Here is a 230,686-nt window from a genome sequence, read left to right on the forward strand (position 1 = left end):
GCGCTCGGCGTCACGCCGGTCAAGGACGAACGCGTGGTTCATGAAGGCGACATCGTCACCAGCGCCGGGGTGTCAGCAGGTATCGACCTCGCGCTGTGGCTGGCCGGACAGATCGGCGGCGAAGAGCGCGCCAAGGTGATCCAGCTGTCGATGGAGTACGACCCGCAACCGCCGTTCGACTCCGGGCACATGTCGAAGGCATCGGCGACCACCAAGGCTTCCGCTGCCGCGCTGATGGCCAAGGATCTGGCCACGCCCACCCAGCTCAAGGCGATGACGTCGCTGCTGTGGTCCGGCGCCGTCGACGCCGCGCGGTCGAAGGCACGGCGGAAACGGGGTCGCGTAGCCTCTGCCAGGTGATCAACCTGGCCTACGAGGACAACGGCTCCGGCGATCCGGTGCTGTTCATCGCCGGCACCGGCGGCGCCGGCCGAACCTGGCACATCCACCAGATTCCGCGCTTCCTGTCGGCGGGCTATCGCTGTGTCACGTTCGACAACCGTGGAATCGGGGCCACCGAGGAAGCCGGCGACTTCACGCCGGAGCAGATGATCGCCGACACCGCCGCCCTCATCGAGGACGTGATCGGCGGACCCACCCGGATCGTGGCGATCTCGATGGGCGCCTACATCGCCCAGGAGCTGATGTTGACCCGCCCGGAGCTGGTCACCCAGGCCGTGCTGATGGGCACCCGCGGCCGCCTGGACCGCACCCGAAAGTCGTTCCGGGCCGCCGACGTCGAGCTCACCACGGCCGGCATCCAGCTGCCGCCCGCGTATGCGGCGAAAGTGCGTGTGCTGGAGAACTTCTCACCCAAGACGATCAACGACGAGAAGGCGATCGGCGACTGGGTGGAGATGTTCACCGTCTTCCCGATCAAGCGCACTCCGGGCCTGCGCGCCCAACTCGAGGTCTACCCCAAGGACAATCGGCTGGCCGCTTACCGTTCCATTACCAACGAGGTGCTGGTCATCGGGTTCGCCGACGACCTGCTGACCCCGGCCGCGCTGGGCCGTGAGGTCGCCGAGGCCATCCCCAACGGCCGATACGTGCAGATCGGGCATACCGGCCACCTCGGATTCCTGGAGCGCCCGGACACCGTGAACAACGCGATGCTGGACTTTTTCGCAGGCACTCTCGTCTGATGTCGAGCCAGATCGACGTGTGACACGCTGTAGTAATGAATCCATCGACGGCTCAGGCCCGCGTCGTCGTCGACGAATTGATCCGCGGCGGCGTCCGCGACGTGGTGCTGTGCCCGGGTTCGCGTAACGCCCCGCTGGCCTTCGCGCTGTCCGATGCCGACCGGGCCGGCCGGCTTCGCCTGCACGTCCGCATCGACGAGCGCACCGCCGGCTTCCTGGCGATCGGCCTGGCCGTCGCCGAGCGCGCCCCGGTATGCGTGGCGATGACGTCGGGTACCGCGGTGGCCAACATGGGCCCCGCCGTCGTCGAGGCCAACTACGCCCGGGTTCCGCTGATCGTGCTGTCGGCGAACCGGCCCTACGAGCTGCTGGGCACCGGTGCCAACCAGACGTTCGAGCAGCTCGGCTACTTCGGCACCCAGGTCCGGGCGTCGATCAGCCTGGGTCTCGCGGAAGGCGGCCAGGACAAGCTCGACTCTCTCAACGCGCAGTGGCGCTCGGCCACCTGCCGAGTGCTGGCGGCGGCCACCGGCGCGCGGTCGGCCAACGCCGGCCCGGTCCAGTTCGACATCCCGCTGCGGGAGCCGCTGGTGCCGGATGCTGAATCGGGGCACGCTGCGATCCCGCCCGGCCGGCCGGACGGCAAACCGTGGACGTATACCCCGCCGGTGGCCTTCGACCAGCCGCTGGACATCGATCTGACGCCCGACACCGTGGTGATCGCCGGGCACGGCGCCGGTGTCCATCCGAACCTGGCCGCGCTGCCGACGGTCGCCGAGCCGACGGCCCCGCACGCCGCCAACCCGCTGCACCCCATGGCACTGCCCTTGCTGAAACCTCGCCAGGTGATCATGCTGGGCCGCCCGACGCTGCACCGGCCGGTGTCGACGCTGCTGGCCGATCCGTCGGTGCCGGTGTTCGCCCTGACCACCGGCCCGCGCTGGCCGGACGTGTCGGGCAACTCTGCGGCCACCGGCACCCGCGCCGAGACCAGCGGGACGCCCGACCCGGCGTGGTTGGCGCGCTGCGCCGAGGCGAACGCGCACACCATGGCGGCGGTGCGCCAGCAGTTGGCCGCTCACCCGCTGACCACCGGCCTGCACGTCGCGGCCGCGGTGGCCGCGGCGATGCGCCCGGGGGACCAGCTGGTGCTCGGCGCCTCCAACCCGGTCCGGGACGCAGCCCTGGTCGGACTGAACACCGAGGGCATCAAGGTGCGCTCCAACCGGGGAGTGGCCGGTATCGACGGCACGGTGTCGACGATCATCGGCGCGGCGCTGGCCCATACGGGCCGGACCATCGGTCTGATCGGGGACATGACGTTCGTGCACGACAGCTCGGGGCTGCTGATCGGGCCGACCGAGCCGACGCCGAAGAACCTGACGATCGTGGTGTCCAACGACAACGGCGGCGGCATCTTCGAACTCCTCGAGCAGGGCGACCCACGGTTCTCGGATGTGTCGGCGCGGATCTTCGGCACCCCGCACGACGTCGACGTCGGCGCGCTGTGCCGGGCGTATCACATCGATGCGCGTCAGATCGAGGTCGACCAACTCGGCGGAGCGCTCGCCGAACCCTTCGAGGGCATGCGGGTTCTCGAGGTCAAAGCCGACCGATCGTCGTTGCGGCAGTTGCACGCCGCGATCCGGTCGGCGTTGTGATCGCCCGTCTCTTCGCGTGGGTGAAACCGGCTCTGCCCCGGCGCGAGCCGGACGTCGTCGACACCACGCGTCGGAAAGTGTTGCGCTGGAGCAAGTGTGCGGTGTGGATCCTGATCGGGCTGGTCACGCTGCAGTCATTGCTGCTGGTGGCCGGTGCATGGCGCAACGATCAGCAGATCGAACACAACATGGGCGTCGCGCAGGCCGAAGTCCTCTCAGCCGGCCCGCGCCGCTCGACGATCGAGTTCGTCACCCCGGACCGTGTCACCTACCGTCCCGAGCTCGGTGTGCTTTATCCCTCCGAGCTGGCCGAGGGCATGCGCATCTACGTCGAGTACGACCGGAACAACCCGGATCTCGTTCGCGTGCAACACCGTACGGCGGCGCTGGCGATCATCCCGGCCGGCTCGATCGCGGTGGTGGCGTGGCTGATCGGCGGGCTGGTCTTGACCGGTCTGGTTCTGCTGGAGCGCCGGGCGAATCAGGTCGACATCAGCTTGGACAACCAGTTGTTGTCGTAGATGTCGATTTTCTCGTTGGTGTTGAGGTCGAACACCGTTGGGGTGCCGGTGTTGATGGCGTCGATCTCATAGAGGTATTCGAAGTTGGTGTCCGCCATCTCCTGGACGTCCAGCGCGGGCTTGCCTGCCCGCATCGCGTCGACGGCCTGGGCGGGAATTCCGCTCTCGCGAGCCATGTCGGCGATCTGAGCGTCGCTGGGTCCCTTGCCGTGCGAATCCTGGTGGCCCCAAAGGTCTTGCACGAACCTTTGGAATGCCTTGCCTGACGTGTCTGGGCCCGGCGCCAGGAACATCGCGTTGCTGACCCGGTCGGAGTAGCCGCCGGGCTTGTCGTCCAGGAATGTCAACGGACGATAGGTGATGGCGAGCTGGCCGAGGTCGATGTAGCGGGCCAGGTCGTCGCCGAAGTCCTTCTGCAGATCGGCGCAGTGGCTGCATTGCGGTTCGGTGTACAACTCGATCTGGACCCGCGCGTTCGGGTCGCCGGCCACGATGCCGTAGCCGTCCTTACTCAGCGCCGTCCCCGGCCCGCGCGGATCCACCTGTGCCACACCGACAATTTCCTTGCTACAACCGGTGGTCAGCACGACGAACGCCACCACGAGCACAGACCAGAACCGCATGCTCGCACGCTACCGCGTTCCACCTGTTTTTCGTGTCGTGTATGCCTGGGCGCAACCTCGCTGACAGGCGCCGCTGTCACTCTCGAATCGTGCGCGTTGCCATTGTCGCCGAGTCCTTCCTGCCCAACGTCAACGGAGTGAGCAACTCGGTGTTGCGGGTGCTCGAGCATCTCCGCCGCACCGGCCATGAAGCTCTCGTGATCGCGCCGGACACCCCACGGGGTGAACCGGCGGCCGATCGGATCTACGACGGGATCCGGGTGCACCGGGTGCCGTCGCGGATGTTCCCCAAAGTCACGTCGCTGCCGCTGGGGGTGCCGCGGCCTCGCATGGTGGGGGTGCTGCGCGGCTTCGATCCGCATGTCGTGCATCTGGCGTCACCCGCACTGCTCGGGTACGGCGGAATGCAAGCCGCTCGTTTCCTGGGTGTGCCGACCGTCGCGGTGTACCAGACCGACATCGCCGGATTCGCCCAGAGCTACGGGATCGGCGTCGCCTCGCGCGCGGCGTGGGCCTGGAACCGGCATCTGCATTCACGCGTCGACCGGACGTTGGCGCCGTCCACCGCGGCGATGGAAGATCTTGCCACCCATGGCATTCCGCGGGTGTTTCAGTGGGCTCGCGGTGTCGACATCACCGGCTTCGCGCCGTCGGCGCGGTGCAATGAGCTGCGGGCGCGGTGGTCACCGGCGGGCAAGCCGATCGTCGGCTTCGTCGGGCGGCTGGCACCGGAGAAGCATGTGGAGCGGCTGGCAGTGCTGGCCCGACGCGACGATCTGCAGCTGGTGATCGTCGGTGACGGTGTCGACCGCGAGAAGCTCCGCGCGCTCATGCCGTCAGCGGTGTTCACCGGTGCGCTGTACGGCGAGCAGCTGGCCGCCGCGTACGCCAGCATGGACGTCTTCGTCCACCCGGGCGAGCACGAGACGTTCTGCCAGGCTGTGCAGGAAGCGATGGCGTCGGGTTTGCCGGTCATCGCCCCGAACGCCGGTGGACCGCGGGATCTGGTGGCGCCGTACCGAACCGGACTGTTATTGACGGTCGCGGAATTCGAAGCGCGACTGTCGCAATCGGTCGATCACCTGCTCGACGAGCGGGCGCGCTATTCGCTTGCCGCGCGCCGCAGTGTGCTCGGGCGGACGTGGCCGGCGATTTGCGAAGAGTTGCTGGGTCACTACGAGGCCGTGCGGGTCCCTGGGCGACGGCGCCGCGCGGCCTGAGTTCGGTGCAACGGCAATGACTTTCCTTAATTGTTCCTGAGAGGCCTTTTCATGGCCTGTGGGCGGGCGCACACTTGAACGCAAGCGGGGGAACGCTGAACGCCAATGACAACGCTGTCACCACCAACTCTCCAAGCCCTGGGGGCGTCCGAATGAACGACGCGTCGTATCGCCAAGATCTCAGCGAATTCGCACTCGAACTCCGTAAGTTGGCTTACACCATGCCCGCTGGGCACGAGGATCGCTTGATCCACCTCAGCGAGCGCATGGCGAGTCGTGCGCGGCAATCACCGAGAGTCGACGCGCACGCGATCTGATCAGCCCTGGGCCTCGACGGCGACCGGCTGCCACTGCTCCCAGTTGGCGATCCGGCCTTCGTAGTCGGCCTTCGCGGTCTGCAGCGGTGACTCCCCGAAGAACACCCGCAGCGGGGGAGTCGGCGCGTCCACGACTTTGAGGATTGCCGACGCCGACGCCTTGGGGTTGCCGGGCGCAGACCAGCGCTGCTTGCGGGCCTCGTCGACCTGGCGGTGCAGTTCGGCGTAGTCGGGCAGTTCGGCCGACCGCCTCGATGACGAGCCGGACCAGTCGGTGTCGAAGCCGCCCGGCTCGATCAGCGTGACGTGAATCCCGAACGGGGCGACTTCCTGAGCCAGCGCCTGCGAGAACCCTTCGAGTGCCCACTTCGAGGCGTGGTAGATGCCGACGAGCGGGAACGCGGTGATGCCGCCGATCGACGACACCTGGATGATGTGGCCGCTGCCCTGGGCGCGCAGGTACGGCAGCGCGGCCTGGGTGATCCACAGTGCGCCGAAGACGTTGGTTTCGAGTTGGTCGCGTGCATCGCTCTCGGACAGTTCCTCGATGAAGCCGAAGTGCCCGTAGCCGGCGTTGTTGACCACGATGTCCAGCCGCCCGAAGTGGTCGTGCGCGTGCGCGACGGCGGCGAAGTCGGCGTCCCGATCGGTGACGTCGAGCTGGATCGGCAGGATCGCGTCGCCATACCGGTCGACCAGGTCGGAGAGGGTGTCGGTGTTGCGCGCGGTCGCAGCGACCTTGTCGCCGCGGTCCAGGGCGGCGATCGCCCACTCCCGGCCGAAGCCGCGTGATGTCCCGGTGATGAACCACACTTTTTCGCTCATGCGTCTAGCCAACGCATCGACAGGCTCAGCATTCCCGCTCGGGTAGCGTCGGCACCGTGAGCCGCGCGACGCTGGACAAGGATCCCCGCGATGTGGCGTCGATGTTCGACGCTGTCGCGCGGCGGTATGACATCACCAACACTGTGCTGTCACTGGGGCAGGACCGCGCGTGGCGGCGGGCGACCCGGTCGGCGCTGGGCATCGGACCCGGTGACCGGGTGCTGGACCTCGCGGCGGGGACCGCGGTGTCGACGGTCGAGCTGGCCCGCTCGGGCGCGTGGTGCGTGGCCGCGGACTTCTCGGTCGGCATGCTGCGGGCCGGCGCCGCACGGCCGGTGCCGAAGGTGGCGGCCGACGCGACCAAGCTGCCGTTCGGCGACGCGGTGTTCGACGCGGTGACGATCAGCTTCGGGTTGCGCAATGTCGTCGACCACCCGGCAGGCCTGCGCGAGATGGCGCGGGTGACCCGCCCCGGCGGCCGGCTGGTGGTGTGCGAGTTCTCCACCCCCGTCGTGCCGGTGTTCTCGACCGTCTACAAGGAGTACCTGATGCAGGCGCTGCCGCGGGTGGCCCGCGCGGTGTCGAGCAACCCGGACGCCTACGTCTATCTGGCCGAGTCCATCCGGGCCTGGCCCGATCAGGCGGCGCTGGCCGGGCAGATTCGCGATGCCGGCTGGTCGGGTGTGCGGTGGCGCAACCTGACCGGCGGGATCGTCGCGCTGCATTACGCCGTCAAGCCGGGTTAGGCCCGCACCGTGTCCGTCATCGCCTTCGATGTCAACGAGACGTTGCTCGACCTCAGCCCGCTCGATGAACTTCTGGGCGGCACCGAGGCCCGTAAACGCTGGTTCAGTCAAATGCTGCAGATCGCGTTCGTCGGCGGCCTCACCGGCGGCTATGTCGATTTCCCGACGGCCCAGCGTGCCGCGCTGAGGATGCTCGGTATCGATTGCGCCGATCAGCTGGCCGGCCACATGCGGCAGCTGCCGCTGCACCCCGATGTCGTGCCCGCGCTGGACCGCCTCGATGACTTCACCCTGGTCGCGCTGACGAATTCGCCGCTGTCGGTCGTCACCGAGCAGCTCGAATTCAATGGTGTGGCTTCTCGTTTCGCTGCGATCCTCTCCGCGGACACCGTGCAGGCGCTCAAGCCGCGGGCCGAGGCCTACCAGCACGTCGGCGCCACGCTCGGCGTGCCGTTGAGCGAAGTGCGGCTGGTGGCCGCACACGGGTGGGACATCGCCGGAGCACTGGCCGCAGGCTGCCGCGCCGCATTCGTGGGGCGGCCGGGTCAGCAGCTCATCCCGGTCGGTGCGCAGCCCGACGTCGTCGGCGACGACCTTCTGCAGGTGGCCGACGCTCTGTCGAATCGCTAGCGGCCGGCGTCTTCGAGCACCTGATAGCCGGCGTTGTAGCCGGGGATGAACGTGATGCCCGGTCCGCCGTGACAGCCCGCGCCGCCCAGGTAGAGGCCCTCGATCGGGATCGGCTCGTCGATGAACCCCTTGGGTCCCGGCCGGTTGACACCCATCAGCTCGGGCTGCAGCAGCCCGTGGCAGAAGTCGCCGTTGGGCGCGGCGAACATGGTGTTCATGTGATAGGGCGCGAACGTGATGTCGCGGATCAGGATGTCTTTAAAGTTCGGTGCGTAGCGGGTGATCTTGTCGACAACCCGTTCCGCCATAACGGTTTTCAGTTGACCGTGCTGATCGCGCGGCGCTTCGATCGGGAAGCCGTAGGCATACACGCTGGCCGCATGCTTGCCCTCGGGTGCCATCTCGGGATCGCCGACCGTGGGCATCTGGATCGACAGCGCGGGGTTGTCCGGCACGTCGCCGCCCCGGGCCATCTCCCACTGGCGCTGCTGCTCTTCCGGTGAACCGAACATCCCGACCGACATCTGCATGCCGGGCTCGTTGAGGAAGTCGTAGGGCGCGGCGTACTGGGGCAGCCCGTCCAACGCGAAGTGGATCTGCATGAACGATGCCCGGTGGTCGCGACCGCCCAGCCTGGTCACCAGGGATGACGGAAGATGGTCGACGCCAACAAGATCCAGCAGCGTGGTTTCCGGGGCAAGGTTGGACACCACGATCGGTGCGTTGATCACTTCGCCGTCTTTGAGGCGCACCCCGGTGACCTTGCCGTCCTCGACGAGGATCTGTTCAACCTTGGTGCGGTAGCGCATCTCCCCGGCCGCGTCGACGAACAGGTCCCGCAGATGCTCGGCGAGCACGCCGATTCCGCCTTTGAGTTTGGTGGTCATCTGGCCGCCCTCCGGGGGCATCGCCATCGCGAACGCCAAACATGTTGCGCTGCCGGGGGTGTACGGGCCGCGGTAGGTGGAGTTGACCGCCAGGAAGGCCAGCATGCCGCGGATCACGGAGTGCTTCTCCTTGTCGGGCAGGAATCGGTCGACGACGTCCATCGCCGAGCCGAACAGCATCTCGTGGATGGCGCGCCGCTCGTTTTCGTCTGCGGCACAGGCATACATCTCGTCGATGGTCTTCGGCGGCGCCAGCGCGTCGAAGCGGCCCAGCGCCTTACCGGGGCCGACGCTCCAGGCGTACAGGTTCGCCATGGCCATCACGGCGTCCATGCCGTGCTTCTCGTTGAGATGGGTCATCATCGCCATCGGGTCGCTGTGGAAGACCATTGCTTCCTCGCCGTTTTCCCCGAGGTTGACAGACATGATCTCTGACTCGATGGTCGGCAATGTGTCCAGGCCGAGCTCGCTGTTGATCTTCTGCGCGGTGGGGAAGCGCACGGATCCGGCGATCTCGTATTTGAAGCCGTCGATCAGCTCGACGGTGGCCGACATGCCGCCGCTGTAGGTGTTGGCCTCCAGGCAGAGCGTGCGCAAGCCGGCTCGCTGCAGCACCACCGCAGCGGTCAGACCGTTGTGTCCGGCCCCCACGATGATCGCGTCATAGTCACTCATGCGGTGGAGCTTAGCGCCGATTTCGGCAAGTTTTGTCAAATTTGTCATTACCAATGTCGTCCGCTCACGGCAGACACCATCACCGATCTGTGGTCGGATGGCTGCGGAGGTTGCTGACATGCCGACTGTGCTCGTGACCGGGTTCGGTCCCTACGGCTCGACGCCCCGCAATCCGGCCCAGCTGACCGCCGAGGCCCTCGACGGGACGGTCATCGCCGGGGCGACGGTGGTCTCGCGCATTGTGCCCAACACATACTTCGAGTCCATCGCTGAGGCGGTGCGAGCCGTCGACGACGTGCAACCCGGGTTGGTGGTCATGCTCGGCGAATACGGCGGGCGCGCCATGATCACCGTGGAAAGACTGGCGCAGAATCTCAACGACTGCGCGCGCTACGGGCTGGCCGACAACGCCGGGATGGTGCTCGACGGCGAACCGACGGTGCCCGGTGGCCCGATCGCGTATCACGCCACGCTCCCGATCAAGGCCATGGTGCTGGCCATGCGAGCCGCCGGCATTCCGGCCGACATCTCCGATGCGGCAGGCACGTTCGTCTGCAACCACTTGATGTACGGAATGCTGCACCACATCGCCCGTCACGACCTGCCGATCCGTGCGGGATGGATCCACCTGCCGCATCTGCCCGAAGTGGCCGCTCTCGGCCGCAACCTCGGGGCCCCGAGCATGTCGGTGGAGACCGCGGTGACGGGCGTCGCGGCGGGAATCGAGGCGGCCCTGACGCACGCCGTCGATACCGACGAGCCGGTCGAGTCCAGGCTTTTGATCTAGGTCCAGGTTTACGGCCCGGGGTCACGACGCCGGATGGGTCCGCGTCGACCAACCACGCGTTCGCGCCGTCGATCGGGTGCAGCGTCCGCTCAGCTGAACGGCTTGCGCCGGTCCAGGATTCGCGATCCCATCCCCGCGACGCGCCAGGCACGCGCCACCAGGTCGGCGTCCTCGTCGGTGACCAGGTTGCCCATCACCCGCACCGCGACGCCCATCAGCCGCGACGAACGCATCCCGACCGGCCCGGTCAGTGGCAGGAAGCGCGGCAGCGTCAGCAGCAACCCCAGCCGACGGGCCACCGAGAAGCCGCGCCCGTAGTGCGCCTGCAGCATCGCGGGCCACGCCTGCGAAAGGTCGCCGGAGCCCAGCATTTCGGCAGCCAGCCGCCCGGTTTCCAAGCCGTAGTCGATGCCCTCGCCGTTGAGCGGGTTCACGCACGCCGCGGCGTCGCCGATCAGCACCCAGTTGGGTCCGGCCACGCCGGAGACCGCCCCGCCCATCGGCAGCAGTGCCGAGGACACCGCTCGCGGCGGACCCTCGAATCCCCACGACGCCCGCTTGAGGTCGGTGTAGTGCTTGATCAGTGGCCGCAACGCCACGTCGGCGGGCCGCTTCGCCGTGGCCAGCGCGCCGACGCCGATGTTCACCTCGCCATTGCCCAGCGGGAAGATCCAGCCGTAGCCGGGCAGCACCTGCCCGTCGACGGAACGCAACTCCAGATCCGAGGAGATCCACGGCTCCGAGGACCGCGGCGACGCGAGGTATCCGCGCGCCGCCACTCCGTACACCGTCTCCTGGTGCCACTGCCTGCCGAGCACCCGGCCGAACGGGGAGCGCGCGCCGTCGGCCACGATCACCCACCGGCACGACACCCGCGATCCGTCGGCCAGCACCACAGCGTCCACATGGCCACGCGAATCACGAGATACGTCAACGGCTTTCACGCCCAGCAGCATGGCCGCGCCGGCATCCTCGGCGACCTTGCGGATCCGGTCGTCGAGTTCGGTGCGCGGCACCGCCGACCCGCCCGACGGAAACGACGGCCCCGGCCATTTGACCTCGACGTCGGCGCCGAACCCGGACAGCCGCAGCCCGTGATGACGGATGTGGCCGTCGAGCCAGTCGCCGAGCCCGAGCCGCTGCAGCTCGAGCACCGCGCGCGGGGTCAGTCCGTCGCCGCAGGGCTTGTCGCGGGGGAACTCGGCGGCATCGACGACGAGCACGTCGTGACCGCGCCGGGCAGCCCAGGCGGCCGCCGCCGAGCCGGCCGGTCCCGCCCCGACGACAATGACGTCTTTCCCGGGTCGCTCCGCTCCTGCCCGCAGTGCCTCTTTCCCGGGTCGCTCCGCTCCTGCCCGCCGGACCACATCCGACCCCACTTCCATGCCCCCAGTATGTTGGCAGGGTGAGTACTCCGGCCACGGTGGTAGCAGGGGTGGACTTTGGTGATCCGGCTTTCGCCAAGAACGTCCGCGACGGGGTAGGTCGTGTCGAAGAGCTCATGAGCACCGAACTGCGTGGCGGTGACGAGCTGATGACCGAAGCCGTCGTGCACCTGTTCGAGGCCGGCGGCAAGCGCTTCCGGCCGCTGTTCACGGTGTTGTCCGCGCAGATCGGCCCGGAGCCAGACGCCTGGCAGGTCACGGTGGCGGGCGCGGTGATCGAGCTGGTGCACCTGGCCACGCTGTATCACGACGACGTCATGGACGAGGCGCAGATGCGGCGCGGGGCGCCCAGCGCCAACGCCCGCTGGGGCAACAACATCGCGATCCTGGCCGGCGACTACCTGTTCGCGACGGCGTCGCGGCTGGTGAGCCGGTTGGGCCCGGACGCGGTCCGGATCATCGCCGAGACGTTCGCTCAGTTGGTCACCGGTCAGATGCGCGAAACCAAGGGCAACACCAACGGGGTGGACCCGGTCGACCACTACCTCAAGGTGATCTACGAGAAGACCGCCTGCCTGATCGCGGCGTCGGGCCGATTCGGGGCCACGTTCGCCGGCGCCAACGACGACCAGATCGAGCGGCTCAGCCGGCTCGGCGGGATCGTGGGCACCGCGTTCCAGATCTCCGACGACATCATCGACATCGACAGCGATCCCGATGAGTCGGGCAAGACACCGGGCACCGACCTCCGCGAAGGCGTGCACACGCTGCCCGTGCTGTACGCGCTGCAAGCGACCGGTCCGGACGCCGAGCGGCTGCGTGAGCTGGTGAAGGGCCCGATCGAGGACGACGACGCCCTGGCCGAGGCGCTTGCATTGCTGCGCGCCGGTGACGGCATCGCCAAGGCCAAGGCCACCGTGCAGCGCTACGCCGAGCAGGCCGGCGACGAGCTGGCCGGTTTGCCCGACGGACCGGGCCGTCGCGCACTGGCGTCACTGATGGACTACACGATCAACCGGCACGGCTGACGGCGTCGCGGAACCTCACGGTCGGTTCGAGGCGTTAACCTCCCGGAGACTGCGTTTGCTCGTAGGAGGAATTGATGACTTGGCATCCGACCGCCAACACGTTCAAGACGTTCGCGCTGCTTGTTGGCATGTCGGCGCTGATCGTCTTCCTCGGTTCGCTGTTCGGGCGCAATGTGATGTTCCTCGCGCTGGTCTTCGCGATCGGCATGAACGTCTACGTGTACTTCAACTCCGACAAGCTGGCGCTGCGCGCCATGCATGCCCAGCCGATCACCGAGGTGCAGGCTCCGCAGATCTACTCGATGGTCCGCGAGCTGGCCACCACGGCGCACCAGCCGATGCCGCGGCTCTACATCAGCGACACGGCCAACCCGAACGCGTTCGCCACCGGCCGCAACCCGCGCAACGCGGCGGTGTGCGTCACCACCGGCATCCTTAACCTGCTCAGCGAGCGTGAACTGCGCGCGGTGCTGGGCCACGAACTGTCGCACGTCTACAACCGCGACATCCTGATCTCGTGTGTGGCCGGTGCGCTGGCTTCGGTGATCACCGCGCTGGCCAACATCGCCCTGTTCGCCGGGATGTTCAGCGGCAACAACCGCGAAGGTGGCCCCAATCCCTTTGCGCTGTTACTGGTTTCGCTGCTCGGTCCGATCGCTGCCACGCTGATCCGGATGGCCGTGTCCCGCTCGCGTGAGTACCAGGCCGACGAGTCCGGGGCCGAGCTGTCCGGCGATCCGCTGGCGCTGGCGTCGGCCTTGCGCAAGATCAGCGGCGGGGTGGAGAACGCACCGCTGCCTCCCGAGCCGCAGCTGGCCGACCAGGCGCACCTGATGATCGCCAGCCCGTTCCGCTCCAGTGAGAAGATCGGCAAGATGTTCTCCACCCATCCGCCGATCTCCGACCGGATCGCGCGGCTCGAGAAGATGGCCGGCCACTAGCTGCTCGACGCGGCGGTAACGAATCGCGACCGCGCGACCGAAGGACCAGGTGAGTCCGCAAACTGCGCCGTCGGTGGCGCTTACGTAGGGTGTGATGATGCTGAGCAGAATCCTGATCGGCCTGGTGAGCGTCGCGGGGGCGGCGGCGATCGGTACGCCGGGCGTGGCCGCGGCGGATCCCGAGCCGGCGCCCGCTCCGGTCCTTCCCAACGTCAACGCCTACACCCCGGTGAGCCCGGTGCCGTACACGGCGATGGGCGGCAACTGGTACGCCTTCGCCGGCCCGCCCGGGGTGGTGTGCGTGCTCGACAAGCAGAACTCCAGCTACGGCTGCAGCGGGGCGCTGCCCGGTGCGCCCAATGGGGCGAACCTCGTCAGCGCCGGGCCGTCCGGCGAGCCCGGCTTTTCCAGCAGCGGCGCGTCGCTCTACGCGGCGGCCGGTGATGTGAAGCCGCTGCCGCCGAATACCCGGCTGAGCTTCCGCGACATCAGCTGCGGCGTCGACGGTGGCGGCGTGGTGGCGTGCGTGAACAACCACGACCAGGTCGGCTTCGTCGTCGGACCGGGCGCGACGTTCACGTCGGGACCGAGCCCGATGCTGGATCGGCCGAAGAACTCGAACCCGCTGTTCCCGTCGTTCCCGGGCTGAGCCGCGCTAGAAGTGTGAGTCGTTGACTTCGTGGCCGGGCTTCTCGGCCATCAGGCCGCGGTAGGCCTGTTCGACGTTGGCGCCGTGGTTGACGACGGCATCGACCTCGCGCGCGATCGGCATGTTCAGGCCGTACTTCTCGGCGAACTCCATGATCACGCTGGCGGCTTTGACGCCCTCGGCGACCTGGTTCATCGAGGCGATGATCTCCTCGATCGACTTGCCGGAGCCCAGTTGTTCGCCGACGTGGCGGTTGCGGCTGCGCTGAGAGGTGCAGGTGACGATGAGGTCGCCCATACCGGCCAGGCCGGCGAACGTATCGCGGTGCCCGCCGATGGCTTCGCCGAGGCGCGACATCTCCCGCACTGCGCGAGCCATCACCAGTGCCCGGGTGTTCTCGCCGATGCCCAGCGAATACCCCATGCCGACGGCGATGGCGTAGACGTTCTTCAGCGCGCCGGCGATCTCGACTCCGACGACGTCGTCGGTGGTGTAGACGCGGAACCGCTTGGTGCGGAACATCTTCGCGAGGTTGGCGGCCAGGTGCTGGTCGGGCATGGCCAGCACGGCGGCGGCCGCATAGCCGTCGGCGACTTCACGCGCGATGTTGGGACCGGCGAGGATGCCGGCCGGGTGACCGGGCAGAACTTCGTCGATGATCTGGCTCATCCGCATGTTGGTGCCCTGCTCCAGGCCCTTCACCAAGCTGACAACGGGAACCCACGGGCGCAGCTCCTTGCTCAGCTCGGCCAGCACGCCGCGGAAGCCGTGTGACGGCACGCCCATCACGACGACGTCCGCGCACTCGGCGGCTTCGCTGAAATCAGTGGTGGCCCGCAAGGTTTCCGAGAGTTCGACCTCGTCGCCCAGGTAGCGCGAGTTGCGATGGTTCTCGTTGATGTCCTTGGCGGTCTCCTCCGAGCGCACCCATTGCAGCGTCGGCCCCCGGCGGGAGCAGATGGATGCGACGGTGGTACCCCAGGATCCGCCGCCGAGCACGACGACTTTGGGTTCGCGGCGTTGAGAAGTCATGGTGGTCAGCGTATTGCGAATACCCGGTTGTTCATGGGGAGTTCGTGCAATCGGGATACGCGGTTGGGGCAGGGGTGGTGGGTGTCTTCTTCAGAACGCGATATCACCGGTGATATCGCGTTCTGGAAAAGTGCACCTACCCCCGCCCGCAGCTGAGCTACCCGGCCACTCGCGCCGGGGACGCCACCCGCCCGAACGTCATGTCCTCGTCGATCTTGTCGATGAAGTGGTGGTCGAAGGCGTCGGCGAGATAGTTCTGCCGGACCACCCACGGCCGCTTGAGACCCGACTTCGGCAGTGCGTGCAGGTTGCGCAACACGTAACCGGCCTGGATGTCCCACGCGGGCTTCTCGGCGATAGGTTCGCCACCCAGGTGCGGGAAGGCGTGGGTGTAGCCGTGTGAGTTCATGTATTCGATCAGCTTGGCGGCCGCGCGGGCGGTCATGTCGGCGCGCAGCGTCCACGAGGCGTTGGTGTAGCCGATGCACCAGATCAGGTTCGGCACGTCCTCCAGCATGTGCGCCTTGTAGGAGAACCGCTCCTGGGGCTTGATCTCATTGCCGTCCAACGTGATTCGCACACCGCCGAGGGCCTGAAGTTGCAGACCGGTCGCGGTGACGATGATGTCGGCCGCCAGGTGTCTACCCGACGTGAGCGTGACGCCGGTGTCGTCGAAGCGGTCGATGTGGTCGGTGACGACTTCGGCGCGGCCGTCGGAGATCACCTCGAACAAGTCGCCGTCGGCGACCAGGCACAGACGCTGATCCCAGACGTTGTAGCGCGGCTTGAAGTGCACGTCGACGGGGTAGCCCGCAGGCAGCCGGCTGACGTTCTGGGCCCGGATGATCTTGCGGGCCACACCGGGTACGGTGCGGGCCAAGAACCACACGACGCTTTCGAAGGCGACTGCGAAGTAGCGGGCGAACGCGTGAGAAATCTTGCGGGGAACGACTTTCCGGACGGCTTCGATGAGCGGGTTGACCCGGGAGCCGGCCAGCAGGTAGGTCGGCGAGCGCTGCAGCATCGTCACTTTGGCTGCCTTCTGGGCAAGTGCCGGAATCAGTGAGACAGCGGTGGCCCCGCTGCCGATGACGATCACGTTCTTGCCGGTGTAGTCGAGATCCGCCGGCCAGAATTGCGGGTGCACGACGGTGCCTGCGAACGTCTCGAGGCTCGGGAAGTCGGGGGTGTAGCCCTCGTCGTAGTTGTAATAGCCCGAGCCGAAGAACACGAAGCGCCCGCGGTAGGTGGTGCGTTCGCCGTTCTTGACCGCGTGCACGGTCCAGGTGTCGGTGCCCGAATCCCAGTCGGCCGACTGCACGTAGGTTCCGAAATGGATGTTGGACAAGATGCCGTGCTTGCGCGCGGTGTCTTCCATGTATTCGCGGATGTGGTCGCCGTCGGCGACTCCTTCCTTGCGGACCCACGGTTCCCACGGCCAGGACAGCGAGAAGATGCTGGAGTCCGAGCGCACACCGGGGTAGCGGAACAGGTCCCAGGTGCCGCCGATGCGCTCGCGGCGTTCCAGCACCACGTAGCGCGTGCCGGGGTTGCGCTCGGCGATGCGGTAGGCCGCGCCGATCCCGGAGAACCCGGCGCCGATGATCACGACGTCGTATGAGCCGCCGTCGGTCTCAGCGGGTACGGGGGCAGTCTCTGGGGTGGCGGTCATCGCGGTCCTCGCTCGGCATGGGTGGTGATGCTCACCACACTAGGCACTGACCGGTTGGTTGAGCGAGGGCCCTTGGTCTACCGGTAGTTGACGAACTGCAGCGCCACGTCGAGGTCGGCACCTTTGAGCAGGGCGATGACGGCCTGCAGGTCGTCTCGCTTCTTGGAGCTGACCCGGATCTCGTCACCCTGGACCTGCGACTTCACCCCTTTGGGGCCTTCGTCGCGAATGAGCTTGTTGATCTTCTTGGCGTGCTCTTGGTCGATGCCCTGCTTCAGGGTGCCGCTGACCTTGTAGGTCTTTCCGCTGGCCTGCGGCTCGCCGGCGTCGAAGGCCTTCATGGAGATGTCGCGGCGGATCAGCTTTTCCTTGAAAACGTCGACGGCGGCCTTCACCCGCTCCTCGGTGGAGCTGACGAGTTCGATGACCTCGTCGCCCTTCCACGCGATCGTGGTGTCGGTGCCGCGGAAGTCGAACCGGGTGCTGAGCTCTTTGGCCGCCTGGTTCAGCGCGTTGTCGACCTCTTGGCGGTCGACCTTGCTCACGATGTCGAACGATGAATCCGCCATTGGACCCGTCCCTTCGGTTGATCGGCCGGTTTGTATTTGAGGTACATGATCGTTGTACCCTGCTAGTCGCACCAAACCGGATCCCCGGCGCGGCGCACCCAGGCAGGTTGCCCGAGCGGCCAATGGGAGCGGACTGTAAATCCGTCGGCGAAAGCCTACACAGGTTCGAATCCTGTACCTGCCACGCTGGTCAGGCCCCCTCGTTGAGGGGGCCTGAAGTCTTTTGTGGGCATCGGCGGTCCCGCGGTTTGTCATTGCTGGGATCGAGGTGGGAAACCAACGCGGCAAACAAAGAAGGCAACAGCGAACAGGCCCTCAGCGCGATCGAGCAAGGTACGATAGTCGGCGTCGAGCTCCAGAACCGGGCGCGTACAGGTTGCCAGTCGCTCAATCACGAAGTAACGCAACAAAGCACCGGGGGATCTGACATGTCAACAGCAGCAAAGGGTGGTCGCCTAGCCGGGCGACGCGCCCAGGATCTGCCGATGCGTCGGTGGCTGCAGCTCGGTGTGGCGTCCGCCGGCATGGGTGCGGCGTTGATCGGCTGGTCCCTGGTTGGGTCTGAGATCGGTATTGCCGGCGCCGACAGCGGCGTCGGGTCGTCGTCGGCCTCGTCGGCCTCGTCGTCGAAGGATGCCGGCTCTGGTGCCGCGGCGTCGTCTCCCTCGGGCCGTGCCGGGACAGCCAAGTCACGCGCCCATGCCGATGCTCGGGCGACGAGCCCCCGCACGGCGAACCGCACTGTGAATTCGCGAGTGGTCACGGCGGCGCAGAACGCCCCCACGCCGAAGGTGGTCGTGGCGGCGAGTAGGAGTGACCCTCTGGGCGCGCTCGGAAAATTCCTCACGGGCACGCTGAAGGAACTCCTCAACCGGAAAACGACTCTGAACCCGTTGCAAAAATTGGACGACTTGACCCCCAAGCAGAAGAGCTTGTTGGACTTGATCCCGAAAATTCAGGTACCGAAGGAAAACACCCTGTGGTACCGGGAAGTGCAAGCGCGAGAAGCGGAAAGACTGCATCGAGCGGACGCCGACAAACAGCGCATAGTCGAAATCATCCAAAAGGGCGTGCGGCTGACCGACAGAGATGGACAGTCCGTGTACAGCATCGACGGGAAAGTTTTCGTCCGGTACACAGTGACGTCTTTCAGCATCGGTCCTCAAGGTCGAGTTGATGGTCCGCTTGTGCCCAAACTCTTCACCCTGTCCGACAGAGGTTCTCAGCGGAATAGGGACGCAATGATTCGGTCCTTCCTGAAGCTTGATCCAGCACAGGTGCGGAGCTCGTGGCCACGGTAATTCGGTCACGACCCCTGCGATGAGCGGGGTACACCCAGCGCCAACACCGCTGTGTCGTCTTCGACGCCGGAACCGAAAGAGCCCAGCAGTTGCCGGATTTCGGCGATCAGCGCATCGGCGTCTACCGGTCCCAAGGCTGTGACGAATCGGCGCAGCGCGCCGTCGTCGTCGTATCGGCGTGAGCCGTCGCCAATCCGGGCCTCGGTCAGGCCGTCACTGTAGAGCAGCAGGGTGTCGCCGGGTCCGAGCCGGAGTGTGGTGTCGACAAATCGCGGCCGGTCGGTCAGACCGACTGCCATACCGTCGGTGAGATCCAGATAGCTGACGCCGCCGGACTGCTCCATCAGCATCGGCGACGGATGCCCACCGCTGGCCAGTCGCACCTCGAAACCGTCGTCCTTCTGGGCGAGGGTGCCGAATATTACTGTGCAGAACCGTGTTTGCGCATCGCGGTGCTCTTGGCCCAGCACGGTGTTGAGCCGATGCAGCACGGTGATGGGGTCGGGGTCGACGACGGCGGCGGTGCGCAGGGTGTAGCGGGTCAACGAGGTGATCGCCGCGGCTGCCGGGCCCTTGCCGCACACATCACCCAGGAAGAACCCGGACACGGTGTGCGACAACGGGAACAGGTCATAGAAGTCACCGCCGATGTCTTGCACCGACGCGTGGTAGTGGGCGGCGGCGGTGAGTCCCTCGGGCACCGATAACGACGGCGGTAGCAGCGACCGCCGCAACGTCTCGGCCAACGATTCTGCTCTGGCTCGCTCGGCTTCGGCGCGTTGGCGCTCCTCGAGCAGAGCTCGCTCGTACGAGCGTCGCTCGCGGGCGTCCTGGATGTCGACCCGAATCAGCTCCGGGCGGCCGTCCGCACCAGTCTTGACGTTGGCGGTCAAAAAGACCGACCGGCGCGAGCCGTCGGCAGCCCGAAGTTCCACGCTGATGCCTTCGAGTTCACCGCTCATCCGTAGCAGCGGCGCGAAGTGGGTTTCGAAGTGAATTCGCCCGCCGACGGTGAACAGATCGGTGATCGGCTTGCCGCGCAACGCATTCGGCGTAGTTCCCAGCCAGGACGCCAGCGTGGCGTTGGCGTCGACGATGCGTCCGTCCGGGGTCGCCGCCAGCTGACCGCTGGGTGCGTTCTGCCACAAATCCTCGGCGTCGGTCATGCGGAGGCGAACGCCGCGAGGACGTCAGCGGTGGCCTCGGGCGCGCTGACGTGCGGGCAGTGCCCGGTGGCGTCGAGGGTGATCAGTTGGGCGTCGGGGATGTGATCACGGACGTAGGCGCCGACTCCGGGCGGCGCGATGACGTCCTGGCGGCAGTCGACGATCAGGGTGGGAACCGGGACGCCGGCGAGGTCGGCTCGGTTGTCGGAGAGAAAGGTGGCGCGGGCGAACACCTTCGCGGCTGCGGGGTCGGTGCGGCAGAACGTCGTGGCGAGGTCCTCGGCGAGTTCGGGGCGGTCGGCGTTGCCCATGATCGCCGGGGCCATCGACTGCGACCAGCCGAGGTAGTTGCTTTCCAGTGATTCGAGTAGCTCGTCGATGTCGGCACGGCTGAAACCGCCGCGGTAGCCGTCGTCGTCGATGTAGCGCGGCGACGGAGTGATCATCGCCAGCTTGCTGAACCGGGCCGGCGCCGTGGATACCGCCAGCACGCCGATCATGGCGGCCACCGAGTGCCCGACGAGCATCACGTCGCGCAGGTCGAGAGCCTCGGCGATCTCCACCACGTCGTCGGCGTAGCCCTGCAGTGAGGCGTATTTGGCCGGGTCCCACGCGGCGGGGTCGGCGTTGCCCGAACCGACATGGTCGAACAGGACGATGTCGAACCGGTCCCGCAGCCGCGAGGCCACCGGATGCCATAGGTGCTGGTCGCAGCCGAAGCCGTGGGCCAGCAGGAGCGTCGGCCCTGGACCGTCACCCACGCGGGTGACGTTGTTCCGGGAGACGACGTCCATCAAGGCATTCTTGCAGTCAGCGGCGCGAACCGGATCTGGTCCGCTTTTCCGCGTACATCGCGGCGTCGGCGCGGGCCAGGACGGCTTCGGCGAGGTCGCCGCCGATCGGTGCTCCGAGATCCTCGGCCCGGCAGGTGGTCGCATCGGCGTCATTCATCGCTTGCTGGACTTTGATCATGGTCTGCAAGGTCGCCACCGACAGTTCGCCCCCCACGAGCTGGATTTTTGGGGAAAACGCAGGGTCAGCGTAGGCAATGAACAATTCGCATAAGTGGGTTTACGCGTACACGCGCACGTCACCCACGGCGTGTGTTATACCCCTAGCAAATTAGCTTTCACGTCAGCATCGGGGGTTGGGCATGGGCCTGGGTCAGCATGGTCGTTACGTCGGTCGGGTCGGAGCGTTGGCGGTGGCTCTCGGTGTCGGCGGGTTGATCGTCGCGCTGCCCGCGGTGGCCGGCGCGGACAGCGGGACGGGGGGCTCGGGCAAGACGACGTCCTCGGCCGGCAAGCCTGCGCCGCGGCACTCGGCCAAGCCGGGCCCGCGTGCCCCGAAGGCGCCGACGTCGACGCCGGCCGCATCGGTCAAGCCCGCCGCATCCATCTCTGTCGCGAGCCGGCAACCGCTTGATCGACTCAGCGGAAGCGGCGATCCGTCGGCTCCGGTCACCGAGCCGCTGTCGTTCGCGGTGCTGGCGGCGACCCGCCGGGGTGGGACCGGCCGATCGGCGCGTTCGGTCACCACCGGCGGAACCGCCGCTGCCGCAGCCGCTTCGGTGCCCAGCGCCGGTCTCACCGGGGACACGGCGCCGGCCGCGGGTGCTACCGCGGGCAGCGCGCTCGGCACCGCGGTGCGGAGCTTCATCGACTCGCATTTCCCCGGCTGGAGCCCGATCGCCGACGAGTTGGCGCCGATTGTCGCCAACGGCATCCAGGACCTGGTCGCCAACGGCAAGATCAGTGCCGAAGTGCAGCAGCTGGTCGCGAATAACACCATCCTGCAGTTCGTTTCGACAAAGATCTCGGCGGCGCTGAACACCTACCTCGGCGTGCCGTCACCGGTCGGCACCGTCGTCGGCAACGCGGCGGTCAGCTTCGCCCGCACCGTGCTCGGCAACACGGGCGTCCTGACCGCGCTGGACGTGCTCGCCACCGCCGTGCAACCGGACACCGTGCAAGCCACCGCGATCGCGGCCGGCTTGGCCACCAATGACATTGCGCCGCTTGCGAATTACCTCAAGGCCGTGGTCGCCAACTCCTCCGCCGAGATCGCCACCTTCCTGAGTAACTCCTCGGTGCAGGCTGCGCTGGCCTCAGGTGTGTCGAGTGCGGTCATCGATCTGACCAATGGCGGGGTCATCCCGGCGTGGCTCGGCAATGCCGTCGACGGCTGGGTGACGTCGGCTCTGGGCGGCGACGCCACCGCGACCGCTGTCGGTAATGCGCTGGGCGCGGCCGTGCAGGGCCTGCTGAGCAACACCAAGGCGGTGCAGGGTGTGGCGGCAATCGCCGGTGCGGCCGTCACCGACCTCTTGTCCGCGCCGGGGGTCCCCGCCGCGCTGGCCGACTACATCACCCAGTTCGGCACCGCGCTGTTGGCGGGCGACAACTGGATGGATGCACTGGACATCGCTTGGCAAGGGCTGCAAGGCAATTCAGCATTCCCGTCGGCGCTGGCTCCCGCTGCGGGTGACGTAGTGTCCTCGCTGGCCACCAACGCCGATGTGGTCGCGGCGCTGGCGTCGACGGCGAAGTCTTTGGTGGTTAGCTTGGCCGCCGACGAAGGTTTCCGCGCTGTCGTCTCTGAATTGTTCGGTCCGACCTACGGCCCGACGCTCGCCGAGGCGCTGGCCGATCCGAAGTCCGCGGCGCAGCTCGGCGCGACGGCCGGTTCGGTGATCACCAGCTTCCTCGCCCAGGACGGGGTGGCGGCGACGCTGTCGGCGGCCACCGAGCAGATCGTCGCGGCGCTGCTGAGCGGGGTCTCGCCCAGCGACGTGCTCGAGGGCGTTGTGCAGCAGCTGGCATCGGACCCGGCGTTGGTTGCGGCGTTCAATGCGACCGTGCCGGACGCGCTGCAGTCGGTGCTGAAGGCCCCGGCTGTTCGGGACGTGATCAGCACGGTCGCGCAGGGTGTCGTCAATCAGCTGATCGACTCGACGCCGCTGAACAACACTGCTCTGGATCCGGTGGTGAGCCAGGTGGCCAAAGCGACGGTGCAGGCGTTCGTGTCCAACCCGGCCGCGCAGGGCCTGATCGGCGACCTTGCCGGAGATCTTCTCGACGGAACGCCGCCGGCCGATGTGGTGCAGACCGTGATTTCGAGGGTCGTCAACAGCCCCGCGCTGCAGATTGCGCTCGGCCAGTCGCTGGGGCAGGGATTCGGTGCGCTCCTCGGTGACAATCCGGTCGCCTACGCGGTGGGGCAGCTGGCCGGAATCGGCACGGCGCTGGCATTGGTGTTCAGCTTCGGGGTGGCGAATCTCTTCGGGCTGACCGGCGGCTTGTCGGCGTCCTCGGTCCCGAGCGGCAGCTCGTATTTCGTGACATTGCAGATTGCCTGAGCGAGAAGCGGGCGCAAACGCGGACGGTTGAGCCATACTCATTGCTGCCGCATAGCAAATCCGCCAACGGCACTCTTGGCTTGATCGGGGATTTATCATGATTACCACCGCAAAGACTCGTTACACGGTCACCGGCGTCCTCGCCGCCGGTGCCGCCGCGAGTGCACTACTTGCCGGCGCCGCGCTGGGGTCGGCTCCCAAGGCCAACGCCAGCTGTGCGTCGTTCTTCGGTCTGGGAAACAGTGCCGACTGCTCCAGCACGCCGCTGAGCATCGCGATCGCGGTCGGTAGCGGCGCCACCGCGCATGCCAGCGGGTTGTTCGGCGGCGCGTTCGCTCTCGGGACCAATTCCGCCGCGACCACCGGTGACGCGTTCACCTTCGCCACGGCAGCCGGCGACGGATCGGTCGCCACCGCCAACGGACTGTTCGGCATCGCCACCCAGCTGGGACCGAACGGCGCCGCCGTCACACAGGGCTCGGGCCAGTTCGCCAATTTCGGTCTCAACATCGCGCTGAACGTGACGCCGCTGAACACGGCGGCGAACGGCAGCCTCGTGACGGCGGGCGGCACCGGTGGCGCCGGGAACATCGCGCTGAATTTGTTCGGCAGAGGAACTGCGGCCGACACCATGAAGGTCACCTCGCACGGCTTCTTCAACATCGCGACCAATGTGGGTGGCCGCGATAACCTCGTCGAATCCGGTGACGCGGCGAACAGCTCGATCATCAACCTGGCCACCAACCTGTTCGGCAGTAACACCACCGTGTCGGCGCAGGGTGGGATCTGGAACTGGGCGACCAACCTGCTCGGCGACAACAACACCGTCGTGACGGTCGGCAGCCTGGTGAACACCGCGACCAGCCTGTTCGGCAGCAACAACACCGTCATGACAACCGGTGGCTACGCCAACTGGGGCCGCAACATCTTCGGCAACGGCAACACCATCATGGTCACCGGCGGCTACGCGAACACCGTTCGAAACCTGTTCGGCAGCAACAACACTGTGACGACGACGGGTGGCAACGGCAACCTGGCGCAGAACTGGTTCGGCACCGGAAATGCCGTGACAGTCACCAACGGGATTTACAACACGGCGTTCAATCTGCTGGGCGGCAACGGCAACCAGGTCGAATCGCAGGGCGGATACCAGAACGCGGTGTACAACATCGTCGGCAGCAACAACACGTTGACCGTCGGTGGCGCGGGCAGTAACTACAACCTGGCGATCAATACGTTGAGCAGCAACAACCAGGTGACCGTCGGAGGCGCCGGCGGCAACCTCACCGCCGGATTCAACTTCCTCGGCGGCACCAACACCGTCAACGCCGGACCCGGACCGCTGGCGTTGGCCGGCACCATCTTCGCCAACGGCCAGACCGTCACCAAGACGAACCCGGGTATCGCGATCAACAACTTCCGCATCGGCGGGGCGCAGGCGACCGGCGGTACGAGCAGTAAGGCGCCGGCGGCGAAGGCCGGAAACGCGGGAAAGAAGAAGGGCACCGCCGGGAGTCGGCGGGCTAGCCACTAGGGGCGTACTGTCCGCCTCTGAGCGACAACAGCTTTGGTATGTCGTTGTTGTCGCTCAGAGGTGGGCGCCAACCCGAGTAGGGCTGCTAGCCCATCGGCCCCATCTCGTCGGGCATCGGTGCGTCGCAGCGGGCTCGGAAGTCGGCGGCCGGTTGGCGAACAGCCTTGATCTGGTCGCGAACCTCGGGATTCGCCTGCAGATAGTCGGAGACAGCGGTACGCATCTCGTCCCGAGACTTGCCCTTCAGTCCGGTGAAGAACGCGTTGACGTCGGGGTGGGTGAACAGGTACACCGACATGCCGGCGTTGACTCCGGACAGGACCTGGGTGAGGTCACCCGCCGTACAGTTCGGCTCGTCGGCGGCGGCGGTTGCCGCGCTCCCGATCAGCATTGCGCCTGCGATGATTCCGGCGCTGATCATGTTGCGGACCAACATTCGACTGCTCCTAACGATGAGGGTTTGACGGGGCATGGTCAGTTCCGCGGCCCGGGCCGCGGAGGCCGGGGGCGGGGAGGCGGTGCCGGTGGGTTCGGTCGCGGGCTGAGATCGAGGTCGATGCCCCAGGCGTCGTCGCAGTACCACGGATCGGCGCAGTAGCCCGGATACGCGGGCCCGGCAATCGGTGCGGTGGGGCCGCCGCCGCGCACCTCACCTTGCGCACAGACGGTGGCCGCGCCGGCATTGGTGCAGTCCGCGGAGGCGGGTGTCGCCGATATGAGGCTCGCGGGTCCGGTCCCGATGATCAACCCGAATGCCATGTAGCAAACAGATTTTCGCATGACCGCCACCCCTGTCCCCCAAATGGACTTTTTCGCTCTGCGGTTAGTACTACGCCGCGTCGTGCAATTGCGCAAGAGCAAAGAATCAGAACGCGCCCGGCTCACCAGGTTCGGTATCCAGCGCCGAGCGGTTGGTCAGCAGCAGCGTGACGAAGTACAGCCCGCCGACTGCGATCAGGCCCAGCACGATCAGACCGGGAATCCTTGCCTCACTGGGGGATACGAGCGCGAAGACCGAGAAGGCCACCCATACCAGCGCGGTGTAAGCCACCGGCAGCTCGAACCGGCCCAGGCTGAAACCGCCCTCCTTGCGTTCGAGGCGCTTGCGCACGCAGAGGTAGAGCACCACGATGCCGCCGTAGATCAACGCAGGCAGGATCGTCGACGCGACGATCAGCTGCAGCAGGGCCGCACCGCGCAGCGTGAGCATCAGGACCACGCCGATCACGAAGATCAGGATCGTCGCGGCAACCGGCGTCTGAGTGCGCGGGCTCACCCGGCGTAGCACCGTGTGGCCGGGGAATCGTGAGTCGCGCGCCATGGCGAACGCTTGGCGCGAGCAGGCCGCGATCATCACCATGCCTGCGCCGAACATGGCAAAGGCAATGCCGGTCAACAGGACTCGCTCCATCACCGGACCGAGCTGATCGTGGATGATCGTCGCCACCGGTGAACCGCTGGTGCTCACTTCGGTGATGTCCTTGATCGCCAACGTCAGGATGATGACGAACACCAGACCCAACGTCGCCGAGGCGATCACCGACGAGACGATCGCGCGCGGCACGCTGCGGAACGGATCCTTGGCCTCCTCAGCGAGATTCGCCGCGGAGTCGAAGCCGACCAATGTCACCAAGCCCATGATCATGCCGGCCATCAGCGGCCCGCCGATCGCGAAGTAGTTGGGTGCGTCGGCCGCGACACCGCGGGAGACCAGATTGGCGGTGGTGCCGGTGCCGGAGAACACCATCACCGCACCGAGGCCGACCACCAGTACCGCCAGAATCACCAGCTCCAGACCGACCGCGCCGGAGGTGACCACGCCGAGCAGGCGGGTGGAGGCGATGACGAGAATCGTCTGAGTCAGCAACACCGCCAACGTGATCAGCCGGGCGACATCCTCGTCGGGCGCCATCCCGAACAGCGGCATCAGCGCTTGGCTGGCCAGTGCGTTGTCCATCGCCGCGACCGCGATCGCCAGGAACCAGAACGTCAGCCAGCCGAACAGCCAACCGACTTTCGGGTTCGCGAGCCGCGACGCCCACTGATAGGACGAGCCACTCAGCGCGATCCGGGCGGCGAATTGCGCCACCACCAGCGCGACGAGCGTCTGGCCCACCGCGGCGATGATCCACAACCAGATCCCGACCGGCCCCGAATAATTCAGCACCGCACCGTAGGTGGCGAAGATCCCGACCACCACAGAGATGAACGCGAACGAGATCGCGAACACCTGGAACGAGCCGAGGGTGCGTTTCAGTTCGGGTTCATATCCCGAATGCCGCAGTTCCTCGTCGGTGGAGTCAACGGTCATTGCGGCACCGGGCCTTCCTCGAAGTCAGAGCAACCATAGGGGACACGCGGGCTATCGGGCGGCGGCTTGAGCAGCATCCAGACCGCCACCGCCGACGCGAGCAGCAGGACCGAACCGATCCCCGCGGCGACGGCGAGTCCGTCGGTGAACGCTGATTGGGCGGCGGTCAGCAGGGCGTGCGCTTTATCGCCGCCCAGGGTCGCGGCTGCTCGGTGGGCGGCAGCCAACGATTGTTCGGCGTGCGCCACGACGTCGTCGTGGATGCCGGCTGGCCGGTCCAGCCCGCGGTACACAGCGGCGATCACGCTGCCCAGCAGTGCGATACCGAGCGCCATGCCCAACTCGTAGGCCGTCTCCGACACACCCGCCGCGGCGCCGGCCCGCTCGGGTGGCACGCTGGTGATGATGACGTCGTTGGCGACGGTGAAGGCCATCCCGAGTCCGGCGCCGATGGCGAACAACGCGATTCCGAGCGGCCAGTACGGGGTGGTCGGGCTGATCAACGTCAGCGATGCCAGCGCCGCACCGATCAACGCCAACGAGGTCGCCAGCACCATGCGCGGTGACCGGTACCGCACGGCGACACCGGCCAGCACGCCGAACGCGGTCGCCGCCAGCGCGGCGGGCAGTTCGGCGAGCCCGGCTTGCAGCGGGCTGTAGTCATGCACCAGCTGGAAGAACTGCGACAGGAAGAACAGCACGCCGGACAGGCCGAGGATCGACAACATGTTCGCGGTGATCACGCCGGTGAACCCGCGGTTGGCGAACAGGCGGACGTCGATCAGCGGATGCGGTGACTTAAGCTGCCGTCGCACGAACAACGTCAGTGCGGTCGCACCCAGCAGTCCCGAGACGACGATGTCGGAGTGCAGTCCATGGGCGGCGCCCTGCTTGGCGGCGTAGACCACGCCGAGAATCCCGATCAGCGACAGGGCGGCACCGAGCGGATCCCACGGTCCCGGGGTCGGGTTGCGCAATTCGGGCAGCAGCGCCCAGCCGCCCACCACCAGGACGACGACCACCGGCACGTTGATCAGGAACACCGAGCCCCACCAGAAGTGCTCCAGGAACAGCCCGCCGATGACGGGGCCCAGCGCGGTGCCCGCCGAGAAGACCGAGGCCCAAATACCCACGGCGACAGCACGTTCCTGTCCGTTCGGAAACAGACCCCGGATCAGGGCCAGGGTCGACGGAGCTAGGCTCGCCCCGGCGACGCCCAACAGTGCGCGGGCCGCGATCAACATCCCGGCCGTCGTCGCACACGCCGCCGCCACCGACGCCAGCGCGAAAGCCGTTGCGCTGATGAGCAATAGCTTCTTGTGCCCGATCCGGTCGCCGAGGCTACCCATGGTGACGAGCAGCCCGGCGAGCACGAAGGAGTAGATGTCCCCGATCCACATGATCTCGGTGGCGGTCATGCCAAGATCCCTGCCGAAGACCGGTGCCGCCACCGCCAGGACGGTGCCGTCGACTCCGATCAGCAGCACGCCCAGGCTGAGCACACCCAGCGCTAGCCAGCGGTGTCTCACGGACTATCCGGCGTGGCAGAACACGTCGACCTTGGCGGTTTCGAAGGCGTCGCGCTGCTGGCCGCCGTGATGCTCGTGGCGGTCCTGGTGCACCGAGATCACCGAGCACTTGTTGAGCGGCATGTTGCCGTCTTTGTTGATGACGACGTGCGCGCCCTGGTCGCGCAGCTGGCCGACGGCTTGGCTGGCGGTGGCGGTGCCGCCGTCGGTCTCGGGGGTTTCGGCGGCGGCGTGGCCGGCCAGGCCGACCGCGAGGGCGGTCAGAACCGGGGCGGCGAGAGTGGCGAGGGCGAGCTTGGCGGCGGTGGCGTTGATCATGCTGATGACGTTATGGCGCGCGGGCGCGCTACATCATCGACAGAAATGTGCGTTTCCGCAGGCAGGGCATGGTGCAAATTATGTAGACGCGCCGTGCAGCACCTTGTTTTCGTGCGCCCAGGCAGCTGCTGCGGTGCGGCTGGAGACGCCGAGCTTGATGTAGATGTTGGCCAGGTGCCGGGCGGCGGTCTTCTCGCTGATGAACAGCTTCTTGGCCAGGTCGCGGTTGGACAGGCCCGCGGCGATGCCGATCAGGACCTCGAGTTCCCGCTTGGTCAAGCCGCCAGGCGCTTCGATGGGCTCGGCGTGGGTGAGTGCGACGCCGAGCTGCTGATAGATGGCGGCGGCGTTCGCCTTCTCTGCGGCAGCGCCCTCGGGATCCCCGGAGTCGCTGCGGGCCACCGACATCCACTCGTAGACCTGGGCCATCTCGTAGCGGCACTGGGTGCTGCGGTAGCGGCGTAAGGCGTCTTGGAGGACGGGCAGGGCGTCGGCGGCCTTGCCTTGTTTGACGAGCACCGCGCCGCGGGCGTGGCGGGCCCAGGCCCGGAAGCCGGGGGAGTCGAACTTCTCTGCGCCTGCTTCGAGTTCGGCGCAGTAGCGGTCGGCGTCATCGATCTTGTTGCGGGCCAACGCGATCTCGATGGCGGCGGGCAACAGTCGCAGGCGGTTGATCTCGTCCTGCTCGGCGTCCATGCGCATGCGCAGGTCGGTCGCGGCGGCGTCGGCCTCACCGAGGTGGCACCGTAAGAGGGCTTCACCCGGCTGGGGATCTTTGTTGTGATCGCGGGCTTTCGCGAAGGCTTCGCGGGCGCCGTCGATGTCGCCCTTGCGGCGGCGGATCTCGCCGAGCTCGTAGTAGCCCTTGCCGACGGTGCCGGGGAAGTCACCCATCGCGGCGATCGCGTCGATCAGCCTCTGCTCCACCTCGGTCAAGGTCTTGGTGGCGCTGTGTAGGTCCATCTTGTGGACTTCGCAGGTGGTGCCGTACCAGGAGGCGGTGACTTTCGGGCCTTTGCGCCAGACCTCCATGGCGTCGAACCAGGTCTTCATGCGGGTGAGGTCGGCGAGGCGGTGGCATTCGTGGATGACGGCGCAGTAGATGTCGCCGGCCCAGTCGACGGGGACCTGGTCGGCGAGGACGGGCATCATCGCCTCGTCGAGTTGGGCGAAGGCTTCGCTGGTGCGGGCGAAGGGCAGCATGGTGACGCCGCTGGCGGTGAAGCAGAGGGCGTTGAAGCCGGGATCGTTCAGTCGGTCCGTGACGTCCTGGAGCTGCTCGGCGAGGTCTTTGGCGACGTCGTTGCGTCCCTCGTCGATAGCGACCAGAGAGTCGACATAGAGAAGGTAGGCCAGGACCCGGTCGTCGGGTTGCTTGTCGTGCAGGCGGCGGGCGCGGTTGATCCAGACGCGGGTGATGGTGAGATCGCCGCCGTTGAACCACTGCAGGGCGACCTCGACGGCTTTCATCGCGGCGCCGTGGGTGTCGTTGGCGGCGTTGAGACGGTTGAAGGCCTGCTCAGAGAGCTGCATGGAGTGCCGGCCGTGGCCGAGGCGCCAGGCGGCCAGGCCGAACGAGGACAGATCGTCGGTGGTGAGCTCGCCGGATTCTTGGGCCTGAAGGTAGTGGTCGTAGGCGGTGCGCCAGTCGCCGTCTGCGTAGGCGGTGCGCGCGGCGGCGAGCTGGGTGTCTGCAGGCATGGTGATCGGCTAACGGTAGCCGAGGCTGCGGCGATGTAAGTGCTGAACAGTGCGGGTTCTTCGGCGGTGTGGCGGGTTGGCTGCGGAGTCTTGTACTGCAGGTTTTCAGGTTGTCGGGATACTGTGACAGCCGTTGACTTCGGAAGGGGTTGCTCATGCGGGCTGGCTGTGTCGCTGCGGTGGTGTGCGGTGTTGCGCTGGCGATGGCGCCGACGGCTTCAGCGGCCGACGACCTGATGAGCGGCAGCTACACCGTGAAGGGCCCGAACGAGATCATCGACACCTGGACCATCTCGAATCTGTGCAACGTGATCGAGACGGGTTGCCTTGCGAATGTGACTTCGCCGCTGATCACAGGGCAGGCGGTCTACCAAGGCGCACATACCTGGATGATGCGAGTCATCGGGCAGGTGCCGGTGTGCCCGGACAGGTCCAAGACCAAGGGCGCCATGGTCTTCACGTGGAACACCCAGAGCCTGACCGGTTCGGTGACCGAGATCCAGCAGGGCAACTGCGTGTTCACCCGGCCCGGGCAGTCGCAGATTCCGATTACGTTGGTGGCTGCTTAGGGGCTTGGGCGGCCGCCAAAGAAAGGCCGATGACTCGTCGGTGCGCCGCGCTACGTTGTGGCGATGCGCTGGTACGCCCGCCCCGAGAACGAACCCCTCGCTCTGAGGGTTGCCCCGCGTCTGGCGTCGTGGAATAAAGCAGACGATCCAGATCAAGTTCGGCTGCGGGCGTATTTGGATGACACCGAGGCGCTTCTCTCTGAGGCACGGATCGACGGTGAATGGGCGCTGTGGCTCGACGTTGGGTTGCCACCTGATCGGAACCTTCTTGGAATGTCAGATCTCGACAACTTCGCCTACCCCCTGGCGTATCACCTCAGGGATCCCCGGTTGGTCTCCGTCTGGTGCACCAAGCAGTACGGCGAGCGGTCTTTCGTCCGAATCGAAGAGGCGCGTGAGGTTGAGCGGCCTGCGACTGAAGTATTGGTCGCGAAGACGAACGCGTCGGCGACGACGATTGCCTATAAAGAGCAGATTCATACCGCCGTTGCAGACGCCACCGAACTCCCAGAAGGACCCATCAGGCTCGAGTTGTCCTTCGTGGTCGGTCGGCGCAGGAACTGGGTGAACCTCTGGAAGCAGACAATCGACTCGCTGGATCCGATACTCGGGCGTACTAACCCTGATCGCGCATGGCATCCCCGCGACGGGAGGATCACCGAACTCGGTATGCATGTCACGGTTGATCCGGCGGCCGGCAATGAAATCGTGGTTGGAATCGTTGCCACGGAGACAGTCCTTCGTGACGAGGACACTCGATGACAAAGTTTCGGTTCGACCTAGCTGAGTGGTTCTCCGACAATGCGGATCAGGTCCGCAGTGACCTTGTCGGGTACTTCGGAGGAGGTAAGCAGCCCTTCACCGGGCGGTGGTTCGAAGAGTTCTCGGCCATCAGTGACGCCGACCGCTTTGAACCCGCCGATTTACTTGCTGTCAAATCTCTCAGCGTGACGGTGCCTACCGAGGCTGCAGCGTCGCTTCTGATCACGGAGAGCGAGCGATTCAACTCGCTTCTGAGAGACATTCCGCGCGAGCAGAACCTCTGGGAGGTGAGTCGGTTCGACGTGAATGCAGGAAGCGCCGCCGATAGATTGCACGCGGAGCTGCGCACCTTGCCGGGCATAGAGTGGGTCGTCGCGGGCAAGCTCATGGCGGCGAAACGCCCTAAGCTGATTCCGATCCTCGACAATGAGGTCCGCAACTATCTTCAACCTCCCAAGAACCTCTTTTGGGTGACTATGCATGACGAGTTATCGGATTCTGCACGCCGCCAAGCAATCGCGGAGGCTTGCCAGGCCGCACCTCCGCAGGTGAGCCTGCTGAGACGAATAGACGTTGCACTCTGGCGAGCGGCGAAGCGCGGATCCCCTGCCTAAGCTGGACTGCTCTTGACAGTCAGCCGGGACAGTTTGCGGTTCGACGAACGCCACACCAAGTGTTAGTCCATCTCCGCCAATCGTTGGTCGAGGTATCGAGCCACTGACGGATTAGCGATCAGACGCTTCTTGCCGTCCGGGCCGTGAATTTCCCAGTGGGACTTCGAGTGTTCGACCACGACGGTGTGTAAAGGATCGACGCCGATGAGCATGCCACGCTTGAACAAGAGCCGTCCGTGTTCGCGAGCTTCTTGACGGGTAGGCGGACGCGTCGATGAACACCCGTGGCAGAGCCACATTCCGCTAACCGGTGTGTGTACACATCTCTTGCAGATGGCGACACCGCAGCAGTCACATAGGACCATGCCATCAGCACAGGCCGGGCAGACGGGCTGTTGGCAGTAGCCGCATTGAGCGGCAACTGATCCGAAATGCCCCTCCCGATCAATCCCGCCCCAATCGAGTACCTGCCTAGTGATTTGGTCGACGCGGCGGGCGTCAGTCTGACCAGGCGCGAGGACGACGTCATACCGCCACTCATAGCCGCCAACAGTGGTGCTCTGCGTTACTGATGCACCAATATCCAGGCGACTCCGCGGCGTCGGCGGGATGAGCGTCTGCAACAGACCTCGAAGCCGTTGTGGTAGATCACTGAACTCAGGGATGACGACCGCTTGGTCCGGGATCCACGCTGCAAGGGCATCGCTCGTGCCGTCCGCGACCGACCTTGGGCCCGTCTTGATCTGTCCACGCGGCTCGATACGGTGAGCAACACCTGTGACGTTCGAAATGGTAGAGAAAGTGACCTTATTCGGATCGGTGTAGACACCGACCTCGTCGGCATCGCCCAGGCCCATATGCCGCGACAGTAGTGTTGCGGCAGGCGCATGCTCGGACGTTGAAATTAGATACCAATGAACGTCTTCGAGCCGGCGCACACCGAGGGTGACCAGGTTCGCCAGGCTGCAGATGACTGCTTCCGTGTCCTTGCCGGTGGCCATCTTCCGAACCTTGGGTTCTGGATTCCATGCATCAGTCACCCATGGTGGCCTCGACTCGGCAGGACCCCACTCTGCGGTGACCTCCTGCTCATCTGAGTCATCAATCGTTATCTCGCTGATCCCGTCAGGCGTGATCGCAACCTCGGAACCCGAACGCTCCCAGCGCATGATCAGCGGAGTAATTGAGGGCTGGTGCAGAGCGTGCAGGACGGACTTAAGCCGATTCGGGGTCTGGAGGGCCGCCTCAGGACAGTCCGATAACGGCGGGAATAGTTCTACGACAGCTGCAGCCAAGTCGTCCAAAGGAGAGCCATGAGATTTCGGGCTTCTTCCGGAGACGTCGAGCGCTGGAGCCGACCAGACCGAGCAGAACTCGCGTCTCGAGTGGACGATGAGTCTGGGGTCTGTCCGTGTCGACTCGGGCTGGAGTGTTTGGGCAGCCGGGACGACTTGTGTCTGCAGCGCGCGACTTGCTGACAATCGCAAGCGATACGAGTCGTCGATCTGACTGCGGTCGAACGCAACCCACCGGGTTATAGCGCCATCGCGGATGATGGCTTGTTCGTAGGCACGTCCGCGGTTGATGAGGACGACCGACGCGTGGCCGTCCGTACCTGCTTGAATCATCGCCCCGTGCGCCGCGAGAGCTTCAGGCAGCGTTGCCTTCTGCTCGTCGGTGATCCCTGCCATCCCGTCGCATGCCGGGCAAAGATCGTCTACTCGGCAGGACATGCACATGGCTCGTTCGCACATCGCGCATGCAGCGACGTGCGGGTCCCGACCGCAATCGGTGCAAGCGTGGTCACCACACAGGAGGCATCGAACCGCGGATACTTTGTGGCTGGTCGATGCGCATCGTCGGCATACCTGATGTGAGCAACCCCCACATGTCAGCGAGGCCAGTTGGCCGAAGTCGTCACAGGCGCGACATGCCCAAGAGTCACAAGACGAACACAGGGCCGCTGCTCCGGCGGCGTAGAAATGTCCGTCCCGACACACCCCGAAATCCGATTGCCGGATACCGAGGTCTTTGACATGGGGAGCGAGCGGTGAGCCGTCGAATGTCTGAAAGACGTGCGTCGCGGTGCCGTGCCCTTGCCAGGTCTCCGCAACTTCCAAACCGTTGCACAGCGCAGCAGTGAAGCTACGCGTGCTCTGGGTGATTAGCGCCGAGGCTAATTCGCTCGGCAGTGATGAGATGCCCTGTGTTGCTGACCGATTGGCATGAACTCCCAGCGCCGAGAGCGAAGCGTTGTCCGCCGCGACGATCTCTGCGTCGGCGGTCAGCTCGACCAACTTCGCGACTGGGCGAATGTTTCGCTCTTGCAGCGTGCATTCCGTCGGCGACGGGAAGTCGCCGACGATTTGAACAATCTCATCATTTCGCTTACCGAGCCTTCCTCCAGGCATCCCGATCGCGGAGAGGTATTCATACGCGCCCAACTGCTCGGCAGTTGTGAATCCATGCGGGCATGCGATCCACATGCCGACCTGTTCGCTTCCGTGTTGAGCGCTGGCCAGAACAGCCTCGTTCCTGCGTTCCAAGGTCACACGAAGTTCTGGGAGTTCCGCCGTGGCGATCGAAGGACTGTCAGTCGATGGCGCCTGCCACTGAATGCCGGCATGCCGCACATTTGATACCTGAGGAACTCCTTCGTCGTTGATGGAGGCTTCCTCTTGCACGATCTGATGTGCTTCGAGATAGATGTCCACGAAATGCGAACGGCGAGTGATCAACACCGCTGGGCGTGGTGGGGGCGTGACCTCGCCGCGCAGCTTCTGCAGCAGATGAGCAAGTCCGGACTCCACTTCGGACGTAACAGGAACCTGCGGTGCCGAGTTCGGAAGATCGGCTAGGGCCTTAGTGTCGATCGACGGACCGGCATTGGAAGCAATCGACCATTCGACCGAGACCCTTTCGGTGCTATGCAGCCGAGCGCGCGTGTTGCTCTCGTGCAATCGGCGCCCGGTTAGGTCCCTGGTAACCAGGCCGCAGTCCAAGGGCAGGCCATTCTGTCTTGCATACGCACGCAGGCGGCCCCGTTGGGGATCGGCAGCGTCAGCCTTATCAACAACAACCGCTGAAGTTGAGTCGGGTCGGACCAATTCAGCGACTCGCTCGCCCACTCGAAGGACGTTGCCTCCGTTGAGCTTCCAAGCGATAGAGAACTCGTCATCCAGTTCAGGCATGCGCTCCGGCGAGGCGCAGGTTTGGCAGAGTCCCCCTGTCTCACGGCGGCATTGAGCGCAGCTCGATTGTTTACATGCGGCGCACGGTGCGAAGACCGCGTCGTCGCCGCAACCCGCACACAATGAGCGGCCACACGACTGGCACTTGGTTACTTCCGATTCGTCGACCCAATGCATTGCGGAGCAGAGCGCAAGTATCTGGATTGCCTGACCGGAGACGTCGCTCTCCACCGTGACGGGTTCCGTAGTCCCCCACTCGTAGGTCAACGTAGCTTCGCCGCCGCTGGGCCCCTCCCAAGTCTCTTCGACCAACCAGTCGTCTTCGTCGAGGGTTACCGCGAGGATCTTGGCTCTAGCGCGTATGTCAGGACGCCGACTGAGGCGCGACTCCTCGGAGCGCAGAGCGCGTTGCAGGCGCGTCCGATCCTCGGCGACTGCCTCGGCGATCTGGGCGTTGTAACCTGTGGTGATTCGAGAGAGCTCTTGACTTTGCTCTTTCTCCACCAGCTTCGAGCGTTCACGACGAAGCTCCTCGAGCTGGGCGATCGCTGCATGTTCAAAGTGAGCGATTACTTTCGGAGCGGTTTCGAATGCAGGCGGCAGTGATTCGCCGTCCTCGAGTGGACGTCGTGGAAGTCGGCGTTCGTTGTGCCCGTTGATGTCCGCCGTAATGAGGTGCTCTGTCGTCTCGGCTTCACCGACGGTCGCCCGGAATGTCGCTTGCCCACTCCATGAGCCGGAAGGGACGAGGCGTCGGCGGAGCAGTCGGATGCTGGTCGCATGACGATAGGGGCTAGGTCCGATGTCGTCCGGGATCACCGGAACGGTCGCGTGCATGTCCCCGCGTACACGAAGTAGGCCAAGCAGCTCATCGAACACCGGCGATCCGACAGCGCATAGTTCAGCGTCTGGGTGGTGTTCCAGTCCGAAACGGTCGAACGCCAAATGCATGAGGGTCCGGCCGCCAAGTTCCTGGTCGAATTCCTCGTCGAACTTCGCAGTGATGAATGCTCCGTCGCCGCTGCCGGTGTCGTGCACGATGACGGCGCCGAGTGCTTGGAGAACATTCCTCACCCAAGTCTGCACCCGACGCTGACGCATCCGTGCACGCTCGCTGACCTCGGGCGCCAGCTCAGTGCTGCCCGCCTTCGTAAGGTCTTTGCGATGCTCGAAACCGGTCGCCATCCACTTGCTCATGCCCGCGTCTGCAGCAATGAGCGTCGATGCCTTCTTGCGAGCATCGACAAGCTCAGTGCCCAGTTTGCTAAGCAGGGTATTCATTTTGACGTCGTTTTCTGCGAATAGCGCCTCCATGACACGTGTTTCGAAGCTCGCAGTTTTGGAGTCGTCGAGCTCACCGAGAATCGTTGTGACCTGCCCGAATAGCAGCTCGAACATGCGGAGCTTTTCAGCTAGCAGCCGGAAGACGCTTTCGTCGATGGTTCCCTGGGCGTAGAGGTTGGCGACGAACACCTCGTCTTTGGGCTGCGTCAAGCGATCCACGCGACCGATGCGCTGCTCGATGCGCATCGGATTCCAGGGCAAGTCGTAATTCAGAACGCAATTGCAGAACTGCAGGTTTTGACCTTCGGCGCCGGCGTCTGTGGAGACCATGATCGGCGCGTCACCCGATCTGAACGCAGCGATCGTCGCTGCACGCTCGCCCGCAGACATTGAGCCATGGAACGATCGCGCGTTGAGCCCTTCCGCCTCCATTCGCCGGAGTAACCCGGTAACCGTGTCCGTGTGCTGGGTGAAAATCAGGACACGGCCGTGCTCCCGCATCCAATCCCGTGTTATCTGGAGTGCCTTGTCTTCCCGGGCCGACGTCTTGATGTCCATGGCAAGGTGACCAACTTCGTGCAGCACTTCGCGCACGCGGGCGTCGGGATGGCGGTCCGCCATTCTGAGTGCTGTGGTTCCCATTGAGAACGGGCTGGCGGTCAGTCGTAATGCAAGACTGCGGCGCCGCATCGTGTCGCCCGATTCACGCATCACGTTGCGAAGCAATTGAGTTGCAAGCGCGTAGAGTTCGCTCTCGCGAGAGCCGAGGGTAATGGGGACATCGACGGCGCGACGCACCACTCGGTCGACTCCCGCTTGCGCACGCGTGGTGCGAATCATCACGCTGCTGATGAGGCGCCGCAGGGCAGCGGGGTCGTTTGGCGTGCGGGGGTCGTAGCCGCGCATGAACTGGCGCTTGAAATCAGTGACCGAGTTGAATGTGCCGGGTCGCAGTAGCTCGACCAGCCGGTAGAGCTCCAGCAAGTCATTCTGGACCGGCGTCGCGGTCAGAAAGAAGGCGTATCTGCACGCAGTTGTCAGGGACGTTATGAGGTCCCGAGTCTTGCGCGCGCCAGAGCCGGCCGCGCGGTGAGCCTCGTCGACGATGACTATGTCCCACGGCTTCTTAGTAAGCTTCTCTGCGTTGCTTCGGCCCAATGTCAAGCTCAGGATTAACCTGTCCTGCTGGTGGATCTCAGGACCGCGAGCGGCGACCTCAAAACTCATGTCGAACTTGGTGCTCATCTCCTCGCGCCACTGGTCGCGCAAGGGTGCCGGGCACAAGATGAGCACCCTCTTTGCGAGACCTCTCAGCGCGAGTTCTTTGATGGCGAGCCCCGCCTCGATGGTCTTGCCCAGACCAACTTCGTCAGCGAGGACGGCGCGGCCCCGTAGGCGTGACAACGCGTGTCGTGCCACGGCTTCCTGGTGAGGCATCCGGTCGACATTTGACACGTCGACCGCTAAGAGCTCCTCGAAATCGTCTAGGGTTGCCAGCTCTTCGCCCTGCAGGCGTAGCTCGACCAGGTCGAGCGTGTCGAACCCAGCAGCTTTCAGTTGTTCGGCAAGCAATTCCCTTGCACTGCTGAGGAAGCCAATGGTCTTATCAGACCCACCGCCCCAGTCATATTCGGTGTCCGGGTGGAACTGGCGGTCTACGGTCGCTCGGCGTTGCTTAGCCTTGGCCCCGCTCGATTTGGCGACAGGAGCAGGTGGCGGTGCTGCGATGCTGATCTGGCTGGGCGTGCCGGGAGGCAGAAGCTGCAGCCGATAGACCTGATCGACGAGGCGCAACCGCAACAGGCCACCCTCTTGGCCGTAATCCTGAAGGCGCTCACCGAGAAGCTCGCCGGTGAGTTGTCGGCTGCGCCCGCTCCATTGGGCAAGAAATGGCTCGCCCTCGAGTTCGAGGTGAATGCTTGAGCTGTGCTCTGGGAGAGCCAGCACCGAACATTCCCGTTCGGTGAGGGCGAGTTGACCAGTCTCCAACAGCTGCTGAGTGATGCGCTTTTCGATCATTGAGGCTCCGTGATGCCAAGGGTTTTCGCGCCGACGTTCGTGAGGGCGAGAGACTGATAAGTGGCTTGGGAGGCTTCGCGTGTTGCGGCGCGCCGTTCAATCAATCCCTGGTCGATGAGCTTCTTGACTGCGTCATCCCAGCGCCGCTCACCGTTGCGTACGTGGCGCAGCGCACCGAACTGAGGGCAGCTAAGGACGCCGGCGCCAAGCGGCCGACCCTCGCCGAGTGATTCTCGCCCAAGCACCGCAGCCTTGAGGCTGGCTTCGCCATATGCCCCGCGACGGAAAGCGGATGCCCATGCAACAGCCTGCAGCGCAATGAGATCAACATTCACCAGCAGCTCAGGATCAGGCACCACGTGGTCCGCCAGCGCCGCCCACGGGGTTGGCTCGCCGCTGCATATGTCACAGGGCTCGACATCCCTGCTCCTGCAATCCTGAACTGCGTCCCCGAAGTGTTCTCCGACCGCTACGCGACGGCAGAGTGAATCGGCCGTGGCATAGTCGATCATGGCCTGCAGACGACGCTTTTGCCACCACTTCCATCGGGCGGATTCGCGTTCCAATGCCTGTGTAGGCGCGACACGCGTAAGCGTGCGAACGCGGCGCAGTCGACGCGAGCTGTAGAAGGTGACCAGACGGTCTAGCGACCAATCAATAAGCTGCTGCTCCAGTTTGTCGGGATCGTATCCGTGTTCATCCTTCAGCTGTTGGAAGTCAAGCTGGATTCGAACATGGGGGCGAGCCCTGTGGGTCTTGTAGAAGAACTCGCGAAACATGCGGCGTTCGTCTTCGGCCTCTGGTTCTCGACTACCGACATCGACCATTCCTCGCGCCGAGCAGTCCAATCCCTGTTCGATTGCATGAACGCGCTCGAGCTGAGCGAGGTGCACGTTGATCTCGTCGTCGTCGATGCCGAGTTTGTCGGCCATCTCGTCGATATCAAAGACTCGGCTATCGCCGCGTTCAGGACAGTCCCACAAGGTGGCCAGCAGCTGTTGGGTGATGGTCGCGTCGGCCTTAGTTCCGTGAGCCTCGATAAGTCGCCTGCGGCGGGTGAGGTCGGCGTTGGTATACAGCAGCACGCAGTCACCAGATATATCGCGCGCACGGGCAGCGCGGCCAGCTTCTTGGGCATAGCCATCGAGTGAATCTGGCAGGTCGTAGTGCGCGACCCACCCGATATTGGGCTTGTTGATACCCATCCCGAAGGCTTTGGTTGCGACGATGATCTTTGTCGTATCGGAGTCGAAGTCTTCTTGAACAGCGTCGCGTTGTTCCGGAACCATGCCCGCGTGGTACGGCCGGGCAGCGTGACCAGCGCGACGAAGCAGGGCGGCAATCTCCTCCGCCAGAGCACGTTTGGATACATAGATGATTCCTGATTTGGCGCTTGCCCAGGTCACGAACCGCAGCAACTCCCGTGCGCGATCTCGCTCGTCCGCGCATCTCACCACGCGGAAGCGAAGATTAGGCCGGTCGCTTGGCTCGCGGATGGCGACGGGATCTTGCATATCCATCGCCGTGGTGATGTCCGCTTCGACCTCGGTTGTGGCTGTCGCGGTCAGGCCTGCTCGCGGCGGTCGAGTATGGAACGCTGCAACGGACGCAGGGACTTGCCGGAACTCCGGGCGGAAGTCGTGTCCCCAAACGGACACGCAGTGTGCCTCATCGACGACGACGCGGTTGAGCTGCTGGCGACCGAGGGCTCCACGCAAGATTGGATCGCGCGCCAATCGCTCGGGTGATACATAGAGAAGGCGCACTTGACCGTTGGCTGTATCACGCAAGATTTCAGTTTGAATCGCTCGCGAGGTGGTGCCAGTGATGCCCTGCACTGGTCGGATTCCCCGTCGACCGCGAAGTTCGTTGACTTGATCTTTGATAAGCGCGACGAGCGGCGAGACGACGACCGTCGCACGAGCCTGCGGGGCAAGCAGCGCCGGCAGTTGGAAACACAATGACTTCCCGAATCCTGTGGGCAAGACAGCCATTACGTCTTTGCCGTCGACGATGGCCCGCATTACTTCGAGCTGCTTTGGATGCAATTTAGTAATCCCGAAAAGCTTCTCCGCCGCCTCGGCGAGCTTCGCAGTGGGATCCTCACCCTCGACGAGTCTCAGGGACTCTAGTAGTTGCGTAACGTCATCACGACCAAATGAAAGGGCCTCTGACAGGTTCGGCGGCTCGCCGGTGACGAACTCGATAGCCCGTGTCCACGCGTCGTCACGGTCGACGGCTTCGTGGATAAGTGGATTAGGCAGTGAGCCAAGGATTACCCGTTGGGCTTGCGTTGGTGCGTGCAGTCGCCGGTCGCATACAAAGGCTGCGCCTCTATCAGTTTCGGAACGAATCAACCTGCCGAAGCCCTGAGTGAAGAGCATGGCAGTCATCGGCAGGACGTAGTCGAGAAACGGGTCGCCACCCCGCTCGGCTATGGCACGTTGCCGTGCTGATACGAGAGGGTCGTCGGGATGAGGGTAGGGCGGCTTCTCAATGAACAGGTACGAAAGCGTGTCGCCCGGGGCATCGAATCCCTCCCAGTACGACTTGAGCCCGTAGAGCACCGTGCCGGGCTCAGTCCGGAAGCGATGAGATATCTGAGATCGTCCGAGTTCATCTTGGACGAGAAGCTCAACCCCGCGATCCTTAAGCTCTGCCTCTCTCGTCCGGACACCGTGCGCTACCGCTTCCATGCGCTTACGGGCAGCGAATAGCGTCAACGTCTTTCCACCAGACAGCGAGAGGAAGCCGGCTTGGTCCGCGGCCATCTCCTCGCAGAACTCGCGTTCGTTGACCGGCACAGGCACCGGAAGATGGTTGGTGAGCACCACGACCGATTGATTCTGATAGTCGAACGGTGACGACAACAGCAGCGCCCGGAACGCGTCGTCGTCCGGATCCGGGTTGATACGGATGCCTAAGCGGGAGGCGAGGTAATCGAAACGGCGTTCCACGGTCAGCGTTGCAGAACAGAGCACCGAGGAGTGAGTGCGGTCGACCACACTTTGCTTGAACTCAGGGAAGACATGAATGGGCATGCGCTCAAACGTCCACGCCGCAGGATCGTCCTCTTCCGCAGCGAGTCGGTAAACCCAAAGGTGGCTGTCGGGCAGAGTCCCCATAGCTTCCAGGAGGGCGATAGCGTTGTCGAGCCGCTCGGAATAGCCCCGCAGTCGTTGCTTGGCTGATCTCAATCCGCTGATCTCCGACAGCGAATCGCGAAGGCTAATGACAGCTTTAGCGAGCTGAATCAACCAGTAGCGGACGGTCGATGAAGCTTGCCGCAGAGTTCGGAACTCCGGGCGGTTGTTGACCACCCCGGTCTGCAGTACTACGGCGTCAGCTTTGCCGGCGTATTCATGGAGGTAGGTATCGATTGCATCCGCGAGTTCTGTAGCGGTTGAACGTACCTCGGCGGCGACCGTCGCAATTGATTCGAGTGCGTCGATGACGCCCGACTCAGCGCGGGCCTTCGACCGAATCTCTCTCATTAGTCTGGAACGTGGTGACAAGCTGTTCACGAGGATCTCAAGCTCGAGGGCGTCCACGCGTTCGGTCCAGGCGGCGGTCAACGAGTCTTCGAGGGCGTGGGCCTCGTCGAAAACCAGATCGGCTCGACCTTCGGCAAGCACGTCTCCTGGAGCTCGCGAACCCTGCTGCTCGAGCTTTATCCAGCTCGCGATGAGTGCGTGGTTGATCGACACGACGCCAGGCGCCTTCTCGAGACCTACCAGCTGCTGCATAAGAGGGCAGACGTTCGCCCACGCGCAATTTCTCCGATCGCAACCCCCGGAGTTGGTACGAAGTCGAGCCCGTGTTCTTGCGTAACGAGCATCCGTACTGCGCAACGTGTAATCCGTGACGTCGTCCCACGTGCCCGACGGTGATGTAGCCAACGCCCGAATGGCCACGGCCAGTGCAAGCCCGGACGCCTCCGTGTCAGTGAGCACGATTTCAAGCTCGCGCGCGCAAACGTAGTTGCCTACGCCCTGGATCTGTCGAAATGGTGCGCGCAACAGACCATCCTCGTGGAGGCGCGTCGCATCGGCACGAAGTTGGTTCTGGAGTGCCTTCGTTGCCGTCGCGACTAAGACTGGGCGACCTGCTTGCGACGCACGGCCGAGGGCGGGAAGCAGATACGCGAGGGACTTACCGGTTCCGGTCGGAGCCTCAACGGCTAGCCGACCGCCGCGATCGAAGACCTCTGCGACAGCATGCGCCATTTCTTGTTGGGCTGGGCGGGGACGCAGTCCATGCCGTTGGTGAAGGGCTGGAAAGTCATCGCGCGCGGCCGACCAGGCGTCTGGTGACGGCGACCCGGTCGCCTCGAGTAGGGGATCGGATGGTCGGGTCAGCGCTGACAGCGTCGGCGCGTCGGCCAACTGGGGGAGGAGCTTGGCGAGGGGGTGATCGTGGGTTTCGAGTGCAGCGATGGCGAGCTGCCAGCTTGGATCGCTCGCATCGACTGAGGCCAGCAATGCTCGAATAACTTCAGATGTGGCAGTGGCATCCGAAACTGCTCGATGTGGGCTTTCGTTGTCGATATCGAAAGCTAGAGTGAGGTCAGCGAGCTGGCGATTGGGCATTGCGACGTCCACAAGCAATGACAGATGAATGCTGTCAGCACTCAAGGGAAAGCGAACTGACGGGGCGCCGGCACGGCTGGCGGCTTGCGCTAGGAACGGAAGATCGAATGCGAGCAGATTGTGGCCGATGACAAGATCGATGTCGCCCAGCTGCGTCGTCAACGCGCGTAGGGCGTTGTCGAGGGAGACGGTTTCGGTTGCGGCAGACACCGGTCGTTCGATTCCGTCGGGTAGCTCGACGGCGAGGTCGACCAAGACCGTGCCGTCCATGCGGACGAGCGCTATCTCGGTGATGAAGTCGCTCGCGCGGTGTAGCCCGGTCGTCTCGATGTCCAGGACGGCTACACGGTCGATAGAAACACGGTCCGGCCGTGCGACGTACCAATCCGCAGGTTCTGGCTCTGATTCGTCTGTCTCGGCATGATCGTCGCGATCCGCCGCCGCGATCGACAGCCGGCCGTCCGCAGCGATTTGAAAGCGGACTGGGAACCGATCCGACAGCTGCAGCACCCGATCGAGTGCGAGGACGAAATGTTCCTTGCGCAGACGGTCGCGAAGCTCGGTCGCGGTGAGCGGACCACCTTCGGCGAGAATGCGGTGTGCTGCCTCCGCAGCCGGAGGCAGAGGACGGTTCGCGGTGCTCATGACTTGCCCGTCAGGGCACAGCCAGGGATACGCGTCGAGAGAGTGTGTAGTCGGACTGGCACGTCACTTGTCTCGATCTCTGTTCGTTGTTGGTCCCTTGCCGTCTGACTCTTCCTCGCTGGATGCAGGTGCGGCGGCCGGGGCTTTCTCGGCGAGGTATTCCCCCATCCGAATAAGGCGCTGCCCGGCTGCGCCAACAGCCTTCAGGGCTGAGTCAGCGATAGCGTCGACGACAGCTTCCGCGGCGTCCAAAACGCCAGGCGTCTCGACGTTCGACCACTCCTCGACCTGGTGACGCCGGGCCGCGGCAAAACCATCTAGTTCATCACGAAGCGTCGACCGATACTTAGCGAGCTCTCGTACCTTCTGAAAGCGAAAGCCTTCCATTGGTGCCGGTTTTGCGAACTCATCCAACAGGCTTTTGGCTTCGCGGTACAACCTGCCGTCCTCGGCCAGTTGATGAGCGAGAAGTTCGTTGAGGTCGTCGATTACCCGTTGTCTATGTTGTGGCTCTTTCTGACCGACGCGGTTCAAGCGTAGTAGTTGCCAGCGGTATAGCGCATCCTCCGCAACCACCAGGAGGCTCAAGGTTTCACCGAACTGCTTGTCATCGACTGCTGCGGCTAGCTTTGCGGCTCGTTCCTGGACAGGCAGTTCTGGATCGAACGAGTCTAGTACCCTGGCCACGTGGTTCCTGAGCTGCTCGACCGTCACATTGAGCGTTGGTCCTAAGCCGGCCAGTGCGTCCCAGTCCGCATCCGGTAGCTCGCCGTGCTTCTCGATGAAGTCCGTTGCCCGGCGGATCGAAAGGTGGTTGCCCAGAACATCGCCCGCACGAGTCGCCTGGGCGATGTTGAGGACCGATTCGACCTTGCCCTCGACACGCCGCACAGCCTTCTCGACGTCGGCGACCGCAGACTTAAGCGCCAGCTGTGTCGCGATCAGTTGCACGGCAAGCATTTGCGGAGGTGTGATCTGGCTCGGTGCCCACTGCAGCTGCTGCAGGAACAGCCCGTTGTCGCCACGCGTCATCATTCGGAAGTAGCCGTCTGTCCCTGGAATCCAGTTGCCAACCCGCAAGGCGTTGACGCTGTCGGGATGAAGCCGGACGTATTTCCCTGTATCGGCGAGTATTCCGGCCATCCCGGCCAGAAGGCCTGCGGCGTTGGCGATCGAGGACCGGTTGATTCCTGTTACCTGCATGGTCTTGCCAGCGACCGTTCGCAACCGCGATAGGTATGCCTCGACAGCTTCTGGTTCGCCGGAAACGACAAGACCGCCTGGCTGAAGCGAAACCTCCACATCACCGTCTTCGACCGGCGCGGGGAGATTGTCTGGAATGCCTTCTGGCATCGCTACCACTGCCCCTTCAACGTGGATCCAACACGGCCACAGGCTCTTTGGAATGCACTGGTCCTACGGGCGACCGTCGTCATGCCGTATAGCCGAACTGCTCCAGGCGTCGCCTAGCGACTGTGATCTCGTTGTCGGTGAACAACTCTGAGAACTGCGGTTCGATGACCAGGGCCTCCACGGTGAGGTCAAGCCGGCCTCGCTCCCAGAGTTGGGCAAAACCGTCGGAGACCGCGGGAGACGCCAACAGCTTGTGGGCAGTCTCTTGGGGTCCGTATTGGGAGAGCATGCTTAGGAAGTACGACGCGGTGTATCCCGCCTCGGAGCGGCCACGATCGTAGATGGCTTTCATACGTTGTCCGAAGGCGGTAGCGGCACCGCTTGTCTGAGCCACGCTGGCGACCTCGACAGCCGCCTCCTGCGACTCGCCTGCAGCGGTAACGCTCTCGTTCTCCACAAACCGCAACAACGCGTCAACCGATGTAAAGACTCTGATCTTCAGCTCTTCCAAGCGAGGCAGATTGGCATCGTCAGGATCGAGTTCGAGAACGACGGGATCTCCAAGTTCCTCCTGTAGTCCCCTGGGCCAGTACGCTTCTGCCACGGCGAGGACAGCGCCGGTGTCGGGGTCTGGAATCTCGGCGTCGACTTCCGGCTCGGCGTATCCGCGCCGTCTGAGTTCCGCGATTAGTGCCTGCAGCTGTTCAGCGCGGGGATCGTCGATCTCCTCGTCAGCGACCTGCAGACGTTCGAGGATCATTTCGTCGTGCGGTGCCTCTGGGTTACGCAAGCTGTCTAGGAAGGATTGTGCCGATGCGGCCAACAGTTCGCGACGCGCCGCCAGGAAGTCCGAGTAATGCTCAACCCGCCACAGCTCGGGATCGGTCGGAATCCATTGGGATTCTAGTACACCGGGATGCTTTGCCTGGACCTCCGGCAGATACTCCGCCGGATCGCGCATACCAATCTTGATGTTGGTGTCCTGAGTTAAAAAGCAGAAGTTCGCGATCGCGTTGATCTCGTTGCGGTCGAATCCATGCTTGCGCAGCAGTGCTTTCGGGAATATGTGGTGCACTTGCAGGGAGGTGAGCTTACCCAGTAGTTCGGCGCGCAGCTCGAGGCCGCTGCCGAAGTCGCGTGCGCCGTCGACTCGAGTCAGCAGGTACAGCAGGGGGTAGAAGCGGGACCCTCGGGTAGACCCCCCGAAGTCGTCCGGGCTGACGGTGAGCCTGCCGCCGCGCACCCTCTCAAGAGTGGCGATGAGAGCGTCGACGCCGCCTCGCTCGACTGCGTCATAGTCCTGCTGAAGGAAGGTCTCCGTTGAACCGCTGAATCGACCCCACAGCGCAGAGTGCACGTACCAGAAGAGCACCTTGTCCCGGTGGGCACTGTCAGTGAATCCGCCGCCGTTTTCGTGCAGCAGCCGGGTGACGACGGGAGTGGCGTAACGGCCCATGAGCACTCGGTCATGATCGAGGCCGAGGCGTCCCGACACAGCATCGAGGAAGGTGCCGACGTGGTTCACGGACTTGCCGAGGGCCGATTGGAAATCGGAGGCCGGCACGTCGGAGAGCGATGAGAACAATGCTCTACCTGTTGCGACTGCTGTTGCGTTGCGTAGTAGCCAGTCGAGCGAAAATCGGAATCCGGCTTTCTTCCAGCGATCGAGGTTGTCGCGGAGTTCTTTTCGAGCATCAGGCCACTCGGCGCAGAGCTTTGCCAAAGCAAGGTCGCCTTTGGATAGCTTCGTGCCACCCGAGTTGACCTTGTTGAAGATGTCGACGACCTCGTCGACGGTCTTGCCTGCGCCGGTGATCTTCTCGGAGTTGAAGTTGCGGTTCTCGATCTCTTTGATCCGGTTTAGCCGCTCGAGATAGGTGTTGAGCACCTCGCGTTCGACGTGTGGGAAGGCGGTGAGGTACTCGAACGGGCCCTTGCGGAACAATTCGGTGACGTCGACCCACGTCGGGTCGCCAGTCATCTTGCTCGGTGCGTAGAACTCGAACGACTCGGTCTCAACGTTAAAGTGCAGCCCAGTGAAAGCGCTCTTGTCGCCTTCGAAGAAGGGTGGCGGGGTCCCACGGACCACTCCGTACATCGACGTAACGCGTTGCTGGCCGTCGAGCAGCAGTTGGCGCGTGCCGCCTCCACCTGATGCCCCACGAACGGTGACGTCTTCCGATGTGGTCTCCCACAGGAGCAGGCCACCGACCGGGTATCCGCGGTACAGCGACCGCATGAGACCGCGGACTTGGTCACGGTTCCAGACGTAGCCGCGCTGGAATTCCGGCAGAAGCACAATGCCGGAATCGATTTCGTCGAGCAACGTGGACAAGCGGGTCACTGAAGCCTCCTGTTCAGTTCTTCTCAAGTGCGGTTAGGAACGGGCTGGGTTCGCCATGCCAGGTGACAAACAGTTCTTCCCGAGCCCTGGTGCACGCAACGAACAGCAGACAGCGCTCGCGTTCGAGGTCTTGTTCGTGGGTGTGCTTGTCTTCTTCTATCGGAGTCACGGCTTTGACTTCGGGAACGTGTTTAGCGCTGACGCCCGCGACCGCGATGCAGCGGAACTCCAGCCCTTTCATCCGGTGCATCGTGCCGACACGCACGGCATCGTCGTGATCGGCTGCCTTGGCGAGATCGACGGACCGAATGCGCGATGCCTTCAGGGCTTGTTGGATCTTCCCCGTGAGCCACTTCGCTCGGACGGCGACCCCAATCTCCGACGGCGCGACGCCGCCAGCGATCCACTTCTTGACGTTCTCGGCGATCGCGCGTGCTTCCGAGTCGGCGTCTATACAACTCTGCAGTGTGGGGGGTTGTCCGTGGACGTGGGATCTGCAGCCCGCGATGGAGTCCAGACCGCCCTCCATGTCGTCGATGGCTTGTCCGCGCAGCAGTCCTAGGCTCCACGCGAGAATCTCGGCGGTGGTGCGGTAGTTGATGTTTAGCCGTGATGAACGGCCGGCGATGTTGATCCCGACTTCTCGGAGGCTGACTCGGTTGTCGTAGATCCGTTGATGGGTGTCGCCGGCGATGAAGATGTCGTTGGGCGCTTCGGCAACGGCGGCGCGGAGCAGACGCCACTGGTCTGGGCTGAGGTCTTGTGCTTCGTCAATGATGACGTGTCGGAACGGCTTGTCCGAGGAATGCTCCAGAAGGTGTGTGGCCTCTCGCCGGATGGTCTCGTGCGTCCAAAAGCCGCGGGTGGCGAGAGCTCGTTCGAATTCATTGATAATTTGCCAAACTTGGGCTCGTTGCGTGGAACCGAGAGCTCGGCCGCGGCCCGTTCGTTTGGCTGCGAGATACGCGTCGGCCGAGGTGATACGGCGAGCCAGCACTACCTGTCGCCATTCCTCCGACAGAAATACTGGAGTGAAAACGACTCCTAGCGTTTGGATCAGTTCGGCCCATAAGGCCTTTTCGTCTTCATGACTGAGCAACAAGGGTGCACCGTGGGCCTTTCGGAAGAGGCGGTGGGCAATCCGGTCCACGTGCGACACCTCGATGCGGCTCTGGATGTCGTCGTCGACGAGCATGTCGAGCCCGGCCTGCAGCGTCTCGGACAGCGTGGAGGTAAAGGTGGTGACGAGGACCTTCCCCTCGCCGCGCTTAGCGAGCATGTTCGCCCGGTGCAGCGCGACGACGGTCTTGCCAGTGCCGGGGCCGCCGGTGACGCGTGCTGGCCCCTTGTAGGTGGCGTTGACGACGGTCCGCTGGCTGGGATGCAAATACACCCGCCAGGTAGCGAACGGGTACGCGAACACGTCCATCAGTTCATCGGGCCCGGAAACGAGGATCACGCGCTCATTGCTGCGCAGGATGGCTGCGTCGATGTCCTCGGTGTCGACAGGCTCGTTGAGAATCTGAGCGCCGAGGTCGGTCCAAACTTCTTCGGGGGTGAACCCTGCTGCGAGGCCGAATAGCACGTCCCACTGTGTCTCGGGCAGAAAGGCTTTCGCCGCGTCGAGTTGCGCGGCGTCGGTGACGGTTCGGGCGAACGCGAGCACCTTCTCATCGATGCCGAGCTTGGTCAGCTCACCGTCCTTGATGTGGTCGAAGATCGGGGCGCCTGCTGCCTTGGCCGCCTCAGCCATTGCGGGGATTTGGCGGTCGAGTTCGGCTTCATCGCGGATCTCAATCCCGCCGGTCGCGGAGTTAACCGAGACATTGCTGCGCTGCGCCCACGCGTAGGCGTCGTCGTGATGCAGGACCTTCAGCAGCGTGTACACATCTCCGGTAACGGGGGCGAGCACGATGCCGCGCCAGGCCTGGTCGATGCGGATAGACCGGAACCGCGGGTTTCGTGCGTTGGCGATCTTCTCCAGGTGCAGCCCGGTGTGGGTGGCGGCGTCGAACTCGTCGAAGACTTCGGTGACCCGTTTGACGACGGGTTTCTCCATTTTGGCGAGGTCGGCGATGAAGCCCTTATCGATGGCGAGTGGCATTGTTCTTCCGTTGCTTGACTATTCGGGGTGGCGGGGTCCGTGTCCGGCGGTCGGATCTGCGAGCGGCTTCCAGCCGTTGCCGCCGTTGGCGATTGCTTCTGCCATGCGGTCGTACGCGTCCAGAACGAGACGGCGGGTGCGATACTCACCCAGATCGCGCTCCTCATATCTGCGGATGATCGGAAACGAGTCAAGGACATGTTCGGAATCGCTTCTCGTGAGCCCGTAAAGGTGTAGGAATGCAGCATCTAGGTCTGCGCGCAGCAGCGCTCGACGCTCTGGGACCCAGCGGAATGGTGGTCCTGCGTCGTGCATGTCTTGCGCATATTCCTTCATCCGCCAGGATGTATAGGCTAACTCGACAACATACGGACGAGTCCACGCGGCCAGCTCAACTGATCGGAGCCAGGGAGTGGGCTGACTAAATGCTTCAGGCGGCGGACAGGCAATCTGACGCATCAGTGTCATATTGAGGTGGGTACCCGCGTTTTTCTGTCGAACTATGTAGTCAAACGCAAATGTCGTCCAAATTGCTTGAAGCAGAGGCACATTAGAGGCATCTTCAAGAATTGCCAGCGGGAACCCACCAGCTGCAGCTGAGTAGGGCAGCACTGAGGGGGCCATCGTCCTCGAGTCACTCGATCTTGCGATATCGCGCCACCCGAAGAGCCAGCTTCTCTCCCAGTCTCGGCGCAAGTATTCAGCTACTTTCGGCCGCTCCAGCCAGTACCGCGCTAGAGATTCCAGATGAGGATCGTCGTGCTGATCATCGGTCAGCCTCGGGAGAGACCCGACGTTCAACTGCGCTTGAGTCGCGCCCTTGTATGTGGAGAACCGATGGTCAAAGTGGCTGAGCATTTTCGCCTCGTACAGCGGCACGTACTCGGTCTTCCCACGCGTGTAGGACCAGCCATTGAAATCTGCGTCGGCGAGGTCGTCTGCGGTGTGGAACAGCCCGGAGTCGTTCGCCATATCGAACAGTCGCGCGAACGAGAGACCCCAGGGGTTGCCGTCGGGATCGTCATCCCGAATGAGAACGGGGTGCCGCGAGTAGATGCCTAGCGTGATATCGGCATCCTTGCGGCTCCGGAACATCGGCAGCGTGCCGGTGTTCGGGTTGAGCGCGAGAACCTCCTTGGCGGCCAGCTGAAATCGCTTCTCGGGCACATCGGAAACGTGGCGGTTGAGAAAAGCGAACTTGGTGCGACGAACCGTCCGGTGTGTCCCGGTCATGGTTGTGATCGCGAATCGGACACGATGGTCCACGTCGCGAAAAATCTTGGCTTCGTTCTCGAAGTCATAGAACGCGTAAAGCCTGTGGTTTCTCAAGGTGTCGGCGAAGAACGGCGCGGTCGTCTTGTCGGTTGCCAAGCCGGTAGGGGTGATGATGCCGGCCGCGCCGCCGGGGCCGGCGACCGTTCGCATCGTCTCGGCGAAAACGCTGTAGGTGTTGACGTCGCCCTGCCCAGTGAAAGGATAGCGACCACTCTTCAGCAGCAGATGTGCGGTGCCGTCCGACTGCCGCAACGCCGCGAGGTAGGCCCGATAGAGGTCGGGGTCGTCGTCGACGAGTTTGTCGATCATTCTCTTGCGGATCGCTGCGGTGGCCGCGCCTTCGATGTCGGCTCGGCCTGCGTTGCCGAAGAACTCCTTGTCTTGGATCTTGACCCGTTCCCAGGGCGGGTTCCCAACGACGCAGGAGAACCCGCCCGTCCAGCCGGTCGCGGCGTCGGCGCTGCCGTCGTCCGGCACGGTGAAGATGCCGGGGAATTCCAAGTGCCAGTGAAAGAAGCGATATTGCCGAGCCAGCGAGTTGACTTGGGCGATAAGCGTGTCGGGCACCGACTCCGGCGCTTCGGCCAGTGTCCGCACGGCGGCGTGGGTGACGCCCTGACCCGAGGTTGTTGCCCCGGTCTTGGGCTGTACGAACGCCGCGCACCACGCGTCGGCGACGAGTTTCGCGGCCACCAAATCAGGGTCGGCCTCTAAGCGGCGCCAAGCGTCGGCGCGGGCTCGCAGCGCAGCAATCGTGGCAACGGTGCCCGTGTCTGCGTCCTGGGCGGCCTTGGTGAATTGGCTGGTCTCGACATTGAGAGTTTCGGACCCGAAGCTGAGGGTCAGCTGATCCTGGTCGGCTTGACGCTCGCTCTTGTTGCGGGCCTTAAGTTTTTTCGTCCATTCCTTATCGTCGTCACCCAAAGCGACGAATGCCGTGTCGGGGATGTTGTGCCGCAGCAACTCCGGTGTCGTTCCCAGCAGGGCATTACCGACCCGGAAGTGCGCGTCGAGGAACGGGAACGGGCGGTCGGGGTCAAAGGCTTCCAGCCAGAGCGCCACCTTCGTGATCTCAATCGCCAAGTCGTTCAGGTCCACGCCGTAGACACAGCGTTCGATAACGTCGGCAGTGGCGGCTCGTAGTGCCGAAGGAGTGGGTTCTGTTTCCCCAGTCCGTACGGTGGCGAGTGCTGTGGCGAGACGTCGAGCTGCTGCGACGACGAAATGCCCACTGCCGCAGGCTGGATCGACCACTGTAAGATCCAGGATCGCCTGTTCGGCATCGGCTTGTCGGATGGCCTCGTCGATCAGTGGGTCGAGCGCCTCCTCAAGGACCAAAGCGATGAGCTCCGAGGGGGTGTAGTAGGAACCGGACTTCTTGCGCTCGTTGCCGACGGCGACGTCGAGGGTGAATGCCCTTTCGTCGGCGTGATATCGGGGTGTATACGCCAACAGCCCCTCGTACATGCCGCCGAGCTCTTCGCTATCGAGGTTGCGGTAGTCGACCGGCCGCGGCAGACCGGTGACGGGGTCGTCGATCTGCGCGAGGGCCCGGACGGCAGCGAGTAGCGCTCGGTTGGGCAGCTTGGCGCCATCAAGGATGCTTAGCGCGTCCCGGGAGAACAGGCTGGCGCCAAGCCCACTGAGCCCGAGTGTGGGAAGCCCATCGCCGGATAGGGCGTCGGTGACGATCTGATGAGCCTCCCAGAGGTCGGTGTGCCAACCACCGATCGGCTCGCCCGCAAGTCGCCGCAGCCGTGCGGTCGAGAAGAAGTCCGCGTACACGGTGCGAGCGCTTTCGGGAACGTCGGCACGGTGCAGCAGATCGCGGTCTTCGACGACGAACAGCACGATCAGCCGGTAGGCGATGCGCAGCAAGGCCCGCTGGAGGTCGCGATCGGCATCAGTGGCCGCGGCCAGCGCTTCGCGCAGCGCCACATTGGCGGGATGCGCGACAAACCCGGTGCCCAACTCCTGCAATGCTGTGGCGATACCGTGCTGCAGGTTCAGCAGCGCCCGGGCGCCGTCATCGATGGCGGTGGTGCGCCAGCGTTCAAGCCAGCAGTTGTCGAGCTTGGGCTCGGTGGCCTCGGTCTCAACCTCAGCGTCCCCGTCTGAGTCTTCGCCGTCGACAGCAGCTTTGGCGGCCTTGTCGTCCAGGCGGGGCGCGTACCGGCTGGCGTGGACGATGAGGAATAGAACGCGGAAGTCAGCGTAGAGCTGGTCGGTGAAGATCGCGTCGAGGTCGAACTCGACGAAGGACTGCCGGGTGAGGCTGGAGGCGTCGCGTAGCAGGCGCAGCTGATGACCGTTGGACACGATCGCCCACAGCGCGCGGTCCTCCCGGTTGAGGTAGTCCTGCACCATGGCCTGCGGGGCGCGGGCAGTGACGCCAGGGGTCTTCGCATCCAGGTCGATGCCCGCGCCGACCAGGTGCAGCGGGACCCACGCAACGGCGTCTGCGGCGTCAGGCCAGGCGAGCCGATGCGAGATGGGAAAGTGCGGCGCCTCGGTCTCGCCAAGGCCCGGTGGCACGGCCAGGCCACCGGAGACCACATCGGGCCGGCCCCAGCCCAATTCGTACAGCAGCGGCAGCAGCCACTTGTCACGCGTGAGCTTCGTAGCTGCGTCGCCCTCTGGTAGCCGATCCAGTGCGGCGCGCCAACTGCGGTGCGCGGCTAGCATCGCTTCCCAGGCGCGGGCGATGGCACCGTTGACCGTCATCCCCGGCGGCAGTTGGTATGCCTCGGCGCTTTGGCCGGGCATCCGCAACTCGTTGGCCCGCGGGATCGCCTCGGATGGTAGGGCCGTGCCGACTGCGCGGATGGCTCTGAAGACGTTCAGCGCAGTCATCGGGCAGTACCTTCCGGCAAGAACACGTAGATGCCGAGGACATCGGCGGGCGGCAGAAACCGCACCGTGGGTGCGCGCCCGCTGGACTTCGCTGCGCTGCGTGCCGCCTGGTGCTCGGACACCAGGTCTTTCGCGGCGTCCTTACCCGCAGCTGAGAGATGAGTCGTTAGCGCATCGAAGCGGCCGAGCGCACGTCCCAGTTGCATCCGCGCCAAGGACTCGTCCACGTTGCCCGACGGCTTCAGCGTCAGCAGTGCATCGACCTCTGCCTGTTGCAGCCAAGTCAGGCTGTCTCCGGTCGCCGTGAATGCCAGGAAGGTTGCTTCCTCCGCGACCTGGGTAACGGGGATCACCGAGCCGGGCAGAGAAATTTCCAGCCGATGCCGCACCATCAGCAAAGTCGTCACCTTTGTGACCGCCTCGGTGCGCATCACGCCTGCGCGGCGTGCCGGCCGCGCTGCCGGATCGAGGTGGGCGTCCAATGCGGCGTCGAGGACGTACCGTGACAGCGCGCCCACCGTGGTGTCGGTGCGGGTCAGCACACTGTGGCCGGCGGGTACAGGCAAGGAGCGGTGAAAATGCATCCGGCCGTTTTTGACCGGCGGCAGTTGATCGCGCACCGCTGCCGGCAGAGTGTCGATGACCGCAGTGAACCCATCTTCGGTGTCGCTGACCGCGGCGCCCATTAGCGACAGCGCTGTGCGGGTGAAGGTTTCGACGTCGGCCGGGCCGCCCAGCGCGCGACGGACTTCGGTGAGGGCCTGTTCAACAGTGTCTGGCTTCAGGCCTGCCTGCCGGAACCGGGAGCGGGACGCCTTCTCCCGTTCGGCAGCGTTGGCCCACTCCACCTCGACCTGCTCTGCCAGAGACTTCGACGTGGCGTCGGCAAAGTCGAGGGTCAGCTGCTCGGCGGCCTTGCCCCGCAACAGCAGCGACTCCCAAATTGACTTCATCACGGTTGTGGAATCAACAGGTATCGGTACCGAGACGCCGATGCTGCGTTTGATGTTCTCGTGCCGGCGGATAAGGACCTCCAGCACGATGCCGTCAATCCCATTGTCCTCGCCGTAATAGGTGACGGCCCGCACCGTCGGGGCCCGCTGGCCGAAGCGGTCTACGCGCCCTTCGCGTTGTTCGTGCCGGGTCGGATTCCACGCCAGGTCGTAATGGACGACTGCGGTGAATCCGTCCTGCAGATTGACACCCTCCGACAGACAGTCGGTCGCAATGAGCAGGCGGGGGCCGTCGTGAGCGCTGAGGGCATCGACTCGAGTTTCGCGTTCCTCCGGTGGCAGCGTTCCGGTTACGGCGTCAATCCTAAGGTCCGTGACCTTCGACAACGCCGAACTGAGGTGCTCAGCAAGATAGTCCGCGGTGGGGATGTAGCGGCAGAACACGATGGGGTGGTAACCCTCGTCGAGGAGTTCCTTCAGTAGCAGGATAAGTCGCTTGAGCTTGGCGTCGGAACGCGGGCCCTTCAATGCCGCCGCTGCGGCGGCCAATTCGCGGAGCCGCCGCATTGCTTTGGTGTCGGGTTCGTCCGAACCGCTGGTGTCGGCGCCGACGGCGACGTCCTCGGCTTCCAGCGTGTCGTCCAAGTCGGTGTCGAGCACGCGAGGTTCGGCGTAAGTGTCGACATCAGCCTCAGTCTCGTCGGCCGTGTCGGCGACCGCCGAACGGTTGAGCAGGGTCTGTTCAGCTGCGGCCGGGCTGGAGGCCAGGCAACGTAACAGTGCGATCGCCGACCACCACCGGACGCGTTGCCGTACCGCGCTGAGCTTGGGGTCACTGACCTGCTCACGTACGTAGTCCATCACGTCGTCGAAGAGTTGACGGTATCCAGCGGTGAGTTTGTAAGCAGTCTCAGTGGTCTCGCGCTCGGGAAAAGGGGTGTCTTCGTTGAGGTATTCGCGGATGTCGGCTCGTTGGCGTTGAACCATGAACTTCGCGAGCAGCTTGCGGTCATCCTCCCGGTCGCGGCCGGACAGATCGGCGGGGAGGTCGCCGAGTCGATTGTCGAGCAGGCCGATCAGCGATTGCCACGCGGTGTCATCTCCGCTGTGCGGGGTGGCGGTCAGCAGCAGCAGGTGGCGGCTCTGATCGTCTGCCAACTTGCGCAACAGCGCATATCGCAGGTGAGCCTGCGACGACTTGCCCACCCCCGCGGATGCCACGCAGGTATGGGCTTCGTCAACGATCACCAATTCCGGGCAGTGTAAGGCGAATTCATCGCGGCGCGATTTCTGCTTGATGAAGTCGGTGGAGATCACCAAATACCGATGGTGTTGGTACACATTGGAGCCGAATGGAACGGTGCGCGCGAGGCGGTTGACGGTGGATGGCAGCAGCAGTTGCGCGTCGATACCGAACTTGTGCCGCAGCTCGCTCTGCCACTGCGGGGCCAGCTGTGGTGAACACAGCACGGCCAGGCGTTGGGCTTCACCGGTGGCCAATAGTTCCGCGGCGATCAGACCGGCCTCGACGGTCTTGCCGATGCCGACGCCGTCGGCGATCAGCAGTCGGGTCACATCCTGGTTGGCTGCCATCATCAACGGCACGAGCTGGTAGTTGCGGGGTGTGACGGCGAGTCTTGCGAATGAGCGGAACGGGCCGCCGCTGGCGTGGAACGACAGTCGCAGAGCGTCGCGTAACAGGCGGGCTCGGCTTGCGTCGCCACGGTCGTCGACGGTTGGGGGTTCGAAAGTAGCTGCGGCGAAGTGGTCGACGTCCGGAAGCAACACGGTAGTTTCATGTTCGTGGCCGCCGAGCGGTCGGACCAGCAGAGTGCCCTCGGGAGATCCGGGAAGTACCAGCCAGTCTCGGCCCCGGGCGTTGACCAGACTGCCGGCGGGATAGTCGAGGGTCGTCATGCGTTGTCCTTCGCGTCGCCGAAGATGCCGGCGTGTGCGGCGATGGTGTTGAGCCAGTTCGCGTCTGCATCGCCGTGATGGAAGCGCAGCACAAGCCATCCCGCCTCGTCCTCAAGCTTCATGCGTGCGTGCTCATCCTTCTCCTGCTGGTGCCCTGAGTCGTGGACAGGCCCATCGATGAAGATCGCGACGTCCATCCCGTCGGTGTGGTAGGCGAAATCGGGTCGGACGTAGTAGCCGTCGACGATCTTCTGGGCGTCGTCGGGCAGCCGGTAGCCGTGCTGTTCGAGCAGCGCGAGGAATTGCTTCTCCAGCTCGCTGTCGCACGCCTTGGTGAGGCGTTCCAGCTGGGCGGCGCGATCCTCACCACCGGCGCCGACTGCCACCGACGATGAGGCGAGTCGCCGGAGTAGGTTTAGGACGTTGTGTCGGTCCAGGTGCTGGTGATCCCACTGATTGCTGTAGGAGAGCAGGCAGTCATAGCAAGCTTGCGCGCAGTCTTCGGTCGCATAAGGAGCGTGTTTAAGGTCGGCCCCGGTATCGGGGTCGAAGTGCAGGATCTCTAGGGCTTTTCGGGCGGCCTGACGCAGTTGTCCGTCCTCAGTAGCGAGACGCCGTAGCACGCCAGCTCCGCCTTCGGCGGCTTCAAAGAACAGCAGCCGGGACCAGGCATGGTCACCGGTGTTGCTAGGCAGTGCCTCTACCGCAAGTTCGGAGCCTTCTAGTTGGTAGACGGCCTCGATTCCACGCTTGAGCGCGTACATCGCCGCCATCCGTTGGTCGGTGCCGATGGTCGGGTCCAGGTGTAGCAGCAGCGCGTTGCGGTGGTCTTCGACGTGCGGGATGACGCGCTGATACCGGGGTGCCTCACCGTGGACGTTCTTGGCGAGGTCGGCTTCTTTGCACCAGCGGCCCTCTACAGTGTCGAGCACGTACCCCCGGACGTCCTTGTCCTTGCGTCGGCGCAAGCCAACGTTCATCCGGCGTATCAGTGCGGTGTCACCGTAGGTCATGGTGCCGAGTTCGACGCCGTCCTCGGTAATGGTGCTGGTGAGTTGACCCGCTCGAACTCCGTGCGGCACAAAGCGAATGGTGGTGACGATTTCATGGCCGGCGCGCTGGCGTTCCTCCTCGTCGGCGCTGATCCGGTCACGCCGGCGGGTCTTGACGGAGAGGAGTCGCATCAGGTTCGCCATGGTGGCTTCGGGCGCGAATGGTGCACCGCAGTGTTGGCAGAGATCGGGGTCGGTCGACTCATGTAGGTATCCGCAGCTGCTGCAGCGTTTGATTTCGGTGATGTGGACGCCCGTACCGTCGTCCCGTGCGGGCAGGCTGACGCGGTTGACCTCGTAGCGTGCACCTTCGTGATAGATGAATGCGCCCGGTCCGAACTCGCTGATTGCCATGAACCGGGGGCGTTGGATGAAATCACCTTCACCGCCGCTGCGGGTGCGCCGTTCGGCCGGGATGAACGCCGACAAGGGAAGCCGTGGAAACGAATAGCCGGGTAGGAAGCCTTCGGAGGCAAAGTAGCGGTAGGTGTAGAAGTCGCCCTGCAAGACGTCGTCGACCTGACCCTTGAGAAGATCGAGTGCTGCACGCGCCTCCGAAATGCGGCCACGGGCGCGTTGTTTCGAGCTTTCCGACGCGCCGATGGTTTTCAGCGTCGTGTTGGCCTGATCCAACTCCGTCTGCGCTTCGTTGTAGAGGCCACGCCAACGGTCCGCCGCGTGGTTGAACCGACCGGGTGCCTGATCGACAGTGTCGGCAATCCAGTTGTCCGTCCACCATGGGGCTGACGTGACTTCGGTTGTCGCGGTGAGGACGTCAGTGATTGCGGCGATGGCGGCGCTGCGGCTCGACTGCGAGTTGATCGTCGAAAGCACCTCGGCGCGCAGGGGTTGGCCGAGCTGGTCAATCTCCAGGAGGTCGACCATGCTCGCCTTGAGATCTAGTCCACACTTGACCAGCCAGATCGAGTGGGCGTGTGCGCGGACCAGATCCTGATTGCCGAGCTCCAGTCGTGGCGGGGCAACTGCCCCGGCCACCATGTCCTGACTGCGCCGAAAGTAGTAGGCGTCGTGTGCATTTCCCGTGGCGCAGTATGTCAGGGCAATGGCGGGTTGCCCGGACCTTCCCGCTCGCCCGGAACGCTGCGCGTAATTGGCGGGTGTGGGTGGGACATTGCGCATGCCTACAACGTTGAGGCTCTTGATATCGACGCCGAGTTCCATGGTGGGGGAGCAGTACAGCACTGGCAATCGAGCTTCGCTGAACTCTTCTTCCCGTTTTTGGCGTTTGGCCGGCTCGACTTGTGCTGTGTGCTCACGGGCCTCGAGACCGACAAGCGCTTTGGCGGTCTCGGCGTAGAGCGCACGGAAGTACGGGTTGACCCTTCCTTTAGTTTGATTGCTGCGGATAGGGTCCGGCGCGCGATGGTCACCGCTGCCGGGATGCCACGCGATGAGATCGGCCCGAAGCTGGTAACCCGTGGGACGTTTCGGAACCGGAACGCGTAAGAGGATCCCGGCGCTGGCCATGACGTCCATCAGATTCTCAATGAGCGCGTCGGCATCCTTGGTCTTGAGCGTGTGCTGGAAGCCGGGGAAGCGACTCGCGCGTCGCAGCCAGCGTCCATACGCGCCGAGGCCTGATAGGTAGAGATCGGCGCCGATCCCCGCCGCTCCCTTGGGTCGGCCACCGGGATACGCAAGGCCGCTGTAGGTTGCTTGCTCGGTTTGGGAGATTGCCCACGGGTCTTTCAGCCATTCCCTGCTCGCCCTCCCGATTGCATCGAACTTATCCTCGGTGAGAAAGTCAGTGTCGATGCACAGGTTTCGTCGCAACTCGTCGAGCAGTACGTGCATCACCTCACGCCGTGTGTCGGCGTTAGCGCTCGCGAGAGGTTCTCCACAACTTGCCCATTTGTGGTCGCTTGCGGCAAGTTCCTCCACTCCCTCGTACGACAGGCGCAGCTGACCGGTCTGTTCCAGGTTGGGCATCGTAATTCGCCAGCCCCGCTTGAGATCGGCCCACAGCCGGTAGGCGACAACATCGCGCAGCGCGCGAGCGATCTTCTTGCGCGGGATGTGCTCGTCGGCGGTTTCCTCATCGCGGGCAAAGAACTTCAGGCTGTTACCGCTGAGTGCCTTGACCACTTCGGGGCCGAGGTTCTCGTCGGTCAGAGGTTCGCCAGGATGGTGTTCCTGGTAGTCGACGGCAGCGCGATACAAGGCGGAGCGGATCAACCCGACCAGCACAAAGTCATTGAAGTGGCCAGCCTGAAGGCTGGCATCCTGCCGGTTATCGCTGAACGCCAGGAACTTTCGCGCTTCACTATCGAGGTTTGACTCCTCGCGGAGGGCTCTGACAATCGACTGCGACAGCACCGTGACTGCGCTCGCGCGCCCTTCGGTGCCAAGGCTGGCGACTCGGGAGAATTGGGACTGCCGGGCACTTTCGTACGTTGTCTTGCACGAGGGGCAGAACTCGAGCCTCTCGAAGAACGCCACCGGCATGCCGTCGTCGGTGATGGTCCCGAATTCATCAACGCGTAGCGAATTGGGTAGCTTCGGGATTCGTGCCTTGTCGAGCACCTGACCGGTCCCGCTGGCCACGACCCAGTCCTCGGGAACAAGCTCTAGCAAGGCTGGATCTTGTGGATCCGGCCAGGGCTGCTCGGTCAGGAGTAACAGACCATCGGCATCGGGGTGTTCGACGAGATCGGAGTTCGGAATTCGGGGGCTGAAACTCTCTCCACCGCGCTCCAGGTTCACGACAAGAAACTCTTGGCCGCACTCGCGGCAGAAGGCTAAGGGGAAGAGCGGCTGCCCGGCAGGTCGATTGGGTGCGCTGCGCTGGTACTGGGTGGTCAGGTAGCGCTTCGCCGGCGGCTCCAGGGTTGTGTAGACGGTGTCGCCCTTGCCGATGAACTGATGCAGCTTGAACGCAAACAGCGACCTGCCTTGCGGGTCCCGGGCGCGAGAGCCAGCCAGGAGCAGCTCTTGCAGCTTCCCTCGGCAGGCTGTCTCGTCGACGCCCGTCTCGGAGTGCAGTTTCGCTGCAGCATCTTTGAGCTTCGACGGCGGCCGTCTCGCGAGCTTGCCCTCGTCGTCGATGTCGAGACCGAAGTGCTGTTCAGTCCAAACTGCCAGCGGGTCCGTCCTAAGCTCGGTCCACTCCTTCGGCGTCTCGGCTTGTAGACCTGCTCTCAGTGCTGTCGGATCTAGCTCGCCGGTCGTGGCGCGCCGGAGCGTTTCCCCGACAATGTTGGTTGCCGGGATTTCGACGCCGAAGATTCTTGTTGCCAATTCGGCCACTTGCTGGCGTTGCTCTGCCTTGGTGCCCGGGCCGGCGAGTGTGGCGCTGGTACCGATGCACTGCACCGCGTTGGAGCTGACCGCGCCGCGCAGGCGGCGGACGAGCATCGCCACATCGGCCCCCTGCCGTCCGCGATAGGTGTGCAGCTCGTCGAGAACCAGGAACGACAAGTTCGCGGCGCTGCTGATGAGCTTCTCCCGCTCTTTGGGGCGGGTCAGCATCAGTTCCAACATCACGTAGTTGGTCAGCAAGATGTCCGGGGGAGAAGCGAGAGTCTGCTCCCTTTCCTCCCGGTTCTCCTGACCGGTGTATCTCGCGAAGTTGACCTTGGGGTTCGTCTTCCCAAGGAATTTTTCGAGCTCGTTGCGTTGGCTGTTGGCCAGGGCATTCATCGGATAGACGATGATCGCTCGGACCCCTTGCCCCGTGCCTTCCCGAAGTACCCGGTCGACGATGGGCACGATGTAGGACATGGACTTGCCGGAGCCGGTACCGGTAGTCAGTACGTAGGACTCGCCGCGGTTGGCGATCTCGAAGGCGTCCGCCTGGTGCCGATGAAAGGCGATGCCCGTACCGTCTGGGGTGCGGAAGATGTCAGCTGCCTTCGGGTCGAGGACGCCGCGCTGGGCAAGCTCGCGCGCTGTGCCGCCGGATTCGAACGCCGGGTTGAGCGCAAGCCAGGGTTCCGGCCACAGAAGACCGTCGGAGATCTCGGCCTCCACCTTGCCGCGAATCTGATCGTCCTTGATCTCCAGGAAGCCCTTGACGAAGTCCTGATAGTCGTCGAGGACCTCCTTAAGGACCCCAAACGCGTCCATGACTTCCTCCCCCGGGTGTGCGCATGACCAAACTACTTAGCGGACCATACTTGTGACGTCGGACAAACGACGGCACTTCGCAGTGCAGAGCTTGGCTTGCCTGCTAGCCCAGAACGGGCGCCCCACCGCACGCGGTTCATCTCGCATGTGCGGCGCAGAGGTGATCAGCCCACGTGATCGTAAGCTTCGCCTAAGGAAGCGCGGCAGGAAAAATTTCGAGTATTACCCGCAAGAACTGCCATCGGCTCATCAAGTTCAATTATTTGGCTCGGCTTGGGTTCCAATTTGCGTGAATCTGAGCCCAGCGTGGCGAACCGAAGAAGGGTCTCACCGTCGCGTGTTCTGACTGACTTATATAAGCAATCGACCTCGGTAGCAGGAGGCCGCGCTGGCTTTTTGTCATGGGCAAGTGAGCGGATGCGTGCCATGGCTTGAGGGGTAAAGCGCGATCAAGCGACGGTCTCCGCTATTGCGTGTCGAATGTCTTCGGTTCTCGGTCTCGCGCACCGCTTCCTGCCCCACCAACTAAAGAGGTTCACGGAGCATCGGTGAGGTCCACGGACAACTTGTAGAGCAACCACTTGGTTGGAACCTCATACTTCTCGGACAGAAGTTGAATGCTGTCTTTCAACGACTCATCTGGCTGCCCGGTAACAATCAAGAGTTGGGCTCCTGGCCTGTGCTCTTTCTTCGCCTGCTGGTTGAGTGCGGTCATGTACTTCTTCGCCTGCGCGACTAGCCGTTCATCGGCTTCTCTGGCCTTCAGCTCGAAGCCGATTAGTTCGCCCGATTTTCTGCTTTCCGCAAGCAGATCGATGATGCAGTTTCCGGCGATGCGAACTTCGGGCCCCCGCAGTTTCAGACCGTTCTTTCTGGCGTAGGACAGTGCCGCGAAGTTGGCAGTAAGGAATCGCGACATCTGCCTCTCATCCTCGAAGAGAAAGCGAGACGGCTGTATGCCTTGGATTGGGTGGTTGCGGTCGAATAGGTAGATCCGCGTTGAGCGGCCAATCGTGGGGTCCGCAAGATCGGGAAATGTGCTCAAACCTGCCGCCCGAAGCTTTTCCGCCAGCTCTGAAAGAAACTTCGGGGAGATCCTCTGATAACCGGCGTCTCGCGCAAGAGTAGCGAGCAAGCTGTCGGGCGTGTGTGTCAAGGATCGTGGAGCATCAGAATTCGAGTCGACGCGTCGGCGGCAGGTCGCGACCAGGCGCTCGAGACGCTCGTCCTTCGAAATCCTTGGCGCCATCACTCCTCCTTTCGGCATGGTCGGCGGCCTAGCGCATTGTCGGCTATGTGGCGACCGTGTCGGGCGAAGTTCATGAAAAGTCGTGACTGGTCGGATTATCGGTGTCTGACGAAGTGCGTGTCGGTCGGAGTGGATGCCCCAATGAATACAAAGCACCCGAACCAAATGACGGGTCGGATATCTGCGGTCTCAACCGCCGCCGGCGGCCACGGTTGCCCGCCGAAGGCGATGCTGCGTGCAAAAGTGATCAGAGGAGTCGAGGCCGACGGCGAGCCATACCCGTCGGCAACGGCGAAGTATCAGTGGGTGGCGACTTTCAGGTGGGAAACGACCGATGACGACAAATGACCCGGGTCACGAGTCCCTGCTCTCAGCGTTGTCGCAGGCGCGTATTCCGGTCGGGAACCACGACTTCATCCGTCGGTTGACGTCCGCCATCGGTATCGACGGATATCGGGTGAAGGGCGTTGAGTCCAGCAAGCCATACGTCCTCGCCGTGAGACGCGACGCGCTGGCCGATCTTCATATCTACTATGGCTATACAACCGGCTTCATCTCCGAAGAAGAGATCATCCAGGTCCTCGGTGGCGGAGTGGTCCGCGAACCGAGTTCACGAACCGGGACCTGGTACGTCGCTCACCCGATCAACGAGATTCGTCCACGGGGCGACAGCTCCCGCGACTCAAGACGCAAAACGACTCAGTTCTGCTACTGCGGTATCGAACTGCCCTTAACTGGAGTGTGTGAATACTGCGGCTAGCCATGGGGTTTGATGCCCATCGTGATGCTTGGCATGTCGAGTGGGCAACGCGTCGGAATTAACCGGAACCTATCGGCGCTCGGCCGCTTATCCAGAGTGGGACGACGTCGGCCCGACTACTCTCTTGGACTCAAATCCTGGCCCATGCAGCGGCTCACCAAACCGAGCGCGAAGCTCAAGCAGCGGATCAATCGTGCGGGTCGCGACGTCCAGCCGTTCAGACAGACTGCCGGTCAACAACACCCACGAGTGCCCAGCCGCCGTGAGCGCGTCGACGAACCAGCCCGTCATCGCTTCCCGAATCCGTAGATCACCTTCCCGCATCCCGTCGTCGTGCCATTCGACTTCCTCGTGATCCGTAACGAGGTACACCGCCCTGGGCGGTACGCGAGTCCACGGCTGGCCAGTCCGCGCCGCCGATCCAAGGTAACGCCGCTCCCAGACGGAAGTTGCGAATGCGTCTGTGTCACAGAACAAGACAGGGGAGCCGGCCGCCGCAGCCGCCTCCTCACGCCTAGTCTGCTCCCGGCCGATCGCATCGAAGTCATCGACGGTCCACACCAGATCGACGAGCTCCGACCCTGACGAGCCGTCCCACTTCAGCCGTGTGTACTCCCTCCCGTACTCCTCGACGCACTGCGTCGACGCCCACGCGCCGCCGCGGGCGGCATAGTGCTCAGTCAACAGTCGGGAAAGGGTTGTCGTGCCGGTGGATTCAGCTCCGACTGTGACCACCCGCGTCGTCAGCCCGGCGCGAGTGGCCGGCGTAAGATCCATCCACCGCCCTGCGAGGTCGCGGCGCACCGCCGTGCCGCTCAACTCGCCGCGCTCGAATCGCACGCTCTCAGCACCGAACCACCGCGCCAGTTCCGGCCCGTATCCCTCACCTGAGAACACCGTATCCACCCCTAGCGGCTCACCCGCGTGGCGCAACGCGGCCTCCATCAGCGCAACCTGCGCCGCCCACACCCGCGGATCGTTGACGTCCAGCGGAGCGTCACATCGGATGCCGATGATCCGCACACCCGGTTCACCCGCATGCTCAGCTCGTAGCCACGCCAGGCGATCGGCAAGCGGGATCGTCTCGGACGCGCCCGCCATCACCAGCACGGTGAACCGCTCACACTGCGCGGCGGCAGCACGGATCGCCGCATGATGACCGAGGTGCGGTGGGTAGAACTTGCCAATCAGCAGGCCATGGGCGAAGCGAGTCACGTTGCGATTCCGACTTTTTCCGGATCAACGACAAGCTCCCTGCGCCACGCCCGCCAGCCTGCCACACACAGTGCAAGGAACAGCATGTAGACAACTGCCGTCAGGTTGAGCCCACGACTGAAGTACAGCGGCACGTAGATGCAGTCGGCCGCGATCCAGAAATACCACGACTCGATCCACTTGCCGTTGAGCAACCATTGCGCCACCAAGGACAGACTCGTGGTCAGCGCATCCAGAAAAGGTGCTGAGTCGCGCGCCCACAACAGGAGCGGGTACAGAACAGCAGTCCCGACACAAAGAGCCATCACACACCAGAGCAGGTGACGCTGGCCCGCAGCGCGCACCGGCAGGGGAGTGCGATCAGTGTTGCCGTACAACCACTGCCACCACCCGATGAACCCTAATGCGATGTACACGATCTGCAGACCCGAGTCCGCCCACAGCTGCGCGGAGGCGAAAAGCACCAGAAAGAAGGCCGAGTTGGCGATTCCGACAGGGAAATTCGCAACGCTGCGCCGGACCGTCAAAGCCACACAGGCCCCGCCGGTGAGGAAGCCGAGTAACTCTGCCCAGCTCACCGGATCACCCCACAGCGTGAAGGCCACCGCATTCAGCGGCGCCACTACGGCGGTCAGCCAGTCGATCATCGCCCCACCTCCCGCGACCGCGCGTTCCACCGATCGATGATGCCGACCACCCCGGGCTCGACTCCACGGTGGCCCACGATGTACACATCCAGGCCGGCATCCTCGACGACACTCAACGCCCGCTCGATCGCATCGTCGATCCAACTGCCCTCGTTACCGAACACCCCTCCGCCAACGCGAGTCAACAACACGATATTGGACCCGCCTTCGCCGGCTTGTTCGGCCGCGGCCAACAGAGTCGCCTCATAGGTGGCCTCGAGCACCAACCGCGCGAACAAGTCCCACTCGCCGCGTTGCAACCGCGAGTACCCAAGCGGCAGCGCTGAACAGAACGCCTGCGACACCAGCCGGCGCTCGGGTCCCTTTACATCTGTGACTTCGACGTTGCGGTGAAGACCGATCGCCAGCCGTCCGCGCAGCGTGTCGATCACATCCGCGGAAGCATCCAAAGCGGGGTTGATCGCCGTCAAGCCCTCTCGACTGCAGAGCGCGTAACCGTTCCGCATCTCCCACAGCTCGCCGACCGGAAGGCCGGTGAGTTCCGACAACGCCGTACCGACACCCGCCAGAGCGTCCACCTGGCGACGCGCGGTCTGGCCCACCCCGTCGTCGAACGGGACGAAGTAGTTGCGATAGATCGTCGCCGCCCCGGCCGCCATTGCACATGCCGGCCCCTGGGTGGGGTCTGAGGCATAGCCCGTCACGCCCTGCTCAGGCGTCACGTTCTGCGAGATCATCTCCAGCAGGTTGAACTGCGACGCCACCTGAAACAACGCGCCTTCGAAGCGAGGATCTGCGTGCAACGCCCGGGCGTCACCGATCAATGCGCTCACCGAAGTCCGTTGTCCTCGAGTGTTATTCATCTGATCCCGCAAGCAGGCCAGTGTCGGCACTGTCAACGAACCGATGCCGTACCGCTTGCCGTTCACACCCGACACCAATTCGTCGCCCTCGACGCGAAGCTGAGCCTGGGTGGACTCGTAACCGTCCTCGGCGAACCCGGTCAGCCGTTCGAACCAGTCGCCCATCATGTCCCCCAAACCGATCGATCATTTAGCGCAAGAATCGCACTAAGTCTTATTTAGCGCAAGATCCGCACTTAATGCTAGGTTCTCCGTCATGGGCGACCGACCGGTGCACAACTATCCGCGGCCGACCGTCGCTGTGGACACCGCCTTGTTGACCTGGGACCACGGTCAGGGCCTGCTCGTGGTGGAGCTGGCCCGCGACGACACCGGCAAGTGGGCGCTGCCCGGCGCTTTCCTGCGCAAAGGGGAGACGTTGGCCGAAGCTGTCGAGCGCTCTCTTCGGGACAAGCTCGGCGTGCACGGCGTGCGGCCCCGTCAACTTCATGTGTTCGATGACCCGGATCGCGATGACCGAGACTGGGTGCTCTCCGTCGCCCACGTCGCGGTCGTACGCCCAGATCAACTCGGGGGCCTGGGGTCGGGTTCGGCCCGGCAGACGCGCCTGGCGCCCGTGGACCGCCCCGGCGAGCTGGCGTGGGACCACCCGGAGATCATCCGCCTGGCCAAGAACGATATCCGCGCACTGTACGAAACTGACCCGGACCCGGAGCGTTTACTGGGCAGCAGATTCACCCTGCGCGACCTACGTCAGGTACACGAGGCCGTCGCCGGCAAGAAGCTTCAGCGCGACAAGTTCCGTCGCACGATGGAACCGCGCCTTCTCGGCACCGGCACTCTTGAGTCGAACACCGGAACACGAGGCCGCCCGGCCGAGCTGTTCCGCCGAAGGCGATGACCCCGATTGCCCAATGCGACGCACACCACATAAGCTCACTTATTGACACCCGTCAAGTCTGTGTGAGCGAGGATGCATGACCAGTTCGATCGTCGATGACGCCGCCAAGGTTTTGGCCGAGCCGCGCGCCTACGCAGAAGAGACTCGGCTGCAGAAGGCCCTGGCTCACCTGCGTGAACACGCCCCGGTGTCTTACGTCGAGGTGCCCGACTATCGGCCGTTCTGGGCCATCACCAAGCACGCCGACGTGATGGCGATCGAGCGCGCCAACGAGCTGTGGATCAACGCCCCGCGCCCGATGCTGCAGACCGCCGCCACGGACGACCTGTCGGCGGCCAACCTCGCCGCCGGCGGTGGCTTGCGCACGCTCATCCACATGGACGACCCGCTGCATCGCGACATCCGCAAGATCGGCGCCGACTGGTTCCGGCCGAAGGCCATGCGCGCCTTGAAGACTCGTGTCGACGAACTGGCCAAGATCTACGTCGACAAGATGGTCGTCAAAGGTCCCGAGTGCGACTTCGTTCAAGAGGTCGCGGTCAACTTCCCGCTCTATGTCATCTTGTCGCTGCTCGGTCTGCCGGAATCTGACTTCGGCCGCATGCTCAAGCTCACCCAGGAATTGTTCGGCGGTGACGACGACGAGCTCAGTCGCGGCAAGGACCCGGAAGAGCTGCACGCGGTCATCCTCGACTTCTTCCAGTACTTCACCGCTCTCACCGCCGCGCGTAGGGCCCATCCGACCGAAGACCTCGCCTCGGCGATCGCCAACGCCAAGCTCGACGGCGAATTCCTGAACGACATCGACTGCCTGTCGTACTACGTGATCGTCGCCAGCGCCGGCCACGACACCACCAGCGCCGCGATCTCCGGTGGTCTGCTCGCCCTCATCGAGCACCAGGACCAACTCGCCCGGCTCATGGCACAGCCGGAGCTGATGGGCACCGCGGTCGAGGAGATCATCCGCTGGACCGCCCCGGTCAAGGAGTTCATGCGCACCGCCACCGCCGACACTGAAGTGCGCGGCGTCCCGATCAGCAAGGGTGAGTCGGTGCTGCTGTCCTACGTCTCGGCCAACCGGGACGAGGAAATCTTCGACCAGCCAGCCACATTCGACGTCGGACGCGACCCGAACAAGCACCTGTCCTTCGGGTACGGCGTCCACTTCTGCCTCGGCGCGGCCCTGGCGCGAATGGAGATCAACAGCTTCTTCACCGAGCTGCTGCCGCGACTGGAGTCCATCGAGCTGGCCGGCGAGCCGGAGTTCATCTCGACGATCTTCGTCGGCGGGCTCAAGCACCTGCCGATCCGGTACTCGCTGCGCTGACGCAATCGGCGTCGCCTGAGGTGTGGCCGACTACGCTGACACCACCACAAGTGGAAGGCGGCCCATGCGACTGTTCATCACCGGCGTCGACGCCGACGGCAGGTCCTGCCTCGTCAGCAGCGACGAGGTCGAAATCAATTCCGTCGCACCCGGTTTCGGCATCGCCATTCCCTACAACACGACACAGACCCCGCCGCCCGCGCGACCACAAGGCAACGCCGACCTCATCGACCAGTACCTCGAGCCCGGCCACGTCCGCTGGATGGTCGTCGACCAAGGCGCCAACACCGAGACGCCCAAGCATCACACTGACACCCTCGACCTCGAGCTCGTGCTCAGCGGAAGCGTCGACCTCATCCTCGACGACGGCGCGCACCGCATCGAGGCCGGCGACATGGTCGTCATGACCGGCGTCGACCACGCCTGGAAAGCTGGCCCCGACGGCTACCGCATGACCGCCGTCCTCATCGGCACCCCGCCGCCGGCATAAACGAAGTTAGGTCGCATCAACTTCAATCACCAACGCCGACAACCCACCTCCATCTCAGTTCAGTGAATGGGTATGGGGTGCAGGCCAATCACCGAATTACAGCGCCACCACGCGGACCAGTCCTGCAAGGCCTGCGAAGTCGTCCGCATTGCGGCTGTAGAGGTCCAGGCCATGGGCATGTGCGGTAGCGGCAATCAACAGATCCGCGAATCGGCTTCGAGGCTTGCGGCCTTCACTGATGACGGCCGCAACGACGAGGCCGTAGCTGCGCGCTGCCCTGTCGTCGAAAGGAATTGGCTCAATCAGCGATTCGATCTCCTGCAACCTGGACTGGCGTCTGGCGGCCTCTACCGGCGTACTTGCCAGGAGAGGACCGGCCGCCAGTTCGGCCGCGGTGATGGCGGAAATCGCCATCTCGTCCGGTAGCTTGTCGGCGACTGCCGGATCGTGCCAGTCGATCACCACCGATGTGTCCAGCAGCCCGGCCGCCATCTACAGGCTCTGATCGATCGCGGCGTCGAGATCGCGACGGAACTGGCCAGGGTCGATCCGGACCCCTGCGCCGGCGATGCGTGCCAAGTCGTCACGGGTGATGAACGTCTTGCGGGCGGACTGAATAGGGCGAAGTTCGGCGACTGGCTCCCCATGACGGGTGACGACGAACGTCTCACCCGCTGCCACCGCATCCATGAGCTTCGCGTTTTCGTTGCGCAGTTCACGCTGCGGGATCGTCCGGGCCACACAGGCCAGTGTAGCGAGGTGTGCTACAGCTGGCTACACATTGTCTCGGGATCGACCCGTGACGCACCCGCCGTCCGCAGAAGCCACGTTAGGTCGCCTGACCCCCCTAGACAACGCCAGTTGTCACACGGGAGACTTGCTCATGCACAAGGGGTTCACACTCGCGGCGGCACTCATCACGGCAGCACTCACCGCGACCCCAATTGCCAACGCCGACAACCCAACCCCGTCGCTCCCAGAGTTCGCTCCGCACGAATCCGGCTGGCAGCCCAACACAGGCGTCTATCCCTACAACCTCTGGCAGAACCGCGTCACCCCCGAGCAGGTCACCGCCATGCGCGACTCCTGCCAATGGTTCAACGCCCAGTACGACCCGCTGATGAGCCAAGTCTTCGGCTTCCAGCACTTCCTCGACAGCCAGCACGACAACTGGCAAGCACCCGGCGTCCAACAAGCCGCGAACACCATCGAAGCCAACCTCGACCAGTCCGCGGCCTTCCTCGACCCCCGCGCGCACACCCTCTTCATCGTGAACTATCCCGACCAGAGCGAGTATTCGCCTGTCTACAACGGGGATTCGATGTTCCATCTCTGGTATCAGCTCACCCAGATCAGCGACAACATGGATCACCAGCTGCCGTCGGGTCAGCTGAACGCCCACATCGCCACCGCCAACGTCTACGGCACCACCATCCGCGACTCGCAAGTGTGCGCCGGAGCCTGACGCCGGGCCGTAGCCTCAAGCGGTGATGATCGGTGTTCTGGCCGCCCTGCTGGCCTGCGTCGGCTACGGGGTCTCGTCGGTCCTTCAGGCCTACGGGGCGCGCAGGTCAGCAGCCGCCGCCGTCGGCCGCGGCGCGACCGGACACGTCACCGCCACCGGCGGACCGACCCTGCGCTCGACCCTGCACGCCGCGGTCACCGCAGCATTCATCGTCGGGATCGTCCTGGACGTCGTCGGCTTCGTGGGCAGCGCGGTCTCGGCGCGGCTGATTCCACTGTTCTTGTCCCAGACGATCATCAGCGCCAACCTGGTGGTCACCGCGGTGCTCGGGATCGCCGTCCTCGGCATCGGATTACGCAGCCGCGACTGGATCGCCATCGTCGCGGTCATCGCCTCGCTGTTCGTGCTCGGCCTCGGAGCTGGCGAGCGTGGCGAGGTGGACCCCGAACGCGTCATCCACTGGATCGTGCTGGCGGTGTCGGTGCTGATCCTGCTCGGCGGCATCGCCCTCACCCGCATCCTCGGGTCGCGCAGCGCCGTCATGGCTGGACTGATCGCCGGTGTGCTGTTCGGCATGCTCGCAATCGGTGTGCGCGTGCTCGATGGTGTTGAGCCGCTGCAGCCGTTCACCCTCGTCACCGACCCGGCGGCCTGGACCGTCGCCATCGCCGGCATCGGCGGCTTCTACCTGCACACCGTGGCGCTGCAACTCGGTTCGGTGAACGGGGCCACCGCGGCCCTCGTCGTCGGCGAGACGGTGGTGCCCGGCATCGTCGGCGTGGCGTTCCTCGGGGACAGCTCCCGGCCCGGGCTCGGCTGGGTGGTGGCCCTCGGGTTCGTCGGGGCCGTCGCCGGCGCCGTGGCGGTCGCGGTCTTCGGCGCAATCGGACATCAGGTCGAGACCGAAACCGAAGTCCCGCAACCCAACTAGCCGGCAGTGAACCGGATCGCCGCCAGCTTGTTCACCTCGACCGCCGCGCGGAATTCCTCCAGAGAAGGAATCCGGTCGTCGCGGAACCGCAGCCCCATCATCCGCTGCGCCCGCTTCACCCCATACGCAGAAGCGCACCGGTGAAACAGCGACACCGTCTGCTCACGATCCTCGATCAGTTCGCCCCGCATAGACCGCTCAACGCCGTCGTACAACACCGACGCCTGAGCCCCGCCGCGAAAATTCAGCTTCCACACGCTCCCGATCAACGCGTACAGGTCGCCGTCGATCCAATGCGCAGAAACCGGCACCACGAACTCCCGACCCGTCTTGCGCCCCTTGAACGACAGCACCATGAACTGCTTGCGCAGCCCGCCGGCCAGCGGGGTGCGCAACAGATACCGCATGAGCGGGTTGACGGCCCGCATGATCGCATCCGGCGGAGGCGCCGGAGTGATCGCCGCTGACTTATCCACCGGACAACGGTACGACCGCGACCCGCATAACCGCAGGTCATTCGCTACACAGCCGACCGCAAGGTTGCGCCTCGCCGAACGAAGCGGCTTGTATGGGGTCATGGATCGTCGCCAGATGCTCATGACCACCGGCCTTGGCCTACTGGTCGCCGCCACCAAGATCCCGCAGGCCGGCGCCGCACCGACCACACCAGTCCCGCAGGCCCCGGCGCCGCAGAACTACATCTTTCACGACGAGTTCGACGGCCCCGCCGGCTCCGCGCCCGACCCGTCGAAGTGGACCACCGCGCTGGCCCGTGAATCGATGGAAGACCCCACCTTCTGGGAGCTGCCGCAGAACGTCGGCCAGTACCGCGACGACCGCCGCAACGTCTACCTCGACGGCAACTCCAACCTCGTCTTCCACGCCGCCAAAGACGGCCCCACCTACTACAGCGGCAAGATCTTCGGGAAGTGGCAGGGCGGCATCGGCCACACCTGGGAAGCCCGGATGAAGTTGGACTGCCTGACCCCCGGCTGCTGGCCCGCCTTCTACCTGTCCAACGAGAGCCCCGTCAACGGTGGCGAAGTCGACGTCATGGAGTGGTACGGCAACGGCAAGTGGGCTCCCGGCACCGCTGTGCACGCCAAGCTCAACGGCGGCGAACACGTCAGCCAGACCATCTCCGTCGACAGCGCCTGGCACACCTGGCGCGTGGTGTGGGACGACGCCGGCATGAGCTTCTCCAAAGACGGCGCCGCGCCGTACTTCACCGTGCCGGCCCGTTCACTTCCGGACTGGCAGTTCAACGATCCCGGCTACACGATGATGCCGGTGTTCGACCTCGCGGTCGCCGGCTCCGGCGGCGGTGACCCCACCGGCGGCAGCTACCCGGCCAACATGCTGATCGACTACATCCGCGTCTGGTAACGATCGAAGCGCTCAAACGCTAGGGCGCGATCAGCTGACCGGCGTCCGAAGCCGCCTGCAGCAGTTGGGAAATGGTCAGCGCGCCGTAACCCGTCTCCACGGGACCCATCGGCAATCCCAGCCACGGCACCACCGTCGGATCCGGGTCGACGTCGAGGTTATACGCCTGCATGCCCGGCAGATGATGCTCGAAGAAGTTACCCAGCGTGTCGACCATGAAGATCAGATCGCCGATCGGGCCGTAGCCATACAGCGCCGATGCATTGAACAGCGGCGCAACCGCATTCGGGTCGCCGATCATCACGATCGCGCCGTAGTGCGGCTTGCTTCCGCCGGCGGGCACATAGGTCGGCATGAACGGCTGCAGACCCGGGAGATCGGTAGCGAAGTACGCCGCCGGGTCGCCATAGGTCTCGATGTTGACGAACCCGGAGTCGGCGCCGTTGCCCGCGACGATGGTGTTGATACCGGGACTCTCGAAGCCGATGCCGTCCAAACCCGTCTGCTGCGCAACGTATTCGGCTTCCCAGCCGCCCAGTGAGTGGCCGGTGACAAAGATGTCAGACGTGCTGTAACCCTGCAGGGCAGCGTCGGCCTGCACACGCTGAGCGAAGGCCAGCGCGTCGGTGAACGCCTGCGGAGTGGTGTGGGTGTAGAGGACCTGTAGGTCGGTGACGATCTGCGAGATGGCGATCAGCGGATTGAACAACAGGTTCGTTCCACCGGTGGTGCCCTGATAGGCGATGATGATCTGATTCTGCGGCGTCACCCACACCTGCGCTCGCTCGCCCGACAGGACGTTCGTGGACGTGACCGGCACCCCGTTGACGGTGAACGGCCGTAACCCGCCCGGGACACCGCCCAGCACGTATTCCGCCGCGGCGGCGTTCAGGAATTGGGCGACCGTCGGCGTCAGCGCGGTCGTCGGGCCGGTGTAGATCAGGGTGGGCGGTATCGGCTGCGTGGTCGGGGGCGCGTCCAGCCCCACCGCGTGCTCGATTCGGCGGAACACCGCGAAAATCAGGTTGTCGAACGGTGCGAAGTCGAGCGGGCTTTGCGGGCCGCCGACCGCGGCAGTGAGGTCGAGCGACTGCAGCACGGTGTTGACGATGTGGCCGGGCAGTGCGATCAGCTTGGCGATCGGGGACAGCGGCGCCGGGGGAGTCGGGCTCGTCGGCGCGGGGGTCGTCACGACGAGCGCAGCGCTCGCTGAGGTCTTTCTCGCCGTGGTCGCCACGGCACGGGTGGACGTGGCCGACGCCTCCGTACCCGGTGTGGGCGCGCTGATCGGAACGGTGACCGCGGCGGCACTCGCTGACCTCGTCGAGTTGCGCTGCGATGCAGTCGAATCCGGCCGGATCGTCGAGCGCCGGCTCGTCGCCAGGCCGCTGCCACGATGACTGTCGCGGCCACTGGCCGCCTTCCTTGGGCCGCTCGGCTGCGACTGACTTGACGACGACGACGACGACCCAGCGTGACCGGTATCGGCCCAGGCCGCAGCTTGTCCGCCGACGGTTCCGATGCCCAACCCGATGCCCACCGCGAGCGTGGCCAGGCCGCACCGGCATGCTGTCCTCTTGCGTTGGCTGGCGCGGCGCTGCGTCTGTCCCGTCATCGATCCCCATATTCCGTCACGGTGTCTCTGCGTTGCTGACGACGATATGACAACGGGGGATGTCGGTCTCGGTTTTCGCTGTCGAGCGTGGGGGCTGTCGTTGACGAAATGGCTGTCGACCACCGATACCTCACACGCTCGCTGCCAGAGGCGGCGCCCAACTTCTACCAAACCACCGCGTCGAGGTCGGCGTCTGGTGCCTAGCGCTCGTCGTCGGGATCTGACAGCTCGATTCTGGTCGTCGGCCGCATGTTGGTGGTCCAGCTCGGATTGATCACCGGGTCCGCCTCGCCGCGCCCAATCTTACGAAAGTACTTGAGTGACAGGTAGATAAACAGCCCCATCAATACGACCGCCACTATGGCGGCGATGATCTCGGTCATCGGCTCCCTTCCGGACGCGCCGCCAGTACGGCCTTCGTCGCAACCCGGTGCTGCGCGCCGAGTCCACTCACCGCGATGTTGCCGCGAGAGGCCGCCGCGTGGACGACTTCGCGAATCGATGCGGGATCCCACCGTTCGAACTCGACTACGGACAGCGTCATGGGTTAATCCTGAGTCGGCGGTGGTGCCAGATTTCGAAGCGCGCTGGCTCTGGTTTCCGCTTTCGCGATGCCCGCCGTAGCCAACGCCTCCGGGTCGGCGCGCAACCAATCTGACATCGACAACCCCCTCGTCAGCGGGCTAGTACTTCGTATTGGGCAAAGTCTAGCCACCGACGAGCCGGTAGTCACCCCAGCTAGCGACGCCGCACCGGCCGACCCAGCAGCGTGACCTCCATCAAGCGCCGGATCGTCGCCACCGACTCAGGCCCGGATTCCCGGGCGAACAACCGCCGGAAGTCCACCGTCAGCGCGAACGCCGCGCCCACCGCATACCGGGCGGCACCGATCTTCATCTCCGGCCGCGCTGCCGTCACCAGCCGCGCCCAAGCGTCCATCGTCGAATGCTCGATGGTCTCCAACACCCGCAGATCCTGCTCCGGAACGTTGTGTCGCTCTGTGTAATACACGTACGGCAGATCCGGCCACTCCATCACCCGGCCGAGGTACTCGTCCACCAAGTCGTCGAGCGTCGCCTCCGGATCGGAGTTGCGCGACAACGCATCCGCGGTATCACTGGAATGCCGATCGGCTGCTCGCCGGTATGCCAGCGCCAAGATGTCCGCCTTGCCCGGGAATGACCGGTACAACCCCGACGCCTGGATGCCGATTGCCGACGCGATGTCCTCCATGCTCGTGTTGCGGTACCCGTTCTCGTAGAACAACCGGACCGACTCGAAGAGCACGTGCTCGTACATCCCGGCCTCGGCGCCGACAACCAGAGGCGTGAGCCGCGGTGCGCCTCCGCGCCTCGCGGCAGGCAGCTCGGCAGCCAGGACGTCAGCCGTCATCGTGCACAGCAAGTTCCGGATGTCGGCTGCTGCAAGCGGATTGGAATGATCGGTGATGCTGCCGATGATGGTGAGCGCGGCCGCTGACAGCGTCCACGCCTGGCTCGGCTTCAATCTGGGCCGCAGCGTCAGCAGCGGCCGATGCATGCGCTCGTTCACCACTTTGAGTTGGTGGACCAAGACCGCGCGGTCAGCCTCTTTCAGGTAGCGCGCTTCCCAGCGATACAGCCCACCCGCCGCCCGGTTGGCGATGGTGGCGTCGACCAACGCAGAGGTCAACGCCTGCAAGGTCATTGCCGGATCGCCGTCCGTTTCGTCGGCGAACGCGGTGGTGTCGACCAGCATTTGGCTCAGTCCCAGCACCGCGTCGCGGAACAGGTCGTACTTGCTAGGGGAGTGGCGATACAACGCGGCGGGCGTGATTCCGACCCGCGCGGCGATGTCCTCCATGCTGACCGCGTGATAGCCCTGCGAACCGAAGGCGTCGGTCGACGCGCGCGCTATCTGCGCTTTACGGTCCTTGGGCCGCCGCCGTACAGCGGGTTCGCCATCTGACACGGACTCCACGCTAGTCGCTCCTCGAGTGCATCACCGCAAATTGATTCGAAGACAAGAACGAGTATTCACTTCTGCTTGTCTGCCGTCTCGCCTGTGTGAGACGCTTCATAGAGCTAGACAAGGGGAGATGTCTACATGCCAACGTCATCGCTGACCACCGCTGAGACCCGCATCAGGATTCACAAGAGAACCGCACGCTGGAGCGACGAACCCGTCACCGCCGCCGACGCCCTGGACTTCTGGTCCTTCGCCGCAGGCGCTGCCAACGTCATCATGCAGCTGTCGCTGCCCGGCGTCGGCTACGGCGTCGTCGAATCCAGAGTCGACTCCGGGAACCTGCTCATCCACCCGTGGAAGCGGGCCCGCACCACCTTCACCTACATCGCCGTCGCAATCATCGGCAGCGACGAGGACAAGCTGCTGTACCGCGAGGCCGTCAACTCCGCCCACCGCCACGTCCAGTCCACCGACCAAAGCCCGGTGCGCTACAACGCCTTTGACCGCGACCTGCAGATGTGGGTAGCCGCCTGCCTGTTCGTCGGGCTCGAAGACACCTACCAGCTGCTGCGCGGCGAGATGACCGCCGATCGAGCCGAGGGTTTCTACCGCTCCGCCTGGCCGTTGGGCACCACCCTGCAGGTCAGCGAGGACCAGTGGCCGCCCACCCGCGCTGCCTTCGATGACTACTGGAACACCGCCTGCCAGCGAGTCCAATTCGACGACACCGTCCGCGCCTACCTGTTCGACCTGATCGACCTCGAGATGATCAACCCGTTGCTGCGCATACCCTTTCGCGGTCTGCTCAAATTCCTCACCGCCGGATTCCTGGCGCCGGTATTCCGCGACGCCCTCGGCCTTGCGTGGAGCGCGCGAAAGCAGCGCCGCTTCGAACTGCTCTTCCGCTTCGTCGCCCTGGTGAACCGCTTCCTGCCCTCGTTCCTCCGTCAGCCTGGCCCGCACCTGCTGCTGGCCGACCTGCGCCGACGCGCCCGCCACGACAAGCGGCTGGTCTAGCGGTATCACGTTCCGCCGAACTCTGGTCGCAGTGCCGAACTCAACGCCGATAGCGGAATGTGCGCCTGCACAGTGCCGCCATCCATCGACCATTGCATGACCCCCGGGGTGTAGTTGATCGGCGAGTCATGAGCGACCGGATAGTCCGGCATGTACAGGATCAGCTCGTCGCCGGACAACGCCCACGCCTTGTACCCACCGGAATACACCGTGTCCGGTCCCCACCGCTCGGCCACGAACGGGTAGCTGCCCGCCTCGTGCGGGGGCGGCGCCTGATCCAACGCATCCTGAATGAAGGGCGCGCCCAGCGTGGCGATCGCCCCGAAGTCGACGCCGGGCTTCAGCACGTCGGCCAGGCCCAGCCGAACGCCGCGGCTCATGTCGAAGGTGAACGTGCGAAACGCATTGTTGGGCTTGGGTCCGTCGGCGTGGTAATCCTCGTGGAACACCACGCTGAGCACGTCACCCCGCTGTAACGTCTGGAAGTTCTCCTCGCCGAAGCTGTCCGCCACCATGTGCACGCCGACGGTGCGCCAGTTGGTGACCAACTGGGTCAGGTAGTCCCGAATGGTCGGGCCAGTGACGGGATTGTCGACCAGGTCGCCGGGCACTGCCACCTTGATGTCGCGGACAGCCTTACGTTCCGACAGCACCGAGGTGTGGCAGTACGCGCCGTCCCACTCGGCGCCGAGGCTCGAGCAGAAGTCCGGCGCCGACGCGCCGGCCACCGGCGCGACGGCCAGCGCCGCCACGACGAGAAGCACAGGAACCACACGAATGCGCATGCTAGTCAGGGCAGTTGGACTTTGCTGGCCCGCCAGACGCCGTCGACTTTCTCCAGCGTCATCTTGACCCGGCTGCGGTCGATCCGCGGATCCGGTGCCGCCTTGTTGGCCACCGTCTGGTCGATGAACATCAGCACCACGACTTTGTCCGGGGTGGCCGACTGCACGGCCGACTCGATCACCACACCGTGCGCGGTGGCCTTGTTGTCCAAGAGCAGTTGACGCAGCTGCGCGCTGGACTGCGAATACATGTCCTTGAATTCGCCGGTGGCACCGTTGAGTACCTCGGCGAAGTTCTGGTCGACGTTGTTGGAGTCGATGCTCGTCAGCACCTGCGCGTAACGCACCGCGGCCGCCTGGCCCTCCCGCGCCGCCACCTCGACGCGATGCTCCTGCCATGCCTGCCAGCCCAGGAAGCCCGAACCGCCGAGCAGCGCAACGATCATCGCGCCCAACAGCACTCGCCGAACCAGGGGCCACCGACGCCGCGTGACCGGCTCCTCGACAGCCTCGGTCTCGACGTCCGACACCACGTCGGACTCCACATCGGATTCGGTATCGGGTTCGGCGTCACTGGTGACGGTCATGGCAATCTCCTCAACTCGGCGGTTCGATCGGCAGCACCGGGCCGCCATAGGGGGTCGGAATGGTGTAGCGGCCCTTGGGTGTCGGGTCGGTCGTCGCACCCAGATCGGCGCCCGGCGGGGGACCGGCGGTGTCGTCGTCGGCTGGGCGCGGTGCGTTCTTTGCGCCGCGGATCAGCACCGCCGGGTCGTCGTCGCGGCAGTACGTATACAGGTAGGGCTCGGGGTAATCGGCCGACGATGCCGGACGCCGCGGCGTGCCGTAGTCGCATGCGTAGCGCGGGTAGATGTCGGCGGTCGCCCACAGGCCGTGGTCGTGCATCACGGTGGCCCAGGCATCGAGAAGCGATCCGCGGTAGTCCGGGAACAGCGCATTGAGGGCAGGTACCCGCACATACAACAGCTGCGAGGCGGTGGCCATGCTGGTCAGCAGCCCGACCATGGTGTCGGAGTTGTCGGTGAACAGAGCGTCGGTGGCCGACAGTGTTTGCGGCGTCTGATCGACGAGCCGGCGGTAACCGTCGACCATCTTGTTCACGCCGGTGAAGGTGCGATTCAAGTTGCCGGTGGCGACCTTGATCCCGGCGTTCTTGTCGGCCGCGGTGGTCAGCACGATCCGGCTGGTCCGCAAAATGCTGGTGGTCTGCGGCAGAACGGAATCCAGCGTCGACAACAGGAACGTGCCGCCGTCGATGATGTCGGCGAGCTTCTGTGGTCCCTGATCGGTCAGGCTCAACTCTTTCTTGATCAGTTCGAGCTTGCCCGGATCGACCTGTTTCAACATCCCGTCGGCGTGGGCGAGGACGTCAGCCAAGCTGACCGGCACCGAAGTCTTGTCCTGCGCGACGACGCTGCCGTCATGCAGGTACGGCCCGGCGTCGGAGGTCGGCACGAATTCGATGTACTGCTCACCGGCGGGGGACAGACCCGACACCTTCACCGGGCTGGCCGACGGGATCCGCACATCCGAGCGCACGGTGGCCACCGCGGCCACTCCGTCGGGCGTGATCGCCAGCGACTGCACCCGCCCGATCGGCACCCCGCGCAACGTCACGTCCTGATTGGGCAGCAGCCCACCGGATTCCGGCAGCTTGATCGTCACCCGGTACGCCGAGTCGAACGGCGTCACCCGCAGCGCACCCACCAACACGTACGCCGCTGCGACCACCAGCGTCAGGACCAGACCCACCGTCGACAACCACAACCGGTGCCGATAGCCGAACCCGACCCCACGCACCACGCGGCCGGCTGCCCACTCGATCATGGCGGCGGCTCCGACGCAGGCGGGCCAGGCGGCGGGCCAGGTGGCGCGACGATCACACCGCCGGGATCGGTGGGGCTGGGCAGCACGGGAACCTGCGGAACCCCGGGGCCGGACCCGACGACGCGCTGCTGCAACCGCCACAGCGTGTACTTGAACGTCCCGACCATCTGGGCCCAGTCGTAGCGCTTGGGTCCGTGGAAACCGGGGTCGCCGAGGAAACCGGCGTCCGGCATCGACCCGAGTACCAGTCGGTCGATGCTGGCCCGCACCGAAAACGAGTTGCTGGCAGTCGCTTTGATGATCGGCGGCATCAGCCGGTTCAGTGACCGCAGATCGGCGTCCGGGGCCAGCACCAGGTCGTTCCACGAGCGGGCGATGGTGTTGGCGTCACCGATCACACTGCGCCCGCTGGTGTCGGTGCCCGCGATCGACGGGAACTTCTGTAACTGCTTGCTGGTGTCGCCGGCCTGCTGGACGACGTCGGCGACGGTGTCGGCGTTGGCGGCCAGCGTGTCGGTCGCCGGACCCGCCGCGACCATCACCTCGCTCAGTGCCTGATTCTTGGCGTCGAGTTCGGCGGCCAAGTGCGAGGTTTCGGTCAACGCGTCCGAGATCTGGTCGGAGCGTGCTGTCAGCTTGGCCAGTGTGCCGTTGGTCTTGGCGATGATGTCGCCGAAGGCCTGCCCCTGATCGCCGGTGGCCTTACCCAACCCGTTGATGACGTTGGTGAAGTTGCGCACCGCGCCGCCGTTCACCATCACCGCGGCCGAACTGAGCACCGACTCCACGGTCGCCGCCGCCGTCGTCGAGTCCAGACCGATGGTGTCGCCATCCTTCAGCAACGGCGTGGCCGCCGAGGCGTCTGGCGGTGGTTTCAGTGCGATGAACACATCGCCGAGCGGCGTGGCCGAACGCAATTCGGCCGTACTGCCCCGCGGCAGACGCACCCCGTCCATGATCCGGATCGTCGTGACCGCGGTGTAATTGCGGGCCACCATCGTCTCGAGTTGGCCGACGTCGGCGCCGGCGAGCTTCACCTTGGCCTCGGCGGGCAGGTTCAGCGCATTGGAGAACATCGCGGTCAGCCGGTACCCACCGCTGCCGACGCTCGGGGCCGGTAGCGGCAGGCTGGACAGGCCGTTCGACGAGCACGCGGTGGCGCCGACCGCGACCAGAACCGCGGCAGCGGCCTGCTTCCAGCGTCTCATTTCTGCCCCATCGCGGCCATGCCGTCGAGAACGTAGGTCAGCCCGAAGTCCGGGCCGAAATCCTGCAATGTGCCGGTGCTGCAGCCCAGTTGGCGCAAACCCATCAGGTTGCAGATCTCCTTGGTGTACTGGCTGTCGAACAACACCCGATCGGTGAGCACCCGCGCCCGTGCCGCGCCGTTGTTCTGGTCGACGACGTTGTACATGTTGTCCAGCGTCAGCGGCGCGACGTCGAGGAACTCCTTGAGATCACGCTGCCGTTCGACCAGTGTGTTCGCCGTCGTATTTCCGTTTTTGACAACAGCTTTGATGTTGTCGCGGTTCTTCTCCAGGAAATCGCCGACCTGGGCCAGCAGGGTGTTCATGGTCTTGCCGGTGGTGCCGCTGCCGAAGTCCTCGTCGTTGACGATCTGGCTGAGCTGCCGCACGGTCGCGCCGAACTCGCGCAGCGTCGCGTCGTTGTCGGCGGCGGCCTGCATCAGCGAGCTGAGGTTGCGCACGATCGTGGTCAACTGGTCTCGGGTCTGTGCGCCGCCATCGGCGGACAGCCGCAAGGCATTCGACAGCTGTCCCAGCGCATCCTTGATCTTCTGGCCGTTTCCGTCGGCGATCGCCGCGCCCGAGTTGACGACGTTGGCCACCGGTCCGTTACCGTTTCCGTCGCCCTTGAGCGAGGTGGAGATCTTGTCCAGAACACCAAGCACCCGGGCGAACTCGACGGGCGTCTTGGTCCGCGGCAATCCGATGGTGTCGTGATCCTTGAGCACCGGACCGCCGCGATATGGCGGAGTGAGCTCGATCTGCCGGTCGGTGAGGATCGACGTCGAAATCGTCACCGCCTGCGCATCCGCCGGGACCTGCACGCCGCGGTCGACGGTGAACTGCACCTCGACGTAGCCGCTCTTGGGGGTGATCGCCGTGACCTTGCCGACCGGCATGCCGAGCACCGCGACCGTGTTGTCGACGTACAGCCCGGCGGCGCTGTCGAATTGCGCGGTCAGCGTGATGTGGTCGGTGGCCGACCGGAAGTACGTCCACGCCACGGTGATCGCCGACGCAGCCACCACCACGACCACCGTCAGAACGGCCAGCAGCCGGGCCCGCGCATTCATTTGCAGTCCTTGTAGTACTGGATCATGTTGAACTGCTTGGCTCGTCCGCTGATGGCGCACATCCAGGAGTCGACGGCAATTCCGTTGGGCGTGTTGAAGTCGACGGCGTTGCCGGTGCCGCTGGCGTTGGCGAAACCGCGCAGTGCCACCGGTCCGGCCTGCAGGGTGCTGCGCAGCAGATCGTCATGTTGGGCCAGCAGGTCGGACAGCCGGCGCAGATTCGTGATGGTCTGGTCCAACTCGCCACGGTTGGCCACCACCGTGGTGCTCATCGTGTTCACCAGGTTGGTCAGCGCCGCCATCATGGCGTGGAACGTCGCACTGCGATCCACGAACCGGCCGATCAGCTCCTGCCCCTGATTGATCATCGCGGCGATGTTGGCGTGCTGGCGCTCCAGGGTGCTGCTGACCATGTCCGTGCTTTTCAGCAAGGCGCCCAGCTGGTCTCGCCGGTCGGCGATCACGGTCGACAGGGTGTGGATGTTCTGCATGGCCTGCGGCACCACGGCGGGCAGGCCCTGCATCTGTTCGCCCAGGATCGCCAGCGACTTCGCGAACGAATCGGTGTCAACCTGCTCGTAGGTGGTCGTCACGTCGGCAAGGGCGGCCTGCAGGTCATACGGCACCTCGGTGTGCGACAGGTCGAAGGTGTTGTCGGGCAACGTCCCACCGTCGACGGGCTCCAACGCCAGATAGCGCGACCCCAGGATGGTGGCGACCTTGATGACCGCCTTCGAGTCCTTGCCGATCGCGACGTCGTCGCGAACCTCGAGGCCGGCTTCGACGTGGTCGCCGGCCAACGTCATGCTGGTGACCTTGCCCACCTGGATGCCGCCGATGGTGATCGGGTTGCCCGCCTGCAGGGCGGCGGCTTGAAGGAACTTGGCGGTGTAGTGCCGGTGACCGACATTGGCGGCGTTGGCAATCAGCATTGCCCCGACGATAACGGTGACCACGGCGACGGCGATCAGGCCGAGCCAGGTCTTGTTGTAGGTCTCCAGCGGGCGCCTAGCCATTGGCCGTGTTCCTGCATCGTGGGGTGTACATCGCCTTGTTTCCCGGTGTCGCCGCGTTGACGATGATCGGCGTGATGTCGTTCAGGCCGGGGAAGAACCCGGTGCCGTTCAGATCGCAGGCGTACGCGTTGGCGAAGGCACCTTCGTTGGTGATGCGGGCCAGCCCTTTGAGCATCAACGGCAGGTTGTCACCGGTGAACGCCAGCTGCGGCTCGATGTCGACCAGGTGTCCGGTGAAACCGGGCTGGCGGGTGATCATCTCGTTCAATGACGGGCTGACCGTGTCGGAGATCGTCGACAGTTGGCGGATCACCCGGGCCATCGCCCCTGTCGAATCGACCAGTTCGGTGCGCCGGGCATTGAAGTCCGATACGACTGAGCTGGTCTGGGACAGCACCTGGTCGAGGCTGGTGTTCTGCTGGGCCAGGCTCGCCATCACGGTGTTCAACTGAGTGATCACATCACCGAGCACCTGATCGCGCCCGGCGAATGTGTCGGTCAGCGTGGAGGTTTGGCTGACCAGGTTCACGATCGACGAGTTGTCGCCCTGCAGCGATTGGATGACGCCCTTCGTCAGGTTGTCGGCGTCGCGGGGGTTGAGCACGCTGAACAGTGGTTCGTAGCCGTTGAGCAGTGTGCCGACGTCGAAGGACGGATCGGTGCGCTCGACCGGGATCGTGGCATGCGGTGCGAGCGGGCCCGGGCTGCCGATCTTTCCGAGTGACAGCCCGAGGTAGCGCTGCCCGACGATGTTCTGGTAGGTCACCGACGCGACAGTGTTGCCGAACAGGTGCTGATCGTTCTGTACGACGAACGACACTTTGGCCAATGTGCCTGCCAGTTCGATCTTTTCGACCCGCCCGACGCGCACGCCCGCCATCCGGACGTCGTCACCTTCGCGCAGGCCGTACACGTCGGTGAACATCGCGGCATACGGGGTGGTGGGGCCGGCCACGTCGCGGCGCAACGTCACGTACACCAGCCAGGTCAGCGTCACCGCCACCACCATGAACAGTGACAGCCCGATCAGCGGGGCGCGGAACTTCATCTCGACCCTCCGGCCTCGGCGCGCAGTGGCGGCGCCGGAGCCGGCGGGGCCGGCGGCGGCGGGGCATCGTCGGGATTGGCGGCAAGCGGCACCGGGGGAAACGGCGGGGCCCACCACGGTGTCGGGGGATTGGGGTCGGCCAGGTTCGGATTCGGGTTCACCAGCGGGGGGCCGACCGCGACGAGATTGCCGTCCGGGCCGACGACGGTGCCTGGCGTGGGGGCCAGATCCTTGGGCGGTTGGTAGTTCTGCGGCAGCAGCATCTCGGGCAGGTCTGGCCGCACGACGATCTTCGGTGCCGTGTAGCAGCTGGCCCCCAGCAGCTGGCCGTAGCGCGGGCAGTCGGCCCGGGTGTAGTCGTAGCTCGGTGTCAGCGACAGATTGACTCGCATGTTGCCGGTGTCCAGCTCCGGCATCCATACTTCGTCGAAGAACTTGCGGGACAATACGTTCAACTTCGTGAACGCCGGCACGAACTTGCCCGCGTTCATCGCGAGGCTGCCCAGCACCGGCGTCAGGTCGTGGCTGATGCCGGTCAGCTGGTCGATGTGATTGTCCAGCGCGGTATGCGTGGTGCCGAGGGTGTGCGCGCCACCGGTCACCAACGCGGTCAAGGCCGACCGCTTTTCGGCCAGCACCCGCATGGGCTGCACCGCCTGGTGCAGCGCGTCAACGAGATCCGGTGCGGTGGCGGCCAACCCGTGCGTGGCGTCGATCAGCGCCGACACCGTCGACGGCCCGTCATCGGTGCTGACGACGGAATTCAGCTGGTCCAGCAGCCGATTCAACTGGGCGCCGCCGGCGAGCAACTTTGTGCGCCGGTTTTCGGTGGCGGCATTGACCGCGGCCAGGATCCCGACGCTGCGGTCCTCACGGCCGCGCCCGGTGGCGGCCAGCACGTCACGCAGCTTGCTGATGGTGGTCTGGAAGAGCACGGTCGGCAGCTGGGTGTCCTCGGGAATGTGTTCCCCGGCGCGGATCGCCGGCCCGGCCCCATCGGCCACGAGTTGCACCGACGACACCGCGAACACATTGGACGGGACCACCCGGGCCGTGACGGTCGCCGGGATGGAGCCGGCGTATTCGGGTTTCAGGTCGATGTGGACGTAGTTGGGATGACCGTTGGCGGCGGGGACCACGCTGTCGACCGAGCCGACCAGGACACCGTGATATTTCACATCCGACTTCTGCGGCAGCCCGTCGCCGACGTTGAGCAGGTCGGCGACCACCCGCACGTAGTTGTCGAGCTTGCCGTTGGACTTGAGCAACAGCACTGTCGTCACCAGGGCGGCGACCACCACGACGGCCAGCCCGCAGACCAGCAGCTGACGGTCGGTGGGGCCGCGTCCGTCGAGGTCGAAGGAATTCGCCATCTAGCCGCCGAACCTCGCCCCGGCATCAACGCTCCACAGCGCCATGGTCATCAGCATGTTCACCACGATCGTCACGGTGATCGCCGCGCGCATCGCGTGCCCGGCGGCGATGCCGACGCCCTCGGGTCCGCCACTGGCGTAAAAGCCGTAGTAGCACTGGATCGTCGAGGCGATCCAGACGAACACCACCGCCTTCAGCAGTGAATACAGGATGTCCGTGCCGGACAGCATCAGCGTGAAGTAGTGCAGGTAGGCGCCGTTCGATCCGCCGCTGATCACCTCGACCACGATCTGGGTGGTCAGGTAGCTCACCGCCAAGCACAAGACGTAGAGCGGGATCACGGCGACGACGGACGCCATCAGTCGCGTGGTGACGAGGTAGGGGATGGGGCGGATCGCCAGCGAGTCCAGCGCGTCGATCTCCTCGGCGATCCGCATGGAACCCAGCTGTGCGGTGAACCGGCAGCCGCCCTGTGTCGCGAATGCCAGCGAGGCCGCGATCGGCGCGAGCTCGCGGGTGTTCACCAGCGACGAGATGATCCCGGTCGCGGGGCCCAGCCCCAGCAGGTTCAGGAAGTTGTAGCCCTCGATGCCGACGATCGCGCCGACCGTGACCCCCAGCACCAGGGCGACGCCTGCGGTGCCGCCGCCGACCACCAATGAGCCGTTGCCCCAGGCGATATCGGACAGCAGGCGGGCGAATTCGGTGCGGTAGTGGCGCAGCACGATCGGTACCGCTGCGACTGCGCGGATGAAGAACACCAGCATGTGGCCCAACCGCACGACCGGCGAGGCGAGTGTCCGGAGGAACCGGGCCCATGGAATCCGGAACGGGCTGTAGGTCGATACGGTCACGTCACAGCCCCACACGAGGGAAGAGCATGTTGTACAACTGGCTGATCGCGACGTTGACGATCATCAGGATCAGAATCGATTCGACGACAGCGGCATTCACCGAGTTCGCCACGCCGGTCGGGCCGCCTTTGGTGGACAGCCCCTTCTGACTGGACACGATCGCGACGATCGCGCCGAACACCACGGCCTTGAGCAACGCCAGCACCATGTCGCCGGGCGTGGTGAACGACGCGAACGTGGCCACGAAGCTGCCGGGCGCACCGTTCTGGAAGTAGACGTTGAACAGATAGCTCGCCAGGAACCCGACGAAGCACACCACTCCCGTGAGAGCGACGCCGATCATGATCGCGGCGGCGAACCGCGGAACGACGAGGCGGCGAATGACCGAAACGCCCATGACCTCCATGGCGTCGATCTCTTCGCGCATCGTCCGTGAGCCCAGGTCCGCGGTGATGGCGGAGCCGACAGCGGCCGCCATCAGGATCGCGGCGACCAGGGATGCGGCCTGCCGGATGACGGCCAGCCCGCTGGCCGCACCGGCCAGCGAGGTGGCGCCGACCTGGCCGGCGAGCAGAGCGAATTGGATCGACAGCGTCACCCCGACCGGCAGCGCCACCAGCACTGTGGGGACCACGGCTGTTCCAGCCATGAAAGCGCCTTGGCGGACGAACTCCTGCAGCGGGAACCGGCCGGTGACCAGGTCGAGGAACAAGTATTGAAGGGTTCTCACCCCGAGGACGAACTGATCACCGACGGTCGCCAGCGATGCCAGCGGATGCCGCTTCACATAACCGACGGTCCACCCGCCGACGACGTCGACCGCCCTCGGGTTGGCCGCAGCGCCCGAGGATGGCAATTCCTCGGCCGTAGTCATGATCGTGCCCGCATCGTCGCCAATCCGAAATCCGCTTCACCGTAGGATATTTGACGACCACGATCGAGCTCACGAGCGATGATCACATACAACAAGCCATCACTACGCGAAGTTCAAAGGGCGCCACGTCAACCTCCCCAACCTGTCGCCACGGTATGACCCGGCCGCTCCCGGCGTCAAGAAAATGGAGAATATTCGTTAACATAATCGAACCTATGGTGTGCCTAAGTGAACGTCAGGTCACCAGGAGGTGCGGTGTCATACGAAGACGCGCGTGGCTCAGGCGGCGCGGTCCGGCAGCGCCAGCTTGAGGATGGTCCGCTGCGTCTGAAGGAATTGGCGAAGCAGTGGGCCGGTGGTGTATGGCAGACCGTATTCCTCGCAGAGCGGGCGAACCCGCCCGGCGATCTCGGCATAGCGATTGCTCGGCAGATCGGGAAACAGGTGGTGCTCGATCTGGTAGCACAGGTTCCCGCTGAGGAAGGCGAGCACCCGGCCGGCTTTGAAATTGGCACTGCCCAGCATCTGTCGCAGGTACCATTCGCCCTTGCTCTCCTGCTGGACGACATCGGGTGTGAAGGTCGACACCCCGTCGGGGAAATGCCCGCAGAAGATCGCCACGTAGGCCCAGATGTTGCGCACGATGTTGGCGGCGACGTTCGCTGACAGCGCCCGCCGCCAACGAGATCCGTTGAGAGCCGGGATCGCAACGTAGTCTTTGATGACCTGACGCCTGATCTTGGCCTTCAGCGCGCGCGTGTGGCCTTGGCGTTGCTCTTCGTTGGTTGCGCGTTCATGTTCCGAGTGCAGACCGTGCAGGGCGATGCCCCACTCGAAGATGACGGCCAGCAGCGCGTTGCGAAACGGCTGCATCAGATTGCGCGGCCGCCACGCGACGTCGCGGGTCACCCGCATGATGCCGAAGCCGAGGTCGTCGTCGACGCCGACGACGTTGGCGTACATGTGGTGCCGGTAGTTGTGTGAGTACTGCCATTGCGACGACAGCCCGGCCATGTCCCACTCCCAGGTGGTGGAGTGGATCTCGGGATCGTTCATCCAATCCCATTGCCCGTGAACGACGTTGTGGCTTATCTCCATGTTCTCGACGCTCTTGGCCACGGCCAGCGACGCCACCCCGAGCAGCCACCCACGCCGTGATCGGCTGCCGAAGATCAGCAGTCGGGCGCCGGCATCGAGTGCTCTCTGGAACATGATCGTCCGGCGGATGTAGGCGGCGTCGCGCGCGCCGCGCGAGTCCTCGACGTCGCGGCGGATCGCATCGAGTGCGTCCGCCAAGGAGTCGATGTCGTGCTGGCTCAGATGGGCATAGTCGGCCACGTCTGTGATGGCGATGAAGAGTCCTCGGGTACTCGACCGTTGTGCGTTGAGCGGCAACGGCATTGGAGGAGTGCCCGTCTGTGAGCGGATGCTCGCGGTGCCGCAGAGGTGGGGCGCCGATTCGGGCCGGCTGCAGGTGCCAGCAGCTTCAGCTTACCCGTCTGGGGGAGTGCTGCCGGACGGCGCCGTCTCCGCTCGGCTTCGGCAAATCCGAGCAATAGGGCACCGAGTAGAGGAGGGTGGGGGCATGGCCGCGGAACTGTCACCCGTCGGGCCGGCATCTCAAGCCTGGTCCGGCTAGTTTGACGATCCAAGACGAGCTTGTTGCGGCCGTCGACGGCCAGCGTGGAGTGAAAGCCGCCGACCGGCTCTGTGAGGCGTGCGTGCTTCTGCTCGATGTCGATGCAGCCGCGATCTCACTGGTGTTCGACGGAGCCAACGCCGGAACGCTGGGCTCCAGCAGTGCGACGGCCCGGGCGTACGACGAATTGCAGTTCACCTACGGCGAAGGGCCGTGTCTGGACGCGGTGCTCCAGCGAGCCCCGGTGGTGGTGGTCGATCTTGCCCACCCCGGAGAAGGTCGCTGGCCGAATTACGGGCGGGCCATGCTGGAGCATCGGATCCGGGGGGTTTATGCCATGCCGGTACTGGCGGCCGGTGAATACGTCGGCGCCCTGGACCTCTTCCGGGCGCAGCCGGGTGCTCTGGCGGATGACCAACTCGCGGGCGCGGCCGCCGCCGCCGAGTTGGCCGGTATCCCGGTGCTGGATCTGCTCGTCGGAGATCTGCAGGCCGCCGTCGACGACCCGAGTAGCAATGCCTGGGCTGAACTGTGCACGCTCAGTCGCGCCGAAGTCAGCCAGGCCACCGGAATGTTGGTGGCGCAATTGGACATTGATCCGACCGAGGCGCTGGTGCGGCTGCGTGCGCACGCCTACGCCACCGGCCGCACCGCCACCGAAGTCGCCCGCGACATCATCAACCGGCGGCTGAGACTGGATACGGACCGATGATGACGACAGATACGCACGCACGTCCAGGCCGGGAGGTAAGCCATGGTGAGCGATGACCTTCGCGAAACCCGGGTATTGAGCGCGGTGGTATCACTGGTCGACAGCCTGCTCGACGATTTCGACGTCGTGGACCTGCTGACGGAACTCACCGAACGGTGCGCCGAACTGCTCGACATCGCGTCGGCGGGATTCCTCCTCGGCGATCCGCTGGGGCGACTTCATCTGGTCGCCGCCACCTCGGAGCAGACGCGGGATATCGAGCTGTTTCAACTGCAGGCCGAGCAGGGGCCCTGCATCGACTGCTACCGAACCGGCGAGCCGGTCGTGGTTCCCGACATCGCGAGTCAGATCGACCGGTGGCCGCTGTTCGCCTCGGCGGCGGCTGATGCGGGCTTCGCGGCGGTGCACGCCCTGCCGATGCGCGCGGCCGGCGAGGTTCTGGGCGCACTCAATCTGTTCGATACCCGGCCCGGTGGACTCAGCGAGGCGGATCGACTGGTTGCCCAGACCCTCGCCCACATCGCATGCGTTGCAGTACTGCAAGAACATCCGCCCACCCCCGCGACCGTGGTGTCGCCGCTGCGGTCGGCCCTGATCGGCCGTGTTGTCGTCGAGCAGGCCAAGGGGTTTGTCAGTGAGGTGCTCGGGGTGTCGATGGATGAAGCATTCCGGTTGATCCGGACGCACAGCCGGATGCGCGGCGAGCATCTGACCGACGTTGCGCGGCGGTTGATGAGCGACCGGCACAGCCGGCCGGAGTTGGTCAGGGCACTCACCGAGCTCGCCCGTGGCGGAGGCCGGTAGTGAGCACTTACTGCTGACGCGCCCGGACCCGGCGAACCGCCTCGTCCACGAGTTGCTCGGCGACGTCGGCCAATTTGACGTGCTCCCGCTGGCTGATTCGGGTGAGCCGGTCGAAGGCCTCCTGCGCGCTGCCGCCAGAACGGCTACGGATGATCCCGATCGCCTGGTCGATCACCGCCCGGCTGCGCAACGCCTGCTGCAACTGTTTCATCCGCAGTCTGGTGCTGGCCAGCAGTTGCGCGTTGTACACCGATACCGCTGCGGGACCGGCGAATTGGGTTCCCAGTTCGACGGCGTGTTCGGCGAAGGCGTCCCGGCTATAGGCGTAGGAGTTGATCGCGCCGACGATCCGGCCCCCGACGGACAGCGGTAGTGCCAAGGCCGAGTGCACACCCATGCGCGCCACCGAACCGCCGAAATGCGGCCAGCGGCGGTCGCTTCCCAGTGACCCACTGACCGCGGGCCGTCCGGACCGAATGCAGGTGATGCATGGCCCCTCGCCGAGCTTCTCGTACTGCAGGGTGTCGATGTCCCCAACGAACTGCGCGGTCACCGACCGGGCCTGGACGGCCAGTTCCTCGCCACCCGGACCGACGGTGCGCGGCTCGATCACCGTGACGCCGGCGCCGTCGGCTCCCGGTATCGCCTGAACCGCGAATTGCGCCACCTGGCGCAGCATTTCATCGACGCTGGCAGCGTCCGCGATGATCCCCGCCAAACCGCTGAGGCCAGCGCTCAAGTCGAGTTCATCAGACTGGAGCTGAGCCGGGGAGAGCTCTGGTTCCGGGGGCGGCTTGCGGCCCGGCTGCACGTCGTAGTCGTCCATCGACCCCCTCCCCGGGTGTCACTGGCAAAGACAGCGGGATCCCCGCGCGATCAATGTACCGCTGAGCTCAGGTCACCAATGCCAGGGCGTGAGCCCGCCGCAACTTGCCGGACGGGGTCTTGGGGATGACTCCCGGGGCGAGGACCACCACGTTGCGCGGCCGCGCGTTGACCTCCACGACCACTTCGTGGATCACCTGGTGTTCGATCCGACGGACTTCGTCGTGGTCATCGAAGTCTTTGCATTCCACCGCCACTGCAAACGATTCGCGGGAATGCCCCGCATCGAGCCGGACGGCCACCGCGCAGCCCGGGCGCACTCCGTCGACGCGGGCCGCGGCGCGTTCGATGTCGGTCGGGTAAATGTTCCGTCCGGCCATGATGATGACGTCTTTGAGTCGGCCGCAGACGACGATCTCGTCATTCTCGGTGAGGTAGCCCAGGTCGCCGGTGTCGTACCACCCCTGATCGTCCTGCGCCGAGATGAACCCGGCGACCGTGGTGTATCCCGGCGTGACCGGCTCGCCACGCAGGTGGATGACGCCGACTCCGCGGGCGGGTAGCAGTACGCCGTCCTCGTCGAGGATGCGGGCCTCAAGTCCGTTCAGCGGGGGACCGAGTGTCACCAGGCGCCTGGTGTTGCCACGGGTTGCGGGGACAGCACGGTGCAGCACTGCCAGGAGGTCCGCGTCGATCTCGTCGACGGTCATGCCCACGCCGCACGTGGAGAACGACGCGGCGACGGTGGTCTCGGCCATGCCGTAGGCGGGCAATATTGCCTCGGGTCGCAGCCCGTGCGGTGCACCGGCAGCGCACAAGTCCTCGACGTCTGCCGGATCGACCTGCTCGGCACCCGACAGCGCCCACCGCAGCGACGACAGATCGAACTGACCGGGGGAAGCGAGGCTGCGCAGCCGCTTTGCCAACAGCTTGTAGGCGAAGTTGGGGGCCGCTGTCATCGTGCCCCGATATTTGTCAATGAGCTTGACCCACAACAGGTTATCGCGGAGGAAGTCCATCGGGGTCATCTTGATGAGCTCGACGCCGAAGTACATCGGCACGGTCAGGAAACCGGTCATACCCATGTCGTGAAAGCAGGGCAACCAGCTGACGATCACGTCGGACTCGACGTCGACCTCGGCGCCGACGAACATCGCCTCGGCGTTGGAGACGACATTGGCGTGCGTGATCTGGACCGCCTTGGGTGAGCCGGTCGAGCCCGAGGTCAGTTGCATCAGGGCCAGGTCGTCGTCATAGGACGTCACAGCCCGCACCGGGTCGGCTTTCAGCAGTTCGCTCGCGACCACCACCCGGATTCCCCGTTCGGTGAGCAGCGGCGCTGCCGGCAGAAACGGCTCGCCGACGACGACAGCCTTGGCGTCGATCGTCTCGAGTACCGCCAGCGTCTCCTCGGCCCAGCGCAGCAGGTCGGTGCGCGGCGTCGGCTGGTGCAGCATGGTGACGCTGGCGCCTCGAATCCAGATGCCCTGGGCGGTCGGTGCGATGTCGACGGGATACCCGGCGAGCACCGCGACGGCGTCGCCGTGTCCGACACCGGCGGCGGCCAAGCCGCCGGCAATCCGGCTGGCGCGCGCGTGCACTTCGGCCCACGTGTGGCGCACCGGGGCGTCGGGCTCGCCCGTGACCATCCCCTTCATGCTCCACTGGGCGTTACTGAGCATCGTCTCGGTGAACTGGCTCAACGGAGCCTTCCTTCTGCACGCCGCGCCGCAGCGGCGGGGTGCGATGTTTGTGGCCGCAGGATGACTGCCGCGAGTAGTCGTGTGAAGCAGCGCTGATTCGACGCTGTTGATCGGCCACGCGCCCGCGCTGGGCGCCAGATCGTGCGGTCGGCTACGTCGAGCCGGAGGGCACCGGTGCGGCGGGGGCGTTCAGATCGCCGCCGTGACGTGTCCGCGAGGCTGGTGGGTCAGCCACCATGACCGTACCGTGCGACGGCGCTGGTCGGGGACGACTCGCAGGCGAATCGGTCCCGCTGCTTTCCACTCGCTGACTCGCGGCGGCCATGGCAAAGGTGAGGTAGCTTCAATCGACGGTCGGGGGAGCTGCCAAGGAGTAGATGGTGGAGTCGACACCATTTGGGCACTATCAGCTGCAGGAGCTGATAGGTCGCGGCGGTATGGGTGAGGTTTACCGGGCCTTCGACACCAAGACCGATCGGGTGGTCGCCCTCAAGGTGCTTCCGCACCGGCTGGCGCAGGACCAGACGTTCCAGCAACGATTCAGACGCGAGGCGCAAGCAGCCGCCGCCCTCAACGAGCCGCACGTCGTCCCCATTCACGGATACGGCGAGATCGACGGTCGCCTCTACCTGGATATGCGACTCATCGAAGGCCAGACGTTGGGCTCGATCCTGTCCGACACCGGCAAGCCGTTGGACCCTGCGCTCGCGGTCAGCATCGTCGAGCAGGTCGCTTCGGCTCTGGACGCCGCCCACGCCGCCGGCCTCATTCACCGGGACGTCAAGCCGTCCAACATTCTGATCACCGGCCGCGACTTCGCCTACCTGATCGACTTCGGGCTGGCCCGCACCGCCAGTGAGGCGGGGTTGACGACGGCGGGCAGCACGCTGGGGACGCTGGCGTACATGGCTCCGGAGCGGTTCAGCGGAAGTCAGGCCGATCACCGATCCGATGTCTACGCCCTGGCGTGCGTGCTCTACGAATGCCTCACCGGCGACCGGCCGTACCCGGATGACAGCTTGGAACAGCAGATCGCCGGGCACATGACCACGCCGGCGCCGCGACCGTCGGAGAAGAATCCCAAGCTGGCCGCATTCGACGCAGTGATCGCCAAAGGCATGGCGAAGAAAGCCGCCCAGCGCTATGCCAGCGCCGGGGAGCTGGCAGCTGCCGCACGGCAGGCCCTGACCGCACGGGTTCGTAGGACCGGGAGTTCCGGACGGCACGTCTTGGCGGCGCCGCGGCCACACCGGCGACGCGCATTCGCCGCGGCCGGGGCCGCCGTCCTGCTGGTGGTCGCTGCCGGCGTGGGTGCCTGGCAATGGCAGGGATCAGACAATCGGTCCAGCAGCGCAACAAGTTTGGCGGGGACCGCATCCAGCTCGCAACCGCTACCGCAGGCCGACGGCGCGGTGCCGTCCATCGCGGCGATGGTGCCTGCCAGGATCCGCGACTCGGGCAGGCTCGTCGTCGGCGTGAATATCCCTTATGCGCCAAACGAATTCATCGACGCCGACGGCAAAGTGGTCGGGTTCGACGTCGACTTGATGAATGCCGTGGCCCGTACCCTCGGGCTGACACCGGAATATCGCGAGACCGCGTTCGAGGCCATCATCCCGTCGGTGCGCGCGGGCGATTTCGACCTCGGCATGTCGTCGTTCACCGACACCAAGGAGCGCGAAGCCGCAGCAGATTTCGTCACCTACTTCCGGGCCGGCACCCTGTGGGCGCAGCGGCCCGGCGCCCCGATCGACCCCGACAACGCGTGCGGCCTCAGGGTCGGGGTGGCCTATCCGTCGCTGCAGGAGTCCGAGGAGCTGCCGGCCAAGAGCACGGCGTGCGTGGCGGCCGGCAAGCCCCCGATCAAGAAGGTCATCTACACCCGCCAAGACGATCTCAACACCGCGCTGTTGGCCGGGGAAGTCGATGCGATGTCGGCCGATTCGCCCGTCACCGGGTTCACGATCAAGACCAGCGGCGGGCAACTCGAGGCCGCCGGCGCGGTGTTCGACTCCGCCCCCTACGGCTGGCCGGTGGCCAAGGACTCCGGTCTCGCCGAGCCGCTGCGGCAGGCGCTGCAGCACCTGATGGAGACCGGTGAGTACCGCACCATCGCCACGATCTGGGGTGTCGAGAAGGGATTGATCGACAAGCCGTCGATCAACGCCGCGGTGCGCTGACGGGTTAGGCGGTCGTGTGCAGCATCCCCGCGATGTCCGGGTCGAGCTGTTGCAGCGCAACGATTACCGCGATCGGGGCGTCACGGCCGATATCGGAGCGAACCGTGGTGGTGCGGCCTTGGCGCTCCGGCGGACGGAGCTCGTCGATACGGGCGATCAAGCCGTCGGCCAGTTCGTCGAATTCGACGATCAGTCCGGCCACAATGATCAACTCCGGATCGAGCAGCGCCTCGATCAGTGCGGCGGTATGGGCGACGCGGTCGATGACGTCGCGAATGATGTCCTGGGACTGCTGATTTCGTGCCGTCTCCTGACGTACTGCCTCGATGTCGACCTGGTCGTAGGTCTTGCCGACCGTCTGTGGCGCGGCAGCCTGCATCGCGTACATCGACATGTCGGCTTCCACGCACCCGATTCGGCCGCAGCGGCAAGGCGTCGAACTGCCGTAGACCGGTACGTGCCCGATCGCACCGGCGATGCCGCTCGAGCCGGCATAAGGGCGTCCGTCGATGATCAGCCCGACGCCTAGCCTGCCGCCGTGATCCAGGACCACCGCCGTGCGTGCTTCTCGTGCCGCACCCGCGATCGTCTCGGCCAGCGTGATCGCCTTGGTGGTGTCCTGAACGGCGACGGGCATGCCGAGATCACGTGAAAGCAGCTTGCCCAGTTCGACATTCGTCCAGCCGAGTTCGTGGGATGCGACGACCAGTCCGGTGGTGTCGTCGACCAGTCCCGGAATGCAGACGCCGACCACGGAGGCGCGCTTACCGTCGGGGTCGCTCATCAGCTTCTTGGCGATACGGGTGATCGAACGGATGACCACCGCGGGTTCTCGGTCTCCTGTGGGGGTTTCTTCTTCCTTCGAGATGTTCCCGGTGGCGTCGGCCAGGATGATCCGCGCGCGGATCCCGTCGATTCGGATGCCCAGCACCCGGCGCGCCTCCGGATTGCAGTCGAGCAGGATGCGCGGCCGACCGCGTGAACTGACGCCCTCGATGCGGGACTCCAGCTCGACGAGTGTGCCGTCGTCGATCAGGTCCGCGACGAGCGTGGTGACCGATGGGCGCGGCAGACCGAGCCGGTCGGCCAGGTCAGCCCTGGCCAGCGGGCCAGACGTGCGCAGCAGGTGAACGACGCGTTGGCGCTGCAGGAGGCGCGCAACCTGCCTGCTCTGCTTCGTCGATTCCGACTGTTTCAGCACACCCTCCTTGACGCCGCCCGTGGCGGGCTGCTATTAAATTCGTCACACCAACTAAATCGTATTAAGTACGTCACACCAATTAAACCGGGGAGCCCTCCAATGCCTGCTGATCGTCGGCCTGCCAAACCGCAGCCACTGTCCCTTCACGATGCCGCCAAGGTCGGCGCGTACGGCGGCATTGCCGTCGCCGCCTGGTTGGCCGGGGCGGTCGCAGCCGGTCACGGGGTTGCGGCGGCCGACTCGACCGGGAGCTCCTCGGGTGCATCCTCGTCCGCTTCCTCCGCCGGTGGCTCGTCGTCCGGTGGATCGTCCTCGGCCCACGCCGGGCCGCGTGCCACCGGTACCGCCAAGGCTAGAGGCAGCCGCCTCTCGAAGCCCTCCGCCACGACGAAGTCGAGTGAGTCGGCGGGATCCTCGACGGCTGCGAGCGCGGCGGCCAAGCTGGCGACGCCGAACGTCATCCCATCGGCGAGCTCAACCACCTCGAAGCCGGTCCAGAAGAGTGGCAGCCTGCGCACCGCGCAGGCGTCGTCCGCGTCGTCGGTGCCGGCATCGATCAGCACACCGGCGTTGGCCCCTAATCCGGCCGGATTGCTCAACGGCATCGTCACCTCGCTGCTCAACCCGTTCCTCAAGCCGCCGCCCACCAACAGCGGTCCCATCGTGCCGGTCATCTGGACGGCGCTGGGTTCGGTACGACGCGACCTGTTCAACCAGGCGCCGACAATCGGAACCCCGACCACCACGGTCCAGACCGGGCAAACCGTCACCGGCAACATCGGCGCCACCGACATCGAAGGTGACGCGCTGAAGTACACCGTCACCCAGGGGCCCAAGTACGGCACGCTGACGATCGACCAGGCCACCGGCAACTTCAGCTACACGCCGGACGACATCAACTACACTGCCGCGCAAACTGATTCGTTCACCATTTCGGTGACCGACGGCAAGTTCAACGTCCTGATGCCGTTCAGCTCCCGCACCGCGTCGGCCTCAAGCAGCCTGACCGTGCTCAGTCCCGAGGCTCAACGTGTCATCCTCAACTTGCCCGCCACCATCACCAACCCGACGATTCCGCGGTTCGCGCCCGACGGAAAGACGTTGATGTTTTCGGCCACGCCGGTCGCCGGCGGTCGTACCGAGATCTACTCGATCGACGCCGGCGACACTGACGGGTCTACCGTCACCTGCATCACCTGCGGTGTCACGCCCACCGAAGGCAACCTGGGCAAGAGCACCTACACCAGCGACGGCTCCGGGCGGTTCGTGGTGGAAGCCCCCGGTCACTGGGACGTGTACCAGCCCGCCACCGACACCGCACCGGCCGCGCTGATCCCGATCATCACGCCACCGTCGGGATCCACCGCGATCGACAAGCAACGCGAGATGCGGATCTCGCCCGACGGCAAGTATGTGCTGTTCAGCCAAATCCAGCTGGGCACAGGCAATCTCATCACCGCGATTCCGGTCGTCGGCAAGCTGAATCTGACCACCAACGCGGTCACCGGCGCCCCGGAGTACCACATCGATGACGCACGGGTGGTTTACCCGGTCGGCGAAGGCAAGCAGTGGACGCCCGACGGCAAGGGCGTGATCATCCTCGGAGGCCGGTACGACTCGGGCAACGTCGACGACATCGTCGTCGACCTGGCCACCGGGAACGTCACGCGTCTGACCGGCAACCTCGACTACGACGAGGACGTCGACATGTCGCCCAACCAGCAGTGGATCGCGATCTGCAGCACCCGCGGACTCGACGCCCTCACCCCGATGACTCGGATCGACCGGCCGGCGCTGCTGCCCGCCGACATCCAGGGTGCGGTGTACACCGCCTATGCCGGCGGGCTCAAGACCCCCGACTATCCCAATGGCACCGGCATCAACGTGTCCAACCAGGAATGGCTGGTCGCCGTCGAAGACGATCTCAAGGGCGAGAACGGGATCCCGCTGTTCGTCACCGGCGACGGCTACACCGCGCGCAGCATGCCCAGCTGGAACGCCGACGGAACCTCAGTGGCCTTCTGGGAGCGCAGCATCACCGACCCGTCGGACACCCGCCTTGTCGTCACCAACCTGAAGTACACGACCAGCGTCGGTGCCGTACAGGGTGATCTCGCGACGCCGAATGCGGACTGGGCACCGGCGCTGAGCACATACAAAGCCGGACCGGCACCGCTGCCGCCGGTCGGGGCGTACACGAGTCAGTACGGCGGAACCGCCTACGTCTCCGAGGCGCCGGATTCCACCACCGCCGGCAATACCATCCGCACCGTGACGTACACCAATTACGTCAACTCCGAAGGCATGATCCTCAACGGCACCGAGTCGACGAGCGCCGGGGCCAGCCAGTCGTCGATCGTCTACAAAGCCAACATCACCGTCACCGGTGAACACACCGGCTCGCTGACGGCCGACGCCACCATCAACAAGCTGACCCGATCGATCACCGGCACGATCTCGTCGACACTCGACGGCAACACCCAGGTGCTGCTCGACCCGACGAAAGTCATCGATGACCAGTTGAGCGCTTAATCCTCGTCGATGACGTGCATGGCGGCCTCCTCCGCGGAGGCCGCCCCGCCGTCGATACCGACGTCTTCGGCCACGAGCTCGGACTCGTCGTCCTCACCGAAGCCCGCATCGGGTGCCACCAAACGACCCGACCGAACCCGGCCGACCTCGTCGTCCTCCGGATAATCGGAGTCGTCCGCAGCGGAGCCATTGAGCTCGTCGAGCACATTGTTCAGCCGGGACACCGGATCGGGTTCCTCCTCGGCCAGCAACTCGTTGAGCGTCTCCGGGCCGGGATGATCGAAGTTCGTACGGGCGACCGGCCGCTCCGGAGGGGAGATGCCCTCGTCGAGGATGTCGTCGACGCCGCGGTCGACCAACGTGTCCTCGGGCTGGAGCTGGTTGTCGTCCTCGACGCTGTATTCGCCGCTGTCAGTGGTGTCGTCCCAGGTGCTCACAGCTCCAGAATGTCACGATGCCGGAGCAGGGCCACGGGGACTTTCGTCACCAGCCGCTCGACGGCCGTCACCGCCCCCGCGCGGACCCATATTCACTTCTTTGAGCTCATAAAGAATCGATTGCCACCATCAACGCATGGACTCACCTCGTTCCGGATTTCGCCGGGCCGCCGTGACCTCGTGGGCGTTGGCCGGCATCGGCATCGCCGGAGTAGCGGGCGCATCGGCGTTGGCCTACGGCGACACCGTCAAGCCCGTCGTTGCCGAGCTTCCGCCGGCCGACCCGATGGCGACCGACCCAGCCGTGGACCTGCCCCCGGCACCGCCCGTCGTGGAACCGGCCCCGGCGCCGGTGCCCGTGGCGGACACTCCGGCGCCCCCTCCGAGCCCGGAGCCGACGGTTGCGCCCGCTCCCGCGGAGACCTACACCCCGCAACCGGCCTACACCCCGCAGCCGACCTACACCCAGAAGCCGGCCTACACGCCGAAGGCGACCGTTCAGGAGCAGGCACCGGCACCGGCACCGAGCACCAAGTCGCAGCCCGCGTTTCCGATCCGGCAGAGCCATGTCCCGGCCGGTGGCGGGGGCACCTCGGGCGGCAACAGCTTCTCCCCGCACGTCACGGTGTCACGTGGGTCATGACGAACGAAGCGCTGTGGGCGTTGGGCCGTGGCAACGGCGTCGTCGCGTTGGTGTTCATGACCGTGTCGGTGGCATTGGGTATCGCCGCCCGGTCCGGACGCCCGCTGCTGCTGCTACCCAGATTCGCCGTCTCTGACGTTCATCGCTTCGCCGCCCTGTCGTCGACGCTGCTGGTGGCGTTGCACATCGGCCTGCTGTTCCTCGACCCCTACGCCAAGCTGAAACTCATCGACATCGTCGTGCCTTTCCTCGGCGCCTACCGGCCACTGTGGCAGGGCCTGGGCACCGTCGCCGTCGACGTGCTTGCCGTCGTTGTGATCACCGGTCTGCTCCGTCACCGCATCGGTCCGCGGGCCTTCCGATTGGTGCACTGGGCGACTTATTCGTTGTGGCCCGTCTCGATGGCTCATGCGCTGGGCAACGGCACCGACACCGGACGCGCGTGGTTCCTCGCGATCGCAGGCGGCTGCGCGGTCGTCGTGGCTGCGGCGCTGATCTGGCGGCTGCGCGCCAACTTCGATGAGTATGCCGATGCGTAGCGCACCGCGGCTGCTGTCCGCTGCCGGACCGGCTCGCGCTGAACACCTCGACCGTTTCGGCCCAGCACCGAGAATCTCCGGCAGCCAACTCATTTCGCTTCTCAACGACGCCGGGCTGTCCGGGCGGGGCGGCGCCGGCTTCCCCACCGGCCGGAAACTCGCCGCGGTCACCGGCCCGGACCCCGTGGTGGTCGCCAACGGCGCCGAGGGAGAACCGTTGAGCCGCAAGGACGCGCTGCTGCTGACACGGGCGCCACACCTGGTGATCGACGGCCTGCACATCGCCGCCGCCGCGATCGGCGCCCACACCGGCTACCTGTACGTCCACGCCGACGCCGTGGCATCTGTGCGCGCGGCCCTCGCCGAGAGACGAGCTGCCGGGCTCGACCCACACCGTGTCGAGCTGACAGTGGTGGAGGCACCCGACACCTTCGTCGCTGGGGAGGAATCCGCGGCGATCCGGCACATCGAGGGCGGCCCCGCGTTGCCGCGCGACCGCACCGTCCCCGTCGCGATCTCGGGGGTGCGTAAACGCCCCACCCTGGTCAACAACGTCGAGACGTTGGCGCACATGGCACTGATCGCCCGCCACGGGGCCCACTGGTTCCGGTCGATCGGAGACCCGGCCGACCCGGGCTCCATGCTCGTCACCCTCTCCGGCGCGCTGGACGGTGAGGGTGTTGTCGAGGTGCCGACGGGCGTGCCGATCACGGACCTGATCGACACCCGAGCGGTGTCGGCGATTCTCGTTGGTGGCTATCACGGGAGTTGGCTGCCCGCTGAGACTTTCGCGGGACTGAGGCTATCGCGCACGGGCTTGAAATCGCTGGGTGCATCGCCCGGCGCCGGGATCGTTCACGCGCTGGGCGTGACCGAGTGTGGGTTGGTCCGCACCGCCGAGATCACCGGCTACCTCGCCGACGAGAGCGCGCGCCAGTGCGGTCCGTGTCGCAACGGCTTGCCCCGGTTGTCCGAACTGATCGACGAACTGGCCTACGGGCGCGCCAGTGACCATCTGGTCAAAGAGATTCGGCGTATCACCCGGCTTGTGGACGGCCGAGGGGCGTGTCGGCACCCTGACGGGACCGCGCGTATGGTCCGCAGCGCGTTGCGCGCGTTCGCGGCCGATATCGAGCAGCACCGCCTGGGCCGGTGCGAGAGCGTGGTCCCGGCGGCGCCGGTATCGAAAATGCCGATGGCATAGCCGGCATCATGTGCCTGAGCAGTGATGCCGTCGGCCGCGTCGCTGGCCAGAAGTGTTGTCCGCGCGCAAGATCCGATGGGGTTGCCGCGTCGTGCGAAGGGGTTTCAGCGAGCCTTGACGTTAGCCACGGTTTGAGCCGGCCCGCCGTCGGACTTGGAGCGTTTGTCGGCCCGTTTTTCTTTGAGAGACTTGCCGGATTTCTTGGACATACCCTGTCGGGGGGATTTGTCGGACATCGTCGGCCCTTCAATGGGGGGCCTGTTGGTGGTCCCGGTCCCTCGGACTCTACGCCCGAATCCCCGATACGGGCCCGACAAGCCAATTTCTGGCCTTTTCGACCGGCAAATTTTCCTGTCCCGCAGGATATTTCACGCGGTCAGCGAGCGACAACGCGATCACCGCTCGATACTGTCGACACCAGCCGCACTGCCAATGCGGCATCGATCGACGGTCCACGAACCCTGGGGTGTAGTGTCAGATGCAGATCCGTTCTGCATTGGCGGGGCCGTTAGGCTCGGGCTACATCCATGGGTCGACCCTGCTAACTCGTGAGGAATTTCCCACATGGAAAACTCCGACCTTTTCTCTCATCCCGTCGACACGACGGATGTTGCGTACGAGACGGTCAATGCGCCTGTCCCGCACCCGATTTTCTCTGGGCTCACCGAGTCCGACTCACCACAGTCTGCGTCCTCGTGAACGGCATGTCCGGGAGTCGGCGCCTTGCCAGCCCGGTGCGTATCACCCTGAAGCCGACCCTCGGTGGCGACATCGACGGCGCCTGGTGGCCGCATTCGTTCGCGCTTGCCCGCGAATTGCCGGAACTGATCGAGGCATTGCACCCGGTCCTGGGTGAGATCGTCGATATCAAGATCAACTGGTCTTCGTCGTCCGGCACCCCGGTTCTGAAGACGCTCACGTCGGGAGCGGTGTCGATGCACGGCTGGAACGATCGCCAGCATCGGCTGATGATTGTCTCCGGTCGTACCGGCTGCGCACGGCTGCTCGTGGTGCCCAGCTCGACGTCGGTGAACCTGGGGCGTCTGGTGATACGGCGCGCTGCCGCGATGGATCCTGGCGCCGAGCACGACAGCTCGATGTGCGATATCGCGGACGCCGTGATTCGTGCGGCAGAGTCAGAGTGCTCCCTGTGGTCGGCCCAGCTTCTCGAGGCGGCCGCAAAGGTCGAAGCCTCCGCGCCCTGACTGTGTCGGCTGTCGGCTAGCACGCCACGTGGGCCAAGCGCTGCCGCGCGACAGAGGGTTCGGTTGGCTCGATTGACTCAGGGATGCCCAGGCCGCGTCCGGCGGTCTCGGTCAGAAGCAACACGCTGATCAGGCTGACCACGGTGAAGCCCGCCATCATCGCGGTGATCGACCAGCTGCCGTACGACGACAGCAGCATGGGGGAGAGCACCGGGGGCAGCGCGCCCCCGATGATGCCGCCGACGTTGTAGGACAGGCCGGCGCCGCTGTAGCGGTAGCGGACCGCGAAGATCTCCGGAATGAATGCGGCCAAGGGGCCCATCATGATTCCGATGATGCCGTAGGTACCGATGATGGCGATGCCGTAGCGGACGGGGTCGCCGGATTGGATGAGCGGGAACAGGATCAGCGTCCAGGGCAACGCCAGTGCGGCACCGAATCCGAGGATGCGTCGGCGGCCGTAGCTGTCGCTGAGGATTGCCGACGCGGCGACGAACACCAGCGAGCACACCCCGCCTGCGACACCCACCAGCAGGATCAGGTCCTCGTCGTAGTGCAGATGGGTCGCGGCGTAGTTCGGGAAGTAGGTGCCCACCTGGAACGCCAGCATGAACAGGCCCATCACCGCGCCGGCCGCCAGCACCACCTCGCGGCCTTGGTGCCGCATGGCCTCGGCGAGCGGAACCCCGCTGGGTCCCTCAGCCGCCGACTCGGCGAAGACCGGGCTCTCCTCGACGTGTAGCCGGATGTAGAGCGCGACCGCCACCAGCACCGCACTGATCAAGAATGGGATGCGCCAACCCCATTGCAGGAAAGCCGTTTCCGCGTCGCCGAAGGCGCCGTGCACACCGAGAAACACCAGGTTGCCCAACACCAGCGCGGTACCGAGACCCAACTGGGTGAACATGCAGTAATACCCACGCTTGCGTTGCGGTGCCTGCTCGGCGCTCATCAGCGCGGCGCCGGCCCACTCACCGCCGACGGCGAAACCTTGCAGCAGTCGCATGCTGATCAATAGCAGGGGCGCGGCCGCACCGATGACGGCGGTGCTGGGGATGAGACCCACGCCGACGCTGGATGCGCCCATGATCACCAGCGTGAACACCAAGGTGTTCTTGCGGCCGATGCGATCGCCGAAGTGACCGAACACCGCCGCCCCGATCGGCCGGGAGAGAAACGCCGCCGCGAAGGTGCCCAGTGAGGCGATTGTCGCCATCAGTGGGCTCAGACTGGGGAAGAACACGTGCGGGAACACCAGTGCCGCGGCGGTGCCGTAGATGAAGAAGTCGTAGTACTCGATCGCCGAGCCGACGTAGCTGGCGAGCGCGACCCGGCGCATACCCGTTTCCATGACGCAATCGTCGCCAGTGGCGTGCGCCACAGGTATCCACCGGCCAGAGGATCTTCGCAGCTGACTGTGGTGTCCACCGATCGGTGGACACCACAAACCGTCGCCTAGCCGTCGAGGGCCGCCGCCAGCAGTTCATCGCTGGTCGAGGCATTATCGGGAGCCGCGGCCGTAACCATCACGGCGTGCGCCCGATCGGCATCTGTTCCGACAGGTACGACGAGCAGGACCAGCTTCCCGCCGCCAATCCCCTGGACTTCAACCGTATTGCTCGGTTGGCGGTTGTAGCCGTCGAGTCGGACGACTCGGCCGCCGATCAGTATCTTGCCGCGGGCCTTCACCCACTCCGTCATCTTGTAGAGGACATAGCTGATGGGGCCGAGGCGAACTGACAACACCGCGAGCAGGTCGGGGACTTCCGCTTCGAGGTCGTCGCTATGCGGCCACCACGCCCCGTCAACGCGACCCGTCTGAGGACCCTTCGGCTTCAGTCTCAAGCGAGGTGTCGCCTGTGGTGGCGGTTCTTTCCAGCCAACTGATGTGCGGACTTCTGGTTGCGTCATCGGACGCTCCTGTCTGCGGCCATGAAACCCACCAAGGTTGGGGGAGGTGACGCGATGGGTGAACGCGTCCGAAGCATCGCCGTACGTGCAGCCTACTCGCATCGCTACCGACATACGTCCTGCCCGAAAAATCCGGGCAATCGGTTGGAAACCGTTCGTTATCAATGGAAATCGACGTGGACCCGCCCGACGCGGCTGCATGGTGAGTGGCGCTTCCCGTGCCGTCAGATTCTCTCGCCGGCCGTCGTTCTCGTTCACGGCCTGGTCGCGGGGTGTAGGGTAGGTGGTGTTGGGAATCCAGCCAGTCCGGAATGACTCAGCCGTCCGCCGCTGACTCGCCGAGCATTCGCTCACGCCGGGCACGTCGGTGACAACCGCAAGACGGGATCACCTTGAACCTTCACTCTGTCCTTCCAACAAATGCGCCTATTGGCGTTCGCCGCCAAGGCTTTTCCGGCATCCCGCGGGTTGGAATTCTGAGTACCTACCCGCCGACGTTGTGCGGATTGGCCACCTTCAGCGCGGCGCTGGCCGACGGGCTTCGCGCTAACGGTGCCGCCGTCGACGTGGTTCGGATCGCCGATGGAACGCCAAGCGGCGATGTCCATGTCATCGGCGAGTTGATCAACGGTGTACCGGCGTCGGTGTCCGCAGGCGTGCAGCTGCTGAACAGATCCGACGTGGTGGTCATCCAGCACGAGTACGGGATCTATGGCGGGGCTGACGGCGAAGATGTGGTTGACATTATCCGTGGGATACAGGTTCCGACGATCGTTGTTGCCCACACCGTGCTCAAAGAGCCCACGCCGCAACAACGTTGGGTACTGGAAACGATAGTGGCCCAAGCCGATCAGGTGGTCGTGATGACCACCGCTGCGCGCGACCGTCTTTGTCTGGGCTACGAAGTCGACAGTCGAAAGATCATCACGATTCCGCACGGGGCCACCGTGGTGGCCAGGGCTCATGTCAAACGTGGCGGTCGTCCCACGCTCTTGACCTGGGGCCTGCTGGGGCCGGGCAAGGGCATCGAGCGAGTGATCGATGCCATGGCCACGCTCAGCGAACTCCCTGGCCGCCCCCTCTATCTGATCGCCGGTCGCACACATCCGAAGGTTCTGGCCGCGGAGGGCGACGCCTACCTTGATGCGCTGCGGGAACGGGCCAAGTGTCGCGGCGTCGCGGACTCGGTGAAATTCGATGTCGCTTACCGGGACAATAAGGCGCTTGGCGCGATCATTCAATCAGCGTCGGCGGTGGTCTTGCCTTACGACTCCACTGAACAAGTCACCTCGGGCGTACTGGTTGACGCCATCGCCAACGGACGCCCCGTCGTAGCGACCGCGTTCCCTCACGCGGCCGAACTGCTCGGCGACGGCACCGGAATCGTCGTGCCGCACGGTGACACGGATGCACTCACATCCGCCCTGCTTTCAGTGCTGACGCAGCCGCGGATGGCCGGGCAGATGGCGGCAAGGGCACGTCTGTTGGCTCCGACAATGGCGTGGCCGGTGGTTGCCAAGGACTATCTGGTTCTGGCTCAACGTCTTCGCTCCAGGATGTCGGCTCTCGTATGAGCGAGCTGCCGATTCCGAATTTCGACCAACTGCTTCGGATGACCGACCATCGCGGGACCTTTGAGCACGCGTGTCTTGACGAACCGCGGCCCGAGCACGGCTATTGCACTGACGACATGGCCCGGGTGCTCGTCGTCGCCGCCCGTGAGCCCGGTGCCTCCGGTGAGGTCAATCGCCTGGCCGGCGTTGCCGTGCGGTTCCTGAATGACGCCCAAGCCCTCGGTGGTGCCTGCCGGAACCGAATGGATGCTGCCGGTAAGTGGTTGGACGAGCCGAGCCTGGATGATGCTTGGGGTAGATGCATCTGGGGCCTCGGCACCGCAGTAGCGCACAGCGACGTCGTATGGGTGCGCAAGTCAGCGCTGGTTCAGTTCGAACGCGCCGCGCAAGGGCGTTCGAAGTGGCCGCGCGCGATGGCATACGCCGCTTTGGGTGCCGTTGAAGTTCTCACGGTCCAGCCTGACCATCGCGCTGCCCGCAAACTGGTCACCGATTACGCGGTCTCAATTGCCAAGCCGAACGGGGATCCCGACTGGCCGTGGCCCGAGCCACGTCTGAGCTACGCCAATGCTGTTCTGGCCGAGGCGATCATTGGCGTGGGCGTGGCGCTGGAGGCACCGAAACTGTGGCAGCAGGGCCTCGATCTGTTGGCATGGCTTCTGGATATCGAAACCGTCAACGGTCACCTGTCGCCCACTCCGGTCGCGGGGCGCGGCCCGGGTGACTCTCAACCGGCCTTCGATCAACAGCCGATCGAGGTGGCAGCTCTGGCCGACGCGTGCGCTCGCGCCGCTGCCGTCGACGCCGCCGCGCAATGGAACGACGAAGTACGAAAGGCCGTGGCGTGGTTCACCGGTGCCAATGACTCCGGCCAGCTGATGTGGGATCCGGCCACCGGCGGTGGATATGACGGGCTGCAGGCCGACGGGGTCAACCTCAATCAAGGCGCTGAGTCGACGTTGGCAGCGATCTCGACGATGCAGCACGGCCGGCGGATATCGTTGCTGCAGAGATGACGTCGATGGAAGTTGATCTCGCCAAGCGTGTCCCACTCCGGCTGACGCACGATAGATCACGGGTCGTCACCCGCCTTTTCGTGCCTGGCCAGGAAGGCTTCGAGCAGCAGGATTCGCGGGCGGGAGCGGTGCTTGCGCGCATCCTCGCGCTGGGTGAAGACGACGTTATGCGCTCGCTGGATGACGTGATCAGCCGATTCGACAGTCGGCATCGCGATCTGGGCGGCACGTTCCGGCGGCACGCGCGCGAACTTGCCGACCGGCTGCGGCCAGATGCGCGAGTGTCCGATGTCCGGATGTTGTTACTGGGTGCCACTTTCACCAGCGAGTACGCGATCGAGGGTGCGGCGCTGTGCAATCCGAGCATCGTTGCGCACCCTGACCAGACCGGGACGATCGCAGGTGAGCTACGAATTCTGCTGAGTGTGCGAGGTATTGGTGAAGGCCACCGGTCGTCGATCGGATTTCGGACGGGTGTGGTTGATGCGACCGGATGCCCCCGCATCGACCCTGCAGGTGCGTTCGCCACGCTCGGCGCGACGGCGCCGGGCGGCTTGGACGCCGCAGTCTTCCGCAGCGAGCTCCACCAGTTCGGCGATGACGGGGAAGCGGCCAACTACGTCCTGGAACCACTCGGTGAGTGCTTTACCCGTACCGACCTGGAGGAGAGGCTGGTCCAACTGCAGTCTCACTTGAGCACCCGTGGACGTGTGCTCGAGACAATCTCCGAGATCCGCGCGATCGCGGACAGGAGCTACGCTGTCGAATTCCCGGACCAGGTACCGATTTCCGAACGGGTGCTGTGGCCTGCGACGGACGCCGAGTCGGTCGGTATGGAGGACGCGCGCTTCGTGCGCTTCGTGGACAACGACGGCTCTGTGACCTTCTATGCCACCTACACCGCTTACAGCGGGTCGCAGATCAGCCAACAGCTGTTGGAAACGAACGACTTCCGGTCCTTCACCTCGAAGCCCATGGTTGGGCGCGCCGCGGCCAACAAGGGTCTGGCATTGTTTCCGCGTCGCATCAACGGCCGGTACGCCGGGTTGTCGAGGGCGGATCGCGAGTCGAACTCGATCGCGTATTCGGATCACCCATTCGTGTGGACGGACTCGCGCCCGTGCCAGCGCTCGGTCGAGGCCTGGGAGGTGTTGCAACTGGGTAACTGTGGTTCACCGATCGAGACCGATGCCGGATGGTTGGTGCTCACCCATGGGGTCGGCCCGATGCGCACCTACCGGATAGGTGCCCTGTTGCTCGACCTCGATGACCCGACGAAAGTGATCGGCCGGCTGCGTGAGCCGCTGCTGAGTCCTGCCCCGGACGAGCAGGACGGTTACGTCCCCAACGTGGTCTATTCCTGTGGCGCAATCGTTCACGCCGACACCTTGGTGTTGCCTTACGGGATTGGGGACGCGTCGATCGGATTTGCGACTATCGCGATGCCCGACCTGACGTCGGCGCTCGGGTCTGGATGACGTTCAGGCGTATCTCGCACGGCCCGTCTTGCGTTGGCTTGATGGAGAACAACAGCTCGCGGACGCGGGCAGAGGGATGTGTCATGACCTACGCCAGACGAATTCGGGTGGCCAACGAAGACAACGACTGGCTTACCGTGAACGATATTGTGCGTGCGGGTGTCCGGCGCTCCGCGCGCCGTCGAGAAGCGATTGCAGCCGAGGAGATTTGGGATTCCGAAGGCGGTCGTTCAGAGCCTGCGGCTGTCGCTCCGTCGAGATTCTGGTGGACGTGAGCGCAGCGCGGCCGGGCGGGGCATCATGGTTGTTATGAAGCGAGAGGTGGCCGCCCAGCTCGAGGTGGAGATCAGCGGTCCGACGACTCTGGAGTTCCAAATCGCCGTCGCGCCGCATCCGGGAGCCGAAGTGTCCGAGGCGTTGTCCTTCGTCCTGAACGGGCTCCCCGTCGCAGCGGTGGAGATCAGCGGTGAGCATGGCAACCGAATCCACAAACTCGATGTTCCGGTGGGAACGCTGAGGGTCGCCTATGAGGCGACGATCGTTGGCCGAACGAACCCGGCGCCAGTGACCGAGTACGACTTGTCAAGGTACCTGCGCCCCAGCAGATATGCGGAGGCTGACAAGTTCTATGGCTTCGCCGCAACGGAGTTCGGTGACTACCTCGACTCGGATTCGCTGTTGGAGCACGTGGCGTCCTGGGTGGGAAACAGATTGAACTATGTGCCCGGCTCCAGCGACCCGATCGATGGGGCGGTGGATACGTTGCTGGCGGGGGCCGGGGTGTGTCGCGACTTCGCCCACCTGGTCGTCGCTCTGCTACGAGCGGTCAACGTGCCCGCCCGAGTCGTCTCGGTGTACGCGCCGGGTCTGTACCCCATGGATTTTCACGCTGTCGCCGAGGCGTACGTGAGAGGGCAGTGGAGGGTCGTCGACGGAACGCTCTTGGCGCCGCGGCAAACCCTGGTGCGGATTGCCACCGGCCGTGACGCGGCGGACATTGCCTTCCTGGACAACCACAAGGGCGCGATCACGCTGAACAGACTCGAGGTCATGGCGATCGTCGACGGCGATCTGCCCAGAGACTCGCTTGATCAACTGGTGTCGATCCAGTGAGCCGAGAGACGATGCCGCACGCATCATCGAAACGACTCGATCGGCCGCACTGTCTCAGCATTGAGACCACAATCCCGGTATGGATATACAGATTCACCAAGCGGACGGGCGAGTAAGTCGTTACCCAGACGCCACCGGCTATGAGCTGATGCCCGATGCGGTGCTCAAGGTTGATGTTGATGGAAGCCTGCTGTTCTTCAATTCACGGTTCTGGCTTCAGCTGGCGGTCGACGTGGCCGATCCGGACCCGTTCAACGTCAACGCGAACCCACTGAGATAGCCTCGCCCATCTGAAATCTGGCGCCGTTGTCGTTGAGCCGCAGTGGCTTACGTCGCTACGCGGTGCGGGTAGTCCTTCGCTCGATGCTGGAACGACAAGATCGTCGGGTTGCGGACAACACCGTCGCGAATCTCTACAGCCCGGGAGACCGTCGTGCTGCTGTCCCAGAAATCCGGTCCGGCCAAGACTGTCGAGATGTGCGGCAACAGCGCCTCACTGATCTCCCACGTTGCCGAATTCCACAGGTATGACGGGCTGTGGTCGACGGCGTAGTAGTAGACGTCGGAACCCACGGTGATGATCGGGTCGGTGAACGACGTCGGCCGGGCCCAGCTGAAGCCCATCCCGGTGTCGCAGGAGACGTCGATGATCAGGCTGCCGGGAGCGAACGCCTCGAGTTCGTCTGCGGTCACGAAGATCAGGGGCGCGTCGGGATCCTGAAGGACGCAGTTGACGACAATGTCGTTGTCGGCCAGCAGCTCCGCTGCCGGCGCGGGACCGTCGGGGGTGTCCGCCCACGTACGCGCGGCATCGTCAGAGTCCTGCCACATCTTGAAGATCTGGGTGGAGTGAATCGGCGAGGCAACCGCGGCCGCATCGCGGTTGGTGAGCACCCGCACGTCGTCGACGCCGTGCGCATTGAGCGCGGTGACCGCTCCACGAGCGGTCGCACCGAATCCGATCACCGCCGCCCGCAACCGTCGGCCATAACTGCCGGTGATGCCTGCCAACTGCATCGCATGGAGGACGGAGCAATAACCGGCGAGTTCATTGTTCTTGTGGAACACGTGGAGTGCGAAGGAACCATCGGCGTGCCAATGGTTCATCGCCTCGAAGGCGATCAGCGTCAATCGCCGGTCGATGGCGGTCTGCGTCAAAGCAGCGTCCTGGACACAGTGTGGCCATCCCCAGACCACTTGTCCGACCTTCATCTCCGCGAGGTCTTCGGCCTGGACCTTGGGCAGCAGGATGACGTCACTCTCGGCGATCAACTGATCACGCGGCTTGATCCCGGCGACCAGCCCGGCCAGAGTCTCGTCAGTAACGCCGAACTGCTCGCCAAAGCCATGCTCGAGAAACATCCGCTGTCGCAGCGCGGCGTCGATTCTGTCGATATGTGAGGGATGGATGGGTAGCCGACGCTCGTTCTCTTTGCGCGACCGAGCGAGCACGCCGAGTGAAAGTTGAGAATCCTCAGGGCTTTTCGACATGCAATGGGCCTCTGTTCCCGAGGGTGGCGCGTTCACAGCCTGGCTGCGGAGCCGACTGGCCACCGCACCCAAACCATAGCTCACGTCAGAGGCGGTACATCTCCCGCGACATCCTTGAGTGCTCCACGAAGCCGGCGCGCGGCGGTGGGGAGTTGAGGTTCTTACCCCGTGGTTCCTGCTCGGCGAATGCGGGCGCACGCAACCATGCGGCGACCCGGTTCAGGAAGCGTCCCGGCGACAGTCCGCCGGCTCCGATAGCGACCATCACGGTCCTCCGTTCGATCGACCCCTTGGCGCTAGACTAGATCGTCTAGACTGTTAGGTCTAGACGATGTGGTCTAGGCCACATCGTCTAATCGCGGTCGAACGCGACCTATAGTTGGGAAAGCCCAGTTCATTGATGGTTCGAAGGCGGTTCTCATGACCACGCAGCAGGAAGCACCGCTCTCGCACAAGGAGCGACTGTTTCGCGCTGGTGCGAAGTTGTTCTACGAAAACGGCTTCCACGGAACCACGATCGACGCGGTCCTCGCGGAGGCCGGCGTACCGAAGGGCTCGTTCTACCACCACTTCGGGTCCAAAGATGCCTTCGGCCAAGCCGTCTTGAACCGCTATATGGGATTCCAGGGGGAACTGGTCGCCACCTGGGCCGCCAGGACCGACCTGTCGACCGCCGACATCGTGACCGGCTACTACCGGGACATGTCCCAGGTCTTCGTCAAGTCAGGGTTTCAGACGGCGTGCCTGACCGGAAAATTCTCCACCGAGGTGGCCGCCACCTCCGACGTTTTCCGTCCGCAGCTTGCCGACCAAATTGAGGGATGGAAGGTGCGGCTCTCAGCGCTGTTCACCACGGGTCAGGAGCGCGGCGACGTGCGCCGGGACCGCACCGCCGAGGATCTCGCCGATGTGGTGCTCGCACTCATTCAGGGTTCGTTCGTGTTGACCCTGTCGACCCGCGACGAGCACACGCTCGCGGCGGTGTGTGACGCGATCCGGCAACTCATCGAACCCCCGAACTGATCCTGCCAAAAGCGAAGGGCTGGTGCGGTTTTGCCGCACCAGCCCTTGCTTGTGGTATGAGGTCCGAGTCAGACCGCGGAAACCCGCGTCGCCTGGGGGCCCTTGGGTCCCTGTCCGACCTCGAACTGGACTCGCTGGTTCTCCTCGAGCGACTTGTAGCCGTTGCCCTGGATTTCCGAGTAGTGCACGAACAGATCCTGCTCGCCACTGTCAGGAGCGATGAAGCCGAAGCCCTTTTCGCCGTTGAACCATTTCACAGTTCCCTGTGCCATCTATTTCTTCTTCTCTCATTCAGATGGATGCCGGAGGCATCCCTTGCTCGCTCCGGCGGGCCCGCCGGAACGAAATCTAGTTGGTGCCAACCGCTGAGCGCGGCCGACGGGCACGACGGCGGCCGGGCTGGCCCCCACCGTGAGCTTGGTTGCTGCCGGACTGGCCACCACGAGACTGGCCGCCGCGAGACTGGCCCGACTGGCCGCCGCGAGACTGGCCACCACGGCCGCGGCCCGGTGTGGAAGTGCGGCGAGGCGCAGCAGGAGCCGGCGCGGGCGGCGGAGCCTGGTAAGCGGCGACCTCGCCGACCAACGCCTGCACGGGCTCGGAATCTGCCGAAACCTGTTGCGGGGTGGCCTTGATACCAGCTTTGCGCAGCAGCGCCTGGGTGTCGCGGCGCTGCTCGGGCAGCACCACGGTGACCACGTCGCCGGTGCGTCCCGCTCGCGCGGTACGACCTGAGCGATGCAGGTATGCCTTGTGTTCGGCGGGCGGGTCGATATGGACGACCAACTCGACGTCGTCGACGTGGACACCGCGCGCAGCGATGTCGGTCGCGACCAGAACCCGGGCCGTCCCGGCGGCAAACGCCGCCAGGTTGCGATCGCGGGCTGGCTGAGAAAGGTTGCCGTGCAGATCAACTGACGGAATACCGGCCTGGGTGAGCTGCTTGGCCAACTTGCGAGCGTGATGCTTGGTGCGCAAGAACAGGATTCGGCGTCCGGTGCCCGAGGCCAGGGCGTGCACCAAGTCCTTCTTGGCGTCGACGCCGGCCACGTGGAACACGTGGTGGGTCATCGCGTCGACCGGCGACGTGTCCGAATCGACCGCGTGCGACACCTGGTCGCGCAGGAACCGGGCCACCAGCTTGTCGACGCCGTTGTCCAGGGTCGCCGAGAACAGCAGGCGCTGTCCGCCGGCCGGGGTGGCAGCGAGGATTCGGGTGACGCCGGGCAGGAAGCCCAGGTCGGCCATGTGGTCGGCCTCGTCGATCACGGTGATCTCGACCGCGTCGAGCGTGATCAGGCGCTGGCGCATCAGGTCTTCCAGACGACCCGGGCAGGCGACCACGATGTCGACGCCGGCCTGCAGTGCCTTGACCTGCTTGTTCTGCGGAACGCCGCCGAAGATGGTGGTGACCCGCAGACCGCAGGCCTCGGCCAGCGGTTGCAGCGTCGCGGTGATCTGGGTGGCCAGCTCACGGGTCGGCGCCAGGACCAGGCCCGAGGGTCGCGACGACCGTCGGGTGGTGTCAGCCAGCCGGCTGACCAGCGGAATGGAGAACGCCAGCGTCTTACCGCTGCCGGTCTTGCCCCGACCGAGCACGTCGCGGCCGGCCAGAGTGTCCGGCAGGGTCGAGACCTGGATCGGGAAGGGATGGGTGATGCCGCCGTCGGACAGTGCGCGCACCAATGAGGGGCGCACGCCGAGATCGGCGAACGTCAATTCGGGATTCATGAAGCCTTTCGGGCATCGATACATGGCGAGATTGCCGGAGGGCAAAATCGATCGCCGCGAGACTGTGTGCTTGGTGGCACTGATCAGCTGAACTCGGCTTCCGCAGAGCGGTTGAGCCGGTGAAGTGAAGGTGTTCCACGACGTGCTGGCGGCCGTTTCGAGCTGCCAACGTTGTTGCAAGCATATCAGCTTGACGCCGGTATATATTCCCGGAGTAGCGGGTATCCCTCGCGTCACCTGGACGCGACCGAAGGGGTCAGCGGTTATGACAGTGTTGCGGACCGGCGACGGACTCGCCGATGTGGTGGTCACGGCAGTGGCGTCGACCACTGCTCTGGCGCCGGACGCCGAAGAAACCTGGCAGCAATTGCTCGAGGGCGGCAGCGGAATTCGCCAACTCGACAAGTGGTTCATCCACGAATACGAGTCGCCGGTGCGAATCGGCGGGACGCTGCGCGAAGACTTCGACAAACACCTCAACCGGGTCGAGCTTCGTCGGCTGTCCTATCTGGGCAAGATGTCGACGGTGGTGGGCCGCAGGCTCTGGGCGGCTGCCGGCTCACCCGAGGTTGACACCAGTCGGCTGCTGGTCTCGATCGGTACGGCCCTGGCGAACACCGAAGAAATCGCGGAGGGCGCCGTCGACTGGCACGCCCGCGGTCTGCGGGCGATGTCACCGCTGGCGGTCCAGATGCACATGCCCAACGCGCCTGCCGCCGCGGTGGGGCTGGAACGCAAAGCCAGAGCCGGTGTGATTGCGCCGTTGATGGGCGATGCATCCGGTGCGGGCGCGATCGCGCAGGCCTGGCGGCACATCGTGTTGGGGGAGGCCGACATCGCGATCTGCGGCGCCGTCGAAACCCAGGTCGAGGCGGTGCCGGTGGCGGCCTTCCATGAGCTGGGCCTGCTGTCCACCAACAACGACGACCCGGCCGGCGCGTGCCGCCCCTTCGACCGGCACCGCGATGGGATGGTGCTCGGGGAAGGTGCCGCCATGTTGCTGATCGAAACCGAGGAGCACGCCAAGGCCCGCGGTGCACCGATCCTGGCTCGGCTCCTGGGTGCCTCGACGAACTCCGATGCCTACGACCTCCTCCAGCCGGACCCGACCGGCGAGACGGCCGCTTCCGCCATCGCCCACGCGATCGACCTGGCCGGACTTCAGCCATCTGACATCGACCATGTCAACGCCCACGCCACCGGAACGACGTTCGGCGACCTCGCCGAGGCCCGCGCGATCCGGCACGCGTTCGGCGGCCACATGCCCGCGGTCTACGCGCCCAAGGCGGCGCTCGGCCACTCGCTGGGCTCAGCCGGTGCGATCGAGGCGGTTCTCACCGTGCAAGCGCTGCGCGACGGTGTCGTGCCGGCCACCCGCAACCTGAAGGACCTCGATCCCGAGATCGACCTCGACGTGGTGGTCGACCGGCCGCGCCGGGCCGACTACCGCTATGCCGTCAGCACCACGATGGGCATGGGCGGCTACAACGTGGTCCTGGCGTTCGGTGCCGCCTGATCAGCGTTTGACCAAGGTGAACTGCCCGACCTCCGACACACCCCGGCGGAAGAAGTCCGAGCAGCCGACGAGGTAGCGCATGTAGCGGTCGTACACCTCGACCGACGTCACCTCGATCGCCCGATCACGGGCGGCTTCCAGCCGCTCCGACCAGATGTCGAGGGTGCGCACGTAGTGCGGCGTCAGATACTGAAGCTCTTCGACCGCGAAGCCGGCCTTCTCCGAGAATTCGACGACGTCCTCGTCGCAGGGCACCGCCCCGCCCGGGAAGATCTCCTTGGAGATGAACCGCATGAACTTCAGATCCGACATCACGATCGGGATGCCGAGCTCCGGCCAGCGTTTCAGCGGGTGGCCCATGATCGTCTGCAACACCATTCGACCGTCGTCGGGCATCACGCGGTGGCAGGTGTCGAAGAACGCGGCGTAGCGATCCTTCGGAAACGCTTCGAACGCTTCGATACTGACGATCCGATCGACCGGCTCGTCGAACTCTTCCCAGCCGCGCAGCTGAATTTGCCGAGACCGCTTGGTCTCGACAGCATCCAGCACCTCTTGGCCCAGTGCGCGTTGATTTCTGCTCAACGTCAAACCGAGGGTGTTCACGTCGAATCTTTGCGCTGCGCGCTTCATCACCGAACCCCAGCCGCAGCCGACGTCCAGCAAGGTCATTCCGGGCTGCAGGCCCAACTTGTCCAGCGCCAGATCGATTTTCGCGAGCTGTGCATCTTCGAGTGACGTGTCCTCACGCTCGAAGTACGCGCAGCTGTATGTGCGCGTCGGATCCTGGAAGAGCGCAAAGAAGTCGTTCGAGAGATCGTAGTGCGCCTGGACATCCTCGTAGGCCGGGCGCAGCTGCGTTGAACCTGAACCACTTTCCGTCATCGTCGGCCGACCCCCTCTTCTTGAGATGTATACGCCGTCACGACGCCAACTATGAAAAAAGGCTAACCGATTGCCTTTTCACACGTGAACTGGCATATGTCGGTGTATCCGTTGCGGAACAGATCCGCACACCCGGTCAGGTACTTGTCGAAGCGCTCGTAGATCTCTTCTGAGGTGATCGCGACCGCCTCGTCCTTCTTGGCCTCCAAGTTCGCGGCCCAGGTGTCCAGGGTGCGGGCGTAGTGCGCCTGCAGGTGCTGCTCGCGGGTCACGTTGTAGCCGGCCGTGACTGCGTGCTGACGGACCATCGAGGCGAGCGGCAACCGGCCGCCGGGATAGATCTCATCCATGATGAATTTGATGAAGCGCACCCGCGACATCGTCAGCGGGAGCTTCTTGGCTTTGATCTCCTCGTCCTCCGGAATGATGATCGTGTGTAGCAGCATCACGCCGTCGTCGGGCATCCAGCTGAAGGTCTTCTTGAAGTAGTCGTCGTACTTGTTGAAGCCGAAGTGCTCGAAGGCGCCGATCGAGACGATCCGGTCGACCTTGCCGTCGAACTCCTCCCACGGCTGCAGCCGGACCTCCATGCTGCGGCCGGTGTCGATGTTCGGGAACCGGTTCTGCTCGATGTGCATCTTCTGGTTCTCCGACAGCGTGAGGCCGATGACGTTCACGTCGTACTTCTCCACGGCGCGCTGAATCGTCGAGCCCCAGCCGCAACCGATGTCCAGCAGCGTCATGCCCGGTTCCAGCCCGAGCTTGCCCAGAGAAAGGTCGACCTTGGCCATCTGGGCTTCTTCGAGGGACATGTCGTCGCGCTCGAAGTAGGCACAGCTGTACGTCTGGGTGGGGTCCTGCCACAGCTTGAAGAAGTCGTTGGAAATGTCGTAGTGGAACTGCACTTCCTTCTTGTCCGACCCGCGGGTCTGGGACGCGGACTTCGACAGCCACTGCGATGAGGGAGACGTTGTACGGGGTGTGTCAGTCACAGGCGTTCCGTCCTCAGTGCGTGGGTAGGGATCCGACGCGGTGTACCCATTCAGCCTGATCTCAATCATCGCTCTGCGAGGGCGTTTTGCCGACTACCGTGGTCGGCGTGGCCGAGGCCGACGGTCCCCGCTGGGACGGCAAATATGCGGACCGGACAGCCGGGCCGCCGTGTCTGCCCGAGGTGTTCGCGCCGTACGCCGACGAGGTCCCAACCGCGGGCCACGCGCTGGAGCTGGCCTGCGGATTCGGGCAGGCGTCCGTGTGGCTGGCTGAGCGCGGGCTGACGGTACAGGCTGTGGACGTCTCGGCCGTGGCGATCGAGCAAGCGCAGGACCTGGCTAGCAGCCACGGAGTCGGCGACCGCTGCACGTTCTCGGTCGCCGATCTCGACGACGGACTTACCCCGGGCCCGCCGGCCGCGATGATCCTGTGCCATCGGTTTCGCGATCCGGCCCTGTATTCGCCGATCAGCGACCGACTGGCGGCGGACGGTCTGCTGGCGATCAGTGTGCTCAGCGAGGTCGGCGCCGAGCCGGGACCGTTCCGCGCCCGCGCCGGTGAGCTTCGGGAGGCATTCGCCGGATTGCAGCCGTTGGCTGCGGGGGAGGGCGACGGCCAGGCCTGGCTGCTGGCGCGTCGTCCCCGCCGCTAACGCAGTTTGACCATGCGGGTGGTGGAGCTTTCGTCGAGCTCCACGACGTCGGTGCGGGATCGGAGAAAGTCGCTGAACGACTTGAATCCCAACGACTTCTCCGAGAACGACGGGTCCATCCGCTTCATCTGAGCCTTGACCGCAGAGTTGTGCAGCCAGTCGGCGTCGTCTTTGCCCAGACCGATCTGCAACGCCCGCTGCAACAGCGCGGTCGCCGCGGTCTGCGGATCGGGCGACTCCTTGTCGTTGTCGACCGACTTCGCGCGCCGGGTTCGCTTCGGTGGCTCCTCGGTCGCCGTCGGCTCGACTTCCGGGACGCCGGGCAGCGAGTCGTAGATGACGAAATCGTCGCAGGCCGCCGCGAGCGCCCGGCTCGACGAACCGGCCACGCCGATGCCGACCACATAGCGGCCCAGCCGCTTGCAGCGCTGCGCGAGCGGGATGTAGTCGGAATCGCCGGCGACGATCACCACGTGCGTGAGGTCGGGCAGCCGGAACATGTCTTCGACGGCGTCGACAGCCAGCCGAATATCGGCGGCGTTCTTTCCATAGGCCGCGGCCGGGAACAGCTGCACCAAGTCCACCGCCCGGCCCACCAGCTGCTGCTGGTATTCGGCGTTGACGTCGGCGGACCAGTCGGCATACGCGCGCGTCAAAACCACCGTCCCGAACGACGACGCGAAGTCCAGGATCGCCCCCACATCGACACGGGCCCGAGCCAGCTTGGCGGTCTCCAAACCCTTGGCCTTATCGCGCTGAAAAGAGTTGCGGCCGTTGACCTGGTCGTAGCGGGAGATGACGATGTTGTCGAAGTCGAGGTACACCGCAACACGTGCAGCGCCGGGTTCGGTCATGTGCTCGAGTCTTGTCCATGTTGTGACGCGGCACGCGCCTTTGCCCGAACGTGAAGCGCTCCCAGTGCGTCTATGCTTGCGGGGCCCGGCTGATTTGGGTATCCCGCCAACAGTGGCCAACCTCGTGAAATTTCGCATGGAGCAAACAAGTTGACCGTGAGTCGTCGTGCCCGTGGAGCCTGCCTCGGCGTGGTTCTGGCGGTGCTTGCCGTGCTGGGTGGCGTCGTCGTCACCTCCGCGCCGCACTGCCCCGAGCACTGCCGCACTGAGGCCGCCGCCCTCACGCCACAGCCTGCGCCGTCGAAGGACCCGGCCGCCGTCACCCTCACCCCGGCCGACGGCGCCACCGACGTCGACCCGCTGGGCGGGATCACCGTGGTCGCCAACACCGGCATGCTGACCCACGTCACGATGGTCAATGACGCCGACAAGTCGATCCCGGGTGTCGTCACTCCGGACTTCAAGACCTGGAAGCCGACCGTGCCCCTGGGCTACGGACGTTCGTACACCCTCACCGTCGAGGCCCGTGGCCCCGGAGGTGTGCCGTCCACGATGTCGTCGACGTTCCAGACGCTGGTGCCCAGCGATCAGACCCAGGTGTCGTTCACCGCGGCGGGCTGGCAGCCGATCGACGGCGCCCGGCTGGGGATCGGCACCGTCGTCGTCGCGCACTTCGGCGAGCCCATCAGCAACCGGGCCGCCGCTGAGCAGCACCTGTCGGTCACCGCCAACCCGCCGGTGCGCGGATCCTGGTATTGGATGGATGACCAGACCGCGCATTGGCGCCCCGAAAAGTATTACGCCCCAGGCACTTCGGTGACAGTGCGGGCCAACATTTACGGGGTGCCGCTCGGCGACGGGCTCTACGGCGAACAGGATTCCACCGCGACATTCACCATCGGCGATGCGCACGTCTCCGTCGCCGACGACACCACCAAGCAGGTCAGCGTGTTCGACAACGGCAAGCTGGTGCGCACCATGCCGACCTCCATGGGTCGCGGCGGCACCGAGACGATCGCCGGGCAGACCCTGTCGTTCTGGACGCCGCCCGGTGTCTACACCGTGATGGACAAGGCCAACCCGGTGATCATGGACTCGTCCACCTATGGGCTGCCCATCAACTCGCGGCTGGGCTATCGCGAAACCATCCCGTACGCCACTCGCATCAGCCCGGACGGCATCTACCTGCATCAGCTGAACGCGACCGTATGGGCGCAGGGCAACACCGACACCTCGCACGGCTGCCTGAACCTCAGCGGGGAGAACGCCGCCTGGTTCTACGACTTCTCCGTGCCCGGGGACGTGGTGGAAGTGAAGAACACCGGTGGACCGCCCCTGCAGCTGACGCAGAACGGCGACTGGACAGTGCCATGGAGCGAGTGGGTCAAAGGCAGCGCACTGCACTGAGTTGGTATCGGGAGAATTAAATTTCGCTAATGAATGGATGTTTGCTGCAGGTGGTCGCCGAGTCGGCGTTCTTCGGATGACGATCCGGGCCTGCGGACGTCTATGATCTCAGGCGTCAAAGGTGACGCCGGCAACTCATCGTCGACCTGTTCTGGAGTGATTTTCGGTGGTCTTTTCCCGTCCCGCTCGCACGGCCGGCCTGGTGGTGGGGGTGTTGCTTCTCGCGGTGCTGGTGAGTGACGTCGCCGGGCTGCCGGGGTGCCAGGGCGTGTGCAAGACCGCCACCGCAACCGCCCAGGTGCAGTTGCCGCCCGCGCCGCCGAAGCCACCGATGCTCGGCATCTCGCCGGCGAACGGCTCAACCGACCTGAGCCCGCTGAGCCGAGTCTCCGCCCAGGTGATTGGCGGCAGCTTGACCAACGTCTCGCTGGTCGATGACTACGGCAACACGCTGGCGGGCGCACTGTCGCCGGACGGGACGTCATGGCAGCCGGCCCAGCCGCTCAAGTACGGGCGCACCTACACGATGCAGGTCGCCAGCCAAGGTGCCAGCGGTCTGCCGCTGGCGCGAACGACCAAGTTCTCCACCGCATCACCCGACTACCTCACCCACGTGTACCTCGAGACGCCGGGTGGGCTGCCGATCCACGACGACATCCGCTACGGCATCGGCACGATCATCGCCGCCCGCTTCGATGAAGACATCTCCGACAAGGCGGCCGCGGAACGCAACCTGGTGGTGACCACGAACCCGCCGGTGCAGGGATCCTGGTATTGGGTCGACGACAGAACCGCCCACTGGCGCCCGGCCAAGTACTACGCGCCGGGCACCACCGTGTCAGTGGCCGCCAACATCTTCGGGGTGCGCGTTGGCGACGGGATGTACGGCGAGGAAAACGAGAAGGCCACCTTCACCATCGGCGATGCGCACGTCTCCATCGCCGACGACACCACCAAGACGGTCAGTGTGTTCGATAACGGCAAACTCGTCCGGTCGATGCCCACGTCGATGGGGCAGGGCGGCTACCAAACCATTGCGGGACGGACGTTTTCGTTCTGGACGCCACCCGGGGTGTACACCGTGATCGACAAAGCCGAATCGGTGACGATGGACTCGTCGACCTACGGTCTGCCGGTGGCCTCGTCGATGGGTTACAAGGTGAAGATCCCGTACGCCACCCGGATCAGCACCGACGGCATCTATCTACATCAGCTGAACGACACGACGTGGGCGCAGGGCAATACCAACGTGTCGCACGGCTGCCTGAATCTCAACGGTTCGAACGCCTCGTGGTTCTTCAATTTCTCGCAGCCCGGTGACGTGGTGGAGGTCAAGAACACCGGCGGCCCGAAGCTGGAGATCTGGCAGAACGGTGACTGGTCGCTGCCGTGGGGCGAATGGTTGAAAGGCAGTGCGCTGACGCCGAAGCCGTAGGGCTTCAGGGCTTCTTGCCGCTCCGGGCCGAGCCGGCTGTCGTTCTGGTTTTCTGTTCGCTGGTGCGCGGTGCTGTAGCGATTCGGTGCGACGACGGTGCCGGTTTGGCGGCAGCAGTCATGCCGGCGTTGCGTCGTGAGCCAGCGAAACCTCGCTTGGCTGGGTGGCTTTGGCTCGTCGATCGCAGGATTCTGGATGATGCTGCTGTCGTCGGTGTCGCGCTTGGCGAGGCGAGCGAACTGAGGTACTTGCCGGTTACCGCCGCGGCCTGGCTCACCAGGTAGATCGGGCCGACCGCCCATCCGGCGACGCCCAGCCCAAGCACTGTCAGAGCTTCCGGTTGATTGAGTCTCCCGCCGAGGATGTGCACCGCTGCGTCGAAGAGCACTGCGACGCCGATGCTCGCCGGAATCGTCACGGGAAAGGCCGCGTACCACACCGGAGTTAAGGCAGCGAGCGCAGCGGTAGCGGCAATCAAGGTCACCGCGCCCTGCAGTTGTTGCCCTGTGACGTTGGCGTGGGCGGACGCCGGTGTGCTCCTTCGAGGTGGTGTGACTTCGGTGTTCGTAGTGACCGCCACAGCGGTGAGATCGACGTCGAGGGTTCGAGTCTGATTTGCGGGCGGAAGGTAGGGGGCCGTGATGTCGGTCGTGTGGGGAGCCGCCACCAGGCCGGCGGAGATGATTGCGGCTGCGGCGATAGCAGTGATTCTCATCGGTGAGTTCTCTTGCTCGTCGAGCGGGCGGAGCCTGCGGTTCCTGCCTGCTTCTTGCCGGTGGCCTTCGACGTGTGCTTTGCCGTGCGATGCGACGATGCCTTCTGAGCGGCAGATGAACTCGCTCTCGTGCGTCCTGATCCTGCCACGCCACTCCTGGCGGGAAGGCTAGGGAGCACGGTTCGGGACGCGGGAGTGGAATTCGACTGCACCGAAGCGGACGTCGGTTTCGGCGTTGCGGTCAACGCAATCAGTGGGGATGCCAGAAAGTAGGGCGCGAGTAGGAAGCTCGCGAGGCTCGATTCGAGAATGAAAACGGGGTCGAGTGTGATCGGCTGCATGCTGACGCCCTTGACCAACACGTTCAACAACACCCCGATGCCGACGCTCAGCGGCAACGTAATCGGGAACGTTGCATACCAAGCCGATGCGACAGCGACCACGCCGATAGTCGCCACCACCTGCTGCGGAGTCGGTGGCGCAAAGTTCAGTTGCGGAATCGCCGCCGCACTGCGGTCGGATGTCGCGCTGTTTGCGGTGGTGTGTGCCGCAGCGGTCAGATCAACCGCGATCGTCGACAGCTGTATGGCGTGCGGGTGACGCGGGGCTGCAACGTCCTGTGCGAGCGGCGCGGACACCAGGCTGACCGCGACGACCGTCGATATGCCAGCTGCGGCGAGCCGAAAGGTATTGGCGCTGTTGGTAATCGATTCAGTCATGTCATCGTTCCTTCATCATGGGCCGGCCTGATCGGGCGGCTTGGGGGTGCATCTTGCTGGCTACCGCGGATCTGCTCGACTTGGACCCATGAGGCGTCAGCGCCGGGTCGGGTATGCCGTTTGGGATGGCTGTTCTCGGCGAGCTCGCGACCCCGTGGGCGACGTGGCGTCGCTGGCCATGTGCGCGGAACTCGGCGACGGTTGCTGCGGTATTTCGCTGTGAGACAGGGCTGGTGACGGCGTAGGAGATGAAGTTCAACGGGGCGTAGACGAATATGTCGAGCGCCGCTTTCACCAGCCATGGATCGGCGACTTTCGGGTTCCGGGCGTCGCTTCCCAATGCGTACACACCCAGCCATCCCGCGAGCAAGAAGCTGACCGGCACGGTGACCGGGAAGGCCAGGTACCACAGGGTCGCTAGTGCGATCGCCTTGATGCCATTGGACGTCGCTTCAGGCGAGAGAGTCTTCGCGGCAGTTGGCGCGGCGGAGGGGGTCAGGTCAACGAAGGCGGCTTGCAGGTCTACCGAGAATGCCTGGCGTGGTGGGTTATGTGGCCGGGCGACCGTGTTCGGCGCGGCCAGCAATCCGATGGCGGCGATCACTGCGACGGCGACCGCGGCAAAACGGGAGCCAGGTCCAACCACGTAAACCAGCCCACACATGCGATTCCCCCCGAGAGATCGACTAGTGACGAGGGTATCTGTCACTTAGGTAAATATCAGGTATTTATCAGGGCTAGCTCAGGTGTGTCGTGAGTCACATCCAGCGTATTCTGGGAGGCGTCTCGAGAAGGGAGACGCGATGAAGGGTGCATATCGCGATCCGGTGGATCACTCCCGCACAACACAACCGCATGCCGGCGAATCGTTCATCGACACGCTGTGGCTCCCCGGATTACTACTCGTCGCGCTCGGCGTGGTGGGACTGGTAGGTGTCATCGCGGCGTTGGCCTACAACCATCATGAGCTGCTGCTGGTGCTGGGTTCGATCGCGGCGGGGCTGCTGATTGTCGGAGCGCTGCTGATCATGGCCGAGCATCACCGGGTAGTGCGCGTTGAGCGTCGTTGGCTGGACGAACACCCCAGCCACCCGCATCACGCGGCATAACGGATCGCATCTGTGGGCACCCGGGACGCCCCGGGTGTGGGGAGTATCTGTATCCGCCTACACCGCCTCTCACGTGGCGATTTACCCGTTTGCCATTTGCTGATAATTACCTGACTGTCAATAAATCGGTAACGGTTGTGCCTCAGTTCACATTCGGCACTTGCTGATGATTGGTGGCTTGAACAGTATTTATACCGATCCGACTGACAGTGTTCTGCGACGTCGCGGCGGACACCCTAGTGATCCCCTAACCCCCTAATGGGGGTTGCTGGGATATCCCGGTACACCCCGTATCGGGTAGGGGACCGCGCCCCATTTCGGGGTGCGCGTCATCTCCATACCGTGGCTAGTAATCACCGGGCGGGGCCGGCGATCGAGCTTTCCAAGAAGACTAGGAAGGAACGTCCAATGGACTCCCTGCTTCAATTCATCCTTGACCTGTTCAACAACGAGTCGGCGGCACAGACATTCGTGGCTGACCCGAATGCGGCGCTGGCGAACGCGGGGCTGGCCAACGTCAGCCCCGAGCAGATTCAGTCGGTCGCTGCGTCGGCAGTCCCCGGCCTTCAGCTCGTCGGCGGCGACCCGGTTTCCGGCCTGGCTCAGGCCGTGTCGAACCAGTTCGGCTTCGCGCCGGTCGAAGGGCTCCTGTCAGCCCCCGGTGCGGCTGCCGGTGTGGTCGCCGACCAGGCGCTGAATCTTGGGGTCGACGGCGGCTCCAGCTTGGCTGCGGCTGTCGGCGACGGACTTGGCGTGGGCCTGGGCCAGAGCCTCGGTGCCGGACTCGGTGCAGCGCTCGGCGGTGGCGTCGAGACCGGCCTCGGCCTCGGCGGAGCAGTCGGCGGCGGTGTGGAGACCGGCCTCGGCCTCGGTACCGGGCTTGGCGGCGGATTCAACACCGGCGGAGGTCTGCAGACCGGGCTGGGCGCCGGAATTGGTGCCGGCTTCCAAGCCGGACTGAACGTCGAGGTCGAGGCGGGCTTCAACGCCGGCCTGGGCGCTGCGGTTGGCGGCGGCTCCGAAATCGGTGGCCAGACTGGGGTTGGTCTGGGCAGCGGTTTCGGGACCGGTTTCGGTGCCGGCGGTGGTTTCGAGGGTGGCGCTGAGCTCGGTGGTGGTTTCAATGCCGGCCTGGGTGGCGGTTTTGAGGGTGGCACTGAGGTCGGTGGGCAGTCGGGCGTCGGCCTGGGCACCGGTTTCGGTGCCGGCGGTGGCTTCAACGGTGGCGCCGAGCTCGGTGGTGGTTTCAATGCCGGCCTGGGTGGCGGTTTTGAGGGTGGCACTGAGATTGGTGGGCAGTCGGGCGTCGGCCTGGGCACCGGTTTCGGTGCTGGCGGTGGCTTCAACGGTGGCGCTGAGTTGGGTGGCGGGTTCCAGAGTGGTGCCGAGCTTGGTGGGCACAGTGGTTTCGGTGTGAACACCGGCTTCAACGGTGGCGCCGAGCTTGGTGGTGGTGTCAATGCCGGCCTGGGTGGCGGTTTTGAGGGTGGCACTGAGATTGGCGGCCAGTCGGGCGTCGGCCTGGGCACGGGTTTCGGTGCCGGCGGTGGCTTCAACGGTGGTGCTGAGCTCGGTGGCGGTTTCGAGAGTGGCGCTGAGTTGGGTGGCGGGTTCCAGAGTGGTGCCGAGCTTGGTGGGCACAGTGGCTTTGGTGTGAACACCGGCTTCAACGGTGGCGCTGAGCTCGGTGGCGGCTTCCAGAGCGGTGCGGAACTCGGTGGCGCCGCAGCGGCAGGCGCAGGTGCCGGGGCCGGTCTCGGCGGAGGCGCTAATGTCCACGGACAGACCGGTTTTGGTGGTCACGTTGGTGGTCAGTTCGGCGGCGGCGTCAACGCAGGCAGCAACTTCGCCGCCGGCGGCGGCAGCCAGCTCGCCGGTGGTGCACAGATCAACGACCGCGCTCGGGTGATCGGCACCAACGAGGTCGACGCCGACCGGCGCACCACCCTCAGCGGCAGCACCAACACCAGTGCCAGTGGCGGCGCCGGCGGCTCGGCGAATGTCGGCACCGGTCTCAGCGCTCAAGAGAATGCGAACTTCAACAGCACGTCCAACGTCGGCTTCTCCAGCCCGCTCGGCGGCGCAAGCATCGGCGGCCAGACCGCTGCGGCCGGTGGCGGAGCGATCGGTCTCGGCGGTGCTGGTGTGACCGCAGCCGGCAATGCCGCGGCGAGCAGCACCACTGCCGCGGCTTTCACCAGTCCGCTTGGCGGTGCGACCGCTGGCGCTCAGGTGGCGGCGAGCAACACCGCGGCGGCGAGCTTCCTACACAACGACGGCGCGGCACTTGGTGGCGAGACCAACGTCGCCGCCGGGTTCGGTGGGCAGACCAACCTCGGTGGAGTGGTCGGCGGCCAGACCCACGTCGCGGCGTCGGAGACGTCGGCCGCGCACGCTGGCGGCCAGACCGGGATCAGCGGTGGGTCGAGCATCGCCGCCGGGGCCAGTGCCTCCGGTGGTGGGAGCTCGAACTTCCTCAACCACGAGGCGACGAGCCTGAATCTGCACAATTCGGTTCAGGCGGCCGGCGCGACGAGTGGCTCGGCAGCGGCCGACCACGTGTCGGCGGGCGGAAACACGTCGTTCCAGAACGCCTTTGGCGGTCAGGCCGACATCCTGGGCCACGACACCGCGGCCCTGGGCGGCCACGGCACGGTCAACACCGGCGCCGGCGCGACGGCGTCGACAGGTACTCACGGCTCGGCGACCACCCCGTCGCAGGGCAGCGTCATCCACACCGGTGGTTCGGCCACCGGCGGCGGACAGGTCGCGGCCGGATCCAACGGCGGTTCGGTGATCACCACGACGCAGGGCAGTGCCAACGCCGGTGGCTCGAGTTCGGTTGACAGCAGCCACACCTCGGCGACGGTCGACCAGCATTCGGCCTTCGACGCGTCGAGTCATGCCGCGGCGACTCCGGTGCCCGATCACTCGACGTACGACCAGTCGGCGCATGCGAGCACCGACTACTCGAGTCACTCGCTGTATGACACGAGCCACGACAGCGCGGCGGCGCACAGTCAGGCGAGCGCCGACCTGTCGGCACACAACCAGCTCGACCAGCACCACCCGGGATTCTGACCGGAGAGGCTTGACACAAAATCGGTGGGGACCGCATGGTCCCCACCGATGTGTTTGTGCCGCAGTCGGTTGACTAGTCGAACATCCGGTGCGGGACGTCGGTGATCAGTCCGCCGTCCATCACGAACTCCGAGCCGGTGGCGTAGGACGATTCATCGCTGGCGAGGAACAACACGAACGACGACACCTCGTCCGGCTCGCCGAGGCGACCCATCGGGGCGGCGACCAGATCGTCGGGCATGTGTGCGGTCATCGGGGTGCGGATCATGCCGGGATGCAGCGAATTGACCCGAATGTTGTTGGCCGCCAGCTCGAGTGCGGCCGATTTGGTCAGCCCGCGGATGGCCCATTTGGAAGCGACGTAGCCGTGGTTGCCCGGAGTGCCGCGCATCGCCTGGATGGACGACATATTGATGATGGAACCGCCGCCCGCAGCGGTCATCGGCTCGATCACGGACTTCATGCCGAGCATGGTCCCGGTGAGGTTGACGTCGATAACTCGTTGCCAGCGTTCACGTTCCAGGTTCTTCAGGGTGCGCCGGTAGACGATGCCCGCATTGTTCACCAGCACATTGAGGGTGCCGAACCCGCGCAGGGCCAGCGCCACGGCCGCAGCCCAGTCGTCGGGATCGGAGACGTCGAGATGGATATACCGGGCGTCATGGCCGAGGGCAGCCGCCACTGCCGCGCCTTCGTCGTCGAGCACATCGCCGAGGACCACTTTGGCACCCTCACTGACCAGAAGCCGGGCATGAGCCGCGCCCATCCCGCGAGCGGCACCAGTGATCACCGCAACCTTGCCGTCGACACGTCCCACCCGCCGCACGGTACTCGGCCAGCCGGCTCGAACTGCGTCACTTCCCCGCTAGCTGAGACCAGGTGTCCAGGACGTTCTCGTAGGCCGTCGGCTGGACAGCGATGGAACCCACGAACGGATGCTCCATCGCAAACGTCAGATAGAGAACGAATGCGAGCAGGGAACCGGCCAACGCGATCAACGCGCCGTGGATCACGACGTCGGAGGAGGGAAAGGTGTAGGTGAACAACAGCATCACCATGCCGCCGCCCAGCAGCAACACCCACAACTCGCCGGGAATCTCCGACTGGCTGCCGGAGATTCGCGTTTTGCGGGCGCTGCCCAGCTCGTCGAGCCGGGCGATGGATTGCTGATAGAACGCGATCTCGCTCTGCTTGGCCGGCTCGATGTGCAGGAAGCTGTTCCATACCGCGGTCAGGTGCTCGGATTGCTGCTCGATGGTCTCGCCGCGTCGCATGCGGGGAAATTCGTCGTCGATGACGTCGTTGGTGTAGTCGATCAGGCTCCGCTGAATCTCGGCCCGGTCGGCGACCGGCAAGCCCGTCGAATCGCGCAGCAGATCTGAGATCGCCGACGCCTCGGCCTCGGTGCCCCGCTCAGCCTGATTCAACTGCTCCCACACCACCACGACGACGAAGGCAACCAGCACGGCGTAGAGCACCCCGGCCAGGTCGAACACGTGGCCGGCCACCGAACCCGATCGTGCCAACCGACGCTGCGGAAGGATGCGTCGGCTCACCACGAGTCCCAACACGGCCAGTCCGACGGTGATGATGACCACCACGAACCCGACGAGCGGTGCGGGCAGCTGCAGGAGCCAGATCACCGAATATCTATTACCGCCGCATTCGTCCGCCAAACAGCGGCCGGCGTCGATAGGGTGCGGCTGTGCTCGAGGTGATCGCCAGGGGCGGGGACACCGCCACACAGCCCACACCGCTGTTGTTCGTGCACGGGGCCTTTCACGGGGCCTGGTGCTGGGACGACCACTTTCTCGACTATTTCGCCGAGCGCGGCTATCACGCTCTTGCGCTGAACCTGCGGGGTCACGGTGCCAGCCCGTCGGCTGTGCCGATCAACTCCTGTGGCGTCCTCGACTATGTCCAGGATGTGAAGACCGTCGCCGATCGCCTGCCGGTGCCGCCGGTGGTCATCGGTCACTCGATGGGCGGATTCGTGGTGCAGAAGTATCTGGCGGTGCACGATGCGCCGGCCGCGGTGCTGGTCGCGTCGGCCCCGCCGACGGGTATCGCGCCCGCGACTGTGCGGGTGGCGTGGCGACATCGGCGCCAGTCGGTGCGCACGCGTTCCTTCAGTAGGCCATTAGATTTCTTTGCAGCGCAGGGTGTTTCACGGGCAACCTTCTATCATTCAGCCACCCCCGACGAGATCGTCGACGCGTGCACGTCGCGGCTGAGCGCCGAAAGCGCCCGGGTGCTGTACCGCGATCTGCTCTTCCGCCACCTCGCCCGACCCAGGCGCGTCAACGCTCCGGTGCTGGTGCTCGGCGCCGAGCTCGACGGGTTCTTCACGCCCAAGGAAGTCGCCGCAACCGCGCGGGCCTACCGCACCGAGCCGGTGATGTTTGCCGGCATGGGTCACAACATGATGCTCGAGCGCGGCTGGGAGTCCGTGGCCGACCGCATTGACAGCTGGTTGGCAGCAACCCTGCGCTGACGCTGCGGTTAGTTCGGGCTTCGAATGGGAAACCAGAGCCGACCTACAAAGGAGGCCCGAATGTTGCACAGCGTCGTGCTGGCGGCCAGCGACAACATCGAAGCGGCGGGGTTCATCCTGCGCGGCATCAAAGGCATCTTCGTGGCCATCGGCAGCATCATCGCCGCGGTCGTCTGTGCCGTCATCGCCGGCGTCAAGGGGCGAAATCCGTTCGGCTGGGGCATTCTTGGCCTGTTCTTCTCGATCCTGACGCTGATCGTCATCATCGTGATCCCCAGCAAAAAGTCGTAGCCCCTCCCGGCTGACTCAGGCGTGAAAGCCCGCGAGGACCGCTTGCACGCCGACGTCCCAACGCCGATCGACCGACGATGTCGACGTACCCAGCCAGCGCCCGGCCTCTTGAACGGCCAATCCCTGGGCCAGGGCGAGCAGTACGTGGGAGATGTCGACCGCGTCGCCCGCCAGTAAGCCTGCGTCGATGCACCGCTGCACTTTCCCGACGAGAATCTCCCGCACCGTCGGCGCGGTGGCCAGTTGGTCGGGATCGGGGTCGAGCTCCTGGAACGGCCTGCTGAACATCACCCGGGCCAGCGGCGGATAGTCGAGGCAGAACCGGCGGAACACCGGAATCACCGCCCGGAGGTCGCCTAGTTCGTCGGTCGTCTCGGGGATTGCGACGAGCTCACCGCCCAATCTGCGGAAACCTTCGAAGAACACCGCCCGGAGCAGTCCGTCCTTGTCGGAGAACAACTCGTAGACCGCGGGCACGGAGGTGCCGGCACGCTCGGCGACGCGGCGGGTGGTGAAACCCGACATCCCGTCTTCGCACAGCGTGCTCACCGCCACGTCGACCACACGGTCGCGCAGCTCGGGAGTGCGCTGCTTGACCCTGGGCACGAACTACTACATTCCGAACTCGGAACGGATGTTGTCGATACCGTCGCGCATCGCGTCCAGGGTGGTCTGGCGGGCGCGCAGCTTGCTGGCCAGATGCGCACTGGCATTCAGTGCGGTGAACTCATGCGCGGCTTCCTCGGCGCGCGCCAAAACCTGCTCGTTCATCGCGATCTCGTCGATCCAGCCGCCGGCCAACGCGGTCTCGCCCAGGAAGTTCTTGGCCAGACCGACCGCCTGCTGGTAAGCCGACGGCGTCAGCCGCAGCCGCATGATCTCCAGGGCGGGGTAGGGCAGCACCATCCCGATCGCCACCTCGTTGGCCTGAAAGTTGTAGGTAGGACCGGCAATTCGGTGGTCGACGCTGCACGCCAGGAACGATCCCATGGCGATCGCGTGGCCGGTGATCGCCGCGACGACGGGCTTGGGGAAGGACAGCAGCCGGTGGGACAGGTTGAACCCACCTTGCAGCATCTCGACAGAGGCGTCGATGTCGCCGGAGCGGAACACCTTCAGGTCGAAGCCGCCGCTGAAGACGCGGTCATTGCCTGCGATCACCACCGCACCGGCGTTGTCGGCCTCGGCGCGATCCAGAGCGTCGTTGATCTCCTTCAGCATGGCCGGACTCAGCACGTTGACCTTGCCGTCGTCCAACGAGATCACCGCGACCGCGTCATCTTTGCGATAACTGACCGACCCGCTCATGGATGCTCCTTCGTCGCAGCGTCTAATTTCGTACCGACGTTACGTAACGAAGTTCCGATTGCCAAGAGGCAATCCCGCCTACCCGTGCCGGGGCAGGCGCACGACCTCGGTGGGCTGCTCGAACCTCTCCCGCCGCCACCGGCTCTGAGTTTCCTCGGCGGCGCGCTTCATCCGGGCGATCTCCTCGCGAAGGACGTCGACGCGCGTCTCCTTGGTGGCGAAATGGAAGTAGTCGAGCATGTTGCGCAACAGTTCGAGCTTCTCGCGCTCGCGCCGGGCCAGATCGTGTCCGGTCATCATCTCGACACGGTGCACCGGTTGCAGGGTGTCCCAGTCCAGCGCCACCTTGGTGCGGTACACCGTTCGCTTGCGCCCGAAGGTCCTGGCCCACCAGCCCTGCGGCTCGGGCTGGTCGTGGTAGGAGACCAAACCCTCGAATCGCGAGTCGATCGACTCGCCGAACTGGCTGCGATCAAGCGCCGAATCCCACACCGTGCGCCACTCCTGCGCGGGTGCGAGCTCGGGAATGCTTTGGGGCAGAGTCAGTTCCACGATGTCGGTGAACCCGTCCTCGGTATGCTCATATCGAGCCACCGTGGGGGGTTTCGGAAAGGCGAAGCCCACGTCGTAGGCGGCCGTGCTGCCGTAGTTGCGGACGACCAGTTCGATGACATGCCAGTCCGCGGAGTGCGGCTCCATGAACATCGCGACGTGCGGCCGAGCCTGCTTGGCGTTGACTCTCTGTTGTCGACGAATCTGCCGATGCGCGTAGATCAACGCCGCCAGCCCCAGCAGCACTGCTGCCCAGGCGGCGACCGCCAACCACGTGCCGGCCCCGACTCCGGTGACATCTCCCCACAGATCCGCGAGATCACTCGCGTTTTCCACCCCATGCTTATATCACAGCAAACCGACGTCTTCAGTATTGACGAGATCGAAAGTTATTGTCGCGCTGGGCCAATCGGCGTTGCAGCGCGTACGGGCTCGCCGCCATCGACGCGCGTCGCCGGCGCACAGCCAGCGTGACCGGCAGTACCGGAGAAATGCCGCAGGCCTGCGCGAACTGCTGCGCGGCCAGGCCGTCCGCCGAGTTCATATCGCAACGGCCGAAGGGCGGCGCCCCTTCCGGTAGTCCGCCTCCGTAGCCCTGTCCGTCGGTGTACTGGTGGGCGATTTTGCCCGGGTAGGGCGGATTCGAGCCGTAGGAGGCCACGACCAGTCGGATGCCGTCCGGTTTGGTGGGCCACAACCGATTCAGGTCTCCGACATTGCCGTAGCCGATCACCTTCGCGGTCGAGCCGACGTAGGCACCTACCTCGTGATAGGCCGCGTTGATCCCCGCGGACTGGTCACCGGAGATCTGGCCGCCCCATGACTCGACGTCGATCATCACCGCCATCTTCGGATGTGGTGCTCGCACTTGGGATTTAAACGTCTCCACGGTCTCGCGCCAATTCGGCCGCCATACGAAGTAGACGATGAAGAAGGTCAGGCGCCCGCTGTCGACATTGCTCAGGCACCAGCCGTAGTTGTTCACCCAGTGACGGTCGCGGTAGGTGCCGTCATTGGAGCGGATACACAACACCGGATACAGATAGGTGTCGTTGACGCCGACCTGCCACTCCGAAACGTCGGCATACAGGGTGTCGGCCATAGCTAATTATGGCTATTGCCAACGTAATTGGAAGTATCAGGCGCCCATCAACGTGCGCCATTGGTCCAGGCTCGACGCCTTGTAGACGTAGTTGGACCGCTTGACCTCGGACAGTGCGGCGCTGGGCTCGATCGAGTACCAGTGCCCTGGGAACACCGTCGGATCGCCGGAAAGCGCGGCGAGCTGCTGAAGGCTGCGAAACATCTCGTCGACGTCGCCGCCGGGGAAGTCGGTACGCCCGCAACCGTCCAGGAAAAGCGTGTCGCCGGCCACCAGGCGGCCGTCGAGCAGGAAACACTGGCTGCCCGGCGTGTGACCCGGAGTGTGCAGCAGCTCGATGTCGATGGCGCCGACGGAAACCTTGTCGCCGTGCTCGTGGGCGGTCAGGCCACTCATCGGGATGCCGGTGACCCGCGAAACCCAGAGCGCTTCATGGGTGTTGACGTGGACCGGCACCTCGACCCGCTCGAGTAGCTCGGCCAGGCCCGCGAGGGTGAAGCCCATCATCGACCCACCGACGTGATCGGGGTGGTGGTGAGTGACCAGCACCCCGGACAAATGCATACCGTCGGCCTCGAGCGCGTCGACCAGGTCGCCGGCCGCATAAGCCGGATCGACCACGACGGTGTCGCCGGTCTCCCGGTCACCGATCAGGTAGGCGAAGTTGCGCATCTGCTGCGCCATCATGTCGCCGGCGGCAAAATCCCGGCCGGAGAGCAGTTGGCGGAAATACAGACGATCCGTCGATGCCATGGCTTCACAGTAAGCGTCGCCGCCCGACCAGGTCAGCGCGGCCTCGGGGGGCCGGTCGAGCTCGCCGACGAGCGGTTTGGCTGAGCCCATCCGCAGGCTGTACCCTCTTTAAGGCCCACGGCTGTACGTCGCTCGCGGGTCAGGCCCCCTTAGCTCAGTCGGCAGAGCGTTTCCATGGTAAGGAAAAGGTCAACGGTTCGATTCCGTTAGGGGGCTCGGTGGACACTCGGATTTCGTGGCCGACCTCTGGGCGCCGCGGAACTCCGCAAGTGCCTATCGGGGCGGTGTAGCTCAGCTGGTTAGAGCGCACGACTCATAATCGTGAGGTCGGGAGATCGAGCCTCCCCACCGCTACAGGTAGACGCAAACGAGAACGTGAAAGAAGGCAACGAACGTGGCCTCGAGTACTGACGTACGGCCGAAGATCACTTTGGCCTGCGAGGTGTGCAAGCACCGCAACTACATCACCAAGAAGAACCGTCGTAACGACCCCGACCGGCTCGAGCTGAAGAAGTTCTGCCCGAACTGCGGCCAGCACCAGCCGCACAAAGAGTCGCGCTGATTTCGCCTGGCCGTCGAGACGACGGCCAGTGAACAGTGCCGAGGTTGACTAGATAGGTCCTGCTCCGTGGCTTTGTCCCAAGAATTCGTCGGGCGACATTTTCGCTACCCCGACTATTACTTGGTCGAGCGGGAAAAGATCCGCGAGCACGCCAGAGCCATCCAGAACTCCGATCCGGCGTTCTTCTCCCACGAGGCCGCCGCTGAGCTGGGCTACGACGACATTCTGGCGCCGCTGACGTTCACGTCGATGCTGGGCTACGCCGCTCAGACCGCCTTCTTCGAGCACGCCAACATCGGGATCACCGACAAGCAGATCGTGCAGATCGATCAGGTTCTGAAGTTTTTCAAGCCGATCAAGGCCGGCGACAAGCTCTACTGTGACGTCTACGTCCACGAGATTCGGCAGGCGCACGGCACCGACATCATTGTCACCAAGAACGTTGTCAGTAATCAGGATGACGAGGTAGTACAGGAGACCTACACGACGCTCGCCGGGCGGAGTGAGGAAGACGGAGAGAGTGGCTTCAACGATGGCACTGCGTGAGTTCAGCTCGGTCAAAGTGGGTGAGGAGCTGCCGGAACGGGTCATCACCCTGACCCGCGCCGACCTGGTCAACTACGCCGGCGTGTCCGGCGATCTGAACCCGATCCACTGGGACGACGAGATCGCAAAACAGGTCGGTCTGGACACCGCGATCGCGCACGGAATGCTCACCATGGGCCTCGGCGGCGGTTACGTCACGGAATGGATCGGGGACCCTGGTGCGGTCACCGAGTTCAACGTGCGCTTCACCGCCATCGTGCCGGTGCCCAACGACGGAGTCGGCGCCGAGATTGTGTTCACCGGGAAGGTGAAGTCGGCTGATCCCGAGACCAAGAGCATCACGATCGCACTGACCGCCACTACGGGCGGGAAGAAGATCTTCGGACGCGCCGTCGCGATTGCGAAGTTGGCGTAACCATGGCACTCAAGACTGATATCCGGGGAATGGTCTGGGAGTATCCCGACACCTTCGTGGTCGGCCGTGAGCAGGTCCGGCAGTACGCCAAGTCGGTGAAGTCGACCGATCCCGCCTCGATGGACGAAAAGGCCGCGGCCGAGCTCGGCCACAAGGGCCTGGTCGCGCCGCCGACGTTCATGTCGATCCTGGCGGTGATGATTCAGAATCACTTCTTCCAGCACGTCGACGTCGGTCTGGAGACACTGCAGATCGTCCAGGTGGATCAGAAGTTCAAGTTCTACCGGCCGATCGTCGAGGGTGACGCCGTCCGCGGCACGATGTACATCGAGTCCGTCGAGGAGCGGTTCGGCGCCGATATCGTGACCACCCGCAACGTCCTCATCGACCAGCACGGCGAGATGATCATGGAGTCGTTCACCACACTGATGGGGCACGAGGGCGACAACTCGATCTCGGCAGGCTGGGATCCGGAGACCGGACAGGTCCTGCGCAAGCCGGTCGTTCACGACTAACAACGGATTAACACCTGCTTGGTGTGCCGTTGTACACTCGGACCTCGGGGTTTTCCCAGATAAGCGCGCTGTCCGTCGGTTCGGGTTTGACCGAACGGGGAGCGCGCGAATCATGTGGGGGTAAACCGGAGTAGTGCAGAGGGGCGTAGCTCAACTGGCAGAGCAGCGGTCTCCAAAACCGCAGGTTGCAGGTTCAAGTCCTGTCGCCCCTGCTCCAACTGAATAAAGCTGGACTGAACATGGTGGACACTGGAGGGTGCACACCGGGCTGGGTACTCCAGCCCACACGTACTCGACACAAAGGAGCATGCGGTGAGCGACGAGCGCGAAAGTGCTGACGCCGCAGGCGCAGGCGACGGTTCCTTGCCTGGCACCGAGGACACCAACGGCGGTCAGACCGTCGTCGTGACCCGCCCCGCGCGTCCCACCGGCAAGCGGTCCCGGCGCGCCGGAGCCACTGCGCTGGCCGAGCCGGAGGAAGTCGAATCGACCGCCGAAGAACTCGGCGTCGAGGACAAGCCCGGCAAGAAGACCAAGGCCAAGAAGAAGAAGGCCAAGTCCGGGCCGTCGCGCAACCCCATCCTGTTCGTCTGGAACTACCTCAAGCAGGTCGTTGCCGAACTGCGCAAGGTGATCTGGCCCAACCGCAAACAGATGGTCAGCTACACCAGCGTGGTGCTGCTGTTCCTGGCCTTCATGGTCGCGCTGATCGGCGGGGTCGACCTCGGCCTGGCCAAGCTTGTGCTGTGGACGCTCGGCTAGCGAACGCTGACGTTTTTAGAGAGGACTGACTACCGTGACAACCCCCGAAGGCGATACGCCCACGGGTGAGGCCCTCGTCGACGTGATCGACGAGGACACTGCCGCACCTGAGATCGAGGCGGCGCCTGACGCTGAGGCGACGGACGCCGCCGGCGAGGCTGCCGCCGAGGAGGAGCTCGATCCGGCCGCCGCGCTCAAGGCTGAGCTGCGCAGCAAGCCGGGCGACTGGTACGTCATCCACTCCTACGCCGGCTACGAGAACAAGGTGAAGGCCAACCTCGAGACCCGCGTGCAGAACCTGGACGTCGGCGACTACATCTTCCAGGTCGAGGTGCCCACCGAAGAAGTCACCGAGATCAAGAACGGCCAGCGCAAGCAGGTCAACCGCAAGGTGCTGCCCGGCTACATCCTGGTGCGCATGGAGTTGACCGACGATTCGTGGGCCGCCGTGCGCAACACCCCGGGTGTCACCGGCTTCGTCGGCGCGACGTCACGGCCGACGGCGCTGTCGCTCAACGACGTGGTGAAGTTCCTGCTGCCGCAGGGTGCGGCGAAGAAGCCTGGCAAGGCGGCTGCTTCATCGGCGTCCGCTGCATCGTCCGAGGCCACCCTGGAACGCCCCGAGATCCTGGTGGACTTCGAGGTGGGCGAGTCGGTCACCGTCATGGACGGGCCGTTCGCGACGCTGCCGGCCTCGATCAGCGAGGTGAACGCCGAGCAGCAGAAGCTCAAGGTGCTGGTGTCCATCTTCGGTCGCGAAACACCCGTCGAACTGACCTTCAACCAGGTCGCCAAGATCTGATCGCTGTCTGCGATCGCTAGAAAGGAAACAACCCCGAATGGCCCCGAAGAAAAAGGTCGCCGGGCTGATCAAGCTGCAGATCCAGGCCGGGCAGGCCAACCCCGCCCCGCCGGTCGGCCCTGCGCTCGGCCAGCATGGCGTCAACATCATGGAGTTCTGCAAGGCGTACAACGCCGCGACGGAAAACCAGCGCGGCAACGTCATCCCCGTGGAGATCACCGTCTACGAGGACCGCAGCTTCACCTTCGCGCTGAAGACCCCGCCCGCCGCCCGGTTGCTGCTCAAGGCTGCCGGCGTGCAGAAGGGCTCGGCCGAGCCGCACAAGACCAAGGTTGCGAAGGTCACCTGGGATCAGGTGCGCGAGATCGCCGAGACCAAGAAGGAAGATCTCAACGCCAACGACATCGATCAGGCTGCCAAGATCATCGCCGGCACCGCCCGGTCGATGGGCATCACTGTCGAGTAAGTACTGCAGGAACGCGTGGGAGGACCAGCTTCGGTCCGCGAACCACGACCTCATCAATTAGGAGAACGAAATGAGCAAGACGAGCAAGGCCTACCGAGAAGCCGCGGAGAAGGTCGACAAGACGAAGCTGTACTCGCCGCTGGAAGCCGCGAAGCTCGCCAAGGAGACGTCGTCGAAGAAGCAGGACGCGACCGTCGAGGTGGCGATCCGGCTCGGCGTCGACCCCCGCAAGGCCGATCAGATGGTCCGCGGCACGGTCAACCTGCCCAACGGTACGGGTAAGACCGCGCGCGTCGCGGTGTTCGCGGTGGGGGAGAAGGCCGAGCAGGCCAAGGAAGCCGGTGCGGACATCGTCGGCAGCGACGACCTGATCGAGCTGATCCAGGGCGGCATGCTGGACTTCGACGCGGCGATCGCCACCCCGGATCAGATGGCCAAGGTCGGTCGCATCGCCCGCGTGCTGGGCCCGCGCGGTCTGATGCCGAACCCCAAGACCGGCACCGTCACCCCGGATGTGGCCAAGGCCGTCACCGACATCAAGGGCGGCAAGATCAACTTCCGCGTCGACAAGCAGGCCAACCTGCACTTCGTGATCGGCAAGGCCTCGTTCGACGAGAAGAAGCTGGCCGAGAACTACGGCGCCGCGCTCGACGAGATCCTGCGTGCCAAGCCGTCGTCGTCCAAGGGCCGCTACCTGAAGAAGATCACCGTCTCGACGACCACGGGCCCGGGCATCCCGGTCGACCCGGCCGTCACCCGGAACTTCACCGAAGAGGCGTAAAGCCTTTCGACCGGTGGCCGTCTACTTCGGTAGGCGGCCATTTGTCGTTTTTACGTTGTGGTGGGGTCGATGGGATTCATGCTAAGTCGCCTCGCAAATGGCGCCGGAGCTATGATCGACCGGGACACGCGGAGGCAGCTCCGTGTATGAGGGGGAGACTCATGAAGGTTTTGGTCACGGGCGCCGGTGGGTTCATCGGAGGTCACCTTGCCGGCGCGCTCGTCGCCGATGGACACGAGGTCAGGGCGGTCGACGTGAAGCCGCTCGACGAGTGGTACCAGGTTCATGAGGATGCCGAGTCCCGCGTCGGCGATGTCTCGCTGCTGGAGACCGCGCGTGAGGCAGTCGACGGCGTCGAGCACGTTTACAACCTCGCTGCCGACATGGGAGGCATGGGGTTCATCGAGAACAACCGTGCCCTGTGCATGCTGTCGGTCCTCACCAGCACTCACGTGCTGCAGGCTGCCCATGAGGCCGGTGTCGATCGCTACTTTTATAGCTCGTCGGCGTGCGTCTATGCCGGTGAGAAGCAGACCGAGTCCGATGTCGTCGCACTCAAGGAGGCCGACGCCTACCCAGCTGACCCTGAGGATGGGTACGGCTGGGAGAAGCTGTTCAGCGAGCGCATGGCCCGCCATTTCCGTGAGGACTTCGGCTTCAAGACTCGGATGGCTCGATACCACAACGTCTATGGACCGAACGGCACGTACGACGGAGGCCGCGAGAAGGCGCCGGCGGCCATGTGCAGGAAGATCGCCCTTATCGCACAGGGAAAGTCGGACCTTCTGGAGATTTGGGGCGACGGCGAGCAGACCCGCAGCTTCATGTATGTCGATGACTGCGTCCGCGGGTCGCGGGAAATCCTCAATGGCGATTTCGCCGAACCCGTGAACTTGGGCTCTGCCGAGCTTGTCACCATCAATCAGCTTGCCGACATCGTCGAAGACATCGCTGGCGTCAAAGCCGAGCGTAAGTACAAACTGGATGCCCCCCAGGGAGTGCGCGGGCGAAACAGCGACAACACACTGTTTCATTCCGTATACGGGTGGGAGCCGTCGATCACGTTGCGCGAGGGGCTTGAGAAGACGTACGCCTGGATCTACGACCAGATCGCGACGAACGAGCCTGCCGTTGAGGCGCTTGGGGCACGGTGAGTAATTACCCGCTCCGAATTCACATTCACGATTGGAGTGGACATCCGTTCCAAGCTCAACTTTCCCGCGAGTTGGCGCGTCGAGGGCTGATCGTCGAGCACTCGTACAGTAGCGAATATGTCAGCGGGAAGGGCCGTTTGGAACTTCAACCCGACGATCCGGAAACCCTCTCGTTCGTTCCGATCACCTCGAAGCATCCCTTTGACAAGTACAGCCCCGTTGGCCGGTTGCGCTATGAACTGAGCTACGCGAAGGCGTGGATCGAACAGATCAAAGCCTCGCGACCAGACGTCGTAGTTGTGTGTAACTCATCGCTTTTCATGATCGAGCGCTTCCGTTGGTGGGCACGTCGCACCCGTACACCGTGGGTACTGTGGCACCAAGATTTCTACAGCCTCGCCTTTGCCGCGGAACTGCGACAGAAACTGCCTGGACCAGTCGGGCACCTGGGCGCTTGGACGGCGTCGCGACTCGAGCGGCAGAGCACTAGGGCGGCGACGCAAGTTGTGGCTATTGGCAAGGAGTTTCAGACCTACTACGAGCAGGAATGGCAATTGCGTCGCGCCGGGGTTTCAGTCATTCCCAACTGGGCGCCTCTGGGAGAGATCACACCTCGGCCTCTTGACAACCCATGGAGTGCGCAGTGGATCGCCGAACGCGGCGATGTGACGCTGCTGTATGCCGGGACTCTCGGCCGCAAACACAACCCGGCGCTACTCGTCGATCTTCTTGAGAAGGTCCGCGCGGGGGGAGTGGATGCTCGACTCATTGTGGCTTCTGAGGGCGAAGGAGCTGACCTGATCCGCGGCCGCATTGACGAATTTCCACCCGGCGCACTGCGTGTCATCCCATTCCAACCCGCAGACCAGTTCCCCGACATGCTTGGTGCCGGCGACGTACTTGTCGCAATTCTCGAACCCGGCGCGTCGAAGTTCTCGATCCCAAGCAAGGTTCTCTCGTACCTTGCCGCGGGGCGACCATTGCTCGGGCTGATGCCAGCGGACAACCCGGCGGCAGACGACATTGCCGCCGCTGGCGGGCTTGTGGCTCCACCTACCGCGGTGGGAGTCGCGCGAGCGGCGGAATGGATCGCGTCATTCAGTGGCGATGCCATCGCTCGGGACAAACTTGGCGAGCGTGCGCGACAACTCGCCGAGGAACGGTTCAACATCGAGCGAATCAGCGATCAGTTCGCCGAGATCATAAGTGCTGCAGCAAGAGCGGCTCCGGGAGCGATAGCCAGAAACAGCGTCGGCGAGACCGCGGAGCGTGCGTAAAGGCTTTCTTCAGCCGGTTTGGCCAAATGTCAGGATGCCGTCGGATCAACGGGCACCAGAATCGTGCCCAGCAGGGCACGGTGATCCGAACCCGGAACCTCAATGGTCTGTACAGAGGATGCCGCGGCATTACGGGTGAGCACGTGATCAATCGTGATCAACGGTGGATACCACGCTGTGGATGGGAACGTAGGAGCGAATCCCGACCCACTCTGTTCGACCGCGTCGCGAAAACCGTTTGTGGCGAAATCACGAAACTCGCGCATATCTGGCGTGCTGTTGTAATCACCCCCAACGATCACGGCCGCCGGTCCGGCGATCCGCGTGTAGGTTGCCAGTTGCACCTTCGCGACTGCCATCGCGCCTCGCCAACCGGCGATGGTGTCACCGCCGTACGCAACGGGTGAGTAGACGTGCACGCTTGCCAGCAGTGGGTCGAATCGTAGCCCCGGAACTTTTAAGCGGGCTGCGGGGAAGACAGCACCGCGGTGGCGGGGTTCGGAAAGCGCCCGTATTGGGAAGCGGCTCCACAGGCCGATCCCGCCCGCTCCCTCCGCTGGAATCAACTGCGAATAAGGGAAGGGCTTTTCGATCCCGACCTGCTTGAGACGATTCACCTCCTCATCCGTCAGTTCGGAGACAGTGATGACGTCGGCATTGTCCGTGGCGAGGTCAACGAGGAAGCTGGCATCGGCCTTTCCATAGCGTAGGTTCGCCGAAAGTATCCGGATCTGTTGGTGCGCACCAACATCGGGTGGGTGTCCGAGGAAGTACCACGAAATCTGCACCGCGAGTGTGGCTGTCAGAACCGCGCTGATGATGAGCGCAAGCAACCATCGTCGGGATGAGACTGCCGCAACCAATCCCGCGAACGTGGTCAGCACCAAGTACGGCGATCCCACTGCCAGGAAAAGGCCGGGAATGTTGGCAACCGGCTGGGCGCGCGCGACCATGGCGAGAATGGCGAGCACCAGGGTTCCGACCACCAGAGCCCCCGAGGGGCTGAAACGGATTCTCCGCACCAAGAAGGAGGCCCCTCCCAGCTGTCGACGACTCTGATGGGCACGCTATCAGTAGGAACTAATTTGGCTGACGGGTTGCGCGACGGTCGGGATGCGTACCTTCGCCAGAAGCGCACGGTGGTCGGAGCCGACAACCGTGGCCGCATGCATAGAGGTGGCGGTCGCGCCTCGGGCGACGACATGGTCGATGTCCAATGCAGGCGGAAGCCAGGTGTCGGCAGGGAACGTTGGGATGAATCCTGCCCCGGCCTGATCCGCTGCGTCTCGGTAGCCGTTGCTCAGCAGGTTTCGAAATTGCTGCATGTCGGAGGTGGTATTGAAATCGCCCGCAACTATTACAGCACCCGAACCGGCGACCGCGGCGAACTCGTTGAGCGTCGTCTTGGCGTTCGCGATGCTGGCTTCCCAACCATCGACGGTGTCTTGTTGGGACGCTAGTGGGGAATAGACGTGGATGCTGGCGACGAGGGGCGCGAGGCGAACCCCGGGGACATGGACGCGCGCGGCGGCGAGATTGAGGCTGCGCTGCGCTCCCGGCGACACCGCAGTGAGCGGATACCGGCTCCATAGCCCGATTCCGCCGGCGCCGGGACCCGGATTCAGGACTGAGTAGGGGAATGCCTCGTCGATCACGGTGTGCGAAAAGCCTTCCATGGCCTCTGGCGTGAGCTCTGAGACGGTGAGGATGTCGGCCGAGCTCTGGGCCAGCATGGCGAACGCGTTCGGATCAGCCTGGCCTTTGCGCAGATTCGACGACAGCACTCGGACGTCCGCGAACTGCGTTGCGGCCGGGCGGATGAATGAGTACCGGGGTATCTGGACGGCGGCGGTGACGGTGATCACAAGCACGGCGATGATCGTCAGCGAGGTGCGGCGTGAGAGCGCCGAGAGGAGCAGACCCGCCAAGGCCACAAACGGTGCAAAGGGTGACGCAGAGGCCATCAGCACGCCGAAGAGGTTCGAGATCGGGCTGATGCGGGAGACGAGTGTCAGTGCGGCCAAGGCGATAGCGGCGCCGGCGAGTGCCGTCACTGCGAGGCGCATTTTGCCGGACATCGCAAGGGGAGGGGAGACTAGCAGCGCGGCGGTGCGGCCAACGGCCTTGGACCCGAGCTCTTGCCGTCCCCGATGTAGGTCAAGAGGTGCGGCCCAACTCGAGGACGAACGGCAGCAGAGCAGCGATTTGTGAACCAACAGAATCAAACACGTCAGGATCCTGACCGATGGGGTCGTGAATGTCGAATAGCTCCCGTGGGGTTAGTTCCGGACGCAGGGCGGCTAGGTCCGCGAGCGTGGTTGCGCCGTGCACAGAGGTGAGTTGAGCGACCTCGCTCAACATGAACGTGCGATGCAGTTTGTGGGGTGCGATCTGCAGCGCCGCGTCGCGATGTGCCTTCGTCATAGTGACGATCAGGTCGGCGTTCGACATGTGCTTTGGCTTCAACTGTTTAGCAGCGAAATTCGCGGCATCGCCGCCGAGCCTTGCGATGACCGTGGCCGCGTCAGGGTGAATAGGATGGGCGATCACCGCGCGGGTCCCTGCGCTGGACGCCTTGAAGTTTGAGATGTGCGATTGGTCCGCGTACGACACGGCAAGCCGCTCTGCCATGGGTGACCGACAAATATTGCCGGTGCAAACAAACAGAATGTGCAGGATGTACTCCTTGCCATCCGGCGTCCGCGCCGAGACGAATTGTCTCGGGTGAATCGATAAGACGCCGCTAGTATGCGCCGCTGCGTGCGAAAACCACCCGAGGTGTCTTGGCCATGATCCGGAAATCCCACATCAAGGACCAGCTCCCAACGTACACAGAGTCAAGATGCTGGAGATCTGCGTACGTCAGCTGGCTGCGTCCACAGACCTGCCACAAGCCGGTGATACCCGGCTTGACGTCCAGGCGCGCCAAGGCGGCACCGTCAATGCGGTCGGACTCCTCTGTCGGTAGGGGCCGCGGCCCGACCAATGACATCTCGCCGATGACGACATTGATCAGTTGCGGGAGTTCGTCCAGGCTGGTCTTGCGGATGAAGGATCCGACCCGCGTCACCCTGGGATCGTTCGCCATTTTGAACAGCGGTCCATCAGACTCGTTGAGCGCAGCGACGGTGTCGCGGCGCTGCCACGCGTCAGCTGTCATGGATCGAAACTTGAAAATTTGGAAGGGCTGCCCGGCCCGCCCCATTCGCTCCTGCCGGAAGAACACGGGTCCCCGGCTGTCCAGTTTGATGGCGATTGCGACCAGCAGCATTGCCGGCGAGAGCACCACGAGCGCCAAACTTGCCGCGACGACGTCGATAACCCGTTTAGTCGCGCGAGCACCCGGCCCCAAAGACGCGGTCGGTAAGTGCATCAAAGTGAGCCCGTGGAGCTCCTCAGCTTCACTGCGCCAGTTGTGCAGTTCGAAGTAGCGCGGGATCTCCGACACCGGCACGCGGCCTTGCAGTCCCCGTAGCGCTTCCAGCACCGCCATGTCGCTCGCGTTGGGGAAGCCGACGATGACCCGGTCGATGTTATGCGCCTCGCAAAGGGCGGGCAGATCAGCCAGACTGCCGAGCGCGTGCGCTCCCGCTGGCGCTTCGTCGTCGACGTGCCCGACCACGAACGTGTCCGGACACCTGCGAAGTCTGGATGTCAATCGATCCGAGATTGGGCCTGTGCCCACCACCAGAATCCGAGTGACAGTCGGGTCGAACATCCGGACGACCAGTCGACGCCCTAATGGAACCAGGATGATGGCGGGTAGCACCATGGCCACCGCCGCAGTCAACGTCATTCGGCCGCCGCGCAAGAAGAAGGCGTCGACGGCGAGTGCAAGTAGGGCGGCCGTCGGGAGGCATCGCGCGATCACCGCAGGCCGCCACCACTCACTCGGACGCAGCCGCGAGGCGGGCCGACGGTATAGCCCGTGCAGGTGCAATGCGACCGCCATCGCCAGCGTGGCGATGATGACGCTGCGGACACCGAGCGTGCCGGCTCGCTGAGCACTGATCTGGCTGAGGACCACCGCACCGATTGATGCCGAGGAGCTCAGAGTCACCAAATCGGCAATCTGCAGGAAGTACCGGTGGCGCAGACCCACCTTTTGAGCCTGCTTCGTGTCATTGTCGGGCTGTTTCGGTATCGGCGCAGTTCGCCCGGCCTGGTGCGCCGATGGATGTGGTGGCGTGATTTCGATCGTCATAGCAGTTCCCCCGTATTTCACTTACCGCGTCACCAGCCGAAGCCGATCAGTCGGAGACCCGATCCGACAAAATCGGCTTCCGACAGGCAATTCCTTCCATCGACGACCAAGTCGCCGCGCATGACCCGACGAAGCCCAGCAGGGTCGATCGACCGGAACTCCGGCCATTCTGTCGTCACGACAACAGCGTCAACTCGGTCGGCTGCCTCGTAGGCATCATGTGTTATGCGGATGGACGACAATTCGTCAGGCAACGACTTGACGACCGGATCGAATGCCGACACCACAGCTCCGGCAGCGAGCAGGCGACGGGCGATGTCCAAAGCCGGCGCGTCACGCAGATCGTCGGTCCCGGGCTTGAACGTCAGGCCAAGAAGCGCGATCCGCCGGCCCTTGAGTACATGGAGCTCTCGCTGAAGCTTGCGGACGACACTCGCACGCTGCGACTTGTTGATACCCACCGTCGCTTGCAGCATCGATGGCGTATAGCCGTACTCCTGGCTGGTCGAAATCAGCGCGGCGACATCCTTACCGAAGCAGGAGCCGCCCCAGCCCACGCCGGGATTGAGGAAGGCACTGCCAATCCGGTGGTCGGCTCCGATCGCAGGCAACACCTGGCGGACGTCGGCACCGAACAGCTCGCACATCTGTGCCATTTCGTTGGCGAAACTGATCTTGGTGGCCAGGAAGGCATTTGCCGCGTACTTGATCATCTCGGCGGACGCGAGGTCCGTCGTGATCAGTGCTGGCCGAAGAGTCCGGCGTCCACCCTCGAATGACTGATCAAGTACCGGTGCGTACAGCTCGGCGACGTGGTTGACATCGGCGGCTGCGCCTCCCAGCACGATCCGGTCCGGGTACAGGAAGTCGTCCAGCGCGCACCCCTCGCGCAGGAACTCCGGGTTGGACACGACATGGAACGAGAGTTCCCGGTCGTCCCCCAGGGCGTCTTCCAGGATCGTGCGGGTCCAGTTGCCGGATCCAACTGGAACAGTGGACTTATTGACAATCACCACGCCTGCGCGCAGGTACGGCGCCAACGACTGGATTGCTCCTTCCAGCTGCGAAAGGTCGGGAGCGCCTTCTGGACCTGGGGGAGTCCCCACACAGAGAAACACGAAGTCGGCGTCGGACAGCGCGTCTGCGGGACGATCGGTGAACTGGAGCCGACCGGTCGACAGCGCGGCTTTCAACATCTCCGGCAAACCGGGCTCGACGAAGGGTGCCTGGCCTTGATTGAGCTGGCTGGTCCGCATCGAGTCGCTGTCGAGGCCGCAGACCGAGTGCCCTAGAAACGCCAAGCAGGTGGAGGTCACAGCGCCCACGTAACCGGTTCCGATTACAGCGACTTTGTGTCGGGGATGTTCCTGTACTTCCTGGATTGAGTAGGACGCCGGCGAACCGGCGGTGAAATCACCGTGCATTTGATCGCGGAACCAGGAAATGGTCTTCGTCAAGCCCTCGGTGACGTCGACTTGGGGCTCCCACTGCAATTCGGTTCGAGCCAGGGTGATGTCGGGCTGGCGCTGGGACGGATCATCCCGCGGCCGCTCGTAGAACTCGATCGGCGAGTCGGACCCGGTGATCTCGCGGATCTGTTCGGCCAGCTCCAGCATGGTCAATTCGTGTGGGTTGCCGATGTTGACCGGACCGGCGAGGTCGGAGAACAACAGTCGTATCGCGCCTTCGACGAGGTCGTCGACGTAACAGACCGATCGGGTCTGGCTGCCGTCGCCGTGAACCGTCATCGGCACGCCGGCCAAAGCCTGGTTGACGAAAGCGGGAATAGCGCGACCGTCATCCGGACGCATCCGCGGGCCGTATGTATTGAAAATCCGCATGATGGCGGTATTAACGCCGTGCTTGGTGCGGTATGCGGTAGTAGCGGCTTCGGCGAAGCGTTTTGCTTCGTCATAACAAGAGCGTGGGCCCACAGGATTGACGTTGCCCCAGTAACTCTCGGGCTGAGGATGCACATGCGGATCGCCATATGTCTCCGACGTGGAGGCCAGCAGATAGCGAGCGCCTTTCTCCTTCGCCAAGCCGAGAGTATGAAGCGTTCCGAGTGAACCCGCCTTCAACGTCTGAATCGGGAGTTGTGCGTAGTCGATCGGCGAGGCGGGGGACGCGAAGTGCAGGACGTAATCGACCGGCCCCGGGATCGAGATGAAGTCGCTGACGTCGGTCTTGATTAGCTTGAAGCCGTCTCGGCCCTGCAAATGAGCGACGTTCTCGGGTTTGCCGGTTACGAAGTTGTCGAGGCAGATCACATCGATGTCATGCGCGAGCAGCGCCTCGGCCAAATGCGAGCCGACAAAGCCCGCACCACCCGTCAACACAGCCCGACGTCGCACTACGCCCCCAGAATTTTGCGGTCGACGCCTACTGGTTGCGTCAACTTCCTGAATGCAGTCAAACGCTGGCGGAGTACATCACTGAGACGTCGCCGCGAACATTGTGCGGGCCAGATGGCTGCTGCGTTCACGTTTTGAGTTCCCCCGGCCTTCGGCCCCCAGCCAGTCCCCAGCTAAGACCCCTTGTCAGCTGGCTCTTCCCGGCAGTAGAACGCTATCATCGTGCGCCTCCTCCAGCAACGGGAAGTTGGATGTCCACGGCGGGCATTATTGCACTGCAGCCGCACTTCAGGGCAGCAAACCCGGCTGGATATTTACGCAGCCTTTCGGCCTCAGTCTTGAGGGTTGCGGGCACCGGAGCCAGCCCCCGGCCTTTCCCATTGGCTCGATGCTTGATCCGCGGCCGGACAGCGGTTCCGCGCATATGCCTGACTTCCACTCGGCCCCTATACTCCTGACCGGATGCATGCCTACCTCGAGGTGTCGTGTGAAGATGGCAATGCGTCAACGTGGCGGTAACACGCCGAAAGTGGAGGGGATCCGTGAGTAGTCCGGACGAAGAATTCCGAGTGCCCATCGTCACGGACGAGATCGTTAATCGGTACCGACAGAATTACGCCCTACCTCCGAGCGTGGCTATCACTAAAGAGATGGTCGAACAGCACGCCGAACTTGAACGACGCCTAACGGAGCGCCTACTGACGTCGCGACCGGACAATCGCACGGCGGTATGGGTGGAAAGTTATGACACGCTGTATCACGATCTGCCGTGGCTGGCGGGAACCTCCTCGGCAAGCGTCGGAAATGCTGACCTGGAATTCGGTCATTTTCTTAAACTGATACCTGCCGGATCGAGTGTCATCGAAATTGGATCGGGTGCCGGATCATTATCGCGGTATCTGAGTGACCACGGCCGCCCGTGCGTCGCGACTGACATCACCGAAGAACGCGGAGGAACCCGCCAGGACGGATCGGTGCAGTGGCATGCGACGGACGGTGTCCATCTCGAGGACTACGAAGCCGGCCGACTCTACGATGCTGTTCTCTCCACGCAGGTGATCGAACACCTGCACCCGGATGACGTCGAACGGCACTTCCGAGGCGCCGTCGAATTGCTCAGACCACGCGGCTTCTACGTGTTCAATACCCCGCACGTCTTCATGGGTCCCGCGGACTTGTCCCGCGTATTCGCCTACGACCGCGCTCGCTTCATGCACCTCAAGGAATACACCCATGCTGAGCTCGGAGCATTGGCCCGGCGAGCCGGCTTCCGGCGGGTGCACGCGGTCTATGTCCCCCCGGCTCCCATCCGGGCGAAGTTCCCGTTCTTGCTGCGCGGAGGTTGGCTGTACAGATACTTGACGGCGATGGAGCGCCTCATCGGGGGACGTCGGGTCCCTCGGCCGATCTTGAGGGCACTTCTCTTTCACACAGACGTCTTCCTGGTCGCCACGAAATAGTCGATTGCGGAAAACGGGCGACGGATGGAATCGCAGCCGACAGTCGTTGGCGTACAGCAGGTTCGAGTGCCGCGGGATGTCGTGACAACTCGCTACCAGTCGGTCCGCTCGCACGACCGGCTAGTTGACGGACTGATACCTTGAATGCCATGGATTCTCCCGATGGGGCACTTCAGGACTACTTCTACGGGGTCCGTCATGCGATTGATTTCCGGCCTGAGGCCCGCCATAAGTATGAGCAGCAAGTGGCTTCGCGGGATCTTGTGTTGGACGTAGGCGGGCGAAACGCCCAGTCGCGAAGTCACCGCCAGTTGCGGGACCTGTCGACGAATCCGAACACGCGGATCGTGTCGACCGATGTGGTTGATGACTATCAGCCGGACCTGGTCGACGATATTTGTCATTCGAAAATCGAGTCGGAGACCTACGACGCCGTCTACCTGGACGCAATCTTGGAGCACGTCGAAGAGTATTGGCTGGCGATGGATAACATCCATCGAATCCTCAAGCCGGGGGGCGAGGTCTTCATCTATGTCCCATTTTTTTGGGAAGTGCACGACCTCATGGATTTCCACCGGTTCACCATGGCTGAGGTCGGTCGACTGCTTGAGGGCCGGTTCTCGGAGTATCGCCTGTTCTTACCCGGCAATCAAGGGTACGGCGGGGTGCTCTGGCAACTCCTCACATTCTATTTGATCGACTATTTCCCCAAGCTCCACAACGCGCTGGCGATGATCACCAATGTCGCGGCAGTTCCCCTGATTGCGCTGCGGTACCTACTGGCTCCGCACCGAAAAGGGCGCGGCCGCATATCTTTTCGCGAATACCGATTCCTGTGCACCCATGTCTATGTGAACCACGGGTTCTGCGCCTGGGCGAAGAAGTAGTTGCTCCGGTGATCAGGGACGGCGGCTCGCGGAGTGACCGTCGAGCGCGTCGAGGACGGACCGATAGAAGTGGTATCTAATCCTGAATTTCGGGTTGAATCGCAACGGGGCTGCAAGCGCACACTTGATACGGAGCTCTCGCCTTGAGGTACCGAACAGTTCGATGACGTTTCCGCCGAACGTCGGTGACCACTTCGCATTCACCTCGGCAGCACTTCTCACGGACGCCACCGCCAGCCTGGAAAAGTAGTCAACGGTGGTGCGATCGGCAGGTATGACATGCCGCAAGGCGAGGGCCCCGACGGTTCCGACACGATAGCCTTTGCTTATCGCATAGAAATCCAGATCGACGTCCTCCGACGAGGACAGCTGTGTACCAACACGTCCCGGCACATACGCGCTGCCCTCGGCGATGGATCGATAGTAGCCCTCGATGACTTCCCGACGGACAGCCATTCCCGCGCCGATGGCGAAGTGCTCGTTGTACGGTGGCGCGTCGGCGAGATGCGCATCGTCGATCTCCAGGCGGCGAACCGCCAGCATGTTCTCGAAGTGAGTTATCCACGGCGGCGGCTGTTTCCGGTACTCGGGCTCGATCGCGCCGCTGACCACACCGATCTTCGGGTCGGTGAATATGGCGCTCACTTGCCTCAGGTAATCCGGCGCAAGGAGGTTGTCGTCGTCAACGAATACCAAGATCGAGCCTTGGGTGTGGCTCAGCCCGCACTCACGGGCCTTGGAGAGACCCTGTTGAGGCTCGACGACCATACGCACGCCGCGGTCGGCGAAGCGCGGCCGGGTGCTGACGGGCGGGCTGCTGTTGTTGTCGACGACGAGGAGTTCCCAAGCCGCTCGGTCCAAGTCCTGCGAAAGGATCGCGTCCAGGGCCCTGGCCAACACATCGTCAGCGGGGTTGTATGTACACACAACCACCGAAATCAGCAATTTTTTAGCCTGCTGATCGTGTAACCGGCGGCGACCATCCAGTCCTCGACCCGGGACCATGACTCTTCGAAATCCACCGGCGGACTCCATTGATCGAGGACGTGTGTTTCGAACTGCGTCTCGGCACTCATGATGTTCAAGACCGTTCTCTCGATGACGGTCAAGCTGTAACCCGAGGGAAGTGCCTTGGTGATGCGTTTTTTCACTGTGTCGAACCGGCGTTCGCCCATGCCCCTGATCAACGTCCGCAATCCCGACCCGCCGATACGGCCGCCGGACAGACTTCGGTAGAGCGGTCCTGGCCGCAGCGAGGAAAATGCCTCCCGCACTTCTTCTTTCAAACCCAGAGGATCTCGGTGCAAGCGCGGCAGGCGCACGGCTTTCTGTCCGAGCGCCGCTTCGATCCGCTCGATCCACGCACTCCATCGGTACGGTGACATTTCGGCCAGGTGATAGAAGTGCGATCCACGAAGCTCATCCCGATCGACCAGGAACGACAGGTAGGAGGCTGCGTTGGCGACGTCTGTGGCGTTGCAGTATCCGTCGATCCCCTCGACGGCGACCGGAAGACCAAAGAGAACCTTGTTCGCCAGCGCGACTGTCCAGTTCGGCGAACCGGGGCCCCAGATATTGCCGAGTCGCACGATTTGGATGCTGTTGGACTGGAATTCGTCGAGAATCAGATTCTCAAGCTGAACCTTGGCCTCGATGTAAGCGTAATCGCGCACCGGCGCAACTGGTCCGGTCGATATCGGCCTTTCGAAGCCGTAGCCGAAAACGGCCTGAGTGCTCACATGGATGAGGCGGGTGTTCGGCCCGGCTAGGGCCTTGATCTGGCCTAGAATCTCCTTATTCCTGGCTGGAAAGTACTGCGGAGGTCCTGAGGTCGGATAGGCGAGATTGATTACGACATCGACATTGCCCAGTGATTCGATTGCTTCGGGGGCAACAACTTTGAAGCCCGAATCGCGGAGCAGGAATCGCCCGTTCTCCCGGGTGATCGCATTGACCTGGTAATCGACGCCACGCAACTGCCTAGCCAACTCCAGGCCAACGTAACCAGCCGCGCCAATTATGGCGACCCGCTTCATGGTATTTCGCCCCCAAAGTAATCGGGCATTCCAGGACCCGACAACGCTTGAGCCCTGAGGATAGCACCGCGTGTCACCCGGCGAACTCGGCCAGCGGTGCGCCGCGAGATTGGGTCTGAACTGCGAAAACCGACCCCGCAAGCGGCTCATCTTCGGCGAGGAGGCCTTGGCGGGAAGTTGTGATGAACAGCGTGCCGCGGTCACGGCTGCCGAAGGCACACGAACTCACCTGCGAAACGCCCGGCACGCTGATCGTTTCGACATGACGACCCGCGGCGTCGTAATGGTTCACGCCGCCGCCGCCCCATAGGGCGACCCAGAGCCCACCTTCTTCGTCGATGGCCAATCCGTCGGGAAACGCGTCGGGCTGTCTGATTGACACATGGCTCCGCCGACCGAACCAGGCGCCGGTTTGAGCGTCGACATCGAAGGCGACCACCCGCCGGGTGGGCGTGTCGACGTAGAATACCTTCGAACCGTCCGACGACCACTGCACACCGTTCGAAATCGACACTCCATCAAGTACTTTGCTTACTTTATGGTCGGCCGATACTCGGAAAACCGAGCCAGCTCCGGGCGTCGTCGCGTAGGCCATCGTGCCGACGATGAAATCGCCAAGAGGGTCGCAACCACCGTCGTTGGTGCGCAAGGCCGCGTCTGAGGTCAGCTCGGCTATCGGTCGGCAAATCGCGAAAGATTCGTCGCAAATCGCGACGCCGTGTTCGGTCGCCACCGCGTAGCCTCCCGCAGCCCTGCGCCGAATGATTGTCACGACCGGGCTCGGCAACTGGTGGCGAATGCAGTTGCCGGCACCATCTATAGACACCACCGTTCCTGCCAAGGCATCGACGAACAGGAGTCGGTCCGTGTGTTCGTCCCAGAAGGGGCCTTCGCCGTGATAGGCGACCGAACGAGCGAAAAGCTCAGCTTCAAGCATAGGACGTCATGGCTTCGGAATCGGGCGATGTCGCCCCAGCGGGTGTTTGACCGGCGTTTCTATCGTAGCCTGAGCGGCAGACCATGGACACATCATCACTGGCCTCGGCGACGGTTGCCACCGCAGATCTCGGTGCTGACTTCGCCGACCGTCGGCGTCCAATTTTCACCCGACCGACGATTTCGCCCGCGATCGACGAGGAGCGCTGAGGGTTGCGGGCGATGTTGTCGCGGGTCTGGAATTCTCCGACCTACACGACTTGGGGCAGCCTCCTCGCCAACTCTCTCAGCGCCGTCGTCGTACTCCCTTTGGTTCTCACGCGGTTCAGCACGCAGGAGATCGTCGTCTGGTATCTCATCGCGACATTTCTCGGCCTGCAGCACGTGGTCGATATCGGCTTCAGCCCCACTTTTAGCAGGATCATCACCTACCTTTTCGGCGGAATCGGCGTGGACGATCTGAGGCGTCCCAGCAAGAGCGGCACTGGAGTCCTCGACCGGGACGATCTGAACCGGGTCTACTCGACGATGAGTTCGATCTACCTATGGCTGGGTCTGGCCTGGACGTTGTTGCTTCTTGTTGTCGGATCCCTGGCGCTCAACCGGCCGATCTCACAACTGCAAGACCCTCGCTCAGCGTGGCTGGCCTGGGCCGCCGTCCTGGGAGTCTCCTATATCTCATTCTGGGGAGAGAAGTACGTCTCTTACTTGATGGGCCTGAATCAGGTTGCGCTACTAAGGCGCTGGGACACCATGGCCGCACTCGGAGCTATTCTCTCCAGCTTCCTGGTGCTGTACCTCGGGGGCGGGCTTCTCGCGCTAGTCATCGCGAATCAGTCTTGGCAACTACTCAAGGTCGTCCGAAACGGCTGGCTTGCCCGGTCGGCCAATGGCGCGATGATGCGCGGGTTCACCAAGCGGCCGTTCAACAGGCAGATCTTCAACGCTGTGTGGCCCAGCGCCTGGCGCAGCGGTGTCGGTGTCCTGTTGAGCTACGGGGTGATCCAGTCGAGCGGGATCATCTACGCCCAGGTGGGCAGCACCGCGAGTGTCGCGAGTTACCTGCTGGGTATGCGTTTCATGCAGATTCTCACGCAGTTCTCCCAGGCGCCCTTTTACAGCAAGATACCCGTCTACTCGCGGCTTTACGCAGAGGGCAAGAAAGACGAGTTGTTGCAGATCGCGCAGCGCGGTATGCGGCTGTCCCACTGGGCATTTGTGGTCGGATTTCTGGGCATCGAGTTCGTCGTTCAACCGCTACTGCGCCTGATCGGCAGCAACGCCGCTTTTCCGACCTCCCTGTTGTGGACTTTGATGGGCCTGGGATTCTTCGCGGAGCGATTCGGTGCGATGCACATCCAGCTTTACAGCACGACCAACCACATCGTGTGGCACATCGCCAATGGTGTAAGCGGTACCATCTACTTGGCTGTGAGTTTTGGATTACTCAAGGTGCTGGGCGCCTATGCATTTCCGGTGGGGATCATCGCAGGCTATTACGGTTTCTATTCCTGGTACGCGGCAAGGTTCTCCTATCGAGAATTCAACCTCAGGCCGGTGGCATACGAGAAATCTTGTTCTGTCATTCCGGCGGCGGTGCTGCTCGCATCGTTTGTCGTGACTATTTTGCAATCAGGCATGCGAATTTGAATCCAGGGGGGACGATGGGAAACACATCCACACGGATACTGGGGCGCCTTCAGCGCGAGAAGACCAAGTATCAGAAGGCAATCACCGAACTCGTCTGGTCGGTGACCCCCGCTGGCAGGCGGAGTCAGTCGGAGTTGGCCGGTCTGAACGGGATGTTCGCTGGGAGGCGCTGTTTTGTGATGGGCAATGGTCCTAGCCTGCTGAAATGCGATCTCGGCCTGTTGAAGGACGAAGTCACGATCGGCAGCAACGCGCAGTACTTATCGTGGGACACCATGGGTTTCATCCCGACTTTCCTCACCGTCGAGGATCGACTCGTGGCCGAGGATCGTGCCGCTGAGCTGTGCGCGCTCGCGCGGCCGACGAAGATCTTCCCACGTGACCTCCTGTACTGCCTACGGGAAAGCCGCAACACCATCTTCATCAACTTCGTCAGGGACTACCAACCATTCCCGAGATTCACCTCTGATTTCCAAAAAATTGTGTACTGGGGCGGCACTGTTAGCGTGTTGAACCTTCAGCTCGCATATTATCTCGGCTGCAGCGAGATATACCTGATTGGATTCGATCACAACTACCAGGTACCGAAGGACGTGAAGGATTTCGTGATCACGTCGCAGGGGGATGACGTCAATCACATTCATCCCGACTATTTCGGTAAAGGTTATCGTTGGCACGACCCGAACCTCGCGCGTATGGAGCAATCGTACATCGAGGCCCGGCGATTTCTGGATACGCAGGGAATACCGGTCAGGAATGCGACCGTCGGTGGGCACCTCGAGGTCTTCGAAAGAATTGACTACGATACTCTGTTCAGCTCAAACGCCACCCAAGGAGACGGCCGAGAATGACCTCGCAACAAAGATTGGGCATCATTGGTTGTGGTGCGGTCGTACAGATGAACTATCTGCCCGCTCTCGCTTATTATCCCGACGTACATTTGGCTCGCGTCAATGACCTGGATACAGAGGCTGCTGCCCACGTGGCAGCGCTCAGCGGAGCTGTGGCCTCGTCGCAGGAGCAGATTATGGCGGACTGCGACATCGTGATCGTCGCGACGCCGCCTGGGACCCATCGGGGGCTGGTCGAGAAGTTCTTGGCGGACGGCCGGACTGTGATCTGCGAGAAGCCGTTTGTCGGCCGCAAGGCCGATGCCGAGTACCTCGCCGAGCTCGCCACAGAACGAAACAGCAGGCTTTTCGTCGCGCACTTTCGTCGCTGCATTCCGTCTGTCCAGCTGGGCCGGGCCTTGATCGAATCCGGGATACTCGGCCAGGTAACCGGCGTGAGCGCGTACGAAGGTGGCCGTTTTGCGTGGCAGTCGAAGTCGAGCTACGTCTATAAGGACCCCCACGGTGGCGTGCTGTTCGACACCGGGTCTCACACTCTTGACATGCTTCTCTATGTCGCGGGTTTGGATACGGGGGGTCTCGAGGTGACGGATGCCCGTACCGAGAGGGACTGCCCCGAGCCTTCGAACGAGCTGGAGGCGCGGGTCTCGTTCCGTCGTGAAAGCCGGGACATTCCAGGCCACTTCAAGTTGAGCCGGGTTGGGGCGACCGCCAACAAGATCCGCGTGGAGTGCGAGAACGGCTTCATCGAATTGCCGGTCGGATTGGCGAACTACGTCAGGATGGGTAGAGGGGACGGACCGGCGGTCATCGTCTATGCCCGGGAGTCCTACTCCGATCTGATGGACTGTTTCGCGCTGCAGCTCAAGCAGATGTTCAGCCGCGACGATGATGACACGTTTGCGGCCGACCGGTTCATCAACTTGACCGGGCTTCTCGAGTCTGTGAACGATGCCTGATATGCAGTCGCAGGTGGCGCGCTGGCGGTGTTCTCGCGTTACGTTGTCACCATGAGGTGAGTAGCCGCCGTGGCAGTGAAAATCGGATGGGGGAGTTCATGTCAAATCGAGTCCGCGGTGCGATCGCGCGCCTGCCGAAGGCCCGTGAAGCTTACGAGTGGGCGCGCGGTCTTCTCGATAGCGAATCGATCAATCAGCAGTTGCAGATCGGCCTCCTCGCGCAATACCGGGCTCAATTCCGCGCCGGCGTCGCGCCGTTTGAATCGATCAGTGATGCTGGATTCCGCTGCTACTCAGAGTTCGAAGAGGACGGCATCCTGCTTTACGTGCTAGCCGGCATCGGGATGAAGACCAGGCGAGTTGTCGAAATTGGCTGCGGAACTGGCGCCGTCAACATGTCATCCAATCTGATACTGAACCACGGATATAAGGGCTACCTGTTCGACGGCTCATCATCGAACATCAATGCCGCCGACGCTTTCTACCGGTCGAAAAAGGATTGTCACCTCATACGACCGGAACTCAAGCAATCGTGGATCACCCGAGCCAACGTCAACGAGGTCCTGGCATCGGCAGGCGCGGCCGGCGAGGTCGATGTCTTCTCACTCGATATCGACGGTAACGACTGGCACATTTGGGATGCCATCGACGTAATCCAGCCTCGAATCTGCGTCTTCGAGACCAACGACATCATCCCTGGTGATCTGAGTCTGACGATTCCGTACGTACCCGATTTCAATTATCGGGACCTTCCCGAAGAGCACCAGGATTTCAGGTCGGTGTCACTCCTCGCGATGTCGAGACTCAGCGCGGCCAAAGGTTACCGCCTGATCGGCGCACACCGGCACGGATTCAATGTCTTCTTCATGCGAAATGACGTTGGCCGGGAGCTGTTTCCAGAGATACTCATAAGCGAAATTCACGATAACCCCTGGACGCATCACGGGCAGTCAGATCGGTGGCCGGCAGTCCGCGACATGGGATGGCAGGAAGTCTAACTCGGCGCGCGAGACAGGTCTTCAATGCGGATTCTCTGGCTTACCAATGCTTTTCGTGCCATGGCACACATACGTGAGGAACACCTTCGCGACGTCGGCGTGGAAATGATGCTGATCACGTCGAATCGGGGCTTTTCCAAGCACTTTGGGCCGGTGCGGGATTACGAGACGGTCCTGCTGGGGCGTCCGGTGCCGTGGAAGGACTGGGTCCCGTGTTACCGGACATACCGAGAGGTCAAGAAGTTCAGACCCGAACTCGTTGTCACAGAATTGCTGGCGGACCCCCGCTGGCGAGCGTTCGCGGGCTCGACTCCGCGAATAAATCTGGTCCACGACGCTGACCCCCACGATGAGAAGCATCGGCTTCCCATCTGGAACCGGCTGGCGTTCAATCGCTGGAACGACAATGCGGACGCAATTGTGGCGTTCAGCGACTATGTGGCGTCACGCCTGATCGTCCAGGGTAAAGACGCTTCGCGGCTGCGGGTGGTGCCCCTGCACAGTGACCTGGACCCGGCGCTCGTCCCTGAGCCGATTCCGGCCGGCGAACGGAGAAACTTCATCGTGTTCGGGCGCCAGGACCCCTACAAGAATCACGCTGTGATCCTTGCGGCCTGGCAGGCTCACACGGCCAGCAGCGCATGGCGCGGCGATGAGCTAATTTTTTACGGGGAGGGCGAGGTTCCCGAACCGTTGCCACCCCACGCTCGCTGGATACCTGGACAGTTCAGCTACGAGGACGTCGTCGGCGAATTCGCGCGGGCTAAGGGGTCGATCGTTCATCACACCGAGGGCGCGTCTCAGAGCGGAGTTCAGCTTCTGTCGATGCAACTTGGAATTCCAACTCTCGTATCGACGGGTGGTGCGTTGCCCGAGTACCAGCCCGCAGGCCTCAATGTGACAGGTGTTGACGACGTCGATGGATTGGCGCGGGCAATCGACGCACTGGCCGATCCGAATGCGGTCGACTCACAGAGTCGCATCGTACGAAGTCATTACCACGACAACTACGACGTCAATCTGTTCGCGAAGTATTTTCTTGAGGTTGCCGATGAAGTGGTGCGCAAAAAACGCCCACGATGACGTAATCCCCAGAAGACGAACACGGCGCACCTCAGATGCGTGGGGTTACTGCTCGGGCTTTGCGATTTGGTTCCCGCGCACCATCGGGTGTGGGCGTCCCTGGGGATAGCGTCGCCGGACTGTCAGAGGCAAACCCGATCATGCCGAGTGCCACCAGGGTGAACCACACAGGCTGTACATATCCAGGGGCCAGAAGAGCTTCTGTGCTTCCCACGCTCGCCAATAACGTGAGCATCGACAAACTGGCAACATCGACTTCAGAGTTGCGGCGTGCTATGACAACGGCAAGCCACGCCACGGTCATCAAGAAAGCCAGAGCAGCGATCCAGCCACCGTCGAATAAGGCCTGGAGTACGGAATTGTGCGGTGATTTGCTCGCGCTGCCCGGAAGTCCGGAGAAGAATCGTCGATACGTCGTCGAGGCGCCGGAGACATACTGTCCGGACGTTCCGAACCCAAAGGTCTTGTGAAACCAGTCCACTCCGTATTGGTAAAAGTCGATGCTGCGAGACCACACCTGAAGGCGAATGTTCAGCGCTTGTGAATTTTGTTCGCCGACCCGCTGCAGACGCTGCCACAGGTTCAGTTGCTGCGTCACATCGCCGGTGAAAGTCAGAATGAACGGGCTGGTCAGCAGAATTCCTATTGCCCAAGGTGCGAGCCGGCGCAGAATTCGTGGTGCGAACGTCGCCAGTACGAGAAGCAGGATGGCTGTGAACAAGGCGGACCGCCGGTCGCCCTGGACGAGAACATAGATCGCAGCCACTGCGGCGACGACCCGGTACATACGGAACTTATCTGTCCGCCGGATTATCAGCACCGCCGCAACCAAATACGCGGCTGCCAGGGTTGGCCCGCTGGTGAGCGCCCCGGCCAAGGGGAAGAAGACGCGCTCGCCGCCGGTCAGGAAATTATCCATGACTACGGGAGCGTTGGCTGTCCCCCCGATACCCGCTGATCGGAGCGCTACGGCGGTCACCAACAGTAGTCCCAGCCCGTCAACCAGGGAAACAACAGCGCTTGTTCTCGAGTGCGATTGGGAGACGACCAGCGCCATCACGCCGCAGACGAGCGCATAGTAAAAGGCGGCAGTCTGCGTCTCTGGAAGGTTCGGCCGCAATGCAATAGCCAATCCACCGACCGGGAGTATCAGAGATGCGAGCGTCAAGCGGACCCTATCGGCTGCGCGATAGGCGATCACGATGGCTGCTGCGCCGATGACCACCACGGCGAGCAGAGCGATACGGAGTTGGATATTGGAGAGTGCGGCAGCGGTGGGCAAAGCGATAAGTAACCAATTTGGAACAGCCGAATTCGCAGACTGATCCGGCTGTACTTGTTGTTGCACTACTGGCTGAGAGGTGTTCAAAGCTTCGCCTCCCACTCCAACCTCGCCCACACCCCGGTCCAGCGAATCACTCGATCTCCACTAGAGGTCGCCGAAATGGGTTCGTCCGGGGATGAAAGCGAGGCGGCGCTGCCCGTGGTGGCCATTCGGAAAGCGTGATGGACACCGTGTCGGGTTAGAGTCCCAAAGCTGAATTTAGGTCGGAGGAGCACGATTTAGAGGTGGTGCATACCTTGATGCACCAGCGGGTTGCAGCGTCAGTGGTCAAGCAGGCTGGTGTCTTGCCGTTCTCAACCATCTTGGCGTAGTTCTTGCTCATATCGTCGGCATTCTGTTTCGCCTTGAGGACTTCCTGCCCCTCCGGGCTCGCCACGGAGTTACCAGGGTGACCGTTCAAGGCGCTCAAGTCGTTGCAGTTCAGGTCGATGAGGTAGTTCTGGCCGCCTTCGCTACGACCGCTGGAATTGAGAAAAACCGCCTTGCGGCTGCCTGTGACCATGCAATCGTCGAGGGCGAGAAAGCTCCCTGTTTTGGTCGCGATGAGCAGCGTCTGCCCATACTGTCCAGCCTTCTGTTGAGCCTTCGAGTACGTCAGCCCGGAGTATTCGTTAATGGCGCCGGCGGTCCCAGCTCCGAATATCGCCATGAGCGCACTGGCGGCGCCAACACCGCAGATCAGGTACCTTTTCACGGACTGTCTCCCCCTCGTGAGCCGTTACTTGGTGAGCATACCGTTCTACCCCCGCCCGCGTATGGAGAGCTGTTGGTTTGGCCACGACGGGATTGGGCTGGAAAGGTTACGACCGATGAGCAGCGCCGATTCGTCGAACTGTCGCTCCCGCCGTCTCGGCGGCCTTTACGAGAGTCGTGATCAAGCGCTAGCCGGGGCACCCCCGAGATTGGAGGCGTGCCACTCATGAGCGGCGCGAGCGTGACGATGATCGGCAATTTTCCTCCGCCACTGGGCGGCGCCGCATTCGTCAACGAGTCGGTGTGGAAGTCGCTCGTCGACGCGGGTATCCCTGTGACGAGGGTGAACGTCTCTGGCCCGACCCTGACGCATAACCGGAGCCTTTCGTATCATGCGCGCAGGTCTGCCAGGAATTTCGTGGGTCTGAAGCGGGCGCGCGCTGCGGGCAGCCTTGGCGCCACGCTCTATATCGTCCCGGATGCGGGATTGGGGGCTTGGTACACCCGCGCGCATATCGTGGGTGCGGCCGGTCGCTACGGAGCTGTAATGATCCATCACCACTCTTGTCGTTACATCGAGCAGCGTGACGATGCCATTGCAGCGGTCACGACGGCAGCTGGCCAACACGCCACCCACGTTTTTCTCACCGAGGGAATGGCCGCGAATTATCAACGGCAATACGGTGACGTAAATTTCCGAGTCGCGACCAACGCTCGGTTCGTCGCAGACGAAGCCGAACGGCCTGCGGCCAGTCGTCCGTCCGGGCCGATTCGCATCGGACACCTGAGCAATTTGTCCAGAGACAAGGGCTTTTTTGCCGTCGCCGACGCCTTCGACACAATTCGGTCGGTCGGCGTTGACGCGACGCTCGCGTTGGCAGGCCCGACACTCGGTCAGGAAGTCGAGGACCGTCTCGCGGATATTCGAAGAAAACACGGATCAGCTGTCAGCTACTTGGGTCCGTTGTCCGGAAACGCCAAGGCCGAATTTTATCGCGAAATTGACCTATTTCTGTTTCCGACCGCATTCAAACAGGAGGCGGCGCCTCTTGTCATCTACGAGGCGCTCGCTGCCGGTTGTCCGGTCCTCGCGACCGATCGAGGGGTCATCTCGGAGATCGTCCCCGCGGTTGGCGGCGCGGTATGCGGCCGTGACGATGATTTCTCGGCATTTACGCTTCAGCACATCCGCTCGCAGCAGTGGGACCAAGAATCTCGCAACCTTCGGTCCGACCAGATCAAGGAATGGATCAGGGTAGAAGCAACCACCTCGTTGGCGCAGTACGGCGCAGTATTGAGGCAACTGGCCGAAGGCCCGCGTCCAGGCAACGCTGCGTAGCAGCTGGTCCCCCTCAGTGCCCGTGCTGGCGCATCCACTCGATTGTTTGTGCTGTTGCAACCTCGAGCGTGAAGGGCAGTGGACCAACGACAGTCTCGGTATCAGCCGTGTCGTAGACCATGTCGGTCACCATGTTGTTGAATCTGAAACTCGTCATCGGGAACCGCTTTCCGAATTTCCCTAGGCCGTCGCCCACCGCAGCTGCGGCGCGAAGGGCTGAGGCGGGAACGGTTTTCACGGGCCTGCTTCCGAAATGCGTCGCGATCTGATTGGCCCAATCGGCCACGACCACAGGCTGGTAATCGGCAAGCAAGAAGGTCTTGCGGTCGACGCTAGATTCTTCGACCTCTAACAATCGTTGCAACTGGTGCACGAAATTTCCAACGTACCCATAAGATTTGCGCACCACTTTGCGGCCGGGATTTACATAAAGTCCCTTTTTGATCAACGAGAAGAATGACAGGTACGGTTCCCCGAACCAAGGTCCCCAAATTCCGGTCGGCCGCACGATAGTCCACGTTCCGATGGCCTCGGGCGCAGCTCGAACAAGCTCCTCGCCTTTCGTTTTGCTTTGGCCGTAAAGAGTCGAGGCGTGATAATCAGTCTCGTACCGGGGCACGTAACCGAGATCAAACACCAACCTGGAAGACGCGAAGATTGTGCGTCGGACGCCGCCGACCGCCTTGATGGCTTCGATCAGATTCTCGACGCCGGCGATATTTGCCGCGAAGTGCTCAAGCCCCTTGCGTTGCTCCATATCGGTGCGAGCTCCCAAGTGGACTACTTCGGTCGGTTTGAAATCCGCGAGAACCTCGGTGAGGGCAGGACGATCCAAGAGGTCGACCCGCTTATAGACATTGCGATGTGAATTGTTTTTGGGCGCCGCGATGTCGATACTGCAGACGGCATCTCCGCGCTGTAGAAGATGCTCGACAAAATTCGTGCCGATGAAGCCTGCCCCTCCAGTCACAAGCACTCGCATGTCGCGACCCTACATCGGCACATGAACCTCTGCGATTCGGCCCCTGGTGGGCGATCACGCACGTCTTCGACTGGTCTCAGCTACGTAGGTCACCGCTCCCGTGATTATGGGATTTGCCCTTATTCTGACCCCAATCGGGCTGTAGCACCGCCGTCGACGACCAGAACAGATCCGGTGACGAAGCTGGCATCCTCACTGATCAAGAACGACACCGCTGCGGCGACATCGCTCGGATCGCCGATGCGGCGCAACGCAGTTCGCTGACGCAGAATGGCCTTCCGCTCCTCGGCTGATTCGTCGCCCCACCGGGCGAAGCCTTCGCGAAGCTTCGCGGTATCGATGGCTCCCGGCGCGACGGCGTTCACTCTGATGTCCGGGCCGAGATCCAGTGCCGCAGAACGAACCCAGCCTTCCAACGCCGCCTTCGTTGTGGCGTAGGCGGTCAACCCGCCGGTAGTGGCACGTGCATGCGCGCTGCTGATCGCTACCACGGAACCGTCATTGGCTGCGAGACTCGCACGCGTGCCCGAGATCAAAGCGTCGACGGCGATGACATTGACCCGCAGCGCGTCGACCCAATCGTGCAGGGATGTTTCCCCAGCCGCAGCGATGGGCTGCGCGGCGGCATTGTGTACGACAGCCTTCACCTCGTAGTTCTGGGCAAGTTCGCGACCGAGTTCCACCAGCTGCTCGGACTCGCGCATGTCAAGCTGGAGGTCGACATCGGCAGCGGGCGCGGCGTGACGATCGATCCCGATCGCGAGGTAACCATCACTACGCATCCGTTCGCATAGAGCGGCGCCAATCCCACCCGCAGCGCCGGTGATGATGACCGCTTGGCTCACTTCGTGAGTTCCTCGAGGAGGAAGTCGACGGCGGCGCTGCTGGCCCGCTCCACGCCCTGGCGTGTGTTCGACCCGTTGTGCGCGCCCAGTACGACATTCGGGAGCGACCGCAGCGGGCTGTCCAGGGGGAGAGGCTCGACCTCGAACACGTCCAGCGCCGCGCCGGCCAGACGCTTGCCTGCAAGTGCGTCGATCAGCGCAGGTTCGTCCACAACCGGACCTCTGGCGACGTTCACGAGGTAGGCGTCGGGGTGAACCATGGCAAGGGTGTCGGCGTTGATCAAGTGCGTTGTCTCAGGGGTGAGCGGGCACGATAATACGATGAATCGACTTGTCTGCAAGAGAGTTTCGAGGCTGACAATCGTTGCGGTCGAACGCTCCTGAACGAAAGGGTCATATGCAACGACGTCCATATCGAAGCCTGAGCCCCGTTTGGCGATCTCGCGACCGATCGCTCCGAAGCCGACAACGCCCAGCCGCGTGCCGGCGAGTGTGAATCCCTCCCACTTGGGCCATTCGCCGCGTCGCACCGCGGAATCTACTGTGATGAATCCGCGTGCGAGATTGAGGACGTAGCCGAATGCCGAGTCAGCGACTTCTTGACCGAAGACGCCGGGAGTGTTGCGTACCGTCACCCCATGCTCCCGGGCGGCATCGTGGTCCACTGAGTCCATGCCGATTCCCCAACGGATCACCGTTTTGAGGTTGCCGGAACCCGCGAAGAATGAACGATCGAGCTCGTCGTCGCCGGCGATGATGCCTACCAGCCGAGAGCGGTATTCGAGTAACTCGGCCGCCGTGAACTGTTGTCGCCCACCGAGTTCCGGAGCGACGACCTCGTAGCCGAGGCTCTCGATTCGCTGGCGGTGCCGGGGAAGCTCGACCTGCATCTGCCGACAGGTGACGAGTATCAGGGGCGTGCTCATGTATTGATCGGGTTGCCGTGAGCGATAGCTTCCGCCAACGCGAAATCTTCTTCGGTATCGATATCGACGGCCTCCAGCGCCGACATCTCGAACATGTGCGGTCGCGCGCCGATTCGGTTTCCTCGTTCCCGCAACAACTCCGGGGTGAATATGAAAAAACACGAATTTTCGATGAACAACGGCGCCAGGTCCTGTGTACGAAGGAGCACCGCCGGATCGTGGTTCACCGGCCGCGTTTCAGCGTCCCACAGCCTGGCCTGCAGGCGGGTTACGCTGAAGACCGAATCGAACTCGGTGTCAGGACTATAAAAGGCCTTCAAAGCTGCGGAAACCGTGTCGGCCTTCAGGAATGGGTTGGTCGAATGCGTCTGAAGGACGACATCTGACTCGACTTGGTCGAGTGTGTTGAGCAGGACGTCGTTCATGGCGATGTTGCCGTCGCGCAGGTGCTCGGGCCGGAGGAGCACCTTCACCAGGGGAAAGTTCTCGGCGCAGTCGTCGATGATGAAGTCGCTGTCGGTGTCGATGACGATCAAGTCGATCTCCGGGACAGCACTCAGGGTGCGGACGACATGGTGATATAGCGGCATGCCGCCCAGCGGGCGATAGTTCTTCCCGGGCACACGCTCACTGTTGTGGCGCATCGGGACGATCGCGACGGTGTTGGTCATTGGTTCCTGCCGGCTTGGTTCTAGGAGTCTTCGGAGTATTCGATTCTGAGTCCCGGTTCGGCCGGAGTGTCAGCGTTCTTGGAGTCAGCAGGGTAGTAGAAGCGCTCGCGCAGGCGCGCTGACACGTGATCGGGCGCCCGGAAACCTTCCCAGGCGCCGATGAACTGGGCGAACCGGAACTGCGGGATGCTGAGCACATTGGTCCGCAACCGGTTCACCTTCACCGCTTCCTTGTAGTCGCTGGCAATGTTGGACAGGGCCAGTCCGATTGCGTTCGGCAGTGACATCTTCGAGCCCTCGACAATCTGGGCGTACGCCATCGCCTCGCGCCGATAGCGATTGCGGATGATGCTCCAGCTCTCTTCGTGGACGTGAACCACGGGTGCGTCTGCAACATAAGAGATCTTGTAACCTTTGGTCAGAGCACGCTTGGCGAAATCTAGGTCTTCGAGACCGGTGAGTGATTCGTCGTACGGCAGTTCCTGCCATACCGACTTGAGGACCGCAGCATTGGCGTTGTTGCTGAACGGGTGCCCCTGGTCCCAGATGTTCTGGTGGGGAAACCATTTCAGCATCACCCGAGACTCGGAGAATTTTGTTCGCTCGTCTCCGACCTGGCGGCCGTAGGCGATGGCAACACCCTTGCGGTCAAACGCGTTGACGATGTGTTCGACGTAGGTGTTGTAGACCGGGTAGACATGCGCTGAGGCGAACAGCAAGATGTCCCCGCTGGCCGCATCGCAACCACGGTTCAGGGCTCGTCCGAAGGAGAACTCTTCCTTGGCGATGTGCACGATGCGGCAGCCGAGCGACTCGGCGATGGCAACTGTGTCATCGGTGGAACCTGAGTCCACCAGAATGATCTCGTCGGGTCTGACGGTCTGCTGACCCAGCCCGCGCAGGAGCCGTCCGATGTGCTTGCTCTCGTTATAGGCACGGATGACTGCTGACACCCGGCGCGGCTTGATCTCGCTCATCTTCGGTGGTCTGGCCTACTCGGAAGCTTCGCGCTTTCCACCCGCGGGCTTCGTCGCTTCCACGGTCTCAACGTTTTCGGCTTGGGTGCCTTCTGTACCGTGCACGGCGCCCTGGCCGGTATCCTCTTCGCCCAACGGAGGAGATGGCGCGGTATCCGGGTCAATCGATGCATTCTTGGCCGACTCTCGCCGGTCATCGCCGTAGTTGTAGCTGTAGTTATAGCTGTACCGCGAGCTTCCGCGGGTGGGGGTCATCGTGAACACGGCGCCAAGTACAGTCGCCCCCACGTCGCGGAGGATTCCGATTGCGTGCGCCAGGTGGTCGCGCTTTGTTTGGCCAAATCTCGACATGACGAGCGCACCATCTGAATTGGCCGCGAGTATCGCCCCATCAGTGACGGCGAGAAGCGGTGAGGAGTCGACGATTACGTAATCGAATCGCTCTCGCAATTCAGTCAGGATGGATTTGGCTGCCTGCGAGCCGAGTAGCTCGCTGGGGTTCGGCGGGGTTGCGCCGGATGTGAGGACGGTCAGTTGCGGAAACTTGGTCTTCTGCAAGACCTCATCAAGAGTTGCCCCGCCGCTGAGGACAGTGCTGAAACCGACGGTTCCGACCAGGTCGAGATATCGGTCCACCGAAGGCCGGCGCATATCGCCGTCGACCAGAACCACCTCGTGTTCAGCCTCGGCCAACGCCAACGCGATGTTGATCGCCGTCGTCGACTTGCCCTCGTGCGGTGATGAGCTGGTCACCACGATCACGCGCGGCGGATTGTCGACAGCGAGGAAGTGCAAATTGGTCCGCAGCTTGCGGAACGACTCCGCAATAGCCGAGTTGTCGCTCTCGAACACGATCGCGGCTTCTTTACGGCGTTCTTTATCCAACGGAATGCTGCCGACCAACCCAACGCCGGTGATCTCTTCGAGCGCTTCGCGGCCCTTGACTGTGTTGTCCAATCTGTCACGAACGACAGCGAGACCCACGCCCAGCGCCAGACCCGCGAGGAGGCCGAGCGCCAGGTTGCGCGGCGGATTTGGAATGACGGGAGACTCAGGAATGGACGCCCGCTGCTCCACGACCACGCGACTGTCCGCTTTGGTGTTTCCCTGCGGGGGAGTCTCCAATTCTCCTACCAATAGCACGAACTCGTCGGACAAGGCGTTCGCCATGTCGCGCGCTCGAACGGGCGATGGATCGAGCACCGCAACGTCGATAAGCACCGTGTCAGGTTTCGCGGTGGCCTTGATCTTCGCCTTCAACTCGTCGGCCGACATATCGAGGTTCAATTTGTCGATGGTGCGTTGAGCCAGCGTTTGGCCCATCAACAACTCTGTGTAGGAGGCCACGCGCTCCTGCGAGAATCGGTTGCCCTGATATAGGTCATTCAGGGTCGAACCTGACGACGTTGATACGAACAATCTCGTCGTGGCCTCGTATTGCGGCGTCGTCACCAACGTGTAGGCAACAGCGGCCAGGACCGCTAAGAGCGTGGTCACGCACACGGTGATCCAGCGGGTTCGCAACATCTTTGCGAAGTCCTGCAGATTCATTGTGACCCCCTTGCCGGCCTCGATGTCGCGAGACACCGCCGCTCGCCGTCGCAACCCGCCCGAAACTGCCCCGTTCGTCGTATCCCCGCTGTGAAGCCTAGCAATGGGGACATCGGGGCACAGTGTTGGTGACTGGACTGACGCCGATGAATTTTGCTGAGCGCCTTCGATCTATCGAGTGCACGTCGGCACCGACACTTTGGGGGCGACATTGCCTGCGAGCGGCTGTACCGGAACCCGCGCCGCTCCAGGAACAATCGGTTCAGTGAGACGGAAGATCAATTCGACTGTCTTTCCCGGCGGTATGGCCACCTGAGACTCGAAACTCGGGTGCCCCCGTTCTGTCGATCCGAAGACGCGGGACCTCTTTCCGTTGGCGAGAACGCTGTTGACTTCGGCGCCTTTAGTCGTCAAAAGGCGGACCGAGGTGAGCATCGTGCCTCTGGGGATGTCCCCGGCAATCTCAGGAAAAAATCCGAGCCGGCCCGCAACGTAGTCGGGCAGGCCGTCGACGTCCTTGAGCGTGTTCGTTAGTCGGATCGTCACGGTCGACGTGCGCTTATCACCGTCGCATCCGTCCGCAACGTACTCGATCTGTCGATCGAGGTAATAGTCCATTTTGTTGCCGCCAAGATTATTGATGACGACTTCGGCGTAGGGGGCCGGATCGTCGGGGATCACATGGGCCAGCGGCGTTTGTTCGAGAAGTGCCTGATCAGCGGGCGACGAACTCCACACCGAGATTCGACGCTCGCTGATCGCGCGCCCCAAGGCGTTGAGCAGCTTGCGCGGCGATTCCACCGGCTTGGTGATCTTCTTGACGACCTCGGTAGCGATTTCCTGCAGGTACTGCTTTCGGCCACTCTGATCATTGGGATCGGGGAAGCGAGTGTAGACCGTGGATTCAGTCAGCTCGACGACATTGTCTTTCGTGACGATCTCGCCATTGGGCATCGTCACTGGACCGGTCGCCCCAAGGATGTAGCTCAGGGCGATTGGGTCGATGGCGACCACACCATCGACTTTCATTCCTGACTGCTGCTCCCACATCGATCGCCAGATCTGTGCCGCGTACGGAAAGTGCGAGCTCTGGTTGCTGTTTCGGAAATCGGTTGTGGGATTGCTGAACCCGTACTGCTCATCGAATTCCGGATTGATGGAGAACGGGGTGAACCGCTTGTTGAAATCGGTGTTGGGTCCGAGCGTGTCCACACTGGGCTTGCCGTCGTCGAATCGGAGGATCCCGAATCCGCCGAGCAAGCCGCCCGTACCCCGGGCTTCGGCGTTGGTCTGGAAACCCATGAAGTAGCTGCGCGGACCATCGGCGCCAAGCATCGACGGCGCCAATTGTGCCGCCAGGGCTGTGTTGCCCAGCAGTTGCGCGATGTCGGCTGTCTGCACCTGAAGTTGGGTCCGCGCTCCACCGACAGCGGCCAGGTAGCTCGGCTCCGCAATTGCCTGGGCGGCGGTGTTCAGGCGGGCTGCGTCTGCCGCGATCTTGCTCAAGGTGGGCTGTTCATTACGCAGCGCCGTCACGTCGAGCCTGCCGTTGGCGAGCAACTGGTCCGGTGCGACCGTTGTGCCGGCATCTGCTGTGGGTTTCAGAACGTCGGCAGCGAGGCCGAGCACGACGTCTGATATCTGCTGACCGGTCTTGAACGGGCTGCCCAACCACGGTACGACGGAGACAATGTTCCAGGGCACGGAGTGCGTCGCATCGCGCGCTTCCTGCGCGTGCGACTGCGCATCGGCCGCGAACCGTGATGCATCCTTCGTATTCCCTTGTAGCAGTGCGTCTTTGGCTTGCTGTGCACTGGCACGGGCTTGCTCGAGACCCGTCTTCGCCTCGGATGCCCGCAGACCGAGCCATCCGCCGAACAGAATGAGAACGAGCAGCACTCCGAGCGCGCCCCAGACGACATTGCGACGCCGGTACCAGGGGCGCTCATCGCCGTCGTCATCGATCAGGTCTACATCGTCGTCGTCCGGGTTGTCATTGGACGGTCGTCGCGAAAAGAACTTCACTCAGTCAATTCCCCATGCTCCAGTGCGGCCCGCATTTGTGCAGCCGCGTCGGCCGGCCAACAAAAAACGACTCGCCAGCTGTCGATTGACAACAACTGACGAGTCGTTTTCGTAGGTTGTTTAGCTCGAGGTGGAGTAGGGGCCGATCTTGATGGCCTTGGCGACGTTCCAGGCTGCATTGTCGAATCCGGCGCCCACATTCGTGAAGGCGTCGCCGAGCGGGCCGGGGAGGATCTGACCTGCCAGGTTGAACGCCAAGCCGGTGAACGCCAGACCGCCATAGACGAACGTACCGAAGTACTGAACGCCCGCCTGAACGGCACTCTGGGCGGCATCAACGAAGCCAGAGATGAAGGTCTGGATGACCGCGGCCGGCGGAGTCGCGCTGGCTGCGGCCTTCTTGTTGGAGCCGGGCGTCGCGACTGCGGCGCTGGGCGTGTCGACGATGACCACCGGGTCGACCAGGAGCTCGGCGGAGTTGCCAAGTCCCTCGGAGAACGACGCCAGGCTGGGTGCGGCATGGGCGACGGCCGGCGTGATCGCTGCAGCAGCGGCAACGGCCACGGCGGCGGTGGTCACCTGAAGCTTGGTCGACATGCCAGAGAACTTGCTTGCTGCAGTAGTCATCTAGACCCCCCTATAAATGTTCCTGTTTGCTTTCTGAGGCTCTTGCTTTGCGTTGCCTGAGAAATTAAGGAAAGAGTCCCATACCACCCAGGTCCTGTCAACCGGAAACCGGCACCTTTCGCCAGGCATTTTCGTGGGGAACAACCCGCTTTCCGAATGGCACCGAGTGCACAATTCGGTGGCTATTGGAGTGCGGTCCGCGTGGGTGTGAACAGATCACCCGGCGGGGCACTTCGCTGGCCATTATCTCCGCCGAAAAATGTTGCGCGGCAGCCTGTTACGTCGACACCGACCACGCGAAGCCACTGACATCCCGGACTGACGCAGCAAACACGTCCGGCATCGTCGCCGGGAACAACAGGTCGCCGCCATGGCATGTACCTGCAACGACTCGACCGACGGCGGGAACTCCGGCGGCCAGCAGCCGTCGGTAATAGAGAAGGCCTTCGTCGCGCAGCGGATCGAGTTCGTTTACCGAGATCACGTGCGGCGGTAAACCGGCAAGATCGTCATCACTAGCCGCGCCGGCCCAGCAGGTGGGATCTCCGGCATGCGTCGTGTCGGGATCGTAGATCGAGCCCAGCAGCGCAGCCTGCTGACAACTGATGAAGTATCCGTCGTTCTCCCGAAGCGACGGCAGATCGTCGGGGTAGTTCAGCCAGCGGTTGGAGATATAGGGGCAGTGGGCGTAGGCGCCGGCGATCTCGTCGAGCCATCCCTCTCGCTTGGCCTTGTGGACGGTGGTCAGCGTGAGGTTCCCCCCGCCAGACTCGCCGCACACGATCAGCCGGCTCACGCCGAGCTCCGCGGCATTGGCGTGCACCCACCGAGTCGCGGCCGCGCAGTCGTTCAAACCGGCCGGATACGGGTGTGCGCCGAGGCGGCCGCCGGAGTTGCGGAACTCCACGCCGACCACCACCAGGCCGGTCGCGGCCATGCTCTCCCGGATGTGCCGGTACCCGGCGTCCGCGGCGCTGGCGATCGCCATTGCACCGCCGTGGAAATGCACCACTGCCGGAAGAGGACCGTCGGCGCGATCCGGCCGACTGACGAACAGCGTGATCTCGTGGCCGTCGGTGCCGGGGATGGTCACCGTCGTGGTGGTGACACCTCCCGGCGACGGAGCTGCGGACGCCAGCATCGAGATCACTCCACCGACCGCTTCCTCGGCGCCCGCCGCATACGCCAACCGATCCGCCAACGGCGAGTCGATGGTCAGCGGCGCATCCGGAAGCACATCAGCCAGCCCGAGCGGCGCGAGCGCCGCCACCATCCGGGGATCCGATCGCGGATCGGTGCCCAGGGTGCAATTCGGATCAGCGAGCCGCCCAACAGCCATGGGCCCGAGATTAACTCGGGCCCATGGACTGCACTCGGAGATTCGCCGAGGGAGAAATCCCTGCTAGGCGGCGGCACCCGGCTTCAGGTAGGTGACGAGACTGACGTCGAGCGCCTCGTCGACGTAGTAGTACTGGCAGCCGGTCAGATACCGCATGTAGTTGTTGTAGCTGTCTTCGCCGGCCGCGGCGATCGCCTCATCCTTGTGCTGCTCCAGGCGCGCGGCCCAGATGCCCAAGGTCTTGATGTAGTGGTTGCGCAGCGACAGCGGCTCGGGGACGACGAAGCCCGCCTTCTCGCCGTGCTCGACGAGCATCTTGGTGCTCGGGATACGGCCGCCGGGGAAGATCACGTCGACCATGAATTTGGCGAAGCGGGCCAACTCGAAGGTCAGCTTCTTGCCCCGAGCCTGCAGATCGTACGGGTGGTAGCCGCAGCTGCTCTGGATCGTCATCCGGCCGTCCTCGGGCAGGATGTCGAAGCTGTTCTTGAAGAAGTCGTCGAAGCGCTCGAAGCCGAAATGCTCGATGGCCTCGATCGAGACGATCCGGTCGACGGGTGAATGGAACTGCTCCCAGCCCTCGAGACGGACATCGAACGATCGCTCGCTGTCGATCCCGGCCAACAGCTGATCGCAATAGGCCTTCTGGTTCTTGGACAGCGTCAGTCCGATGACGTTGACGTCGTACTTCTCCATTGCGCGCTGCAACGTCAGGCCCCAGCCGCAGCCCACCTCGAGCAGAGTCATTCCCGGTTTCAGGTCGAGGGCGTCGAGATGCTGATCGACATTGGCGATCTGCGCCTCGGAGAGTGTGACATCGGGCCCGGTGAAGTACGCACAGCTGTACTTGCGGGTCGGATCTTGGAACAACCCGAAGAAGTCATCCGAGAGGTCGTAATGAGCCTGGATGTCCTCGAAATGGGGCCGCATGTCCTTGGTTTCAGTTGCCTCGGGCATGAGAGTTACAGCCTTCCTGATTCTGCTTACCTGCCTGCATCACGGCCCCCGCACGTGATTTTTGCGCGCGCACCAGTATGCACTTTGTGATCTGGACCATACCGCCTCGGCTCACCGAAACGGTGGCCAAACAGTGCCCTAACCGGGCGTTTCTTTCGCCTGCTTCTCAAGCGTGAACTGGTCAACGTCGATGTACCCTACCCGGAATCCGTGCGCGCACCCGGTGAGGTACTTCATGTACCGGTCGTAGACCTCCTCGGACTGCACCTCAATGGCCTTGTCGCGGTTGGCCTCCAGCGCCTCCGCCCAACAATCCAGCGTGCGCGCGTAGTGCGGCTGCAGCGACTGGACCCGCGTGAGCGTGAAGCCGGCCTTGGTCGAATGCTCCTCCACTTTCTCGACGGTCGGCAGCCGCCCGCCCGGGAAGATCTCGGTGAGCATGAACTTCACGAACCGCGCGATCTCGAACGTCAACGGCAGACCGCGCTCCGTCATCTGCGGAAGCGTGAACGAGGTGATGGTGTGCAACAACATCACGCCGTTGTCGGGCAAGACGTTGTAGGCCATCGAGAAGAAGTCGTCATAGCGGTCGAAGCCAAAGTGCTCGAACGCGCCGATCGACACGATCCGGTCGACGGGCTCGTGGAATTCTTCCCAGCCCATGAGCTCGATGCGCTTGTCCCGAGGACTGCCGGACTCGGCGAACGCCTGCTCGACGTGATCACGCTGATTCTTCGACAGCGTGAGCCCGATGACGTTCACGTCGTACTTCTCCAGTGCGCGCAACATCGTTGCGCCCCAGCCGCAGCCCACGTCCAGCAAGGTCATCCCGGGCCGCAAGCCCAGCTTGCCCAGAGCCAGGTCGATCTTGGCGATCTGGGCCTGCTCGAGGGTGTAGTCGTCTTTCTCGAAGTACGCGCAGCTGTACGTCTGAGTGGGGTCAAGGAAGAGTCGGAAGAAATCATCAGACAGGTCGTAGTGGGCCTGTACATCCTCGAAGTGAGGTTTCAGCCGTTTGGCCATGTCGGTGTGCCTTTCGCATGAATGCTTTAGGCAGCAACCACAAATCCCCCCCGTGGGATGGGCGATCACCGCTGTGCAACCCCGATGCTAGCCGGTCAGGCTGGGAGCAGACGATTCCGAAAGATAACCGTCATTACCTAGCTGACCTCGGCAAACGTGGTTTTGAGCTCGCCGGCGATGTCGTCCCAGAGGGCTTCGGGCAGGTCATGCGCCATGCCGTCGAACAGCACCAGGCGCGCATTCGGGATCGTCGAGGCGATCGAGCGACCACCCGAGGGGCGCATCAGCTTGTCGGCGCGGCCGTGGATGACGACGGTGGGTGCGGTGATCTGACGGTCGTAGTGCTTCAGGCTGCCGCTGCCCAGTATCGCGGCGAAATGCCGTGCGATTCCTTGCGGATAGTGACACCGGTCATAGGCCTCGATCGCATTGGCGCGCGCCTGCTCGTCGGGAACGGGATAGCCGGGGCTACCGAGAATCCTGCCGACCCGCACCACGTTTTCGACGATCACATCGCGCGGTGCATTCGGTGGCGGACCGGTGATCAACGACAGCAGTGACCGGGGCGCCGGGGGAGGAAGGAACGCAGAGTTGTTGGACGAGAAGATGATCCCCAACGCTTTGGTCCGCCGGCTGTATCGCGCCGCGAAGATCTGCGCGATCATCCCGCCCATTGAGGCGCCGACGATGTGCGCCTGTTCGACCCCGAGGTGATCGAGCAATGCCGCGGCGTCGTCGGTCATGTCCTCCAGCGTGTACACCGATGAACTGGGCCGCCCGACATAGGACTTCGCCAGCTTGGGCACCAAACCGCCGCCGGCCCGTTGACCGTGCAGCTTGGTGGACAGCCCGACATCGCGGTTGTCGTAGCGGATCACCCGGTAGCCTTGGTCGACCAGCTTCTCGCAGAAACCGTTGCGCCACAACAGAAGCTGTGCGCCGAGCCCCATGATCAGCAACACTGCCGGGTCGCCGGGGTTGCCCAGTTCCTCGTAGTACAGCTCGATGTCTTCGGCGACGGTGGCTGTGCCGGTGCGGATTTCCATCAGACCTCGACGTCGCTCTGGTGCTCGCGGCTGACCTCGACCATGAAGTTGGCGAAGTATCCGCCGAACTGCGGGTCGTTCATCATCTGCCACTTGGGTGCCAGCAGCTTCATGTACCGCTCGACGTACAGGAACTGCTTACCGATCAGCACCAGCTCGCGCGGCAGCTTGACGTCATAGGCGTCGGCCAGGGTGGAGAGCTGTTTGCCGATCTCGGCGTAGGACATGTCGCCGAGCGTCTTCAGCGTGAGGGGAGCCGCGAACTCTTCGAGATCTTTGGCGGCTTCCTTCTCCGGTTTGGTGGTGCCCACCGCGCCCAGCAGCACGACGATCTTGCCTGCCGCCGCGTGGTCCTTCTTGACCAGAAGTGCATACACGAGTTCGCGCAGCAGCCAGCGGGTCCGCGGGTCGATGCGACCCATGATCCCGAAATCCAGGAACACGATCCGGCCGTCGTCGTCGACCAGCAGGTTGCCGGCGTGCAGGTCACCGTGGAACAGGCCGTGCCGAAGGCCGCCCTCGAACGTGGAGAACAGCAGCGCCTTGACCAGCGCGGTGCCGTCGAAGCCCTTCTTGCGGATCTCCCTCACGTCATCGATACGCACGCCGTGCACGCGTTCCATGGTCAGCACGCGCTCGCTGGTGAACTCCCAGTGCACCTGCGGAACCCGGATGTTGCGGCCCAGCGGCGACCCGTGCAGACCCGAGACCCACGCCTCCATCGACTGCGCCTCGATACGGAAGTCGAGCTCTTCGGCGAGATTGTCGGAGAAGTCGGCCACCACATCCTGGGCGGACAACCGCCGGCCCAGCTTGGCGAGCTCGACGAGCTGGGCGAAGCGCTTGAGGATCTGCAGGTCGGCAGCCACCCGGCGGCGGATGCCCGGCCGCTGGATCTTGACCACGACCTCCTCACCGGTGTGCAGCGTCGCGAAATGCACCTGGGCGATCGAGGCCGACGCGAACGGCTGCTCGTCGAACTTCGCGAAGAGCTTGGCCGGGTCTCCACCGAGTTCCTGTTGCAGCAGCTTGTGCACCTCGACGGTGTCCGCGGGCGGCACCGAGTCCAGCAGGCCGCGGAACTCCCGGCTCAGGTTCTCACCGAAGGCACCGGGGCTGGACGCGATGATCTGACCGAACTTCACATAGGTGGGTCCGAGGTCGGAAAAGGTCTGCGGGATCTGCTTGATGACCTTGTCCTGCCAGCGGCCACGCCCGGGCAGTTTGGTGAGCACTCGTGCGCCTGTGCGGGTGAGCTGCCACCCGGTTGTGCCGATGCGGGCAGCCTCGACCGGCAACGGAACGCGATCGAGCTTGGCTACTTCGCGGTGTTTGGTCGAATTCATTCTTGCCAGTCTGCCAAAAATGCACGTGGTACCCCAATTTCTGCTGGCACATTGGGGTAGTGGATTGTGCGCAAACCCATGAATTCGCATGTCGTCTGATGGACGAAATCTGGCGTCGGCTGGACTCGACCGACGTCGCCGACTTCTACCACCACGACGTGGTGGGACACCATGACAGCCCGCGTGGATCGGATCGGTTGGGGTTTGACGACGTGGTCCACCGGCTGGATTTCGACCGGGAAACGTTTAGCGACCCGGTTTATGAGATCGGCGATCTGATTGCCGGCGACGACCGCTTCGCAATTCGCTTTCACTACAGCGCCACGTTGATCAGCACCGGCGAGCGATATCGATCAGAGGCCGCGTACTTCTACCATCTGCGGGACGGCAAGATCGCCGAATTCTGGCTGCTGGCCGACGTCGACTTCGATTACAAGGAGTGACCCGTCACCCGTTGGCGCGCCACGGGGTCAGCCACGGCTGGGGTGCCATGCCTTCGGCCGCCGCGACCAGTTCGTACATCGTTGCGCCGTCGATGGATTCACGGATGATGTCGGCATGGCCCGCGTGCCGCGCCAACTCCGAGATCAGGTGCTCGAGCACCCACCTCACCGACCAGGCGTCCACATCATTCGGGAACCACGGTGCGTCGCGCGGCACCGGCACCGCGGCGTCGAGATCGGCGGTCTCGACCAGCCGCAGCGACTCGGCGTTCTGGGCAACGAGATTCTCCATGAGCTGGGCCAGGGTCTCGTCGGGCCGCATCAGGTATTGCTCCTGGTACTCCTGCGCACGCTCCTCGAACGGGCGGTCATCGGCCTGCGGTTCGTCGGGGGCCGCGGCCACCCGCTGCATCCAGGACTGCTGCACCCCGGTCACGTGTTTGATCAACCCGCCGATCGACAGCGAACTGACGGTCGGCGTCGCTCGAGCCTGCTCATCGGTGAGGCCGTACGCGACGGCGACGAACGCGCTCTGGTGGTGGGCGAGGAATTCGCGCAGCGCGTGCCGTTCATCGCGGACGGGTGGGGCGAGGGTGGGCATGACGGTCCTTTCGGTGGTTCCCGGGGCTATCTATGGGCGTAAAGATCACGCAGACAAGCAATTTCGGCACCGTGATGGATGACCTCACGGTTGATGTGCAAGACCAGTTCGGATAGCGCGTAATCGGCGTAAGGGCCTTCGGCCGGCCCGCACGGTCGGGCGAGATCGTCGTCGGACAATCCCCGTACTCCGGTGATCCAACGCGCGTAGGCGTCGTCGAGTTGGGCCAGTGCTGTCGCCGCGTCGGTGGCGTAGGGCCAGCTCTGATAATCGGCAGCCGGACCGCCGAAGTGCGAGTGATTGCGCATCGCGAGAACGCCAACGACGACATGGGCCAGGCGCCACGCGATCGTGGTGACGGGTTCGGGCTGCGGCGGCGGGTAGGCGAAGTCGATCGAGCCTTCCCCGTGCACGGTCCAGCAGTCGGCGACCGGCTCCCAGAAGTACTCGTCATCGGTCAGCCCGGCCAGGCGGGGCCGCAGGGCGTTGGACCAGTGCCAGTCCAGCTGGTCGGCAAGCTGAGTCGTCCACGTCATATCCCTAGACTTGCACGTATTGCGGACAGCTTCTGTCCGCAGACTGCGCGAGACTGAAGCCATGTCCGCGACGACGAGCCGGGTGCTGCAGCTGCTGGGCCTGCTGCAGTCACGGCGGGTCTGGTCCGGCGCGGAGCTGGCAGAGCGGCTCGGGGTGACCGCCCGAAGCGTGCGCCGCGACGTGGAGCGGCTGCGCGACCTCGGGTATCCCGTCCACGCCAGCACCGGCCACGGTGGTGGCTACCAACTTGGTGCGGGGGCCGCGTTGCCGCCGCTGCTGCTGGACTCCGACGAGGCCGTCGCGATGGCCGTGTGCCTGCGCCTGGCTGCGGGTGGCAGCGTGGCCGGCGTGGGGGATGCGGCGCTGCGCGCACTGACCAAGCTCGATCAGGTGATGCCAGGCAGGCTGCGTTCGCAGGTCGCCGCCGTGCACGATGCGACCGTCACGCTGACCCCCGAATCCGAGTCGCCGGTGGATCCCGAGGTGTTGATGACGCTGGCGCGGGCCTGCCGGGACTCTGAACACGTCGGCGTCAACTACGTCGACCGGGCTGGTTCCCCGACCAGCCGGCGCCTGGAGCCCTACCAGCTGGTGACCACCGGCCGGCGGTGGTACCTGCTGGCCTACGACCGCGACCGCGACGACTGGCGCAGCCTGCGGCTGGACCGGATGGCCCAGGTTCACGCGAAAGGAAGCACCTTCACCCCGCGGGACGCCCCCGACGCCGCCGCCTACGTCCGTCGCGCCATCACCGCGTCGCCCTACCGCCATGTCGCCCGGGTGCGCTACCAGGCCGCGAAAAGCGTTATGGAACAGCACTTCTCGCCCACCACGGTAACCATCGAGGATGACGGGCCCGGCACCTGCATCGTCGTCACCGGTGCCGACAACCCCATGGCGTTGGTGCCGTATCTGGCGATGCCCGGTATCGCGTTCGAGATCCTCGAACCCGCCGAGGTCATCGACGCGGCGCGGGCGATGTCGGCGTTACTTGCCGCTGCCGTCAGGCGGTGATGCCGAGTCGTTCGGTGAGCATCAAGAAGGCGACGGCGAAATCATTGTGCGCGGTATCGGTTCGCACGGTGTCCCAGTCCACCTGTTCGCGCACAGCTCGGACCGACGGCAGCAGCGACGCGAAATCGCAATGGTGCTCGTTGAGGGAACACAGTTTCTCGGTGATCACGTAAGTCGGGGGAAGAACCCGCATGGAGATCGCCAAGACGTCATGGGAGACCGCGCCCTCGAGCGTCGCCGCATCCACCGGCATGCCGTTGAGGCGGTGCAGGACATCGATGACGAACTCGCCGTCCACGCACGCCTTGAACAACCAATCCTCCGGTGGGCGTTCGATCGTGAAACCTGCGCCGGCGAGGCTCTTCGCGGCGACCTCGACCTCGGATTCGGCGACCACGAAGTCGACGTCGTGCACCGGTTCGGGCCCGCCATACACCCAGAGCGCATAGCTGCCGGCCAGCGCGAATTCTGGGCCGTCGGCCTTCATCGCGGCCGCTGCGCGACGCAAAGCCGATCGAAGGTCTTCGTTTCGGGCCTGCACGGGTACCTGGTACCCATGCGGATGGCCACCTTCAACATCTTGCACGGTCGCAGCTTGGATGACGGGCAGGTCAATCTGGAGCGGTTGTCCAAGTGCATTCACCGGCTGAACCCCGACGTACTGGCCCTGCAGGAAGTCGACTGCGATCAACCGCGCTCGTCGCTCGCCGACCTCACCGCGATCGCGGCCGCGGCGATGGGCGCCGTCGCGCACCGATTCGTCGCCGCGATCTCCGGCACGCCCGGAGCGACCTGGATGGCCGCCACCGGCAGCGAGCAACCGGGGACGGCCGCCTACGGCATCGCGCTGCTGTCGCGCTATCCGGCGATCTCCTGGCAGGTGCTACGCCTGCCCCGGATCCCGGCACGCTTCCCGATGTATCTGCCCGGCCCCAACCGGGTGCAGATCGTTCACGAGGAGCCGAGGGCGGCGATGCTCGCACAGCTGGACACCCCGCTCGGCGTGATGACCGTCGCCAACACACACCTGTCGTTCGTGCCGGGGTGGAACCGAGTCCAGCTGCGCCGCCTCACTCGTGACCTGAAGGGCCTGCCCGGGCCGCGGGTGCTGATGGGCGACCTGAACATGTCGGGGGCGTCGCCGAGCCGGCACACCGGTTTGCGTTCGCTGGCCAGCGCGCCGACGTTTCCGCTGCACTGCCCGGACCGTCAGCTCGACCACATCCTCACCGACCACGACGGTCTGGTGGCCCGCGAGGCGGGCACTCCGGTGCTGCCCATCTCCGACCATCGCCCGCTCGTGATCGACGTGTCGCTCCGCTGACCGATGGTGGGGCCGTACATTGCTGGCGTGCGGATAACCTCCGCGGAGTCGACGGAGCTCTTCGTCGGACCGCCCGATGCGCCGCTTCAGGTGGTCCGTGTCGGCTACAGCGCGGCCGACGCCGGCATCGTGCGGATTCTCGGCGACGGCGTGCACTCCGAGGACGTTGCGGTGCCGCGCGGCGACGGCGTGGTGGAGGTCCCGGTCCGGATCGAGCGCCCGGTGCCCGGCGCGCGTCGAACAGCCCGCGCCGTCGGCCACGATGCCGAATTCCCATTCCAGCTCACCGTCGCCGAGCCGGGCTGGACCATGTACATGGTCAGCCACTTCCACTACGACCCGGTGTGGTGGAACACCCAGGCCGCCTACACCAGCGTGTGGACCGAGAACCCGCCAGGACGGGCCCGGCAGAACAACGGGTTCGCGCTGGTGGCCGCCCACCTCGAAATGGCCCGCCGCGACCCGGATTACAAGTTCGTGCTCGCCGAAGTGGACTATCTGAAGCCCTATTTCGACACCCACCCGCAAGACCGTGCCGATCTGCGCCGGTTCATCGCCGACTCGCGGGTTGAGGTGATGGGCGGGACCTACAACGAGCCGAACACCAACCTGGTCGGCGCCGAGACCGCGATCCGCAACTTCGTGCACGGCGTCGGCTACCAGCGCGACGTGCTCGGTGCCGACCCGGCGACCGCCTGGCAGCTCGACGTGTTCGGGCACGACCCGCAATTCCCCGGCATGGCCGCCGACGCCGGGCTGACATCGAGCTCATGGGCCCGCGGACCGCACCATCAGTGGGGGCCGATGGCAGCCGACGGCGACCCCAGACGCATGCAGTTCCCAAGCGAGTTCGAGTGGATCGCGCCGTCGGGACTCGGGCTGCTGACGCATTACATGCCCGCGCACTACTCGGCCGGCTGGTGGATGGACTCCGCGGCGACGCTCGCCGACGCCGAGCAGGCCACCTATCACCTGTTCGCCGAACTGAAATCGGTGGCACTGACCCGCAATGTGCTGCTGCCGGTCGGCACCGACTACACCCCGCCCAATGCCTGGGTCACCGAGATCCACCGCGACTGGAACGCCCGCTACACCTGGCCGCGGTTCGTCTGCGCCCTGCCGTCGGAATTCTTCGCCGCCGTGCGCGCCGAGACTGCGCAGCGCGGGGTGGCGCCGTCACCGCAGACCCGGGACATGAACCCGATCTACACCGGCAAGGACGTGTCGTACATCGACACCAAGCAGGCCAACCGGGCCGCCGAGGATGCGGTGCTGGGCGCCGAGCGGTTCACGGTGTTCGCGGCGCTGCTCTCCGGTGCCCGCTATCCGGAAGCCGCCCTGGCCAAGGCCTGGGTACAGCTGGCTTACGGCGCCCACCACGACGGCATCACCGGCTCGGAATCAGATCAGGTGTACCTCGACCTGCTGACCAGCTGGCGCGACGCGTGGGAACTCGGCTCGACCGCCCGATCCGGGGCGCTGGAGCTGCTGTCGCGGGCCGTAGCGCCCGAGTCTGGTTCGGTCGTCGTATGGAATCCCCTGGCGCACAAGAGAACCGATATAGTGACCGCCCGGCTGGCGACGCCGTTCGGCCCCGGAGCGGCGGTGGTGGACTCCGCGGGGGTGACGCATCCCGCCGTGGTCTCCGACGACGGCCACCTGGTGAGCTTTCGGGCCGACGGCGTCGATTCCCTCGGCTGGCGCAGCTACCAGCTGGTGGCCACGCGGGAGCCGACCGGGTGGTACCCCGTCGACGGCGTCGAGATCGTCAACTCCCGCCACAGGTTGCGGGTCGACCCGACTCGCGGGGGAACCGTGGTGTCGCTGGTGGAGCTGGCGACCGATCGCGAACTCATCGCCAAGGGTCGCGTCGGCAACGAACTGGCCGTCTACGAGGAATATCCGGCGCACCCGCAGGCAGGGGAGGGGCCGTGGCATCTGCTGCCGACCGGCCCCGTGACGTGTTCGTCTGCAGGCGTTGCGGATTCGGTTCAGGCCTATCACAGCCCGCTCGGTGAGCGGATCATCGTGACCGGCCGCATCGGCGAGCTGCTGCGCTACACCCAGGTGCTCACGCTCTGGCACGGCATCGACCGGGTGGACACCAGCACCACCATCGACGAGTTCACCGGAGCCGACCGGCTGGTGCGGCTGCGCTGGCCCTGTCCGGTACCCGGGGCGCTGCCGGTCAGCGAGGTCGGCGACGCCGTAATCGGACGCGGGTTCGGGCTGCTGCACGACCACGCGTCCGGCGATGATCGAGCTGTCGACTCCGCTGAACACCCATGGACACTGGATAATCCGGCGCAAGGCTGGTTCGGCCTCTCGTCGGCGGCCCGCATCCAGGTCGGATCCGGCATACGGGCCGTATCGGTGGCCGAAGTGATCGTCCCCACCGAGGACACCTCCGAGGCCCGCGACCTGATGGTCGCCCTGGTGCGCGCCGGAGTGACGGCGACCTGCAGCGCTGCCGGACACCCGCGCTACGGGCACCTCGACGTCGACTCCAACCTGCCGGACGCCCGGATCGCGGTCGGCGGCCCCGAGGCCAACACGTTCACCGCCGCGGTGCTCGCCGCGGCAGATCCCGCCTACACCACCGAACTGCGCCAACAACTTTCGCAATCCGGGCGGGCGCGGGTGTGGGTCCCGGCGCGTGAGTCGCTGACGGCGGTATGGCAGCCCGACGCCGACCTTCGCGGCGTGCTCGCGTTGCCGGTGCTGATCGCCGCAGGGGACGGGGCCGTCGCCGCCGTCGTCGAGGACCTCGACGACGCCCAGATCGACGTCAGCCAGGACGCGCCGTCCGGCCTCGGCGAGTTCGAATCACGCACCGTCGCCCTGCTCAACCGCGGCGTGCCGGGCTTCGCCGTCGAACCCGACCAGACACTGCACAGCTCGCTGATGCGCTCGTGCACCGGCTGGCCGTCCGGGGTGTGGATCGACCCGCCGCGGCGCACCGCTCCCGACGGATCCAACTTCCAGCTGCAGCATTGGACCCACAGCTTCGACTTCGCCCTGGTGTCCGGGCGCGGTGACTGGCGGTCCTGCGAGATGCCCTCTCGCAGTGCCGAGTTCGCCCATCCGATGGTGTGCGTGGTGGCGGATCAGGGGGTCGAAACCCTCTCCGCCGACGGCTCGTTGCTGCGCGTCGAACCGGCCGGCGCAGTTCATCTTGCCGCGCTCAAGATCGGGGGCAACCCGACCGCCACCGGAAGTTCCGCCGCCGTCGACCCCGAGGACGTCACCATCCGGCTGGTCGAAACTCGTGGAACGACAACCGAAGTCGCACTGTCGTCCGGGGTGGGCGCAGTGTCGGCGGTGGTGTCAGCCGACCTGCTGGAAGCTGCCCGTGGTTCCGACGAGCCACCCCTGCGGCTGCACGGCTACCAGATCGCGACCCTGCTGGCCCGGCTTAACGTCCACGCCGTGCTGGACGCCGACGGTGCCGCACTGGCCCCGGACACCGAGAACGCGCGGCCGTTGTACGCCCGCTACTGGCTGCACAACCGCGGCCCGGCCCCGCTGGGCGGTCTACCTGCCGTCGCGCACCTGCACCCCGAAGCCGTCACCGTCGAGCCCGGCCGCCAGGTGCGGCTGCGACTGACCGCCGCCAGCGACTGCAGCGACGCCACCCTGGCCGGGCAGGTGCGCCTGCGCGGACCGCGCGGGTGGACGGTCGAACCCGAGGTGCTGCCCTTCGAACTGACCACCGGCCATCACCGCGAAGCGGAGGTCGTGGTGACCGCGCCGCCGGATGCGCAATCCGGCGACTACCCCATCCGCGCACAGCTCACGTTGTCCGGTGACGTGCCCGCGGCGTGGAAACAACCGGTCGAAGACGTCTGCGTGGTCTCGGTGGGTAGCCCCGGCACGCTGGTGCGCTTGGTCGGTGAACCGTCCGACATCGTCGTCGCCGCGGGGGAGCAGGCCCGCCTGGCCGTCACCGTCGCCAGCGCCGCGCGCACCGACCTGTCCCTGGAAGCCCACCTGATCAGCCCGTGGGGGACCTGGGAGTGGATCGGGCCCGCGTCGTGCGGCGCCGTCGTCGGCGCAGGATCGGAAATCGAGGTCGCCTTCGATGTTGCGCCGCCGCCGTGGACGACACCCGGGCAGTGGTGGGCGGTGGTCCGGATCGGGTGCGCGGGCCGGTTGCTCTACACACCGGCGGTGGCGGTGACGGTCCGATGAGTCTGGTCGCGACCGTCGCCGGGGTGGATGTCGCGGTCGGCGAGGTCGACGACCGCGAAGCCGCACTGCGCGCCGCACCCCAAGTCGTGGCACTGCCCCGACCGCACACCAGTGAAGGACGCCAGCTGCGGCGCTGGCTCACCCAACTGCTGGTCGCCGAGAAGCTGGTGGCCCGCGAAGCGGAAGCGCTCGGGGTGAGCGTGACGGAGTCGACGCCCGACGAGGACGACCTGCTGCCCGACTCCACCGCGCGGCTGGAGATCGGCAGCATCGCCGCCGCGGTGCTGGCGGCCCCGATCGCCCGGGCGGTTTTCGCGCACATCACCGATGCCGTCGAGGTCGACGCCGACGCCGTGACGGACTTTCACGCCAGAAATCCGCGGCGGTTCCTGCGCTTCGCCGACACGGGTGGCTGGCGGGTGGCCAGTGAGCCCGCTCTGACCGACGTGCGCCCGCTGATCGCGGCGCTGCTGCTCGGCGCCGCCCGGCGGCGCCACTTCCGGATGTGGCTCGGTCAGCGTCATGCCGACCTGGTGTGGCTGGCCCCCGGCTACGAACACCCCGGCGACCCGCGCCAGCCCGACAACACCCACAAACACTGATGGTCACGACACTCGCAGTCGACATCGGCGGCACGAAGATCGCCGCCGGCCTCGTCGACGCCGACGGCAACCTGTCGTACGAGACCCGGCAACCCACCCCGCACACCGACGACCCCGATCAGGTGTGGGCCGCGGCCGGTCGCGCCATCGCCGACGCGCTCACCGCCGCCGGCGGCCCCGTTGACGGTGTCGGCATCTCTTCGGCCGGCCCGATCCACCTGCCCGACGGAACCATCAGCCCCATCAACATCCCGGCATGGCGCAACTTCCCGGTCGTCGAACGCGTGGTCGCGGCGGTCCCCGATGTGCCGGTGCGCCTCGGCGGCGACGGGCTGTGCATGGCGCTCGGCGAGCGTTGGCGCGGGGCCGGCCAGGGTGCGGCGTTCCTGCTCGGCATGGTCGTGTCCACCGGGATCGGCGGCGGACTGATCTTCGACGGCGCGCCCTACCACGGGCGCACCGGCAACGCCGGTCACGTCGGCCACGTCGTCGTCGACACCGACGGACCGCCCTGCACCTGCGGCGGCCGCGGCTGCGTGGAAGCGATCGCCAGCGGACCGCATCTGGCGCAGTGGGCCCGCGCGCAGGGCTGGGACGGTGCCGACGCGAAGGAACTGGCCGGGGCCGCTGCCACCGGAAATCAGGTGGCCGTGGCGGCGTTTCGCCGTGGCGCCCGTGCCATCGCCGCGATGATCGCCTCGGTGGGTGCGGTCTGCGACCTGGACCTCGTCGTCCTCGGTGGTGGCGTGGCCAAGGCCGGGCCGGTGCTATTCGACCCGCTGCACGAGGAACTGCGCACCTTCGCCGGACTGGAGTTCCTGTCCGGGCTGAGGGTGGTCCCTGCCGCGCTGGGCGGGGAGGCGGGCCTGGTGGGGGCGGCTGCGCTGCTGCGTGGCTGACCAGCTGCTCGCGCCCGTTTTGGCTGATCCGGGGAGTGCACGCTATCCTTGCTCAGTTCCACCGAAGACCGTCGGTCACCGAGCAATCGGTTGAAGGTCCCGGATTCCCGGGCGGCCCACGCAGGAGGACGAGGTAACAGTATTTTTCTGTGCGCCCCGACCGGTCCTGTGTCGGGGCGTTTGTGATTTCTGGCTTTCTCGCTCGTCGGTTGGTGGACGTCCCAACCAACACGAGGAGGCAAGCATGGCTAAGCCTGAAAAGGCCACCGCGGTCGCCGACATCGCCGAGAAGTTCAAGGAGGCGACGGCCACCGTCGTCACCGAGTACCGCGGCCTGACGGTGTCCAACCTTGCCGAGCTGCGTAGGTCGCTGGGTGCCGGAACCAGCTACACCGTTGCCAAGAACACCTTGGTGAAGCGGGCGGCGTCCGAGGCGGGTGTCGAGGGTCTCGACGAACTCTTCGCCGGTCCGACCGCCATCGCGTTCATCCAGGGCGAACCCGTTGACGCCGCCAAGGCGATCAAGAAGTTCGCCAAGGAAAACAAGGCACTGGTCATCAAGGGCGGCTACATGGACGGTCGCGCGCTGACCGTTTCCGAGGTCGAGCGCATCGCCGATCTCGAGTCGCGCGAGGTGCTGCTGTCCAAGCTGGCCGGCGCAATGAAGGCGAAGCAGTCCCAGGCCGCGGCGCTGTTCGTGGCGCCCGCGTCCCAGGTCGCCCGCCTGGCCGCAGCTCTGCAAGAGAAGAAGGCTGCAGAGGGTTCCGCCGAACCCGCTGCCTAAGACAAACCACCACAAAGCACACAGATAAGGAATCACCATGGCAAAGCTGTCCACCGACGAACTGCTCGACGCGTTCAAGGAAATGACCCTGCTGGAGCTCTCTGAGTTCGTGAAGCAGTTCGAGGAGACCTTCGACGTCACCGCCGCCGCTCCGGTCGCCGTTGCGGCTGCCGGCCCCGCCGCCGGTGGCGCTGCCGCCGAGGCCGCCGAGGAGCAGTCGGAATTCGACGTCATCCTCGAGGGTGCCGGCGACAAGAAGATCGGCGTCATCAAGGTCGTCCGTGAGATCGTCTCCGGCCTGGGCCTCAAGGAAGCCAAAGACCTCGTCGACGGCGCCCCCAAGCCGCTGCTCGAGAAGGTCAACAAGGAGGCCGCCGACGACGCCAAGGCCAAGCTCGAGGCCGCTGGCGCGACGGTCACCGTCAAGTAGTTTCGGTATCACCGAAGGAGGCCCCCGGATTCGTCCGGGGGCCTTCTCGTTGTCGGCGCTTTTGTGCAATTACCGCAACGGCTCGCGCGGGGGCCGGACGCGACCATCACAGTTTTACGAGCGTCAATAACCGTAGTGACACAACCCGAGTGGCAGGAGTGGCCGTGCGCTACAGTGACTCAAACCACAGGCCATCGAGGCAGTGGCTGACCGGTGTGGGCGGAAGGATCTGGCGTGGGTATTGCTATTCAGGTCGAGGGGCTGACTAAGTCATTCGGTTCCCAGCGAATTTGGGAAGACGTCACCCTCGATATCCCCGCCGGTGAGGTCAGCGTGCTGCTGGGCCCGTCGGGTACCGGTAAATCCGTGTTCTTGAAGTCGTTGATCGGTCTGCTGCGCCCCGAGCGCGGCAAGATCATCGTCGACGGCACCAACATCATCGAGTGCTCGGCCAAGGAGCTCTACGAGATCCGCACGCTGTTCGGCGTCATGTTCCAGGACGGCGCGCTGTTCGGCTCGATGAACCTCTTCGACAACACCGCCTTCCCGCTTCGTGAGCACACGAAGAAGAAGGAATCCGAGATCCGCCAGATCGTCATGGAAAAGCTCGACATGGTCGGCTTGGGTGGCGACGAGAACAAGTTCCCCGGTGAGATCTCCGGCGGTATGCGCAAGCGTGCCGGTCTGGCCCGCTCACTGGTGCTCGACCCGCAGATCATCCTCTGCGACGAGCCCGACTCCGGTCTGGACCCGGTCCGCACCGCGTACCTGAGCCAGCTGCTGATCGACATCAACGCTCAGATCGACGCCACGATCCTGATCGTGACGCACAACATCAACATCGCCCGTACGGTGCCCGACAACATCGGCATGCTGTTCCGCAAGCACCTGGTCATGTTCGGTCCCCGCGAGGTGCTGCTGACCAGTGACGAGCCGGTGGTGCGTCAGTTCCTCAACGGTCGCCGTATCGGCCCGATCGGCATGTCGGAGGAGAAGGACGAGTCGACGATGGCCGAGGAGCAGGCCTTGGTCGACGCCGGTCACCACGACGGCGGTGTCGAGGAAATCGAAGGTGTACCGCCGCAGCTGACGGTCACCCCGGGCATCCCGGAACGCGACGCCGTTCGACGCCGCCAGGAGCGGGTGCGCCAGATCCTGCACACCCTGCCCCCGGCCGCCCAGGAGGCCATCCGCGATGACCTCGACGGCACCCACAAGCTGCCCAGCCACACCTTCGCCGGCGAAGAGGGCAACTGACCTAAGCTAACTATCAGCGAAAGGCCCCAACCGAAATCGGTTGGGGCCTTTCGCTTTTCGGGGGAGAATCCCGATCCGCACGGGCGACTGTGACGCTCGCAGGAAATGACGCTTTGGCCAATTCGCCTCGATGCGGCGATTTGCTGGGTTAGCGTTTGGCCCGATCGCGCAGGAGGAGGCGACTAGGTGCTACGCGACCGGCGGGTTTGGTGGGGGGCAGTTGCCGTCGTCGCCGGCATCGGCGCCCCCGGCAACGCCTCAGCCGGCCGCCGCGGCGGCCGGCTCGATCGCCGCCTGACGAATCGATGACATCCCGGCCCGCGGATGGGATTTCGATCCCGAAATGGGCTGGCACTGAGTAGCTTTTGCCGGATCGTCAATTTGGGGAGGCGGGTCAGCGATGACGCAACGTCAGGTCTTGTTGGGCACCGGCGCGATGGTGGTGGGGTTGGGTGCGGCCCTGCTGTCCGGCTCCGCGGTGGCCCACGCCGACAACGGCGACAGCTCCGGTTCGAAGGCGTCGTCGAAGGCGTCGTCCTCGGCTGCGGGCAAGTCCACCGGCGCGAGCAAGCGGACGTCCACGCCGTCGTCGGCCACGCGCACCGCGCGCTCGTCGCTCGCCGCCCAGAAAGCCGGCCCCACAGCTGCCGCCACATCCGCGCCGACGACCGTCACCGCCGGCGTCGCCACCTCACGTCGCGCCGGGATGCGATCGCTGGCCGCGGCACCCTCGGCACCGGCATCCGATCTTCTGGCCAGCGCGGCGCTCAGCGTGCTCGCCAACCTGGGGGCGGTGCCGCGCACCACCATCCCCGCCGCCACGACCGCACCGAGCGCTCCGGTGAGCACAGCGACCACGCTGCCGGTGGCACCGACCAACGGTGTGACCGGTGTGCTTGTCGGTCACTCCCGGCTGGACCTGCCCGGGGCATTCATCGGTAAGACCGTCGCCGCCGACTGGTACTTCCCGACCCAGGCCGACGGCAGCGTCGACGCCCAGGGCGTCATCTGGCTCCAGCACGGGTTCGGGGCCACCAACACCTTCTACTCGGCGCTGGCCAAGGACTTGGCGCAGCAGACCAACAGCATCGTGGTGGCGCCGACCCTGTCCTCGATTCCGATGACATTCTCGGGCGGCTGCCTCACCTGCGTGGTCACCGAACAGGACGCGGCGGCTCTGCTCGGACCGAACCGCGCAACCCTGCTGAGCAGCGCCACCGCAGCCGGCTTCACCGGGGCGGCACTCCCGGAGCGCTTCCTCCTGGCCGGTCACTCGGCAGGGGGCGGCTTTGCCACCGCCGTCGCCGACGACTATCTGGGTGGCGCAGACGCCCAGTACGACCCGTCCGATCTGGTGGGTGTGCTGATGTTCGACGGCGTGTCCAACGGCGCGCTGACCGGATCCTTCGCCAGCCAGGTCGCCGACCTGGCCGCCGCGGGCAAGCCGATCTACCAGATCGCCGCACCGGCGCAGAGCTGGAACCTGTTCGGCGCGACCACCAATGTCCTGGCGGCGACCCTTCCCGACACGTTCATCGGCGTGGTCCTGCAGAACGGCTCGCACGTCGACTCCATGCTGGGGGTCAACCCACTGTTCAACGTGGTCCTGCAGTTGGTGACCAAGCGGGTGCCCGCCGGAAACACCGCGGCCGTCTACACCCTGAGCAACGGCTGGATCAACGACATGTACGCCGGTGCGACCCCCGAGGCCCCGCAGTACGGCTTCTATCCGGCGGCCAACCAGCAGATCATCATGGGACCGACCGCCGCGGTCGGGCTGCCCGCCGCGGAGGCCAACCAACTGGGACCGGTCGACAAGCTCGTCAAAGGGTTGGTCGACACGGTCGCCAGACTTTTCGGCGCCCAGCTGCCTGCGCCGGTCAACAGCGGTGACAACGGGCTGAACCCCGACAATCCCGTCGTCTCGGTCGGCAACGGTGTCACCGGAGTTCGGTTCGGGTCGTCGGTGCTGAACATCCCGTGCGGCCCGAACGGCTACGCCGCCCCGGCCAACTGGTACTTCCCGACGCAGGCCGACGGCACAGTCGCAGCCAACGGGGTGATCTGGCTGCAGCACGGGTTCCTCGGCTTCAACGACTGGTACGGCACCGCGGCCCAGCAGTTGGCCCAGGAGACCAACAGCATCGTGGTGGTGCCGGACATCTTCTGGTTCAACACCCCGCTGTGCCCGGGCTGCTACCTGGGCGGCGCGGAGATGCGCGAGGCGGTCGCCGGCATGTTCCAGGGCAGCCGCTCGGCGCTGAACATCAGCGCCAACGCTGCCGGTCTCAGCGGCACCCTGCCGGAGAAGTTCCTGCTCACCGGCCATTCCGCCGGCGGCAACTTCGCCACCGCGGTCGGCGCGCTGATCACCCAGACCGACCAGGTGGACAACCTGCTCGGCGTGGTGATGTTCGACGGCGTCTCGCGCGACCCGTTGTTCACCGACTCGCTGACCGCCCTGGCCGGTGCCGGTATCCCGGACTACCAGATCGCCGCGCCGCCGCAGCGCTGGAACGCCTACGGGGTGGCCACCGAATTGATGCAGGCGTTCTACGGCAACCAGTTCTACGGCGTGCAGATCGACAACGGCTCACACACCGACGTCATCGCCGGCAACAATCCCTTCGGGCTGCTCGGCGAGCTGCTCAGCACGATCATCGTCAAGCCGTCCCCGCCCGGCGGCAAGACGGCGGTGCGAACGTTCGCGTCGGGCTGGATCAATGACATCTATGCGGGCAAGGGTCCGACCGATCCGGTCTACGGCATCTACGGCAGCCCCAACGACGGCACGTACGTCCCCAACCAGCCGATCGTGATGGGCCAGGCCGGGGCGGCCACCCTGCCCGCGCCGCCGCCGGTCGACGTCACCCAGTACGCCAACGGTCAGCCCTGGTACGAGCAGGGCAGTGTGAAGCTGCCATTCGCCTGGGGGCTGGTCAACACCAAAGCGGTGTACACCCTGAACACCGACGGCTCGGTCGGGGTGCAGAACTCCGGCAACTACATCGGACCCAACGGCCCGGCGAGCCAGATCACCGGGACCGCGGTCTCGGTCAACGCCGGCGTGAACACGCGTCTTGACGTCGCCTTCTTCAACCAGACGCCGAACACCGCCGAACCCGGGAACTACTGGATCCTCGACTACGACCCCAGCTATCAATGGGTGATCGTCAGCGATCCGACCGGATTCTCCGGCTACATCCTCACCCGGGACCAGTCCATCCCGAGCGACGAGTACAGCGCGCTGGTGACCCGGGCCCGCCAACTCGGGGTGTGGGGGCCCATCACCCGGACGCGGCAGTACCCGTCGACGGTGAGCGTCTGAGGCGGTCCAACCGGCAATTTTCCACACCAAACGCCGCGTTATCCCTTGACGGAAAGGCGCAAACGGGTCAGTCTGTTCCCAGCATGTGTGCATGGGTAGCTAGATCGCCAGCCAGCGCCAGCCCGCCCGGCATGAGCTTGTTGAGGAATGCGCCGTCTTCCGCTATTGTTGGACGTTGCGCTGGCTGCCTCCTGCCCACCTCAACCTGCACCTGACAAACCGGTCCTCAAGTCTGAGTCACGACGTTCCAGCTCGAGACCCGTTTCATGTCGCGTGCGTCCCGGGGAAAGGCCGGGCCTCGAGTAGGCCAGCCGAACCGACGCAGATATCGCGACCTCCCGGATGCTTCCGGTCTGTCGCATTAGGTGCTGGAAGGATGCATCTTGGCAGTCTCTAGCCAGAGCAAAACGACTACTACTTCTAACTCCGTTCCCGGAGCACCAAAACGAATTTCATTCGCGAAGCTGCGCGAGCCGCTAGAAGTACCCGGCCTGCTCGACGTCCAAACGGAGTCGTTCGAGTGGCTGATCGGCTCGCCGCGCTGGCGTGCGATCGCAGAAGCTCGCGGTGACGTCAACCCGGTGGGTGGCCTCGAAGAGGTCCTGACCGAGCTGTCGCCGATCGAGGACTTCTCCGGCTCGATGTCGCTGAGCTTCTCCGACCCGCGTTTCGACGAGGTCAAGGCTCCGGTCGACGAGTGCAAAGACAAGGACATGACGTACGCGGCCCCGCTGTTCGTCACGGCCGAGTTCATCAACAACAACACCGGCGAGATCAAGAGCCAGACGGTCTTCATGGGTGACTTCCCGATGATGACCGAGAAGGGCACCTTCATCATCAACGGCACCGAGCGTGTCGTGGTGAGCCAGCTGGTCCGTTCGCCGGGTGTGTACTTCGACGACAGCATCGACAAGTCCACCGAGAAGACGCTGCACAGCGTCAAGGTGATCCCCGGCCGCGGTGCGTGGCTGGAATTCGACGTCGACAAGCGCGACACCGTGGGTGTGCGCATCGACCGCAAGCGCCGCCAGCCGGTCACCGTGCTGCTCAAGGCGCTCGGGTGGACCAACGAGCAGATCCGGGAGCGCTTCGGCTTCTCCGAGATCATGATGTCGACGCTGGAGAAGGACAACACCGCAGGCACCGACGAGGCGCTGCTGGACATCTACCGGAAGCTGCGCCCGGGCGAACCGCCGACCAAGGAGTCGGCGCAGACCCTGCTGGAGAACCTGTTCTTCAAGGACAAGCGTTACGACCTGGCCCGGGTGGGTCGCTACAAGGTCAACAAGAAGCTGGGCCTCAACGCGGGCCAGCCGATCACCAGCTCGACGCTGACCGAAGAGGACATCGTCGCGACCATCGAGTACCTGGTGCGCCTGCACGAGGGCCAGACCACGATGACCGCTCCCGGCGGCGTTGAGGTCCCGGTCGAGGTCGACGACATCGATCACTTCGGCAACCGTCGCCTGCGCACCGTCGGCGAGCTGATCCAGAACCAGATCCGGGTCGGCCTGTCCCGCATGGAGCGTGTCGTCCGCGAGCGGATGACCACTCAGGACGTCGAGGCGATCACGCCGCAGACCCTGATCAACATCCGTCCCGTCGTGGCGGCGATCAAGGAGTTCTTCGGCACCAGCCAGCTGTCGCAGTTCATGGACCAGAACAACCCGCTGTCGGGTCTGACCCACAAGCGCCGCCTGTCGGCGCTGGGCCCGGGTGGTCTGTCCCGTGAGCGCGCCGGCCTCGAGGTCCGCGACGTGCACTCCAGCCACTACGGCCGGATGTGCCCGATCGAGACTCCTGAGGGTCCGAACATCGGTCTGATCGGTTCGCTGTCGGTGTACGCCCGGGTGAACCCGTTCGGCTTCATCGAGACGCCCTACCGCAAGGTCGAGGGCGGCAAGGTCACCGACGAGATCCACTACCTGACCGCCGACGAGGAGGACCGCCACGTCGTGGCGCAGGCCAACTCGCCGACGGACGGCGACGGCCGCTTCACCGAGAGCAAGGTGCTGGTCCGCCGTAAGGGCGGCGAGGTCGAGTACGTCGACGCCACCGAGGTCGACTTCATGGACGTCTCGCCGCGCCAGATGGTGTCGGTCGCGACGGCGATGATCCCGTTCCTCGAGCACGACGACGCCAACCGTGCCCTGATGGGTGCCAACATGCAGCGCCAGGCGGTTCCGCTGGTGCGTAGCGAGGCACCGCTGGTGGGTACCGGCATGGAGCTGCGTGCGGCCATCGACGCCGGCGACGTCATCGTCACCGACAAGGCCGGTGTGGTCGAGGAGGTCTCCGCCGACTACATCACCGTGATGGCCGACGACGGCACCCGGCACACCTACCGGATGCGCAAGTTCGCCCGCTCCAACCACGGCACCTGCGCCAACCAGCGTCCGATCGTGGACGCCGGGCAGCGCGTCGAGTCGGGCCAGGTGCTCGCCGACGGTCCGTGCACCGAGAACGGTGAGATGGCGCTGGGCAAGAACCTGCTCGTCGCCGTCATGCCGTGGGAGGGCCACAACTACGAGGACGCGATCATCCTCTCCAACCGTCTGGTTGAGGAGGATGTGCTCACCTCGATTCACATCGAAGAGCACGAGATCGATGCCCGCGACACCAAGCTGGGCGCCGAGGAGATCACCCGGGACATCCCGAACGTCTCCGACGAGGTGCTGGCCGATCTCGACGAGCGCGGCATCATCCGCATCGGCGCCGAGGTCCGCGACGGCGACATCCTGGTCGGCAAGGTCACCCCGAAGGGTGAGACCGAGCTGACCCCGGAGGAGCGGCTGCTCCGCGCGATCTTCGGTGAGAAGGCGCGCGAGGTCCGCGACACGTCGCTGAAGGTGCCGCACGGTGAGTCCGGCAAGGTCATCGGCATCCGGGTGTTCTCCCGCGAGGACGACGACGAGCTGCCCGCCGGCGTCAACGAGCTGGTCCGCGTCTACGTGGCCCAGAAGCGCAAGATCTCCGACGGCGACAAGCTCGCCGGACGTCACGGCAACAAGGGCGTCATCGGCAAGATCCTGCCCGTCGAGGACATGCCGTTCCTTCCGGACGGCACCCCGGTGGACATCATCCTGAACACCCACGGTGTGCCGCGCCGGATGAACATCGGCCAGATCCTGGAGACCCACCTCGGGTGGGTGGCCAAGGCCGGCTGGAACATCGATGTGGTCGGCGGGACGCCCGAATGGGCTGCCAACCTGCCGCAGGACATGCTTGCGTCGGAGCCGAACAGCATCGTCTCGACGCCGGTGTTCGACGGTGCTCGTGAAGAGGAGCTGCAGGGTCTGCTGAGCTCGACGCTGCCCAACCGTGACGGCGAGGTTCTCGTCAACGGTGACGGCAAGGCTGTGCTGTACGACGGCCGCAGCGGCGAACCGTTCCCGTACCCGGTGACGGTCGGCTACATGTACATCCTCAAGCTGCACCACCTGGTGGATGACAAGATCCACGCCCGCTCGACCGGTCCGTACTCGATGATCACCCAGCAGCCGCTCGGTGGTAAGGCGCAGTTCGGTGGTCAGCGGTTCGGTGAGATGGAGTGCTGGGCCATGCAGGCCTACGGCGCGGCGTACACGCTGCAGGAGCTCTTGACCATCAAGTCCGACGACACCGTCGGCCGGGTCAAGGTCTACGAGGCGATCGTCAAGGGCGAGAACATCCCCGAGCCGGGCATTCCGGAGTCGTTCAAGGTGCTGCTCAAGGAGCTGCAGTCGCTGTGCTTGAACGTTGAGGTGCTGTCTTCGGACGGCGCGGCAATCGAGATGCGCGACGGTGACGACGAGGACTTGGAGCGGGCTGCCGCGAACCTCGGAATCAACCTGTCCCGCAATGAATCTGCGTCCGTCGAGGATTTGGCCTAATTAGTATTTCTAGTCCCGAAAGGGGAAAGGGAGTTACGTGCTAGACGTCAACTTCTTCGATGAACTCCGGATCGGTCTTGCGACCGCGGACGACATCCGCACCTGGTCCTTCGGTGAGGTCAAGAAGCCGGAGACCATCAACTACCGCACGCTCAAGCCAGAGAAGGACGGCCTGTTCTGCGAGAAGATCTTCGGACCGACTCGCGACTGGGAGTGCTACTGCGGTAAGTACAAGCGCGTCCGCTTCAAGGGCATCATCTGCGAGCGCTGCGGCGTCGAGGTCACTCGCGCCAAGGTGCGCCGCGAGCGGATGGGCCACATCGAGCTGGCCGCACCGGTCACGCATATCTGGTACTTCAAGGGCGTTCCGTCGCGCTTGGGCTATCTGCTGGACCTGGCGCCGAAGGATCTCGAGAAGATCATCTACTTCGCCGCCTACGTGATCACCGCGGTCGACGACGAGATGCGCCACAACGAGCTCTCCACTCTCGAAGCCGAGATGGAGGTCGAGAAGAAGGCTGTCGCCGATCAGCGTGACTCCGATCTGGAGGCCCGCGCCCAGAAGCTCGAAGCCGACCTGGCCGAGCTCGAGGCCGAGGGTGCCAAGTCCGACGTGCGCCGCAAGGTGCGCGACGGTGGCGAGCGCGAGATGCGTCAGCTGCGTGACCGGGCCCAGCGTGAGCTGGACCGGCTCGACGAGATCTGGACGACCTTCACCAAGCTGGCCGTCAAGCAGCTCATCGTCGACGAGAACCTGTACCGCGAGCTGGTCGACCGCTACGGCGAGTACTTCCAGGGCTCGATGGGTGCGGAGTCGATCCAGAAGCTCATCGAGACCTTCGACATCGACGCCGAGGCCGAGAGCCTGCGCGACACCATCCGTAACGGCAAGGGGCAGAAGAAGCTTCGCGCCCTCAAGCGCCTGAAGGTGGTCGCCGCGTTCCAGCAGTCGGGCAACTCGCCGATGGGCATGGTCCTCGACGCGGTGCCGGTGATCCCGCCGGAGCTGCGCCCGATGGTCCAGCTCGACGGTGGCCGCTTCGCGACCTCCGACCTCAACGATCTGTACCGCCGCGTGATCAACCGCAACAACCGGTTGAAGCGACTGATCGACCTCGGGGCTCCCGAGATCATCGTCAACAACGAGAAGCGGATGCTGCAGGAGTCGGTCGACGCGCTGTTCGACAACGGCCGTCGCGGCCGGCCCGTCACCGGGCCGGGCAACCGTCCGCTGAAGTCGCTGTCCGATCTGCTCAAGGGCAAGCAGGGCCGGTTCCGTCAGAACCTGCTCGGTAAGCGCGTCGACTACTCGGGCCGTTCGGTCATCGTGGTCGGCCCGCAGCTCAAGCTGCACCAGTGCGGTCTGCCGAAGCTGATGGCTCTCGAGCTGTTCAAGCCGTTCGTGATGAAGCGTCTGGTCGATCTCAACCACGCGCAGAACATCAAGAGCGCCAAGCGGATGGTGGAGCGTCAGCGTCCCCAGGTGTGGGATGTCCTCGAAGAGGTCATCGCCGAGCACCCGGTGCTGCTGAACCGTGCACCCACGCTGCACCGCCTCGGTATCCAGGCCTTCGAGCCGCAGCTGGTGGAGGGTAAGGCCATCCAGCTGCACCCGCTGGTCTGTGAGGCATTCAACGCCGACTTCGACGGCGACCAGATGGCGGTTCACCTGCCGCTGAGCGCCGAGGCGCAGGCCGAGGCCCGCATCCTGATGCTGTCGAGCAACAACATCCTGTCGCCGGCGTCGGGCAAGCCGCTGGCCATGCCGCGTCTGGACATGGTCACCGGGCTGTACTTCCTGACCACGCTGGTTGCCGGCGAAAAGGGTGAGTACACCGCTGCCGCCAAGGATGCGCCGGAGACCGGTGTGTACAGCTCGCCGGCTGAGGCGATCATGGCGATGGACCGTGGTGCGCTGTCGGTTCGCGCTCAGATCAAGGTGCGCCTGACGCAGCTGCGTCCGCCGCACGAGGTCGAGAACGAGCTGTTCGGCGAGAACGGCTGGCGCCCGGGCAATGCCTGGACCGCCGAGACCACGCTGGGCCGGGTGCTCTTCAATGAGCTTCTGCCGCAGGGGTATCCGTTCGTCAACGAGCAGATGCACAAGAAGGTCCAGGCCCGGATCATCAACGATCTGGCCGAGCGCTACCCGATGATCGTGGTCGCGCAGACCGTCGACAAGCTCAAGGATGCCGGTTTCCACTGGGCCACCCGTTCGGGTGTGACGGTGTCGATGGCGGACGTCATCGTGCCGCCGGAGAAGCAGGAGATCCTCGAGCGTTACGAGGCCGAAGCCGACGGGATCGAGAAGAAGTACCAGCGCGGCGCGCTCAACAAGCAGGAGCGCAACGACGCTCTTGTCGAGCTGTGGAAGGAAGCCACCGAAGAGGTCGGTAACGCGTTGCGGGCGCACTACCCCAACGACAACCCGATCATCACGATCGTGGATTCCGGTGCGACGGGTAACTTCACCCAGACTCGGACGCTGGCCGGCATGAAGGGTCTGGTGACCAACCCGAAGGGTGAGTTCATCCCGCGGCCGATCAAGTCCTCGTTCCGCGAGGGCCTGACGGTGCTGGAGTACTTCATCAACACCCACGGCGCCCGAAAGGGTCTGGCGGACACCGCACTTCGTACCGCCGACTCGGGTTATCTGACCCGTCGTCTGGTGGACGTCAGCCAGGACGTGATCGTGCGTGAGCACGACTGCGGCACCGAGCGCGGCATCCTTGTCGACCTGGCCGAGCTCCAGGCCGACGGCAGCCTGATCCGGGATCCGCACGTCGAGACCTCGGCGTACGCCCGCACGCTGGCCGCGGACGCGGTCGACGAGAAGGGCAACGTCGTCGTCACCGCCGGACACGATCTCGGCGATCCGGCGATCGACGCCCTGCTGGAGGCCGGCATCACCTCGGTCAAGGTCCGCTCGGTGCTCACCTGCACCAGCGCCTCGGGTGTGTGCGCGATGTGTTACGGCCGCTCGATGGCCACCGGCAAGCTGGTGGACATCGGCGAGGCCGTCGGCATCGTGGCCGCGCAGTCCATCGGTGAGCCCGGCACTCAGCTGACCATGCGCACCTTCCACCAGGGTGGTGTCACCGGTGGCGCCGACATCGTCGGCGGTCTGCCTCGCGTGCAGGAGCTGTTCGAGGCGCGTATTCCGCGGAACCGCGCACCGATCGCCGATGTCGCCGGGCGGGTCCAGCTGGAGGAGACCGACAAGTTCTACAAGATCACCATCGTTCCCGACGACGGGAGCGAGGAGGTCGTGTACGACAAGCTCTCCAAGCGTCAGCGGTTGAAGGTGTTCAAGCACGACGACGGTTCCGAGCGACTGCTGGTCAACGGTGACCATGTCGAGGTGGGCCAGCAGCTCCTCGAGGGCTCGGCCGACCCGCACGAGGTGCTGCGGATCGAGGGCCCGCGCAAGGTGCAGATCCACCTGGTCAAGGAAGTCCAGGAGGTCTACCGGGCGCAGGGTGTGTCGATTCACGACAAGCACATCGAGGTCATCGTCCGGCAGATGCTGCGGCGCGTCACGATCATCGATTCGGGCGCAACGGAGTTCCTGCCCGGCTCGCTGACCGAGCGTGGCGAGTTCGAGTCGGAGAACCGGCGTGTGGTTGCCGAGGGCGCCGAGCCCGCGGCCGGCCGTCCGGTGCTGATGGGTATCACCAAGGCGTCGCTGGCCACCGATTCGTGGCTGTCGGCGGCGTCGTTCCAGGAGACCACTCGCGTGCTGACCGATGCGGCGATCAACTGCCGCAGCGACAAGCTGCAGGGTCTGAAGGAGAACGTGATCATCGGCAAGCTGATCCCGGCCGGTACCGGTATCAACCGTTACCGCAACATCCAGGTGCAGCCGACCGAGGAAGCCCGCGCTGCGGCGTACACGATCCCGTCCTACGAGGATCAGTACTACAGCCCGGACTTCGGCCAGGCCACCGGTGCCGCGGTGCCGTTGGACGATTACGGCTACAGCGACTACCGGTAGGACTACCGCTAGCTGATCAAGGAAAAGCCCCCGCTTCGGCGGGGGCTTTTTCTATTGCCGAACGTAACGCCAGGGCGGGTTTCGGCGGCGAATGCAACCCTGGCGTTACGCTCGGCCACCGCGCGATGAGTTCGGTCGGCTACCGGGGTCTACCTTGGCGACGGTCGGAGAATCCCAGGAGGAATGCGTGCCCCAACTACTCAGAGTCCACAACTTCATGCTGTCGCGCGACGGTTTCGGGGCGGGCCTCAACCAGTGTCTCGAGCGGCCCTTCGGCGACGCCGATCAGCCCGCTCTGTTCGCCTGGGTGGGTGCGACGGCCAGCTGGGTGGGACGGCGCGACCCGGGCGGTACTCGCGGACTCGACGACTACTTCACCCGTGACTATTACAACAACATCGGCGCGGAGATCATGGGCCGCAACAAGTTCAGTCCCTACCGCGGCGCATGGGAGGACCACCCAGATTGGCAGGGCTGGTGGGGCGAGGAGCCACCGTTCCGCACACCGGTGTTCGTCATGACCCACCATGAACGGCCGTCGCTGACGTTGGGGGAGACGACGTTTCACTTCGTCTGTGACAGCCCGGCGCGCGTCGCGGAGCAGGCGAAGGCGGCCGCCGGCGGCAAGGACGTGAGGCTCGGCGGGGGTGCGACGACGGTTCGGCAGTTCCTCGACGCCGGCTTGGTGGACACGCTGCACGTGGCGGTCGCCGACGTGACGATCGGCGCCGGATCGCGACTGTGGGAGTCGCCCGACGAGCTCGACGACCGGTTCCATCACGAGGTCGTGCCCAGCCCGAGTGGGGTCACCCATCACCTGTTCTGGCGGCGATGACGGCTGTGCGCGGCGTCGGTGTGCGCGCCTAGACTCGACCCGTGCTCATTGGTTCCCATGTCCACGGCGATGACCCGCTGGCGGCCGCGGCCGCCGACGGCGCCGAGGCAGTGCAGTTCTTCCTCGGCAATCCGCAGAGCTGGAAGAAGCCCAAACCGCGCGACGATGCCGAGACGCTGAAGGCGTCGCCGGTCCCGCTGTACGTGCATGCGCCGTACCTGATCAACGTGGCGTCGGCCAACAACCGGGTGCGCATCCCGTCGCGCAAGATCCTGCAGGACACCTGCGACGCCGCCGCCGAGATCGACGCTACCGCGGTGATCGTGCACGGTGGTCACGCCGACGACAACGACATGGAGGCCGGCTTCGAGCGCTGGGCCAAGGCTCTGGCGCAGCTGGAGACCAGTGTGCCGGTGTATCTGGAGAACACCGCGGGCGGTGATCATGCGATGGCGCGTCACTTCGACACAATCGCTCGGCTGTGGGAGCGCATCGCCGACACCGGCATCGGGTTCTGCCTCGACACCTGCCACGCCTGGGCGGCCGGCGAGGAGCTGATCGACGCCGTCGAACGGATCAAAGCCATCACCGGCCGCATCGACCTGGTGCACTGCAACGATTCCCGCGATGCCAAGGGGTCCGGCGCTGACCGGCACGCCAATTTCGGTACCGGACAGATCGATCCGCAACTTCTGGTCGCGGTCGTGCAGGCGGCCGACGCGCCGGTGATCTGTGAAACGGCCGACGAGGGCCGCAAGGACGACATCGCCTTTCTGCGGGAACACCTCGGCTAGCCGTGTGGGCTCGTCGAGTCGCGCTGCTGGTCGCGCTGTGCCTGGTGGCCGCCTGCGCACCCGCGACCGGGTTCACGCCGGGTGTCAGTGCGCACACGATCCAGGTCGGCGGTGTTGACCGGGACTACCGGCTCTACGTTCCCGACGGTCTGCCGAAGTCGGCCCCGCTGGTCCTGATGCTGCACGGGTGGACCGGTAGCGCCAAACAGGCGCAGCGGAAGTACGGCTGGGACGAGCAGGCCGACTCCGCCAAGTTCGTGGTCGCCTATCCCGATGGGGTGGGCGGATCGTGGAACGCCGACGGGTGTTGCGGGCAGGCGAGCAAGGACAACGTCGACGACGTCGGTTTCATCACCGCCGCGGTCCGCGACATCACCGAGAAACTGGACATCGACAAGACGCGTATCTATGCCGCCGGGATCAGCAACGGCGGCATCATGGCGTACAAATTAGCCTGCAACACCGACCTTTTCGCGGCCATCGGGCCGGACGCGGCCACTCAACTTGCTGCCTGCCCGGCGCCGCGGCCGACGTCGGTGCTGCACATCCACGGCACCGACGACCGCCTGGTCCGCTACGACGGGCAACCAGGGACCGCTCTGCCGATCGCGACCATGACGCCGCCCGACGTCAGTGCGTTCTGGCGCAAAGTCGATCACTGCGACCCTCCTGCGACGACCGTCGACGGCGATCTCACGACCTCGGTCGCCAGCTGTCCGAGTGGGCGCAGCGTCGAGCTGATCACCGTGGCCGGCGGTGAACACGACTGGCCATCGTTCGCCACTGAGCGGATGTGGGATTTCTTCGCCGCGCACCCGGGCCGGCGCGCCTAGTTCCCCGGGTCGCTTCGCTCCTGCCCGCCGAGCTAATTCCCCGGGTCGCTTCGCTCCTGCCCGCCGAGCTAATTCCCCGGGTCGCTTCGCTCCTGCCCGCCGAACCTAGACGAGATACACCTTTCGCAGCGTCTCGGTCACCGTCCATACGGTCGGGGTGTCCTTGGCCAGCCGCACCACGTCGCCGGCGCCCAGCGTGAGCGTCGGGCTGCCGTCGTCGAATTCGACGGTGGCCGCGCCGGAGAGCACCACGAACAGTTCGTCGGCTTCGACATCACGCATGACTCCGGGCGTCATCTCCCACACTCCGACCTCCAGGCCGCCGAACGATCCGAGTTCGGCTGTGCCGGTGTGCGGCTCACCGCGCACCGACTGGTCGGCGGGCACCGGTTCGTGTTCGAGCCACTGGGTGGCGGCGTGGATGACGGAGTTCGGCTTCACGCCATCCAGCCTGCCATATTACGAATCTTGTGCGATTGTCGTAGAACTGTAATAGTGGTGTCATGTCGGATACGCATGTCGTCACCAACCAGGTCCCGCCGCTGACGGATCACAACCCGGCCAGCTCGCCGGTCCTGATCGAGGCGCTCATTCGCGAGGGCGGCCAGTGGGGCGTGGACGAGGTCACTGAGCTCGGTGCGCTGGCGGGCAGTGCCCAGGCGCAGCGCTGGGGCGAGCTGGCCGATCGCAATCAGCCGATCCTGCACACCCACGACCGCTACGGCTACCGCGTCGACGAGATCGAATACGACCCCGCCTACCACGAGCTGATGCGCACGGCGATCGCCCACGGCGTACACGCCGCGCCGTGGGCCGACGACCGTCCCGGCGCTCATGTGGTCCGCGCGGCGAAGATGGGGGTGTGGACTCCCGAGCCCGGGCACGTCTGCCCGATCTCGATGACCTACGCCGTCGTCCCCGCGCTGCGGCACAACCCCGAACTCGCCGCGATCTACGAGCCGCTGCTGACCAGCCGCAAGTACGACCCCGACCTGAAAGTGCCTGCCACCAAAGTCGGCATCACCGCGGGAATGTCGATGACCGAGAAGCAGGGCGGCTCCGACGTCCGGGCCGGCACCACCCAAGCCGTCCCCAACGGCGACGGCAGCTACACCATCACCGGTCACAAATGGTTCACCTCCGCGGCGATGAGCGACATCTTCCTGGTGCTGGCGCAAGCGCCCGGCGGCCTGAGCTGTTTCATGCTGCCGCGCGTTCTTCCCGACGGCACCCGCAACCGAATGTTCCTGCAGCGCTTGAAGGACAAGCTCGGCAACCACGCCAACGCCTCCAGCGAGGTGGAGTACGACGGCGCCGTCGCCTGGCTGGTCGGCGAGGAAGGCCGCGGCGTGCCCACCATCATCGAGATGGTCAACCTCACCCGGCTGGACTGCACCCTGGGCAGCGCCACCAGCATGCGCAACGGCCTGACCCGCGCCGTGCACCACACTCAGCATCGCACGGCGTTCGGTGCATATCTGATCGACCAGCCGTTGATGCGCAACGTGATTGCCGACCTCGCCGTCGAGGCCGAGGCGGCCACCGTCGTAGCAATGCGGATGGCCGGCGCCACCGATGCCGTCGTCCGCGGCGACGAACGCGAGACCCTGCTGCGCCGGATCGGCCTGGCGGCCGCCAAGTATTGGGTGTGCAAACGTGCGACCCCGCACGCTGCTGAGGCGATGGAATGCCTTGGCGGCAACGGCTATGCCGAGGAATCCGGAATGCCGCGGCTGTACCGCGAGGCGCCTCTGATGGGTATCTGGGAAGGGTCGGGCAACGTCAGCGCGCTGGACACGTTGCGCGCCATGGCAACCCGCCCCGAGTGCGTCGGTGTCCTCTTCGACGAGCTGGCGACGACCGCCGGGCAGGATGCTCGTCTGGACACCCACGTGGCCGAATTGCGTTCGGAGCTGGAGGACCTCGACGGCATCGAGTACCGCGCACGCGCCATCGCCGAGGACATCACAGTGGCGCTGCAGGGTTCACTGCTGGTGCGCCACGGTCATCCCGCGGTCGCCGAGGCGTTTCTGGCCTCGCGGGTCGGCGGCAACTGGGGCGGTGCGTTCGGGACGCTGCCTGCCGGACTCGACCTGGCGCCGATCATCGAACGCTGCCTGGTGAAGGGATGACCGAACTCACGACGATGACCTACGAGGTCACCGATCGGGTTGCCCGCATCACCTTCAACCGGCCCGAGAAGGGCAACGCGATCGTCGCGGAGACCCCACAGGAGTTGGCCGCGCTGGTGGAACGCGCCGACCTGGACCCGGACGTGCATGTCATCTTGGTGTCGGGCCGCGGCGAAGGATTCTGCGCCGGTTTCGATCTCGGCGCGTACGCCGACGGCTCGTCGTCGGCAGGCGGCGGGGACCGGCAGGGCACCGTGCTCGACGGTAAGACGCAGGCGGTCAACCACAAGGCTGACCGACCGTGGGACCCGATGATCGACTACCAGATGATGAGCCGCTTCGTGCGCGGCTTCTCCAGCCTGATGCACGCTGACAAGCCGACGGTGGTGAAGATTCACGGGTATTGCGTGGCGGGCGGTACCGATATCGCGCTGCACGCCGACCAGGTGATCGCCGCCTCGGACGCCAAGATCGGTTATCCGCCGACCCGGGTGTGGGGCGTTCCGGCGGCCGGGCTGTGGGCGCATCGGCTGGGTGATCAGCGGGCCAAACGCCTTCTGCTGACCGGGGATTGCATCACCGGCGCCCAAGCCGCCGAGTGGGGCCTGGCGGTGGAGGCGCCGGATCCGGCCGACCTCGACGAGCGCACCGAACGGCTGGTGGAGCGGATCGCGGCGGTCCCGGTGAACCAGTTGATCATGGTGAAGCTGGCGATGAACACCGCGCTGTATCAGCAGGGCGTGGCGACCAGTCGCATGGTCAGCACGGTGTTCGACGGGATCGCCCGGCACACCCCGGAGGGGCACGCGTTCGTGGCGGACGCCCGCGAGCACGGCTTCCGGGAGGCGGTCCGGCACCGCGACGAGCCGTTCGGTGACCATGGGCGTCGCGCCTCGGGAGTGTGAGCGTGCCGCAGTCGTTGGCGAAGATGACCGCCCGGTCGGTGGTGCTGAGTGTCTTGCTCGGCGCTCACCCGGCCTGGGCCACGTCGGCCGAATTGCTGCAGCTGACATCGGATTTCGGCATCCGCGAGCAGACCCTGCGGGTGGCGTTGACCCGGATGGTGGCCGCCGGGGATCTGGTGCGTTCCGACGACGGGTATCGACTGTCCGACCGGCTGTTGAGCCGCCAGCGCCGCCAGGACGATGCGCTCTACCCGCGCATGCGCGACTGGAACGGCGACTGGGTGATTGTGGTGATCACTGCGGTCGGCATGGATGCCCGAGCGCGCGCCGCGTTGCGAAACACTCTGCAGCTCAAACGGTTCGGTGAGATCCGGGAGGGCGTCTGGTTGCGTCCGGACAACCTCGATGACGAGCTGCCCGCCGAGGTCGCCGAACGGGTGCGGGTGCTGCACGCCCGCGACGACGACCCGGCCGAGCTGACCGGGCGGCTGTGGGATCTGGGTGGCTGGGCCGATACCGGGCGTCAGCTCCTGGATGACATCGCCGCGGCGGACGACATTCCGGCGAGATTCCGTGCCGCCGCCGCGATTGTGCGCCACCTGCTCACCGATCCGGTGCTGCCGGAAGGACTGCTGCCGGCGCGCTGGCCGGGCGCCGCGCTGCGGCGGGCCTATGCAGACTTCGCCGCCGAGTTGGTCGCGCGGCGGGATGAGGGACAACTGGTGGAGGCAAAATGACCGATCCGGTACGCGTCGAAAAGAATGGGCCTGTCACGACGGTGATCATCGACCGTCCGCAGGCCCGCAACGCTGTCAACGGTCCCACCGCGATGGCCTTGTTCAACGCCTTCGACGAGTTCGACAACGACGAGTCGGCATCGGTGGCGGTGCTCTGGGGTGACAACGGAACCTTCTGTGCCGGAGCCGATCTCAAGGCGATCGGCACACCGGATACCAACCCCACCCACCGCGATGGCCCCGGGCCAATGGGACCCAGCCGCATGCAGCTGTCCAAACCGGTGATCGCCGCGGTCAGCGGCTACGCCGTCGCCGGCGGCCTCGAGCTGGCCCTGTGGTGCGATCTGCGGGTCGCGGACGAAGACGCCGTGTTCGGGGTGTTCTGCCGCCGGTGGGGGGTTCCGCTGATCGACGGCGGCACCGTGCGCCTACCTCGTCTCATCGGTCACAGCCGGGCGATGGACCTGATCCTCACCGGCCGCGCCGTCGGCGCCGAGGAAGCCCTGGCGATCGGCCTGGCCAATCGGGTGGTGCCGCCAGGTCAGAGCCGCCAGGCCGCCGAGGAATTGGCCGCCGAACTGGCCCAGCTTCCGCAGCTGTGCCTGCGTTCGGACCGGATGTCGGCGCTCAACCAGTGGGGTCGGTCCGAAGCCGACGCCATGGACTTCGAATTCGGCAGCCTGTCGCGGGTGGCCGCCGAGTCCCTTGCCGGTGCGCAGCGATTCGCCAAGGGCGCCGGCCGGCACGGCGCGAAGGCGTGAGCCGCGACCGTCTACGACTTGTTGAGCGTGTTCCCCGAGCCGAGGTTGTTCACCTTCGGGTCGCCCTTGTAGGTGATCGTGTTGTTGAGGCCGACGACGGACAGTTCCTTGTCGATCGTGCCGAAGGTGATCTTGTTGTCCGCGCCGCCGATGTTCACCGACGCGCACGTGCCTTTGACCGTCAGGGTGTTGTTGGACCCGCCGACGTTCAGCGACTTTCCGTCGGCGCAGTCGATCTCGGCGGTCGTGCCGAACGAGCCGTAGTTGATGGTGTTGCCCACCTCAACCTGTGCTCCCGAGCTTCCGGCCGTCGCCGTCGGTGAGGTGGAGTCCTTGCTGGTGGATCCGCAGCCCGACAGCGCGATGGCGGCGATAACGCTGATCCCAGCGATGAGGGTGGGGGAGTTCATCGGCATTCGTCCGTCCTTCACGATTACGCCGGAACGCGGTCGATCCGGTTCGTCATTCCTAACTCGCGGCCGCGGTCGAGGACGACTGGCTCGCCGCTCGTGTCCAGGACCGTCTCGTCCCAGCCGTAGACCGTGATGTCATTGACGACGTTATCGGCGATCACCGTCTTCGACGAGCCTTATGGGGTCACGGCCCGCCACGGCGCCGCAGCCGGGGATGTGACCGTTCCGGTGATACCCGCCGTGAGGGCGGCAACGCAGGTCATGATGAACGCGCCGCCGCCGCGGTATCCCAGCTCGACGACATGCCTCACTTCCACCAACCCGAGTTGGAAACTGCGTCGCAGCCGGTCGGTCAACTAGAGTTCTCCGTCGATCCACCCAGGGAAGGGCGTGCAATGACATCTCGGCCGGAACCGGAGTCGGCGGCTGCCCGCCCGCGCCCCGGAAACCGGTCGTCGGCGAGGTCGAACAAGCTCAGCCGCGAGGTCATCGTCAACGCGGCCCTGACCTTCCTCGATCGGGAAGGCTGGGACGGACTCACCATCAATGCACTGGCCACCCAGTTGGGTACCAAGGGGCCGTCGCTCTACAACCACGTGCACAGCCTCGAAGATCTGCGTCGCACGGTCCGCATGCACGTCATCGACGACATCCTGCAGATGCTGTCCACCGTCGGGCAGGGCCGCACCCGCGACGACGCCGTGACCGCGATGGCCAGCGCCTACCGCAGCTACGCGCACCATCACCCGGGCCGCTACTCGGCTTTCACCCGTATGCCGTTGGGCGGTGACGACCCCGAGTTCACGGCCGCGTCGCATGCCGCCGCGGCCCCGGTGATCGAGGTACTCGCCTCGTACGGCCTGGACGGCGACGACGCCTTTTATGCCTCGCTGGAGTTCTGGGCCGCGCTGCACGGGTTCGTGCTGTTGGAGATGACGGGCGTGATGGACATGGTCGACACCGATGCGGTGTTCTCCGACATGGTCCTGCGGCTGGCTGCCGGGATGGCGCGCCGGAACGGAGCGCACGGCTGAGCCCACCTCGGGCACCCGAATATCGGTGTTGTCGGGAACCGACGCCGACATTCACGCGTTGACCTGCGGTAAGGCCCATCAGGAGCCCCGTGCACCGAGTTTGGAGGGGCGTGCCGCGCCTGGTATCGTGGGAGCTCGTGCCTGGCCGTTAGGGGCGCTTGCGGGGACGCATGCGCGCACGCCGGGCAAATTCGCATGTCCAGTATGCATCGGATTCGACTGGTGCACAGTGTGTGCGACACGCCCGGCAGCGGGGTACGCGGCGGGGTGAAAACAGCAGTACAGAGACTTGAGAAGCGCCGAAAGACGTACGAGAGAAGAAAGCCGGTAGATGCCAACCATTCAGCAGCTGGTCCGCAAGGGTCGCACCGACAAGGTCGCGAAGGTGAAGACCGCGGCCCTCAAGGGCAGCCCGCAGCGCCGCGGCGTGTGCACCCGCGTGTACACGACCACCCCGAAGAAGCCGAACTCGGCACTTCGCAAGGTCGCGCGCGTGAAGCTGACGACCGGCGTCGAGGTGACCGCCTACATCCCCGGTGAGGGCCACAACCTGCAGGAGCACTCGATGGTGCTGGTGCGCGGCGGCCGTGTGAAGGACCTCCCCGGCGTTCGCTACAAGATCATCCGCGGTTCGCTGGACACCCAGGGTGTCAAGAACCGCAAGCAGGCCCGTAGCCGTTACGGCGCGAAGAAGGAGAAGAGCTAATGCCGCGCAAGGGTCCCGCGCCGAAGCGCCCGTTGGTCAATGACCCGGTCTACGGCTCGCAGCTGGTCACCCAGCTGGTGAACAAGGTCCTGCTGGACGGGAAGAAATCGCTGGCAGAACGCATTGTTTATGGTGCGCTCGAGCAGGCTCGTGACAAGACCGGCACCGATCCGGTCATCACCCTGAAGCGCGCTCTCGACAACGTCAAGCCCGCCCTCGAGGTGCGCAGCCGTCGTGTCGGTGGCGCCACCTATCAGGTGCCTGTCGAGGTCCGCCCGGAACGCTCCACCACTCTGGCCCTGCGCTGGTTGGTGAGCTTTTCCAAGGCGCGCCGCGAGAAGACCATGATCGAGCGGCTGGCGAACGAGATTCTCGACGCCAGCAATGGCCTGGGTGCAGCCGTCAAGCGGCGCGAAGACACCCACAAGATGGCCGAGGCGAACCGGGCCTTCGCGCACTACCGCTGGTGATTGCACTGCCGGCGGCCACCGCGTGGCGGCTGCCGGCGCATGACCACACCAAATTGAGAAGCGAAAGAGTGGGAATTTAGCCGTGGCACAGGACGTGCTCACCGACCTGAACAAGGTCCGCAACATCGGCATCATGGCGCACATCGATGCCGGCAAGACGACAACGACCGAGCGCATCCTCTTCTACACCGGTATCTCGTACAAGATCGGTGAGGTGCACGACGGTGCCGCCACGATGGACTGGATGGAGCAGGAGCAGGAGCGAGGTATCACCATCACCTCGGCCGCGACCACCTGCTTCTGGAACGACAACCAGATCAACATCATCGACACCCCGGGCCACGTCGACTTCACCGTCGAGGTGGAGCGCTCGCTGCGCGTGCTCGACGGTGCCGTGGCCGTCTTCGACGGCAAGGAAGGTGTCGAGCCGCAGTCCGAGCAGGTCTGGCGTCAGGCCGACAAGTACGACGTGCCGCGCATCTGCTTCGTCAACAAGATGGACAAGCTGGGCGCCGACTTCTACTTCTCGGTGCAGACGATGAAGGACCGCCTCGGCGCGAACGTCGTCCCGATCCAGCTGCCGATCGGCTCCGAGGGCGACTTCGAGGGCGTCGTCGACCTGGTCGAGATGAAGGCCAAGGTCTGGCGCGGTGAGACGAAGCTCGGCGAGAAGTACGACGTCGTCGACATCCCGGCCGATATGCAGGAGAAGGCCGAGGAATATCGCACCGCGATGATCGAGTCCATCGCCGAGGCCGATGACGACCTCATGGAGAAGTACCTGGGCGGCGAAGAGCTCACCGTCGAGGAGATCAAGGGCGGTCTGCGCAAGCTGACCGTCACCAGCGCGGGTTACCCGGTGCTGTGCGGTTCCGCGTTCAAGAACAAGGGCGTGCAGCCCATGCTCGACGCGGTCATCGACTACCTGCCGACCCCGCTGGACGTTGCGGCCGCCGAAGGCCACCGCCCGGGCAAGGAAGACGAGATCGTCTTGCGCAAGCCGTCGGCCGACGAGCCGTTCTCCGGGCTGGCGTTCAAGGTTGCCACCCACCCGTTCTTCGGCAAGTTGACCTACGTCCGGGTGTACTCGGGCAAGGTCGACTCCGGCGCACAGGTCATCAACTCGACCAAGGGCAAAAAGGAGCGGCTGGGCAAGCTGTTCCAGATGCACTCCAACAAGGAGAACCCGGTCGAATCGGCATCCGCCGGCCACATCTACGCGGTGATCGGCCTCAAGGACACCACCACCGGTGACACCCTGAGCGATCCGAACGACCAGGTTGTGCTCGAGTCGATGACCTTCCCGGATCCCGTCATCCAGGTCGCCATCGAGCCCAAGACGAAGAGTGACCAGGAGAAGCTGTCCCTGGCCATTCAGAAGCTGGCCGAAGAGGACCCGACCTTCAAGGTCAACCAGGACCACGAGACCGGCCAGACCATCATCGGCGGCATGGGCGAGCTCCACCTGGACATCCTGGTGGACCGTATGCGCCGCGAGTTCAAGGTCGAGGCCAACGTCGGCAAGCCGCAGGTCGCCTACAAGGAGACCATCAAGCGCGCAGTCGACAAGGTCGAGTTCACGCATAAGAAGCAGACCGGTGGCTCCGGCCAGTTCGCGAAGGTTCTCGTCGCCATCGAGCCGTTTGTCGGCGAGGACGGCGCAACCTACGAGTTCGAGAACAGGGTCACCGGTGGCCGCATCCCCCGCGAGTACATCCCGTCGGTGGATGCCGGTGCGCAGGACGCCATGCAGTACGGCGTGCTGGCCGGTTACCCGCTGGTGAACTTGAAGCTCATCCTGCTCGACGGCGCATACCACGACGTCGACTCGTCGGAAATGGCCTTCAAGATCGCCGGTTCCCAGGCGCTGAAAAAGGCTGCCGCGCAAGCGCAGCCGGTCATCCTGGAACCTGTTATGGCCGTCGAGGTCACGACGCCCGAGGATTACATGGGCGACGTGATCGGCGACCTGAACTCCCGCCGTGGTCAGATTCAAGCCATGGAGGAGCGCAGCGGTGCTCGCGTCGTCAAGGCGCACGTGCCGCTGTCGGAGATGTTCGGCTATGTCGGGGACCTGCGGTCCCGGACCCAGGGCCGGGCGAACTACTCCATGGTGTTCGATTCGTACGCCGAAGTTCCGGCGAACGTGTCGAAGGAGATCATCGCGAAGGCGACGGGTCAGTAATCCGTTGCTGCGGCAACACAACTGAAAACATCAACACTGCTTAACCAAAGCAACAACAAGTCCAGGAGGACACAGAAGTGGCGAAGGCGAAGTTCGAGCGGACGAAGCCGCACGTCAACATCGGGACCATCGGTCACGTTGACCACGGCAAGACCACGCTGACTGCAGCAATCACCAAGGTTCTGCACGACAAGTACCCGGAGTTGAACGAATCGCGCGCATTCGACCAGATCGACAATGCGCCCGAGGAGCGTCAGCGCGGTATCACCATCAACATCTCCCACGTGGAGTACCAGACCGAGAAGCGTCACTACGCGCACGTCGACGCCCCCGGTCACGCTGACTACATCAAGAACATGATCACCGGTGCCGCCCAGATGGACGGCGCGATTCTGGTGGTCGCCGCCACCGACGGTCCCATGCCGCAGACCCGCGAGCACGTGCTGCTCGCCCGCCAGGTCGGCGTCCCCTACATCCTGGTGGCGCTGAACAAGGCCGACATGGTCGACGACGAGGAGCTCCTGGAGCTCGTCGAGCTGGAGGTCCGCGAACTGCTGGCCGCCCAGGAGTTCGACGAGGAAGCACCGGTCATCAAGGTGTCCGCACTCAAGGCCCTCGAGGGTGACCCGCAGTGGGTCAAGAGCGTCGAGGATCTGATGGACGCCGTCGACGAGTCGATCCCGGACCCGGTCCGCGACACCGACAAGCCGTTCCTGATGCCCGTCGAGGACGTCTTCACGATCACCGGCCGCGGCACCGTGGTCACCGGTCGTGTCGAGCGTGGCGTGATCAACGTGAACGAGGAAGTCGAGATCGTCGGCATCAAGCCGACCGTCACCAAGACCACGGTCACCGGTGTGGAAATGTTCCGCAAGCTGCTCGACCAGGGCCAGGCCGGCGACAACGTCGGTCTGCTGGTTCGTGGCGTCAAGCGCGAGGATGTCGAGCGCGGCCAGGTCGTCGTGAAGCCCGGCACCACCACCCCGCACACCGAGTTCGAGGGCAGCGTCTACATCCTGTCCAAGGACGAGGGCGGCCGTCACACGCCGTTCTTCAACAACTACCGCCCGCAGTTCTACTTCCGTACCACGGACGTGACCGGCGTGGTGACCCTTCCCGAGGGCACCGAGATGGTGATGCCCGGTGACAACACCGACATCTCCGTCAAGCTGATCCAGCCCGTGGCCATGGACGAGGGCCTGCGGTTCGCGATCCGTGAAGGTGGCCGCACCGTCGGCGCCGGCCGGGTCACCAAGATCATCAAGTGATCTGACACAGCAGTTCCGCGAAGCGGCGCTCACCTTCGGGTGGGCGCCGCTTTCGTTTGTCCGAAACCCCTCGTGCCCCGGTGCTAGGCTGCGGAATCCACAACGGGGTGGGGCGATGGACGACGACGATTTTCAGCAGCCGGCGTATCCGCCGTCGGTTGTGTTCGGCGGCGCGGCACTGCTGGCTGTGCTCGGTGGCATCGTCGCGTCGGTGCTCATGGTCAGCGCGGCGAGCGTCGGCAGCCACCACTCACCCCCGGCGCCTCGCAGCCAGCCGGCCGCCCACCCGGCGTCCCCGGCACCCGTGCGGCCCGCGCCGCCGGCCCAGCCCGAGGCCCAGAACAGTCTCGAGGTGTTCGTCAATCGACTCGTCCCGCAGTTGCCGGGCTTGGATCAGCTACTGCAAACCCCCTGAGCAGGGCGGTCTGAAGCTCGTCGCAGACTGCGACAAGTGGTCCCAAGCGGATGTCGTGGAGTTAGTCTGATCGCGACATTGCTGGCCGAAAAGGGGTGTGCCAAATGTTGGGTCGGTATCTCAAAGCGCAATTGACCGTCCTGCTGTTCGGCGGCCTCGTCGGTCCGATCTTCCTGATCGTGTACTTCGCCCTCGGGCCGTTCGCGCGGCCATACATCGGGTGGATGTTCTGGGTCGGCCTGCTGATCACGGCGGGCGACGTGCTCGCCGCCCTGTGGTTGACCAACTCCGGGATGAAGTCCGCGGCCAAGCACGAGGAGCTGAACCAGCGTGGTGTTCTGGTGCTGGCGCAGATCACCGGTATCTCGGACACCTCGTGGTTCGTCAACGACCAACAGATGATCAAGGTGAACCTCCACTTCGAGGTGCCCGGCTATCAGGGTTTCGACACTCAGGAGACCATGGCGTCGAGCCCCACCCGCATGCAGATCCTCAACGCCCACAAGTTGGTCGCGCTCGTCGAGCCGGGCACGCAGAAGTACGAAATCGACTGGAACGCCAGCGCTTTGATTGCCGGAGTGGTGCCCGCGCAGTTCACCCTCGCCGAGGACAACAAGACCTACGACCTGCGGGGGCAGGCCGGCCCGATGATGGAGATCATGCAGATCCTGCGCGCCAACGGCGTGCCGGTGAACGGCACCATCGACATCCGATCCAATCCTGCTGTGCGCCAGCAGGTGATGGCCGTCGTCCGGCGGGCCGCCGCCGGGCAGCCGGTGGCCGCCACACCACCGCAGGCCGCGCAACCCGCCACCACTACGCCGTACGTGCCGCCACCGATGCCGGAAGTGTCGACCGCGCAACGTCTTCAAGAGCTCGAGACCCTGAGGGCGACCGGCTCGATCACCGAGGCGGAATACACGGCCAAACGACAGCAGATCCTGGCCGATCTCTAGCTGATGGCCTCGACCGAAGCGCCGACGCAGGCCGACGGGAAGGTCAGCCTGCCGACCCTGACCGCCATGGTGGTCGGGTCCATGGTCGGGTCGGGGGTCTTTCTGCTGCCGCGACGCTTCGGAGTCGAGACCGGGGTGCTCGGGGCGCTGATCGCCTGGGCGATCGCCGGCGGCGGAATGCTGATGCTGGCCTTCGTCTTCCAGCGACTGGCCACCCGTAAGCCTGATCTGGATGCGGGCATCTTCGCCTACGCCAAGGCCGGTTTCGGTGACTACGTCGGCTTCAATTCGGCGTTCGGGTTCTGGGCGTCGGCGTGCGCGGGCAACACCTCTTACTGGGTGTTGATCATGGCGACCACCGCGGCGCTGTTCCCGTCACTCGGCACGGGAGACACCGTGCTGGCGGTCGTCTTGGCGTCGATCGGGGTGTGGTTGTTCTGCTTCCTGATCCTGCGCGGTGTCAAGGAGGCGGCGATCATCAACCGGATCGCCACCGTTGCCAAGATCATCCCGATCCTGCTGTTCATCGTCATCGCACTTGTCGCGTTCAAGGGCGGCGTCTTCGCGGATAACTTCTGGGGTGGCGACGGGAACTACTCCCTGAGCTCGGTCTTCGAACAGGCCAAGGGGACGATGCTGATCACGGTGTTCGTCTTCCTGGGCATCGAAGGCGCCAGCGTGTACTCGCGTTTCGCCCGTAAACGGGAGGACGTCGGGCGCGCCACCGTGATCGGTTTCCTCAGTGTGCTCAGCGTGTTCATGTTGGTCACCCTGGTGTCCTACGGCATTCTGCCGCAGCACGAGCTGGCCCAGGTTGACCAGCCGTCGATGGCTTCGGTCTTGGAAACGATTGTCGGACATTGGGGTTCGGTGTTCATCCGGGTCGGGGTGATCGTCTCGGTGCTGGGTGCATATCTGGCCTGGACGTTGATGGCCGCCGAAATCCTCTACCTTCCGGCCAAATCGGACGACATGCCGAGGTTCCTGGCCCGCACCAACTCTCATGGCGCCCCCGTCGCAGCACTGATCATGGCGGGCGGCCTGGTCCAGCTGCTCCTTATCCTGCTGCTGTTCACTTCCGACGCACTGAATTTCATGCTCGACCTGACCGCGGCGCTGTCCCTGGTTCCATACCTGCTTGCGGCGGCGTACGCGCTGAAACTGACGATCACCGGCGAGACCTACGGCCACGGCGATCCGCGCCGGTCCGACCTGGTGGTCGCCGTCCTCGCCACCGTCTACACGCTGTTTCTGGTCTACGCCGCCGGGGTGTCTCATCTGATGCTGTCCTGCATCCTCTACGCACCGGGGGCGATCCTGTACGTGATCGCGCGCCGGGAACGCCGGCTCCCGCTGTTCCGCCCGGCGGAGGCGGTCTTGTTCGTCATCATCCTCGTCGGCGCGGTCTCGGGTGTGGTCTCGCTGGCCACGGGCGCAATCGAACTCTAGGGAAGGGAAGTGGTGTGGTGACGTCTGCATCTGCTTCATACGGCGTGCATTCCGAAGTGGGAACGCTGCGCAAGGTGCTGGTGTGTTCGCCCGGCCTGGCCCACGAGCGGCTCACCCCGACCAATTGCGACGACCTGCTGTTCGACGACGTGCTGTGGGTGCAGAACGCCCGCCGGGACCACTTCGACTTCATGGACAAGATGCGCGAGCGCGGTGTCGAGGTGGTCGAACTGCACAACCTGCTGTCCGAGACGATGGAGATCCCGGACGGCCGCACGTGGCTGCTCGACCGCAAGATCGTCGCCAACGAGGTAGGGATGGGGCTGGTCGACGACACGAGGGCGTTCCTCGACGAGCTGCCCGCCCGTCGGCTGACCGAGTTCCTGATCGGCGGGCTGTCGACCCGCGACCTGCCGGTCGACCTCGGCCGGGGCTACCGCGCCCTGGCCCGCGAGCATGCCGGAATCACCGAGTATCTCATGCCGCCGCTACCCAACACGTTGTACACCCGGGACACCACCTGCTGGATCTACTCGGGTGTGACGCTGAACCCGCTGTTCTGGCCGGCACGGCACGACGAAACGCTGCTGATGAAGGCCATCTATGAGTTCCATCCCGATTTCACCGGCTTGACAGTGTGGTGGGGTGACCCCGAAAAGTCCTGGGGGATGGCCACTATCGAGGGCGGCGACGTCTTGGTGCCCGGCAACGGCGTGGTGTTGATCGGGATGAGCGAACGCACCTCGCGGCAGGCGATCACCCAGGTGGCGGCGACGCTGTTCGAACGCGGCGCGGCCGAACGCATCATCCTGGCGGGGATGCCCAAGCTGCGCGCCGCCATGCACCTCGACACCGTGTTCACCTTCGCCGATCGCGATGTCGCGACGATCTACCCCGAAATCGTGGACAACATCCAGACTTTCACGCTGCTCCCGAGCGATTCGGCCCCCGGCCTGGACGTCATCGAAGAGACCAAGCCTTTCGTGGAGGTGGTCGCCAGCGCCCTGGGCCTCGGCGCCTTGCGGGTGGTCGAAACCGGGGGCAGCGCCTACGACTCTGAGCGACAACAGTGGGACAGCGGCAACAACCTGGTGGCGGTCGAGCCGGGCGTGGTGTTCGCCTACGACCGCAACACCCACACCAACTCGCTGCTGCGCAAGGCCGGGGTCGAAGTCATCACGATCGTCGGCGCCGAACTGGGTCGCGGACGAGGCGGCGGTCACTGCATGACCTGCCCGATCGTCCGCGACCCGGTCAGCTACTGAGCCCGGTCAGTTATTGCCCCCCACCGGGGGAGTGTTGCCGCTGGGCCCATAGGCACCGTTCTGGTCGTTGGCGTTGCCGGCGCCCCCGGCGGGGTCGGGCGGCGTCGCCAGGTTGCCGGAGGTTTGGCACGTCGACGTGGCGGTCTGCGGAACCACGCAATCGTTCTGCGGTGCGGCGGACGCGATCGGAGCGGCAATCAATGCGGCGGCCGCACCGGTCAGCAGTGCTGGGGCGATGCTACGGATGGTCAATGCCATGTGGTCCTACTTTCGTGCTGAGGGGTGTTGCTAGCCCGTGGCTAGGGGCGAGCTGTGAAGCGGGCCTATGCGATGCGGCTCGAAATCCGCTGCGTCTCTGCTAATCAGGGCCTCCCGGCCCGCCCAGCAGAAATACCCGAGTGACCCGTGGGCAAACACGACGTCACATTTGCGACCGCTGGCTGGGAAGTATTTAGAACACGTTCCAACTCTCTTGCTAGCCTGACCTGGGCTGACTGAAAGGACCATTGATGACAACATCGTCGGGGACCCTCGAGGGGCGAGTAGCGTTCGTCACCGGTGCCGCGCGCGGCCAGGGCCGCGCCCACGCTGTCCGGCTGGCACGCGAAGGCGCCGACGTGATCGTCTCCGACATCTGCGCCTCGGTCAGTGACACCATTCCCTATCCCGGGACCACCACTGAGGACCTGAACGAAACGGTCCGGTTGGTGGAGGCCGAGGGGCGCAAGGTCCTGGGACGCGAAGTCGATGTCCGCGACGACGCCGCGGTCCGCCAGCTGGTGGCTGACGGCGTCGAGCAGTTCGGCAGGCTCGACATCTTGGTCGCCAACGCCGGTGTGCTGTCCTGGGGCCGGTTGTGGGAGTTGACCGACGAACAGTGGAACACCGTCATCGACACCAACCTCACCGGGACCTGGCGCACGCTCCGTGCCGTCGTCCCGGCGATGATCGAGGCCGGTAACGGCGGCTCGATCATCGTGGTGAGTTCGTCGGCCGGGGTGAAGGCCACCCCGGGCAACAGCCACTACGCCGCGTCCAAGCATGGGCTGACCGCCCTGACGAACTCACTGGCGTTGGAAGCCGGTGAGTACGGCATCCGGGTCAACTCCATTCACCCGTACTCGGTGGCCACCCCGATGACCGAAAACGACGCCATGCTGGGTGTTTTCGGCGCGCACCCGAGCTATCTGCACGGCTTCGCCCCGATGCCCTACCTTCCGGTGGGCCAGAACGCGACCGGCAAACGGTCCGACTTCATGAACGTCGATGAGGTCGCCGACGTGGTGGTGTGGCTGGCCGGCGATCAATCCGCCACTCTGTCGGGTTCGCAGATCAGCGTCGACCGCGGCGTGATGAAGTACTAGCGGTCAGCCCGGCAGTACCAGCACCGGAACGGGGCTGTGCCGCAGGATCTTCGAGCCCCGCGAGCCCAGGAATACCCGCGCAATTCCGCCCACCGGCGATGTGCCGATAGCCAGCAGGTCACCGTCTTGCCAATCGACCGCGTCCAGAGCATCGTCCCAACCGTTGCCGGTGGCCACCTGTAGATCCACGTCCGGGCCCACCACTGCGTCGGTCTTCAACTGCGCCAACGCTTCCCGTGCGTAGCCGGCCAGCTGGTCGAGGATCGAATCCTCGGCGCTCAGGCCGACTTCCGGCGGGTACATCGTTCGACCCCGAACCGCGAACGTGATCACTCGCATCGGCACGTCGAGCCGGCGAGCGAGATCGGCGACCCGCTGTACGACGTGCAGCGTGTCGGCCGTTCCCGGGTAGGCGGCGGTGATCCGGGTCAGGCCGCCTGATTTCGAACCGCGATATCCGCGTGGGCTGATCGCCATCGGTACCGGCGAGGAGTGCAGCAGACGGTCTGCCGTCGAGCCGATCACCACCTGGCCGAGCTTTCCGTCCGCGGATGAGCCCAGGATCAGCACCTCGGCTTCCAGCTCGGAGATCGCCTCCAGTAGCCCGCCGGACACCGAACGGTGCGACACCTTGTGATATCTGACGTCGAGCCCATCGGCTATAGACGCAACGCAGTCGCGGGCCTGTGCCGCCGAGTTCGTCGCCAATTGTTCGGCGTACTGGGCATATTCGGCGTCGATTCGGCCCAGCGACGGTGTCATCCACGGTCGCGGCACGACGGTCACCACGGTCAGCGACGTCCTCAGGGTCTTGGCGGCTTCGACCGCGAGATAGAGCGGCGACCGACCGCTCTTGCCCGCGAGGTAGCCGACCGCGACGGTCACGGCTCATCCTTGGTCATGACGTCGTCATCGCGGGGCACCGCCGACGGGCTGTAACCGTCGGAGCCCTCGGCGTTCAGCGCGCTGTGGCGCCGTCCCCAGAACAGATAGAACAGCAACACCAGCGCGACGCAGCCGCCGAAGACCAGCCACGTCTGCCAGCGCAGACCGTAGAGCACCGCGGCGCACGCCAGGATCGACAGAACGGGTGTCACGGGGTAGCCCGGGACTTTGAACGGCCGCTCGAGGTCGGGTTGGCGGACCCGAAGGATGATGACGCCGGCCGACACCGTGATGAACGCGACCAAGGTGCCGATCGACACCGCATCGAGCAACCAGTTCAGCGGAATGAAGCCCGCCAGGATGCCGGTGACGGCGGCGACGATGACGGTGTTGCCCACCGGAGTCATGCTGCGGGGGTTGACCTTTGCGAACATCGATGGAAGCAGTCCGTCTCGGCCCATCGCGAAGAGGATGCGCGTCTGTCCGTACATCACGACAAGCGTCACCGAGAAGATGGAGATCACCGCGCCGGCGGCCAGAACGGTGCTGGCCCAGGTGCTGCCGGTGATGTTCTCCAAGATCACCGACAGTCCCGCTTCGGCTTGTTCGTCCGATCCGAAGTCTGCGGCGTCCTGGGTGCCCAGGCCGGCGAACGCGACCAGTATGTAAAAGGTGGTGACCACCAGGAGTGCCGCGATGATGGCCCGCGGCATGGTTTTCTGCGGATTCTTCACTTCGTCACCGGCGGTCGACACCGCATCGAGTCCGATGAACGAGAAGAAGATCATGCTCGCGGCGGTGGTGATGCCGGGTACGCCCTTGTCCCAGAAGCCGTGGAAATGGTCGGCGTTGAAGGCGGTGAGTGCGATGACGATGAACATGCCCAGCACGCTGAGCTTGATCAGCACCATGACGGTGTTGACGAGGGCCGATTCACTCGCGCCACGGATGAGCAGCGCCATGCACATCAGGATCAGGAGGACCGCGGGCAGATTGACGATTCCGGGGGCGGAGTCCCACGGGGCGGCACTCAAGGACTGCGGCAGCTGCCACCCGAACAGGTTCTGCAACAACTTATTCAGATAGCCGCTCCACCCGACAGCGACGGCCGAGATGGAGACGCCGTATTCGAGAAGCAGGCAGGCTGCCACACCCATGGCAACGACCTCGCCCATCGTCGTATAGGCGTATGAGTAGGTCGAGCCCGACACCGGTACCGAGGATGCCATCTCTGCGTAGCAGATCGCAGACAGCCCGGCCGCCACGGCGGCGAGCAGAAACGAGACCAGCACCGCCGGACCGGCTTCAGGCACCGCCGCGGACAGGACGAAGAAGATACCGGTGCCGACGGTTGCGCCGACACCGAAAAGTGTCAGCTGAAAGGTGCCGATACTGCGCTTCAGCTGGTCGGAGGCGCCGTGTGCGACCGGCGCGCCTGCGACCGGACGGCGACGGAACAGCTGCTGGGAGAGGCTCAGCGGCGGTGCGGTCATAGTGCCTCCTGGGGTCACCAAACTGAACTACTCGTTACGAGTGTGCACCTGCCTGCGCCAGCACACGTGCGAACTGCCCAACCGCCCAATCGATCTCCTCGGCGGTGATGACCAGCGGGGGAGCGAACCGCAACGTCGACCCGTGAGTGTCCTTGACCAGCACTCCGTGCTCGGCGAGGGCGAGGCTGAGCTGCTTGCCTGTCCCGAGGCGTTCGTCGATGTCGACGCCGGCCCACAGTCCCATGCCGCGTACCGCGAGCACCCCGTGGCCGATCAACGATCGCAATCGGGCATGCAGGTGCAGGCCCAGTTCGGCTGAGCGGGACTGGAATTCACCGCGCCGCAGGATGCCGACCACGGTGGAACCGATTGCCGCGGCCAGCGGATTGCCGCCGAACGTCGATCCGTGCTCACCGGGATGAAGGACTCCGAGGATGTCGCGGTCGGCCACCACCGCGGACAGCGGAACCACGCCGCCGCCGAGTGCCTTGCCGAGCAGATAGACGTCGGGCACCACCCCCCAATGGTCACAGGCGAACGTGTGGCCGGTGCGCGCCAGGCCGGACTGGATCTCGTCGGCGATCAGCAGGACATTGCGCCTGCTGCACAGTGCACGCAGCCGGGGCAGATAGTCGTCGGCCGGGACGATGATCCCGGCTTCGCCCTGAATAGGCTCGATGAGCACGGCGACCGTGTTCTCGTCGATCGCGGCTGCGACAGCGTCGGCATCGCCGAACGGCACCGACCGGAAGCCGGGGGTGAACGGGCCGAAGCCGCCGCGGGCGGTGTCATCGGAGGAGAAGCTGACGATGCTGATCGTGCGTCCGTGGAAGTTGTTGTCGGCCACAACGATGTTCGCCATCCCGGCGGGGACGCCCTTGACGTCGGTGCCCCACTTGCGGGCGATCTTGAGGCCGCTTTCCACGGCCTCGGCACCACTGTTCATCGGCAGCACCATGTCTTTGCCGCAGAGCCCGGCCAGCGCGGCGCAGAACGGGCCGAGCTGATCGGAATGAAAGGCCCGGCTCACCAACGTCACGGCGTCGAGCTGGCGGTGCGCGGCGGCGACGATCTCGTCGTTGTGATGGCCGAAGTTCACCGCCGAGTACGCCGCCAGGCAGTCGAGGTAGCGGCGGCCCTCGACGTCGGTGATCCACGCGCCGCGGGCGCTGCTCGCCACCACCGGAAGCGGCGAATAGTTGTGCGCGGCGTAGGCGTTGTCCAGTGCGATTGCAGCGGCGGTGGCTCCGGTTACAGTGTCGGCCATGGTCATGTAAACACCTCCAGCGTGCAACATTTCACCGAACCGCCGCCCTTGAGCAGCTCGGACAGATCGACACCGATGGGGTGGAACCCGGCTCGGTGGAGTTGCTCGGCGAAGCCGGTGGCCTGCGCGGGGTACACCACGTGCTTGCCGTCGGACACCGCGTTGAGGCCGAGCACGTAGGCATCGGCGCTCGCCACTTCGATGGCATCGGGGAAAAGCCGGCGCAACTGCGTTCGGGCGTCGTCGGTGAACGCCGACGGGTAGTAGGCGATCGTGGTGTCATCGAGCACCGTCAATGCGGTATCGAGGTGGTAGAACCGCGGATCGACCAGTTCCAGCGAGATCACCGGCATGCCGGTGATCTCACCTACCTCGGCGTGCGCGTGCAGGTGCGTGCGAAAACCAGTGCCTGCCAGGATCATTGATCCGACCACCAGCAGGTCGCCTTGGCCCTCGTTGACGTGGCGGGTGGCTATCGGATCATGTCCGTGTTGGTCCATCCAGGCGGCATATGCCACCGATTCGCCGTGCCGCTCGGCATGCTTGAACCGGGCGACGATCGCCGTCCCGTTGATGATCAGCCCGGCATTGGCGGCGTACACCATGTCCGGCAGCCCCGGTACCGGCTCGACGAGGTCGACGGTGTGGCCGAGTCGGCGGTACGTGTCGCGCAGGTGTTCCCACTGGGCGAGCGCCAACTCGGCGTCGACGGGCGTGCTGGTGTCCATCCACGGGTTGATGGCGTACTCGACGGTGAAATACGTCGGTGGGGTCATGGCGTAGTGGCGGAGTCGCTGGGTGCGCGGTGTCCTCGTCGACCCGACGGCGACATCGGGGGATATCGTCATGAATCAACCATAGAAGTGCATTTTGACGCAATCAATCGATAACTATTGCGCGTCTATGAATGATCTATTGCGTCACCGCTAACATTGCGGTGATCTGTTGTGTGCGGGTGAAAGGGCTGCCGAATGGACCGGTTGGACGACACCGACGAGCGGATCCTCGCCGAGCTCGCCGAGCACGCCCGAGCCACCTTCGCCGAGATCGGGGAACGGGTGAACCTGTCGGCTCCGGCGGTGAAGCGGCGGGTCGACCGGATGCTCGACGCCGGGGTGATCCGCGGGTTCACCACGGTCATCGATCGCAGCGCCGTGGGCTGGAACACCGAGGCCTACGTGCAGGTGTATTGCCACGGCACGATCGCGCCAGATCGGTTGCGCGCGGCCTGGATTGACATTCCCGAGATCATCAGTGCCGCCACCGTGACGGGAACGTCGGACGCCATCCTGCATGTGCTGGCTCGCGATATGCGACACCTGGAGGCGGCGCTGGAACGCATCAGGTCGAGCGCCGACATCGAACGGAGCGAGAGCATCGTGGTGTTGTCCAACCTGATTGACCGATCACCCGCCTAACTGGTCGGTTGGCGCAGGCTGGCGAGCACTTCGCGACGGCGATCGTGTAAGAACACCACGTGAGCACGAGCGAAAACGGCATCCTCATCGTCGGTGGCGGCCTGGCCGCCACCCGCACCGCTGAGCAATTGCGCAAGTCGGAGTACACCGGCCCGGTCACCATCATCAGCGACGAGGTGCATCTGCCGTATGACCGCCCGCCGCTGTCGAAGGACGTGCTGCACGCCGACCTCGACGATGTCGCGCTCAAGCCCGCCGAGTTCTACGCCGAGAACGACATCACCCTGCGGTTGGGCAGCGCGGTCACGTCGCTGGACACCGCCGCCCGGACCGTGACCCTCGCCGACGGCTCGGTGCTGGGGTACGACGAGCTGGTCATCGCCACCGGCCTGGTGCCCAAGCGCATCCCGTCGTTCCCCGACCTGGAGGGCATCCGCGTTCTGCGCTCGCTCGACGATGCGCTGGCGTTGCGCGCCCATGCCGGGTCTGCACGGCAGGCGGTGATCATCGGCGCCGGTTTCATCGGCTGCGAGGTCGCGGCAAGCCTGCGCAAGCTCGGCGTCGAGGTGGCGTTGGTCGAGCCGCAGCCGGCTCCGCTGGCCTCGGTGCTCGGCGAGCAGGTCGGAAACCTGGTGACCCGCCTGCACCGCGCCGAAGGAGTCGATGTGCGCCCCGGCATCGGCGTGGCCGAGGTGCGTGGCGAGAACGGCCATGTGACCGCAGTCGTGTTGTCCGATGGCAGCGAGCTGCCCGCCGACCTCGTTGTGGTGGGTATCGGCTCGCGCCCGGCCACCGACTGGCTGGAGGGCAGTGGGGTGGCCATCGACAACGGCATCGTGTGCGACCAGGCGGGACGCACCAGCGCGGCGGGAGTGTGGGCGCTCGGTGACGTCGCGTCCTGGCGCGACGCCACTGGACACCAAGCCCGCGTTGAACATTGGAGCAATGTGGCCGAGCAGGCCCGGGTCATTGTGCCGTCGATGCTGGGGCAGGAGGCCCCGTCGGTGATCGTGGTGCCGTACTTCTGGAGTGACCAGTACGACGTGAAGATCCAGTGCCTCGGGGAGCCGGAGGCCACCGACACGGTGCACATCGTCGAGGACGACGGTCGCAAATTCCTCGCCTTTTACGAACGCGACGGCGTGGTGGCCGGGGTGGTCGGCGGCGGTATGCCGGGCAAGGTCATGAAGGTCCGCGCCAAGATCGCGTCCGGCGCCCCCATCGCCGACGTTCTGCCCGCGTCCTAGAACTCGCCGAGGTAGAACCGGCCACCCTGGTCGTCGGTGCACTCCGCCATCAGCCCGTAGGGCTGGCGGCTGGGTTCGGCGAGAACCGACCCACCCGCCTCGCGAACCCGGGCGACCGCCTCCTCGATGTCGGAGACCGTCCACATCGGCACCGTGCTCGGTGTGTGCGAGCCGCCGGCAGCGCCGGACATCGGGTGTGTGTTCTGTAGCGCCCAGCCGTCCTCGACCCGACCGCGTTCGAACGTCCATCCCAGCACCTGGCCGTAGAAGTCGCGGAAAGCCGCCGACTCACCGACCTCGTACGTGACATAGGACAGCTCGCCGTGGCCCGCGCCGTTGAGCAGCGGACGACGCTGACCCGGTTCCGGCCGATAGATCGCGAACGCGGCGCCCTGGTTGTCGCGGGCCTCCAGCAGTGCGCCGACCGCAGACTTGCGGGACACGCCCACCGACCCGCCGGCGGCGAGGATCGCGGCGCGCGCCTCATCCACGTCGTCCACCGCATAGCAGCAGAACAGCGTCGTGCGCTCGGACGGCGAGAAGTCAATCGCCTCAACGGTATTGGTCACCCGACCGGATGGGTCGCACTCCCACCCCAGCACGTGGGAGTAGAAGGCGGCCGCGCGGGCGATGTCCGGGCTGTGCACCGACACGTAGCCGATGTCGCCGTGCCGGATCGGCTCGCGCACCGGCCCGCTGAGCATCCACCGATGGCCGAAAGGGTCGCGGATGGTGGCGTTGCGCGCGCCGTGTCCTTCGTAGGGTTCGCGTTGCACCTCGGCGCCCTGGGCCCTGGCGCGGGACAGGGCGGCGTCGGTGTCAGCGACGTCCACCATCAGGCTCACCGAATTGACGCCGCTCGCCGGCGCCTGCAGTCCGAGGTCGGCGAACTCGTCGGCCAGGTACAGAACGCCGCCGCTCATCGCCAGTTCGGCATGGCCGATGCGTCCGTCGCCCATCACGATCGGGTCGCCGATCAATTCCGCACCGAAGGCGTCGCGATACCAGTCGATCGCGGCACGGGCGTCGGCCACCGTCAGGTATGGCAGCGCGGCGGGGCGGGGGTTCCCGGCCTGGTTCGCCGGCTCGTTCAATTCGGCAACTGCTGCCGCGGTGCCGCTCATGGTGACTCCTCGGGTGTTCGCGGGTAAGGACAAGGCAGACTCCAGCCGCGCCCGCAACTCGGCCGCAAAAGACGGATCCGGTTGCACGGGAAGGTCTTCGGTGGTCAAGACGCGCATGGGATCGGTCATGAGACACCTCCTTCCGGGTAGAGCTTCCTGAAGGCGCGCCGGGCGCGGACCAGTAACGCCTCGGTGGCGTGCACGCTGCGTCCGATCAACTCCGCGCACTCCGGAACCGAGCAGTCGTCCATGTAGCGCAGTGCGAGCACCACCCGGTGTGGTTCGGGGAGTCGTGCGAGCACGCTCTCGGCGACGATCCGGTCCAGTTGGGCGTCCCAGTCGTCGGCCGCTTCGCCCTCGGGCACGTCGGCGACGGCCACCGTGGGGCGGGCTGAACGACGCCGGTAGTGATCGGCCAGTTTGTGCCGAGCCACCCCGAGTAGCCACGGGACAGCCAGCGGCGGTGGCGCGGCCCGCCGGGCGGCATCCATCGCCGCGAGGAACGTCTCCGACGTGAGGTCCTCGGCGGTGGCCTGATCGCCGCACCGGCGGACGAAGTATCCGTAGACGACCGGAAGCGCGTCGTCGTAGAGCTCTAGCAGCCGGTACGGAGCATCGGGAGGTTCCGGATCCGCACTCACATCCTTATCGTCGTCGCGCAGGCCCGAACTCCGACGCACCAACATCGAATTTCACGTTTCGCAGTGAAAGTTCGAGTAGACGCCAGCAAAACGTGAAACTCGGCGTCGTGAGCATCGCATCGTCACTTGCCACCCAGGTCGTCGAGTCCGTGCGCGACGACGTCGAAGGCGTCGCCGATCGCCTGCGGCAGCGAGACGGCCTCGTTGGCCAGCCAGTACTCGTAGGCCGACAGGGCGACCCCGAGCATCAGCCAGGCGACCGACTGGGGAACCAGGTCGCCGGGCTTGCCGCCGGTTCGTGCGGCCACGAAGTCCGCGACCACGCCCCGCCAGCCGGCGTACATGGTCATCGAATGCGCCTGCAGTTCGGCAGTCTCCAGGATCACCCGCATCCGTTGTCGGTGCCGTTCGGTCTCCGAGGGGTCAAAAGTGTTGAATGCCAACAATGCCGACCGCAGCGCCGGGCTGATCGCCTCGGTGTCGGCGACCCGGGCGAACAGGTCGCGGAAGTGCTGCAGGTGGGCGTCGAAGTCACCCCAGGGGATCGCGTTCTTCGACGGGTAGTACCGGAACAGGGTGCGCCGGGCGATACCCGATGCCGCCGCCACGTCGTCGACGCTGACCGACCCGAACCCGTAGTTGGCGAACAGGTCGAGGGCGACGTCGGTGATGTGGTCCTGCGTGGTGGACCTGCGCCGCCCCACCCGGGCGCTCGGGTAACCCCCAGCAGTCGTCATCGACCCGCCCTTCCTTTTCGGCACTCGATGCCATATTCTTGCGATCTCGATCACAATTGTCGAGAACCTGGGCCGACGAAAGGGTGCTTTTCATGGAGCCGAGCCAAGCAACCGAGAACGAAACCGAACTGGTGACCGAGACGCTGGTCGAAGAAGTCTCCATCGACGGGATGTGCGGGGTCTACTGACCGTGCCCGCCCACGCTGTGGGCGATCCGGCTGTGGCCGGGTCGGCCTTCGACCCGGCACTCAGCTGGCGCCTGCATCCGCAGGTGGCCGTGCGCCCGGAACCCTTCGGCGCACTGCTGTACCACTTCGGTACCCGGAAGCTGTCGTTCCTGAAGAACCGCACCATCTTGGCCGTCGTGAATTCGCTGCCTGAGCACCCCGACGTGCGCTCCGCCTTGAGAGCCGCGGGGGTGGACGAGTCCGACGAGGCGCCGTACCTGCATGCGTTGAGCGTGCTGGTGACCTCGAACATGTTGACCTGCAAGGATTCCCAATGACTTCGGTAGCACCGGTACCCCGGCTGATCGAGCAGTTCGAGCGCGGTCTCGACGCCCCGATCTGCCTGACCTGGGAGCTGACCTACGCCTGCAACCTGGCGTGTGTGCACTGCCTGTCGTCGTCCGGCAAGCGCGACCCCCGCGAACTGTCCACTCGCCAATGCATGGACATCATCGACGAGCTCGAGCGCATGCAGGTCTTCTACGTCAACATCGGTGGCGGCGAACCCACTGTGCGCCCGGACTTCTGGGAGCTGGTGGACTACGCCACCGAGCACCACGTCGGGGTCAAGTTCTCCACCAACGGCGTGCGCATCACCCCCGAGGTGGCCGCGCGATTGGCCGCGAGCGACTACGTCGACGTGCAGATCTCGCTCGACGGCGCCACCGCGGACGTCAACGACGCCGTGCGCGGACCCGGCTCGTTCGAGATGGCCACCCGGGCGCTGGAGAACCTGGCCGCCGCCGGGTTCACCGACGCCAAGATCTCCGTGGTGGTCACCCGCCACAACGTCGACCAGCTCGATGAATTCAAAGCTCTCGCCGACCGCTACGGCGCCACCCTGCGCATCACGCGGCTGCGCCCTTCCGGGCGCGGTGCCGACGTGTGGGACGAACTGCACCCCACCCCCGACCAGCAGGTGACGCTCTACAACTGGTTGGTCGCCAAGGGCGAGGGCGTGCTGACCGGTGATTCGTTCTTCCACCTGTCCGGCCTCGGCGCACCCGGTGCGCTGTCAGGTTTGAACATGTGCGGCGCGGGCCGGGTGGTCTGCCTGATCGACCCGGTCGGCGATGTCTACGCCTGCCCGTTCGCGATCCACGACCGCTTCCTTGCCGGAAACGTGGTGCGCGATAACGGTTTCGACAACGTGTGGAAGAACGCCCCGCTGTTCCGCGAACTGCGCGAGCCGCAGTCGGCCGGTGCCTGCGGCAGCTGCGGGCACTACGACGCGTGCCGGGGCGGCTGCATGGCCGCGAAGTTCTTCACCGGGCTGCCGCTGGACGGTCCCGACCCGGAGTGCGTCGAGGGCTACGGGGTGCCCGCCCTGGCGACCGAGCGGGACAAGCCCCGCCCCAGTGCCGACCACTCCCGGGGCAAACCGATCCTGCTGACCCTGTCCACCCGGCCGCCGGCCAAGCCCTGCAACGAAAGTCCGATCTGAGTCATGGCACGCGACACCTGGTTCGAAACCGTCGCCATCGCGCAGCAGCGCGCCAAGAAGCGTCTCCCCAAGTCTGCGTACGGCGCACTCATCGGTGGCAGTGAGAAGGGCCTCACGGTCAACGGTAACAACGAGGCCTTCAACGAGCTCGGCTTCGCCCCGCATGTCATCGGCGCCCTCGAAAAGCGGGACATGGCAACGACGGTGATGGGCCAAGAGGTCTCGGTGCCCGTGCTGATCTCACCGACCGGGGTGCAGGCGGTGCACCCTGACGGGGAGGTGGCCGTCGCCCGCGCCGCCGCGGCCCGCGGCACCGCGATGGGCCTGTCGTCGTTTGCCAGCAAGCCCATTGAAGAGGTCGTCGCGGCGAACCCGAAGACGTTCTTCCAGATCTACTGGCTGGGCGACCGGGATGCCATCGCCGCCCGCGCCGAGCGCGCCCGGGCCGCCGGGGCGGTCGGGCTCATCGTGACCACCGACTGGAGCTTCAGCCACGGCCGGGACTGGGGCAGCCCCAAGATCCCGGAAAAGATGGACCTCAAGACCATGATCAAGATGAGTCCCGAGGTTCTGACCAAGCCGAGCTGGTTCTACCAGTGGGCCAAGACTCTGCGCCCGCCCACCCTGTCGGTGCCGAACCAGGCAGGCCGGGGCGAGGCCGGTCCGGCGTTCTTCGACGCCTACGGCCAGTGGATGGGCACGCCCCCGCCGACCTGGGACGACATCGCCTGGCTGCGTGAGCTGTGGGGCGGGCCGTTCATGCTCAAGGGCGTCATGCGGATCGATGACGCCAAACGCGCTGTGGACGCTGGCGTTTCGGCGATCTCGGTGTCCAACCACGGTGGCAACAACCTGGACGGCACGCCGGCGTCGATCCGGGCGCTGCCAGCGATCGCGGACGCGGTCGGCGACCAGGTCGAGGTGCTGCTGGACGGCGGTGTCCGCCGGGGCAGCGACGTCGTCAAGGCGTTGGCGCTGGGCGCCCGCGCGGTCATGATCGGCCGTGCCTACCTGTGGGGTCTGGCCGCCAACGGTCAGGCGGGTGTGGAGAACGTCCTCGACATCCTGACCGGTGGCATCGACTCGGCTCTGCGAGGGCTGGGGAAGGCGTCGGT

209 protein-coding genes, 4 tRNA genes and 2 pseudogenes (2 of these 215 running past the window's edge) are annotated in these 230,686 nt (G+C 64.6%); 106 read left to right on the forward strand and 109 right to left on the reverse strand.

Annotated elements, in window-relative coordinates; all coding sequences use genetic code 11:
• The 4 genes in view from AB4879_RS21410 to AB4879_RS21425 are tightly spaced (at most 35 nt apart) and all read left to right on the forward strand, a layout consistent with a single transcriptional unit that may run on beyond the window.
• Window positions 1-360 carry the end of a DJ-1/PfpI family protein gene (locus AB4879_RS21410; protein WP_370509176.1) on the forward strand. Its footprint begins 384 nt before the window's first position, so only the last 360 of its 744 coding nucleotides appear in the window; the start codon falls outside the window, past its left edge; it ends in the stop codon at window positions 358-360.
• A complete protein-coding gene (locus AB4879_RS21415) occupies window positions 357-1,145 on the forward strand; it encodes an alpha/beta fold hydrolase (RefSeq protein ID WP_370509177.1) in 789 nt (262 codons plus the stop codon). Before AB4879_RS21410 ends, AB4879_RS21415 begins: the two co-directional genes overlap by 4 nt.
• A gap of 35 nt (window positions 1,146-1,180) precedes the next feature.
• Complete coding sequence (gene menD / locus AB4879_RS21420; RefSeq protein ID WP_102809259.1) at window positions 1,181-2,806, forward strand: 2-succinyl-5-enolpyruvyl-6-hydroxy-3-cyclohexene-1-carboxylic-acid synthase; 1,626 nt, start codon at window positions 1,181-1,183, stop codon at window positions 2,804-2,806.
• A complete protein-coding gene (locus tag AB4879_RS21425) occupies window positions 2,806-3,327 on the forward strand; it encodes a DUF3592 domain-containing protein (RefSeq protein ID WP_102809281.1) in 522 nt (173 codons plus the stop codon). Before menD ends, AB4879_RS21425 begins: the two co-directional genes overlap by 1 nt.
• Here the strand turns inward: AB4879_RS21425 and AB4879_RS21430 are convergent.
• Window positions 3,288-3,950, reverse strand: coding sequence for a DsbA family protein (locus AB4879_RS21430; protein WP_370509178.1), 663 nt, complete (start codon window positions 3,948-3,950; stop codon window positions 3,288-3,290). The genes AB4879_RS21425 and AB4879_RS21430 overlap by 40 nt on opposite strands.
• Window positions 3,951-4,039: 89 nt before the next feature.
• Here AB4879_RS21430 and AB4879_RS21435 point away from each other — a divergent pair, with 89 nt between their 5' ends.
• Window positions 4,040-5,170, forward strand: a complete 1,131-nt coding sequence (locus tag AB4879_RS21435) for a glycosyltransferase family 4 protein (protein WP_370509179.1) — start codon at window positions 4,040-4,042, stop codon at window positions 5,168-5,170.
• 317 nt (window positions 5,171-5,487) lie between these two features.
• On the opposite strand, the gene AB4879_RS21440 is transcribed toward AB4879_RS21435, so the two are convergent.
• On the reverse strand, window positions 5,488-6,312 hold the full coding sequence (locus tag AB4879_RS21440; protein ID WP_370509180.1) for an SDR family oxidoreductase: 825 nt from the start codon (window positions 6,310-6,312) through the stop codon (window positions 5,488-5,490).
• Window positions 6,313-6,368: 56 nt separating this feature from the next.
• On the opposite strand from AB4879_RS21440, the gene AB4879_RS21445 reads away from it, so the two are divergent.
• The gene (locus AB4879_RS21445; RefSeq protein ID WP_370509181.1) at window positions 6,369-7,058 is read left to right on the forward strand and encodes a demethylmenaquinone methyltransferase; all 690 of its coding nucleotides are present in this window, start codon (window positions 6,369-6,371) and stop codon (window positions 7,056-7,058) included.
• A gap of 9 nt (window positions 7,059-7,067) precedes the next feature.
• A complete protein-coding gene (locus AB4879_RS21450) occupies window positions 7,068-7,688 on the forward strand; it encodes a haloacid dehalogenase type II (protein ID WP_370509182.1) in 621 nt (206 codons plus the stop codon).
• Here the strand turns inward: AB4879_RS21450 and AB4879_RS21455 are convergent.
• On the reverse strand, window positions 7,685-9,250 hold the full coding sequence (locus tag AB4879_RS21455) for a phytoene desaturase family protein (RefSeq protein ID WP_370509183.1): 1,566 nt from the start codon (window positions 9,248-9,250) through the stop codon (window positions 7,685-7,687). The two genes, AB4879_RS21450 and AB4879_RS21455, sit on opposite strands and share 4 nt — an antisense overlap.
• 118 nt (window positions 9,251-9,368) lie before the next feature.
• Here AB4879_RS21455 and pcp point away from each other — a divergent pair, with 118 nt between their 5' ends.
• Window positions 9,369-10,037: a pyroglutamyl-peptidase I gene (pcp, locus tag AB4879_RS21460; protein WP_370509184.1), complete on the forward strand. Its 669-nt coding sequence runs from the start codon at window positions 9,369-9,371 to the stop codon at window positions 10,035-10,037.
• Window positions 10,038-10,126: 89 nt separating this feature from the next.
• On the opposite strand, the gene menJ is transcribed toward pcp, so the two are convergent.
• Window positions 10,127-11,416, reverse strand: a complete 1,290-nt coding sequence (menJ, locus tag AB4879_RS21465) for a menaquinone reductase (RefSeq protein ID WP_370509547.1) — start codon at window positions 11,414-11,416, stop codon at window positions 10,127-10,129.
• A 26-nt stretch (window positions 11,417-11,442) separates the two neighbouring features.
• On the opposite strand from menJ, the gene grcC1 reads away from it, so the two are divergent.
• From grcC1 to AB4879_RS21480, 3 genes are all read left to right on the forward strand, one after another.
• Window positions 11,443-12,450 (forward strand): nonaprenyl/(2E,6E)-farnesyl/geranylgeranyl diphosphat synthase, encoded by a 1,008-nt coding sequence (gene grcC1, locus AB4879_RS21470; protein WP_370509185.1) that lies wholly within the window; start codon window positions 11,443-11,445, stop codon window positions 12,448-12,450.
• A gap of 74 nt (window positions 12,451-12,524) precedes the next feature.
• Window positions 12,525-13,391 carry a zinc metalloprotease HtpX gene (htpX, locus tag AB4879_RS21475; protein ID WP_370509186.1) on the forward strand — a complete coding sequence of 289 codons (867 nt, stop codon included), beginning with the start codon at window positions 12,525-12,527 and terminating at the stop codon, window positions 13,389-13,391.
• 97 nt (window positions 13,392-13,488) lie between these two features.
• Window positions 13,489-14,040, forward strand: a complete 552-nt coding sequence (locus tag AB4879_RS21480) for a hypothetical protein (protein ID WP_102809279.1) — start codon at window positions 13,489-13,491, stop codon at window positions 14,038-14,040.
• Window positions 14,041-14,046: 6 nt separating this feature from the next.
• Here AB4879_RS21480 and AB4879_RS21485 read toward each other — a convergent pair whose 3' ends face one another.
• From AB4879_RS21485 to AB4879_RS21495, 3 genes are all read right to left on the reverse strand, one after another.
• Window positions 14,047-15,072 carry an NAD(P)H-dependent glycerol-3-phosphate dehydrogenase gene (locus AB4879_RS21485; protein WP_102809250.1) on the reverse strand — a complete coding sequence of 342 codons (1,026 nt, stop codon included), beginning with the start codon at window positions 15,070-15,072 and terminating at the stop codon, window positions 14,047-14,049.
• Between the two features lie 157 nt (window positions 15,073-15,229).
• The gene (locus AB4879_RS21490; RefSeq protein ID WP_370509187.1) at window positions 15,230-16,744 is read right to left on the reverse strand and encodes a flavin-containing monooxygenase; all 1,515 of its coding nucleotides are present in this window, start codon (window positions 16,742-16,744) and stop codon (window positions 15,230-15,232) included.
• A gap of 77 nt (window positions 16,745-16,821) precedes the next feature.
• Window positions 16,822-17,313, reverse strand: a complete 492-nt coding sequence (locus AB4879_RS21495; RefSeq protein WP_071947634.1) for a YajQ family cyclic di-GMP-binding protein — start codon at window positions 17,311-17,313, stop codon at window positions 16,822-16,824.
• A 101-nt stretch (window positions 17,314-17,414) separates the two neighbouring features.
• Here AB4879_RS21495 and AB4879_RS21500 point away from each other — a divergent pair.
• Together AB4879_RS21500 and AB4879_RS21505 are read left to right on the forward strand one after the other, a co-directional pair.
• A tRNA-Tyr gene (locus tag AB4879_RS21500) sits at window positions 17,415-17,497 on the forward strand.
• 64 nt (window positions 17,498-17,561) lie between these two features.
• Window positions 17,562-18,614 carry a hypothetical protein gene (locus AB4879_RS21505; protein WP_370509188.1) on the forward strand — a complete coding sequence of 351 codons (1,053 nt, stop codon included), beginning with the start codon at window positions 17,562-17,564 and terminating at the stop codon, window positions 18,612-18,614.
• A 5-nt stretch (window positions 18,615-18,619) separates the two neighbouring features.
• Here the strand turns inward: AB4879_RS21505 and AB4879_RS21510 are convergent, their stop codons facing one another.
• The 3 genes from AB4879_RS21510 to AB4879_RS21520 are packed head-to-tail and all read right to left on the reverse strand — an operon-like array spanning window position 18,620 to window position 20,788.
• Window positions 18,620-19,780 carry a PP2C family protein-serine/threonine phosphatase gene (locus AB4879_RS21510; protein WP_370509189.1) on the reverse strand — a complete coding sequence of 387 codons (1,161 nt, stop codon included), beginning with the start codon at window positions 19,778-19,780 and terminating at the stop codon, window positions 18,620-18,622.
• Window positions 19,777-20,574: an alpha/beta fold hydrolase gene (locus tag AB4879_RS21515; protein ID WP_370509190.1), complete on the reverse strand. Its 798-nt coding sequence runs from the start codon at window positions 20,572-20,574 to the stop codon at window positions 19,777-19,779. Before AB4879_RS21515 ends, AB4879_RS21510 begins: the two co-directional genes overlap by 4 nt.
• A gap of 16 nt (window positions 20,575-20,590) precedes the next feature.
• Window positions 20,591-20,788, reverse strand: a complete 198-nt coding sequence (locus AB4879_RS21520; protein WP_370509191.1) for a hypothetical protein — start codon at window positions 20,786-20,788, stop codon at window positions 20,591-20,593.
• Window positions 20,789-20,933: 145 nt separating this feature from the next.
• On the opposite strand from AB4879_RS21520, the gene AB4879_RS21525 reads away from it, so the two are divergent.
• Both AB4879_RS21525 and AB4879_RS21530 read left to right on the forward strand, forming a co-directional pair.
• Window positions 20,934-23,138 carry a hypothetical protein gene (locus tag AB4879_RS21525; RefSeq protein WP_370509192.1) on the forward strand — a complete coding sequence of 735 codons (2,205 nt, stop codon included), beginning with the start codon at window positions 20,934-20,936 and terminating at the stop codon, window positions 23,136-23,138.
• 97 nt (window positions 23,139-23,235) lie between these two features.
• On the forward strand, window positions 23,236-24,672 hold the full coding sequence (locus AB4879_RS21530) for a beta strand repeat-containing protein (protein WP_370509193.1): 1,437 nt from the start codon (window positions 23,236-23,238) through the stop codon (window positions 24,670-24,672).
• Between the two features lie 85 nt (window positions 24,673-24,757).
• Here AB4879_RS21530 and AB4879_RS21535 read toward each other — a convergent pair whose 3' ends face one another.
• The 6 genes from AB4879_RS21535 to AB4879_RS21560 form a co-directional block, all read right to left on the reverse strand.
• Window positions 24,758-25,108: a heme-binding protein gene (locus tag AB4879_RS21535; protein ID WP_102809240.1), complete on the reverse strand. Its 351-nt coding sequence runs from the start codon at window positions 25,106-25,108 to the stop codon at window positions 24,758-24,760.
• Between the two features lie 38 nt (window positions 25,109-25,146).
• A complete protein-coding gene (locus tag AB4879_RS21540) occupies window positions 25,147-25,452 on the reverse strand; it encodes a hypothetical protein (protein WP_370509194.1) in 306 nt (101 codons plus the stop codon).
• Between the two features lie 85 nt (window positions 25,453-25,537).
• Window positions 25,538-26,983: an APC family permease gene (locus AB4879_RS21545; protein ID WP_370509195.1), complete on the reverse strand. Its 1,446-nt coding sequence runs from the start codon at window positions 26,981-26,983 to the stop codon at window positions 25,538-25,540.
• A complete protein-coding gene (locus AB4879_RS21550; protein WP_370509196.1) occupies window positions 26,980-28,512 on the reverse strand; it encodes an MFS transporter in 1,533 nt (510 codons plus the stop codon). The genes AB4879_RS21545 and AB4879_RS21550 overlap by 4 nt, the downstream gene beginning before the upstream one ends.
• A 3-nt stretch (window positions 28,513-28,515) precedes the next feature.
• On the reverse strand, window positions 28,516-28,830 hold the full coding sequence (locus tag AB4879_RS21555) for a hypothetical protein (RefSeq protein ID WP_370509197.1): 315 nt from the start codon (window positions 28,828-28,830) through the stop codon (window positions 28,516-28,518).
• Between the two features lie 78 nt (window positions 28,831-28,908).
• Window positions 28,909-30,531, reverse strand: coding sequence for a LuxR C-terminal-related transcriptional regulator (locus AB4879_RS21560; protein WP_370509198.1), 1,623 nt, complete (start codon window positions 30,529-30,531; stop codon window positions 28,909-28,911).
• 155 nt (window positions 30,532-30,686) lie between these two features.
• Between AB4879_RS21560 and AB4879_RS21565 the strand changes: the two genes are divergently transcribed.
• The 3 genes from AB4879_RS21565 (at window position 30,687) to AB4879_RS21575 (ending at window position 32,476) form a co-directional block, all read left to right on the forward strand.
• Window positions 30,687-31,100, forward strand: coding sequence for a hypothetical protein (locus tag AB4879_RS21565; protein ID WP_370509199.1), 414 nt, complete (start codon window positions 30,687-30,689; stop codon window positions 31,098-31,100).
• Window positions 31,101-31,163: 63 nt separating this feature from the next.
• Window positions 31,164-31,862, forward strand: a complete 699-nt coding sequence (locus tag AB4879_RS21570) for a hypothetical protein (protein ID WP_370509200.1) — start codon at window positions 31,164-31,166, stop codon at window positions 31,860-31,862.
• On the forward strand, window positions 31,859-32,476 hold the full coding sequence (locus tag AB4879_RS21575) for a DUF6308 family protein (protein ID WP_370509201.1): 618 nt from the start codon (window positions 31,859-31,861) through the stop codon (window positions 32,474-32,476). The genes AB4879_RS21570 and AB4879_RS21575 overlap by 4 nt, the downstream gene beginning before the upstream one ends.
• 62 nt (window positions 32,477-32,538) lie before the next feature.
• On the opposite strand, the gene AB4879_RS21580 is transcribed toward AB4879_RS21575, so the two are convergent.
• The 9 genes from AB4879_RS21580 to AB4879_RS21620 form a co-directional block, all read right to left on the reverse strand.
• Entirely contained in the window at window positions 32,539-38,970 is a 6,432-nt protein-coding gene (locus tag AB4879_RS21580) for a helicase-related protein (protein WP_370509202.1), read from the reverse strand.
• On the reverse strand, window positions 38,967-44,204 hold the full coding sequence (locus tag AB4879_RS21585; protein WP_370509203.1) for a RecQ family ATP-dependent DNA helicase: 5,238 nt from the start codon (window positions 44,202-44,204) through the stop codon (window positions 38,967-38,969). The genes AB4879_RS21580 and AB4879_RS21585 overlap by 4 nt, the downstream gene beginning before the upstream one ends.
• Window positions 44,205-44,267: 63 nt before the next feature.
• A complete protein-coding gene (locus tag AB4879_RS21590; RefSeq protein ID WP_370509204.1) occupies window positions 44,268-45,557 on the reverse strand; it encodes a hypothetical protein in 1,290 nt (429 codons plus the stop codon).
• A 79-nt stretch (window positions 45,558-45,636) separates the two neighbouring features.
• Entirely contained in the window at window positions 45,637-47,901 is a 2,265-nt protein-coding gene (locus tag AB4879_RS21595; protein ID WP_370509205.1) for a DUF262 domain-containing protein, read from the reverse strand.
• A 13-nt stretch (window positions 47,902-47,914) separates the two neighbouring features.
• Window positions 47,915-50,005, reverse strand: coding sequence for a UvrD-helicase domain-containing protein (locus AB4879_RS21600; RefSeq protein WP_370509206.1), 2,091 nt, complete (start codon window positions 50,003-50,005; stop codon window positions 47,915-47,917).
• Window positions 50,006-50,023: 18 nt separating this feature from the next.
• Window positions 50,024-54,133, reverse strand: a complete 4,110-nt coding sequence (locus tag AB4879_RS21605) for a DNA methyltransferase (protein ID WP_370509207.1) — start codon at window positions 54,131-54,133, stop codon at window positions 50,024-50,026.
• Complete coding sequence (locus AB4879_RS21610) at window positions 54,130-57,003, reverse strand: helicase-related protein (protein WP_370509208.1); 2,874 nt, start codon at window positions 57,001-57,003, stop codon at window positions 54,130-54,132. The genes AB4879_RS21605 and AB4879_RS21610 overlap by 4 nt, the downstream gene beginning before the upstream one ends.
• A complete protein-coding gene (locus AB4879_RS21615) occupies window positions 57,000-62,141 on the reverse strand; it encodes a DEAD/DEAH box helicase (protein ID WP_370509209.1) in 5,142 nt (1,713 codons plus the stop codon). The genes AB4879_RS21610 and AB4879_RS21615 overlap by 4 nt, the downstream gene beginning before the upstream one ends.
• A 535-nt stretch (window positions 62,142-62,676) precedes the next feature.
• Window positions 62,677-63,390: a hypothetical protein gene (locus AB4879_RS21620; protein ID WP_370509210.1), complete on the reverse strand. Its 714-nt coding sequence runs from the start codon at window positions 63,388-63,390 to the stop codon at window positions 62,677-62,679.
• Window positions 63,391-63,724: 334 nt separating this feature from the next.
• Between AB4879_RS21620 and AB4879_RS21625 the strand changes: the two genes are divergently transcribed.
• Window positions 63,725-64,150 carry a hypothetical protein gene (locus tag AB4879_RS21625; protein ID WP_370509211.1) on the forward strand — a complete coding sequence of 142 codons (426 nt, stop codon included), beginning with the start codon at window positions 63,725-63,727 and terminating at the stop codon, window positions 64,148-64,150.
• A gap of 87 nt (window positions 64,151-64,237) precedes the next feature.
• Here AB4879_RS21625 and AB4879_RS21630 read toward each other — a convergent pair whose 3' ends face one another.
• From AB4879_RS21630 to AB4879_RS21640, 3 genes are read right to left on the reverse strand one after another with little or no spacing between them, the layout of a single operon-like run.
• Window positions 64,238-65,365 (reverse strand): AAA family ATPase, encoded by a 1,128-nt coding sequence (locus AB4879_RS21630; protein ID WP_370509212.1) that lies wholly within the window; start codon window positions 65,363-65,365, stop codon window positions 64,238-64,240.
• The gene (gene pnuC / locus AB4879_RS21635) at window positions 65,362-66,012 is read right to left on the reverse strand and encodes a nicotinamide riboside transporter PnuC (RefSeq protein WP_370509213.1); all 651 of its coding nucleotides are present in this window, start codon (window positions 66,010-66,012) and stop codon (window positions 65,362-65,364) included. Before pnuC ends, AB4879_RS21630 begins: the two co-directional genes overlap by 4 nt.
• Window positions 66,009-67,040 (reverse strand): hypothetical protein, encoded by a 1,032-nt coding sequence (locus tag AB4879_RS21640; protein ID WP_370509214.1) that lies wholly within the window; start codon window positions 67,038-67,040, stop codon window positions 66,009-66,011. The genes pnuC and AB4879_RS21640 overlap by 4 nt, the downstream gene beginning before the upstream one ends.
• A 91-nt stretch (window positions 67,041-67,131) precedes the next feature.
• Here AB4879_RS21640 and AB4879_RS21645 point away from each other — a divergent pair, with 91 nt between their 5' ends.
• The 3 genes from AB4879_RS21645 to AB4879_RS21655 all read left to right on the forward strand — a co-directional run bounded on the left by AB4879_RS21645 (window position 67,132) and on the right by AB4879_RS21655 (window position 69,593).
• Window positions 67,132-67,776: an NUDIX domain-containing protein gene (locus tag AB4879_RS21645; protein ID WP_370509215.1), complete on the forward strand. Its 645-nt coding sequence runs from the start codon at window positions 67,132-67,134 to the stop codon at window positions 67,774-67,776.
• Window positions 67,777-67,852: 76 nt separating this feature from the next.
• Window positions 67,853-69,103: a cytochrome P450 gene (locus AB4879_RS21650; RefSeq protein ID WP_370509216.1), complete on the forward strand. Its 1,251-nt coding sequence runs from the start codon at window positions 67,853-67,855 to the stop codon at window positions 69,101-69,103.
• Between the two features lie 64 nt (window positions 69,104-69,167).
• A complete protein-coding gene (locus AB4879_RS21655; protein WP_370509217.1) occupies window positions 69,168-69,593 on the forward strand; it encodes a cupin domain-containing protein in 426 nt (141 codons plus the stop codon).
• Window positions 69,594-69,689: 96 nt separating this feature from the next.
• On the opposite strand, the gene AB4879_RS21660 is transcribed toward AB4879_RS21655, so the two are convergent.
• Together AB4879_RS21660 and AB4879_RS21665 are read right to left on the reverse strand one after the other, a co-directional pair.
• Window positions 69,690-70,085 carry a type II toxin-antitoxin system VapC family toxin gene (locus tag AB4879_RS21660; protein WP_370509218.1) on the reverse strand — a complete coding sequence of 132 codons (396 nt, stop codon included), beginning with the start codon at window positions 70,083-70,085 and terminating at the stop codon, window positions 69,690-69,692.
• Window positions 70,086-70,334: a type II toxin-antitoxin system Phd/YefM family antitoxin gene (locus AB4879_RS21665; RefSeq protein ID WP_370509219.1), complete on the reverse strand. Its 249-nt coding sequence runs from the start codon at window positions 70,332-70,334 to the stop codon at window positions 70,086-70,088.
• Between the two features lie 142 nt (window positions 70,335-70,476).
• On the opposite strand from AB4879_RS21665, the gene AB4879_RS21670 reads away from it, so the two are divergent.
• Both AB4879_RS21670 and AB4879_RS21675 read left to right on the forward strand, forming a co-directional pair.
• On the forward strand, window positions 70,477-71,058 hold the full coding sequence (locus AB4879_RS21670) for a hypothetical protein (protein ID WP_370509220.1): 582 nt from the start codon (window positions 70,477-70,479) through the stop codon (window positions 71,056-71,058).
• A gap of 22 nt (window positions 71,059-71,080) precedes the next feature.
• The gene (locus tag AB4879_RS21675; RefSeq protein ID WP_370509221.1) at window positions 71,081-71,989 is read left to right on the forward strand and encodes a hypothetical protein; all 909 of its coding nucleotides are present in this window, start codon (window positions 71,081-71,083) and stop codon (window positions 71,987-71,989) included.
• Here AB4879_RS21675 and AB4879_RS21680 read toward each other — a convergent pair.
• The gene (locus AB4879_RS21680) at window positions 71,986-72,417 is read right to left on the reverse strand and encodes a hypothetical protein (RefSeq protein ID WP_370509548.1); all 432 of its coding nucleotides are present in this window, start codon (window positions 72,415-72,417) and stop codon (window positions 71,986-71,988) included. The two genes, AB4879_RS21675 and AB4879_RS21680, sit on opposite strands and share 4 nt — an antisense overlap.
• Window positions 72,418-72,565: 148 nt before the next feature.
• Between AB4879_RS21680 and AB4879_RS21685 the strand changes: the two genes are divergently transcribed.
• A complete protein-coding gene (locus tag AB4879_RS21685) occupies window positions 72,566-73,375 on the forward strand; it encodes a family 16 glycosylhydrolase (RefSeq protein WP_370509222.1) in 810 nt (269 codons plus the stop codon).
• Between the two features lie 19 nt (window positions 73,376-73,394).
• Here the strand turns inward: AB4879_RS21685 and AB4879_RS21690 are convergent, their stop codons facing one another.
• The 4 genes from AB4879_RS21690 to AB4879_RS21705 all read right to left on the reverse strand — a co-directional run bounded on the left by AB4879_RS21690 (window position 73,395) and on the right by AB4879_RS21705 (window position 76,940).
• Window positions 73,395-74,990 carry a hypothetical protein gene (locus tag AB4879_RS21690; protein ID WP_370509223.1) on the reverse strand — a complete coding sequence of 532 codons (1,596 nt, stop codon included), beginning with the start codon at window positions 74,988-74,990 and terminating at the stop codon, window positions 73,395-73,397.
• A gap of 200 nt (window positions 74,991-75,190) precedes the next feature.
• On the reverse strand, window positions 75,191-75,373 hold the full coding sequence (locus AB4879_RS21695; protein ID WP_370509224.1) for a hypothetical protein: 183 nt from the start codon (window positions 75,371-75,373) through the stop codon (window positions 75,191-75,193).
• The gene (locus AB4879_RS21700) at window positions 75,370-75,534 is read right to left on the reverse strand and encodes a hypothetical protein (RefSeq protein ID WP_370509225.1); all 165 of its coding nucleotides are present in this window, start codon (window positions 75,532-75,534) and stop codon (window positions 75,370-75,372) included. The genes AB4879_RS21695 and AB4879_RS21700 overlap by 4 nt, the downstream gene beginning before the upstream one ends.
• A gap of 194 nt (window positions 75,535-75,728) precedes the next feature.
• Window positions 75,729-76,940: a TetR/AcrR family transcriptional regulator gene (locus tag AB4879_RS21705; protein WP_370509226.1), complete on the reverse strand. Its 1,212-nt coding sequence runs from the start codon at window positions 76,938-76,940 to the stop codon at window positions 75,729-75,731.
• Between the two features lie 135 nt (window positions 76,941-77,075).
• Between AB4879_RS21705 and AB4879_RS21710 the strand changes: the two genes are divergently transcribed.
• On the forward strand, window positions 77,076-77,954 hold the full coding sequence (locus AB4879_RS21710) for an oxygenase MpaB family protein (protein ID WP_370509227.1): 879 nt from the start codon (window positions 77,076-77,078) through the stop codon (window positions 77,952-77,954).
• 5 nt (window positions 77,955-77,959) lie between these two features.
• Here AB4879_RS21710 and AB4879_RS21715 read toward each other — a convergent pair whose 3' ends face one another.
• The 11 genes from AB4879_RS21715 to AB4879_RS21765 form a co-directional block, all read right to left on the reverse strand.
• A complete protein-coding gene (locus AB4879_RS21715; protein ID WP_370509228.1) occupies window positions 77,960-78,739 on the reverse strand; it encodes a mannan-binding protein in 780 nt (259 codons plus the stop codon).
• Window positions 78,740-78,744: 5 nt separating this feature from the next.
• Window positions 78,745-79,326 carry a DUF3329 domain-containing protein gene (locus AB4879_RS21720; protein ID WP_370509229.1) on the reverse strand — a complete coding sequence of 194 codons (582 nt, stop codon included), beginning with the start codon at window positions 79,324-79,326 and terminating at the stop codon, window positions 78,745-78,747.
• Window positions 79,327-79,336: 10 nt separating this feature from the next.
• Entirely contained in the window at window positions 79,337-80,587 is a 1,251-nt protein-coding gene (locus tag AB4879_RS21725; protein WP_370509230.1) for an MlaD family protein, read from the reverse strand.
• Window positions 80,584-81,795 carry an MlaD family protein gene (locus tag AB4879_RS21730; RefSeq protein WP_370509231.1) on the reverse strand — a complete coding sequence of 404 codons (1,212 nt, stop codon included), beginning with the start codon at window positions 81,793-81,795 and terminating at the stop codon, window positions 80,584-80,586. Before AB4879_RS21730 ends, AB4879_RS21725 begins: the two co-directional genes overlap by 4 nt.
• Window positions 81,792-82,907 carry an MCE family protein gene (locus tag AB4879_RS21735; protein WP_370509232.1) on the reverse strand — a complete coding sequence of 372 codons (1,116 nt, stop codon included), beginning with the start codon at window positions 82,905-82,907 and terminating at the stop codon, window positions 81,792-81,794. Before AB4879_RS21735 ends, AB4879_RS21730 begins: the two co-directional genes overlap by 4 nt.
• A complete protein-coding gene (locus AB4879_RS21740; RefSeq protein WP_370509233.1) occupies window positions 82,904-83,923 on the reverse strand; it encodes an MCE family protein in 1,020 nt (339 codons plus the stop codon). The genes AB4879_RS21735 and AB4879_RS21740 overlap by 4 nt, the downstream gene beginning before the upstream one ends.
• The gene (locus tag AB4879_RS21745; RefSeq protein WP_370509234.1) at window positions 83,916-84,971 is read right to left on the reverse strand and encodes an MCE family protein; all 1,056 of its coding nucleotides are present in this window, start codon (window positions 84,969-84,971) and stop codon (window positions 83,916-83,918) included. The genes AB4879_RS21740 and AB4879_RS21745 overlap by 8 nt, the downstream gene beginning before the upstream one ends.
• Window positions 84,968-86,344: an MlaD family protein gene (locus AB4879_RS21750; RefSeq protein WP_370509235.1), complete on the reverse strand. Its 1,377-nt coding sequence runs from the start codon at window positions 86,342-86,344 to the stop codon at window positions 84,968-84,970. The genes AB4879_RS21745 and AB4879_RS21750 overlap by 4 nt, the downstream gene beginning before the upstream one ends.
• Window positions 86,345-87,199: an ABC transporter permease gene (locus AB4879_RS21755; RefSeq protein WP_370509236.1), complete on the reverse strand. Its 855-nt coding sequence runs from the start codon at window positions 87,197-87,199 to the stop codon at window positions 86,345-86,347. It lies immediately after the preceding gene.
• A gap of 1 nt (window position 87,200) precedes the next feature.
• Window positions 87,201-88,073, reverse strand: coding sequence for an MlaE family ABC transporter permease (locus tag AB4879_RS21760; RefSeq protein ID WP_370509237.1), 873 nt, complete (start codon window positions 88,071-88,073; stop codon window positions 87,201-87,203).
• Window positions 88,074-88,352: 279 nt separating this feature from the next.
• Complete coding sequence (locus AB4879_RS21765) at window positions 88,353-89,426, reverse strand: fatty acid desaturase (protein ID WP_370509549.1); 1,074 nt, start codon at window positions 89,424-89,426, stop codon at window positions 88,353-88,355.
• Between the two features lie 287 nt (window positions 89,427-89,713).
• Between AB4879_RS21765 and AB4879_RS21770 the strand changes: the two genes are divergently transcribed.
• Both AB4879_RS21770 and AB4879_RS21775 read left to right on the forward strand, forming a co-directional pair.
• Window positions 89,714-90,424, forward strand: a complete 711-nt coding sequence (locus tag AB4879_RS21770; protein ID WP_370509238.1) for a GAF and ANTAR domain-containing protein — start codon at window positions 89,714-89,716, stop codon at window positions 90,422-90,424.
• Between the two features lie 45 nt (window positions 90,425-90,469).
• On the forward strand, window positions 90,470-91,228 hold the full coding sequence (locus tag AB4879_RS21775; protein WP_370509240.1) for a GAF and ANTAR domain-containing protein: 759 nt from the start codon (window positions 90,470-90,472) through the stop codon (window positions 91,226-91,228).
• A 7-nt stretch (window positions 91,229-91,235) separates the two neighbouring features.
• Here AB4879_RS21775 and AB4879_RS21780 read toward each other — a convergent pair whose 3' ends face one another.
• Together AB4879_RS21780 and AB4879_RS21785 are read right to left on the reverse strand one after the other, a co-directional pair.
• Window positions 91,236-92,054, reverse strand: a complete 819-nt coding sequence (locus tag AB4879_RS21780) for a GAF and ANTAR domain-containing protein (RefSeq protein ID WP_370509241.1) — start codon at window positions 92,052-92,054, stop codon at window positions 91,236-91,238.
• A gap of 67 nt (window positions 92,055-92,121) precedes the next feature.
• On the reverse strand, window positions 92,122-93,756 hold the full coding sequence (locus tag AB4879_RS21785) for a fatty acyl-AMP ligase (RefSeq protein WP_370509242.1): 1,635 nt from the start codon (window positions 93,754-93,756) through the stop codon (window positions 92,122-92,124).
• A gap of 380 nt (window positions 93,757-94,136) precedes the next feature.
• Between AB4879_RS21785 and AB4879_RS21790 the strand changes: the two genes are divergently transcribed.
• Window positions 94,137-95,936: a bifunctional serine/threonine-protein kinase/transporter substrate-binding domain-containing protein gene (locus tag AB4879_RS21790; RefSeq protein WP_370509243.1), complete on the forward strand. Its 1,800-nt coding sequence runs from the start codon at window positions 94,137-94,139 to the stop codon at window positions 95,934-95,936.
• A 4-nt stretch (window positions 95,937-95,940) separates the two neighbouring features.
• On the opposite strand, the gene AB4879_RS21795 is transcribed toward AB4879_RS21790, so the two are convergent.
• Entirely contained in the window at window positions 95,941-97,137 is a 1,197-nt protein-coding gene (locus AB4879_RS21795) for an ROK family protein (RefSeq protein ID WP_370509244.1), read from the reverse strand.
• 218 nt (window positions 97,138-97,355) lie between these two features.
• Window positions 97,356-97,748, reverse strand: a complete 393-nt coding sequence (locus tag AB4879_RS21800; protein ID WP_370509245.1) for a hypothetical protein — start codon at window positions 97,746-97,748, stop codon at window positions 97,356-97,358.
• Here AB4879_RS21800 and AB4879_RS21805 point away from each other — a divergent pair.
• Window positions 97,729-99,669 carry a VCBS domain-containing protein gene (locus AB4879_RS21805; protein WP_370509246.1) on the forward strand — a complete coding sequence of 647 codons (1,941 nt, stop codon included), beginning with the start codon at window positions 97,729-97,731 and terminating at the stop codon, window positions 99,667-99,669. The two genes, AB4879_RS21800 and AB4879_RS21805, sit on opposite strands and share 20 nt — an antisense overlap.
• On the opposite strand, the gene AB4879_RS21810 is transcribed toward AB4879_RS21805, so the two are convergent.
• On the reverse strand, window positions 99,666-100,106 hold the full coding sequence (locus AB4879_RS21810; RefSeq protein WP_370509247.1) for a DUF5709 domain-containing protein: 441 nt from the start codon (window positions 100,104-100,106) through the stop codon (window positions 99,666-99,668). The genes AB4879_RS21805 and AB4879_RS21810 overlap by 4 nt on opposite strands.
• Window positions 100,107-100,242: 136 nt before the next feature.
• On the opposite strand from AB4879_RS21810, the gene AB4879_RS21815 reads away from it, so the two are divergent.
• From AB4879_RS21815 to AB4879_RS21830, 4 genes are all read left to right on the forward strand, one after another.
• Window positions 100,243-100,749 (forward strand): hypothetical protein, encoded by a 507-nt coding sequence (locus AB4879_RS21815; protein ID WP_370509248.1) that lies wholly within the window; start codon window positions 100,243-100,245, stop codon window positions 100,747-100,749.
• Window positions 100,746-101,288 carry an iron reductase gene (locus AB4879_RS21820; protein WP_370509249.1) on the forward strand — a complete coding sequence of 181 codons (543 nt, stop codon included), beginning with the start codon at window positions 100,746-100,748 and terminating at the stop codon, window positions 101,286-101,288. Before AB4879_RS21815 ends, AB4879_RS21820 begins: the two co-directional genes overlap by 4 nt.
• Entirely contained in the window at window positions 101,281-102,492 is a 1,212-nt protein-coding gene (locus AB4879_RS21825; RefSeq protein WP_370509250.1) for an NADH-ubiquinone oxidoreductase-F iron-sulfur binding region domain-containing protein, read from the forward strand. Before AB4879_RS21820 ends, AB4879_RS21825 begins: the two co-directional genes overlap by 8 nt.
• Window positions 102,493-103,196: 704 nt before the next feature.
• Window positions 103,197-103,697: a DUF5994 family protein gene (locus AB4879_RS21830; protein ID WP_233209290.1), complete on the forward strand. Its 501-nt coding sequence runs from the start codon at window positions 103,197-103,199 to the stop codon at window positions 103,695-103,697.
• 16 nt (window positions 103,698-103,713) lie between these two features.
• Here AB4879_RS21830 and AB4879_RS21835 read toward each other — a convergent pair whose 3' ends face one another.
• Both AB4879_RS21835 and AB4879_RS21840 read right to left on the reverse strand, forming a co-directional pair.
• The gene (locus tag AB4879_RS21835) at window positions 103,714-105,048 is read right to left on the reverse strand and encodes an MFS transporter (RefSeq protein ID WP_370509251.1); all 1,335 of its coding nucleotides are present in this window, start codon (window positions 105,046-105,048) and stop codon (window positions 103,714-103,716) included.
• 104 nt (window positions 105,049-105,152) lie between these two features.
• Entirely contained in the window at window positions 105,153-105,608 is a 456-nt protein-coding gene (locus tag AB4879_RS21840; RefSeq protein WP_370509252.1) for a DUF5994 family protein, read from the reverse strand.
• A gap of 497 nt (window positions 105,609-106,105) precedes the next feature.
• On the opposite strand from AB4879_RS21840, the gene AB4879_RS21845 reads away from it, so the two are divergent.
• From AB4879_RS21845 to AB4879_RS21865, 5 genes are all read left to right on the forward strand, one after another.
• On the forward strand, window positions 106,106-107,182 hold the full coding sequence (locus AB4879_RS21845; protein WP_370509253.1) for a glycosyltransferase: 1,077 nt from the start codon (window positions 106,106-106,108) through the stop codon (window positions 107,180-107,182).
• A complete protein-coding gene (locus AB4879_RS21850; RefSeq protein ID WP_370509254.1) occupies window positions 107,179-108,198 on the forward strand; it encodes a glycosyltransferase in 1,020 nt (339 codons plus the stop codon). The genes AB4879_RS21845 and AB4879_RS21850 overlap by 4 nt, the downstream gene beginning before the upstream one ends.
• Window positions 108,195-109,676, forward strand: a complete 1,482-nt coding sequence (locus AB4879_RS21855; protein WP_370509255.1) for a glycoside hydrolase family 130 protein — start codon at window positions 108,195-108,197, stop codon at window positions 109,674-109,676. Before AB4879_RS21850 ends, AB4879_RS21855 begins: the two co-directional genes overlap by 4 nt.
• Window positions 109,677-109,985: 309 nt before the next feature.
• Window positions 109,986-110,789 (forward strand): transglutaminase family protein, encoded by an 804-nt coding sequence (locus tag AB4879_RS21860; protein WP_370509256.1) that lies wholly within the window; start codon window positions 109,986-109,988, stop codon window positions 110,787-110,789.
• Window positions 110,790-110,868: 79 nt separating this feature from the next.
• Entirely contained in the window at window positions 110,869-111,069 is a 201-nt protein-coding gene (locus tag AB4879_RS21865) for a hypothetical protein (RefSeq protein WP_131536191.1), read from the forward strand.
• 47 nt (window positions 111,070-111,116) lie between these two features.
• Here AB4879_RS21865 and AB4879_RS21870 read toward each other — a convergent pair whose 3' ends face one another.
• Together AB4879_RS21870 and AB4879_RS21875 are read right to left on the reverse strand one after the other, a co-directional pair.
• Window positions 111,117-112,280, reverse strand: a complete 1,164-nt coding sequence (locus AB4879_RS21870) for a N(5)-(carboxyethyl)ornithine synthase (protein ID WP_370509257.1) — start codon at window positions 112,278-112,280, stop codon at window positions 111,117-111,119.
• An 85-nt stretch (window positions 112,281-112,365) separates the two neighbouring features.
• On the reverse strand, window positions 112,366-112,545 hold the full coding sequence (locus tag AB4879_RS21875; protein WP_102807037.1) for a hypothetical protein: 180 nt from the start codon (window positions 112,543-112,545) through the stop codon (window positions 112,366-112,368).
• Window positions 112,546-112,700: 155 nt separating this feature from the next.
• Between AB4879_RS21875 and AB4879_RS21880 the strand changes: the two genes are divergently transcribed.
• A complete protein-coding gene (locus AB4879_RS21880; RefSeq protein ID WP_370509258.1) occupies window positions 112,701-113,303 on the forward strand; it encodes a TetR/AcrR family transcriptional regulator in 603 nt (200 codons plus the stop codon).
• Window positions 113,304-113,371: 68 nt separating this feature from the next.
• Here the strand turns inward: AB4879_RS21880 and AB4879_RS21885 are convergent, their stop codons facing one another.
• Both AB4879_RS21885 and AB4879_RS21890 read right to left on the reverse strand, forming a co-directional pair.
• Complete coding sequence (locus AB4879_RS21885) at window positions 113,372-113,575, reverse strand: cold-shock protein (RefSeq protein ID WP_036343377.1); 204 nt, start codon at window positions 113,573-113,575, stop codon at window positions 113,372-113,374.
• Window positions 113,576-113,651: 76 nt separating this feature from the next.
• A complete protein-coding gene (locus tag AB4879_RS21890; protein WP_370509259.1) occupies window positions 113,652-115,034 on the reverse strand; it encodes a DEAD/DEAH box helicase in 1,383 nt (460 codons plus the stop codon).
• A 265-nt stretch (window positions 115,035-115,299) separates the two neighbouring features.
• Here AB4879_RS21890 and AB4879_RS21895 point away from each other — a divergent pair, with 265 nt between their 5' ends.
• The gene (locus tag AB4879_RS21895; RefSeq protein WP_370509260.1) at window positions 115,300-116,550 is read left to right on the forward strand and encodes a KasA/KasB family beta-ketoacyl-ACP synthase; all 1,251 of its coding nucleotides are present in this window, start codon (window positions 115,300-115,302) and stop codon (window positions 116,548-116,550) included.
• On the opposite strand, the gene AB4879_RS21900 is transcribed toward AB4879_RS21895, so the two are convergent.
• Together AB4879_RS21900 and AB4879_RS21905 are read right to left on the reverse strand one after the other, a co-directional pair.
• A complete protein-coding gene (locus AB4879_RS21900) occupies window positions 116,551-117,435 on the reverse strand; it encodes a cyclopropane mycolic acid synthase family methyltransferase (RefSeq protein ID WP_158249006.1) in 885 nt (294 codons plus the stop codon).
• 62 nt (window positions 117,436-117,497) lie between these two features.
• The gene (locus tag AB4879_RS21905) at window positions 117,498-118,427 is read right to left on the reverse strand and encodes a cyclopropane mycolic acid synthase family methyltransferase (RefSeq protein WP_370509261.1); all 930 of its coding nucleotides are present in this window, start codon (window positions 118,425-118,427) and stop codon (window positions 117,498-117,500) included.
• Between the two features lie 107 nt (window positions 118,428-118,534).
• Between AB4879_RS21905 and AB4879_RS21910 the strand changes: the two genes are divergently transcribed.
• Entirely contained in the window at window positions 118,535-119,080 is a 546-nt protein-coding gene (locus AB4879_RS21910; RefSeq protein ID WP_370509262.1) for a class I SAM-dependent methyltransferase, read from the forward strand.
• On the opposite strand, the gene AB4879_RS21915 is transcribed toward AB4879_RS21910, so the two are convergent.
• The gene (locus AB4879_RS21915; protein ID WP_370509263.1) at window positions 119,077-119,934 is read right to left on the reverse strand and encodes an NYN domain-containing protein; all 858 of its coding nucleotides are present in this window, start codon (window positions 119,932-119,934) and stop codon (window positions 119,077-119,079) included. The two genes, AB4879_RS21910 and AB4879_RS21915, sit on opposite strands and share 4 nt — an antisense overlap.
• A 156-nt stretch (window positions 119,935-120,090) precedes the next feature.
• Here AB4879_RS21915 and AB4879_RS21920 point away from each other — a divergent pair, with 156 nt between their 5' ends.
• Window positions 120,091-121,341 (forward strand): Ig-like domain-containing protein, encoded by a 1,251-nt coding sequence (locus AB4879_RS21920; protein ID WP_370509264.1) that lies wholly within the window; start codon window positions 120,091-120,093, stop codon window positions 121,339-121,341.
• Window positions 121,342-121,507: 166 nt separating this feature from the next.
• On the forward strand, window positions 121,508-122,776 hold the full coding sequence (locus tag AB4879_RS21925) for an Ig-like domain-containing protein (RefSeq protein ID WP_370509265.1): 1,269 nt from the start codon (window positions 121,508-121,510) through the stop codon (window positions 122,774-122,776).
• Between the two features lie 4 nt (window positions 122,777-122,780).
• Here the strand turns inward: AB4879_RS21925 and AB4879_RS21930 are convergent, their stop codons facing one another.
• Genes AB4879_RS21930 through AB4879_RS21940 form a run of 3 tightly spaced genes read right to left on the reverse strand, consistent with a single transcriptional unit; the run spans window position 122,781 to window position 124,814 of the window.
• Window positions 122,781-123,491 (reverse strand): hypothetical protein, encoded by a 711-nt coding sequence (locus AB4879_RS21930; RefSeq protein WP_370509266.1) that lies wholly within the window; start codon window positions 123,489-123,491, stop codon window positions 122,781-122,783.
• Window positions 123,488-124,210, reverse strand: coding sequence for a hypothetical protein (locus AB4879_RS21935; RefSeq protein ID WP_370509267.1), 723 nt, complete (start codon window positions 124,208-124,210; stop codon window positions 123,488-123,490). The genes AB4879_RS21930 and AB4879_RS21935 overlap by 4 nt, the downstream gene beginning before the upstream one ends.
• A gap of 1 nt (window position 124,211) precedes the next feature.
• Window positions 124,212-124,814, reverse strand: a complete 603-nt coding sequence (locus tag AB4879_RS21940; RefSeq protein ID WP_370509268.1) for a hypothetical protein — start codon at window positions 124,812-124,814, stop codon at window positions 124,212-124,214.
• A 199-nt stretch (window positions 124,815-125,013) separates the two neighbouring features.
• Here AB4879_RS21940 and usfY point away from each other — a divergent pair, with 199 nt between their 5' ends.
• Together usfY and AB4879_RS21950 are read left to right on the forward strand one after the other, a co-directional pair.
• Complete coding sequence (gene usfY, locus AB4879_RS21945; RefSeq protein ID WP_370509269.1) at window positions 125,014-125,319, forward strand: protein UsfY; 306 nt, start codon at window positions 125,014-125,016, stop codon at window positions 125,317-125,319.
• Window positions 125,320-125,727: 408 nt separating this feature from the next.
• A pseudogene (locus AB4879_RS21950) lies at window positions 125,728-125,868 on the forward strand (IniB N-terminal domain-containing protein); the annotation flags it as partial.
• 102 nt (window positions 125,869-125,970) lie between these two features.
• Here AB4879_RS21950 and AB4879_RS21955 read toward each other — a convergent pair.
• Complete coding sequence (locus AB4879_RS21955) at window positions 125,971-126,960, reverse strand: hypothetical protein (protein ID WP_370509567.1); 990 nt, start codon at window positions 126,958-126,960, stop codon at window positions 125,971-125,973.
• Window positions 126,961-126,972: 12 nt separating this feature from the next.
• On the opposite strand from AB4879_RS21955, the gene AB4879_RS21960 reads away from it, so the two are divergent.
• A complete protein-coding gene (locus AB4879_RS21960) occupies window positions 126,973-128,400 on the forward strand; it encodes a hypothetical protein (RefSeq protein ID WP_370509568.1) in 1,428 nt (475 codons plus the stop codon).
• A 73-nt stretch (window positions 128,401-128,473) separates the two neighbouring features.
• On the opposite strand, the gene AB4879_RS21965 is transcribed toward AB4879_RS21960, so the two are convergent.
• The gene (locus tag AB4879_RS21965) at window positions 128,474-129,217 is read right to left on the reverse strand and encodes a glucose 1-dehydrogenase (protein WP_370509270.1); all 744 of its coding nucleotides are present in this window, start codon (window positions 129,215-129,217) and stop codon (window positions 128,474-128,476) included.
• Window positions 129,218-129,254: 37 nt separating this feature from the next.
• On the reverse strand, window positions 129,255-130,043 hold the full coding sequence (locus AB4879_RS21970) for a DUF4239 domain-containing protein (RefSeq protein ID WP_102807051.1): 789 nt from the start codon (window positions 130,041-130,043) through the stop codon (window positions 129,255-129,257).
• Window positions 130,044-130,105: 62 nt separating this feature from the next.
• Between AB4879_RS21970 and AB4879_RS21975 the strand changes: the two genes are divergently transcribed.
• Both AB4879_RS21975 and AB4879_RS21980 read left to right on the forward strand, forming a co-directional pair.
• Window positions 130,106-130,894 (forward strand): alpha/beta hydrolase, encoded by a 789-nt coding sequence (locus tag AB4879_RS21975; protein WP_370509271.1) that lies wholly within the window; start codon window positions 130,106-130,108, stop codon window positions 130,892-130,894.
• Between the two features lie 60 nt (window positions 130,895-130,954).
• Complete coding sequence (locus tag AB4879_RS21980; RefSeq protein WP_102807053.1) at window positions 130,955-131,185, forward strand: deoxyribodipyrimidine photolyase; 231 nt, start codon at window positions 130,955-130,957, stop codon at window positions 131,183-131,185.
• A gap of 15 nt (window positions 131,186-131,200) precedes the next feature.
• On the opposite strand, the gene AB4879_RS21985 is transcribed toward AB4879_RS21980, so the two are convergent.
• From AB4879_RS21985 to AB4879_RS22005, 5 genes are all read right to left on the reverse strand, one after another.
• A complete protein-coding gene (locus tag AB4879_RS21985) occupies window positions 131,201-131,791 on the reverse strand; it encodes a TetR/AcrR family transcriptional regulator (protein WP_102807054.1) in 591 nt (196 codons plus the stop codon).
• Between the two features lie 6 nt (window positions 131,792-131,797).
• Window positions 131,798-132,493: a crotonase/enoyl-CoA hydratase family protein gene (locus tag AB4879_RS21990; protein WP_370509272.1), complete on the reverse strand. Its 696-nt coding sequence runs from the start codon at window positions 132,491-132,493 to the stop codon at window positions 131,798-131,800.
• A gap of 78 nt (window positions 132,494-132,571) precedes the next feature.
• Window positions 132,572-133,381: a hypothetical protein gene (locus AB4879_RS21995; protein WP_370509273.1), complete on the reverse strand. Its 810-nt coding sequence runs from the start codon at window positions 133,379-133,381 to the stop codon at window positions 132,572-132,574.
• Window positions 133,382-133,412: 31 nt separating this feature from the next.
• Complete coding sequence (locus AB4879_RS22000) at window positions 133,413-134,147, reverse strand: hypothetical protein (RefSeq protein ID WP_370509274.1); 735 nt, start codon at window positions 134,145-134,147, stop codon at window positions 133,413-133,415.
• Window positions 134,148-134,183: 36 nt separating this feature from the next.
• On the reverse strand, window positions 134,184-134,900 hold the full coding sequence (locus tag AB4879_RS22005) for an MBL fold metallo-hydrolase (protein ID WP_370509275.1): 717 nt from the start codon (window positions 134,898-134,900) through the stop codon (window positions 134,184-134,186).
• A gap of 143 nt (window positions 134,901-135,043) precedes the next feature.
• On the opposite strand from AB4879_RS22005, the gene AB4879_RS22010 reads away from it, so the two are divergent.
• From AB4879_RS22010 to AB4879_RS22070, 13 genes are all read left to right on the forward strand, one after another.
• Window positions 135,044-135,116, forward strand: a tRNA-Thr gene (locus tag AB4879_RS22010).
• 64 nt (window positions 135,117-135,180) lie between these two features.
• Window positions 135,181-135,254, forward strand: a tRNA-Met gene (locus AB4879_RS22015).
• 40 nt (window positions 135,255-135,294) lie between these two features.
• The gene (gene rpmG / locus AB4879_RS22020) at window positions 135,295-135,462 is read left to right on the forward strand and encodes a 50S ribosomal protein L33 (RefSeq protein WP_005143733.1); all 168 of its coding nucleotides are present in this window, start codon (window positions 135,295-135,297) and stop codon (window positions 135,460-135,462) included.
• A gap of 66 nt (window positions 135,463-135,528) precedes the next feature.
• The gene (gene hadA / locus AB4879_RS22025) at window positions 135,529-136,008 is read left to right on the forward strand and encodes a (3R)-hydroxyacyl-ACP dehydratase subunit HadA (RefSeq protein WP_370509276.1); all 480 of its coding nucleotides are present in this window, start codon (window positions 135,529-135,531) and stop codon (window positions 136,006-136,008) included.
• Window positions 135,995-136,423 (forward strand): (3R)-hydroxyacyl-ACP dehydratase subunit HadB, encoded by a 429-nt coding sequence (gene hadB, locus AB4879_RS22030; RefSeq protein WP_370509277.1) that lies wholly within the window; start codon window positions 135,995-135,997, stop codon window positions 136,421-136,423. Before hadA ends, hadB begins: the two co-directional genes overlap by 14 nt.
• 2 nt (window positions 136,424-136,425) lie before the next feature.
• Complete coding sequence (gene hadC, locus AB4879_RS22035) at window positions 136,426-136,938, forward strand: (3R)-hydroxyacyl-ACP dehydratase subunit HadC (protein WP_370509278.1); 513 nt, start codon at window positions 136,426-136,428, stop codon at window positions 136,936-136,938.
• 139 nt (window positions 136,939-137,077) lie between these two features.
• Window positions 137,078-137,150 (forward strand) — tRNA-Trp (locus tag AB4879_RS22040).
• Between the two features lie 100 nt (window positions 137,151-137,250).
• A complete protein-coding gene (gene secE, locus AB4879_RS22045) occupies window positions 137,251-137,700 on the forward strand; it encodes a preprotein translocase subunit SecE (protein WP_370509279.1) in 450 nt (149 codons plus the stop codon).
• Between the two features lie 34 nt (window positions 137,701-137,734).
• Window positions 137,735-138,502, forward strand: a complete 768-nt coding sequence (nusG, locus tag AB4879_RS22050; protein ID WP_083118341.1) for a transcription termination/antitermination protein NusG — start codon at window positions 137,735-137,737, stop codon at window positions 138,500-138,502.
• A gap of 37 nt (window positions 138,503-138,539) precedes the next feature.
• A complete protein-coding gene (rplK, locus tag AB4879_RS22055; protein ID WP_036343413.1) occupies window positions 138,540-138,968 on the forward strand; it encodes a 50S ribosomal protein L11 in 429 nt (142 codons plus the stop codon).
• Window positions 138,969-139,038: 70 nt separating this feature from the next.
• Window positions 139,039-139,749, forward strand: a complete 711-nt coding sequence (gene rplA / locus AB4879_RS22060) for a 50S ribosomal protein L1 (RefSeq protein ID WP_102807063.1) — start codon at window positions 139,039-139,041, stop codon at window positions 139,747-139,749.
• A gap of 161 nt (window positions 139,750-139,910) precedes the next feature.
• Window positions 139,911-140,903, forward strand: a complete 993-nt coding sequence (locus AB4879_RS22065; protein ID WP_370509280.1) for an NAD-dependent epimerase/dehydratase family protein — start codon at window positions 139,911-139,913, stop codon at window positions 140,901-140,903.
• The gene (locus AB4879_RS22070; protein ID WP_370509281.1) at window positions 140,900-142,180 is read left to right on the forward strand and encodes a glycosyltransferase family 4 protein; all 1,281 of its coding nucleotides are present in this window, start codon (window positions 140,900-140,902) and stop codon (window positions 142,178-142,180) included. The genes AB4879_RS22065 and AB4879_RS22070 overlap by 4 nt, the downstream gene beginning before the upstream one ends.
• Window positions 142,181-142,209: 29 nt before the next feature.
• Here the strand turns inward: AB4879_RS22070 and AB4879_RS22075 are convergent, their stop codons facing one another.
• The 5 genes from AB4879_RS22075 to AB4879_RS22095 all read right to left on the reverse strand — a co-directional run bounded on the left by AB4879_RS22075 (window position 142,210) and on the right by AB4879_RS22095 (window position 148,723).
• A complete protein-coding gene (locus AB4879_RS22075) occupies window positions 142,210-143,166 on the reverse strand; it encodes an endonuclease/exonuclease/phosphatase family protein (protein WP_370509282.1) in 957 nt (318 codons plus the stop codon).
• Between the two features lie 84 nt (window positions 143,167-143,250).
• On the reverse strand, window positions 143,251-144,258 hold the full coding sequence (locus tag AB4879_RS22080; protein WP_370509283.1) for an endonuclease/exonuclease/phosphatase family protein: 1,008 nt from the start codon (window positions 144,256-144,258) through the stop codon (window positions 143,251-143,253).
• Window positions 144,259-144,337: 79 nt separating this feature from the next.
• Window positions 144,338-144,910 carry a low molecular weight phosphatase family protein gene (locus tag AB4879_RS22085; RefSeq protein WP_370509550.1) on the reverse strand — a complete coding sequence of 191 codons (573 nt, stop codon included), beginning with the start codon at window positions 144,908-144,910 and terminating at the stop codon, window positions 144,338-144,340.
• 13 nt (window positions 144,911-144,923) lie between these two features.
• The gene (locus AB4879_RS22090) at window positions 144,924-146,384 is read right to left on the reverse strand and encodes a sugar transferase (RefSeq protein WP_370509284.1); all 1,461 of its coding nucleotides are present in this window, start codon (window positions 146,382-146,384) and stop codon (window positions 144,924-144,926) included.
• Window positions 146,385-146,413: 29 nt separating this feature from the next.
• Window positions 146,414-148,723, reverse strand: a complete 2,310-nt coding sequence (locus AB4879_RS22095; protein WP_370509285.1) for a UDP-glucuronate decarboxylase — start codon at window positions 148,721-148,723, stop codon at window positions 146,414-146,416.
• Window positions 148,724-149,388: 665 nt separating this feature from the next.
• Here AB4879_RS22095 and AB4879_RS22100 point away from each other — a divergent pair.
• Both AB4879_RS22100 and AB4879_RS22105 read left to right on the forward strand, forming a co-directional pair.
• On the forward strand, window positions 149,389-150,198 hold the full coding sequence (locus AB4879_RS22100) for a class I SAM-dependent methyltransferase (RefSeq protein WP_370509286.1): 810 nt from the start codon (window positions 149,389-149,391) through the stop codon (window positions 150,196-150,198).
• A gap of 149 nt (window positions 150,199-150,347) precedes the next feature.
• A complete protein-coding gene (locus AB4879_RS22105; protein WP_370509287.1) occupies window positions 150,348-151,085 on the forward strand; it encodes a methyltransferase domain-containing protein in 738 nt (245 codons plus the stop codon).
• Between the two features lie 12 nt (window positions 151,086-151,097).
• On the opposite strand, the gene AB4879_RS22110 is transcribed toward AB4879_RS22105, so the two are convergent.
• The 3 genes from AB4879_RS22110 to AB4879_RS22120 form a co-directional block, all read right to left on the reverse strand.
• A complete protein-coding gene (locus AB4879_RS22110) occupies window positions 151,098-152,030 on the reverse strand; it encodes a glycosyltransferase (protein ID WP_370509288.1) in 933 nt (310 codons plus the stop codon).
• Window positions 152,024-153,121, reverse strand: coding sequence for an NAD-dependent epimerase/dehydratase family protein (locus tag AB4879_RS22115; RefSeq protein WP_370509289.1), 1,098 nt, complete (start codon window positions 153,119-153,121; stop codon window positions 152,024-152,026). The genes AB4879_RS22110 and AB4879_RS22115 overlap by 7 nt, the downstream gene beginning before the upstream one ends.
• Window positions 153,122-153,194: 73 nt before the next feature.
• A complete protein-coding gene (locus AB4879_RS22120) occupies window positions 153,195-154,058 on the reverse strand; it encodes an SMP-30/gluconolactonase/LRE family protein (RefSeq protein ID WP_370509290.1) in 864 nt (287 codons plus the stop codon).
• A gap of 83 nt (window positions 154,059-154,141) precedes the next feature.
• On the opposite strand from AB4879_RS22120, the gene AB4879_RS22125 reads away from it, so the two are divergent.
• The 6 genes from AB4879_RS22125 to AB4879_RS22150 all read left to right on the forward strand — a co-directional run bounded on the left by AB4879_RS22125 (window position 154,142) and on the right by AB4879_RS22150 (window position 159,598).
• Window positions 154,142-154,267: a hypothetical protein gene (locus AB4879_RS22125; protein WP_370509291.1), complete on the forward strand. Its 126-nt coding sequence runs from the start codon at window positions 154,142-154,144 to the stop codon at window positions 154,265-154,267.
• Between the two features lie 12 nt (window positions 154,268-154,279).
• On the forward strand, window positions 154,280-155,707 hold the full coding sequence (locus AB4879_RS22130) for a hypothetical protein (protein ID WP_370509292.1): 1,428 nt from the start codon (window positions 154,280-154,282) through the stop codon (window positions 155,705-155,707).
• A gap of 14 nt (window positions 155,708-155,721) precedes the next feature.
• Complete coding sequence (locus AB4879_RS22135; RefSeq protein ID WP_370509293.1) at window positions 155,722-156,558, forward strand: 6-hydroxymethylpterin diphosphokinase MptE-like protein; 837 nt, start codon at window positions 155,722-155,724, stop codon at window positions 156,556-156,558.
• Window positions 156,555-157,517 (forward strand): Gfo/Idh/MocA family protein, encoded by a 963-nt coding sequence (locus AB4879_RS22140; protein WP_370509294.1) that lies wholly within the window; start codon window positions 156,555-156,557, stop codon window positions 157,515-157,517. Before AB4879_RS22135 ends, AB4879_RS22140 begins: the two co-directional genes overlap by 4 nt.
• Window positions 157,518-157,603: 86 nt before the next feature.
• Window positions 157,604-158,515: a hypothetical protein gene (locus tag AB4879_RS22145; protein WP_370509295.1), complete on the forward strand. Its 912-nt coding sequence runs from the start codon at window positions 157,604-157,606 to the stop codon at window positions 158,513-158,515.
• A gap of 24 nt (window positions 158,516-158,539) precedes the next feature.
• Entirely contained in the window at window positions 158,540-159,598 is a 1,059-nt protein-coding gene (locus AB4879_RS22150) for a glycosyltransferase (protein ID WP_370509296.1), read from the forward strand.
• A gap of 31 nt (window positions 159,599-159,629) precedes the next feature.
• Here the strand turns inward: AB4879_RS22150 and AB4879_RS22155 are convergent, their stop codons facing one another.
• Together AB4879_RS22155 and AB4879_RS22160 are read right to left on the reverse strand one after the other, a co-directional pair.
• Window positions 159,630-160,967, reverse strand: a complete 1,338-nt coding sequence (locus AB4879_RS22155) for an O-antigen ligase family protein (protein ID WP_370509297.1) — start codon at window positions 160,965-160,967, stop codon at window positions 159,630-159,632.
• Between the two features lie 154 nt (window positions 160,968-161,121).
• Window positions 161,122-161,637, reverse strand: a complete 516-nt coding sequence (locus tag AB4879_RS22160) for a hypothetical protein (protein WP_370509298.1) — start codon at window positions 161,635-161,637, stop codon at window positions 161,122-161,124.
• Window positions 161,638-161,862: 225 nt separating this feature from the next.
• Between AB4879_RS22160 and AB4879_RS22165 the strand changes: the two genes are divergently transcribed.
• Window positions 161,863-162,975: a glycosyltransferase family 4 protein gene (locus AB4879_RS22165; protein ID WP_370509299.1), complete on the forward strand. Its 1,113-nt coding sequence runs from the start codon at window positions 161,863-161,865 to the stop codon at window positions 162,973-162,975.
• Between the two features lie 13 nt (window positions 162,976-162,988).
• Here the strand turns inward: AB4879_RS22165 and AB4879_RS22170 are convergent, their stop codons facing one another.
• From AB4879_RS22170 to AB4879_RS22230, 13 genes are all read right to left on the reverse strand, one after another.
• Window positions 162,989-163,957 carry an NAD-dependent epimerase/dehydratase family protein gene (locus AB4879_RS22170; RefSeq protein WP_370509300.1) on the reverse strand — a complete coding sequence of 323 codons (969 nt, stop codon included), beginning with the start codon at window positions 163,955-163,957 and terminating at the stop codon, window positions 162,989-162,991.
• A 119-nt stretch (window positions 163,958-164,076) separates the two neighbouring features.
• Window positions 164,077-164,802 carry an SDR family NAD(P)-dependent oxidoreductase gene (locus AB4879_RS22175; protein ID WP_370509301.1) on the reverse strand — a complete coding sequence of 242 codons (726 nt, stop codon included), beginning with the start codon at window positions 164,800-164,802 and terminating at the stop codon, window positions 164,077-164,079.
• On the reverse strand, window positions 164,799-165,728 hold the full coding sequence (locus AB4879_RS22180; protein ID WP_370509302.1) for a phosphoglycerate dehydrogenase: 930 nt from the start codon (window positions 165,726-165,728) through the stop codon (window positions 164,799-164,801). The genes AB4879_RS22175 and AB4879_RS22180 overlap by 4 nt, the downstream gene beginning before the upstream one ends.
• Window positions 165,725-166,399, reverse strand: a complete 675-nt coding sequence (locus AB4879_RS22185) for a cytidylyltransferase domain-containing protein (RefSeq protein WP_370509303.1) — start codon at window positions 166,397-166,399, stop codon at window positions 165,725-165,727. Before AB4879_RS22185 ends, AB4879_RS22180 begins: the two co-directional genes overlap by 4 nt.
• Before the next feature lie 20 nt (window positions 166,400-166,419).
• Window positions 166,420-167,376, reverse strand: a complete 957-nt coding sequence (locus tag AB4879_RS22190) for a glycosyltransferase family 2 protein (RefSeq protein WP_370509304.1) — start codon at window positions 167,374-167,376, stop codon at window positions 166,420-166,422.
• A 15-nt stretch (window positions 167,377-167,391) separates the two neighbouring features.
• Window positions 167,392-168,927 carry a polysaccharide biosynthesis tyrosine autokinase gene (locus AB4879_RS22195; RefSeq protein WP_370509305.1) on the reverse strand — a complete coding sequence of 512 codons (1,536 nt, stop codon included), beginning with the start codon at window positions 168,925-168,927 and terminating at the stop codon, window positions 167,392-167,394.
• Between the two features lie 171 nt (window positions 168,928-169,098).
• Window positions 169,099-170,952, reverse strand: a complete 1,854-nt coding sequence (locus tag AB4879_RS22200; protein WP_370509306.1) for a DUF4012 domain-containing protein — start codon at window positions 170,950-170,952, stop codon at window positions 169,099-169,101.
• A 120-nt stretch (window positions 170,953-171,072) separates the two neighbouring features.
• Window positions 171,073-171,549, reverse strand: a complete 477-nt coding sequence (locus tag AB4879_RS22205; RefSeq protein WP_370509307.1) for a hypothetical protein — start codon at window positions 171,547-171,549, stop codon at window positions 171,073-171,075.
• Between the two features lie 307 nt (window positions 171,550-171,856).
• Window positions 171,857-172,918, reverse strand: coding sequence for an alpha/beta hydrolase fold domain-containing protein (locus AB4879_RS22210; protein ID WP_370509308.1), 1,062 nt, complete (start codon window positions 172,916-172,918; stop codon window positions 171,857-171,859).
• 63 nt (window positions 172,919-172,981) lie between these two features.
• On the reverse strand, window positions 172,982-173,875 hold the full coding sequence (locus AB4879_RS22215) for a cyclopropane mycolic acid synthase family methyltransferase (protein WP_370509309.1): 894 nt from the start codon (window positions 173,873-173,875) through the stop codon (window positions 172,982-172,984).
• A 138-nt stretch (window positions 173,876-174,013) separates the two neighbouring features.
• Window positions 174,014-174,898, reverse strand: a complete 885-nt coding sequence (locus tag AB4879_RS22220; RefSeq protein ID WP_370509310.1) for a cyclopropane mycolic acid synthase family methyltransferase — start codon at window positions 174,896-174,898, stop codon at window positions 174,014-174,016.
• A 137-nt stretch (window positions 174,899-175,035) separates the two neighbouring features.
• On the reverse strand, window positions 175,036-175,944 hold the full coding sequence (locus tag AB4879_RS22225) for an alpha/beta fold hydrolase (protein ID WP_102807086.1): 909 nt from the start codon (window positions 175,942-175,944) through the stop codon (window positions 175,036-175,038).
• Window positions 175,944-177,290, reverse strand: coding sequence for an ABC1 kinase family protein (locus AB4879_RS22230; RefSeq protein WP_370509311.1), 1,347 nt, complete (start codon window positions 177,288-177,290; stop codon window positions 175,944-175,946). The genes AB4879_RS22225 and AB4879_RS22230 overlap by 1 nt, the downstream gene beginning before the upstream one ends.
• A 98-nt stretch (window positions 177,291-177,388) precedes the next feature.
• Here AB4879_RS22230 and AB4879_RS22235 point away from each other — a divergent pair, with 98 nt between their 5' ends.
• Window positions 177,389-177,733, forward strand: a complete 345-nt coding sequence (locus AB4879_RS22235) for a nuclear transport factor 2 family protein (RefSeq protein ID WP_370509312.1) — start codon at window positions 177,389-177,391, stop codon at window positions 177,731-177,733.
• A 4-nt stretch (window positions 177,734-177,737) separates the two neighbouring features.
• Here AB4879_RS22235 and AB4879_RS22240 read toward each other — a convergent pair whose 3' ends face one another.
• Together AB4879_RS22240 and AB4879_RS22245 are read right to left on the reverse strand one after the other, a co-directional pair.
• On the reverse strand, window positions 177,738-178,334 hold the full coding sequence (locus AB4879_RS22240) for a DinB family protein (RefSeq protein ID WP_370509313.1): 597 nt from the start codon (window positions 178,332-178,334) through the stop codon (window positions 177,738-177,740).
• A gap of 26 nt (window positions 178,335-178,360) precedes the next feature.
• On the reverse strand, window positions 178,361-178,870 hold the full coding sequence (locus tag AB4879_RS22245; protein ID WP_370509314.1) for a DinB family protein: 510 nt from the start codon (window positions 178,868-178,870) through the stop codon (window positions 178,361-178,363).
• 61 nt (window positions 178,871-178,931) lie between these two features.
• Between AB4879_RS22245 and AB4879_RS22250 the strand changes: the two genes are divergently transcribed.
• On the forward strand, window positions 178,932-179,885 hold the full coding sequence (locus AB4879_RS22250) for a helix-turn-helix transcriptional regulator (RefSeq protein WP_370509315.1): 954 nt from the start codon (window positions 178,932-178,934) through the stop codon (window positions 179,883-179,885).
• On the opposite strand, the gene AB4879_RS22255 is transcribed toward AB4879_RS22250, so the two are convergent.
• The gene (locus AB4879_RS22255) at window positions 179,875-180,372 is read right to left on the reverse strand and encodes a hypothetical protein (protein ID WP_370509316.1); all 498 of its coding nucleotides are present in this window, start codon (window positions 180,370-180,372) and stop codon (window positions 179,875-179,877) included. The genes AB4879_RS22250 and AB4879_RS22255 overlap by 11 nt on opposite strands.
• Before the next feature lie 69 nt (window positions 180,373-180,441).
• Here AB4879_RS22255 and AB4879_RS22260 point away from each other — a divergent pair, with 69 nt between their 5' ends.
• The 13 genes from AB4879_RS22260 to AB4879_RS22320 all read left to right on the forward strand — a co-directional run bounded on the left by AB4879_RS22260 (window position 180,442) and on the right by AB4879_RS22320 (window position 203,028).
• Window positions 180,442-181,209 (forward strand): endonuclease/exonuclease/phosphatase family protein, encoded by a 768-nt coding sequence (locus AB4879_RS22260; protein WP_370509317.1) that lies wholly within the window; start codon window positions 180,442-180,444, stop codon window positions 181,207-181,209.
• A gap of 27 nt (window positions 181,210-181,236) precedes the next feature.
• Window positions 181,237-185,400, forward strand: a complete 4,164-nt coding sequence (locus tag AB4879_RS22265; protein WP_370509318.1) for an NEW3 domain-containing protein — start codon at window positions 181,237-181,239, stop codon at window positions 185,398-185,400.
• Window positions 185,397-186,002, forward strand: coding sequence for a malonyl CoA-ACP transacylase (locus tag AB4879_RS22270; RefSeq protein ID WP_370509319.1), 606 nt, complete (start codon window positions 185,397-185,399; stop codon window positions 186,000-186,002). Before AB4879_RS22265 ends, AB4879_RS22270 begins: the two co-directional genes overlap by 4 nt.
• Window positions 186,002-186,901: an ROK family protein gene (locus AB4879_RS22275; RefSeq protein ID WP_370509320.1), complete on the forward strand. Its 900-nt coding sequence runs from the start codon at window positions 186,002-186,004 to the stop codon at window positions 186,899-186,901. The genes AB4879_RS22270 and AB4879_RS22275 overlap by 1 nt, the downstream gene beginning before the upstream one ends.
• Before the next feature lie 244 nt (window positions 186,902-187,145).
• Entirely contained in the window at window positions 187,146-187,685 is a 540-nt protein-coding gene (gene rplJ / locus AB4879_RS22280) for a 50S ribosomal protein L10 (protein WP_036343445.1), read from the forward strand.
• Window positions 187,686-187,722: 37 nt separating this feature from the next.
• Complete coding sequence (rplL, locus tag AB4879_RS22285; protein WP_099249671.1) at window positions 187,723-188,115, forward strand: 50S ribosomal protein L7/L12; 393 nt, start codon at window positions 187,723-187,725, stop codon at window positions 188,113-188,115.
• A gap of 234 nt (window positions 188,116-188,349) precedes the next feature.
• Window positions 188,350-189,372, forward strand: coding sequence for an ABC transporter ATP-binding protein (locus tag AB4879_RS22290; protein ID WP_102807093.1), 1,023 nt, complete (start codon window positions 188,350-188,352; stop codon window positions 189,370-189,372).
• A gap of 400 nt (window positions 189,373-189,772) precedes the next feature.
• On the forward strand, window positions 189,773-192,700 hold the full coding sequence (locus AB4879_RS22295; RefSeq protein WP_370509321.1) for a lipocalin family protein: 2,928 nt from the start codon (window positions 189,773-189,775) through the stop codon (window positions 192,698-192,700).
• 383 nt (window positions 192,701-193,083) lie between these two features.
• On the forward strand, window positions 193,084-196,572 hold the full coding sequence (locus tag AB4879_RS22300) for a DNA-directed RNA polymerase subunit beta (protein ID WP_370509322.1): 3,489 nt from the start codon (window positions 193,084-193,086) through the stop codon (window positions 196,570-196,572).
• Between the two features lie 37 nt (window positions 196,573-196,609).
• Window positions 196,610-200,566, forward strand: a complete 3,957-nt coding sequence (locus AB4879_RS22305) for a DNA-directed RNA polymerase subunit beta' (RefSeq protein ID WP_102807097.1) — start codon at window positions 196,610-196,612, stop codon at window positions 200,564-200,566.
• A gap of 187 nt (window positions 200,567-200,753) precedes the next feature.
• Window positions 200,754-201,401, forward strand: coding sequence for a dihydrofolate reductase family protein (locus AB4879_RS22310; protein WP_370509323.1), 648 nt, complete (start codon window positions 200,754-200,756; stop codon window positions 201,399-201,401).
• 41 nt (window positions 201,402-201,442) lie between these two features.
• Window positions 201,443-202,195, forward strand: coding sequence for a deoxyribonuclease IV (locus tag AB4879_RS22315; RefSeq protein ID WP_370509324.1), 753 nt, complete (start codon window positions 201,443-201,445; stop codon window positions 202,193-202,195).
• 2 nt (window positions 202,196-202,197) lie between these two features.
• Window positions 202,198-203,028, forward strand: a complete 831-nt coding sequence (locus tag AB4879_RS22320; RefSeq protein ID WP_370509325.1) for a PHB depolymerase family esterase — start codon at window positions 202,198-202,200, stop codon at window positions 203,026-203,028.
• Window positions 203,029-203,133: 105 nt separating this feature from the next.
• Here AB4879_RS22320 and AB4879_RS22325 read toward each other — a convergent pair whose 3' ends face one another.
• On the reverse strand, window positions 203,134-203,469 hold the full coding sequence (locus tag AB4879_RS22325) for a cupin domain-containing protein (RefSeq protein ID WP_370509326.1): 336 nt from the start codon (window positions 203,467-203,469) through the stop codon (window positions 203,134-203,136).
• A gap of 62 nt (window positions 203,470-203,531) precedes the next feature.
• Between AB4879_RS22325 and AB4879_RS22330 the strand changes: the two genes are divergently transcribed.
• From AB4879_RS22330 to AB4879_RS22345, 4 genes are read left to right on the forward strand one after another with little or no spacing between them, the layout of a single operon-like run.
• Complete coding sequence (locus AB4879_RS22330; RefSeq protein WP_370509327.1) at window positions 203,532-205,160, forward strand: acyl-CoA dehydrogenase family protein; 1,629 nt, start codon at window positions 203,532-203,534, stop codon at window positions 205,158-205,160.
• Window positions 205,157-206,065, forward strand: a complete 909-nt coding sequence (locus AB4879_RS22335; protein WP_102807105.1) for a crotonase/enoyl-CoA hydratase family protein — start codon at window positions 205,157-205,159, stop codon at window positions 206,063-206,065. Before AB4879_RS22330 ends, AB4879_RS22335 begins: the two co-directional genes overlap by 4 nt.
• 23 nt (window positions 206,066-206,088) lie before the next feature.
• Entirely contained in the window at window positions 206,089-206,802 is a 714-nt protein-coding gene (locus AB4879_RS22340; RefSeq protein WP_370509551.1) for a PaaX family transcriptional regulator C-terminal domain-containing protein, read from the forward strand.
• The gene (locus tag AB4879_RS22345) at window positions 206,799-207,563 is read left to right on the forward strand and encodes a crotonase/enoyl-CoA hydratase family protein (protein WP_370509328.1); all 765 of its coding nucleotides are present in this window, start codon (window positions 206,799-206,801) and stop codon (window positions 207,561-207,563) included. The genes AB4879_RS22340 and AB4879_RS22345 overlap by 4 nt, the downstream gene beginning before the upstream one ends.
• Before the next feature lie 11 nt (window positions 207,564-207,574).
• On the opposite strand, the gene AB4879_RS22350 is transcribed toward AB4879_RS22345, so the two are convergent.
• The 3 genes and pseudogenes from AB4879_RS22350 to AB4879_RS22360 form a co-directional block, all read right to left on the reverse strand.
• Window positions 207,575-207,973 (reverse strand): DUF3060 domain-containing protein, encoded by a 399-nt coding sequence (locus AB4879_RS22350; RefSeq protein ID WP_102807196.1) that lies wholly within the window; start codon window positions 207,971-207,973, stop codon window positions 207,575-207,577.
• Window positions 207,974-207,996: 23 nt separating this feature from the next.
• A pseudogene (locus AB4879_RS22355) lies at window positions 207,997-208,152 on the reverse strand (DUF3060 domain-containing protein); the annotation flags it as partial.
• Window positions 208,153-208,332, reverse strand: coding sequence for a hypothetical protein (locus AB4879_RS22360; RefSeq protein WP_370509329.1), 180 nt, complete (start codon window positions 208,330-208,332; stop codon window positions 208,153-208,155).
• Window positions 208,333-208,371: 39 nt separating this feature from the next.
• Here AB4879_RS22360 and AB4879_RS22365 point away from each other — a divergent pair, with 39 nt between their 5' ends.
• The 9 genes from AB4879_RS22365 (at window position 208,372) to AB4879_RS22405 (ending at window position 217,724) form a co-directional block, all read left to right on the forward strand.
• Entirely contained in the window at window positions 208,372-209,010 is a 639-nt protein-coding gene (locus AB4879_RS22365; protein WP_370509330.1) for a TetR/AcrR family transcriptional regulator, read from the forward strand.
• Between the two features lie 331 nt (window positions 209,011-209,341).
• The gene (gene rpsL, locus AB4879_RS22370) at window positions 209,342-209,716 is read left to right on the forward strand and encodes a 30S ribosomal protein S12 (RefSeq protein ID WP_036343468.1); all 375 of its coding nucleotides are present in this window, start codon (window positions 209,342-209,344) and stop codon (window positions 209,714-209,716) included.
• Complete coding sequence (gene rpsG, locus AB4879_RS22375; protein ID WP_036343469.1) at window positions 209,716-210,186, forward strand: 30S ribosomal protein S7; 471 nt, start codon at window positions 209,716-209,718, stop codon at window positions 210,184-210,186. The genes rpsL and rpsG overlap by 1 nt, the downstream gene beginning before the upstream one ends.
• Before the next feature lie 82 nt (window positions 210,187-210,268).
• The gene (gene fusA / locus AB4879_RS22380) at window positions 210,269-212,371 is read left to right on the forward strand and encodes an elongation factor G (protein ID WP_370509331.1); all 2,103 of its coding nucleotides are present in this window, start codon (window positions 210,269-210,271) and stop codon (window positions 212,369-212,371) included.
• A gap of 77 nt (window positions 212,372-212,448) precedes the next feature.
• The gene (tuf, locus tag AB4879_RS22385) at window positions 212,449-213,639 is read left to right on the forward strand and encodes an elongation factor Tu (RefSeq protein ID WP_036343471.1); all 1,191 of its coding nucleotides are present in this window, start codon (window positions 212,449-212,451) and stop codon (window positions 213,637-213,639) included.
• Between the two features lie 115 nt (window positions 213,640-213,754).
• The gene (locus AB4879_RS22390; protein WP_370509332.1) at window positions 213,755-214,054 is read left to right on the forward strand and encodes a hypothetical protein; all 300 of its coding nucleotides are present in this window, start codon (window positions 213,755-213,757) and stop codon (window positions 214,052-214,054) included.
• A gap of 104 nt (window positions 214,055-214,158) precedes the next feature.
• Window positions 214,159-215,010, forward strand: a complete 852-nt coding sequence (locus tag AB4879_RS22395) for an SHOCT domain-containing protein (protein ID WP_370509333.1) — start codon at window positions 214,159-214,161, stop codon at window positions 215,008-215,010.
• Between the two features lie 3 nt (window positions 215,011-215,013).
• The gene (locus AB4879_RS22400; protein WP_370509334.1) at window positions 215,014-216,459 is read left to right on the forward strand and encodes a basic amino acid/polyamine antiporter; all 1,446 of its coding nucleotides are present in this window, start codon (window positions 215,014-215,016) and stop codon (window positions 216,457-216,459) included.
• A gap of 17 nt (window positions 216,460-216,476) precedes the next feature.
• Window positions 216,477-217,724 (forward strand): arginine deiminase, encoded by a 1,248-nt coding sequence (locus AB4879_RS22405; RefSeq protein ID WP_370509335.1) that lies wholly within the window; start codon window positions 216,477-216,479, stop codon window positions 217,722-217,724.
• A 6-nt stretch (window positions 217,725-217,730) separates the two neighbouring features.
• On the opposite strand, the gene AB4879_RS22410 is transcribed toward AB4879_RS22405, so the two are convergent.
• Window positions 217,731-217,982: a hypothetical protein gene (locus AB4879_RS22410; protein WP_102807112.1), complete on the reverse strand. Its 252-nt coding sequence runs from the start codon at window positions 217,980-217,982 to the stop codon at window positions 217,731-217,733.
• Between the two features lie 251 nt (window positions 217,983-218,233).
• On the opposite strand from AB4879_RS22410, the gene AB4879_RS22415 reads away from it, so the two are divergent.
• On the forward strand, window positions 218,234-219,088 hold the full coding sequence (locus AB4879_RS22415; protein WP_370509336.1) for a mycofactocin-coupled SDR family oxidoreductase: 855 nt from the start codon (window positions 218,234-218,236) through the stop codon (window positions 219,086-219,088).
• A gap of 3 nt (window positions 219,089-219,091) precedes the next feature.
• Here the strand turns inward: AB4879_RS22415 and AB4879_RS22420 are convergent, their stop codons facing one another.
• Genes AB4879_RS22420 through ddaH form a run of 4 tightly spaced genes read right to left on the reverse strand, consistent with a single transcriptional unit; the run spans window position 219,092 to window position 223,581 of the window.
• Window positions 219,092-219,973 (reverse strand): universal stress protein, encoded by an 882-nt coding sequence (locus AB4879_RS22420; RefSeq protein WP_370509337.1) that lies wholly within the window; start codon window positions 219,971-219,973, stop codon window positions 219,092-219,094.
• On the reverse strand, window positions 219,970-221,466 hold the full coding sequence (locus tag AB4879_RS22425) for an amino acid permease (RefSeq protein ID WP_370509338.1): 1,497 nt from the start codon (window positions 221,464-221,466) through the stop codon (window positions 219,970-219,972). The genes AB4879_RS22420 and AB4879_RS22425 overlap by 4 nt, the downstream gene beginning before the upstream one ends.
• A 34-nt stretch (window positions 221,467-221,500) precedes the next feature.
• On the reverse strand, window positions 221,501-222,739 hold the full coding sequence (gene rocD, locus AB4879_RS22430) for an ornithine--oxo-acid transaminase (RefSeq protein WP_370509339.1): 1,239 nt from the start codon (window positions 222,737-222,739) through the stop codon (window positions 221,501-221,503).
• On the reverse strand, window positions 222,736-223,581 hold the full coding sequence (gene ddaH, locus AB4879_RS22435; protein WP_370509340.1) for a dimethylargininase: 846 nt from the start codon (window positions 223,579-223,581) through the stop codon (window positions 222,736-222,738). The genes rocD and ddaH overlap by 4 nt, the downstream gene beginning before the upstream one ends.
• A gap of 123 nt (window positions 223,582-223,704) precedes the next feature.
• Here ddaH and AB4879_RS22440 point away from each other — a divergent pair, with 123 nt between their 5' ends.
• Window positions 223,705-224,151: an Lrp/AsnC family transcriptional regulator gene (locus tag AB4879_RS22440; RefSeq protein ID WP_036343479.1), complete on the forward strand. Its 447-nt coding sequence runs from the start codon at window positions 223,705-223,707 to the stop codon at window positions 224,149-224,151.
• 59 nt (window positions 224,152-224,210) lie between these two features.
• Window positions 224,211-225,398, forward strand: a complete 1,188-nt coding sequence (locus tag AB4879_RS22445; protein ID WP_370509341.1) for an NAD(P)/FAD-dependent oxidoreductase — start codon at window positions 224,211-224,213, stop codon at window positions 225,396-225,398.
• Here AB4879_RS22445 and AB4879_RS22450 read toward each other — a convergent pair.
• From AB4879_RS22450 to mftR, 3 genes are all read right to left on the reverse strand, one after another.
• On the reverse strand, window positions 225,395-226,651 hold the full coding sequence (locus AB4879_RS22450; protein WP_370509342.1) for a VOC family protein: 1,257 nt from the start codon (window positions 226,649-226,651) through the stop codon (window positions 225,395-225,397). The two genes, AB4879_RS22445 and AB4879_RS22450, sit on opposite strands and share 4 nt — an antisense overlap.
• Window positions 226,648-227,163, reverse strand: a complete 516-nt coding sequence (locus AB4879_RS22455; RefSeq protein WP_036343482.1) for an RNA polymerase sigma factor — start codon at window positions 227,161-227,163, stop codon at window positions 226,648-226,650. Before AB4879_RS22455 ends, AB4879_RS22450 begins: the two co-directional genes overlap by 4 nt.
• 122 nt (window positions 227,164-227,285) lie before the next feature.
• A complete protein-coding gene (gene mftR, locus AB4879_RS22460) occupies window positions 227,286-227,900 on the reverse strand; it encodes a mycofactocin system transcriptional regulator (protein WP_370509343.1) in 615 nt (204 codons plus the stop codon).
• A 92-nt stretch (window positions 227,901-227,992) separates the two neighbouring features.
• Here mftR and mftA point away from each other — a divergent pair, with 92 nt between their 5' ends.
• The 4 genes in view from mftA to mftD are tightly spaced (at most 3 nt apart) and all read left to right on the forward strand, a layout consistent with a single transcriptional unit that may run on beyond the window.
• On the forward strand, window positions 227,993-228,088 hold the full coding sequence (gene mftA, locus AB4879_RS22465) for a mycofactocin precursor MftA (protein WP_102807121.1): 96 nt from the start codon (window positions 227,993-227,995) through the stop codon (window positions 228,086-228,088).
• Between the two features lie 2 nt (window positions 228,089-228,090).
• A complete protein-coding gene (gene mftB, locus AB4879_RS22470; RefSeq protein WP_370509344.1) occupies window positions 228,091-228,405 on the forward strand; it encodes a mycofactocin biosynthesis chaperone MftB in 315 nt (104 codons plus the stop codon).
• Window positions 228,402-229,571 carry a mycofactocin radical SAM maturase gene (mftC, locus tag AB4879_RS22475; RefSeq protein WP_370509345.1) on the forward strand — a complete coding sequence of 390 codons (1,170 nt, stop codon included), beginning with the start codon at window positions 228,402-228,404 and terminating at the stop codon, window positions 229,569-229,571. The genes mftB and mftC overlap by 4 nt, the downstream gene beginning before the upstream one ends.
• Window positions 229,572-229,574: 3 nt before the next feature.
• A protein-coding gene (mftD, locus tag AB4879_RS22480) for a pre-mycofactocin synthase MftD (RefSeq protein ID WP_370509346.1) crosses the window boundary here: on the forward strand, window positions 229,575-230,686 show its 5' portion. Its footprint extends 82 nt past the window's final position; the window shows 1,112 of its 1,194 coding nt (coding positions 1-1,112); it begins with the start codon at window positions 229,575-229,577; the stop codon falls past the right edge of the window.

It is taken from the genome of Mycobacterium sp. SA01 (genome assembly GCF_041287105.1).
In the GTDB taxonomy this organism is placed as follows: domain Bacteria; phylum Actinomycetota; class Actinomycetes; order Mycobacteriales; family Mycobacteriaceae; genus Mycobacterium.

Excerpts from the sequence above, each read along its gene's own strand:
- menD (WP_102809259.1), top strand. The coding sequence starts at position 1,181 with ATGAATCCATCGACGGCTCAGGCCCGCGTCGTCGTCGACGAATTGATC.
- AB4879_RS21430 (WP_370509178.1), bottom strand. The coding sequence starts at position 3,950 with ATGCGGTTCTGGTCTGTGCTCGTGGTGGCGTTCGTCGTGCTGACCACC.
- AB4879_RS21440 (WP_370509180.1), bottom strand. The coding sequence starts at position 6,312 with ATGAGCGAAAAAGTGTGGTTCATCACCGGGACATCACGCGGCTTCGGC.
- AB4879_RS21455 (WP_370509183.1), bottom strand. The coding sequence starts at position 9,250 with ATGAGTGACTATGACGCGATCATCGTGGGGGCCGGACACAACGGTCTG.
- pcp (WP_370509184.1), top strand. The coding sequence starts at position 9,369 with ATGCCGACTGTGCTCGTGACCGGGTTCGGTCCCTACGGCTCGACGCCC.
- htpX (WP_370509186.1), top strand. The coding sequence starts at position 12,525 with ATGACTTGGCATCCGACCGCCAACACGTTCAAGACGTTCGCGCTGCTT.
- AB4879_RS21480 (WP_102809279.1), top strand. The coding sequence starts at position 13,489 with ATGCTGAGCAGAATCCTGATCGGCCTGGTGAGCGTCGCGGGGGCGGCG.
- AB4879_RS21485 (WP_102809250.1), bottom strand. The coding sequence starts at position 15,072 with ATGACTTCTCAACGCCGCGAACCCAAAGTCGTCGTGCTCGGCGGCGGA.
- AB4879_RS21490 (WP_370509187.1), bottom strand. The coding sequence starts at position 16,744 with ATGACCGCCACCCCAGAGACTGCCCCCGTACCCGCTGAGACCGACGGC.
- AB4879_RS21495 (WP_071947634.1), bottom strand. The coding sequence starts at position 17,313 with ATGGCGGATTCATCGTTCGACATCGTGAGCAAGGTCGACCGCCAAGAG.
- AB4879_RS21510 (WP_370509189.1), bottom strand. The coding sequence starts at position 19,780 with ATGACCGACGCCGAGGATTTGTGGCAGAACGCACCCAGCGGTCAGCTG.
- AB4879_RS21515 (WP_370509190.1), bottom strand. The coding sequence starts at position 20,574 with ATGGACGTCGTCTCCCGGAACAACGTCACCCGCGTGGGTGACGGTCCA.
- AB4879_RS21525 (WP_370509192.1), top strand. The coding sequence starts at position 20,934 with ATGGGCCTGGGTCAGCATGGTCGTTACGTCGGTCGGGTCGGAGCGTTG.
- AB4879_RS21530 (WP_370509193.1), top strand. The coding sequence starts at position 23,236 with ATGATTACCACCGCAAAGACTCGTTACACGGTCACCGGCGTCCTCGCC.
- AB4879_RS21535 (WP_102809240.1), bottom strand. The coding sequence starts at position 25,108 with ATGTTGGTCCGCAACATGATCAGCGCCGGAATCATCGCAGGCGCAATG.
- AB4879_RS21540 (WP_370509194.1), bottom strand. The coding sequence starts at position 25,452 with ATGCGAAAATCTGTTTGCTACATGGCATTCGGGTTGATCATCGGGACC.
- AB4879_RS21545 (WP_370509195.1), bottom strand. The coding sequence starts at position 26,983 with ATGACCGTTGACTCCACCGACGAGGAACTGCGGCATTCGGGATATGAA.
- AB4879_RS21555 (WP_370509197.1), bottom strand. The coding sequence starts at position 28,830 with ATGATCAACGCCACCGCCGCCAAGCTCGCCCTCGCCACTCTCGCCGCC.
- AB4879_RS21560 (WP_370509198.1), bottom strand. The coding sequence starts at position 30,531 with ATGCCTGCAGACACCCAGCTCGCCGCCGCGCGCACCGCCTACGCAGAC.
- AB4879_RS21565 (WP_370509199.1), top strand. The coding sequence starts at position 30,687 with ATGCGGGCTGGCTGTGTCGCTGCGGTGGTGTGCGGTGTTGCGCTGGCG.
- AB4879_RS21570 (WP_370509200.1), top strand. The coding sequence starts at position 31,164 with ATGCGCTGGTACGCCCGCCCCGAGAACGAACCCCTCGCTCTGAGGGTT.
- AB4879_RS21575 (WP_370509201.1), top strand. The coding sequence starts at position 31,859 with ATGACAAAGTTTCGGTTCGACCTAGCTGAGTGGTTCTCCGACAATGCG.
- AB4879_RS21580 (WP_370509202.1), bottom strand. The coding sequence starts at position 38,970 with ATGATCGAAAAGCGCATCACTCAGCAGCTGTTGGAGACTGGTCAACTC.
- AB4879_RS21585 (WP_370509203.1), bottom strand. The coding sequence starts at position 44,204 with ATGAGCACCGCGAACCGTCCTCTGCCTCCGGCTGCGGAGGCAGCACAC.
- AB4879_RS21590 (WP_370509204.1), bottom strand. The coding sequence starts at position 45,557 with ATGCCAGAAGGCATTCCAGACAATCTCCCCGCGCCGGTCGAAGACGGT.
- AB4879_RS21600 (WP_370509206.1), bottom strand. The coding sequence starts at position 50,005 with ATGCCACTCGCCATCGATAAGGGCTTCATCGCCGACCTCGCCAAAATG.
- AB4879_RS21605 (WP_370509207.1), bottom strand. The coding sequence starts at position 54,133 with ATGACTGCGCTGAACGTCTTCAGAGCCATCCGCGCAGTCGGCACGGCC.
- AB4879_RS21610 (WP_370509208.1), bottom strand. The coding sequence starts at position 57,003 with ATGACGACCCTCGACTATCCCGCCGGCAGTCTGGTCAACGCCCGGGGC.
- AB4879_RS21615 (WP_370509209.1), bottom strand. The coding sequence starts at position 62,141 with ATGGACGCGTTTGGGGTCCTTAAGGAGGTCCTCGACGACTATCAGGAC.
- AB4879_RS21620 (WP_370509210.1), bottom strand. The coding sequence starts at position 63,390 with ATGGCGCCAAGGATTTCGAAGGACGAGCGTCTCGAGCGCCTGGTCGCG.
- AB4879_RS21625 (WP_370509211.1), top strand. The coding sequence starts at position 63,725 with ATGACGACAAATGACCCGGGTCACGAGTCCCTGCTCTCAGCGTTGTCG.
- pnuC (WP_370509213.1), bottom strand. The coding sequence starts at position 66,012 with ATGATCGACTGGCTGACCGCCGTAGTGGCGCCGCTGAATGCGGTGGCC.
- AB4879_RS21640 (WP_370509214.1), bottom strand. The coding sequence starts at position 67,040 with ATGGGCGACTGGTTCGAACGGCTGACCGGGTTCGCCGAGGACGGTTAC.
- AB4879_RS21645 (WP_370509215.1), top strand. The coding sequence starts at position 67,132 with ATGGGCGACCGACCGGTGCACAACTATCCGCGGCCGACCGTCGCTGTG.
- AB4879_RS21650 (WP_370509216.1), top strand. The coding sequence starts at position 67,853 with ATGACCAGTTCGATCGTCGATGACGCCGCCAAGGTTTTGGCCGAGCCG.
- AB4879_RS21655 (WP_370509217.1), top strand. The coding sequence starts at position 69,168 with ATGCGACTGTTCATCACCGGCGTCGACGCCGACGGCAGGTCCTGCCTC.
- AB4879_RS21660 (WP_370509218.1), bottom strand. The coding sequence starts at position 70,085 with ATGGCGGCCGGGCTGCTGGACACATCGGTGGTGATCGACTGGCACGAT.
- AB4879_RS21670 (WP_370509220.1), top strand. The coding sequence starts at position 70,477 with ATGCACAAGGGGTTCACACTCGCGGCGGCACTCATCACGGCAGCACTC.
- AB4879_RS21680 (WP_370509548.1), bottom strand. The coding sequence starts at position 72,417 with ATGCGGGCCGTCAACCCGCTCATGCGGTATCTGTTGCGCACCCCGCTG.
- AB4879_RS21685 (WP_370509222.1), top strand. The coding sequence starts at position 72,566 with ATGGATCGTCGCCAGATGCTCATGACCACCGGCCTTGGCCTACTGGTC.
- AB4879_RS21690 (WP_370509223.1), bottom strand. The coding sequence starts at position 74,990 with ATGACGGGACAGACGCAGCGCCGCGCCAGCCAACGCAAGAGGACAGCA.
- AB4879_RS21695 (WP_370509224.1), bottom strand. The coding sequence starts at position 75,373 with ATGACCGAGATCATCGCCGCCATAGTGGCGGTCGTATTGATGGGGCTG.
- AB4879_RS21700 (WP_370509225.1), bottom strand. The coding sequence starts at position 75,534 with ATGACGCTGTCCGTAGTCGAGTTCGAACGGTGGGATCCCGCATCGATT.
- AB4879_RS21710 (WP_370509227.1), top strand. The coding sequence starts at position 77,076 with ATGCCAACGTCATCGCTGACCACCGCTGAGACCCGCATCAGGATTCAC.
- AB4879_RS21715 (WP_370509228.1), bottom strand. The coding sequence starts at position 78,739 with ATGCGCATTCGTGTGGTTCCTGTGCTTCTCGTCGTGGCGGCGCTGGCC.
- AB4879_RS21720 (WP_370509229.1), bottom strand. The coding sequence starts at position 79,326 with ATGACCGTCACCAGTGACGCCGAACCCGATACCGAATCCGATGTGGAG.
- AB4879_RS21725 (WP_370509230.1), bottom strand. The coding sequence starts at position 80,587 with ATGATCGAGTGGGCAGCCGGCCGCGTGGTGCGTGGGGTCGGGTTCGGC.
- AB4879_RS21730 (WP_370509231.1), bottom strand. The coding sequence starts at position 81,795 with ATGAGACGCTGGAAGCAGGCCGCTGCCGCGGTTCTGGTCGCGGTCGGC.
- AB4879_RS21735 (WP_370509232.1), bottom strand. The coding sequence starts at position 82,907 with ATGAATGCGCGGGCCCGGCTGCTGGCCGTTCTGACGGTGGTCGTGGTG.
- AB4879_RS21740 (WP_370509233.1), bottom strand. The coding sequence starts at position 83,923 with ATGGCTAGGCGCCCGCTGGAGACCTACAACAAGACCTGGCTCGGCCTG.
- AB4879_RS21745 (WP_370509234.1), bottom strand. The coding sequence starts at position 84,971 with ATGAAGTTCCGCGCCCCGCTGATCGGGCTGTCACTGTTCATGGTGGTG.
- AB4879_RS21750 (WP_370509235.1), bottom strand. The coding sequence starts at position 86,344 with ATGGCGAATTCCTTCGACCTCGACGGACGCGGCCCCACCGACCGTCAG.
- AB4879_RS21760 (WP_370509237.1), bottom strand. The coding sequence starts at position 88,073 with ATGACTACGGCCGAGGAATTGCCATCCTCGGGCGCTGCGGCCAACCCG.
- AB4879_RS21780 (WP_370509241.1), bottom strand. The coding sequence starts at position 92,054 with ATGGACGACTACGACGTGCAGCCGGGCCGCAAGCCGCCCCCGGAACCA.
- AB4879_RS21815 (WP_370509248.1), top strand. The coding sequence starts at position 100,243 with ATGGACTCACCTCGTTCCGGATTTCGCCGGGCCGCCGTGACCTCGTGG.
- AB4879_RS21820 (WP_370509249.1), top strand. The coding sequence starts at position 100,746 with ATGACGAACGAAGCGCTGTGGGCGTTGGGCCGTGGCAACGGCGTCGTC.
- AB4879_RS21825 (WP_370509250.1), top strand. The coding sequence starts at position 101,281 with ATGCGTAGCGCACCGCGGCTGCTGTCCGCTGCCGGACCGGCTCGCGCT.
- AB4879_RS21830 (WP_233209290.1), top strand. The coding sequence starts at position 103,197 with ATGTCCGGGAGTCGGCGCCTTGCCAGCCCGGTGCGTATCACCCTGAAG.
- AB4879_RS21835 (WP_370509251.1), bottom strand. The coding sequence starts at position 105,048 with ATGGAAACGGGTATGCGCCGGGTCGCGCTCGCCAGCTACGTCGGCTCG.
- AB4879_RS21840 (WP_370509252.1), bottom strand. The coding sequence starts at position 105,608 with ATGACGCAACCAGAAGTCCGCACATCAGTTGGCTGGAAAGAACCGCCA.
- AB4879_RS21850 (WP_370509254.1), top strand. The coding sequence starts at position 107,179 with ATGAGCGAGCTGCCGATTCCGAATTTCGACCAACTGCTTCGGATGACC.
- AB4879_RS21855 (WP_370509255.1), top strand. The coding sequence starts at position 108,195 with ATGACGTCGATGGAAGTTGATCTCGCCAAGCGTGTCCCACTCCGGCTG.
- AB4879_RS21860 (WP_370509256.1), top strand. The coding sequence starts at position 109,986 with ATGAAGCGAGAGGTGGCCGCCCAGCTCGAGGTGGAGATCAGCGGTCCG.
- AB4879_RS21865 (WP_131536191.1), top strand. The coding sequence starts at position 110,869 with ATGGATATACAGATTCACCAAGCGGACGGGCGAGTAAGTCGTTACCCA.
- AB4879_RS21870 (WP_370509257.1), bottom strand. The coding sequence starts at position 112,280 with ATGTCGAAAAGCCCTGAGGATTCTCAACTTTCACTCGGCGTGCTCGCT.
- AB4879_RS21875 (WP_102807037.1), bottom strand. The coding sequence starts at position 112,545 with ATGGTCGCTATCGGAGCCGGCGGACTGTCGCCGGGACGCTTCCTGAAC.
- AB4879_RS21880 (WP_370509258.1), top strand. The coding sequence starts at position 112,701 with ATGACCACGCAGCAGGAAGCACCGCTCTCGCACAAGGAGCGACTGTTT.
- AB4879_RS21885 (WP_036343377.1), bottom strand. The coding sequence starts at position 113,575 with ATGGCACAGGGAACTGTGAAATGGTTCAACGGCGAAAAGGGCTTCGGC.
- AB4879_RS21890 (WP_370509259.1), bottom strand. The coding sequence starts at position 115,034 with ATGAATCCCGAATTGACGTTCGCCGATCTCGGCGTGCGCCCCTCATTG.
- AB4879_RS21895 (WP_370509260.1), top strand. The coding sequence starts at position 115,300 with ATGACAGTGTTGCGGACCGGCGACGGACTCGCCGATGTGGTGGTCACG.
- AB4879_RS21900 (WP_158249006.1), bottom strand. The coding sequence starts at position 117,435 with ATGACGGAAAGTGGTTCAGGTTCAACGCAGCTGCGCCCGGCCTACGAG.
- AB4879_RS21915 (WP_370509263.1), bottom strand. The coding sequence starts at position 119,934 with ATGACCGAACCCGGCGCTGCACGTGTTGCGGTGTACCTCGACTTCGAC.
- AB4879_RS21930 (WP_370509266.1), bottom strand. The coding sequence starts at position 123,491 with ATGAGAATCACTGCTATCGCCGCAGCCGCAATCATCTCCGCCGGCCTG.
- AB4879_RS21935 (WP_370509267.1), bottom strand. The coding sequence starts at position 124,210 with ATGACTGAATCGATTACCAACAGCGCCAATACCTTTCGGCTCGCCGCA.
- usfY (WP_370509269.1), top strand. The coding sequence starts at position 125,014 with ATGAAGGGTGCATATCGCGATCCGGTGGATCACTCCCGCACAACACAA.
- AB4879_RS21980 (WP_102807053.1), top strand. The coding sequence starts at position 130,955 with ATGTTGCACAGCGTCGTGCTGGCGGCCAGCGACAACATCGAAGCGGCG.
- AB4879_RS21990 (WP_370509272.1), bottom strand. The coding sequence starts at position 132,493 with ATGAGCGGGTCGGTCAGTTATCGCAAAGATGACGCGGTCGCGGTGATC.
- AB4879_RS22000 (WP_370509274.1), bottom strand. The coding sequence starts at position 134,147 with ATGGCCGACACCCTGTATGCCGACGTTTCGGAGTGGCAGGTCGGCGTC.
- AB4879_RS22005 (WP_370509275.1), bottom strand. The coding sequence starts at position 134,900 with ATGGCATCGACGGATCGTCTGTATTTCCGCCAACTGCTCTCCGGCCGG.
- hadB (WP_370509277.1), top strand. The coding sequence starts at position 135,995 with ATGGCACTGCGTGAGTTCAGCTCGGTCAAAGTGGGTGAGGAGCTGCCG.
- hadC (WP_370509278.1), top strand. The coding sequence starts at position 136,426 with ATGGCACTCAAGACTGATATCCGGGGAATGGTCTGGGAGTATCCCGAC.
- rplK (WP_036343413.1), top strand. The coding sequence starts at position 138,540 with ATGGCCCCGAAGAAAAAGGTCGCCGGGCTGATCAAGCTGCAGATCCAG.
- rplA (WP_102807063.1), top strand. The coding sequence starts at position 139,039 with ATGAGCAAGACGAGCAAGGCCTACCGAGAAGCCGCGGAGAAGGTCGAC.
- AB4879_RS22065 (WP_370509280.1), top strand. The coding sequence starts at position 139,911 with ATGAAGGTTTTGGTCACGGGCGCCGGTGGGTTCATCGGAGGTCACCTT.
- AB4879_RS22080 (WP_370509283.1), bottom strand. The coding sequence starts at position 144,258 with ATGTCCGGCAAAATGCGCCTCGCAGTGACGGCACTCGCCGGCGCCGCT.
- AB4879_RS22090 (WP_370509284.1), bottom strand. The coding sequence starts at position 146,384 with ATGACGATCGAAATCACGCCACCACATCCATCGGCGCACCAGGCCGGG.
- AB4879_RS22100 (WP_370509286.1), top strand. The coding sequence starts at position 149,389 with ATGGTCGAACAGCACGCCGAACTTGAACGACGCCTAACGGAGCGCCTA.
- AB4879_RS22105 (WP_370509287.1), top strand. The coding sequence starts at position 150,348 with ATGGATTCTCCCGATGGGGCACTTCAGGACTACTTCTACGGGGTCCGT.
- AB4879_RS22115 (WP_370509289.1), bottom strand. The coding sequence starts at position 153,121 with ATGAAGCGGGTCGCCATAATTGGCGCGGCTGGTTACGTTGGCCTGGAG.
- AB4879_RS22120 (WP_370509290.1), bottom strand. The coding sequence starts at position 154,058 with ATGCTTGAAGCTGAGCTTTTCGCTCGTTCGGTCGCCTATCACGGCGAA.
- AB4879_RS22125 (WP_370509291.1), top strand. The coding sequence starts at position 154,142 with ATGGACACATCATCACTGGCCTCGGCGACGGTTGCCACCGCAGATCTC.
- AB4879_RS22130 (WP_370509292.1), top strand. The coding sequence starts at position 154,280 with ATGTTGTCGCGGGTCTGGAATTCTCCGACCTACACGACTTGGGGCAGC.
- AB4879_RS22135 (WP_370509293.1), top strand. The coding sequence starts at position 155,722 with ATGGGAAACACATCCACACGGATACTGGGGCGCCTTCAGCGCGAGAAG.
- AB4879_RS22140 (WP_370509294.1), top strand. The coding sequence starts at position 156,555 with ATGACCTCGCAACAAAGATTGGGCATCATTGGTTGTGGTGCGGTCGTA.
- AB4879_RS22145 (WP_370509295.1), top strand. The coding sequence starts at position 157,604 with ATGGGGGAGTTCATGTCAAATCGAGTCCGCGGTGCGATCGCGCGCCTG.
- AB4879_RS22150 (WP_370509296.1), top strand. The coding sequence starts at position 158,540 with ATGCGGATTCTCTGGCTTACCAATGCTTTTCGTGCCATGGCACACATA.
- AB4879_RS22165 (WP_370509299.1), top strand. The coding sequence starts at position 161,863 with ATGAGCGGCGCGAGCGTGACGATGATCGGCAATTTTCCTCCGCCACTG.
- AB4879_RS22170 (WP_370509300.1), bottom strand. The coding sequence starts at position 163,957 with ATGCGAGTGCTTGTGACTGGAGGGGCAGGCTTCATCGGCACGAATTTT.
- AB4879_RS22180 (WP_370509302.1), bottom strand. The coding sequence starts at position 165,728 with ATGAGCACGCCCCTGATACTCGTCACCTGTCGGCAGATGCAGGTCGAG.
- AB4879_RS22185 (WP_370509303.1), bottom strand. The coding sequence starts at position 166,399 with ATGACCAACACCGTCGCGATCGTCCCGATGCGCCACAACAGTGAGCGT.
- AB4879_RS22190 (WP_370509304.1), bottom strand. The coding sequence starts at position 167,376 with ATGAGCGAGATCAAGCCGCGCCGGGTGTCAGCAGTCATCCGTGCCTAT.
- AB4879_RS22195 (WP_370509305.1), bottom strand. The coding sequence starts at position 168,927 with ATGAATCTGCAGGACTTCGCAAAGATGTTGCGAACCCGCTGGATCACC.
- AB4879_RS22205 (WP_370509307.1), bottom strand. The coding sequence starts at position 171,549 with ATGTCGACCAAGCTTCAGGTGACCACCGCCGCCGTGGCCGTTGCCGCT.
- AB4879_RS22210 (WP_370509308.1), bottom strand. The coding sequence starts at position 172,918 with ATGGCTGTTGGGCGGCTCGCTGATCCGAATTGCACCCTGGGCACCGAT.
- AB4879_RS22215 (WP_370509309.1), bottom strand. The coding sequence starts at position 173,875 with ATGCCCGAGGCAACTGAAACCAAGGACATGCGGCCCCATTTCGAGGAC.
- AB4879_RS22220 (WP_370509310.1), bottom strand. The coding sequence starts at position 174,898 with ATGGCCAAACGGCTGAAACCTCACTTCGAGGATGTACAGGCCCACTAC.
- AB4879_RS22225 (WP_102807086.1), bottom strand. The coding sequence starts at position 175,944 with ATGGAAATCCGCACCGGCACAGCCACCGTCGCCGAAGACATCGAGCTG.
- AB4879_RS22230 (WP_370509311.1), bottom strand. The coding sequence starts at position 177,290 with ATGAATTCGACCAAACACCGCGAAGTAGCCAAGCTCGATCGCGTTCCG.
- AB4879_RS22235 (WP_370509312.1), top strand. The coding sequence starts at position 177,389 with ATGGACGAAATCTGGCGTCGGCTGGACTCGACCGACGTCGCCGACTTC.
- AB4879_RS22240 (WP_370509313.1), bottom strand. The coding sequence starts at position 178,334 with ATGCCCACCCTCGCCCCACCCGTCCGCGATGAACGGCACGCGCTGCGC.
- AB4879_RS22245 (WP_370509314.1), bottom strand. The coding sequence starts at position 178,870 with ATGACGTGGACGACTCAGCTTGCCGACCAGCTGGACTGGCACTGGTCC.
- AB4879_RS22250 (WP_370509315.1), top strand. The coding sequence starts at position 178,932 with ATGTCCGCGACGACGAGCCGGGTGCTGCAGCTGCTGGGCCTGCTGCAG.
- AB4879_RS22255 (WP_370509316.1), bottom strand. The coding sequence starts at position 180,372 with ATGAAGGCCGACGGCCCAGAATTCGCGCTGGCCGGCAGCTATGCGCTC.
- AB4879_RS22260 (WP_370509317.1), top strand. The coding sequence starts at position 180,442 with ATGCGGATGGCCACCTTCAACATCTTGCACGGTCGCAGCTTGGATGAC.
- AB4879_RS22270 (WP_370509319.1), top strand. The coding sequence starts at position 185,397 with ATGAGTCTGGTCGCGACCGTCGCCGGGGTGGATGTCGCGGTCGGCGAG.
- AB4879_RS22275 (WP_370509320.1), top strand. The coding sequence starts at position 186,002 with ATGGTCACGACACTCGCAGTCGACATCGGCGGCACGAAGATCGCCGCC.
- rplJ (WP_036343445.1), top strand. The coding sequence starts at position 187,146 with ATGGCTAAGCCTGAAAAGGCCACCGCGGTCGCCGACATCGCCGAGAAG.
- rplL (WP_099249671.1), top strand. The coding sequence starts at position 187,723 with ATGGCAAAGCTGTCCACCGACGAACTGCTCGACGCGTTCAAGGAAATG.
- AB4879_RS22295 (WP_370509321.1), top strand. The coding sequence starts at position 189,773 with ATGACGCAACGTCAGGTCTTGTTGGGCACCGGCGCGATGGTGGTGGGG.
- AB4879_RS22330 (WP_370509327.1), top strand. The coding sequence starts at position 203,532 with ATGTCGGATACGCATGTCGTCACCAACCAGGTCCCGCCGCTGACGGAT.
- AB4879_RS22335 (WP_102807105.1), top strand. The coding sequence starts at position 205,157 with ATGACCGAACTCACGACGATGACCTACGAGGTCACCGATCGGGTTGCC.
- AB4879_RS22340 (WP_370509551.1), top strand. The coding sequence starts at position 206,089 with ATGACCGCCCGGTCGGTGGTGCTGAGTGTCTTGCTCGGCGCTCACCCG.
- AB4879_RS22345 (WP_370509328.1), top strand. The coding sequence starts at position 206,799 with ATGACCGATCCGGTACGCGTCGAAAAGAATGGGCCTGTCACGACGGTG.
- AB4879_RS22350 (WP_102807196.1), bottom strand. The coding sequence starts at position 207,973 with ATGAACTCCCCCACCCTCATCGCTGGGATCAGCGTTATCGCCGCCATC.
- AB4879_RS22365 (WP_370509330.1), top strand. The coding sequence starts at position 208,372 with ATGACATCTCGGCCGGAACCGGAGTCGGCGGCTGCCCGCCCGCGCCCC.
- rpsL (WP_036343468.1), top strand. The coding sequence starts at position 209,342 with ATGCCAACCATTCAGCAGCTGGTCCGCAAGGGTCGCACCGACAAGGTC.
- rpsG (WP_036343469.1), top strand. The coding sequence starts at position 209,716 with ATGCCGCGCAAGGGTCCCGCGCCGAAGCGCCCGTTGGTCAATGACCCG.
- AB4879_RS22390 (WP_370509332.1), top strand. The coding sequence starts at position 213,755 with ATGGACGACGACGATTTTCAGCAGCCGGCGTATCCGCCGTCGGTTGTG.
- AB4879_RS22395 (WP_370509333.1), top strand. The coding sequence starts at position 214,159 with ATGTTGGGTCGGTATCTCAAAGCGCAATTGACCGTCCTGCTGTTCGGC.
- AB4879_RS22400 (WP_370509334.1), top strand. The coding sequence starts at position 215,014 with ATGGCCTCGACCGAAGCGCCGACGCAGGCCGACGGGAAGGTCAGCCTG.
- AB4879_RS22410 (WP_102807112.1), bottom strand. The coding sequence starts at position 217,982 with ATGGCATTGACCATCCGTAGCATCGCCCCAGCACTGCTGACCGGTGCG.
- AB4879_RS22415 (WP_370509336.1), top strand. The coding sequence starts at position 218,234 with ATGACAACATCGTCGGGGACCCTCGAGGGGCGAGTAGCGTTCGTCACC.
- AB4879_RS22425 (WP_370509338.1), bottom strand. The coding sequence starts at position 221,466 with ATGACCGCACCGCCGCTGAGCCTCTCCCAGCAGCTGTTCCGTCGCCGT.
- rocD (WP_370509339.1), bottom strand. The coding sequence starts at position 222,739 with ATGACCATGGCCGACACTGTAACCGGAGCCACCGCCGCTGCAATCGCA.
- ddaH (WP_370509340.1), bottom strand. The coding sequence starts at position 223,581 with ATGACGATATCCCCCGATGTCGCCGTCGGGTCGACGAGGACACCGCGC.
- AB4879_RS22440 (WP_036343479.1), top strand. The coding sequence starts at position 223,705 with ATGGACCGGTTGGACGACACCGACGAGCGGATCCTCGCCGAGCTCGCC.
- AB4879_RS22450 (WP_370509342.1), bottom strand. The coding sequence starts at position 226,651 with ATGACCGATCCCATGCGCGTCTTGACCACCGAAGACCTTCCCGTGCAA.
- mftR (WP_370509343.1), bottom strand. The coding sequence starts at position 227,900 with ATGACGACTGCTGGGGGTTACCCGAGCGCCCGGGTGGGGCGGCGCAGG.
- mftA (WP_102807121.1), top strand. The coding sequence starts at position 227,993 with ATGGAGCCGAGCCAAGCAACCGAGAACGAAACCGAACTGGTGACCGAG.
- mftC (WP_370509345.1), top strand. The coding sequence starts at position 228,402 with ATGACTTCGGTAGCACCGGTACCCCGGCTGATCGAGCAGTTCGAGCGC.